Source organism: Arthrobacter pascens, assembly GCF_017052465.1.
Taxonomy (GTDB): domain Bacteria; phylum Actinomycetota; class Actinomycetes; order Actinomycetales; family Micrococcaceae; genus Arthrobacter; species Arthrobacter pascens.
Genome location: NZ_JAFHKT010000145.1, coordinates 57672 through 285398, shown reverse-complemented (window position 1 = coordinate 285398; position 227727 = coordinate 57672). Strand labels below are relative to the sequence as shown.

General features: G+C 65.8%; 214 protein-coding genes, 7 tRNA genes, 1 other RNA gene, 1 pseudogene and 1 riboswitch (1 of these 224 cut by a window edge). Of the genes and pseudogenes, 155 read left to right on the top strand and 68 right to left on the bottom strand.

What is annotated here, in order from left to right; all coding sequences use genetic code 11:
• The coding region (locus tag JYA52_RS23180) for a pyruvate dehydrogenase E1 component-related protein (protein ID WP_504739520.1) at positions 1-167 on the bottom strand (167 nt) is incomplete at its 3' end.
• A 337-nt stretch (positions 168-504) separates the two neighbouring features.
• Between JYA52_RS23180 and JYA52_RS15770 the strand changes: the two genes are divergently transcribed.
• From JYA52_RS15770 to JYA52_RS15735, 8 genes are all read left to right on the top strand, one after another.
• On the top strand, positions 505-924 hold the full coding sequence (locus JYA52_RS15770; protein WP_205654089.1) for a DUF3052 domain-containing protein: 420 nt from the start codon (positions 505-507) through the stop codon (positions 922-924).
• The gene (locus tag JYA52_RS15765; protein ID WP_307869390.1) at positions 921-1424 is read left to right on the top strand and encodes a peroxiredoxin; all 504 of its coding nucleotides are present in this window, start codon (positions 921-923) and stop codon (positions 1422-1424) included. Before JYA52_RS15770 ends, JYA52_RS15765 begins: the two co-directional genes overlap by 4 nt.
• A 4-nt stretch (positions 1425-1428) precedes the next feature.
• Positions 1429-2358 (top strand): NAD-dependent protein deacetylase, encoded by a 930-nt coding sequence (locus tag JYA52_RS15760; RefSeq protein WP_205654088.1) that lies wholly within the window; start codon positions 1429-1431, stop codon positions 2356-2358.
• A gap of 81 nt (positions 2359-2439) precedes the next feature.
• Positions 2440-2515, top strand: a tRNA-Val gene (locus JYA52_RS15755).
• Between the two features lie 123 nt (positions 2516-2638).
• Positions 2639-2929, top strand: a complete 291-nt coding sequence (locus JYA52_RS15750) for a hypothetical protein (protein WP_205654087.1) — start codon at positions 2639-2641, stop codon at positions 2927-2929.
• A gap of 320 nt (positions 2930-3249) precedes the next feature.
• A complete protein-coding gene (locus tag JYA52_RS15745) occupies positions 3250-4047 on the top strand; it encodes an IclR family transcriptional regulator (RefSeq protein ID WP_205654086.1) in 798 nt (265 codons plus the stop codon).
• A gap of 169 nt (positions 4048-4216) precedes the next feature.
• Complete coding sequence (locus JYA52_RS15740; RefSeq protein ID WP_372433878.1) at positions 4217-5566, top strand: MFS transporter; 1350 nt, start codon at positions 4217-4219, stop codon at positions 5564-5566.
• Positions 5567-5691: 125 nt separating this feature from the next.
• Positions 5692-5901 (top strand): hypothetical protein, encoded by a 210-nt coding sequence (locus JYA52_RS15735; RefSeq protein ID WP_205654084.1) that lies wholly within the window; start codon positions 5692-5694, stop codon positions 5899-5901.
• A 164-nt stretch (positions 5902-6065) separates the two neighbouring features.
• On the opposite strand, the gene JYA52_RS15730 is transcribed toward JYA52_RS15735, so the two are convergent.
• Positions 6066-7130, bottom strand: coding sequence for a D-2-hydroxyacid dehydrogenase (locus JYA52_RS15730; protein WP_205654083.1), 1065 nt, complete (start codon positions 7128-7130; stop codon positions 6066-6068).
• A 71-nt stretch (positions 7131-7201) separates the two neighbouring features.
• On the opposite strand from JYA52_RS15730, the gene JYA52_RS15725 reads away from it, so the two are divergent.
• From JYA52_RS15725 to JYA52_RS15715, 3 genes are read left to right on the top strand one after another with little or no spacing between them, the layout of a single operon-like run.
• Positions 7202-8134 (top strand): NAD(P)-dependent oxidoreductase, encoded by a 933-nt coding sequence (locus JYA52_RS15725; RefSeq protein WP_205654082.1) that lies wholly within the window; start codon positions 7202-7204, stop codon positions 8132-8134.
• The gene (locus JYA52_RS15720) at positions 8131-8901 is read left to right on the top strand and encodes an SDR family oxidoreductase (RefSeq protein ID WP_205654081.1); all 771 of its coding nucleotides are present in this window, start codon (positions 8131-8133) and stop codon (positions 8899-8901) included. Before JYA52_RS15725 ends, JYA52_RS15720 begins: the two co-directional genes overlap by 4 nt.
• A complete protein-coding gene (locus JYA52_RS15715; protein WP_205654080.1) occupies positions 8901-9980 on the top strand; it encodes an L-idonate 5-dehydrogenase in 1080 nt (359 codons plus the stop codon). The genes JYA52_RS15720 and JYA52_RS15715 overlap by 1 nt, the downstream gene beginning before the upstream one ends.
• Here the strand turns inward: JYA52_RS15715 and JYA52_RS15710 are convergent.
• Positions 9977-10717, bottom strand: coding sequence for a FadR/GntR family transcriptional regulator (locus JYA52_RS15710; RefSeq protein ID WP_205654079.1), 741 nt, complete (start codon positions 10715-10717; stop codon positions 9977-9979). The genes JYA52_RS15715 and JYA52_RS15710 overlap by 4 nt on opposite strands.
• A 233-nt stretch (positions 10718-10950) precedes the next feature.
• Between JYA52_RS15710 and gnd the strand changes: the two genes are divergently transcribed.
• Both gnd and JYA52_RS15700 read left to right on the top strand, forming a co-directional pair.
• Complete coding sequence (gnd, locus tag JYA52_RS15705; protein ID WP_205654078.1) at positions 10951-12387, top strand: NADP-dependent phosphogluconate dehydrogenase; 1437 nt, start codon at positions 10951-10953, stop codon at positions 12385-12387.
• A gap of 126 nt (positions 12388-12513) precedes the next feature.
• Positions 12514-13347, top strand: a complete 834-nt coding sequence (locus JYA52_RS15700) for an oxidoreductase (RefSeq protein ID WP_205654077.1) — start codon at positions 12514-12516, stop codon at positions 13345-13347.
• 18 nt (positions 13348-13365) lie between these two features.
• Here the strand turns inward: JYA52_RS15700 and epsC are convergent, their stop codons facing one another.
• From epsC to msrA, 3 genes are all read right to left on the bottom strand, one after another.
• A complete protein-coding gene (epsC, locus tag JYA52_RS15695; protein ID WP_205654076.1) occupies positions 13366-13950 on the bottom strand; it encodes a serine O-acetyltransferase EpsC in 585 nt (194 codons plus the stop codon).
• A 41-nt stretch (positions 13951-13991) separates the two neighbouring features.
• Positions 13992-14927, bottom strand: coding sequence for a cysteine synthase A (cysK, locus tag JYA52_RS15690; RefSeq protein WP_205654075.1), 936 nt, complete (start codon positions 14925-14927; stop codon positions 13992-13994).
• Positions 14928-14992: 65 nt separating this feature from the next.
• A complete protein-coding gene (msrA, locus tag JYA52_RS15685) occupies positions 14993-15517 on the bottom strand; it encodes a peptide-methionine (S)-S-oxide reductase MsrA (RefSeq protein ID WP_205654074.1) in 525 nt (174 codons plus the stop codon).
• Positions 15518-15616: 99 nt separating this feature from the next.
• Here msrA and JYA52_RS15680 point away from each other — a divergent pair, with 99 nt between their 5' ends.
• Together JYA52_RS15680 and JYA52_RS15675 are read left to right on the top strand one after the other, a co-directional pair.
• Entirely contained in the window at positions 15617-16534 is a 918-nt protein-coding gene (locus tag JYA52_RS15680) for a Nif3-like dinuclear metal center hexameric protein (protein WP_205654116.1), read from the top strand.
• Positions 16535-16596: 62 nt separating this feature from the next.
• Complete coding sequence (locus JYA52_RS15675) at positions 16597-17334, top strand: zinc ribbon domain-containing protein (protein ID WP_205654073.1); 738 nt, start codon at positions 16597-16599, stop codon at positions 17332-17334.
• Positions 17335-17361: 27 nt separating this feature from the next.
• Here JYA52_RS15675 and JYA52_RS15670 read toward each other — a convergent pair whose 3' ends face one another.
• Positions 17362-18126, bottom strand: a complete 765-nt coding sequence (locus tag JYA52_RS15670) for a YaaA family protein (protein ID WP_205654072.1) — start codon at positions 18124-18126, stop codon at positions 17362-17364.
• 49 nt (positions 18127-18175) lie between these two features.
• Positions 18176-18994 carry an alpha/beta hydrolase gene (locus tag JYA52_RS15665; protein ID WP_205654071.1) on the bottom strand — a complete coding sequence of 273 codons (819 nt, stop codon included), beginning with the start codon at positions 18992-18994 and terminating at the stop codon, positions 18176-18178.
• 85 nt (positions 18995-19079) lie between these two features.
• Between JYA52_RS15665 and rnpB the strand changes: the two genes are divergently transcribed.
• The 4 genes from rnpB to JYA52_RS15645 all read left to right on the top strand — a co-directional run bounded on the left by rnpB (position 19080) and on the right by JYA52_RS15645 (position 22493).
• Positions 19080-19471: RNase P RNA component class A (gene rnpB, locus JYA52_RS15660), an RNA gene on the top strand.
• Positions 19472-19755: 284 nt separating this feature from the next.
• Complete coding sequence (locus tag JYA52_RS15655; RefSeq protein ID WP_205654070.1) at positions 19756-21249, top strand: glyceraldehyde-3-phosphate dehydrogenase; 1494 nt, start codon at positions 19756-19758, stop codon at positions 21247-21249.
• Positions 21250-21353: 104 nt separating this feature from the next.
• On the top strand, positions 21354-21563 hold the full coding sequence (locus JYA52_RS15650; RefSeq protein ID WP_205654069.1) for a hypothetical protein: 210 nt from the start codon (positions 21354-21356) through the stop codon (positions 21561-21563).
• Positions 21564-21686: 123 nt separating this feature from the next.
• The gene (locus JYA52_RS15645; protein ID WP_205654068.1) at positions 21687-22493 is read left to right on the top strand and encodes an HNH endonuclease family protein; all 807 of its coding nucleotides are present in this window, start codon (positions 21687-21689) and stop codon (positions 22491-22493) included.
• Positions 22494-22499: 6 nt separating this feature from the next.
• On the opposite strand, the gene def is transcribed toward JYA52_RS15645, so the two are convergent.
• From def to orn, 3 genes are all read right to left on the bottom strand, one after another.
• Positions 22500-23072 (bottom strand): peptide deformylase, encoded by a 573-nt coding sequence (gene def / locus JYA52_RS15640; RefSeq protein WP_205654067.1) that lies wholly within the window; start codon positions 23070-23072, stop codon positions 22500-22502.
• 122 nt (positions 23073-23194) lie between these two features.
• A tRNA-His gene (locus JYA52_RS15635) sits at positions 23195-23267 on the bottom strand.
• A 137-nt stretch (positions 23268-23404) separates the two neighbouring features.
• Positions 23405-24115 carry an oligoribonuclease gene (orn, locus tag JYA52_RS15630; protein WP_205654066.1) on the bottom strand — a complete coding sequence of 237 codons (711 nt, stop codon included), beginning with the start codon at positions 24113-24115 and terminating at the stop codon, positions 23405-23407.
• A 155-nt stretch (positions 24116-24270) separates the two neighbouring features.
• On the opposite strand from orn, the gene mptB reads away from it, so the two are divergent.
• On the top strand, positions 24271-25827 hold the full coding sequence (gene mptB / locus JYA52_RS15625) for a polyprenol phosphomannose-dependent alpha 1,6 mannosyltransferase MptB (RefSeq protein WP_205654065.1): 1557 nt from the start codon (positions 24271-24273) through the stop codon (positions 25825-25827).
• Here mptB and JYA52_RS15620 read toward each other — a convergent pair.
• On the bottom strand, positions 25820-26506 hold the full coding sequence (locus JYA52_RS15620) for a DNA alkylation repair protein (RefSeq protein WP_205654064.1): 687 nt from the start codon (positions 26504-26506) through the stop codon (positions 25820-25822). The genes mptB and JYA52_RS15620 overlap by 8 nt on opposite strands.
• Positions 26507-26629: 123 nt before the next feature.
• Here JYA52_RS15620 and map point away from each other — a divergent pair, with 123 nt between their 5' ends.
• A complete protein-coding gene (map, locus tag JYA52_RS15615) occupies positions 26630-27397 on the top strand; it encodes a type I methionyl aminopeptidase (RefSeq protein WP_205654115.1) in 768 nt (255 codons plus the stop codon).
• Positions 27398-27427: 30 nt separating this feature from the next.
• Here map and JYA52_RS15610 read toward each other — a convergent pair whose 3' ends face one another.
• Positions 27428-28513: a LacI family DNA-binding transcriptional regulator gene (locus JYA52_RS15610; protein WP_205654063.1), complete on the bottom strand. Its 1086-nt coding sequence runs from the start codon at positions 28511-28513 to the stop codon at positions 27428-27430.
• Positions 28514-28692: 179 nt separating this feature from the next.
• Here JYA52_RS15610 and JYA52_RS15605 point away from each other — a divergent pair, with 179 nt between their 5' ends.
• The 4 genes from JYA52_RS15605 to JYA52_RS15590 all read left to right on the top strand — a co-directional run bounded on the left by JYA52_RS15605 (position 28693) and on the right by JYA52_RS15590 (position 32527).
• Entirely contained in the window at positions 28693-29862 is a 1170-nt protein-coding gene (locus JYA52_RS15605) for a Gfo/Idh/MocA family protein (RefSeq protein WP_205654062.1), read from the top strand.
• Positions 29862-31076, top strand: a complete 1215-nt coding sequence (locus JYA52_RS15600) for a dihydrodipicolinate synthase family protein (protein ID WP_205654061.1) — start codon at positions 29862-29864, stop codon at positions 31074-31076. Before JYA52_RS15605 ends, JYA52_RS15600 begins: the two co-directional genes overlap by 1 nt.
• Before the next feature lie 14 nt (positions 31077-31090).
• Positions 31091-31930 (top strand): TIM barrel protein, encoded by an 840-nt coding sequence (locus JYA52_RS15595; RefSeq protein WP_205654114.1) that lies wholly within the window; start codon positions 31091-31093, stop codon positions 31928-31930.
• Positions 31931-32095: 165 nt separating this feature from the next.
• Positions 32096-32527, top strand: a complete 432-nt coding sequence (locus tag JYA52_RS15590) for an SRPBCC family protein (protein WP_205654060.1) — start codon at positions 32096-32098, stop codon at positions 32525-32527.
• Positions 32528-32584: 57 nt separating this feature from the next.
• Here JYA52_RS15590 and JYA52_RS15585 read toward each other — a convergent pair whose 3' ends face one another.
• Both JYA52_RS15585 and JYA52_RS15580 read right to left on the bottom strand, forming a co-directional pair.
• Complete coding sequence (locus tag JYA52_RS15585; protein ID WP_205654059.1) at positions 32585-33082, bottom strand: LapA family protein; 498 nt, start codon at positions 33080-33082, stop codon at positions 32585-32587.
• Between the two features lie 245 nt (positions 33083-33327).
• Positions 33328-33403, bottom strand: a tRNA-Arg gene (locus JYA52_RS15580).
• 224 nt (positions 33404-33627) lie between these two features.
• On the opposite strand from JYA52_RS15580, the gene JYA52_RS15575 reads away from it, so the two are divergent.
• Genes JYA52_RS15575 through ettA form a run of 3 tightly spaced genes read left to right on the top strand, consistent with a single transcriptional unit; the run spans position 33628 to position 36536 of the window.
• On the top strand, positions 33628-34203 hold the full coding sequence (locus JYA52_RS15575; RefSeq protein ID WP_205654058.1) for a single-stranded DNA-binding protein: 576 nt from the start codon (positions 33628-33630) through the stop codon (positions 34201-34203).
• Between the two features lie 55 nt (positions 34204-34258).
• Positions 34259-34807 carry a DUF6993 domain-containing protein gene (locus JYA52_RS22525; protein ID WP_307869387.1) on the top strand — a complete coding sequence of 183 codons (549 nt, stop codon included), beginning with the start codon at positions 34259-34261 and terminating at the stop codon, positions 34805-34807.
• Between the two features lie 46 nt (positions 34808-34853).
• Positions 34854-36536, top strand: coding sequence for an energy-dependent translational throttle protein EttA (gene ettA, locus JYA52_RS15565; RefSeq protein ID WP_205654057.1), 1683 nt, complete (start codon positions 34854-34856; stop codon positions 36534-36536).
• Positions 36537-36768: 232 nt separating this feature from the next.
• Here the strand turns inward: ettA and JYA52_RS15560 are convergent, their stop codons facing one another.
• Positions 36769-37272: a hypothetical protein gene (locus tag JYA52_RS15560; RefSeq protein ID WP_205654056.1), complete on the bottom strand. Its 504-nt coding sequence runs from the start codon at positions 37270-37272 to the stop codon at positions 36769-36771.
• Between the two features lie 134 nt (positions 37273-37406).
• A complete protein-coding gene (locus JYA52_RS15555; protein WP_205654055.1) occupies positions 37407-38387 on the bottom strand; it encodes an acyl-CoA thioesterase in 981 nt (326 codons plus the stop codon).
• 62 nt (positions 38388-38449) lie between these two features.
• Here JYA52_RS15555 and JYA52_RS15550 point away from each other — a divergent pair, with 62 nt between their 5' ends.
• Positions 38450-39112, top strand: a complete 663-nt coding sequence (locus JYA52_RS15550; RefSeq protein WP_205654054.1) for a DUF8185 domain-containing protein — start codon at positions 38450-38452, stop codon at positions 39110-39112.
• Between the two features lie 29 nt (positions 39113-39141).
• On the opposite strand, the gene JYA52_RS15545 is transcribed toward JYA52_RS15550, so the two are convergent.
• From JYA52_RS15545 to pepN, 4 genes are all read right to left on the bottom strand, one after another.
• Complete coding sequence (locus tag JYA52_RS15545; RefSeq protein ID WP_276208588.1) at positions 39142-39600, bottom strand: globin; 459 nt, start codon at positions 39598-39600, stop codon at positions 39142-39144.
• Between the two features lie 2 nt (positions 39601-39602).
• Positions 39603-40274 carry a mechanosensitive ion channel family protein gene (locus JYA52_RS15540; protein WP_205654053.1) on the bottom strand — a complete coding sequence of 224 codons (672 nt, stop codon included), beginning with the start codon at positions 40272-40274 and terminating at the stop codon, positions 39603-39605.
• Between the two features lie 99 nt (positions 40275-40373).
• Positions 40374-40865, bottom strand: coding sequence for an OsmC family protein (locus tag JYA52_RS15535; RefSeq protein ID WP_205654052.1), 492 nt, complete (start codon positions 40863-40865; stop codon positions 40374-40376).
• Positions 40866-40926: 61 nt separating this feature from the next.
• On the bottom strand, positions 40927-43479 hold the full coding sequence (pepN, locus tag JYA52_RS15530; protein WP_205654051.1) for an aminopeptidase N: 2553 nt from the start codon (positions 43477-43479) through the stop codon (positions 40927-40929).
• A gap of 134 nt (positions 43480-43613) precedes the next feature.
• On the opposite strand from pepN, the gene JYA52_RS15525 reads away from it, so the two are divergent.
• The 3 genes from JYA52_RS15525 to JYA52_RS15515 all read left to right on the top strand — a co-directional run bounded on the left by JYA52_RS15525 (position 43614) and on the right by JYA52_RS15515 (position 46155).
• The gene (locus tag JYA52_RS15525) at positions 43614-44630 is read left to right on the top strand and encodes a hypothetical protein (protein WP_205654050.1); all 1017 of its coding nucleotides are present in this window, start codon (positions 43614-43616) and stop codon (positions 44628-44630) included.
• Between the two features lie 104 nt (positions 44631-44734).
• Positions 44735-45229, top strand: coding sequence for a ribose-5-phosphate isomerase (locus tag JYA52_RS15520; RefSeq protein WP_205654049.1), 495 nt, complete (start codon positions 44735-44737; stop codon positions 45227-45229).
• Entirely contained in the window at positions 45229-46155 is a 927-nt protein-coding gene (locus JYA52_RS15515; protein ID WP_205654048.1) for an Fpg/Nei family DNA glycosylase, read from the top strand. Before JYA52_RS15520 ends, JYA52_RS15515 begins: the two co-directional genes overlap by 1 nt.
• Positions 46156-46225: 70 nt before the next feature.
• Here JYA52_RS15515 and JYA52_RS15510 read toward each other — a convergent pair.
• Positions 46226-46296, bottom strand: a tRNA-Gly gene (locus JYA52_RS15510).
• Between the two features lie 138 nt (positions 46297-46434).
• On the opposite strand from JYA52_RS15510, the gene JYA52_RS15505 reads away from it, so the two are divergent.
• The 6 genes from JYA52_RS15505 to JYA52_RS15480 all read left to right on the top strand — a co-directional run bounded on the left by JYA52_RS15505 (position 46435) and on the right by JYA52_RS15480 (position 51731).
• Positions 46435-46509: transfer RNA gene (locus JYA52_RS15505), tRNA-Pro, on the top strand.
• Positions 46510-46591: 82 nt separating this feature from the next.
• Entirely contained in the window at positions 46592-47974 is a 1383-nt protein-coding gene (tig, locus tag JYA52_RS15500) for a trigger factor (protein ID WP_205654047.1), read from the top strand.
• 251 nt (positions 47975-48225) lie between these two features.
• Complete coding sequence (locus JYA52_RS15495) at positions 48226-48822, top strand: ATP-dependent Clp protease proteolytic subunit (RefSeq protein ID WP_205654111.1); 597 nt, start codon at positions 48226-48228, stop codon at positions 48820-48822.
• 39 nt (positions 48823-48861) lie between these two features.
• A complete protein-coding gene (locus JYA52_RS15490; protein ID WP_205654046.1) occupies positions 48862-49521 on the top strand; it encodes an ATP-dependent Clp protease proteolytic subunit in 660 nt (219 codons plus the stop codon).
• Positions 49522-49704: 183 nt separating this feature from the next.
• Positions 49705-50994, top strand: a complete 1290-nt coding sequence (gene clpX, locus JYA52_RS15485) for an ATP-dependent Clp protease ATP-binding subunit ClpX (RefSeq protein ID WP_205654045.1) — start codon at positions 49705-49707, stop codon at positions 50992-50994.
• A 122-nt stretch (positions 50995-51116) separates the two neighbouring features.
• Positions 51117-51731 (top strand): mycothiol-dependent nitroreductase Rv2466c family protein, encoded by a 615-nt coding sequence (locus JYA52_RS15480; protein WP_205654044.1) that lies wholly within the window; start codon positions 51117-51119, stop codon positions 51729-51731.
• Positions 51732-52109: 378 nt separating this feature from the next.
• On the opposite strand, the gene valS is transcribed toward JYA52_RS15480, so the two are convergent.
• Positions 52110-54731 (bottom strand): valine--tRNA ligase, encoded by a 2622-nt coding sequence (gene valS / locus JYA52_RS15475; protein WP_205654043.1) that lies wholly within the window; start codon positions 54729-54731, stop codon positions 52110-52112.
• Positions 54732-54806: 75 nt separating this feature from the next.
• Between valS and JYA52_RS15470 the strand changes: the two genes are divergently transcribed.
• Positions 54807-55175 (top strand): DUF488 domain-containing protein, encoded by a 369-nt coding sequence (locus JYA52_RS15470; RefSeq protein ID WP_372433871.1) that lies wholly within the window; start codon positions 54807-54809, stop codon positions 55173-55175.
• Between the two features lie 31 nt (positions 55176-55206).
• Positions 55207-55968, top strand: a complete 762-nt coding sequence (locus tag JYA52_RS15465) for an SDR family oxidoreductase (protein ID WP_205654041.1) — start codon at positions 55207-55209, stop codon at positions 55966-55968.
• A gap of 16 nt (positions 55969-55984) precedes the next feature.
• Here JYA52_RS15465 and JYA52_RS15460 read toward each other — a convergent pair whose 3' ends face one another.
• The gene (locus tag JYA52_RS15460) at positions 55985-57103 is read right to left on the bottom strand and encodes an endonuclease/exonuclease/phosphatase family protein (RefSeq protein WP_240460375.1); all 1119 of its coding nucleotides are present in this window, start codon (positions 57101-57103) and stop codon (positions 55985-55987) included.
• A gap of 383 nt (positions 57104-57486) precedes the next feature.
• Here JYA52_RS15460 and ileS point away from each other — a divergent pair, with 383 nt between their 5' ends.
• The 4 genes from ileS to ndk are packed head-to-tail and all read left to right on the top strand — an operon-like array spanning position 57487 to position 63123.
• Positions 57487-60828: an isoleucine--tRNA ligase gene (gene ileS / locus JYA52_RS15455; protein ID WP_205654040.1), complete on the top strand. Its 3342-nt coding sequence runs from the start codon at positions 57487-57489 to the stop codon at positions 60826-60828.
• A gap of 5 nt (positions 60829-60833) precedes the next feature.
• Entirely contained in the window at positions 60834-62195 is a 1362-nt protein-coding gene (locus tag JYA52_RS15450) for a bifunctional folylpolyglutamate synthase/dihydrofolate synthase (protein WP_205654039.1), read from the top strand.
• Between the two features lie 3 nt (positions 62196-62198).
• On the top strand, positions 62199-62663 hold the full coding sequence (locus JYA52_RS15445; RefSeq protein WP_205654038.1) for a DUF4233 domain-containing protein: 465 nt from the start codon (positions 62199-62201) through the stop codon (positions 62661-62663).
• Between the two features lie 40 nt (positions 62664-62703).
• Positions 62704-63123, top strand: a complete 420-nt coding sequence (gene ndk, locus JYA52_RS15440) for a nucleoside-diphosphate kinase (RefSeq protein WP_205654037.1) — start codon at positions 62704-62706, stop codon at positions 63121-63123.
• Positions 63124-63208: 85 nt separating this feature from the next.
• Here ndk and JYA52_RS15435 read toward each other — a convergent pair whose 3' ends face one another.
• Positions 63209-63892, bottom strand: a complete 684-nt coding sequence (locus tag JYA52_RS15435) for a vitamin K epoxide reductase family protein (protein WP_205654036.1) — start codon at positions 63890-63892, stop codon at positions 63209-63211.
• A 464-nt stretch (positions 63893-64356) separates the two neighbouring features.
• On the opposite strand from JYA52_RS15435, the gene JYA52_RS15430 reads away from it, so the two are divergent.
• The 12 genes from JYA52_RS15430 to JYA52_RS15375 all read left to right on the top strand — a co-directional run bounded on the left by JYA52_RS15430 (position 64357) and on the right by JYA52_RS15375 (position 77841).
• Positions 64357-67737 (top strand): Rne/Rng family ribonuclease, encoded by a 3381-nt coding sequence (locus JYA52_RS15430; protein ID WP_205654035.1) that lies wholly within the window; start codon positions 64357-64359, stop codon positions 67735-67737.
• Positions 67738-67920: 183 nt separating this feature from the next.
• A riboswitch (TPP riboswitch) is annotated at positions 67921-68018 on the top strand.
• Positions 68001-69551, top strand: a complete 1551-nt coding sequence (gene thiD / locus JYA52_RS15425) for a bifunctional hydroxymethylpyrimidine kinase/phosphomethylpyrimidine kinase (protein ID WP_372433870.1) — start codon at positions 68001-68003, stop codon at positions 69549-69551. Its footprint overlaps the riboswitch before it by 18 nt.
• A gap of 344 nt (positions 69552-69895) precedes the next feature.
• Positions 69896-70204 (top strand): 50S ribosomal protein L21, encoded by a 309-nt coding sequence (rplU, locus tag JYA52_RS15420; RefSeq protein WP_003803420.1) that lies wholly within the window; start codon positions 69896-69898, stop codon positions 70202-70204.
• 60 nt (positions 70205-70264) lie between these two features.
• Entirely contained in the window at positions 70265-70528 is a 264-nt protein-coding gene (rpmA, locus tag JYA52_RS15415; RefSeq protein ID WP_003803426.1) for a 50S ribosomal protein L27, read from the top strand.
• A gap of 118 nt (positions 70529-70646) precedes the next feature.
• Positions 70647-72236 (top strand): GTPase ObgE, encoded by a 1590-nt coding sequence (gene obgE, locus JYA52_RS15410; RefSeq protein ID WP_205654034.1) that lies wholly within the window; start codon positions 70647-70649, stop codon positions 72234-72236.
• A 64-nt stretch (positions 72237-72300) separates the two neighbouring features.
• The gene (gene proB / locus JYA52_RS15405; protein WP_205654108.1) at positions 72301-73398 is read left to right on the top strand and encodes a glutamate 5-kinase; all 1098 of its coding nucleotides are present in this window, start codon (positions 72301-72303) and stop codon (positions 73396-73398) included.
• 26 nt (positions 73399-73424) lie between these two features.
• Entirely contained in the window at positions 73425-74774 is a 1350-nt protein-coding gene (locus JYA52_RS15400; protein ID WP_205654033.1) for a glutamate-5-semialdehyde dehydrogenase, read from the top strand.
• A gap of 99 nt (positions 74775-74873) precedes the next feature.
• The gene (locus tag JYA52_RS15395) at positions 74874-75098 is read left to right on the top strand and encodes a hypothetical protein (RefSeq protein ID WP_205654032.1); all 225 of its coding nucleotides are present in this window, start codon (positions 74874-74876) and stop codon (positions 75096-75098) included.
• The gene (gene nadD / locus JYA52_RS15390) at positions 75043-75771 is read left to right on the top strand and encodes a nicotinate-nucleotide adenylyltransferase (protein ID WP_372433869.1); all 729 of its coding nucleotides are present in this window, start codon (positions 75043-75045) and stop codon (positions 75769-75771) included. Before JYA52_RS15395 ends, nadD begins: the two co-directional genes overlap by 56 nt.
• A 7-nt stretch (positions 75772-75778) precedes the next feature.
• Positions 75779-77179 carry a hypothetical protein gene (locus JYA52_RS15385; RefSeq protein WP_205654030.1) on the top strand — a complete coding sequence of 467 codons (1401 nt, stop codon included), beginning with the start codon at positions 75779-75781 and terminating at the stop codon, positions 77177-77179.
• 44 nt (positions 77180-77223) lie between these two features.
• Positions 77224-77625 (top strand): ribosome silencing factor, encoded by a 402-nt coding sequence (rsfS, locus tag JYA52_RS15380; RefSeq protein ID WP_205654029.1) that lies wholly within the window; start codon positions 77224-77226, stop codon positions 77623-77625.
• A gap of 140 nt (positions 77626-77765) precedes the next feature.
• Positions 77766-77841 (top strand) — tRNA-Ala (locus JYA52_RS15375).
• 90 nt (positions 77842-77931) lie between these two features.
• Here JYA52_RS15375 and JYA52_RS15370 read toward each other — a convergent pair.
• On the bottom strand, positions 77932-78600 hold the full coding sequence (locus JYA52_RS15370) for an Hpt domain-containing protein (RefSeq protein ID WP_205654028.1): 669 nt from the start codon (positions 78598-78600) through the stop codon (positions 77932-77934).
• On the opposite strand from JYA52_RS15370, the gene JYA52_RS15365 reads away from it, so the two are divergent.
• The 3 genes from JYA52_RS15365 (at position 78568) to JYA52_RS15355 (ending at position 81261) form a co-directional block, all read left to right on the top strand.
• Positions 78568-78640, top strand: a tRNA-Ala gene (locus JYA52_RS15365). The genes JYA52_RS15370 and JYA52_RS15365 overlap by 33 nt on opposite strands.
• A 95-nt stretch (positions 78641-78735) precedes the next feature.
• Complete coding sequence (locus JYA52_RS15360; protein ID WP_372433867.1) at positions 78736-79884, top strand: class I SAM-dependent methyltransferase; 1149 nt, start codon at positions 78736-78738, stop codon at positions 79882-79884.
• Positions 79885-80058: 174 nt separating this feature from the next.
• On the top strand, positions 80059-81261 hold the full coding sequence (locus tag JYA52_RS15355; RefSeq protein ID WP_205654027.1) for an ROK family transcriptional regulator: 1203 nt from the start codon (positions 80059-80061) through the stop codon (positions 81259-81261).
• A gap of 46 nt (positions 81262-81307) precedes the next feature.
• Here the strand turns inward: JYA52_RS15355 and JYA52_RS15350 are convergent, their stop codons facing one another.
• Positions 81308-81511: a hypothetical protein gene (locus JYA52_RS15350; protein ID WP_205654026.1), complete on the bottom strand. Its 204-nt coding sequence runs from the start codon at positions 81509-81511 to the stop codon at positions 81308-81310.
• A 405-nt stretch (positions 81512-81916) separates the two neighbouring features.
• Here JYA52_RS15350 and JYA52_RS15345 point away from each other — a divergent pair, with 405 nt between their 5' ends.
• Positions 81917-82882: a methylenetetrahydrofolate reductase gene (locus tag JYA52_RS15345; protein ID WP_205654025.1), complete on the top strand. Its 966-nt coding sequence runs from the start codon at positions 81917-81919 to the stop codon at positions 82880-82882.
• Positions 82883-82934: 52 nt separating this feature from the next.
• Complete coding sequence (gene metE, locus JYA52_RS15340; RefSeq protein ID WP_205654024.1) at positions 82935-85265, top strand: 5-methyltetrahydropteroyltriglutamate--homocysteine S-methyltransferase; 2331 nt, start codon at positions 82935-82937, stop codon at positions 85263-85265.
• 146 nt (positions 85266-85411) lie between these two features.
• Here the strand turns inward: metE and JYA52_RS15335 are convergent, their stop codons facing one another.
• Both JYA52_RS15335 and JYA52_RS15330 read right to left on the bottom strand, forming a co-directional pair.
• Positions 85412-85918: a DUF2004 domain-containing protein gene (locus JYA52_RS15335; protein ID WP_205654023.1), complete on the bottom strand. Its 507-nt coding sequence runs from the start codon at positions 85916-85918 to the stop codon at positions 85412-85414.
• Positions 85919-85963: 45 nt separating this feature from the next.
• On the bottom strand, positions 85964-86881 hold the full coding sequence (locus tag JYA52_RS15330; protein WP_205654022.1) for a LysR family transcriptional regulator: 918 nt from the start codon (positions 86879-86881) through the stop codon (positions 85964-85966).
• A 114-nt stretch (positions 86882-86995) separates the two neighbouring features.
• On the opposite strand from JYA52_RS15330, the gene JYA52_RS15325 reads away from it, so the two are divergent.
• From JYA52_RS15325 to JYA52_RS15285, 9 genes are all read left to right on the top strand, one after another.
• Complete coding sequence (locus JYA52_RS15325) at positions 86996-88354, top strand: NAD(P)/FAD-dependent oxidoreductase (RefSeq protein WP_205654021.1); 1359 nt, start codon at positions 86996-86998, stop codon at positions 88352-88354.
• A complete protein-coding gene (locus JYA52_RS15320; RefSeq protein ID WP_205654020.1) occupies positions 88351-89076 on the top strand; it encodes a DUF1365 domain-containing protein in 726 nt (241 codons plus the stop codon). The genes JYA52_RS15325 and JYA52_RS15320 overlap by 4 nt, the downstream gene beginning before the upstream one ends.
• Complete coding sequence (locus tag JYA52_RS15315; protein ID WP_205654019.1) at positions 89073-90398, top strand: SAM-dependent methyltransferase; 1326 nt, start codon at positions 89073-89075, stop codon at positions 90396-90398. Before JYA52_RS15320 ends, JYA52_RS15315 begins: the two co-directional genes overlap by 4 nt.
• A gap of 463 nt (positions 90399-90861) precedes the next feature.
• Entirely contained in the window at positions 90862-91107 is a 246-nt protein-coding gene (nrdH, locus tag JYA52_RS15310; RefSeq protein ID WP_056625338.1) for a glutaredoxin-like protein NrdH, read from the top strand.
• Positions 91108-91248: 141 nt separating this feature from the next.
• Positions 91249-91707, top strand: coding sequence for a class Ib ribonucleoside-diphosphate reductase assembly flavoprotein NrdI (nrdI, locus tag JYA52_RS15305; RefSeq protein ID WP_205654106.1), 459 nt, complete (start codon positions 91249-91251; stop codon positions 91705-91707).
• 26 nt (positions 91708-91733) lie between these two features.
• Complete coding sequence (gene nrdE, locus JYA52_RS15300; RefSeq protein ID WP_205654018.1) at positions 91734-93890, top strand: class 1b ribonucleoside-diphosphate reductase subunit alpha; 2157 nt, start codon at positions 91734-91736, stop codon at positions 93888-93890.
• A 37-nt stretch (positions 93891-93927) separates the two neighbouring features.
• The gene (locus JYA52_RS15295; RefSeq protein ID WP_205654017.1) at positions 93928-94716 is read left to right on the top strand and encodes an NUMOD3 domain-containing DNA-binding protein; all 789 of its coding nucleotides are present in this window, start codon (positions 93928-93930) and stop codon (positions 94714-94716) included.
• Complete coding sequence (gene nrdF, locus JYA52_RS15290; protein WP_205654016.1) at positions 94713-95687, top strand: class 1b ribonucleoside-diphosphate reductase subunit beta; 975 nt, start codon at positions 94713-94715, stop codon at positions 95685-95687. The genes JYA52_RS15295 and nrdF overlap by 4 nt, the downstream gene beginning before the upstream one ends.
• A 241-nt stretch (positions 95688-95928) precedes the next feature.
• Positions 95929-96429 (top strand): hypothetical protein, encoded by a 501-nt coding sequence (locus tag JYA52_RS15285; protein ID WP_307869383.1) that lies wholly within the window; start codon positions 95929-95931, stop codon positions 96427-96429.
• A 57-nt stretch (positions 96430-96486) separates the two neighbouring features.
• Here the strand turns inward: JYA52_RS15285 and JYA52_RS15280 are convergent, their stop codons facing one another.
• Positions 96487-97386, bottom strand: coding sequence for a helix-turn-helix domain-containing protein (locus JYA52_RS15280; RefSeq protein ID WP_205654015.1), 900 nt, complete (start codon positions 97384-97386; stop codon positions 96487-96489).
• A 227-nt stretch (positions 97387-97613) separates the two neighbouring features.
• Between JYA52_RS15280 and JYA52_RS15275 the strand changes: the two genes are divergently transcribed.
• Entirely contained in the window at positions 97614-99080 is a 1467-nt protein-coding gene (locus JYA52_RS15275; protein WP_205654104.1) for an MFS transporter, read from the top strand.
• A gap of 5 nt (positions 99081-99085) precedes the next feature.
• Here JYA52_RS15275 and JYA52_RS15270 read toward each other — a convergent pair whose 3' ends face one another.
• Both JYA52_RS15270 and JYA52_RS15265 read right to left on the bottom strand, forming a co-directional pair.
• Complete coding sequence (locus JYA52_RS15270; protein WP_205654014.1) at positions 99086-99475, bottom strand: hypothetical protein; 390 nt, start codon at positions 99473-99475, stop codon at positions 99086-99088.
• Positions 99476-99490: 15 nt separating this feature from the next.
• Positions 99491-100660 (bottom strand): patatin-like phospholipase family protein, encoded by a 1170-nt coding sequence (locus JYA52_RS15265; RefSeq protein WP_205654013.1) that lies wholly within the window; start codon positions 100658-100660, stop codon positions 99491-99493.
• A 345-nt stretch (positions 100661-101005) separates the two neighbouring features.
• Here JYA52_RS15265 and JYA52_RS15260 point away from each other — a divergent pair, with 345 nt between their 5' ends.
• The 3 genes from JYA52_RS15260 to JYA52_RS15250 all read left to right on the top strand — a co-directional run bounded on the left by JYA52_RS15260 (position 101006) and on the right by JYA52_RS15250 (position 107924).
• Positions 101006-105241, top strand: coding sequence for an nSTAND1 domain-containing NTPase (locus JYA52_RS15260; RefSeq protein WP_205654012.1), 4236 nt, complete (start codon positions 101006-101008; stop codon positions 105239-105241).
• Between the two features lie 170 nt (positions 105242-105411).
• Positions 105412-107250: a histidine kinase gene (locus JYA52_RS15255; RefSeq protein WP_205654011.1), complete on the top strand. Its 1839-nt coding sequence runs from the start codon at positions 105412-105414 to the stop codon at positions 107248-107250.
• Positions 107247-107924 carry a response regulator transcription factor gene (locus JYA52_RS15250; RefSeq protein WP_240460372.1) on the top strand — a complete coding sequence of 226 codons (678 nt, stop codon included), beginning with the start codon at positions 107247-107249 and terminating at the stop codon, positions 107922-107924. The genes JYA52_RS15255 and JYA52_RS15250 overlap by 4 nt, the downstream gene beginning before the upstream one ends.
• Before the next feature lie 37 nt (positions 107925-107961).
• Here JYA52_RS15250 and JYA52_RS15245 read toward each other — a convergent pair whose 3' ends face one another.
• Positions 107962-108354, bottom strand: coding sequence for a hypothetical protein (locus JYA52_RS15245; RefSeq protein WP_205654010.1), 393 nt, complete (start codon positions 108352-108354; stop codon positions 107962-107964).
• Between the two features lie 402 nt (positions 108355-108756).
• Between JYA52_RS15245 and JYA52_RS15240 the strand changes: the two genes are divergently transcribed.
• The 3 genes from JYA52_RS15240 (at position 108757) to JYA52_RS15230 (ending at position 114751) form a co-directional block, all read left to right on the top strand.
• Entirely contained in the window at positions 108757-109263 is a 507-nt protein-coding gene (locus JYA52_RS15240) for a hypothetical protein (protein ID WP_205654009.1), read from the top strand.
• A 290-nt stretch (positions 109264-109553) separates the two neighbouring features.
• On the top strand, positions 109554-113750 hold the full coding sequence (locus tag JYA52_RS15235) for an nSTAND1 domain-containing NTPase (RefSeq protein WP_205654008.1): 4197 nt from the start codon (positions 109554-109556) through the stop codon (positions 113748-113750).
• A gap of 461 nt (positions 113751-114211) precedes the next feature.
• Positions 114212-114751: a hypothetical protein gene (locus tag JYA52_RS15230; protein WP_205654007.1), complete on the top strand. Its 540-nt coding sequence runs from the start codon at positions 114212-114214 to the stop codon at positions 114749-114751.
• Positions 114752-114888: 137 nt separating this feature from the next.
• Here JYA52_RS15230 and JYA52_RS15225 read toward each other — a convergent pair whose 3' ends face one another.
• Positions 114889-116943 carry a glycoside hydrolase family 15 protein gene (locus JYA52_RS15225; RefSeq protein WP_307869380.1) on the bottom strand — a complete coding sequence of 685 codons (2055 nt, stop codon included), beginning with the start codon at positions 116941-116943 and terminating at the stop codon, positions 114889-114891.
• Positions 116944-117258: 315 nt separating this feature from the next.
• Here JYA52_RS15225 and JYA52_RS22965 point away from each other — a divergent pair, with 315 nt between their 5' ends.
• Entirely contained in the window at positions 117259-119115 is a 1857-nt protein-coding gene (locus JYA52_RS22965; RefSeq protein WP_205654006.1) for an NlpC/P60 family protein, read from the top strand.
• Between the two features lie 174 nt (positions 119116-119289).
• On the opposite strand, the gene yidC is transcribed toward JYA52_RS22965, so the two are convergent.
• Positions 119290-120258: a membrane protein insertase YidC gene (yidC, locus tag JYA52_RS15215; protein ID WP_205654005.1), complete on the bottom strand. Its 969-nt coding sequence runs from the start codon at positions 120256-120258 to the stop codon at positions 119290-119292.
• Between the two features lie 206 nt (positions 120259-120464).
• Here yidC and JYA52_RS15210 point away from each other — a divergent pair, with 206 nt between their 5' ends.
• Complete coding sequence (locus JYA52_RS15210; RefSeq protein WP_205654004.1) at positions 120465-120929, top strand: DUF6278 family protein; 465 nt, start codon at positions 120465-120467, stop codon at positions 120927-120929.
• Positions 120930-120946: 17 nt separating this feature from the next.
• Here JYA52_RS15210 and JYA52_RS15205 read toward each other — a convergent pair whose 3' ends face one another.
• Positions 120947-121693, bottom strand: coding sequence for a cation diffusion facilitator family transporter (locus JYA52_RS15205; RefSeq protein WP_205654101.1), 747 nt, complete (start codon positions 121691-121693; stop codon positions 120947-120949).
• A 77-nt stretch (positions 121694-121770) separates the two neighbouring features.
• Complete coding sequence (locus tag JYA52_RS15200; RefSeq protein ID WP_205654003.1) at positions 121771-122025, bottom strand: hypothetical protein; 255 nt, start codon at positions 122023-122025, stop codon at positions 121771-121773.
• 25 nt (positions 122026-122050) lie between these two features.
• On the opposite strand from JYA52_RS15200, the gene JYA52_RS15195 reads away from it, so the two are divergent.
• From JYA52_RS15195 to JYA52_RS15180, 4 genes are all read left to right on the top strand, one after another.
• Entirely contained in the window at positions 122051-122488 is a 438-nt protein-coding gene (locus tag JYA52_RS15195; RefSeq protein WP_205654002.1) for a helix-turn-helix transcriptional regulator, read from the top strand.
• Between the two features lie 10 nt (positions 122489-122498).
• Positions 122499-122900 carry a VOC family protein gene (locus tag JYA52_RS15190; protein ID WP_205654001.1) on the top strand — a complete coding sequence of 134 codons (402 nt, stop codon included), beginning with the start codon at positions 122499-122501 and terminating at the stop codon, positions 122898-122900.
• A 104-nt stretch (positions 122901-123004) separates the two neighbouring features.
• Entirely contained in the window at positions 123005-123469 is a 465-nt protein-coding gene (locus tag JYA52_RS15185) for an iron chaperone (RefSeq protein ID WP_205654000.1), read from the top strand.
• 143 nt (positions 123470-123612) lie between these two features.
• Positions 123613-124086, top strand: a complete 474-nt coding sequence (locus JYA52_RS15180; RefSeq protein ID WP_205653999.1) for an SRPBCC family protein — start codon at positions 123613-123615, stop codon at positions 124084-124086.
• A 91-nt stretch (positions 124087-124177) separates the two neighbouring features.
• Here JYA52_RS15180 and JYA52_RS15175 read toward each other — a convergent pair whose 3' ends face one another.
• Positions 124178-124630 carry a DUF5956 family protein gene (locus JYA52_RS15175; protein WP_240460371.1) on the bottom strand — a complete coding sequence of 151 codons (453 nt, stop codon included), beginning with the start codon at positions 124628-124630 and terminating at the stop codon, positions 124178-124180.
• Positions 124631-124732: 102 nt separating this feature from the next.
• On the opposite strand from JYA52_RS15175, the gene JYA52_RS15170 reads away from it, so the two are divergent.
• Positions 124733-125710, top strand: coding sequence for a dienelactone hydrolase family protein (locus JYA52_RS15170; protein ID WP_205653997.1), 978 nt, complete (start codon positions 124733-124735; stop codon positions 125708-125710).
• 41 nt (positions 125711-125751) lie between these two features.
• On the opposite strand, the gene rlmC is transcribed toward JYA52_RS15170, so the two are convergent.
• Positions 125752-126876: a 23S rRNA (uracil(747)-C(5))-methyltransferase RlmC gene (gene rlmC / locus JYA52_RS15165; protein ID WP_205653996.1), complete on the bottom strand. Its 1125-nt coding sequence runs from the start codon at positions 126874-126876 to the stop codon at positions 125752-125754.
• Between the two features lie 81 nt (positions 126877-126957).
• Positions 126958-127848 carry a ribonuclease Z gene (locus tag JYA52_RS15160; RefSeq protein ID WP_205653995.1) on the bottom strand — a complete coding sequence of 297 codons (891 nt, stop codon included), beginning with the start codon at positions 127846-127848 and terminating at the stop codon, positions 126958-126960.
• Between the two features lie 127 nt (positions 127849-127975).
• Between JYA52_RS15160 and JYA52_RS15155 the strand changes: the two genes are divergently transcribed.
• From JYA52_RS15155 to JYA52_RS15150, 3 genes are all read left to right on the top strand, one after another.
• Positions 127976-129193 (top strand): pyridoxal phosphate-dependent aminotransferase, encoded by a 1218-nt coding sequence (locus JYA52_RS15155; RefSeq protein ID WP_205653994.1) that lies wholly within the window; start codon positions 127976-127978, stop codon positions 129191-129193.
• 321 nt (positions 129194-129514) lie between these two features.
• Positions 129515-129646 (top strand): hypothetical protein, encoded by a 132-nt coding sequence (locus tag JYA52_RS22830; protein ID WP_276208587.1) that lies wholly within the window; start codon positions 129515-129517, stop codon positions 129644-129646.
• 4 nt (positions 129647-129650) lie between these two features.
• Positions 129651-130313, top strand: coding sequence for a DNA alkylation repair protein (locus JYA52_RS15150; RefSeq protein WP_205653993.1), 663 nt, complete (start codon positions 129651-129653; stop codon positions 130311-130313).
• Positions 130314-130317: 4 nt separating this feature from the next.
• Here JYA52_RS15150 and JYA52_RS15145 read toward each other — a convergent pair whose 3' ends face one another.
• Entirely contained in the window at positions 130318-131715 is a 1398-nt protein-coding gene (locus tag JYA52_RS15145; protein WP_240460409.1) for an ammonium transporter, read from the bottom strand.
• A gap of 358 nt (positions 131716-132073) precedes the next feature.
• Between JYA52_RS15145 and JYA52_RS15140 the strand changes: the two genes are divergently transcribed.
• The 9 genes from JYA52_RS15140 to JYA52_RS15100 all read left to right on the top strand — a co-directional run bounded on the left by JYA52_RS15140 (position 132074) and on the right by JYA52_RS15100 (position 138376).
• Positions 132074-132367 (top strand): hypothetical protein, encoded by a 294-nt coding sequence (locus JYA52_RS15140; protein ID WP_205654118.1) that lies wholly within the window; start codon positions 132074-132076, stop codon positions 132365-132367.
• A gap of 8 nt (positions 132368-132375) precedes the next feature.
• Positions 132376-132822, top strand: a complete 447-nt coding sequence (locus JYA52_RS15135; RefSeq protein ID WP_205653991.1) for a DUF1810 domain-containing protein — start codon at positions 132376-132378, stop codon at positions 132820-132822.
• A 312-nt stretch (positions 132823-133134) separates the two neighbouring features.
• Positions 133135-133311: a CsbD family protein gene (locus JYA52_RS15130; protein ID WP_205653990.1), complete on the top strand. Its 177-nt coding sequence runs from the start codon at positions 133135-133137 to the stop codon at positions 133309-133311.
• 129 nt (positions 133312-133440) lie between these two features.
• Positions 133441-133962, top strand: coding sequence for an NUDIX domain-containing protein (locus tag JYA52_RS15125; RefSeq protein WP_240460370.1), 522 nt, complete (start codon positions 133441-133443; stop codon positions 133960-133962).
• Entirely contained in the window at positions 133959-134312 is a 354-nt protein-coding gene (locus JYA52_RS15120) for a TraR/DksA family transcriptional regulator (RefSeq protein ID WP_205653988.1), read from the top strand. Before JYA52_RS15125 ends, JYA52_RS15120 begins: the two co-directional genes overlap by 4 nt.
• Positions 134313-134395: 83 nt before the next feature.
• The gene (locus tag JYA52_RS15115) at positions 134396-134584 is read left to right on the top strand and encodes a DUF1918 domain-containing protein (protein WP_104141222.1); all 189 of its coding nucleotides are present in this window, start codon (positions 134396-134398) and stop codon (positions 134582-134584) included.
• 8 nt (positions 134585-134592) lie between these two features.
• Positions 134593-135057, top strand: coding sequence for an LpqB family beta-propeller domain-containing protein (locus JYA52_RS15110; RefSeq protein ID WP_205653987.1), 465 nt, complete (start codon positions 134593-134595; stop codon positions 135055-135057).
• Between the two features lie 4 nt (positions 135058-135061).
• Positions 135062-136783 (top strand): DUF5671 domain-containing protein, encoded by a 1722-nt coding sequence (locus tag JYA52_RS15105; protein ID WP_205653986.1) that lies wholly within the window; start codon positions 135062-135064, stop codon positions 136781-136783.
• 135 nt (positions 136784-136918) lie between these two features.
• A complete protein-coding gene (locus JYA52_RS15100; protein WP_205653985.1) occupies positions 136919-138376 on the top strand; it encodes an FAD-dependent monooxygenase in 1458 nt (485 codons plus the stop codon).
• A gap of 81 nt (positions 138377-138457) precedes the next feature.
• Here JYA52_RS15100 and JYA52_RS15095 read toward each other — a convergent pair whose 3' ends face one another.
• Together JYA52_RS15095 and JYA52_RS15090 are read right to left on the bottom strand one after the other, a co-directional pair.
• Entirely contained in the window at positions 138458-139159 is a 702-nt protein-coding gene (locus tag JYA52_RS15095; protein WP_205653984.1) for an endonuclease/exonuclease/phosphatase family protein, read from the bottom strand.
• Between the two features lie 90 nt (positions 139160-139249).
• Positions 139250-139807 carry a hypothetical protein gene (locus JYA52_RS15090; protein ID WP_240460369.1) on the bottom strand — a complete coding sequence of 186 codons (558 nt, stop codon included), beginning with the start codon at positions 139805-139807 and terminating at the stop codon, positions 139250-139252.
• A 156-nt stretch (positions 139808-139963) separates the two neighbouring features.
• Between JYA52_RS15090 and JYA52_RS15085 the strand changes: the two genes are divergently transcribed.
• Positions 139964-140767 (top strand): thioesterase family protein, encoded by an 804-nt coding sequence (locus JYA52_RS15085; protein ID WP_205653983.1) that lies wholly within the window; start codon positions 139964-139966, stop codon positions 140765-140767.
• 25 nt (positions 140768-140792) lie between these two features.
• Here JYA52_RS15085 and JYA52_RS15080 read toward each other — a convergent pair whose 3' ends face one another.
• A complete protein-coding gene (locus JYA52_RS15080) occupies positions 140793-141179 on the bottom strand; it encodes a DUF2177 family protein (protein ID WP_205653982.1) in 387 nt (128 codons plus the stop codon).
• A 16-nt stretch (positions 141180-141195) separates the two neighbouring features.
• Between JYA52_RS15080 and JYA52_RS15075 the strand changes: the two genes are divergently transcribed.
• The gene (locus JYA52_RS15075; protein ID WP_205653981.1) at positions 141196-141945 is read left to right on the top strand and encodes a lipoate--protein ligase family protein; all 750 of its coding nucleotides are present in this window, start codon (positions 141196-141198) and stop codon (positions 141943-141945) included.
• 28 nt (positions 141946-141973) lie between these two features.
• Here the strand turns inward: JYA52_RS15075 and JYA52_RS15070 are convergent, their stop codons facing one another.
• Entirely contained in the window at positions 141974-142336 is a 363-nt protein-coding gene (locus JYA52_RS15070) for a VOC family protein (RefSeq protein ID WP_205653980.1), read from the bottom strand.
• Positions 142337-142514: 178 nt separating this feature from the next.
• Between JYA52_RS15070 and JYA52_RS15065 the strand changes: the two genes are divergently transcribed.
• Complete coding sequence (locus JYA52_RS15065) at positions 142515-143117, top strand: class I SAM-dependent DNA methyltransferase (RefSeq protein ID WP_205653979.1); 603 nt, start codon at positions 142515-142517, stop codon at positions 143115-143117.
• Positions 143118-143124: 7 nt separating this feature from the next.
• On the opposite strand, the gene JYA52_RS15060 is transcribed toward JYA52_RS15065, so the two are convergent.
• Positions 143125-143409 carry a hypothetical protein gene (locus tag JYA52_RS15060; protein WP_205653978.1) on the bottom strand — a complete coding sequence of 95 codons (285 nt, stop codon included), beginning with the start codon at positions 143407-143409 and terminating at the stop codon, positions 143125-143127.
• Positions 143410-143776: 367 nt separating this feature from the next.
• Positions 143777-144568, bottom strand: coding sequence for an alpha/beta fold hydrolase (locus JYA52_RS15055; protein ID WP_205653977.1), 792 nt, complete (start codon positions 144566-144568; stop codon positions 143777-143779).
• Between the two features lie 306 nt (positions 144569-144874).
• Between JYA52_RS15055 and JYA52_RS15050 the strand changes: the two genes are divergently transcribed.
• Positions 144875-145315: a VOC family protein gene (locus JYA52_RS15050; RefSeq protein WP_205653976.1), complete on the top strand. Its 441-nt coding sequence runs from the start codon at positions 144875-144877 to the stop codon at positions 145313-145315.
• A gap of 156 nt (positions 145316-145471) precedes the next feature.
• A complete protein-coding gene (locus tag JYA52_RS15045) occupies positions 145472-146293 on the top strand; it encodes an MBL fold metallo-hydrolase (RefSeq protein ID WP_205653975.1) in 822 nt (273 codons plus the stop codon).
• Between the two features lie 37 nt (positions 146294-146330).
• Here JYA52_RS15045 and JYA52_RS15040 read toward each other — a convergent pair whose 3' ends face one another.
• On the bottom strand, positions 146331-146951 hold the full coding sequence (locus JYA52_RS15040; protein ID WP_307869378.1) for a LysE/ArgO family amino acid transporter: 621 nt from the start codon (positions 146949-146951) through the stop codon (positions 146331-146333).
• A 72-nt stretch (positions 146952-147023) separates the two neighbouring features.
• Between JYA52_RS15040 and JYA52_RS15035 the strand changes: the two genes are divergently transcribed.
• Positions 147024-147905: a LysR family transcriptional regulator ArgP gene (locus JYA52_RS15035; RefSeq protein WP_205653973.1), complete on the top strand. Its 882-nt coding sequence runs from the start codon at positions 147024-147026 to the stop codon at positions 147903-147905.
• A 25-nt stretch (positions 147906-147930) separates the two neighbouring features.
• Here the strand turns inward: JYA52_RS15035 and JYA52_RS15030 are convergent, their stop codons facing one another.
• Positions 147931-148188 (bottom strand): mycoredoxin, encoded by a 258-nt coding sequence (locus JYA52_RS15030; protein WP_205653972.1) that lies wholly within the window; start codon positions 148186-148188, stop codon positions 147931-147933.
• 104 nt (positions 148189-148292) lie between these two features.
• Here JYA52_RS15030 and JYA52_RS15025 point away from each other — a divergent pair, with 104 nt between their 5' ends.
• Entirely contained in the window at positions 148293-149042 is a 750-nt protein-coding gene (locus JYA52_RS15025; protein WP_205653971.1) for an SOS response-associated peptidase, read from the top strand.
• A 34-nt stretch (positions 149043-149076) separates the two neighbouring features.
• Here the strand turns inward: JYA52_RS15025 and JYA52_RS15020 are convergent, their stop codons facing one another.
• Positions 149077-149496: a VOC family protein gene (locus tag JYA52_RS15020; protein WP_205653970.1), complete on the bottom strand. Its 420-nt coding sequence runs from the start codon at positions 149494-149496 to the stop codon at positions 149077-149079.
• Positions 149497-149510: 14 nt separating this feature from the next.
• Here JYA52_RS15020 and JYA52_RS15015 point away from each other — a divergent pair, with 14 nt between their 5' ends.
• Positions 149511-149837 (top strand): chorismate mutase, encoded by a 327-nt coding sequence (locus JYA52_RS15015; RefSeq protein ID WP_205653969.1) that lies wholly within the window; start codon positions 149511-149513, stop codon positions 149835-149837.
• Between the two features lie 109 nt (positions 149838-149946).
• Here JYA52_RS15015 and JYA52_RS15010 read toward each other — a convergent pair whose 3' ends face one another.
• The gene (locus JYA52_RS15010) at positions 149947-150333 is read right to left on the bottom strand and encodes a hypothetical protein (protein WP_205653968.1); all 387 of its coding nucleotides are present in this window, start codon (positions 150331-150333) and stop codon (positions 149947-149949) included.
• A 143-nt stretch (positions 150334-150476) separates the two neighbouring features.
• Here JYA52_RS15010 and JYA52_RS15005 point away from each other — a divergent pair, with 143 nt between their 5' ends.
• The 6 genes from JYA52_RS15005 to pdxS all read left to right on the top strand — a co-directional run bounded on the left by JYA52_RS15005 (position 150477) and on the right by pdxS (position 158756).
• Entirely contained in the window at positions 150477-150800 is a 324-nt protein-coding gene (locus JYA52_RS15005) for a DUF6504 family protein (protein WP_205653967.1), read from the top strand.
• On the top strand, positions 150797-154327 hold the full coding sequence (locus JYA52_RS15000) for a DNA polymerase III subunit alpha (RefSeq protein ID WP_205653966.1): 3531 nt from the start codon (positions 150797-150799) through the stop codon (positions 154325-154327). The genes JYA52_RS15005 and JYA52_RS15000 overlap by 4 nt, the downstream gene beginning before the upstream one ends.
• Before the next feature lie 170 nt (positions 154328-154497).
• Positions 154498-156462, top strand: coding sequence for a threonine--tRNA ligase (gene thrS / locus JYA52_RS14995; RefSeq protein WP_240460405.1), 1965 nt, complete (start codon positions 154498-154500; stop codon positions 156460-156462).
• An 18-nt stretch (positions 156463-156480) separates the two neighbouring features.
• On the top strand, positions 156481-157068 hold the full coding sequence (locus tag JYA52_RS14990) for an HIT family protein (protein WP_205653964.1): 588 nt from the start codon (positions 156481-156483) through the stop codon (positions 157066-157068).
• On the top strand, positions 157058-157678 hold the full coding sequence (pgsA, locus tag JYA52_RS14985) for a phosphatidylinositol phosphate synthase (RefSeq protein WP_205653963.1): 621 nt from the start codon (positions 157058-157060) through the stop codon (positions 157676-157678). The genes JYA52_RS14990 and pgsA overlap by 11 nt, the downstream gene beginning before the upstream one ends.
• A 151-nt stretch (positions 157679-157829) precedes the next feature.
• Positions 157830-158756 carry a pyridoxal 5'-phosphate synthase lyase subunit PdxS gene (gene pdxS / locus JYA52_RS14980; RefSeq protein ID WP_205653962.1) on the top strand — a complete coding sequence of 309 codons (927 nt, stop codon included), beginning with the start codon at positions 157830-157832 and terminating at the stop codon, positions 158754-158756.
• Between the two features lie 205 nt (positions 158757-158961).
• Here the strand turns inward: pdxS and JYA52_RS14975 are convergent, their stop codons facing one another.
• The gene (locus JYA52_RS14975) at positions 158962-160974 is read right to left on the bottom strand and encodes a M3 family metallopeptidase (RefSeq protein WP_205653961.1); all 2013 of its coding nucleotides are present in this window, start codon (positions 160972-160974) and stop codon (positions 158962-158964) included.
• 83 nt (positions 160975-161057) lie between these two features.
• Between JYA52_RS14975 and JYA52_RS14970 the strand changes: the two genes are divergently transcribed.
• Positions 161058-162413: a CapA family protein gene (locus JYA52_RS14970; protein ID WP_240460368.1), complete on the top strand. Its 1356-nt coding sequence runs from the start codon at positions 161058-161060 to the stop codon at positions 162411-162413.
• Between the two features lie 9 nt (positions 162414-162422).
• Here the strand turns inward: JYA52_RS14970 and JYA52_RS14965 are convergent, their stop codons facing one another.
• Entirely contained in the window at positions 162423-163163 is a 741-nt protein-coding gene (locus JYA52_RS14965; RefSeq protein ID WP_205653960.1) for a type 1 glutamine amidotransferase, read from the bottom strand.
• The gene (locus tag JYA52_RS14960; RefSeq protein WP_205653959.1) at positions 163160-164452 is read right to left on the bottom strand and encodes a Mur ligase family protein; all 1293 of its coding nucleotides are present in this window, start codon (positions 164450-164452) and stop codon (positions 163160-163162) included. Before JYA52_RS14960 ends, JYA52_RS14965 begins: the two co-directional genes overlap by 4 nt.
• 91 nt (positions 164453-164543) lie before the next feature.
• Between JYA52_RS14960 and pdxT the strand changes: the two genes are divergently transcribed.
• From pdxT to JYA52_RS14915, 9 genes are all read left to right on the top strand, one after another.
• Entirely contained in the window at positions 164544-165266 is a 723-nt protein-coding gene (pdxT, locus tag JYA52_RS14955; RefSeq protein WP_205653958.1) for a pyridoxal 5'-phosphate synthase glutaminase subunit PdxT, read from the top strand.
• Between the two features lie 3 nt (positions 165267-165269).
• Positions 165270-166025 carry a YebC/PmpR family DNA-binding transcriptional regulator gene (locus tag JYA52_RS14950; protein ID WP_205653957.1) on the top strand — a complete coding sequence of 252 codons (756 nt, stop codon included), beginning with the start codon at positions 165270-165272 and terminating at the stop codon, positions 166023-166025.
• Between the two features lie 34 nt (positions 166026-166059).
• Positions 166060-166638 carry a crossover junction endodeoxyribonuclease RuvC gene (gene ruvC, locus JYA52_RS14945; protein ID WP_205653956.1) on the top strand — a complete coding sequence of 193 codons (579 nt, stop codon included), beginning with the start codon at positions 166060-166062 and terminating at the stop codon, positions 166636-166638.
• Positions 166639-166719: 81 nt separating this feature from the next.
• Complete coding sequence (gene ruvA, locus JYA52_RS14940; protein WP_205653955.1) at positions 166720-167364, top strand: Holliday junction branch migration protein RuvA; 645 nt, start codon at positions 166720-166722, stop codon at positions 167362-167364.
• Positions 167357-168445, top strand: coding sequence for a Holliday junction branch migration DNA helicase RuvB (gene ruvB, locus JYA52_RS14935; RefSeq protein ID WP_205653954.1), 1089 nt, complete (start codon positions 167357-167359; stop codon positions 168443-168445). The genes ruvA and ruvB overlap by 8 nt, the downstream gene beginning before the upstream one ends.
• 232 nt (positions 168446-168677) lie before the next feature.
• On the top strand, positions 168678-169061 hold the full coding sequence (yajC, locus tag JYA52_RS14930) for a preprotein translocase subunit YajC (protein ID WP_205654099.1): 384 nt from the start codon (positions 168678-168680) through the stop codon (positions 169059-169061).
• 108 nt (positions 169062-169169) lie between these two features.
• Positions 169170-170927, top strand: a complete 1758-nt coding sequence (secD, locus tag JYA52_RS14925) for a protein translocase subunit SecD (RefSeq protein WP_205653953.1) — start codon at positions 169170-169172, stop codon at positions 170925-170927.
• Positions 170927-171943, top strand: coding sequence for a protein translocase subunit SecF (gene secF, locus JYA52_RS14920; RefSeq protein ID WP_205653952.1), 1017 nt, complete (start codon positions 170927-170929; stop codon positions 171941-171943). The genes secD and secF overlap by 1 nt, the downstream gene beginning before the upstream one ends.
• 148 nt (positions 171944-172091) lie before the next feature.
• On the top strand, positions 172092-174485 hold the full coding sequence (locus JYA52_RS14915; protein ID WP_205653951.1) for a RelA/SpoT family protein: 2394 nt from the start codon (positions 172092-172094) through the stop codon (positions 174483-174485).
• Positions 174486-175214: 729 nt separating this feature from the next.
• On the opposite strand, the gene JYA52_RS14905 is transcribed toward JYA52_RS14915, so the two are convergent.
• Both JYA52_RS14905 and JYA52_RS14900 read right to left on the bottom strand, forming a co-directional pair.
• Positions 175215-176849 (bottom strand): DUF349 domain-containing protein, encoded by a 1635-nt coding sequence (locus JYA52_RS14905; protein ID WP_205653950.1) that lies wholly within the window; start codon positions 176847-176849, stop codon positions 175215-175217.
• Between the two features lie 70 nt (positions 176850-176919).
• The gene (locus JYA52_RS14900) at positions 176920-177720 is read right to left on the bottom strand and encodes a peptidylprolyl isomerase (RefSeq protein ID WP_205653949.1); all 801 of its coding nucleotides are present in this window, start codon (positions 177718-177720) and stop codon (positions 176920-176922) included.
• Positions 177721-177975: 255 nt separating this feature from the next.
• Between JYA52_RS14900 and hisS the strand changes: the two genes are divergently transcribed.
• Positions 177976-179340 (top strand): histidine--tRNA ligase, encoded by a 1365-nt coding sequence (hisS, locus tag JYA52_RS14895; protein WP_205653948.1) that lies wholly within the window; start codon positions 177976-177978, stop codon positions 179338-179340.
• Positions 179341-179346: 6 nt separating this feature from the next.
• Here hisS and JYA52_RS14890 read toward each other — a convergent pair whose 3' ends face one another.
• Positions 179347-180612, bottom strand: a complete 1266-nt coding sequence (locus JYA52_RS14890; RefSeq protein WP_205653947.1) for an APC family permease — start codon at positions 180610-180612, stop codon at positions 179347-179349.
• 94 nt (positions 180613-180706) lie between these two features.
• Here JYA52_RS14890 and aspS point away from each other — a divergent pair, with 94 nt between their 5' ends.
• Positions 180707-182494, top strand: coding sequence for an aspartate--tRNA ligase (aspS, locus tag JYA52_RS14885; RefSeq protein WP_205653946.1), 1788 nt, complete (start codon positions 180707-180709; stop codon positions 182492-182494).
• Between the two features lie 106 nt (positions 182495-182600).
• Positions 182601-183389 carry a GNAT family N-acetyltransferase gene (locus JYA52_RS14880; protein ID WP_205653945.1) on the top strand — a complete coding sequence of 263 codons (789 nt, stop codon included), beginning with the start codon at positions 182601-182603 and terminating at the stop codon, positions 183387-183389.
• Positions 183390-183408: 19 nt separating this feature from the next.
• Here the strand turns inward: JYA52_RS14880 and JYA52_RS14875 are convergent, their stop codons facing one another.
• The 6 genes from JYA52_RS14875 to JYA52_RS14850 form a co-directional block, all read right to left on the bottom strand.
• Entirely contained in the window at positions 183409-183561 is a 153-nt protein-coding gene (locus JYA52_RS14875; protein WP_205653944.1) for a hypothetical protein, read from the bottom strand.
• A 12-nt stretch (positions 183562-183573) separates the two neighbouring features.
• Entirely contained in the window at positions 183574-184962 is a 1389-nt protein-coding gene (locus JYA52_RS14870) for an MFS transporter (RefSeq protein WP_205653943.1), read from the bottom strand.
• A 10-nt stretch (positions 184963-184972) separates the two neighbouring features.
• Complete coding sequence (locus JYA52_RS14865; RefSeq protein ID WP_205654098.1) at positions 184973-185302, bottom strand: Dabb family protein; 330 nt, start codon at positions 185300-185302, stop codon at positions 184973-184975.
• A 1-nt stretch (position 185303) separates the two neighbouring features.
• Complete coding sequence (gene chcC1, locus JYA52_RS14860) at positions 185304-186992, bottom strand: 4-oxocyclohexanecarboxylate 2-dehydrogenase (RefSeq protein WP_205653942.1); 1689 nt, start codon at positions 186990-186992, stop codon at positions 185304-185306.
• Positions 186993-187086: 94 nt separating this feature from the next.
• Positions 187087-187848 (bottom strand): SDR family NAD(P)-dependent oxidoreductase, encoded by a 762-nt coding sequence (locus JYA52_RS14855; RefSeq protein WP_205653941.1) that lies wholly within the window; start codon positions 187846-187848, stop codon positions 187087-187089.
• Between the two features lie 132 nt (positions 187849-187980).
• Positions 187981-188766, bottom strand: coding sequence for an IclR family transcriptional regulator (locus JYA52_RS14850; protein WP_205653940.1), 786 nt, complete (start codon positions 188764-188766; stop codon positions 187981-187983).
• A gap of 134 nt (positions 188767-188900) precedes the next feature.
• On the opposite strand from JYA52_RS14850, the gene chcC2 reads away from it, so the two are divergent.
• Together chcC2 and JYA52_RS14840 are read left to right on the top strand one after the other, a co-directional pair.
• Positions 188901-190637 carry a 4-oxocyclohex-2-ene-1-carboxylate 5-dehydrogenase gene (chcC2, locus tag JYA52_RS14845; protein ID WP_205653939.1) on the top strand — a complete coding sequence of 579 codons (1737 nt, stop codon included), beginning with the start codon at positions 188901-188903 and terminating at the stop codon, positions 190635-190637.
• A 21-nt stretch (positions 190638-190658) separates the two neighbouring features.
• The gene (locus JYA52_RS14840) at positions 190659-191426 is read left to right on the top strand and encodes an IclR family transcriptional regulator (RefSeq protein ID WP_205653938.1); all 768 of its coding nucleotides are present in this window, start codon (positions 190659-190661) and stop codon (positions 191424-191426) included.
• Between the two features lie 51 nt (positions 191427-191477).
• On the opposite strand, the gene JYA52_RS14835 is transcribed toward JYA52_RS14840, so the two are convergent.
• The 3 genes from JYA52_RS14835 to JYA52_RS14825 all read right to left on the bottom strand — a co-directional run bounded on the left by JYA52_RS14835 (position 191478) and on the right by JYA52_RS14825 (position 194943).
• Entirely contained in the window at positions 191478-192110 is a 633-nt protein-coding gene (locus JYA52_RS14835; RefSeq protein ID WP_205653937.1) for a DUF305 domain-containing protein, read from the bottom strand.
• Positions 192111-192258: 148 nt separating this feature from the next.
• Positions 192259-192747, bottom strand: a complete 489-nt coding sequence (locus JYA52_RS14830) for a DUF6153 family protein (protein WP_205653936.1) — start codon at positions 192745-192747, stop codon at positions 192259-192261.
• A gap of 93 nt (positions 192748-192840) precedes the next feature.
• Positions 192841-194943 carry a copper-translocating P-type ATPase gene (locus JYA52_RS14825; RefSeq protein WP_205654097.1) on the bottom strand — a complete coding sequence of 701 codons (2103 nt, stop codon included), beginning with the start codon at positions 194941-194943 and terminating at the stop codon, positions 192841-192843.
• A gap of 267 nt (positions 194944-195210) precedes the next feature.
• On the opposite strand from JYA52_RS14825, the gene JYA52_RS14820 reads away from it, so the two are divergent.
• The 3 genes from JYA52_RS14820 to JYA52_RS14810 are packed head-to-tail and all read left to right on the top strand — an operon-like array spanning position 195211 to position 198112.
• The gene (locus JYA52_RS14820) at positions 195211-196482 is read left to right on the top strand and encodes a cytochrome P450 (protein WP_205653935.1); all 1272 of its coding nucleotides are present in this window, start codon (positions 195211-195213) and stop codon (positions 196480-196482) included.
• Entirely contained in the window at positions 196475-197779 is a 1305-nt protein-coding gene (locus JYA52_RS14815) for an NAD(P)/FAD-dependent oxidoreductase (protein ID WP_205653934.1), read from the top strand. Before JYA52_RS14820 ends, JYA52_RS14815 begins: the two co-directional genes overlap by 8 nt.
• Positions 197780-197788: 9 nt before the next feature.
• Entirely contained in the window at positions 197789-198112 is a 324-nt protein-coding gene (locus tag JYA52_RS14810; protein WP_205653933.1) for a 2Fe-2S iron-sulfur cluster-binding protein, read from the top strand.
• A 17-nt stretch (positions 198113-198129) separates the two neighbouring features.
• Here the strand turns inward: JYA52_RS14810 and JYA52_RS14805 are convergent, their stop codons facing one another.
• Positions 198130-198807, bottom strand: a complete 678-nt coding sequence (locus tag JYA52_RS14805) for an acVLRF1 family peptidyl-tRNA hydrolase (protein ID WP_205653932.1) — start codon at positions 198805-198807, stop codon at positions 198130-198132.
• A 77-nt stretch (positions 198808-198884) separates the two neighbouring features.
• Between JYA52_RS14805 and JYA52_RS14800 the strand changes: the two genes are divergently transcribed.
• From JYA52_RS14800 to nusB, 14 genes and pseudogenes are all read left to right on the top strand, one after another.
• Positions 198885-200390, top strand: coding sequence for a replication-associated recombination protein A (locus JYA52_RS14800; RefSeq protein ID WP_205653931.1), 1506 nt, complete (start codon positions 198885-198887; stop codon positions 200388-200390).
• A gap of 170 nt (positions 200391-200560) precedes the next feature.
• Positions 200561-201187, top strand: coding sequence for a 30S ribosomal protein S4 (gene rpsD, locus JYA52_RS14795; RefSeq protein WP_011692125.1), 627 nt, complete (start codon positions 200561-200563; stop codon positions 201185-201187).
• 145 nt (positions 201188-201332) lie between these two features.
• Complete coding sequence (locus JYA52_RS14790; protein WP_205653930.1) at positions 201333-201704, top strand: DUF948 domain-containing protein; 372 nt, start codon at positions 201333-201335, stop codon at positions 201702-201704.
• 18 nt (positions 201705-201722) lie between these two features.
• On the top strand, positions 201723-201953 hold the full coding sequence (locus JYA52_RS14785; protein WP_205653929.1) for a DUF6167 family protein: 231 nt from the start codon (positions 201723-201725) through the stop codon (positions 201951-201953).
• 121 nt (positions 201954-202074) lie between these two features.
• Positions 202075-204753, top strand: a complete 2679-nt coding sequence (gene alaS / locus JYA52_RS14780) for an alanine--tRNA ligase (protein WP_205653928.1) — start codon at positions 202075-202077, stop codon at positions 204751-204753.
• Positions 204734-205360, top strand: coding sequence for a Holliday junction resolvase RuvX (gene ruvX, locus JYA52_RS14775; RefSeq protein ID WP_205653927.1), 627 nt, complete (start codon positions 204734-204736; stop codon positions 205358-205360). Before alaS ends, ruvX begins: the two co-directional genes overlap by 20 nt.
• On the top strand, positions 205357-207189 hold the full coding sequence (mltG, locus tag JYA52_RS14770; protein WP_205653926.1) for an endolytic transglycosylase MltG: 1833 nt from the start codon (positions 205357-205359) through the stop codon (positions 207187-207189). The genes ruvX and mltG overlap by 4 nt, the downstream gene beginning before the upstream one ends.
• The gene (locus JYA52_RS14765; RefSeq protein ID WP_205653925.1) at positions 207186-208046 is read left to right on the top strand and encodes a shikimate dehydrogenase; all 861 of its coding nucleotides are present in this window, start codon (positions 207186-207188) and stop codon (positions 208044-208046) included. The genes mltG and JYA52_RS14765 overlap by 4 nt, the downstream gene beginning before the upstream one ends.
• A gap of 25 nt (positions 208047-208071) precedes the next feature.
• On the top strand, positions 208072-209271 hold the full coding sequence (gene aroC, locus JYA52_RS14760) for a chorismate synthase (RefSeq protein ID WP_205653924.1): 1200 nt from the start codon (positions 208072-208074) through the stop codon (positions 209269-209271).
• Between the two features lie 56 nt (positions 209272-209327).
• Positions 209328-209801, top strand: a pseudogene (locus JYA52_RS14755) (shikimate kinase); the annotation flags it as partial.
• Positions 209802-209965: 164 nt separating this feature from the next.
• Entirely contained in the window at positions 209966-211054 is a 1089-nt protein-coding gene (gene aroB / locus JYA52_RS14750) for a 3-dehydroquinate synthase (protein ID WP_205653923.1), read from the top strand.
• Complete coding sequence (locus JYA52_RS14745) at positions 211054-211572, top strand: tetratricopeptide repeat protein (protein WP_372433863.1); 519 nt, start codon at positions 211054-211056, stop codon at positions 211570-211572. Before aroB ends, JYA52_RS14745 begins: the two co-directional genes overlap by 1 nt.
• 157 nt (positions 211573-211729) lie before the next feature.
• Positions 211730-212293, top strand: coding sequence for an elongation factor P (efp, locus tag JYA52_RS14740; RefSeq protein ID WP_056635236.1), 564 nt, complete (start codon positions 211730-211732; stop codon positions 212291-212293).
• Positions 212293-212703, top strand: coding sequence for a transcription antitermination factor NusB (gene nusB, locus JYA52_RS14735; RefSeq protein ID WP_056635239.1), 411 nt, complete (start codon positions 212293-212295; stop codon positions 212701-212703). The genes efp and nusB overlap by 1 nt, the downstream gene beginning before the upstream one ends.
• A 69-nt stretch (positions 212704-212772) precedes the next feature.
• Here the strand turns inward: nusB and JYA52_RS14730 are convergent, their stop codons facing one another.
• The gene (locus JYA52_RS14730) at positions 212773-214041 is read right to left on the bottom strand and encodes a PrsW family intramembrane metalloprotease (protein WP_205653922.1); all 1269 of its coding nucleotides are present in this window, start codon (positions 214039-214041) and stop codon (positions 212773-212775) included.
• Between the two features lie 150 nt (positions 214042-214191).
• Between JYA52_RS14730 and pyrR the strand changes: the two genes are divergently transcribed.
• The 13 genes from pyrR to JYA52_RS14665 all read left to right on the top strand — a co-directional run.
• Positions 214192-214776: a bifunctional pyr operon transcriptional regulator/uracil phosphoribosyltransferase PyrR gene (pyrR, locus tag JYA52_RS14725; protein WP_205653921.1), complete on the top strand. Its 585-nt coding sequence runs from the start codon at positions 214192-214194 to the stop codon at positions 214774-214776.
• Complete coding sequence (locus tag JYA52_RS14720) at positions 214773-215813, top strand: aspartate carbamoyltransferase catalytic subunit (protein ID WP_205653920.1); 1041 nt, start codon at positions 214773-214775, stop codon at positions 215811-215813. The genes pyrR and JYA52_RS14720 overlap by 4 nt, the downstream gene beginning before the upstream one ends.
• Positions 215813-217183 (top strand): dihydroorotase, encoded by a 1371-nt coding sequence (locus JYA52_RS14715; protein WP_205653919.1) that lies wholly within the window; start codon positions 215813-215815, stop codon positions 217181-217183. Before JYA52_RS14720 ends, JYA52_RS14715 begins: the two co-directional genes overlap by 1 nt.
• Complete coding sequence (locus tag JYA52_RS14710; protein ID WP_205653918.1) at positions 217183-217704, top strand: PH-like domain-containing protein; 522 nt, start codon at positions 217183-217185, stop codon at positions 217702-217704. The genes JYA52_RS14715 and JYA52_RS14710 overlap by 1 nt, the downstream gene beginning before the upstream one ends.
• Complete coding sequence (gene carA, locus JYA52_RS14705) at positions 217685-218959, top strand: glutamine-hydrolyzing carbamoyl-phosphate synthase small subunit (protein WP_205654094.1); 1275 nt, start codon at positions 217685-217687, stop codon at positions 218957-218959. Before JYA52_RS14710 ends, carA begins: the two co-directional genes overlap by 20 nt.
• Positions 218959-222273: a carbamoyl-phosphate synthase large subunit gene (carB, locus tag JYA52_RS14700; RefSeq protein ID WP_205653917.1), complete on the top strand. Its 3315-nt coding sequence runs from the start codon at positions 218959-218961 to the stop codon at positions 222271-222273. The genes carA and carB overlap by 1 nt, the downstream gene beginning before the upstream one ends.
• The gene (gene pyrF / locus JYA52_RS14695; protein WP_205653916.1) at positions 222266-223132 is read left to right on the top strand and encodes an orotidine-5'-phosphate decarboxylase; all 867 of its coding nucleotides are present in this window, start codon (positions 222266-222268) and stop codon (positions 223130-223132) included. The genes carB and pyrF overlap by 8 nt, the downstream gene beginning before the upstream one ends.
• Positions 223133-223229: 97 nt before the next feature.
• Entirely contained in the window at positions 223230-223541 is a 312-nt protein-coding gene (gene mihF, locus JYA52_RS14690; protein WP_240460394.1) for an integration host factor, actinobacterial type, read from the top strand.
• A 43-nt stretch (positions 223542-223584) separates the two neighbouring features.
• A complete protein-coding gene (gmk, locus tag JYA52_RS14685; RefSeq protein WP_205653914.1) occupies positions 223585-224157 on the top strand; it encodes a guanylate kinase in 573 nt (190 codons plus the stop codon).
• Between the two features lie 41 nt (positions 224158-224198).
• Positions 224199-224459 (top strand): DNA-directed RNA polymerase subunit omega, encoded by a 261-nt coding sequence (gene rpoZ / locus JYA52_RS14680; RefSeq protein WP_205653913.1) that lies wholly within the window; start codon positions 224199-224201, stop codon positions 224457-224459.
• A gap of 39 nt (positions 224460-224498) precedes the next feature.
• Entirely contained in the window at positions 224499-225755 is a 1257-nt protein-coding gene (coaBC, locus tag JYA52_RS14675; protein ID WP_205653912.1) for a bifunctional phosphopantothenoylcysteine decarboxylase/phosphopantothenate--cysteine ligase CoaBC, read from the top strand.
• A gap of 76 nt (positions 225756-225831) precedes the next feature.
• On the top strand, positions 225832-227067 hold the full coding sequence (metK, locus tag JYA52_RS14670) for a methionine adenosyltransferase (protein WP_205653911.1): 1236 nt from the start codon (positions 225832-225834) through the stop codon (positions 227065-227067).
• Between the two features lie 64 nt (positions 227068-227131).
• Positions 227132-227727: the beginning of a primosomal protein N' gene (locus JYA52_RS14665; protein ID WP_240460366.1), read on the top strand. The gene runs 1564 nt beyond the window's last position; only the first 596 of its 2160 coding nucleotides appear in the window; its start codon is at positions 227132-227134; its stop codon lies beyond the right edge, outside the window.

Below are 227727 nucleotides of genomic sequence, written 5' to 3'. Positions count from 1 at the left end.
TATTGGGCACGCTCGGTGCCCTGTTCCCTGATCAGCGCATCCAGGGACTCAACCCATTCGGCGGTCTCTTCCGGATCACGATCAGGCAGCTGGTTAGTCAACCCGCTGAGGATATGGGAGGTATCTTCTCCTGCAGCCACGTCCAACCTCTCTTTGCGCGCATTCATCGGCGCACTCAGGTCCGGCAGGGTAGCTGCCTGGCGTGAACGCGACGTGTGCGACATATCGGTTACAACAGCCCGGTCAGGTGCGCCGGGCAGGGTTCTGTCTCGTCTACGACTGCCTGTCCGTCCAGGGCGGTCGCCCCGCGGCATGACTGTCACCAGCCACTCTAGCTGTGACGGCTTGCCGATGCGTAGCCGCGTCTGGCGCCCCCGCCGTATTTGACCGTCATACTGGTTGTGTGACGCACAATAAGCCGCCCCGCGGCCCTGACAGCTTGAAGCGCACGCCCAAAGGGTGTTGGCTTGGAGTAATCGATATCACTATTCATAGGAGGAACGCGTGAGTGAGGCCGACGCCGCCACTTCGGTAAATGTGGCGGAAAAATTGGGTTTCAAGAACGGGGATCTGATTCAGGAGTTCGGTTACGACGACGACGTCGACTTCGACTTACGTGATGACATTGAAGATCTGACGGGGTCAGAGCTCCTGGACGAGGACGATCATGACGTTGTGGACGCAGTCATCTTCTGGTGGCGCGACGGCGACGGCGATCTCGTTGACACTCTTGTCGACTCCCTGACGACGCTGACCGAAGGCGGCGTCGTGTGGGTCCTGACCCCCAAGTCCGGCCGCACGGGCTACGTTTCCCCCTCTGACATCCAGGATGCTGCGCCTACCGCAGGGTTGCACTGCACCACATCGGTGGGAGTGTCCAAGGACTGGAGCGCCACCCGCCTGGTGACCAGGAAGAACAAGTGACCGCAACAAACACCGTGGACACCACGGGCGTTGTTGCCGTGCCCGGTGTAGGGCAGCAGGCTCCCGATTTCACCTTGGCCAATCAGTACGGTGAGCCCGTCCGGCTGGCAGACTTCCGCGGACGAAACGTCGTGCTGGTCTTCTACCCGTTCGCCTTCTCCGGCATCTGTACGGGCGAGCTGTGTGAGATCCGCGACAACCTTTCCGTTTTCGAACATGCCGACGCCGAAGTGCTTGCCGTCTCAGTGGACAGCAAATATGCCCTGCGGGCCTATGCCGGGCAGGAAGGCTACGACTTCAGCCTGCTCGCTGACTTCTGGCCCCACGGGGCCGTGGCCGAGCGGTATGGCGTTTTTGATGCGGAGAGCGGAATGGCAATCCGGGGAACGTTCATCATCGATGCCGAGGGCATAGTCCGGCACGTCGTGGTCAACCCCCGCGGCCAAGCACGGGACCTGGACGAGTACCGCCGCGCGCTGGCGGGACTGGCGCAAGGCTGAACCCATGGACCAGCGGCGTGCCGGCGTTGGCCTGACAGGGTTTGCCAGCCGGCCGCCGGTGCCACGGGCCGAGCCGTCGGCCCCGGAGCTGCACATCCTGCGGGACATCCGGGACGTGCTGTCAGGGCTGCGCCTGGCGCTCCTCACCGGAGCCGGACTGAGTACCGACTCCGGGATACCTGACTACCGCGGGCCGGACTCTCCGCCGCGATCACCCATGACCTATCAGGAGTTCGTGCGCGACGCGGGCAACCGCCAGCGCTACTGGGCCCGAAACCACATCGGCTGGTCCCATCTCCGGCGGGCTGATCCCAACGCCGGCCACGCCGCCGTCGCCCGGCTGGAACGCCGCGGGCTCCTGACGGGACTCATCACCCAGAATGTCGACCGCCTTCATGAGGACGCCGGAAGCGTGAACGTCGTGGACCTGCACGGCCGCTTCGACCAGGTCATCTGTCTGGACTGCCGCCGTACGTACTCCCGCCGGCTGCTCGCCGGTGTCTTGGAGGAGCTGAATCCGGCATTCCTCGAGCGTGCAATGGAATCCGGTGTTGTTGAAATCGCGCCCGACGCCGACGCGACGGTCGAGGATTCGGAGCTGATCCGCAGCTTCGTCGTGGCGAAGTGCCCTGCGTGCGGCGGTGTGCTGAAACCGGACTTTGTGTACTTCGGCGAAAACGTGCCCAAGGACCGCGTGGAACGGGCCTACTCGATGGTGGATGAGGCCGGAGCGCTGCTGGTTGCCGGCTCCTCCCTCAGCGTTATGAGTGGACTGCGCTTCGTCCGCCACGCCGCCAAGCAGGGCAAGCCGGTGGTCATCATCAATCGCGGAGAGACCCGCGGCGACGATCTGGCGACCGTCAAACTGGCTGCCGGCGTGAGTGAAGCGCTTGCGTGGCTCGCCGAGGAATTGCCCGCCGTGCCGCAGCCCTGATCCGGATTGGCAATTCCGGCCTTTCGTCAGGTAAAGTCTATGTTCGTTGGTTCGAGCGCTTCGCAGCGGAACCGGCGGTTTGGGTCTTTAGCTCAGCTGGTAGAGCGCCACGTTTACACCGTGGATGTCATCGGTTCGATCCCGGTAGGACCCACCAAAAGTGAAACCCCGTCTTCCGGCCAGTGCGGCTGGCAAGGCGGGGTTTTCTGTTGGTTGCCGAATCCTCACAACCGTGGTCTTCCGCCCGGAAAATGTCAGGGCCCCTTTGTAACCTCCGGGTATGGAACACGTACTGGTGAGAACTGCGGCGGACGGCCAGCCGGCCGCCGTCATTCGCGGCGGACGCGAATGGACTGTCGGCGCGGACCCTGTCAGGTGGTTCGAACGCGTCAGCTGGTGGGAAGCTGAACGCCGAATGCCGCTGGGCTGGAGCCGGGTGGACGTCGAGGTATGGCGCCTTCAGGCGAGGCTTGGCAGGAATGAAAACTCTGCGCTCACCACCATGGAGATCCTGCGGGACGGCTTGGGTGGCGGCTGGAAGCTGCGGGAGGCAGTTGCGGACGCCGCTTAATGGGAACGGCCGCTTAATTGGAACAGCCTTCCACCGCGACTATTGGGGGATGCCGCGGTGGAAGGCCTAAAACGAATATACCGTGAACATTCGGAAACACGAAACTGTTTCCAATAGGCGGCCAGATGCAGCCGGAACCAGGAAACTGAGCCGGGCTGGCGCCTACCCAACCAGCGCGGCTGCACCCAGCCACCCAGGGAGCTGAGCCATTATGATGGTAGGTGTTCAGCCAAATGAACAGCTGCGGGCGATCGTCTGCTGGGCGTTGACTGACGGTTATGCTGCCTGCGCTCCCAGCGCGTACCGATTGAAGGAGAATCATGGTCGATTCCCGCGCCACACGCCCCACCGATGGATTAGGCAGCACGTCACCGGCTCCCGCTGTCACCCGGGCAGCCGCTGTGATGGAGGCACTGGCCGCGTCTGCTACCGGCCGGCTTACCCTGAGTGACCTCGCCAGGGAACTCGGCATTCCAAAATCCTCAACGTCCAACCTGCTGCTGGCCTTGGAAGAGGCCCGCCTGATCAGCAGGCAGGGCTCCGAATTCACCCTCGGCCGCAAACTCGTTGAACTCGGCGCGGCGTACCTGAGCAGGCTGGATGAGGTCCAGGAGTTCTACCGGTTCTGTGAGCAGGCCCCCACGCTGTCCGGGGAGACCGTCCGGATCGCCATGCTGGACGGCACGAATGTCATCTATTTGGCCCGCTATGAAGGGCATCCTGCCGTCCGGCTGACGTCCAACATCGGGGACAAGATGCCCGTTTCCCTCTGCGCTGTGGGCAAGGCCCTCGTCGCGCGTCTGCACGACCACGACATCGACGCCATGTTCGCCGACGATGCTGAACTCCCGGTGCTCACGCCGAAGTCGATCCGCACCGGCGCCGAACTCAAAGCGCAGATCCGGGAAATCCGCGAGCAGGGTTATGCCTTTGAAGATGAGGAATCAACCACTGGCGTCGTCTGCCTGGCCGTCTCGGTACCCACGCACGGAGCGCACGGACCCAGCCTGGGCCTGTCTGTGACCGCCTTGAAGGCCACGTATTCCGATGAACAGGGAGCGCAGATGGTCAAGGAGCTCAAGGAGTTGGCAAGGTCCCTCGGCAATCCGATGGGGTGAGGGATGCCCTGAGGTGTCACATTGACCGCCTCTTCGCCAGCGCCACATCAGCCTATTGGCGACTCGTTCAACTTGTTGTACTCTGTTCAACATAGTGATCGACGCCATAGGTGTTGCCGCTATCCCACCAAGGCCAACGGGGGCCTGGAGTGTTTCTGAGGGAGTGCTTGTGACAACTCGTACTGATATACCGCTGGCTGATTCGGACGGCGCCGTCGTCGAACCGGAACAGCTGCGAAGGGCAACTCTTGCCAGCTCCGTGGGCTCCGCCCTGGAGTACTACGACTTCTACATTTACGGTCTGGCTTCGGCGCTGATTTTTGGACCGCTGTTTTTCAAGCCGCTGGGCGAAGAGGGCGCACTCATCGCCTCGTTCGCCACGTACGGCGTCGGCTTCGCTGCCCGGCCCTTCGGCGGTGTCGTCTTCGGCTACATCGGGGACCGCTTCGGCCGGAAAATGGTGCTGATCCTGACCATCGGCCTGATGGGAACGGCCAGCTTTGCCATCGGGTTGCTGCCGACGTTCGAGCAGGCGGGCATGCTTGGTGCCGTGCTCCTGGTGGTGCTTCGCATAGTCCAGGGCCTGGGTGCAGGAGCGGAGCAAGCGGGCGCAACAACGCTGATCTCCGAGGTCGCGCCGCGCCGCCGTCGTGGTTTCTTCGCCTCCCTTCCCTTCGTGGGGATCCAGCTCGGCACCCTCCTGGGAGCCGGCACCTTTGCCCTGATCGCGATGGCCGACAAGGCGGTCCTCGAGGGTTGGCTGTGGCGCGTTCCGTTCCTGGCAAGCGTGGTCCTGATCGCGGTCGCTGTGTTCATCCGGCTCAGGCTCAAGGAGACCCCGGTGTTCCAGGAGCTGGAGAAGCACAAGAACGTTGTGAAGAACCCGGTCGGTGAACTCTGGAAACACTCCAAGAAGAACGTCCTGGTGGGCATCGGCCTGCGCATGGGCGAAAACGGCAACTCCTCCATCTACTCCGCACTCCTGGTCGCGTTCCTCGCGGCACCTGCGGGCGTCTTTCCGGGCGACAAATTCATCGGTCCCGTCGGCCTGCTCATCGCCGCGGGCTTTGCCGCCGTCATGGTGATCACCTTCGGCGCGCTGTCCGACCGCTTCGGGCGCGTCCCCGTCTACCGCTACGGCGCTCTGTTCCAGGCACTCATCGCCTTTCCCGCGTTCTACCTGGTCACCCTGGGCAACGTCACGCTCGTGTGGGTGGTCATGGTGGTGGGCATCGCGCTCGGCGTGCAGTCCATGCTGGGCCCGCAGTGCCCGCTCCTGCCCGAACTGTTCGGCTCCCAGTACCGCTTCACCGGCGTTGCCATGAGCCGCGAACTGTCCGCCGTCCTTGCCGGCGGCCTGGTGCCGCTGGTCGGTGCCGCGCTGCTCGCTGCCACCGGCTACTCCTGGCTGGTGCTGGCCATCTACTCCGTGGTGCTGGCGCTGATCTCCTTCGTCACCACCTTCTTCACCCCGGAAACCAACGGGCGCGACCTCCTGCTGATCGAGGACGCAAGCTAGCACCCACAGCTAGCACCCCACCGCAAAGCGCAAACGGACACTTGGGGCCCCTCGTCGGGGCCCCAAGTGTCCGCTCGCGCTTTGCTTTTATGCGCGGTGCGGGGTCCCGGGCTTACCGTGGAGGCATGGAGTACCTGAGGGGTCCGTTGTATCTGGACGTTGCTGCGAAGGGTCTGTGTTTCATCGGTGTCGCGATGATGATCTTCGGGCAGGGCGGATGGTTCATCGGCGGGGTGGTGGCCGTTGTCATCGGAGTGCTTTTTGGTGCGCTGTCCATGGTTGCCGTCCGGCGGATGCGGCGCCGGGGATGGGATGGCGTGAACCGCGTTCGGTAGCCTGTCCCGGGTTGCTGGCGGGGGCCGCAAGTGTCCGTTCGCGCACAAGCGGAACGGCAGAGAGCCGGGCAGCCACTGAGGCTGCCCGGCTCTCCGGTATTCCTGTGCCCAGCCGTCATCCGCCAGGCCGTCTTCCCGCCGGGCGTTGAACCGCGTCCTACATATCAGTAGAAGTGCACGGTGTCCACGAGGTGCGGCAGGTCGCCGCCGTCGAGGAATGTGCGCAGGTTGCTGCAGAAGCGCTCGGCGATGAGGCGGTTCTCTGCGGCGCTGAGCGCTGAAGTGTGCGGCGACACCATGACCCGGGGATGGCTCCAGAGCGGGCTGTCCTGGGGGAGCGGCTCCACGGCGAAAACATCCAGGCAGGCGTAGGAGACCTGCCCGTTCTCCAGAGCCTCCAGCAGCGCCTCCTCGTCCACCACGGTGCCGCGGCCCACGTTCACGAAGACCGTGCCCGGTTTCATGGCGGAGAAGACTGCGCGGTTGAAGAGCTTCTCCGTGTACGGCGTGCCCGGCAGCGTGTTGACCACGGCGTCGGCGGAGGCCAGCAGTCCTGCCAGTCCGTCGTTGCCTGCGACCTGCTCAATGCCGTCGATCGGTTCCACGTTCCGCTTGGTGCCGCTGACCTTCATCCCCAGCGCCCGCGCGATGCGGGCCGTTTCCAGGCCGATCTCCCCGAGCCCGGTGACCACCAGGGTTGAGCCGCTGACGAGGCGCGTCGGCGTCCGCAGCTCCGGCCACACCTTGGCGGCCTGGTCCTGGGCAAGTTCGGCGCTCCGCTTGAAGCCGTTGAGGATTCCAAGCGCGGCGAATTCCGCCAGCGGCAGGGCATGCACGCCAGCGGACGTGGTGACCTGGAACTTGTTCAGCGTTTCGGCGTCGAGGCCCGAGGCTTTGACGGCCCCGCCGGCACCTGCGGCCATGGCATGGATCCACTGCAGGCGGGGGTTTTCGCGGGCGATTCTCGCGAGGCCCGCCGGGCTCTCGTTGGGAAAGCCGTACAGGATCTGCGCCTTGCCCAGCATGTCCCAGTAGCGCTCCTCCTGCTCGGGCGTGCGTTTGAAGTCGGGGTCGCCGGAGTGGTCGGCCGGAAAGCGCTCCGGGGGCAGGAGATCGGGTTCGTGGAGAACGGTCACGGAGGGGTCTACGGCGCGAATGCGCTCCACCAGCTCTGCTTCGAGCGGGACGGCGATTGCGACGGTGGTTTCAGTCGTCATACTGTTCATCATACTGAATGGCGGATAGAATACTGAACAGATTTTGCGAAGATTAACCACGACGAAGTGAGGCAGTTCTGCACATGAATATACAGAAGGCAGGCTTTGTGGGCCTGGGGCTCATGGGCGCGCCGATGGCAGCCAACCTTGTGAGGAAGGGCTGGGCCGTCACCGCCTGGAACCGGTCGGCCGCCGCGCTGGACGCTTTTGAGGAGCTGGGGGGAGCGCGTGCCGGCGATGTGGCATCGCTCCGCGACCAGCCCGTGATCGTCTTCATGCTGCCGGACCTCGGCTTCATCGAAGAGGCAACGGCAGGGCTTCTCGCCAGCTGGGCGGACGCGCCGCCCGCCCCCGGCACCGCGGCAGTGGTCATGAGCAGTGTTTCGCCCGCCGGAGTCCGTGAGTTTGGCCGCCGCGTCCGGGAGGCCAGCGCAGGCAACGCCTTCGTGGTGGATGCCCCTGTGAGCGGCGGCACCAAGGGCGCCGTTGAAGGGACCCTGGCCATCATGGCCGGGGCGGATGATGAGGCGGACTTCGACGCGCTGCGGCCGCTGTTGGCGGCGATGGGCACCACGGTGCGGCTGCTTGGCCCGCTGGGTGCCGGATCGCTGGCGAAGGCCTGCAACCAGCTCATTGTGGGAACCACGACGGCGGCCCTCGCCGAAGCGGCTGAACTCGCCGAGCGCTCGGGACTGGACGTGGCGGCCCTTTACGAGGTCCTCTCCGGCGGGCTGGCGGGCAGCAGGGTGCTGGACATCGTAGGACCGCGGCTCGCGCAGAAGGACTACACGCCTACCGGTCCTGCCAAGTTCATGCACAAGGATCTTTCCTTCGTCGTCGAGTCGGCCGCAGCGGCCGGCGCCGCCGTCCCCATGGCGGCGGCCGGCGTCGAACTCTATGCCGAACTTAAGCGGCAGGGACTGGGAGACCAGGACCTGGCCGTCGTGCGGCAAACCATTTCCAACCTCAGCAACAGGGCCGCGCTTGCCGCGGCTGAAGGGACCATCACAGCATGAGTGCACTCTTTGACCTGACCGGGCGCACCGCCCTGGTCACCGGCTCCAGCCGGGGCATCGGCAACGCCCTGGCCCGCGCCCTCGCGGACGCCGGGGCCACCGTGGTGCTCAACGGAATCACGCCTGACCGGCTGAAGGCCGCAGAGGACGCCATGGCCGCCGACTATCCGGAAGGCCGGATCCGCAGCTGCGCCTTTGATGTCACCAGCGACACGGCAGCCGCGGACGGCATCGCCTGGATTGAGGCCAATGTTGGGCCGCTGGAGATCCTGGTGAACAACGCCGGCATCCAGCACCGTGTGCCGATGCTGGAGCTGGAGGTGAAGGACTGGGAGCGGGTCCTTTCCACCGATCTGACCAGCGCTTTCCTGGTGGGCCGGGAGGCTGCCCGGCGCATGATTCCGCGGGGCCGCGGCAAGATCATCAACATCTGCTCGGTGCAGACCGATCTGGCACGCCCCACCATCGCCCCCTATATCGCGGCCAAGGGCGGGCTGCGGAACCTGACCCGTGCCATGACCGCCGAATGGGCCGGTTCGGGCCTGCAGATCAATGGCATCGCGCCCGGCTACATCCATACCGAGATGACGCAGAACCTGGTGGATGACGAGGAGTTCAACGCCTGGATCCTGGGCCGCACGCCGGCGCACCGGTGGGGCACCGTCCAGGACCTGGCGGGACCGGCCGTATGGCTGGCGTCCAGCGGTTCGGACTTCGTGAACGGCCAGACCATCTTCATCGATGGCGGAATGACGGTGGTGGTCTGATGGTGGCTGTGCGTACAGAACTTCCGGCCGTCTCGCCGGCCGTGGTGGCCCACGCCGCGGGTGACCTGCGGCTCGACGACGTGGCGCTGGCCGCTCCGGCAGCGGACCAGGCCGTGGTGGAAGTGGCCTTCGGAGGCATTTGCGGCTCTGACCTGCATTACTGGCTTCACGGCGCCGCGGGGGAGTCGGTTCTCAAAGAGCCGCTGGTCCTCGGTCACGAGGTGGTGGGCACCGTGGTCCGGGCAGCGGCGGACGGAAGCGGACCTGCACCCGGCACGGCTGTGGCCGTGCATCCGGCCACCCCGGCACCCGGCGCGGCCAGGTATCCGGAGGAGCGGCCCAACCTGTCGCCCGGCTGCACTTACCTGGGCAGTGCTGCACGCTTCCCGCACACCGACGGGGCCTTCAGCCGCTACGTCAACCTCCCAACGCGCATGCTCCGGGCCCTTCCCAGGGACCTTGACCTGAGGACTGCGGCCCTCATCGAGCCCGCCAGCGTCGCCTGGCATGCGGTCGCCCGCGCCGGGGATGTGGCCGGGAAGACTGCCCTGGTGATCGGCTGCGGACCCATAGGCGCCCTGACCGTGGCGGTACTGAAGCGGGCGGGGGCACGCCGGATTGTTGCTGTGGACATGCATGCCAGGCCGCTGGAGATCGCAGCGGCGGTCGGTGCGACCGACGTCCTGGCGGCCGGCGAGACCGAGGCCATCGCTGCCGTGGAGGCGGATGTGGTCATCGAGTCCTCGGGCAGCCACCAGGGGCTGGCGTCCGCCATCAGGGGAGCGGTCCGGGGCGGCACCGTGGTGATGGTGGGGCTGCTGCCGTCGGGCCCGCAGCCCGTCCCGGTTTCACTGGCCATCACCCGGGAGCTCGAGCTCCTCGGCTCATTCCGGTTCAACGACGAGATTGACGACGTGATCGCAGCGCTGGCAGACGGCTCCCTGGAGATCGGGCCCGTGATCACGCACGAATACCGCGTTGAACAGGCCCTCGAAGCCTTCGGCGTGGCGCGGAACTCGGCCGAATCCGGAAAGGTGCTCTTGGACTTCCGGCCGGCAGGACTTCCGGCGGAAGCCTAGGCCGAGTGCCGGCGCCGTTGCAGCGGCACGAAAACCCGCGGCTGCTCAACCCAGACCGGCTCCATCTCGGAAATCGTCCGCCGCATGATCCTGCTGGCCGCGTCGCGGGCATCCTCGGCGTTGCCCGCGAAGATGGCCTCGGCCACGTCCAGGTGCCACTGCAGTGTGAGGTCCCGGGGGCGGTCGGGCATCAGCCCGTGAACCGTGCGGCCGGTCAGGGTTTCGGCGACCTGTCCCACCAGATTCGCGAACATTTCATTGCCGGATCCGCTCAGCAGGAGGGAATGGAACTGGATGTCCAGCTCCAGGAAGCGGGGGACGTCGCCGGCCTTGCCGGCGTCGCGCATTGCCAGAGCCACTTCGAGCAGCTCCTGCCGGAGCTCCGCGGGGGCGTTGGCGGCCGCGAGTTCGGCGGCCACGGGTTCGACGGCGGAGCGCAGCTCTGCGAGGGAGCGCAGCTGGGCACCGCGGCCTTCGCCGGCGAGCCGCCAGCGGATCACGAGAGGGTCGAACGGATTCCAGCGCTCGGGCGGAAGCACCCGGATGCCCACCCGCTTGGTGGTCTCCACGAGTCCGAGGGACTGCAGTACGCGCACCGCTTCACGAACTACCGAGCGGGAGACCTTCAGTTCGTCCTCCAGCTGTTCCGCGAGCATGATGTGGCCCGCGGGAAGGCTGCCGCCGACTATCCGGGTTCCCAGATTCTCGACGGCGCGGTGATGGAGACTGGTCGACATATTGGTAAGCATAGTGGGGCGGGGCGCCTGCTCTTCGCGCCGCCGGCCGGGCTGCCGGACTGCCCCGCGTCATAGACTCTTTGTGACGCGTTCAGCTTCCATTAAGAGAGAGCCACTTTTCCCCGTGGCCCCGAATATATATGCTTTATTCACAGTCACTTCCCTAAAAGCGTGTTCCGCTGGACGTGCGGGACGCTCATGCACACGTTGCACAGAAATGAATTGGAGTATTGATGTCTGCACACATCGGTGTCACCGGCCTTGCGGTCATGGGTGCCAACCTCGCCCGCAACCTCGCCCGGAACGGCTTCACTGTCGCCCTGCACAACCGTTCGGTTGAAAAGACTGACACGCTGCTGGAGAAGTATGGTTCCGAGGGCGACTTCGTCCGCACGGAATCCCTTGAGGAGCTGGTGAATTCCCTCGAGAAGCCGCGCCGCGTGCTGATCATGGTCAAGGCCGGCAAGCCGGTCGACTCCGTGATCGAGCAGCTCGAACCGCTGCTGGAGGCGGGCGACATCATCATCGACGCCGGCAACTCGCACTACGAGGACACCCGCCGCCGCGAAGCCGCGCTGGCCAAGAAGGACCTGCACTTCGTGGGCATCGGTGTCTCCGGCGGTGAGGAAGGCGCCCTGAACGGACCGTCCATCATGCCCGGCGGCTCCAAGGAGTCCTACGACGCGCTCGGACCGCTGCTGGAAAAGATTGCCGCCAACGTTGACGGCCAGCCCTGCTGCGCCTGGATCGGCACCGACGGCGCCGGCCACTTCGTCAAGATGGTCCACAACGGCATCGAATACGCCGACATGCAGGTCATCGGCGAGGCCTTCGACCTGCTGCGCTCCGGCGCCGGCATCGAGCCCGCCGAGCAGTCCAAGATCTTCGCCGAGTGGAACAAGGGCGAGCTCGCCTCGTTCCTCATCGAGATCTCCGCCGAGGTCCTGGGCCACGTGGACGCCCGCACCGGCAAGCCGTTCGTCGACGTCGTGGTGGACGCCGCAGGCCAGAAGGGCACCGGCCGCTGGACGGTCATCTCCGCGCTCGAACTGGGATCCCCGACGTCGGGCATCGCCGAGTCGGTCTTCGCCCGCGCCCTGTCGTCCCAGGCCGAGCAGCGCAAGCTGGCCCAGGAACTCCTCGCCGGCGAGGAAGTCAACGTCGAGGTTCCTGAGACCTTCGTCGAGGACGTCCGCCAGGCGCTGTACGCCTCCAAGCTGGTCTCCTACGCCCAGGGCCTGGACATGCTGACCTCGGCAGCCGGGGAATACGGCTGGGACCTGAAGCTGGACGAGATCGCCTCGCTGTGGCGCGGCGGCTGCATCATCCGTGCAGAACTCCTCAAGGAAATCACCAAGGCCTACGCCGCTGAGGAGAAGCCGGCCAACCTGCTGTTCGCCCCGGCCTTCACCAAGGCCATCGCCGAAGTCCTGCCGGCCTGGCGCCGCGTTGTCTCCACGGCTGTGCAGCTGGGCATCCCCGTCCCGGTGTTCTCCTCCTCGCTGGCGTACTACGACGGCCTGCGCCGCAAGCGCCTGCCGGCCGCCGTGATCCAGGGCCAGCGCGACCTCTTCGGCGCGCACACCTATGGCCGTGTTGACGCCGAGGGCACGTTCCACACCCTGTGGGGCGAGGACAAGTCCGAAATCGAGGCAGTGGACACCCACTAGCCACGGCTGACCGGCACAGCCTGACCGGCACAGCCTGACCGGCACAGCCTGATACAGCAAACGGCCGGCGCTTCCCGATACTGTGGGAGGCGCCGGCCGTTTCCGTATCTGATCCAGGAGTCCCGCGTGTCCCAGCCCGTCGCGTTTGTCACCGGAGCCTCCACCGGCATCGGATTTGAAGCTGCCAGGAAGCTCAGCCAGGAAGGATTTACCGTCTTCGCCGGGGCGCGGCGGGTAGACATGATGAACCCGCTGAAGGCCTCGGGCGTGAACGTGGTGCCGCTGGATGTCACCGACGAGGAGTCCATGAGCAGCGCGGTCGCCGCCGTGCTCGCTTCCCACGGGCGGATAGACGTGCTGGTCAACAACGCCGGCTACGGCACGTTCGGGGCCCTGGAAGAGGTTGAGCTTGCGGAGGGAAGACGGCAGTTCGATGTCAACGTCTTCGGCCTCGCAAGGATGACCCAGCTGGTCCTGCCGGGCATGCGGGAGGCACGGCGCGGCCGGATCATCAACATCTCCTCCATCGGAGGGAAGTTCTATGAGCCCCTGGGAACCTGGTACCACGCCACCAAGTTCGCCGTGGAAGGCCTCAGCGACGCCCTGCGGCTCGAACTACAGCCCCACGGCATCCAGGTGGCGATCATCGAGCCTGCGAGCACCGTGACCGAATGGGGCAGCATCGCCGCGCAAGGGCTGCTGGCCCGCTCGGGCAGCGGACCCTACCGGAAGCAGGCGAAAGAGATGGCCGCAGTACTCGCGTCCACCGGACGGCCCGCCACATCCACGGATCCTGGAATCATCGCCGATGCCGTGGTCCATGCCGCCACCGCTGCGCGGCCAAAGACGCGCTATCCGGTGGGCAGGGGAGCGCCTGCCATCATGATGCTGCGCCGGGTCCTCCCCGACCGCCTGTTCGACATGGCGGTGAAAGCCGTCCTGGCGCGGGTGGCGCGCTGACCCGGTTCCCGGGATTCCTCAGATCCTGTATTCGATGTAGTACTCGGCAGGATCCACAGCGGGGGAGGTTTCCCGCTGCGCGTCGCGGTGGCGCCAGGTGGCCGGAACGCCGGTGACGATTGACTCCGGCGGGGCGTCCTTGACGACGACGGCGTTGGCACCGACGGCGCTGTCCTGGCCGATCGTGATGGGTCCGAGGATCTTTGCCCCGGCTCCGATGGTGACGCGGTCCCCGATCGTGGGGTGCCGCTTCACCTTCGCCAGCGAGCGCCCGCCGAGCGTCACGCCGTGGTAGATCATGACGTCTTCGCCGATCTCGGCTGTTTCCCCGATGACCACGCCTATGCCGTGGTCGATGAAGAACCGCCGGCCGATCGTGGCACCCGGATGGATTTCGATGCCGGTCAGGAACCGGGCCAGCTGCGAAATCAGGCGCGCAGGAAACCGCAGCGACGGGTTGAGCCACAGCCTGTGCGTCAGCCGGTGCGCCCAGATGGCATGCAGCCCGGAATAGGCGAAAAAGTTCTCAAAAGAACCTCGAGCCGCCGGGTCGTGGGACCGGGCGGCGTCGAGGTCTTCCTTAAGTCTTGCGAAGAAGCCCACAAAGTTCTTTCTACAGGAAACGGGGAGCGGCTGGCTAAGGCTTAGCCCCGGATGTCGTCATAGAGAACGGTGGAGATGTAACGCTCGCCGAAGTCGCAGACGACAGCCACGATCAGTTTGCCGGCGTTCTCCGGGCGCTTGGCCAGTTCCAGCGCGCCCCAGACGATGGCGCCGGAGGAAATGCCGCCCAGGATTCCTTCCTTGACGCCGAGTTCCCGGGCCACGGCCACGGAGTCCTCCAGGGTTGCGTCCAGGACCTCGTCGTAGACGTTGGTGTCCAGCAGTTCCGGAATGAAGTTGGCGCCCAGGCCCTGGATCTTGTGCGGGCCGGGGGTGCCGCCGTTGAGGATGGGGGAGTCCTTGGGCTCGACGGCCACGATCTGGACGCCCGGCTTGCGCTCCTTCAGGACCTGGCCGACGCCCGTGATGGTGCCGCCGGTGCCGATGCCGGAGACGAAGATGTCCACCTTGCCGTCGGTGTCCTCCCAGATTTCCTCGGCCGTGGTCTTGCGGTGGATCTCCGGGTTGGCCTCGTTGGCGAACTGCTGGGCCCAGATGGAGTTCTCGGTGTTGGCCACGATTTCCTGGGCCTTCTCGACGGCGCCGCGCATGCCCTCGGAACCCGGGGTCAGGACGATCTCCGCACCAAAGGCGCGCAGCATGACACGGCGCTCCGTGGACATGGTTTCCGGCATGGTAAGGATGACCTTGTAGCCGCGTGCCGCACCCACCATGGCCAGCGCGATGCCGGTGTTGCCGGAGGTTCCCTCGACGATCGTTCCGCCGGGCTTGAGCGCGCCGGACATCTCGGCCGCGTCGATGATGGCGACGCCGATGCGGTCCTTGACGCTGTTGGCCGGGTTGTAGAACTCGAGCTTGACGGCGACGGTGGCGCCCAGGCCTTCGCTCAGCCGGTTGAGCCTGACCAGGGGGGTGCCGCCTACAAGCTGTGTTACATCGTCGTAGATCCGTGCCATGTACTTACGCCTATCTCTCAAGAGGGAATACTTTGGTCAGCCTAACGAGGGCGTAAGCGCCGCCGCTAAGCATTAAGCCATGCAGAGTAATATTTCCGTGCCTTGGCCAGCTTGGGATTGATGATCACCTGGCAGTAGCCCTGCTCGGGGAATTTCGCGTAATAGTCCTGGTGGATCTCCTCGGCCCGGTAGAACTCCGGGAGACGGCTGACCTCGGTCACGATCTGGCGTGACCACAGGGCCTGGTTCCGTTCTATCGCTTCCTCGAAGAGGATCTTTTCCTCCGTCGTCTCATAGAACATGGACGAGCGGTACTGGGTTCCGACATCGTACCCCTGGCGGTTCAGCGTGGTGGGGTCGTGCAGCGCGAAGAACATATCCAGGATGACCTCCGGCGGAATGATCTCCTCGTCGAAGGTGACCGCCACGACCTCCGCGTGGCCCGTCGTGCCGGAGCAGACCGAATAGTAGTCAGGGTGGCGTTCGTGTCCGCCTGTGTAGCCCGAGACCACCGACTCGACGCCCATGGTTTTCTGGTAGACGGCGTCCAGGCACCAGAAGCAGCCTCCGCCAAGCACAAAAGTTCTCATGTCCTCTTCAATGGTTGAGGTGCGCCGATGATTCCCTTGCCACACTACGGGTCCGAGCCCGGGACGGGCCAGCGGCGCCTATAGAGTAAAAATATGAGTATGGAACCTGTGAACAGTGGCGTTGCAGCAGAGCCGGCAGAATCTCCGGACGTGGCAGACGCCGGGGCGGCGCCGGAGGCGCCCACACTCGGACAGCTCATGCTGGCTGTCGAAGAGCTCTGGCCTGAGTCGCTCGCCGAGGAGTGGGACGAGGTGGGCCTTGTCGCCGGGCATCCGTCGGCTGAAATCACCCGGGTCATGTTCGCCGTGGATCCCACACTCGAGGTCATAGACGAGGCCATCGAATGGGGCGCCGAGTTGTTGATCACCCACCACCCGCTGCTGCTCAAGGGCGTCACGTCAGTCGCGGCCAACACCCCCAAAGGCAAGGCAGTCCACCGCCTCATTGAGTCGGGAACGGCGCTCCTGACCGTTCACACGAACGGAGACTCCGCCGTCGGGGGAGTCTCGGACGTCCTGGCCGATGCCCTGGGGCTGCAAGATGTTGCTCCGCTGACTCGCGCAGCCAATGGCCTTCCCGAGGAAGGCATCGGCAGGGTGGGCGATCTTGCCGAGGCCATGACCCTGGGCGACTTCGCGGCGAGGGTGTATGGCATTCTTCCCTCCGTGGCAGGCGGGGTCAGGGTTTCCGGCGACAAGGACGGCCTGGTCCGCCGGATCGCGGTCTGCGGCGGGGCCGGAGATTCCCTGTTTGACGAGGTGCGGGCCAGCGGCGCCGATCTGTATGTCACCGCAGACCTGCGGCACCACGCCGCTTCCGAGGCCCGCGAGGCCGCCGTTAACGACCGCCCGTACCTTATCGACGTGTCCCATTTCGCCAGCGAGTGGCTGTGGCTTCCGGCTGCTGCCGATGCCCTCGGCAACGTCCTCGCGGACCAGGGCCTGGACGTCGACATCCGTGTCAGCTCCACCAACAGCGATCCGTGGGACTTCATTCTGACTCCCGGCGGGGACTAGAGTCTATAAAGCCCCTGCAGGGGTGCCCGGCGCAGGTCGGATGGGAACAAGCGGAGGTAATCGTGGCCAAGGCAGCACCGGCGGAACAGTTGAAGTTGCTCGAACTCCAAGGGCTGGACGCCAAACTCAAGTCCCTGGCCAACCGCCGCCGCAGCCTTGAAACGGATCCCCGCATCGAAGACCTCCAGGCGGCGCTCAGCATTGCCAACGGCGAGCTGGGGGCAGCAAAGATGGCGGTCCATGACGCACAGGCGGAACTAAAGCGCGCCGAAGCCGACGTGGAACAGGTGGCCGGCAGGATTGAACGCGACGAGGCGCGGTTGAACAGCGGCACCGGCCTGTCCAAGGACCTGGTGGCACTGCAGAAGGACATCGCCTCCCTCAACAAGCGCCGGTCCGACCTCGAAGACGTTGAACTCGAAGTCATGGAGCGGCTGGACGCGCTGCGTGAACGGCAGGCAGCCCAGCAGAAGATCGTCGATGGCGTCCAGGGTTCCTTCGGCGTGATCCGGGCGGAACTGGACGGGCAGCTGGCAGAGATTGCCGCGGAGGAAACGGTGGTGCGCGGCCGCAGGGCAGTGTTCGCCGCGGGGCTCGACGCCGGAATGCTGGCCGTCTATGAGAAGACCCTGGCCCGCCGCGGCGTGGGTGCCGCACGGCTCTTCCATGGCACGTCCGAAGGCTCCGGCATGCAGCTGAGCCCCGGCGACCTGGCCGAGATCAAGGCCGCCGCCGAGGACGACATCGTCTTCTGCCCGGACTCCGGCTGCATCCTGGTGCGCTCCGCTGAATGGGTCTGAGCCCCTCGGGCGGGACGGCAGCGTTAGCTAGCCGGGCAGGATGATGTTCAGGGCGTGGGCCTTCCGCGCCGTCCCCGGCACGAGTTCGGCATTCCACTTCTCGCCGGCGGCCTTGTGCAGCTGCGCCGGTGTCTCCGGGGCCTTTCCGCGGCGTGTCAGCAGGTGCCGCGCCAGCTCCCCGCGGGTGTGCTTGGCGAAGTGGCTGACCACCTTGCGGACGCCGTTCACCTCCGTAAAAACATTCACGGCCACGGTGGCCGCCGGAGGGGGAGTCCACGCCGCGGCGTAGGTGCTGGACCGGCAGTCAATGAGCAGCTCGCCGGCCGCGGCGGAGGCGAGGGCGTCCGTGAGCTGCGGCTTCCAGAACGAGGCAAGGCGTCCGACGTCGGGCAGGGCCGTTGACATCGACAGCCGGTAGGCGGGCACGGAGTCCGCGAAGCGGATGGCTCCCCACAGTGCCGAAATGACCAGCACCGCTTCATCTGCGCGGCGCCGCTGTGCGGCCGTCATCGACTTGTAGCCCAGTGCGTCGTACAGAACTCCTGAATACACCTGGTGGGCCGGCGCCGCAGGTTCCGCGTGCAGCCGGGTGTTGCGTTCGACGTCGGACGACAGCGACGCTCCGACGCCGAGCAGGGCCAGGGCGTCCTCGTGCGCGCTCACCGTTCCCAGGGCGTCGAGCACCTTGGCCCGGCTGGGGTTCAGTTCAGGGAAGCTCAGGGACGTCCAGTCCATGGCGTCGCCGCGGACGGCCGGGGTCTTGCCTTCGGACGGGGGAAGCAGGATTAGCACCGTACGATCTTACCGGTGCCCGCCGGCGTCGTCTCGCGGCGGCCGTGCGTCAGCCGAGGTGCTTGCCGAGGAAGGACAGCACGTCCGGCAGGATGGCCCGCCAGTACTGCGCATCGTGTCCACCGGGCCGGAAGCCGCCCTCGACCACGCCGGGGAGGGCGCTGGCGTAGTTCCTGACCGTGGCGAACAAGTCGTCCTCGGTTCCGCAGTCGATCCGCTTGGGCACCGCTGCCAGTCTGGGCCGGAACGAAAACACGTCGTGGGCGGCAAAATCAGCCGGGCCGTCGAAGGCCCCTTCGATGTGCTCGTGGTAGCGCTCCCAGACTGCAGGACTCATGGCCGCCACGGCCCGGATGCCGGGCAGGCGGCCCTGCGAGGCCAGAAGCAGGGCACCGAAGCCTCCCATGGACAGGCCGAAAAGGCCGATCCGGCCAAGATCATAGCCCTGCGAGCCGAGGAAGGGCACGAACTCATGCACCAGCATTGACTGTGTGTCGCTGCCGTCGGCGCGCCGGTGCCACCAGGTGTCGCCGCCGTCCACCGACGCAATGGCGAACGGCGTCCCGCCGATAAGGAGGTGGCGCTTCAGGATTTCGTGCGCCTGGAGCACATCGAAGATCCCTTGGTTGTTGCCGCCGAGGCCATGGAGGAACAGAGCCAACGGGAAGTCTGTCCCGCTCCGCCCCGGGATCACCGGCGTGGCGATCGACCAGTAGGTTGTCGCCGCCGGCCGGAACCTCGACACGAAGGAACCGCCGCCCATGGCCACCGAGGGATAGCTGGCCGTGCACTGAGTGACCGCGTACGCGCCAAGGCCGAGTCCTGCGAGCTGAAGCAGGCGGCGCCGGGTCACTGCGGACGCGTCCATGCTCCGATCATAGGCTCGATGCGTGAGTGTGGCAGGGCCACTTGTGGCAGGGCACAGCCGTACTGACCGTAGAATGGACTGCGGATGGGTTGACCAGGCGGCCGCGCGTCACGCAAGTGGCTCGAGGAACGTCCGGGCTCCGCAGAGCAGGGTGGTGGGTAACGCCCACTCGGGGTAACCCGCAGGCCAGTGCCACAGAAAACAGACCGCCCGCCTCGTGCCGATTTGAAAGCGGCACGATGCAGGTAAGGGTGAAACGGTGGTGTAAGAGACCACCAGCTTCCCGGGTGACCGGGAAGGCTAGGTAAACCCCACCCGGAGCAAGGCCAGACAGGGCACGTTTGAGGGCTGCTCGCCCGAGTGTCCGGGTAGGCCGCTGGAGGGCGCCGGCAACGGCGCTCGTAGATGGATGGCCGCTACTCCCGCCCCGGCAACGGCGCGGGAACACAGAACCCGGCGTATCGGTCAACCCATCCACATATTTTGTCGGCGCTCTTGCCGCAGCCCGGGGCGTGAAGCCCGGTGTGAGTGATTTCACGCGTTCCCCGGTCATGGAGGGCACGTGGCCAGCCCTAGAATAGACCTTGAACGTAGAAGTTCTTCCGCCGGGTCTGCGTTCGCAGCCGGCGGTTTTTCTTTGCAGCGTCAATGGCATCCGGGGCGGACCGAAACCCTGCCGGTGCCAGCGCCCCTGGATAACTTTCGGGTGGCCGACTTCCGGTTACGAGGACGTAGCCGGTTGAACCAAGGAAGGTAGTTCTGTGAGCCAGACGTCAGATTCTTGTCTTGATACGTGGATGGGCCGCGAGGCACTCGCCGAGGCCATGATCCCGGTGATCGGCCGGCTGTACCGGGAAAACAACGTGGTGACCTCGATCCACGGCCGCAGCCTGATCAACAAATCCACCATGAACATCCTCAAGGCACACCGCTTTGCCCGCCGGATGAGCAAGGACGAGCTCCTCCTGGAGGAAACGGCACCCCTGCTGGACACCCTTGCAAAGCTGGAGCTGGGTGCCGCCGCGATCGACATCGCGCGCCTGAACCAGAAGTTCAAGTCCGACGGCGGCGGTGCCACTTTGGAGGAATTCCTCCGCGCCGAGCTGGCTGAGATCGTCGGCAAGCGGGGCGCCGATGACCGCACCAGCACCGACGTCGTCCTTTACGGGTTTGGCCGGATCGGCCGCCTGGTCGCCCGCCTTCTCATCGAAAAAGCCGGCGGCGGGCACGGCCTGCGCCTGCGCGCCATCGTCGTGCGGCGAGGTTCCGCCAACGACCTGTCCAAGCGTGCGAGCCTGCTGCGCCGCGACTCGGTCCACGGATCCTTCGAAGGCACCATCAAGGTGGACGAGGAAGCGAACACCATCACGGCCAACGGCGTCCAGGTCCAGGTCATCTACTCGGACAACCCCGCCACGATCGACTACACGGCCTACGGCATCAAGGACGCCCTCGTGGTGGACAACACGGGCCGCTGGCGCGACGCGGAGGGCCTGTCCCAGCACCTCCTGAGCAAGGGCGTGGGTCGCGTGCTGCTGACCGCTCCGGGCAAGGGTGAGCTGAAGAACATTGTCCACGGCATCAACCACGGCACCATCCTGGATTCGGACAAGATCGTCACCGCGGCATCCTGCACCACCAACGCCATCACGCCGGTCCTGAAGGCGATCAACGACAAGTACGGTGTGATCCACGGCCACGTGGAGACCGTGCACTCCTTCACCAACGACCAGAACCTGATCGACAACTTCCACAAGGGCGACCGCCGCGGACGCTCGGCAGCGCTGAACATGGTCATCACCGAGACCGGGGCAGCCAAGGCCGTGGCCAAGGCACTGCCGGAACTGCAGGGCAAGCTCACCGGCAGCTCCATCCGCGTCCCCACCCCGGACGTCTCCCTTGCGATCCTGAACCTGACCCTGGAAAGCGGTACCACCAAGGACGAGGTCAACGACTACCTGCGCGAAATGTCGCTGCACTCGGTCCTGCGCAAGCAGATCGACTACATCGACTCCCCGGAGGTCGTCTCCACGGACTTCGTCGGCTCCCGCCGCACCGGCATCGTGGACGGCCTGGCCACTGTCTCCACCGACAAGAACCTGGTTCTCTACGTCTGGTACGACAACGAGTTCGGCTACAGCTGCCAGGTGGTCCGGGTCATGGAGGAAATGGCCGGCGTGAACCCGCCGACGTTCCCGGCCAAGGACTCTGTCAAGGACGCAGCCCCGGTGCTGGCCGTAGCCGGATCCCTCTAGCCGCGGCAGTTTCCTGAGCCGCGGCCGACAGCCACGGACACCGGTTCCCCAAGTTCCCGGCTGATTCTCTGGAATCAGCCGGGAAAGGGGACCAAACTGTTCTCATGGAACACGACTCGACTCTCCAGCACGAGACAACACTGGAACACGCCCTTGATGTGGCGCGGGCCAACCAGAAAGAGGCGCAGCGCCTCCTGGACGAAGCCAAGGCCGCGCATACCGCCGGCGAGGTCGGCCAGGAACGGGTTGCCCAGTTGGAACGCCTGCTCGACCTGGCCAACATGGATCTCCGACGGGTCATGCGGGAGCAGTAGGTTCCTAAGGCCGTTCCTCCCCGGGGCACCGCTCCTCAACACTGTGGATAACCGCCTGGAGGTCACGGGCCTGCCCTAGGCTCTTCGTGTGCGCACAAGCTACGCCCCGAAGAGCTCTACGCGATGAGCGTCAGCTGGACCGCCTACAGGCGCGCCCGCCGGCGGTCCCGCCAGGCATGGGCTGTCCTTGCCACTCTCACGGTCTTCGTCGCAGCGGGCGTGGCGTGGTTCTTCACGGCCGGGCAGTTCCTGGCCGCTGAACCTGCCGTGTCCGGCCCCAGCGAGGCTCCGGTCTTCGATGCCACCTGGATGAAGCCTGTGGTGCCGCCCCGGCCGGTGCCCGAAGGCGCCGCGTTGGCGGCACTCGAATCTTTGCCCGTCAAGGGGCGGGCGCCCAAAAACGACTATGACCGGTCCGCCTTCGGCCAGGCCTGGCTCGACGCCGACCGCAACGGGTGCGACACCCGCAACGATATCCTCCGCCGCGACCTCGCCGACGTCGTCTTCTCCAAGGGCTCCAAGTGCAAAGTGGCGTCAGGGATGTTCCTTGACCCCTACGTTGGGGCGCGGCTCACCTTCAGGCGCGGCGCCGACTCCAGCAAGGCCGTCCAGATTGACCATGTGGTGGCACTGGGGGATGCCTGGCAGAAGGGCGCCGCGCAGCTCACCGCGAAGCAGCGTCAGAATCTTGCCAACGATCCGCTCAATCTCATCGCGGCCGACGGTCCGGCGAACCAGGAGAAGAGCGCTTCGGATGCAGCCAGCTGGCTTCCCAAAAACAAGGCGGTCCGCTGCCATTACGTCGCGCGGCAGATCTCGGTGAAGGCCGCCTACGGCCTGTGGGTGACCCAAGCCGAAAGGGACGCCATGGGCCGTGTGTTGGGCTCGTGCCCCGGACAGCAGACCATCATCGCCCGGCTGGCTGAGTGACCGGCGTCAGTGCCCGAACGGGTCCGGATCCACGCCCGGCATCCAGGTCAGTCCGGGAACGCCCCAGCCGCTTTTCTTTGCCTGCTTCATGGCTTTGCGCGCGTAGCGGTCGATGAGGCGGTTGACGTAGAGCTTTCCGTCGAGATGGTCGAATTCGTGCTGGATTACCCGCGCGAACCAGCCCGTGGCTTCGAACTCAACCGGCTGCCCGAAGCCGTCGAAACCCTTGACGCGCGCCCATTCCGCGCGCTTGAGGGGATACTGGCAGCCGGGGAAGGAGAGGCAGCCCTCCACTTCCTCGTCCGGATCAGGCAGGGCACCTGACACCTTGGACAGGGTGAGCACGGGGTTGACCAGCACGCCGCTCGGCGGGGCGCCGTCCTCGTTGTCGTACTTGTAGACGAAAATCCGTTTGCCCACACCGATCTGGGGAGCGGCCAGGCCGGCGCCGTTCGCGAGGTCGTTCGTTTCAAACATGTCGGCAATCAGCTCGCGGAGCTCGTCATCGAAAACCTCGACTTCGGCGGCCCGGCGGTGCAGGACAGGCTCACCCCAGATGGTGATCGGCAGAACGGTCATGTCGGATGGTTCCTTTGGTGCTTCGGGTGCTAGTGCCGGCAACGGCGAAACGAAAAAGGCTGCACCGGATAACCGGTGCAGCCTTTGTGGTTGGACCGCATTCTCATGCCATCCTTCGTGAGGGTGAGCGACGGGGGTTGAACCCGCGACCTCCTGGACCACAACCAGGCGCTCTGCCAACTGAGCTACGCCCACCATGTGCCTCCGCGGCCTTCCGGATTCACCGGCTGGCTTGAAAGGCAACGTCAAATAGTTTACCTGCTGTTCGGGGGTGCTTTTGCCACTTTTGGCGTTTTCGGCAAAATTTCCCTCAAACGTGGCGCAGATTACTCTTACGGCTCCCGCTTCGCCGGTTCCGCCTCGGCCTGTGCGGGCAGGATTCCCCCGGCCAGCCCCTGCCGGCCTGAGTGGTCCTGGATCAGCTGATCGACGGCTGAGGGTTCGGCGGAAATTCGCTTCGAGATCTGCAGGGCGGTGGCGCTGTCCGGACCCGGTGCGGGCACGAAGACCGCCTCCCGGTAGTACCGGAGCTCGTCGATGGAATCCTTGATGTCTCCGAGCGCGCGGTGTCCGCCCAGCTTGGCGGGGGCCTGGAAGTATGCCCGGGCGAACCAGCGCCGGGCCAGTTCTTTGATGGTGCTCACGTCGATGACCCGGTAGTGAAGGTGCTCCACCACGGAGGCCATGTCGCGGGCGAGGAAGACCCGGTCCGTTCCCACGGAGTTGCCGGCGAGCGGGGCCTTGCGCGGCTCCGGAACCCACTTGCGGATGTAGTCCATAACGGCTTCTTCAGCCTCGGCCAGTGTTTTCCCTGCCGGGAGCTCCTTCAGGAGCCCGGACCGCGTGTGCATGTCGCGGACGAAGTCATTCATCTGGGCGAGGGCGGACTCCTCGGGCTTGATGACCACGTCCACGCCCTCCCCGAGGATATTGAGTTCGGAATCGGTCACCAGCGCGGCGACTTCGATCAGGGCGTCGTTGACGGTGTCGAGACCGGTCATTTCGCAGTCGATCCAGACGATGCGTTCGTTAGATATAGGCACCCGATCAGCCTACCGTTTCGTGGTCGCGGAGCCGTCCGATGCTAAGATTTCGGGTACGTGGCGCCGCTGTGACCAGCCGCCGCGATCCTTTTCTGGCCGGTTGCACCCGGCAGGAGATACTGGAGCACGCCCACAAGAGATTGGACAGTCCTGACATGACGTCGCCTGTGCCCGAGACGGAGGAAGAGGCTACCGGCACTTCCACGGACTTGGCCCTGGCGGAGGTGGACAACGCCTGGTCGCCCATCCTGTCCGGTTTCGTCGGTTCGCTTTTCCTGGTGATCGGTTCGCTCGGCGTGGGCTGGCTTGCCCCGGCGTCGGAGCTGCGCCGGATGCCGCTGTTCATCTGGATGCGCACCGAGGCATTCGGTGTGGCCCTTTCCATCGTCCTGATCGCTATCGGCGGCATGTTGCTGGTGCGGGCATGGCTCAGGCTTGGGCAGCGGGTCCGCGTCTGGGGTCCGGCGGCACGAAAGGCCACGCTCGGGGCCGTCGCCGCATGGGGGCTGCCCATGATGTTCACCGTTCCCCTGTTCAGCCGCGACGTCTATGCCTACATCGGGCAGGGCAGGCTCATGGTTGAGGGCTTCAACCCCTACGAGAATGGCATTTCCGCGCTTTCGAATTACTTCCAGCTCGGCGCGGACAAGATGTGGACCGAGGCCCCTGTTCCGTACGGGCAGCTGTTTCTTTGGATCGAGCAGTTCGTTGTCTGGTCCACCAACGTCCACCCCGAGGCAAGCATCATGCTTTTCCGCCTCGCCGCGGTGCTGGGTGTGGTGCTGTGCATCATCTACGTTCCCAAGCTCGCCGAACTGCACGGGGTAAATCCGCACCGGGCGCTGTGGCTCACTGCGGCGAACCCGCTGTTCCTGACAAATTTTATCGCCAGCGTGCACAATGACGCCCTCATGATCGGGCTCGCCCTTGCCGGCCTGTATTACAGCGCCACGCGCCGCGTGATCCTGGGAATAGCGCTCGTCACGCTGTCCATCTCCGTCAAGCCCATCACGGTGGTGTTCCTCCCGTTCATCGGGCTGCTCTGGGCGGGCAAGGACGCCGGCTGGCTGCGGAAGTTTGCGTTCTGGGGCCTGACGGCGGGAATCAGCCTCGCCCTGCTGTACGCCATGAGCCTCGTGAACGGTTTCGGTTTCGGGTGGATCAACGGCCTCTCGGCTCCGGGCAGCGTCTGGATCTGGTACGCCCCGGTGGGGCTGCTCGGCCTCGTGGTGGCGTCCATCGCCAACGCCTTCAGCCTGGACGGGTGGGGCCTGGCCAAATGGGTTTACGACGCCGGCAAGGTGCTCGCCGTCGGCATCGTCGCCTGGCAGATTTTCAAGGGAGACCACGACCGCATCATGCGCCGGCTGACACTGGCCTTTGCCGCCGTCGTCGTGCTCGCCCCCATGATCCAGTCCTGGTATGTGGTCTGGCTGATCCCGTTGTTTGCCGTCACGGGCATCCGGGACGACTGGCAGGTCAAGGCCCTCTACTTCATCGTGTCCTTCTTCATGGTCTATGCCATCTCGGACCAGCTGGAGGTCTTCCCCTATCTGCAGTCCGAGGACCTCGGGCTCGCGCTCGCCCTGGCAAGGAACGCGGCCGCCATCATCGCCCTGCTGTTTGCCCTGTACCTGATCTTCATGGATCCCCGGACAAAGCTCCTGTTCAGCAAGTCGGACCAGCCGGTCACCACCCGGCCCGTTATCTGACGGACAGGTTTTTCAGAGCCTCCCTGCGTGACAGGGGGCTCAGGGACTGGCCGTGGCGTTCCACAAAGCCGACGACCCAGCCGGGGTCCGTCTTGGCGTATTCGCGGAGGGCCCAGCCAATGGCCTTCCTGATGAAAAACTCCGGGTCTGCCATGTTGGGCTCAATCACCCGGGCGAGCAATGCGGTGTCGGTTTGGTCCTTCGCCGCGAGTTGGGCCGTGATGGAAGCCCGCCGGAACCAAAAGTCCGCATCCGCCGACCAGCCCAGCAACACGGGCGTGACCTCCTGCCGGTGCGCCTGCAGCAGGGCGCAGAGACGGTGGGCCACTCCGTCCACGAAGTCCCAGGACGCGCCGCTGCGGATGATCTCCGCATAGACGGGCAACATCGCCAGGTCCCCGGCCACCAGGCGCAGACCCGTGAGGTCGATCGCCGCATAGCGTTCCTCGCGGTAGTCCGCCCCGCGCCACAGCGTGAGTACTGTTGCCCGCAGTTCATCGGCGGACGCAAACGGATAGGCGGCAGCGGCGGCCTTCACGGTGCTCCGCACGTCCGGCACCCGCACTCCCAGGGATGGCATGGCGGACTTCATGTAGGCCTGCGCGCCCGCACCGCGGGCTGGATCGGCACCGGAATGCAGCGCGGAGCGGATAGCGGCCAGGACATTCTCGTTCACCATGCAGCCAACATAGCCGCTCCCGCAAACGGCGGCTTTTCTTGGGGGAGGGGTCCTGGCCGGGAGCATCCCGGTCCCTGCCGCCCCGTGGTCCTGGAACGCGCCGGATCCTAGAGTAAGCAGATGATGAACATGATCAAGAGCCCCGATGAGATAGCCCTCATGCGCGAAGCCGGGCGGGTGGTGGCCAATGCCCTGGCCGCCGTCCGCGAGGCTGCCGCCGTCGGCGTTTCCCTCAAGGAACTCGACGACGTGGCGGCCGCCTCCATTGCCGACGCCGGCGCCACGCCGGCATTTCTCAACTACCGGCCGCGTTGGGCTTCGGTTCCGTTTCCAGGGGTCATCTGTACGAGCGTCAACGACGCCGTCGTCCACGGAATCCCCAACGGCTACCGGCTGCAGGACGGGGATCTGCTCAGCGTGGACTGCGGCGCGTTCCTGGAAGGCTGGTGCGGGGATGCCGCAGTCAGCTTTGTCGTGGGCACCGCCGATCCCGTTGACCAGGAGCTCATCGCCGCAACGGATGCAGCCCTGGCCCGGGGGATCGAGGCCGCACGCATCGGAAACAAGATGGGTGACCTGGCCTATGCCATCGGCGGTGCGGCACAGCGGGCGGGCTACGGGCTGCTGGCCGACCACGGCGGGCACGGCATCGGCCGCACCATGCACGCAGAACCCCCTGTACCCAACAGCGGGCGTCCCGGCAGGGGACTCAAGCTGACGGAAGGGCTCGTGATCGCCATCGAGCCGATGCTCATTCTTGGCGGCGACGGCGACTATTACCATGACGACGACGAGTGGACCCTGCGCTCCGCGAACGGCCGCCGTGCCGCGCACAGCGAGCACACCGTGGCTGTTACCGCCGAGGGCCCGGTGATCCTCACACTGCCGTGACGCTGAAATTCTGAGGCGCCGGCGGCGCGGCTACGCAGGAGCCCCCGCGGCGGCCTGGGTGCTGCGGCGAAGCATCACTTCGCCCGTTACCGAAACTGTCGTGCCGCCGTCGCCGCCCGGACCCCCGCCGACGCCGGCCGGAACGGCCAGCCGGCCCATCTCCTCCAAGGGGAGCCGCACGGTGGACAGGGCGGGGCGGAAGTCGCGCAGTGTTTCGATGTCATCGAACCCGGCTACGGCGGCGTCCCGCGGGATCCGCAGGCCCTCGGAGCGCAGCGCCGCGGCGGCGCCTATTGCCATGACGTCATTGACAGCAAATATGCAGGGCCGGGAAGCACCGGACGGTGTGGCCTGTGCCGCCTTGATCCGCCCGGCGAGTACGGTACCGGCCTCGTACCCGCCAGCGCGGTCGAATCCGGTGCGCAGGACCTCGGCCGGTGCCAGCCCCGCGCTTTCCAAGCCGCGCTGGAAGCCCCGGATGCGGTCATCGGACGTGAGGAGGCCCTCCGGTCCGCCGATCACCACAAAGCTGCCGGAGTGGTTCCCGGCGAGTTCGCGGGCAAGCTCCGCGGACAGATCTTCATTGGGGACAGCAACGACGTGGTATCCCTCCGGGGCTTCAGCCCCCACGACCGGGTGGCCTACGACGCCCACCCTTCCGCCGTTGCGGCAATACCGGTCGAGCTCCGCGGCGAGGCCGGCATTGCCGTCCCGGTCCTGCAGCCTGGTGGAACGGGATCCGGCTATCACGATCGAGTCCGCCCGGCGGGCGGCGAAGGCGGCGGCCGCGGCCTGCTCGTCCTCGGGCGTTCCGCCGGTGGTGGCCAGCAGGAGCATCTTCCGCTGCTCCCGCGCGGCGGCCTGCACGCCGCGGGCGATGGCCGAGAAGTAGGGATCAGCGATGTCGTGGACAATCAGCCCGATGAGGCCCGAGCTCGACTTGGCCAGGCCCTGCGCCTGGGCATTCGGAACATAGCCCAGTGACTCTGCGGCCTTCCGGACCCGCTCCGCGATCTCGGGACCAGGCGTCCTGGCGGACCCGTTGAGGACGCGGGACGCCGTGGCGGGGGAGACCCCGGCCAGTCGGGCCACTTCGGTCAGCGTGCTTGCAGCCACAAAGAACTCCTGTTCAACAGCCTCAGTTTCGGGCAACTTCGGCGATGCCCACATTATTGCAGTTCGAGGCAGTTCGGGGAAAGCGCTTGCCAAGCGCGTGGTCCGTTATGCATGATGAGAGCAGCGGGAATGCGCTTTCCCGACTTATTCACGCTTCGCCGACTACCTGAAGAGGACACATGGGCTTCGAAACAAAGACGATCCGCATAGCCATGAACGGCATTACCGGCCGCATGGGCTACCGCCAGCACCTGCTGCGGTCCATCCTGCCCATCCGCGACGCCGGGGGCCTGACCCTCGAGGACGGCACAAGAGTCCAGGTCGAGCCGATCCTGGTGGGCCGAAATGAGGCCAAGATCCGCGAACTCGCGGAGCTCCACAAGGTGTCCGAGTGGACCACCGACCTGGACGCGGTCATCAACGATCCCACGATCGACGTCGTCTTCGACGCGTCCATGACCAGCCTGCGTGCTGCCACCTTGAAGAAGGCCATGTCCGCCGGCAAGCACATCTTCACCGAGAAGCCGACGGCGGAAACGCTGGAAGAGGCGATCGAGCTGGCCCGCATCGGCAAGGAAGCCGGGGTTACGGCCGGGGTGGTCCACGACAAGCTGTACCTGCCCGGCCTGGTCAAGCTGCGCCGCCTCGTGGACGAGGGTTTCTTCGGCCGCATCCTCTCCATCCGCGGCGAGTTCGGTTACTGGGTCTTCGAAGGCGACGTCCAGGCTGCCCAGCGGCCGTCCTGGAACTACCGCAAGGAAGACGGCGGCGGCATGACCACGGACATGTTCTGCCACTGGAACTACGTCCTGGAAGGCATCATCGGCCAGGTCAAGAGCGTCAACGCCAAGACCGCCACCCACATCCCGGCCCGCTGGGACGAGGCCGGCAGGGAGTACGCGGCCACCGCCGACGACGCGTCTTACGGAATTTTCGAACTCGAGACCCCGGCGGGCGATCCCGTCATTGGCCAGATCAACTCCTCGTGGGCGGTCCGGGTCTACCGCGACGAACTGGTGGAGTTCCAGATTGACGGCACGCACGGCTCCGCCGTCGCCGGCCTCAACAAGTGCGTCGCGCAGCAGCGTGCCCACACCCCCAAGCCGGTCTGGAATCCCGACCTGCCCGTCACCGAGTCCTTCCGCAGCCAGTGGCAGGAAGTTCCGGCCAACGCGGAGCTGGACAACGGCTTCAAACTGCAGTGGGAGGAATTCCTGCGCGACGTCGTGGCCGGCCGGGAGCACCGCTTTGGCCTGCTGTCCGCAGCCCGCGGCGTCCAGCTCGCCGAACTCGGCCTGCAGTCCAACGACGAACGCCGCACCGTCGACATCCCGGAGATCACGCTCTGATGACATCGCTGATCCTCCCCACCTCCGACGGCGGCACGTGCCAGTACCGTCTCAATGCCGCCCCCTCCTGGTCCAAGCCCGGAAGCCCGCTGACGTCGCGGCGGGCGTACGCCGCGGCCCACGTCATCCCGGAAGTCACCGCCGACAGCACGCCAGGCGCCCCGGCGCGCCTGGACTGGGAAGCAACCCTCGCCTACCGCCACGAGCTCTGGTCCTACGGGCTTGGCGTTGCCGACGCCATGGACACGGCGCAGCGCGGCATGGGCCTGGACTGGGATGCCACGCAGCAGCTCATCAAGCGCACCGGGGTCGAGGCTGCCTCCGTTGTCTCCGCCGGCGGGCCTGCCACGGCCGGCAAGAGCGTCCGGGACCTCGTCTCGTGCGGTGCCGGGACGGACCAGCTGGACCCCGCGGCGCTTCCGGCGGCCGCCGCAGGAATCGAGGCCGTCCTGAACGCCTACCGCGAGCAGGTCGCCGTCGTCAGTGAAGCAGGGCCGAAGGTCATCCTGATGGCGTCCCGCGCGCTGGCCAAGGTGGCCACCGGGCCGGATGATTACCTGCACGTCTACTCGACGCTCCTGCGCGAAGTGGACCAGCCCGTCATCCTGCACTGGCTCGGCACCATGTTCGATCCCGCGCTGGCAGGGTACTGGGGCTCGGACGACGTCAGCGAAGCCACTGCAACGTTCCTGTCCCTGATCCGGGAGCACGCCGACAAGGTGGACGGCGTGAAGGTGTCCCTGCTGGACGCCGGCCACGAAGTGGCCCTGCGTGCGGCCCTCCCTGACGGCGTCCGGCTCTACACGGGCGACGACTTCAACTACCCCGAGCTGATCGACGGCGACGGCACCCGCCACTCCGATGCCCTGCTGGGCATCTTCGCCGCCATCTATCCGGCAGCGTCGGCGGCGCTGCAGAGCTACGACGCCGGCGACAGTGCCAGGGGCCGCGCGATCCTGGACTCCACCCGGGAACTGGGCAAGCACATTTTCAGCGCCCCCACGTTCTACTACAAGACCGGCATCGCGTTCCTGTCCTGGCTCAACGGCAAGCAGCCGGGCTTCCAGATGGTGGGCGGACTGCATTCCGGCCGCTCCGTGGTGCACCTTGCCACGACGTTCGAACTGGCGGACAAGGCCGGGCTGCTGAAGGATCCCGCCCTTGCCGCGTTCAGGATGTCGGACTACCTGCGCATCAACGGGGTGGGAGTATGAGCGGCTTTCGTTCAGTGCCCGATTTTTCACGGTTGTCCCTGAACAGCGCCACCACGAAGAAATGGACCCTGGCCGAGGCAGTTGACGGCTGCGCCCGGGCAGGTATCCCGGCCATCGGGCCATGGCGGGACATCGTTGCGGAGGCGGGCCTGGATAAGGCGGCCAAACTGATCAAGGATGCCGGACTCCGCGTGTCCTCGCTGTGCCGGGGCGGTTTCCTCACGGCCCCCGACGCCGCCGGGCAGGCTGCCGCGCTCGCTGACAACAGGGCCGCGGTTTTGGAGGCCGTGGCGCTGGACACCCGGGAACTGTTCCTCGTGGTCGGCGGGCTGGCGCCGGGGGAGAAGGACGTGGTGGCCGCCCGCCGGCGCGTGGCCGACCGGCTCGAGGACCTGGTGCCGTTTGCGGTGGAGCAGGGGATCCGGCTGGTGCTCGAACCCCTGCACCCGATGTACGCCGCGGACCGTGCGCTGATCTCCACGCTTGGGCAGGCACTTGATCTTGCAGCCCCCTACGACGCGGAGGCGGTGGGGGTCGCCGTCGACACGTTCCACGTGTGGTGGGATCCGGAGCTGCGAGCGCAGATTGAACGGGCCGGCCGGGAAAACCGGATCGCCTCCTACCAGGTGTGCGATTTCAACCTTCCCATCGCCGCCGATGCGCTGCTGTCCCGGGGCATGATGGGCGACGGCATCATCGATTTCGCCACGATCGGCACCTGGGTCAGGGACGCCGGCTACACCGGCGACATCGAGGTGGAAATCTTCAACCAGGGCATCTGGGACGCCGACGGCGACGACGTTCTCGCGACCATGAAGGAACGGTACGCGGAACTCGTGCTGCCCTTCGCCTAAAGGGAGGTCATGGCACCGGCAGCGGCACGGGACAGGCCGGTGCCGGTGCCATTCGCCGTCCCCCTCGCCGCGGAATCGTGCTGACCGTCCCCTTACCCGCGCTCGCCGCGCCGCGTAGGGTGATGCTCACGCATGAAATAGACGCTCAGGCCAGGAGGCAGGCTGATGAATCACAGGGGCAAGGACGCCGTCGCGTCCGTTGTTGTGGCGGTGTCGCCGAAAAGGGTCTGGAAGGCACTCACCGACCCCGCCGAAGTCAAAGAGTACCTCCTCGGCACCACCGTCGCCTCGACGTGGCGTGAGGGCGATCCGGTGACGTTCACCGGGGAGTGGAAGGGGAAGGCTTACGAGGACAGGGGCACCGTGCTGGAGAGCAGGCCCAACGTGCTGCTTCGCATCAGCCACTACAGCCCGCTCAGCGGTCTCCCGGACGTCCCCGAGAACTACCACACGGTGGAGTACCGCCTGTCCCCGAGGACTGAAGGAACCGGAGTCACCATCGTTCAGGGCAATAACCGGGACGACGCCGAGGCGGAGGAATCCTTCAAGCTGTGGGACATGGTGCTCGGCAACCTTAAGGAGTATCTGGAGCGCTGAACGGGGAACAGGCCCGGGTACCTGGCAGCCGCGTTCTCCGGACGTCGGCTGTGGCTTTTAGCGGCGGCGTGTGGCCGATACCCGACGCCGGTGCTCAGCCGCCCGGAGCTGGATGATCCGCGCAGCGCCGGCCATGGCCACGAGGACGCCGCCGCCCACTGCGGCGATGAACAGCGCGATGCCGAGGGCCACCGCACCTTCCAGCCCGAAGAACTTCACCTGGACCAGTTCCTGGTTCTGCAGGATGAAGACGATCAGCAGCACAAGGACCACCAGTGCCGACGCAACCGCGGCCCAGATCATGCCGGCCCGGGTGACCTGGCGCTTTGGTTCCCCGTTGCCCGCAGATTTGCCCGCCGATTTGCCCGCAGGCGGGGTGGAGGTTCCGTCATAGCCCGGAAGGGCGTCCGTGCCGGGCCGGAGTTGCCCCACCTCGGCGGCAGGACGCTGCTCTTCCGGCGGCGCTTCCGGCGGCGGAGCTGCGGCAGGTTCCGGCGCCGGAGGGCGTGATGCCTGCTCCTCGAACGGGTCGCGATCAGAACGGTTCTGCGGCATGCCAGTGAATCCTTCCGGTGTCCGCCCCATACAGGGCGGGGTGCGTGGGCGCCGGCGCCACAACACTGTCCCGGCGCCCACTCCGATCATAGGCACGTTTCCCCGCCTATAGTAAGCATGCTTGGCATCCGGTTCTGCCGCGTGTCGGGGAGGGAGCGGCAGCGGGAGCGGCTTGCTGAGAGGAAAGTGGGCTGCAATGAAGAAGAGGCTCTGATCTGCAGTGTGCAGGCCAGAGCCTCTTTGGCTGGTGCCCCAGGAGGGAATCGAACCCCCGACCGGCGGATTAGAAGGCCGCTGCTCTATCCCCTGAGCTACTGGGGCAGGTGGGTACCCGGCAAGTTCCCGGGTGCCTCAAAAAGTCTACATTGCCTTCCGGCCGGACGGCGGCAGGGCCGGGAAACGTTTCGCCCGGACGCTTTCGCCCCGGACGACGCTGGTCTGCCGGGGTTATCCACATACGGCACTTCAGCTCTCCCGGGAGCGCCGCGGGCGGTTGATGCTGGAAATGCCTGCTAGGGCAAGACACATCGAGACAGGACACCAAGATGACCGACAACATTACGGTCCGGGGCTTCGTCGCCTCGGAGATCAGGACATCCACCACCCCGGGCGGCGTGGCAACGGCCTCCTTCCGCCTCGGGTCGACCGACCGCCGGTACGACCGTGCCAGCAGCGCCTGGGTGGATGGCAACACGAACTGGTTCACAGTCCAGGGCTACAGGCAGCTGGCCGGAAACATGGGGTGCAGCATCAAGAAGGGCCAACGGGTCATTATCGTCGGCCGGCTGAAGATGCGCAGCTGGGAAAAGGAAGGCCGGATCTACCACGTCGCGGAGATAGATGCGGAGTCCGTGGGGCACGACCTCATGTGGGGTTCGGCCAACTTCACCCGGACTGCAGCCATCAATCCCCAGTCTGCCGGGGCGGCCGCCGCCGGTGACGGCACCGGCGGGCAAGCTGCTGACTCCGACCCCTCGGACCGGGGCGACCTGGACGGGGACGGGGAGGAAGACGACCGGGACCACGACGCCGCCGAGACCGGCGTGTTCATCGACGACGCTTCAGGAGAAACCCTTCAGCTCGACTCCGAAACGGGCGAGCTCACCGGAGCGGCGGCCTGACCGCCGGAGCCGTGCGGCACCGTACCCCCGCGGCGCCGCATGGCAGAATGGCACCGTGACAAGACCCAAGGCACCCCAACCGACCACGGCTTTACTGCAGTCCCTGACCAGGAGGCCGGCCAGGATCGCGGTCGCCGGGCTGCTGCTCTCGTCCCTGGCTGGGTGCGCGTCCGCCGCCGGCCCCGAGTCTCCTGCAGTCGGCTCTCCTGCAGTCGGCTCTCCTGGATCGGGTTCTGCATCGTCGGGTTCTGCAGGGGCCGCTTCGGCATCGCCAAGGCCCGCGGCTGCCTCGGGTGCAGGCCCCGGAACGGCCACCGCCAAGCTGCAGAAAACCATGACCGACACGCTGGGAGCCGTGGCCGCGGCTGCCCCGAAACCCGGCACTGAGCAGATCAGGCAGGCCCTGGCCGCCGCGGGCGTTCCTGCCGCCACCCTGGAAGTTTCAGCCGGCCTGACGCCCACCGGGCTGGACGTGGATTCCATCGAGGCGGCGTTGGTCCAGGGCAGGGAATGCGTCATAGGCCAGATCCGTGACGGCAAAGTGACTGTGACCGTACTGCCTGTGCTGGCGAGCGGGAAGTGCTTCGTCGGATCTCCCGCCTGACGCTCCGAATGTGAGTTATGCCCGTCAACCCACTAGATTTGGAACCATGGCGGAATTTATCTACACAATGACCAAGGCCCGTAAGGCTGTTGGCGAAAAACTTATCCTCGACGACGTCAGCATGTCGTTCTTCCCGGGCGCCAAGATCGGTGTTGTTGGTCCCAACGGTGCCGGTAAGTCCACCATCCTGAAGATCATGGCAGGGCTGGACACCCCCTCCAACGGCGAGGCGCGGCTGAGCCCGGGATACACCGTGGGCATCCTGCTCCAGGAGCCGCCGCTGAACGAGGAAAAGACCGTCCTGGGCAACGTCCAGGAAGGTGTCGGCGAGATCTACGGCAAGATCCAGCGCTTCAACGAAATCTCCGAGGAGATGGCCAGCCCCGACGCCGACTACGACGCGCTGCTGGAGGAAATGGGCCACCTGCAGGAAGCCATTGACGCCGCCGACGCCTGGGACCTCGATTCCCAGCTCGAGCAGGCCATGGACGCCCTCCGCTGTCCGCCCGCTGATGCCGACGTCACCCTGCTCTCCGGCGGTGAGCGCCGGCGAGTGGCGCTCTGCAAGCTGCTGCTGCAGAAGCCGGACCTGCTGCTCCTGGACGAGCCCACCAACCACCTCGACGCCGAGAGCGTGCTGTGGCTGGAACAGCACCTCTCCAGCTACGCCGGAGCCGTTCTGGCCGTCACCCACGACCGGTACTTCCTGGACCACGTCGCTGAGTGGATCGCCGAAGTGGACCGCGGCCACCTTTACCCGTATGAGGGCAACTACTCCACCTACCTGGAGAAGAAGCGTGCCCGCCTGGAAATCCAGGGCAAGAAGGACGCCAAGCAGGCCAAGCGCCTCACCGAAGAACTGGAATGGGTGCGCTCCAACGCCAAGGGCCGCCAGACCAAGTCCAAGGCCCGTCTTGCACGCTACGAGGAAATGGCGGCCGAGGCTGACCGGACCCGCAAGCTGGACTTCGAGGAAATCCAGATCCCGCCGGGCCCCCGCCTCGGCGGACTGGTCCTGGAGGCGAAGAACCTGCAGAAGGGCTTCGAGGACCGCACCCTGATCGATGGTCTCTCCTTCTCGCTGCCGCGCAACGGCATTGTCGGCGTCATCGGCCCTAACGGCGTCGGCAAGACCACGCTTTTCAAAACCATCGTCGGGCTCGAACCGCTTGACGGCGGCGACCTGAAGATCGGTGACTCCGTCAAGATCTCCTACGCGGACCAGAGCCGCGGCGGCATCGACCCCAACAAGACGCTGTGGGAGGTCGTGTCCGATGGACTGGACTTCATCCAGGTGGGCAATGTTGAGATGCCGTCCCGCGCCTACGTGGCGGCCTTCGGATTCAAGGGCCCGGACCAGCAGAAAAAGGCCGGTGTGCTGTCCGGTGGTGAGCGCAACCGCCTGAACCTCGCGCTGACCCTCAAGCAGGGCGGCAACCTGCTGCTCCTCGACGAGCCCACCAACGACCTCGACGTCGAAACGCTGAGCAGCCTCGAAAACGCCCTGCTCGAATTCCCGGGCTGCGCCGTGGTGGTCTCGCACGACCGCTGGTTCCTGGACCGGGTGGCCACCCACATCCTGGCCTACGAAGGCGACGACGAAAACCCCTCGAAGTGGTACTGGTTCGAGGGCAACTTCGAATCCTACGAGGAAAACAAGGTGCAGCGGCTCGGCCCCGACGCCGCGAAGCCGCACCGCGTCACCCACCGCCGCCTCACCCGCGACTAGCCGCCACTGTAAAAGGCCGGTTGTGAACTGCTCCCCGAAGGTTGGACTGAGAAATCAGTCCTTACCGTCGGGGAGCAGTGGCATGCAGGAGAGTAGTTCGTTATCTGAGGACCCTTGAGGGACGAGGCACAGGCGCTCGCCGCGTAGGAAGTGGCAAAGCAACAAATCTTTTCGAGGCTGTGCCGGGGCTGGCAGCCTTGCGACCGGCTGGAGCAGGCGGTTTTTCCTCGTATCAGGAAGATCCAACCCCGCTCACGTATCTGAAATTGCCGCCGAGTTCCTGAGCCAGTGCCCTCAAATCTTTGCCGCTTGGAGGCTCATCCAGTGCTTCCGACATGTCCACTACCATCCAGTTCCCGCCCTCAACAATGGTCAGCGGCTGCGCCGAATCACTGTGTAGCTGGTGCTCGGCATTTCGGGCCTCTTCGGTCTTGAACCACACAACCTGGACACGGTTTGCGCACACGACGTATTCAGCCGTGAAACCTGCAAGGTCCGGATTGATGATGGGATCCGTCTTAGGCTCGTCATCGCAGCCGATCACGCCGGCAACAGCTCGACGGGCATCATCGACAGAAGCGAATTCCCTGTACTGGAAAGCGGCTGCGGGTTGCGTGGTTGTAGATTTCTGCGGCACAGCAGCAGGCTGCGAGTTGACCGCGCAGCTTGTGAGACCGACAATCACCCCAATTGCTGCGATGGGTGCCATGCCCTTGCGTTTGCCTGTGATCATCATTGATTCCCCATCCCCCCCAGAGGTTAGTTCAGTCATCCTTCCATACGACCGGCGGGGCGTAGCGAGTCCAACTTATGGGGACCGGTTCACAGCGGGAACCGGCCTTTCGCATGCCCGCGGGCAGGAGGACGGGACTAGTCCCGGTCGGCCTTGCGCATCTGGTGCTGCAGGACTTTGGACTGGAAAGCGCCCGCAACCTTGCTCTTCAGGTCCGTCGGCACGCGGACCATGCCTTCCTGGGCCACGGACGCCACGTGCAGGCCGTCGCGGTTGAAGATCTTGCCCGTGGCCAGCCCCCGGGCACCCTGGGCGCTGGGCGATTCCTGGACGTAGAGCAGCCACTCGTCAACCCGCACCGGCCGGTGCCACCACATGGCATGGTCCAGGCTGGCCACGCTCATCCCCGGGGTGATCCAGCTCAGCCCGTGCTTGCGCAGGATCGATTCCAGCAGGGTGTAGTCGCTGGCGTAGGCCAAGGCCGCCCGGTGCGTATTGGCATTGTCCGGCATACGGCTGAAGGTCTTCATCCAGACGGCATTGCTGGCTTCCTTCTTGCCGGTGGCCGCGACATAGAGGGCAGGGTCCACGTGGCGGATGTCGAACGGCCGTTCATAGGCCCAGTGCCGCGCCACGGGATGGTCGTATTTCCCCAGAAGGTCGGCGGTGCTGGGGAGGGACTCCGGATCCGGGATTCCGGCCGGCATCTCCGACTGGTGCTCGATGCCCTCGTCCCCGGCCTGGAAGGAGGCAATCATGGACAGGATCGGCTTTCCCTCCTGATACGCATGGACCCGGCGCGCCGAGAACGAGCGGCCGTCCCGCAGCCGCTGCACCCCGAACGTGATGGGCTTGTCTGCGTCGCCGGGCCGGAGGAAATATCCGTGCATGGAATGCACCGTCCGGTCGTCCTCCACGGTGCGCATTCCCGCGATGAGGGACTGGGCCAGCACCTGGCCGCCAAAGACCCGCTGGTGCGGCTGGCGCTGGGACGGGCCCATGAAAATATCCTCATCCGTGCGGGCACCTTCAAGTTCACCGAGGTCCAGCAGTTCGATCAGTGAAGTGGTGGGGTCATTGGTGGGTACTTCCTGCAATCCGGCGTCCGCTTCAGTCATGGTTTGACTCTAGACGTCGCCCCGGCAGCGCTCAACCGAGCCCAGCCGGTAGTGTTTTAGATGTGTCTGATCTCCTCACCCAGTCCTTCCGCTTCGCGGACCCACGCGATCTTGCCGATCTCCGCACCTACGCCACCCGCGCCAAGGCCGTCGACGACGGCGCCATCCGCCTCCAGGCCGCAGGTCCGGTACTGGCCGCGTACGTCTGCGTGCTCCGGCCCCGGATCCTGGGGGAGTCCACACCCACCATCCTCGGGCTCCGCACCATGGGCCTGGCGGAACCGTCCACCACGGATGTCACCGTGCCGCTGGCGGCCGTCCTCGACCGGCTCGCCCGGGCGGGGGAGAACGACGCCGAGCTGCCGGTCCCGCCGTCGACCGTCACGGAATCCTGGGCCGGCGTCGGAGCGCCGCGGGGAGGCTGGGAGCTGATCGGTGCCATTCCGGACTCCGAGCTGCGGGAGGCTGCGGAGGCGGGCATCGCAGAGGTCGCGGGGATCATGCCGGACAACCCCGGCGCCCTCATCGTCAACAACGCCCGCGCCGCGGTCTGGGGACGCGAACTCGAGGGGCGCTCCGGGCTACCGGCGGGCGCGGCGTTCGCCGCCCTCGCGCTCGGCTTCCTGGCCAGCGACGAACAGCGGCTCTACCGGGCCGGGCGCTGGTTCCGCCTCAGCGGCAGCCGCGGGCACGTCCTGGCCCGGACAGGTGCAGGCCTGCTCTAGCACGGACCCGCCAGCGAACCCTGGCGTGCCTAGGCCCCGGACGGGCTGTTGACCATGGAGAGCGCCGCCCGCTCCATGTAGTCCCACAGGGTGCCCTCGTACAGCGGCGGCAGCTCCAGCGAGTCCACGGCCGCGCGCATGTGGTGCAGCCAGCGGTCCTTCGCCTCCGGCGTCACCTTGAACGGCATGTGGCGCATGCGCAGCCGGGGATGGCCGCGTTCCTCGCCATAGGTGGTGGGACCGCCCCAATACTGTTCGAGGAACATCAGGAACCGCCGCTTGGCCGGTTCCAGGTCCTCTTCCGGATACATTGCCCGCAGCAGAGGGTCTGCAGCCACGCCGTCGTAGAACACGTCGATCAGCTTCACGAAGGTCTCGTGGCCGCCAACAGCGTCATAGAAGTTGTCGGTGTAGCCCGGCTGGCTGAACGGGTCGTTGCGCATCAGCTGCCGGGGCGCGTTGGGTTCCGAAGGAGTCGGGATGGTCATGGTTACTCTCCGGCTTTCTGCTGCGGTCCGTGCTGGGCATCGGCCTCAAGCGGCCCGGCGTCTGGCTCCTCTGCGGGGGCCACATAATTGCCCTGCGAGCGGTTTCCCACGCGAAGGATTTCGCCGTTCCGCAAGTACCAGATGGCCCCGTTGTCGTCCCGGACCCGGGTGATCCTCAGCCCGATCGACTCCACCACGCCAACCACTTCGCTGGTCTCGATGATGTCCCCGATGCCGTACTGGTCCTCGATAGTGATGAAGATGCCGGCCAGGAAGTCGCGGATGAGCTGCTGGGCACCGAAACCGATGGCGATACCGAGGATACCGACGCTGGTCAGCAGCGGCGCGACGTCGACGTCGAGGTTCTTCAGCACGTAGATGCTGGTGATGACGGCGAGGACCACGCCGATCACGCTGTTCAGCAGCGACCCGATGGTCCGGGCACGCTGGACACGGCGTTCATGGTCCAGGGCGCGCAGGGCGGGAGCGACCCACCGGAAGTGGGGCTTCTTGAACAGTGTCGTTCCGCTGGCGACCCGCTTGGTGATCCGGGAGATCACGTAGGTTGCCACCAGCCACAGGAGAATGCCCGCGCCGAGGCTGATCGCTATGCCGGCGACGTTGAACCCTGCGGGCTCAAGCGAGGCCGACGGCGTTGTAAACATGCTGTACATCTGTAGGGATGCTCCTTGTTGCTGTCCGGCGCCAGCCGGAATTTCCTGCCCGCGTATGCGCGGCGGGTTGGTCGCCGTTTCCTTTTAAGCGTAGCGGGGTTATTCCGGTGGCCGGCTCCCGGCCGCTGTGGTAACGGGAACGTGCAACACGGGGAAATTTACGCTGCGGGCGATGAAACACACCGCGTTGGCCTCCCGGTGCATCTCCTCGGCAAGCGCGACGTGTGCCGGGTCAGCCACCGTCACGTGGGGGCGGAGGGTCACCGTTTCGAACTGGCCGCTGCCGTCACGGTTGAGCCGCATCAGTCCGTTGGCGTGGTCCTCATAGGACAGAACGGCCACGCCGTGCCGCACGGCCACGTGCAGGAAGGACAGCATGTGGCACTGCGCCAGGGCCGTGAGCAGCAGCTGCTCCGGGTTGTACCGGGAACGGTCTCCGTGGAAGGTGGGGTCGGCCGAGCCTTTGAGGACCGGCAGCCCGGGAATCTCGACGTCGTGGTCCCGGGAGTAGTCCCGGTACGACGACGTGCCGCTCCCGCGGTTGCCGGTCCAGCGAACAGTCAGCGAATAATGGTGCTCGTCAAGGGCCATGCCGCCAGTTTAGACGCCGGCCGGCGCGCCGCCGGGGGCCCGCCGGCGTCAGCCGCCGTTCCTAGACGTCGGCCGCGCGTGCCCGCAGGGCCCGGGCAACGCCGTCGCGGTTTTCCAGCATCATGCGGCGCAGCGCCGCGCTCTCCTCCGGGAGGGACGCCAGGAACTCGTCCGTGCGGTCCACGGTGGACTGCGTGGTCAGCTGCGCCGGGTAAAGTCCGACGACGATCTGCTGCGCCAGCGCATTGGTCCGCTCCGCGACGATTCCGGGAACCGCCTCGAAGTACTTCTCCGAGTACGGCTCCAGCAGGCGGGTGTCCAGCACGCGCGTGAACCCGGCGACGGCCGACGCCTGAATGGCGTTGGACAGCTCGCCCTTGACCACGATCGACTCCCAGGCTGCGGCCTTCGCCTCGGGCGTGGGGATAGCCGCCTTCGCCAGAGCGGCCGCGTTCTGCCCGCTGGAGGTGTTGTCCCGTGCCAGTTCGGCGTCGATTTGCTCCTGGCCCAGCTGTCCGCCCACCACGAGGGAGGCCACAAGCTCCCAGCGCAGGTCCTGGTCCACCGCCAGCCCGGGCAGTGTGAGGGAGCCGTCCAGCAGCCCGGCCACGTTATCCAGCTGCTGCCCGCTGCGGGCCAGCAGGGCGTAGGACTTGACGAACTGCAGCTGCGCATCCGAGCCGCCCGGCACCCCTGAGGCGAGGTCCCACAGCCGGTCGGTCGCAGCCACGATGGTGGCTTCCCGGCGTTCCTCGGCAACGTAGAACGTCAGCGTGGTGGCCAGCTGCCGCAGCTGGACCAGGATCACCGAGGAGTCGCTTTCGGCGGCGATGTTGGAAAGGATCAGGTCCACGTAGCCACGGGCCGGGGTCTCGCCGTCGCGGGCGGCGTCCCAGGCCGAGCCCCACACGAGCGTGCGGGGCAGGCTCTCCCTGAAGTCCTTCAAATGCGCCGTGGCCGTGGCCAGCGACTTCTCATCCAGCCGGACCTTGGCGTAGGCGAGGTCGTCATCGTTGAGGAGGATGAGGTCCGGCTGACGCAGTCCGGCCAGCGCCGGCACGTCGGTGCGTTCCCCCTCGACGTCGAGCTCCTCGCGGTGGGTGCGCTCCAGCTTTCCCTCTGCGGTGACATCGTAGAACCCCACGGCAAGGCGGTGGGGGCGGAGAGTCGGCTGGTCGGCGACGGCCGACTGCCGGATGGCGAAGCCGGTGATCACGCCGTCCGCATCCACGGCCAGCTCGGGCTGAAGCGTGTTCACCCCGGCGGTCTCCAGCCAGAGGCGCCCCCACCGGTCCAGGTCGCGACCGCTGGCCTTCTCCAGCTCGATCATCAGATCGCCCAGCTCGGTGTTGCCCCACGCGTGCTTGGCGAAGTACTCACGGACGCCGGCCATGAACTGTTCCGGGCCCACCCACGCCACGAGTTGGCGCAGCACGGACGCACCCTTGGCGTAGGTGATGCCGTCGAAGTTGACCTCGACGTCCTGGAGATCGTTGATCTCCGCGAAGATGGGGTGTGTGGTGGGCAGCTGGTCCTGGCGGTAGGCCCAAGACTTTTCGACCGAGGCAAACGTGGTCCAGGCGCTCTGGAACTTCGTGTTCTCCACCGCGGCGAGGTGGGACATGTACTCGGCGAAGGACTCGTTGAGCCAGAGGTCGTTCCACCAGCGCATGGTCACCAGGTCCCCGAACCACATGTGCGCCAGTTCGTGCAGGACCGTGATGGCGCGGCGTTCCACCTGGGCTTCCGGGACCTTGCCCCGGAAGACGTAGCCTTCCAGGATGGTCACGGCGCCGGCGTTTTCCATCGCCCCGGCGTTGAATTCGGGGACGAACAGCTGGTCGTACTTTTCGAAGGGGTAGGGGCAGCCGAACTGAGCCTCGAAGAACTCGAACCCCTGGCGGGTGAGCTCGAAGATGTTGTCGGCGTCCAGGTACTGCATCAGGGACTTCCGGGCGAACACGCCGAGCGGAATGACGCGGCCGTCCGATCCCGTGACGTCGCTGCGAACGGACTGGTAGGGGCCCGCAATCAAGGCTGTGACGTAGGAGGAAAGCCGCGGAGTCGGCGCAAACTCCCATACGGAGCGGGCGCCGCCGTCAGCTCCGGGGGACGTTTCCGCGGGCGCCGGCGTGGGGGAGTTGGAGACGACGTCCCAGTGCGACGGGGCCGTCACGGTGAACTTGAACGTGGCCTTGAGGTCCGGCTGCTCGAAGACGGCAAACATGCGGCGGGAGTCCGGCACCTCGAACTGGGTGTACAGGTACACCTCGCCGTCCACCGGGTCAACGAAGCGGTGCAGTCCCTCGCCCGTGTTCATGTACGGCGTGTCCGCCACCACAGTGAGCTCGTTGTGCGCTGCCAGGTCCGGCAACTGGATGCGGATGCCGTCGGAGACCTCCGCGGGGTCCAATGGCCGCCCGTTGAGTGTCACGCTGTGCACCGACTCGGTCACGGCGTCGATGAAGCTGGAGGAGCCGGGCGCAGCGCTGAACTTTACGGTGGTGGTGGCGCCGAATACTTTCTCGCCCCTGGTCAGGTCCAGGCTTACTTCGTAGGAATCGACGGAGATCAGTTCGGCGCGTTCGCGGGCTTCGGCGCGCGTCAGGTTCATACCTGGCAAGATTGTGCCTCCAGAGAGTGGTGGGTATTACTGTGAAGCCATTCTTTCATTGGCCGGGTCTTTGGCAAGTTGCGCGGATCACGTTTCCGGTCCCTCCGGCGGCGCCGCCGGAGTAGCGTTAAGGCATGGGAAAGTTCCTCGATTCGGTGGACACTAAGGCGCTGCGCTTCGCAATCGGGTTTCCCGTACTGCTCGCTTCGGCGTTCGCCGTCAGCGCCATGCTGTTGCAGCCCGACCTGCCGGACCCCCTGGCGGTTCGCTGGGACGAGGCCGGCGGTGCCAGCTTTGCGCCCTTTGAAGCCTACGTGGGCGGCGGGGCTGCGCTGATCGTCGCCGCCGGCTGGCTGGTGCTGCTGCAGGCCGTGCCCCTTTCCCGGCCCACAGTGATGCGGCGCATCATGATGGGTGCCGGCCTCACATTGAGCCTGTTCGTGACGGCCGTGCTGGCAGCAGGCCTTGTGGGGCAGGCCGGGGTGGCCGACGCCCGGGACTCCCATGTGGACCTGATCGTGCTGGCCACCGGGAGCGGCGCCGCTCTCTCCCTGGGGGTCATCATGGGGTTCGTATTCAAAGCGGACCGGCAGTGGACACCCGAGGACGACCAGGCGCTGCAGCGTGCCCTGGAGCTGGAGCTTGACCCCGAGCTGGCCAGGGATTCGATCAGGATGTGGGTCCACGCCCGCAGCTCCGTCTTCGTCATGATCGGCATTGCCAGCCTGTTTCCGGCTTTGCTCATTTCGATCGCGGTTCCGTGGCTGGGAGCCCTGCTGGTTGCCGCGGCCATCGTCGGTGCGGCCTTTCTCTTTGCCCGTGTCACAGCGGACCGCAGCGGGCTGCGGGTTTTCGTCGCCGGGATACTGCGGGTGGTGGATGTGCCGGCCGAGGCCATCTCCGCTGCCGCTCCGGCGGACGTCCGCGCGGCTGACTATGGCGGCTGGGGCTACCGCAACCACGGTGAAACCGCAGCCGTGCTCGTGAGCAGCGGACCCGCCGTCGTCGTCCGGAAAACCGACGGCCACCGGCTTGCGGTGAGCGGCGGGAACCCCGACGCCGCAGCGCGCCTCGCCGAACTCCTCACCCGCGTTGCCGCGCGTGCCCGGGGCGAAGGCCGTTCGCCGTTGCAGGGAGAGGCTGACGCGTAACTGGCGAGTCATGACCTGGGTGCCACCTAGTACTCTGGGAGCTGTTGATTTTGACCTGAACAGCCCGGCTGCGCCCCGGCGCCCATGACTGAACGGAACCCACCGTGACCACAACTCCTGCATTTCCGCGCGTCCACATCGCCACCGACCACGCCGGGATGGAACTGAGCGCCCACCTGGTCAGCCACCTGGCGGCCAAGGGATACGACGTGGTGGACCACGGGCCCAAGGAATACGACGCACTGGATGACTACCCGTCCTTCTGCATCAACGCAGCACTCGCGGTCGTGGCGGACCAGCAGGCCGGCGTGCACGCCCTGGGTATCGTGCTCGGCGGCTCCGGGAACGGCGAGCAGATTGCCGCGAACAAGGTCAAGGGCGTCCGTGCGGCACTGGCCTGGAACCACTCCACGGCAACCCTGGCCCGGCAGCACAACGACGCCAACGTGGTGGCTGTGGGCGGCCGGCAGCACAGTGTTGACGAGGCCACCGCCCTCATCGAGGCGTTCCTGCAGGAGCCTTTCAGCAACGACGAACGCCACATCCGCCGGATCGGGAAAATTGCAACCTACGAAACCACCGGCGAGGTCGTCGAGTAGTGCCCGAGGGGCATTCCATCCACCGGCTGGCCCGGCAGTTCCGCGACGTCTTTGCCGGCCGGCGGCTGGCCGTCTCCAGTCCCCAGGGCCGCTTCGCCGCCGGCGCGGCCGTGCTGGACGGCCGCACGCTGGTGCGCTCGGCGGCGCACGGCAAGCATCTGTTCCTGCATTTTGAGCACGGGATCGTGCTGCACGTCCATCTGGGCCTGTACGGCGCCTGGGACTTCGGCGGCGACCGCGAGTTCCGTGGCGCGTCAAGCATCGGGGCTCCGCGCAGGGTGGGGGAGCGTGAGGTGCCGGCTGGCGCCGGGGCCGACGGCGCCGGGAACGACGGAGACACCGCAGGCTACGCCGGTCCGCCGGAACCGGTCGGCGCCGTGCGGGTGAGGCTGGCCAGCGATCATGGCTGGGCCGATTTACGCGGTGCCACGACCTGCGCGGCCATCACCGAAGCCGAAGCGGAGGCGGTCCTCCGGCGGCTCGGGCCCGATCCGCTGCATAACGTGAACGGCGGCCGCGACGCCTTCATCAAGCGGCTTACGGCGCGCAGTACCCCGCTCGCGACTCTGCTGATGGACCAAAAGGTGATCGCCGGCATCGGGAATGTCTACCGGGCCGAGGTGCTCTTCCGGCAGCGTATCGACCCGCTGCTTCCGGGCCGGTCGCTCACCGCCTCCGCTGCAGGGCGGGTCTGGGACGACACGGCGGCGGTCATGGCCGACGGTGTCCGCGACGGCCGGATCATCACCACGACGGCCGGCTACTGGAGCGAGCCCAATTCGCTGCCGCCCAGCGAGGAGGCCCACTTTGTCTACCGGCGGCACGGCCAACCGTGCCGGGTGTGCGGCACGGCGGTGGCGCTGGCCGAGCATGCTGCCCGCAAACTGTACTGGTGCCCCACCTGCCAGAGCACGGGCCAGGCCTAGGAAGGCCCGAGAGGCCGGAAACAGATGCCGGAAACAGGAAAGGGCCCCTCGTGAGAGGGGCCCTTCGCGGAGGGGACGACGGGAATCGAACCCGCGTAATCAGTTTGGAAGACTGAGGCTTTACCATTAAGCTACGTCCCCGGAAGAAGGCGGTGTTTTCGTTTTCACTGCGGCTCTTCGGGCTGGCTGTTCAAGCCGGATATAACTAAACCTAATTCATGCCCCCGGTGTCAAATGTGCAAAGCCGGCGGGTATGAACGTAGACTGTCCTGTGCATTACGGGGTGTAGCTCAGCTTGGCTAGAGCACCTGCTTTGGGAGCAGGAAGTCGCAGGTTCAAATCCTGTCACCCCGACTCTGCGGCCCGGGCCGATGGCCTGGGCCGAGAATCGCGTTTGCAAGAACCCCCATCCAACAAAACCAGGAGTACTTAGACCGTGAAGAGCGCTGTCGAGAACCTCACCCCCACGCGGGTCAAGCTCAATGTTGAGGTCCCCTTTGAGGAATTGAAGCCCAGCATCGACGAGGCATACAAGACTGTTGCTTCGCAGATCTCTGTCCCTGGCTTCCGTAAGGGCAAGGTCCCCTCCAAGCTGATCGATCAGCGCGTCGGCCGCGGCTACGTGCTGGAGACGGCCATCAACGAGGGCCTCAACGGCTGGTACCAGGCTGCCGTCCAGGAATCGGGCATCCACCCGCTGAGCCGTCCCGAGGTTGAGATCACCGAGGTTCCGGACCCCTCCGCAACCGACGGCGAGCTCAAGTTCCACGCCGAGGTCGACGTCCGTCCGGAGATCGAACTCCCGGACTACGCCGGAATCAAGGTTGAGGTCGCCGCTGCCGAGTCCTCCGAGGCCGACGTCGACAAGGCCCTCGACGAGCTGCGCGGCCGCTTCGGCACGCTGAAGTCTGTGGACCGCCCGGCGGCCGACGGCGACTTCCTCACCATCGACATCACGGCGACCATCGACGGCGCCGAGGTGGACTCCGCTTCCGGCCTGTCCTACCAGGTTGGTGCCGGGACCATGCTCGAAGGCATGGACGAGGCAGTCACCGGCCTCAGCGCCGACGAAGACGCCATCTTCGATACCACCCTCGTCGGCGGCGACCACGCCGGTGAAGCCGCCCAGGTCAAGGTCGTAGTCAAGTCCGTCAAGGAGCGTGAGCTTCCCGAAGCGAACGATGACTTCGCCCAGCTGGCATCCGAGTTCGACACCCTCGCCGAACTGCGCGAGGACCTCGCCAAGCAGGCCGCCGACTCCAAGATCGTGGAGCAGGGCGTTGAGGCCCGCGACAAGGTCCTGGACAAGCTCGTCGAACTCGTCGAGGTTCCGGTTCCGGACTCTGTCGTCGAAGAGCAGATCGAGCAGCACTTCAAGGCCGAGAACTCCCATGGTGAGGGTGAGCACGACACCGAGGAGCACCGCGCCGAGGTCAAGGCCAACACCGAGCGCGCCTTCCAGAACGAAATCATCCTCGACGCCATTGCTGAGAAGGAAGAAGTGGGCGTCAGCCAGAACGAGCTGATCGACTACATCGTCACCACCGCCAGCCAGTACGGCATGGACCCGAACCAGTTCGCCCAGATCATCGATCAGAGCGGCCAGGTCCCGATGATGGTTTCCGAGGTCCGCCGCCGCAAGGCTCTGGCAGTCGTTCTCGGCCAGGCCGAGGTCACGGACTCCGAGGGCAACAAGGTTGACCTGAGCGATTTCGTTCGCCCCGCAGGCCAGGATGAGGCCCAGGCCGCCGAAGGCGAAGCTTCCGAAGAAGCAGCCGAGGTCGCCCCCAGCGACGATCCCGCAGCCGCGAAGTTCTAACAGCTGCGAAGTTCCAGCATGACAGCAGCCCCCGGATCCGATGATCCGGGGGCTGCTTCGTTTAACTCCGCCGTGCCGCCGGAGGGGCCGCGGCACCCGGCGCCGGCGATCGTGCGCCGTCAGCGAACAGCGCGATTTCGGCGAACAAAACCGCTGCGAAAGCGGTTAGTGTCCAAGTAGTGAAGTTCAGTGATGTCACCGTCACCAGCGAGAGGTAAGTACACATGTCACAGCAAGCAGGGGCGCCCCGCATGGCAACTGTCGATCCGGCAGCCCAGGACAACTACATCTACAACCGACTGCTGAAAGAGCGCATCATCTGGCTTGGCTCCGAGGTCCGCGATGAAAACGCGAATGCCATCTGCTCTCAGCTGCTGCTCCTGTCCGCCGAGGACCCGAGCAAGGACATTTACCTCTACATCAACTCTCCCGGCGGCTCCGTGACGGCCGGCATGGCGATCTACGACACCATGCAGTTCATCCCCAACGACGTCGTCACCGTCGCCACCGGACTTGCCGCTTCCATGGGCCAGTTCCTGCTGTCTTCCGGGACCAAGGGGAAGCGGTACGCCACCCCGAACGCCCGCATCCTGATGCACCAGCCCTCGGGCGGCATCGGCGGCACGGCCTCCGACATCAAGATCCAGGCTGAGCTCATCCTGCACATGAAGAAGGTCATGGCTGAGCTGACAGCCGAGCAGACCGGCCAGACGGTGGACACGATCCTGAAGGACAACGACCGCGACAAGTGGTTCACAGCAACCGAAGCACTCGAATACGGCTTCTTCGATAAGATCTCCGCGCACGCCGGCTCGGTAGCCGGCGGCGGCGGAACGGCCCAGAACTAAACCGGCACGCAGAGCGAACTGAATCCAGGAGTAAAGAACATGAACTACAATTTCGGCTCGACTGCCGGCAACCTGCCGACCAGCCGCTATGTGCTGCCCCAGTTCGAAGAGCGCACGCCGTACGGCTTCAAGCGCCAGGATCCGTACACCAAGCTGTTCGAGGACCGGATCATCTTCCTCGGTGTCCAGGTTGATGACGCTTCAGCCGACGATGTGATGGCACAGCTGCTGGTGCTGGAGTCCACGGACCCGGACCGCGACATCACCCTCTACATCAACTCCCCGGGCGGTTCCTTCACCGCCATGACCGCGATCTACGACACCATGACGTACATCCGCCCGGAAATCCAGACCGTCTGCCTTGGCCAGGCGGCCAGCGCCGCAGCCGTGCTGCTTGCGGCGGGAACGCCCGGAAAGCGTCTGGCCCTGCCGAACGCCCGCGTGCTGATCCACCAGCCCTCGCTGTCCGGCGGCCAGGGCGGCCAGGCCTCCGACCTGGAGATCCAGGCGGCCGAGGTCATGCGGATGCGCTCCTGGCTGGAAGACACCCTGGCCAAGCATTCCGGCCGGACCCCGGAGCAGGTCAACAATGACATCGAGCGGGACAAGATCCTCACCGCCGCCGAGGCCCAGAGCTACGGCCTGATCGACCAGGTGCTGGATTCGCGCAAGATCAAGCCGCAGGCGATTGCCAGATAGCAGCGGCTCACCCGGACGCCGGTGCGGTTCAGATTTTTGGACCGCACCGGCGTCTGGTTTCCACCTCTCGGGCAGAATGTGACCTAGAGTGGATGTAATCACGGCCAGTCTGCGAGAAGATGGCCGGGATGCAAACAACCGGTGCAGGGCTGCACTCGCAGCAAGATACTAAGGGGTTCACATATGGCTCGGATTGGCGAGAGCACGGATCTGCTCAAGTGCTCTTTCTGCGGAAAGAGCCAGAAGCAGGTGCGGAAGCTCATTGCCGGGCCCGGCGTCTATATCTGCGACGAGTGCATTGAACTCTGCAACGAGATCATTGAAGAAGAACTCGCCGAAGTAGCCGATCTGGGCAGTTTTGAACTTCCCAAACCCCGTGAAATCTTTGACTTCCTGCAGGAATATGTCATCGGCCAGGAACCTGCCAAACGGTCCCTCGCCGTCGCGGTCTACAACCACTACAAGCGGATCCAGGCTGGCCACGCCCCCAAGAGCGGAAGCCTCGCGGACGGTGTTCACCATGACGACGTCGAGATCGCCAAGTCCAACATCCTCCTGATCGGCCCCACCGGCTGCGGCAAGACCTACCTGGCACAGACCCTCGCCCGCCGGCTCAATGTCCCCTTCGCGGTCGCCGACGCGACGGCCCTGACCGAAGCCGGCTACGTCGGCGAGGACGTCGAAAACATTCTGCTGAAGCTCATCCAGGCAGCCGACTACGACGTCAAGAAGGCCGAACAGGGCATCATCTACATCGACGAGATCGACAAGATCTCGCGCAAGAGCGAGAACCCCTCCATCACCCGCGACGTCTCGGGTGAGGGCGTGCAGCAGGCGCTGCTGAAGATCCTCGAGGGCACGGTGGCCTCCGTTCCGCCGCAGGGCGGCCGCAAGCACCCGCACCAGGAATTCATCCAGATCGACACCACCAACGTGCTGTTCATCGTGGCCGGCGCGTTTGCCGGTCTCGAGGAAATCATCGGGTCCAGGTCCGGGCGCAAGGGCATCGGGTTCGGCGCGCCGCTGAACGAGGTCAAGAACAACACCGACTCGTACGGCGAGGTGATGCCGGAGGATTTGCTGAAATTCGGCCTCATCCCCGAATTCATCGGACGCCTCCCGGTGATCACCACCGTCTCGAACCTGGACCGGCCGGCGCTGATCCAGATCCTCTCCACCCCCAAGAACGCGCTGGTGAAGCAGTACCAGAAAATGTTCCAGCTGGACGGCGTCGAGCTGGTGTTCGACGACGCCGCCCTGGACTTGATCGCGGACCAGGCGCTCGAGCGCGGTACCGGTGCCCGCGGGCTCCGCGCCATCATGGAGGAAGTCCTCCTGCCCGTGATGTTCGATCTTCCCAGCCGCGACGACATCGCCAGCGTGGTCATCACGGCGGACGTCGTGGCCAAGAAAGCGCAGCCCACCATGATCGCGCACGACGTCGTGGCCAAACGGCGGAATAAATCCGCTTAGTTCCCGGCTGTGCTTAACGGCGTGCCTGTGGTGCGCCGTCCCCGCTGACCTCCACGTGATGCGTTCGCGCGCGCCGATGCGAGATCACTGCTGCCCGCCACGAACAGTGAAGGAATTCACCTATGACTGAGACTCTCTCCAACAAGGCAGACTTCTGGTTCGATCCCCTGTGCCCGTTCGCCTGGATCACCTCGCGCTGGATCGGCGAGGTGGAAGGTGTCCGCGACATCACCACCGACTGGCACGTGATGAGCCTGTCCGTGCTCAACGAAGGCCGTGAGCTGGACCCCAAGTACCGTGAAGCCATGGACAAGGCGTGGGGCCCGGTCCGCGTGATTATCGCCGCCCAGGAAGTGCACGGCGACCAGGTGGTCAAGCCGCTCTACGACGCCATGGGCTCGCAGATCCACGACGGCGGACAGAAGGACTTTTCGATCGTCATCAGCAAGGCCCTCGCTGATTGTGGACTTCCTGCCGAACTGGCGCAGGCCGCGGAGTCCGACGCTGTTGACCCCCAGCTCCGTGCCAGTCACGAACAGGGGATTTCGCTGGTGGGCCAGGACGTCGGGACCCCGGTGGTTGCCTTCAACGGAACCGCCTTCTTTGGCCCCGTGCTCACTCGCATTCCGCGGGGCGAGGAAGCCGGCCGTTTGTGGGATGCCACTGTCACGCTGGCGTCCTACCCGCATTTCTTTGAGATCAAGCGCAGCCGGACGGAAAGCCCCGCGTTCAACTAGCAGTCCAAGCCGTATTCGGCGCCAGGGAGCCCTGGGAGAACTACACGAGAGTAGTTCTCCCAGGGCTCTTGCGCATCCAAAACCAGGGGACCAGAATAGTTCTTACCCACTTCGAAAGAAGAGGGACGCAAGAACCAAAGATTCAGTGACATGCATCTAACGCAGCCTTCGGCAAAGTTAGAAGCAGGCTACCAGTGACAAGGTAGGAAGACCTGAAATTTCTAAGGATCTTGCCAGACTGTCAAAGATGTCACCAGACAGCCGAAAAGTCGAAGCCCCACCAACCGCAAAAAGCTGATGGGGCTTCCCCTTTGCCCAAAAACAGAAGCCCCACCAGCGCTGGACGCTGATGGGGCTTTACTGCTGTCCGGATGCTGATCAGGCCGGCGCGTTCTCCTCGGCCGGAACCAGCACCACGTCGCTGACGGTCAGTTCGCCGTCGCCGGTTTCCAGACCGATGTCCTGGGCGTTCGCCGCAGCCTTCAGGTCATTGAGGCCGGCCCGGAGCTGGGCCACGAGCGGGCCGGTGGCCGTAATCGTCGCCGTGAGCACCTCGGTGCGCTGCTTGACCTTGGCCTCGGACTTGGCCTTGCGGATGCCGCTCAGGGCAATGCCCACGGTGCCCAGCATGGCGGTGTCGCCGTCGGCGATCTCCAACGCAGCCGGCCACGCGGCCCGGTGCACGGACCCCGTGCGCCACCAGCTCCATACTTCCTCCGTGGCGAAGGGCAGGAACGGGGCGAAGAGGCGGAGCAGGGAATCCAGCGCGGTGGCCAGGGCGGCCAGCACGGAGGCCTGCTCGGTTTCGCCAGCGGCACCGTAGGCACGGTCCTTGATGAGCTCCACATAATCGTCCGTGAACTGCCAGAAGAAGCTCTCGGTGATCTGCAGCGCACGGGCGTAGTCGTAGTTCTCGAACGCCTTGGTGGACTGCGCCACCACGTCCGAAAGCTGAGCCAGGAGCGCACGGTCCAGGGGGTTGGTCAGTACTGACAGGTCGGTGGAGACCACGGAGTTCTCTGTGGCTCCGAGGTTCAGCACGAACTTGGACGCGTTCAGGAGCTTGATGGCCAGGCGCCGGCCAATCTTCATCTGCGCGATCTCGTAGGCCGTATCGGCGCCCAGCTTGGCGGAGGCCGCCCAGTACCGTACGGCGTCGGAGCCGTACTCGTTCAGGACATCGGTCGGCACCACAACGTTGCCCTTGGACTTGGACATCTTCTTGCGGTCAGGGTCCAGGATCCAGCCGGAAATGGCGGCGTGCTTCCACGGGGCGCAGTCCTGCAGCGCGTCCGCACGCACTGCGGAGGAGAACAGCCACGTCCGGATGATGTCGTGGCCCTGCGGGCGGAGATCGAACGGATAGACCTTGCCGAACAGCTCCTCGTCCCGGCTCCAGCCGCCCACGATCTGCGGGGTCAGGGAGGACGTGGCCCACGTGTCCAGCACGTCGGCGTCGCCCGTGAAGCCGTTGGGCTGGTCGCGCTGGGCCTCGTCGAAGCCGGGCGCCGCGTCCGCGGCCGGGTCCACCGGCAACTGCTCGTCCGAGGGCAGGATGGGCGCGTCATAGTCAGGGTTGCCCTGGGCATCCAGCGGGTACCAGACCGGGATCGGAACGCCGAAGAACCGCTGGCGGGACACGAGCCAGTCACCGTTCAATCCAGCGATCCAGTTCTCGAACCGGGAGCGCATGAAGGCCGGGTGGAACTCGATCTCGTGGCCGCGGGCAATCAGGCGCCCGCGGCGGTCCTCGTCGCGGCCGCCGTTGCGGATGTACCACTGGCGGGAGGTGACAACCTCGAGAGGCTTGTCGCCCTTTTCAAAAAAGTTCACCGGGTGGGTGATCTTCTTGGGCTCGCCATCCATCAGGCCGGCCTCGGTGAGCAGCTCCACCACGGCCTCCTTCGCGGAGAAGACGGTCTTTCCGGCGATGGCTGCGTACGCCTCGCGGCCGGCGTCGGTGGTGATCCAGTCCGGCGTGTCGGCGAGGATGCGGCCGTCGCGGCCCACGATGGCACGCGTGGGAAGCTGGAGTTCCCGCCACCAGGTGACGTCCGTCAGGTCGCCGAAGGTGCAGACCATGGCAACACCCGAGCCCTTGTCCGCCTTGGCGAGGGGGTGGGCCTTGACTTCCAGTTCGACGTCGAAGAGCGGGGACTTCACGGTCTTGCCGAACAGCGGCTGGTAGCGCTCGTCGTCGGGGTTGGCCACGAGCGCGGCGCAGGCGGCGAGCAGTTCGGGACGCGTGGTCTCGATGAAGATCTTCTCGCCGTCGGCGGTGAAGAACGGGTACCGGTAGTACGCGCCCGGCACTTCGCGGTCCTCGAGCTCGGCCTGGGCGACGGCGGTGCGGAACGTCACGTCCCACAGGGTGGGGGCTTCGGCCATGTAGGCGTCGCCGGCCGCCAGGTTCGCGAGGAAGGCACGCTGGGACACCGCGCGGGAGGTGTCATCGATGGTGCGGTAGGTGAGGTCCCAGTCGACGGACAGGCCGAGCGTCTGGAACAGGTTCTCGAAGACCTTCTCGTCCTCGACGGCGAGCTCCTCGCACAGGTCGATGAAGTTCTGCCGGGAAACGACGTCGAAATCGCGCTGGTTCTTCGCGGGCTGCGCCGGCGGCCGGTAATCCGCGTTGTAGGGGATGGCCGGATCGCAGCGGACGCCATAGTAGTTCTGGACGCGGCGCTCCGTGGGCAGGCCGTTGTCATCCCAGCCCATCGGGTAGAAGACGTTCTTGCCGGTCATGCGCATGAAACGGGCCTGGACGTCCGTCTGCGTGAAGGAGAACATGTGGCCCACGTGCAGGGAACCCGATGCAGTCGGCGGGGGAGTGTCGATCGAGTAGACCTGCTCCCGGGTGGTGTCCGGGTTGAACTTGTAAGTCCCTTCCTCGAGCCAGCGCTGCGTCAGGGCAGCTTCGAGCCCTTCGAGGGCGGGCTTGTCCGGAACGTTGATAGGGGCGGTGGTGGGCGTGTCTGTACCCTGATTTGCTTCAGCCATGGAGCAATTGTTTCATGGCCGCTGCCGGGTTCTTGCAGCGGCGGTGTCCGTGACACCTGCAGTAGCATGCCCGGTATGGAGAACGCGCACGGCCGTTTCGTGATCAAGCGGATCTATGATGAACCCGCGGACGACGACGGCTGCCGGGTTTTGGTGGACAGGCTGTGGCCGCGCAGGGTCAGCAAGGAGCGCGCCGGCCTGGAGCTGTGGCTCAAGGAGATCGCGCCGTCGCCGCCCCTCAGGCAGGAATTCGGCCACATGAAGGAGCGTTTCGATGACTTCCGCGGGCAGTATGAAGCGGAGCTGGAACAGAACCCGGCCGTGGGGCAGTTGCTGGAACTCGCGGCGCGGCAGGGCAAGGTGACCCTGCTGTACGGTGCCAAGGATCCGGAAGTGAACCATGCCCGGGTGCTGCTGGAGTTCCTGCAGTCGCGGCACGGCTAAGACGTTTGCCGAATGCCGTTAGGGTGGTGCCATGACTGAGGCATCGAGCAACAAAGCAGCTGTAGTTACCGGTGCGAGCACCGGCATTGGTGAAGCGACCGTCCGCGCGCTGAGGGCCGAGGGATGGACGGTCTACGCCGTTGCCCGGCGCCAGGAGCGGCTGGACGCCCTGGCGGCAGAGACGGGTGCAGTCGCCATTCCTGCCGACATCGCCGAGGACGCGGACGTCGCCAGGCTCCTGGCCGACGTCACCGCCGGCGGCGGGATCGACACCCTGGTCAACATCGCCGGCGGCGCCCGCGGGGCAGATCCCGTGGGACAGGCGCAGACGGATGACTGGGAGTGGATGTACCGGGTCAACGTCCTTGGCACCATGAAACTTACCCGCGCATTCCTGCCCATGCTGCGGGAGCACGGCGAGGGAACCGTCCTGAACCTGACCTCCACGGCCGGGCTCGTGGCCTACGAGGGCGGCGCCGGCTACAACGCGGCCAAGTTCGCCCAGCACGCCGTGACCAACGCCCTGCGGCTGGAGGAGGCCGAAAACAACGTCCGCGTGATTGAAGTGGCGCCGGGGCTGGTGCGCACCGAGGAATTCGCGCTTATGCGGCTGGGTGATGAACAGGCGGCGCAGAAGGTCTACGAGGGCGTGGAAAAGCCGCTGACAGCAGAGGACGTGGCGGATGTGGTGCGCTACGCCGTCTGCGCCCCGCACCATGTGAACCTGGACCAGATCGTGATCCGGCCCGTCGCGCAGGCCGCCAACCACAAGATCATCCGCAAGCGGGCCTGACGGACCGCCGCTGGACCTAGTTACCTGCCGGGATCGCCAGGGTGGCCAGGATCGCGGCATGGTCGGTTCCCGGGACCCGGTGCACCGCATAGCCGGAGCTCGCGATCTGCGGGCTCGTGACGAGATGGTCGATGGCAATGCCCGGCAGGGGCACGCCTTCCATCGGCCAGGTGGGGGTCAGCCGCCGGCCGGACGCGGTCCCCACGTCCACCAACTTCGGGCCCGGGCCGCCGTCGAGCACCGCCCGGAACTCGGAGTGGTCGTAGGTGGCGTTGAAGTCGCCAATCAGCAGGCGGTTGGCAGGCCGTGCACCCGATCCGTCCAGTGCACCCGAACCATTCTGTGCAGCTGATCCGCCCTGGGCTACGGGACCGTCCGGCGCGGCCAGGCGTCCCAGCGCCGCGAGGTCGCTGCGCCACTGCGCGACGCGGACGTCCACCGGGGGCAGCGCATGCACGTTCGTGACCTCCAGGACGGTGGTGCGGCCGGCCTCATTAACCGTGAGGCGGACCGTCGGCATCTGGAAGGGCGTATCCGGCAGCAGTCCGACGGGCTCCATCGGGTGGGCCGCATAGATTGCGCTGCCGGCGCCGTTGTCAGTGGGGCTGCTGATCCTGTGCGGCAGCCGGCTTCCCAGGCCCTCCGCGGCCAGCCGGTCCTCAAAGTCCTGCGTGTGTTCCTGCACCGCGAGCAGTTCCACGCCGTTTTCCCGGACCAGCCGGACGATCTCCGCGGCATCCGCTTCACCGAACTGTGAATTGATGTTCATGGCCGTGAGCCCGGTGCTGGAACTGGAGGCATCGGCAATGCTGCGGCCGGCGTCCAGCGGAAAGAGCCAGAACAGCTGGGCGGCCAACAGGATCGCGGCCACAGCAGTGACCCACGCGCGGCGGCCGGCCAGCGCCAGGCCCAGTGCCAGGACGGCCGGGACCACCAGCCATGGGGTGAAGGACAGCAGCTGGACCACCGGCGTCGGCCACTGGGCCGGAACGGCGCGAAAGATCGACAGGGAAACCACCGGCACCAGGACCGCGACCGCCAGCACGCGCCACGCGAAGGCGGCGCCGTGTGACGGTGCGGCCGGTTGCGGGCGGGCGGGGCCCTGTCGGGCCGGTCCGGGGGCTGAGGCGGTCATGCCATCGAGTCTAGGCAGGATCGGGTGGCGGCAGGAATCGGCGCAGGAGGACCGTTCTGTCGGCCCTGACCGGTTAGGGAGTCCGCGAGCACAGCCGCTAGACTTGTGGCAACAGCTTTGACCCGGCCATCACCGGCGAGCTTCCGGAAGAACGCCCGGCGCGCCTTCGGCGTGCAGGGCCAGTAGAACCGGACGGGTAAGCCCGTCACAGCAGTAATGAGCGGCCGGAGCCGGAGCAGCCCCCCGGGGCGGTTCCAGTCCCGGTAAGTGAGGTGGTACCGCGGTACCGGTGCGTTGAACGGCGAAAGCCGGCCAGCAGTGCACGGGCCGTCCTCGCATCCTGAATGATCCACTTGTTCACCAGCTCAACCCAGGATGTCGAGATGACCTATTACCCCAAGGCCTCTGCCGCAGCGCCGGGCGCCAACACCTCCGGCGTATCCACCTCCGTGAAGTTTCCGGAGATTGAGGAGCGGATCCTCAAGTACTGGGACGAGGACGGCACCTTCCAGGCGAGCATTGACCAGCGCAGCGCGGACCTGCCCGGCGGCGCCCCAGGCAGCAACGAGTTCGTCTTCTACGACGGCCCTCCCTTCGCCAACGGCCTGCCGCACTACGGACACCTGCTGACCGGCTACGCCAAGGACCTGGTGGGCCGCTACCAGACCCAGCGCGGCAAGCGCGTTGAGCGCCGCTTCGGCTGGGACACCCATGGGCTGCCTGCCGAGCTGGAAGCCATGAAGCAGCTGGGCATGACGGACAAGACCCAGATCGAGGCCATGGGCATCGACAAGTTCAACGACGCCTGCCGGGCATCGGTCATGAAGTACGCCAACGAATGGCGGGCATACGTCACCCGCCAGGCCCGCTGGGTGGACTTCGACAACGACTACAAGACGCTCAACGTCGAGTACATGGAGTCGGTGCTGTGGGCCTTCAAGCAGCTGCACGAGAAGGGCCTGACGTACAACGGCTACCGCGTGCTGCCCTACTGCTGGAAGGACGAGACGCCGCTGTCCAACCACGAGCTGCGCATGGACGACGACGTTTACAAGAACCGCCAGGACCAGACCGTCACGGTGACGTTCCCCATCACGGCGGGGAAGTCGGAACTCTCCCGGCAGCTGGCCGGCGTGCAGGCGCTCGCCTGGACCACCACCCCTTGGACCCTGCCCACCAACCTGGCGCTCGCCGTCGGGCCTGACATCACCTACGCGGTGCTGCCCGCCGGGCCGAACGGCGTCAAGGCCGCCTCTGCGGACGCACCCGTTACGGGCAGCTTCCTGCTCGCCGCAGACCTGCTGGGCACCTACGCGAAGGACCTGGGGTACGGTGATGGTGCCGCTGGCGCTGCTGCCGCGGCCGCCGCCGTCACGTCCACACATACCGGCGCCGAGCTTGCAGGACTCCGCTACGAGCCGCTGTGGCACGACTTCAGCGACACCGAGAAGTTCGGCACCGAGAACGCCTGGCAGTTCCTCGTGGCCGACTATGTCACCACCACCGACGGAACGGGCATCGTCCACCAGGCACCCGCCTACGGTGAGGACGACCAGAAGGTCTGCGAGGAAGCCGGCATCCCAGTCATCCTGTCCGTGGACGAAGGCGCCAAGTTCCTGCACCTGTTCGCCCACGGCGACCTGCACGACATCGTCGGCCTGCAGGTGTTCGAGGCCAACAAGCCCATCACGCAGGTGCTGCGCGCCCAGGGGCGCATGGTCCGCCAGGCCAGCTACGAGCACAGCTACCCGCACTGCTGGCGCTGCCGCAACCCGCTGATCTACCGCGCCGTCTCCTCCTGGTACGTTGAGGTCACCAAGTTCCGGGACCGCATGTCCGAGCTGAACCAGGAGATCAACTGGATCCCCGGGAACGTCAAGGACGGCCAGTTCGGCAAGTGGCTCGCCAACGCCCGCGACTGGTCCATCAGCCGCAACCGCTACTGGGGCAGCCCCATCCCTGTCTGGCAGTCCACGGACCCCGAGTACCCGCGGACCGACGTCTACGGCTCGCTTGCCGAGATCGAGGCCGACTTCGGCCGCCTGCCGCTGAACAACGACGGCCAGATCGACCTGCACCGGCCCTTCATCGACGAACTGACCCGCCCCAACCCGGACGACCCCCGCACTCCGGAAGAGGGCCAGTCCGTCATGCGCCGCGTGGAGGACGTGCTGGACGTCTGGTTCGACTCCGGCTCCATGCCCTACGGCCAGGTCCACTACCCGTTCCAGAACGAAGCGTGGTTCGACACCCACAACCCGGCGGACTTCATCGTGGAGTACATCGGGCAGACCCGCGGCTGGTTCTACATGCTGCACATCCTGTCCACGGCGCTGTTCGACCGGCCGGCCTTCCGCAACGTGATCAGCCACGGCATCGTGCTGGGTTCGGACGGGCAGAAGATGTCCAAGAGCCTGCGCAACTACCCGGACGTTTCCGAGGTCCTGGACCGCGACGGCTCCGACGCCATGCGCTGGTTCCTGATGTCCAGCCCCATCCTGCGCGGCGGCAACCTTGTGGTCACCGAGCAGGGCATCCGCGACGGCGTGCGCCAGGTCATCCTGCCGCTGTGGAACGTGTACAGCTTCTTCACGCTGTACACGAACGCCGCAAACGGCGGACAGGGTTACGATGCGAAGCTGCGCTACGACGGCTACGCGGACACGCTGGACCAGTACCTCATGGCCAACACCGGGGACCTGGTCCGCAACATGACCGCCCAGCTGGACAGCTACGACATCTCCGGCGCCTGCGACGAACTGCGCAGCTACCTGGATATGCTCACCAACTGGTACGTGCGCCGCAGCCGCCAGCGCTTCTTCGACGAGAACGCTGAGGCCTTCGACGCGCTCTACACCGCGCTCGAGACCGTCTCCCGCGTGGCGGCGTCGCTGCTGCCGCTGGTGTCCGAGGAGATCTGGCGCGGCCTGACGGGCGGACGCTCCGTGCACCTGGCCGACTGGCCAGAGGCTGACCTGTTCCCGGCCAACCCTGCGCTCGTGCAGGCGATGGACCGCGTGCAGCAGATCTGTTCTACCGGGTCGTCCCTACGCAAGGCAGCGAACCTGCGCGTGCGCCTGCCGCTGCAGGAACTCACTGTCGTGGCACCCGGCGCGGATGCGCTGGAAGGGTTCGCCGCCGTCGTCGCCGATGAACTCAACCTGCGCTCCGTGCGCCTCCTGGACGCCGCCAGCGCCTCCCCGGAGGAGTTCGGCATCGAACAGAAACTCGTGGTCAACGCCCGCGCCGCGGGCCCGCGGCTGGGCAAGAACGTCCAGCTCGCCATCAAGGGCTCCAAGTCCGGTGACTGGTCAGTTTCTGACGCCGGAGTGGTGACCGCCGGCGGGCTCGAGCTGGAGCCGCAGGAATACACACTCGAGACCGTGGTGGCCGAGTCCGAGGGCGGTTCAGCAACGGCGTCTTCTGCTGCCGCAGTACTGCCCACCGGCGGTTTTGTGGTCCTGAACACCGAGGTGACGCCCGAGCTCGAGGCCGAAGGACTGGCGCGGGACATGGTCCGCTCCATCCAGCAGGCACGCAAGGACGCCGGACTCAACGTGAGCGACCGGATCCGGACCACGATCTCCGCGCCTCTGAACCTTGTCGACGCCCTCAAGGCACACGAAAACCTCGTGGTGACCGAAACGCTCACGGTGGAACTGGGCTTGCACTCCAACGGGGATGACACAGAGCTGCAGATCGCCGTCGAAAAAGTAGAGGCCTGAAACATATGACTGACGAATTTTCCGTGGAGAGCGTCTACGCCGAGCTGCTGGGCCGGGCGCCGGAAAACAAGATGGAACCCCGCCTCGCGCCGCTGTTCCGCGCCATGGATGTGCTGGGGGAGCCGAACAAGGCCTTCCCGATCATCCACATCACCGGCACCAACGGAAAAACCTCCACGGCCCGGATGATCGAGGCCGGCCTGCGCGCCCACGGCCTCAGCACCGGCCGCTACACCAGCCCGCACCTGTCCAAGGTCACGGAACGGATCAGCCTGGACGGGGCCCCGGTGTCCGACGAGACGTTCGTGCGCATCTGGGACGAGATCCGGCCCTACCTGCAGATCGTGGACGACGAACTCACTGCCGAGGGCCAGCCGCGGCTCACGTACTTCGAATGCCTGACCATCCTTGCCTTCGCCGTCTTCGCCGACCAGCCGGTGAACGTGGCGATCATGGAGGTGGGGCTCGGCGGCATCACCGATGCCACCAATGTGGGCGACGGCCAGGTGTCCGTGGTGACCCCCATTTCGCTGGACCACACGGACCTGCTGGGCGACACCACGGAGGACATCGCCCGTGAGAAGGCCGGCATCATCAAGCCCGGCGGCTTCCTCATCAGCGCGGCCCAGCCGGTGGACGCCGCACAGGTGCTGCTGGAGAAAGCCCGCGAAGTCCAGGTGCCTTTTAAGTTCGAAGGCGTGGAATTCGGCGTCGAATCCCGTCAGGTGGCCGTGGGCGGACAGGTAGTGACCGTCCAGGGCATCGCCGGGCGCTACCAGGACCTCATGGTTCCGCTGCACGGATCGCACCAGGCCGAGAACGCGGCCGTCGCCGTGGCCGCCCTGGAAGCATTCCTTGGGGGCGGCGAAAAGGAGCTGTCCGCCGAGGTGCTGCAGGAGGCCTTCGCCACGGTTACCTCGCCGGGCCGCCTCGAGGTGCTCCGCACCGCGCCCACCATCATCGTGGACGCTGCGCACAACCCGGAGGGCATCCGCGTTTCGGCCGAAGCCATCGAGGAAGCCTTCAGCTTCAGCAAGATCGTCGTGGTGGTCGGTGTCCTCAAGGAAAAGGACGCCGAGGAGATTCTCCGCCAGCTCAAGGAGTCCCTCGGCGGCCTTGCCGAGGAATTCTGCTTCACCCAGTCGAACTCGCCGCGGGCGGTCCCCGCCGCGGAACTGGCGGAGCTCGCCGTCGACCTCGGTTTTGGCGAGGAGAACATCCACATCGCCGAGAAACTGGACGACGCCCTCGAGTGGGCCGTGGAACGGGCGGAGGCCAACGAGGACCTGGCCGGCGGCGTGCTGGTGACGGGTTCCATCACGCTGGTGGCGGATGCCCGCATCCTGCTTGGAAAAACGGAGGCCTGACCCGTGGCGAAGCTGACGAAAGCCCAGCGGGAATGGCGGCCGGGCATGCCGAAGAAGCGCCGGTCCACCAAGGTGATGTTCGCGTCCACCGTGCTGCTGCTGGAAGGCTTCGTGGCCTTCTTCGCCACGCTGGCCGTGTTCGGACTGCGCCGCAGCGAGCTGTCCCCGGTGCTGATTCTGTCCGTGGGCATCGGGCTGAGCGTGGTTTTGGTGCTGGCCTGCGCCGTCCTGTCCAAACCGTGGGGCGTCGGCCTCGGCTGGCTGCTGCAGCTGGTGCTCATCCTCGCCGGTTTCGTGGAGCCGATGATGTTCCTCGTGGGCGCGTTGTTTGCCCTGGCCTGGTGGTACGGGATCCGGACCGGCATCCGGCTCGACAGGGAAGCCGCGCAAAGGGCCCGGGAACAGGCGGAATGGGAGGCCGCGCATTCGGACGGAGCCCACGATGAAGGCGCCGGCCAGAACCCGTAGACTTACCCGGAAACCCACAACCAACCGCATTGGAGCAGCTGTGAGCATTGAGCGCACTCTCGTCCTGATCAAGCCCGACGGCGTCACCCGGAACCTGACCGGCGAAATCCTTGGCCGCATCGAGGCGAAGGGCTACACCCTGGCCGAGCTCAAGAAGGTCAACGCCACCCGGGAGCTGCTCGAGCAGCACTACGAAGAGCACGCGGGCAAGCCCTTCTACGAGCCGCTGGTCGATTTCATGCTCAGCGGCCCCGTGGTCGCCGCGATCTTCGAAGGCCACCGCGTCATCGAGGGTTTCCGCTCGCTGGCCGGCACCACCGACCCCACGACCGCGGCTCCGGGCACCATCCGCGGTGACTTTGGCCGCGACTGGGGCGTGAAGGTCCAGCAGAACCTGGTCCACGGCTCGGATTCCGTCGACTCGGCTGAGCGCGAGATCAAGATCTGGTTCCAGCCCTAGCAACGCCAAAGCGCGAACTGGCAGCTAATGCCCTCAAAAGATGATTTTGGGGGCATCAGCTGCCAGTTCGCGCTTTTTCTTTGGCTTAGAAGCCGGAGGTGCCGATGAATACCTGGATGAAGGCGAAGAAGATGGTCGCGATGACGGCCACGTAGAGCAGCGCGGTGATGATCCATCCGGAGTCGCCGAGAACCCTTGCCACGCCGGCCGGTGCCGGGATGGCCCCGCGGACAACGTTGCGGACGGTGACCCAGACGAAAAGGGGAATCATGGCTGCCCACACCACCATGCAGAACGGGCACAGGATGCGGATTTCATAGAGTGCCTGGAACCAGAGCCACACGACGAAAGCGAAGCCGAGGGTCACGCCGGTCTGCAGTCCCAGCCAGTACCACCGGCTGAACCGGGCGCCGGACAGCAGCGCCATTCCGACCGTGATGATCACGGCGAAGGCCACAATGCCGATGAACATGTTGGGAAAGCCGAAAACCGAACTTTGCGGGGTCTGCATCACCTGTCCGCAGGAAATCCACGGGTTCACATCGCACACGGTGGTGTGGTTGGGATCCTTGAGGACCTCCAGCTTTTCCAGCACGAGGATGCCCGAAGCGAGCCATCCCACGATGCCGGTGATGACCAGCAGCCACCCGAACGGGCGGTCGCGGGTCATGGCTGGATGGGCAGCCTCGGCGGCTGCCGAAGGTCGCAGGGTTTCGCCGGCGTACTCGTGCTCGGAATCCGTGCCGGTGGAAGACGAAATGCTGGGCATGGGGCTGGCGTCCTTTATCTGGGGTGCTCCTGCCCAGATTGTATCGCCGTACTCTGGGTAAAAGCTTGGTGCAGTGGGACGCTCCCGGCTCACTTGACTGCCTTTGTCACGCAATGACGGCGATTTTGAACTGCTGTGTGAGAGAATGAACGTGGCTGGATCGCGAACCACATTCGGGTTCCAGTCCGGTGGCTTGTTCCCAAGACCGCCAATGAGAAGCAGCGGAGGCCCGGATAAAGGAAATCCTGCCTCCCGCATTCCATTGGACGGCACCTGGTTGTGGATTGCAGAAACAACGGGTTCCAGTAACATCCCCGCCGGCCTTTCAGGGCTGCCGCACCCCACTGCCGGTGCGAACCTGAGGGTAGCCAATTGACTTCTGTCAACGCCTGCGGGTTTTGACAATATGTGCCCCAACGGGTGCCGGATGTGGCGGCATGTCAGGGGCAGGAGTGTCGCCACATATGGATAATGACCAGTTAGACGCCGTTAATGAAGATCCGGCAGCCATCGGGGAAGCCGAAGCTCCCAAGAAGGCCACCCGCACGCGGCGCAAGGCAGCGCCCAAGGTAAAGGACGCCGAGGCCCAGGCCTCGCTGCCGGAACCGGCCCTGCAGGAGCCCGTCCTCGATGAACCAGCGTTGTCCGCTGAGTCCGTTGTGTCGGAACCGGTGGAGGCCGCGCATTCCGAAGTGACGGCGGTGGAAGCTTCCGTTGCCGAGGCCAAAGCCCCCGTGCGGCGTACGCGTTCCCGCAAGAAGGTTGCCGACGAGCCGCTGCCCGCGTTCGCCGAAGAGGCCGCCGGCGAACCGGCTGCCGCTGAACCGGCCGCCGTCGAAAGCGCCGCCGAGACCGCCGTCGAACCTGAAGCGAAGCCGGTGCGCCGCCGCCGCGTAGCCAAGCCGAAAACGGCAGAGCCGAAAACCGCAGAGCCCGCAGCGGAAGAGCCGGCACAGCCGGCGGCCCCGGAATCCGCAGCCGCGGAAGCCACTGAAACCGCAGCGCCAGTGACCACCGCTGAATCCTCTGCCGTGGAAACACGTGTCGAAGAGACGCCGGTTGAGAAGATCCAGGCGGAGACCGCCGCCGCGGAGGCCGCTGCAGCGGAAAGCGCCGAGGACGCGGCCGAGACCGAGGAGGAACCGTCCGCTCCGGCAGGCTCACTCTTCCTTGAACCGGCATCAGTCACGTCGATCATTTTCCAGGCGCCCGACCTCACCACCGTGATCCGTCCGGCTGCCGCTCCCGCCACGGAGGACACTGAGGCCGAAGGCGAGGACGAGCAGGACGACGACGGCGGACGCCGCCGACGCCGCAGCCGCGGCCGCCGCGGGCGGAACCGCGCCGACCGTGAGATCACCGACCGCGACGACACCGAGGCAGACACCGAGGTCTCTGACGTGTCCGAGGACGCCGACGAGGAAACCGCCGGCCAGGCCGACGACGGCGTGACGTCCCGCCGCCGGCGCCGCCGCCGCCGCGGCGACCAGGACCTCGAGCTCACCGGAGGGGGAGACGACGATCCCCCCAACACCGTGACCCGCGTCCGTGCCCCCCGCGCCGTCAGCGAGGCACCGGTCAACAACCGCGTCACGTCCGTCAAGGGCTCCACGCGGCTCGAAGCGAAGAAGCAGCGCCGCCGCGAATCCCGCGACACCGGCCGCCGCCGCACCGTCATCACCGAGGCCGAATTCCTTGCCCGCCGCGAATCCGTGGACCGGCAGATGATCGTGCGCCAGCGCGACGACAGAATCCAGATCGGTGTCCTCGAGGACGGCGTGCTGGCCGAGCACTTCGTGTCCAAGACGCAGCAGGACTCGCTGATCGGCAACGTCTACCTGGGCAAGGTCCAGAACGTCCTGCCGTCGATGGAAGCGGCCTTCGTTGACATCGGCCGCGGCCGCAACGCCGTGCTCTACGCCGGCGAAGTGAACTGGGAGGCCGTCAACCTCGAAGGCAAGCAGCGCCGGATCGAGAACGCCCTGAAGTCCGGCGATTCCGTTCTGGTCCAGGTCACCAAGGACCCCGTTGGCCACAAGGGTGCACGGCTCACCAGCCAGATCTCCCTGCCCGGACGCTACCTGGTGTACGTGCCCGGCGGCTCCATGACGGGCATCTCCCGCAAGCTGCCCGACGTCGAACGCAACCGTCTGAAGCGGATCCTTAAGGACCGCCTGCCGGAGGATGCAGGCGTCATCGTGCGCACGGCGGCCGAAGGCGCGTCGGAGGAAGAGCTCACCCACGACATCAACCGCCTCCGCGCGCAGTGGGAGGGCATCGACAGCCAGGCGAAGTCCACCAAGGTCCTTGCTCCGGAGCTGCTGTACGGCGAACCGGACCTGACCATCAAGGTGGTCCGCGATGTCTTCAACGAGGACTTCTCCAAGCTGATCGTCTCCGGAGATGAAGCCTGGGACACCATCGAGGCCTACGTCACCTACGTGGCCCCGGACCTCGTGGGCCGGCTCGAGAAGTGGACCAAGGACCAGGACATCTTCTCGGCCTGGCGCATCGACGAGCAGATCCACAAGGCCCTGGACCGCAAGGTCTTCCTGCCGTCCGGCGGTTCGCTCGTCATTGACCGCACCGAAGCCATGACCGTGGTGGACGTCAACACCGGAAAGTTCACCGGCAGCGGCGGCAACCTCGAAGAAACCGTCACCAAGAACAACCTGGAGGCGGCTGAGGAAGTTGTCCGCCAGCTGCGCCTGCGGGACATCGGCGGCATCATCGTGATCGACTTCATCGACATGGTGCTCGAGTCGAACCGGGACCTCGTGCTGCGCCGTATGGTGGAGTGCCTGGGCCGCGACCGGACCAAGCACCAGGTGGCCGAAGTCACCTCGCTGGGCCTCGTCCAGATGACCCGCAAGCGCATGGGCACCGGCCTGCTGGAAGTCTTCGGCGAACAGTGTGAGACATGTGCCGGCCGCGGCGTGGTTACCCACGACGAGCCCGTGGAACACCGGCGGGCCAACGTTGTTGCCGCCGAGCACCACGTTCCGCGGGCAGAGCACCAGCCTCCCGTTCGGACCGAACGCAAGAGCCGCCGGCGCGGCAAGGGCGGCCAGGTTCCGGAGACGGTGCCCGCCGCACCTGCGGCCGTCCACCATGAGCCCACGGAGGCCGAGCGCCACGCCAAGGCAGAGGCGACGCGTGCCGCACTCGCCAACATCGCGGCCGCGGCGCACGCAGCGCACCTCCATGAGGACGCCGCCCACCAGGCCGCCTCAGCCGGCGCGCAGCGTCCTGCCGCTGCCGCACCGGCGCAGTCCGGCCCGGAGAGTCCGGTGGTGCACCGCACCCCGGAGACGGAGAGCGTCTCAGGCCGTCCCGGTGCCGTGCTGACCTTCGGCGGCGAGAAAGTGGTGCTTCCTTTCGTCGAGCACGCCGGCGCGCCGGCATCCGAAACTCCTGCCCTGACGCTGGACAGGCTGGAGGAAGCCTTCGCGCACCTCGGCGCGCCGGCTGCTCCCGCTGAGCAGAAGCCGACGGCGGACCACGCACCTGCTGCTGGCGAGGCGCCTGCTGCCCAGCCGGCCCCGGAGCCTGCTGCCGCACGGGCAGGGACGCGTCCTGTCCCTGCCGTGGACAGCGACGCCGAGCGCTTCGCTGACCACTCGGCAGTGCAGACCCGCACCCGCCGGCCGCGCCGCAACCGCAGTGCCAGCCGGGCGCAGGGCGCAGCCAACGAGACGTCGGTGGAACACCACGAGACGGCGCCGGCGTCAGCAGCCGGGCACTCGCACGAAGCCAAGGCTCCGGATGCAGGCAGGACCAGTGCCCCGAAGCCTGCCAGCGAGCCGATCATTCTCGGCGTCGGCGTGCCTGCGTCCGAGCTCTGAGCTGACGGCTTTCCGTCTGGGCTGACCTGATTCAACGGGCCGGTGCCGCAATCGCGGCACCGGCCCGTTGTGCTTTTAACGCCAGAACCGGCTGTGGGGCGGCCAGGCAACGGCTGCGGGGTATCGTCAGGCCGGTCGCAAACTGCAACGCAGTGCCTAAAGCGGAGCTAGCAACTAGGCTGGGGGACTGACACGGGGTGCCGCGCACGGAGCCGGCTGAGATCCAAACCCGTTGAACCTGACCGGTTAGCACCGGCGAAGGGATGTCTTCTTTGTCTTCACTACCTGCCCTGCACCATGTCCGGCCTGCGCCTGGCGAGGCTGTTCCCGCCACCCGCGGCATTCCCCGTGTCCTGGCCATAGCCGGTTCAGATCCGTCCGGCGGGGCCGGCATCCAGGCCGACCTGAAAAGCATCGCTGCCACCGGAGGCTACGGCATGGCAGCCATCACGGCGCTGACCGCGCAGAACACCCGGGGCGTCAGCGCCGTGCACGTTCCGCCGGCCGAGTTCCTGGCGGCACAGCTGGCCGCCGTCAGCGACGACATCGCCGTGGACGCCGTGAAGATTGGCATGCTGGGCGACGCACAGGTGATCGCCGCGGTTCGGACCTGGCTGGAGAAGGTGCGCCCCGGCGTCGTCGTCCTTGATCCGGTTATGGTGGCGACGAGCGGGGACCGTCTGCTGCAGGAGTCCGCCGAGGCCGCCCTGCGGGAGCTCCTGCCGCTGGCTGACCTGATCACTCCCAACCTCGCCGAGCTTGCGATGCTGCTGGGGGAGCCGGAGGCCGCCACCTGGCCGGACGCGCTGGAGCAGGGCAAACGGCTGGCCGCCGAGACGGGGGCCACCGTCCTCGTCAAGGGCGGGCACCTGTATGGTGCCGACTGCCCGGACGCCCTCGTGAATACGGGCGGCGCCCTTTCTGCGGACGTCGTGGTGGTGGACGGCGAGCGGGTACCCACCCGCAACAGCCACGGAACCGGGTGTTCCCTGTCCTCGGCGATGGCTACCGCCCAGGCCCGGCTCGGGGACTGGGAACTGTCGCTCCGCACCGTGAAGCCCTGGCTGGAGGAGGCCCTCCGCTCCTCCGGGCAGCTCGAGGTGGGACACGGCAACGGGCCCGTCCACCACTTCCACCACCTGGTGTCCACAGGCGCTGCCCCTGAAGGCAGCTTTGCGGACGTGCTCCATGCCGAGGCGGCCGCGGATCTCGACGAGATCTACGGGCTGGGATTCATCCGCGGGCTGGCTGAAGGCACGCTTCCCGAAAACGAGTTCGCCTACTACCTTGCACAGGACGCCATCTACCTCAACGGATATTCGCGCGTCCTGGCACGGGCCAGCGCGCTCGCCCCCACCGAGGCCGAGCAGCTGTTCTGGGCCCGTTCCGCGCAGCAGTGCCTCGAGGTCGAGTCCGAGCTGCACCGCAGCTGGCTCAGCACCCGCAGCGTGCTGCCGGAGCTCGGGCCGGTCACCAAAGCCTATGTGGACCACCTGTTGGCGGCGTCGGCGTCGGGGAGCTACGCCGTGCTGGTGGCGGCGGTACTCCCGTGCTTCTGGCTCTACGCCGAGGTGGGGGAGACCCTGCATGCCGAATTCCTGGACGCCGGCGCCCCTGAAGGACACCCCTACGCGGAGTGGTTGCGGACGTACGCCGACGAGGGCTTCGCGGAGGCCACCAGACAGGCCATCGGCATCGCCGACGCAGCGGGGCGCGCGGCATCCGACGAGGAACGCAGCCGGATGCTGACGGCCTTCAGGCAGTCCTCCCGGTACGAAGTGGAATTCTTCGACGCGCCGCGACTGCACAGCTGACCGGGTCCCGGCGCAGGAGCCGGTAAGATGAACGCGCACGGTGACGGCAGGTCGGTGCAACAGCCCTGTGGTGCTTATCACGGACAACCCGCCGAAACCAGCCTCATTTGCGGCCGAAGGCAAAATTAGCGTATTCTAGATCTTCGGTGCTTACGCCAACACTTGGGTTATGACCCCGGGAACGGTCCTTTTGGAATTCCAAACGGCATTGTTCCGGGGATAGCTCACGGATTCCCCCGCGAATCCACGGCGTTGAGGCACAGCGAGAGCCGGACCAAACACCTTTGGACCCCAGGTTCCGCACGCAAATTTAGTAATAAACGTCGAGAGAAGTGAGTTCCCAAGTGGTGTACGCGATTGTCCGCGCAGGCGGCCGCCAAGAGAAGGTTTCCGTTGGAGACTTCGTTACCCTGAACCGCGTCGCCGGTGGAGCCGGCAGCACCATTGAGCTGCCCGCACTGCTCCTGGTAGACGGTGACAAGGTCACATCCGCAGCTGCGGACCTGGCCAAGGTAACTGTTACGGCTGAGATCCTTCAGGACCTTCGCGGTCCGAAGATCGTCATCCAGAAGTTCAAGAACAAGACCGGTTACAAGAAGCGCCAGGGTCACCGTCAGGAACTGACCAAGGTCAAGATCACCGGTATCAAGTAACCACTGGTTACTGTTCAGGTTTTCAGCAGATTCCCCAGAATTTAAAGGCAGGCATTCCAAATGGCACATAAAAAAGGCGCGAGCTCCACTCGCAACGGTCGTGACTCCAACGCCCAGTACCTCGGCGTCAAGCGCTTCGGCGGCCAGGTAGTTTCCGCAGGCGAGATCATCGTCCGCCAGCGTGGCACCCACTTCCACCCCGGTGCAGGCGTTGGCCGCGGTGGCGACGACACGCTGTTCGCACTGCAGGCAGGCGCCGTTGAATTCGGCACCCGCCGCGGCCGTCGGGTCGTGAACATCGTTGCCGCTGCAGCTGCAGAGTAACAACAGGATCTGAACCGGTGGAGCGGGCCATGATGGCCCGCTCCACTGTTCTTTTAACCGCATTACAATCAATTTGGACGTCCAGTACGGCCGAGTTAAGCAATAGAGGAGATTCACCGTGGCGAGCTTTGTAGACCGGGTAGTACTGCACGTATCCGGCGGTACCGGCGGCCACGGCTGCGTCTCCGTACACCGTGAGAAATTCAAGCCGCTGGGCGGCCCCGACGGCGGCAACGGCGGCAACGGCGGAGACGTCATCCTCCGCGTGGACTCACAGACCACCACGCTGCTGGACTACCACCACGCCCCTCACCGGCACGCCACCAACGGTGGACCCGGCATGGGGGACTGGCGCGGCGGCAAGAACGGCGAAACCCTCATCCTGCCCGTCCCGGACGGCACGGTCGTCAAGACGAAGGGCGGCGACGTCCTTGCGGACCTCGTCGGCGAAGGCACCGAATTCATCGCGGCCGCAGGCGGCCTGGGTGGACTGGGCAACGCTGCGCTGTCATCCCAGAAGCGCCGGGCGCCGGGCTTCGCTTTGCTCGGCATCGAGGGCGAGTCCAGCGACATCGTGCTTGAACTGAAGTCCATCGCAGACATCGCCCTGGTCGGATTCCCGTCCGCCGGCAAGTCGAGCCTGATCGCAGCGATGTCCGCCGCGCGGCCCAAGATCGCCGATTATCCGTTTACGACGCTCATCCCCAACCTCGGCGTCGTGCAGGCAGGCGAGGTGCGGTTCACCATCGCCGACGTCCCCGGGCTCATCGAAGGCGCGAGCGAAGGCAAGGGCCTGGGACACAACTTCCTGCGGCACGTCGAGCGGTGCGCCGCTTTGGTTCACGTTTTGGACTGCGGTACGCTGGAATCTGACAGAGATCCACTCTCCGACCTCGCCATCATCGAAGCTGAACTCGAGAAGTACGCCGTTGATATGAGCTATGCCGGCAACGACGGCGAGGTTGTTCCGCTGAACCACCGGCCCCGGTTGGTGGCTTTGAACAAGGTCGACCTGCCTGACGGCAAGGACATGGCCGAGTTCGTCCGCCCGGAGCTGGAGTCGAGAGGCTACCGCGTGTTTGAGGTTTCGGCCACGAGCCACGAAGGCCTCCGGCAACTCGGATTTGCCATGGCAGAGATCGTCAAGGCCGCCCGTGAATCGGTGGCCGCCACACCGCCGAAGGTACACGCGCCCGTATTGCGCCCCCGTGCAGTCAACGAGGCGGGGTTCAAGATCCGCCGCGAGGAGAAGAACCTGGAGCCGCTGTTCCGCGTTCTGGGTGAGAAGCCCGTGCGCTGGGTCAAGCAGACTGACTTCACCAACGAAGAGGCCATCGGCTACCTCGCCGACCGGCTTGCCAAGCTGGGTGTGGAAACCGAGCTGTTCAAGCAGGGTGCCAAGCCCGGCGACACTGTAGTGATCGGTGACGACGACGGCGTGGTGTTCGACTGGGAGCCGACGATGATGGCAGGCGCCGAACTGCTGGCGTCGCCGCGCGGCACCGATGTCCGCTTTGCAGACATCGGGGACCGGCCCACCCGTGGCCAGAAGCGCGACGAACAGATTGAACGCCGTGAGGCCAAGGCAGCGGCACGTGCCGAGCTGGAAGCCGAGCGCAAGGCGGGCATCTGGACCGAATCAGTCAGTGGGCGCCGTGCCGCACGGCCGCTCAAGGAGAGTGGACTGAACACCCAACATGAGGAGTGAACCCGCACACGTGTCTGATAATTCCGCAATTGTCATCGAGGAACCAAGAACCGACGACCGCAGCATGCTCGCCAGGGCCCGCCGCATTGTCGTCAAGGTCGGATCGTCGTCGCTCACGAGCATCAAGGGCGGAATCTCCGAAGAGGCGTTGATCGAACTCTCCAACGCGCTGGCCGCCAAGAGCAACGAGGGCACCGAAATCATTCTGGTTTCCTCCGGCGCCATCTCCGCTGGGCTGGCACCCCTGGGCCTCGTCAAGCGCCCCCGCGACCTCGCCACCCAACAGGCCGCAGCCAGCGTTGGGCAGGGGCTGCTCATGGCCCGCTACACCCACGCCTTCGCGGCGCACGGCGTGACCGTGAGCCAGGTGCTGCTGACCGCGGATGACCTGATGCGGCGCAGCCACCACCAGAACGCGTTCCGGGCACTGAACCGCCTGCTGAACCTGGGCGTGGTTCCGGTGGTCAACGAGAATGACACCGTCGCCACCCACAAGATCCGCTTCGGCGACAATGACCGGCTCTCGGCCCTCGTGGCCCACCTGGTCCGTGCCGATGCGCTGGTGCTGCTGTCCGACGTCGACTCCCTGTATGACGGCCCGCCCTCCAAGGGAGCCAAACGGATCCCGCAGGTGGACGGCCCCGAGGACCTGGAAGGCGTCACCATCGGCAGCCCCGGCAAGGCCGGCGTCGGCACCGGCGGCATGCAGACCAAGGTCGAGGCCGCCACGATGGCCGCCGATTCGGGTATTCCCGCCCTCGTCACCTCGACGGCCAACGCGTCCGCCGCCCTGGCCGGCGAAGACGTGGGAACCTGGTTCTCCGTCAACAGCGGCCGCAAGTCCGTGCGCATGATGTGGCTCGCCCACCTGGCGCACGTGCAGGGACGCCTGCTCCTCGACGACGGCGCCGTGACCGCCGTCCGGGACAACGGCGCCTCGCTGCTGCCGGCGGGTATTACGTCAGTTGAAGGCCACTTTGAATCGGGCGACGCCGTCGAAATGATTGCGCCGGACGGCACCGTCATTGCCCGCGGCCTGGTCAACTATTCAGCCGACGAACTGCCGCAAATGCTGGGCCGTTCCACCGTGGAACTGGGGGAGTCCCTGGGCCGCGGTTTCGACCGTGAGGTAGTTCACGTTGACGACCTGGTTCTGGTCTAACGGCCGGACTCACCTAGACTTGAATGATGACTGAGGCACTGATGAACCAAGCAGCAGAGACATCCACCGACGCTACGCAGGTCCCTTCCAGGCCGGAAAACAGCCAGCTCTCACCAGCTGAGGTCGAGGCGGCCGTGTACGAGATCGCCGACCGTTCCCGCGAGGCGGCCCGCAGCATGTCCCGCGCCAACCGCGCCCTGAAGGACAAAGGCCTCCGGGCCATCGGCAGCGCCCTCCTGGAGCGCAAGGCTGACATCCTCGCGGCGAACGCCAAGGACGTAGAGGCGGGCCGCGCCAATGGAACGTCGGCCGCCCTGCTCGACCGGCTGACCCTCAACGACGCCCGGATCGAGTCCCTTGCCGGCGCGCTGGAAAACCTCGCCGGCCTTCCCGACCCCGTCGGCAACGTTGTCCGCGGCCAGACCCTGCCGAACGGCCTGCGCCTGCGCCAGGTCAACGTTCCCATGGGCGTGGTTGCCGCCATCTATGAGGCACGCCCCAACGTCACCGTCGATATCGCAGGCCTGGCGCTCAAGAGCGGCAATGCCGTCATCCTGCGCGGCGGAACCGCGGCTGCGGCCACAAACGAGGCCCTCATCCGCGTACTTCGCGAGGCTCTCGCCGCCGTCGGCCTTCCCGCCGATGCGGTCCAGACCGTGGACCAGTACGGCCGTGAGGGGGCCAACGTGCTCTTGCGCGCCCGCGGCCGCGTTGACGTGCTGATTCCCCGCGGCGGACGTGAGCTGATCCAGACCGTGGTCAACAACTCCTCCGTACCGGTGATCGAGACCGGTGAGGGCAACGTCCACATTTTCGTTGACGAGTCAGCCAGCGAGGACATGGCCGTGGAGATCCTCCTGAACGCCAAGACCCAGCGGCCCAGCGTCTGCAACACGGTGGAAACGCTTCTGGTCCACTCCGGTTCCACGGTCCTCCCGGCGGTGGCTGCGGCGCTGAGCAAGGCGGGCGTCAGGCTGCATGCAGATGCGAGGATCCGGGCGGCGCTCCCTGCGGATGTCGAGACCGTGCCGGCCACCGATGAGGACTGGGCCACCGAATACATGGACCTGGACCTGGCCGTGGCCATGGTGGACAGCCTCGATGATGCCGTGAAGCACATCCGCACGTGGACGTCGGGGCACACCGAGGCCATTCTCACCAATGACCTGGCGAACGCCGAGCGCTTCATCGCGGAGATCGACTCTGCCGCAGTGATCGTCAACGCGTCAACGCGCTTCACCGACGGCGGCGAGCTGGGCCTGGGGGCCGAAGTCGGCATCTCCACGCAGAAGCTTCACGCCCGCGGCCCGATGGGCCTCACGGAACTCACGACCACGAAGTGGATCGTGCAGGGTGAAGGCCAGGTCCGCGGCTAGCGTCGCCATTACCGCGGCTAGCAACGCGGTAACATAGTACAGAACTCCGGGACGGCGGGACATGCCGCCGTCGTCATCCTTTCAGCCTTAGGGGAGAAAATGCTGCTCCAGCAGGTCGCCTTGTCCGCCGCCCAACACGAAGAACGGGCCCCGCTGTGGGCGGAACCGTGGGTCTTTGGCGTTGCGATCTTTGCCATCCTTTTGGTCATGATGTTCGTTACGCTGTCCTACACGAACCTGGGCAACCGCCACTCCCCGGTTGACGAGCATGCAGATCCGCACCGCCAGCACCCCAACAAGCACGACCACGGCCAGGGCCACTAACATTTCTGCCGCACTGCACCACGGCGGCCGGCAAGGCCGGCTGAGGCTGGGCGTGATGGGTGGGACGTTTGACCCCATCCATCACGGCCACCTCGTAGCGGCAAGCGAAGTGGCCGCCAAGTTTGGACTGGACGAAGTCGTGTTCGTCCCGACCGGCCAGCCGTGGCAGAAGTCGAGCAAGAAAGTCAGTGAGCCGGAGCACCGCTATCTGATGACCGTGATTGCCACGGCATCGAATCCGCGGTTCACGGTCAGCAGGGTTGATGTGGACCGTCCCGGTCCCACCTACACCATCGACACCCTCCGCGATCTGCGGCGCCAGCGGCCCGACGCTGATCTGTTCTTCATTACCGGCGCGGACGCCCTGGCGCAGATTCTGTCGTGGAAAGACATTGACGAGCTCTGGTCGTTGGCCCACTTTGTCGGAGTCACACGCCCCGGGCACGAACTGGACGGCATGGGCCGCAAGGATGTCAGCCTCCTGACGGTGCCGGCCATGGCGATTTCCTCGACGGACTGCCGGGCACGAGTGGCGGCCCACAATCCTGTCTGGTACCTCGTGCCGGACGGGGTGGTCCAGTACATCGCCAAATACGGACTATATGCCGCACCGCCGGCTGAACAAACCAGCTCTGCGCTTACCGAGACAGACGATCCCGCCAGCACTGAATGAGTTTTAAATGAGTCAGGAACAGCCTCCCATCCGCAGCCGCCGTGAACTACGGAAGGCCCGGGATGAAGCCCAGGGTAAGATCCGGGACGCCAGCACCGCCGGTGCCGGTGAGGTAGCCCCTGCGACAAAACAGCCTGCGACAAAACAGCCTGCGACAAAAAAACCTGCCGCGAGCCAGCCAGCCACGAATCAGGCTGACCCGGCCCGGGCTGCCGCCAAACAGCCCGGCCCCCAGATGCCGGCGGACCGCCGGAAGACGGACACTGCCCGGGGCGCGGAGGCAACGCGTCCGACCTCAGCGACCGGACGTGTCCGCCGTGTGGCGCCGGGCCCCGTTGATTCCGTTCCGGCCGGGTCGGCGGCCGAGCGCTCATCGCAGATCAGGGCCAGAGACCGGGCCGCGCTGCGCACCATCAAGGAACTTGCGGAAAAGGAGGGGCAGCTGTCAGCCGGCGGGCCTCCCACGCGGCGCCAGCTCAGGCTGATGCAGCTGGAACAGGCCGTCACCTCGGCCATTCCGGTGGTCCCGCCCGCCTCCGTCGAAAGCCCGGCGCAGACGCCGGCCGAGCCGCAGGCGCCGGCCCAAACGCCCGCCCCGGCCCAGCCGCAGGCGCCGGCCCAAACGCCCGCCCCGGCCCGGCCACAGGCGGCCCCGAAGTCAGCCTCCCCGGAGCCGCCGACCGGCGCTCCCCAGGAGCTGCCCGAGGGCATGACCGTTGAGCAGGCCCTTGAAGCGCGCGCCCTCCTCGCCGAACAGGCCAAGAACCAGATCGCCAAGATGGAGCACATCGCGGCGACGGATCCCGAAGCCGTGGATCCTGAGATCCTGGCCCAGCAGATCGCCCTGGCTGAACGCGCCGCCGTGCTCAACAAGCGGGCCCTCGCCAAGCAGAAACTGGCTGAACAGAACACCCCGGCGCAGCCCCAGAACGGTCCGTCAACCGCCAGCAACCTGGCCATGGTGACGCCGCTGGAGTTCGTCCAGGTGCCTGGCGTGGACCGCCCCGTCATGAAGCGCCCGGCCACATCGTATGTTCCGGTGGTGACCAATCCCGGACCACGCATACCGGCTCGGGGTTCCCGCCCTTCCAAGTCCCCAGGCGGCAATTCGCCGTCGACTGGACGTGCACGGGTGATTGCCCGTGCTGAAGCCGCCGCCAAGGCGGCCGCCGCGCCGGTCACTCCTCCCCAGGTGAACGCCGGCCGGGATGCGGAACCGGCTGAGGAGTTCGCAGGGCTGCCGCCGGTATCGGCGAAGTCCGCCTATGGCCTTGAGCCCTTGGATGCCGCCACGGCAGGCCTCGGCAGGGCCAACCGGCTCCGCGTTCTCCAGCTGGGCGTGCTGGCCCTCGGAGTCCTCGCCCTCATTGCCGGCGTCATCATGATTATCAGCGGCCTCTCACGCTGACTTCCACAATCAACACCAGGTTTTACACCACTACAAGGAGTCCCGTGACTGCATCTGATTCATCCATCGCCACAGCCCGACACGCAGCGAGGGCTGCGGCGGACAAGATTGCCCAGGACATCGTGGCCCTCGACGTCAGCGAACGGCTTGCCTTGGCCGACGTCTTCCTGATCGCGTCCGCCCCCAGCGAACGCCAGGTCAACGCCATCGTTGACGGGATCGAAGAGGAACTCATCAAGCAGGACCTCCGTCCGGTCCGTCGCGAGGGACGGTCCGCGGGTCGCTGGGTGCTGCTGGATTACTCGGACGTAGTGATCCACGTCCAGCATGAGGAAGACCGCGTCTTCTACGCCCTCGAGCGGCTCTGGAAGGACTGCCCTGTGGTGGATTTGCAGCTGGGTGACGACACCTCGGCCAAGGCTGCCGCAGGCTCGGATTCCGAGTAGCAGGTGCCGGACAGCGCCGAATATGCCCGATTTGGAATTTTCGGAAACGCTGTTCTAAGATATTTGAGTTGCTTCGGAGCGGTCCGGACAGTAGGACGGGCCAGCAGGCGAAAGCCGAAGGCGCCGAAGCGGCGAAGATTGGGGCTGTGGCGCAGCTGGTAGCGCACCTGCATGGCATGCAGGGGGTCAGGGGTTCGAGTCCCCTCAGCTCCACCAACACCGCTGGAACCAAAGCAGATGCTTTGGTTCCAGCGGTTTTTTGTTGCTTCCCCGGCTTGGAGCGTGCGCGCACGGCTGGCGTGCCGGCTACTCCGGACTTTCGGGGCGATGGCTGGGCAGGTAGCCCTGGCGGGTGGCCTCACGCACGAGCAGCCGGATGTTTGCGAACAGCACCGCCTTCACCGCAACCGGGTCCGGCCTGTGTCCGCGCTTCAGCGCATGCTCAAGTTTCTGGCAGTACTCTTCCAGCCGCAGGCCCCCGGCCATGGCCGACGTAACTTTCAGGCTCACCAGCGGCTCCACTGCTGATTTGGGGTCTTCGCTGGCCAGTCCACGCAGGATGGAGGCCGCGCGAATCGGCAGCAGCTGCAGGTATTCCTCGATAAACGCCTGGGCCGCTGTCGGTCCAGCCTCGTCTGCCAAGGACCGCAGCACGCCGCTGTCCAGCGGGGGTAGGTCCTGATCATCAGCCACCGCAGTCCTCCTGGGTCTGTTTGGTGCCGCGACGCTGCTGTGCGGCTCCTTGAATGCTCGCGCATGGACCTCAAGGCCGTGGAAGAGTTCCCGCATGTTCGGATCAAGACTGTATTTTCCGAGGCAGGTGAACCCCGGCCCGAGCGTCATGCCGGCAGCAGCATTTCTCGATTTCTCTTCCGGAGGATTGTGCATTACGCTATTCAGGTTGCTTCCGGGAAACACGAAGACCGGCAGCAGCGATAGTTCGGGGCTGTGGCGCAGCTGGTAGCGCACCTGCATGGCATGCAGGGGGTCAGGGGTTCGAGTCCCCTCAGCTCCACCTAGAACAAGCAAAGGGCCGTCCCGCGGGGCGGTCCTTTGCGTTATGCAAATTATGGGCACAGGCAAGCAGCAACGAACAGGCGGCAGCGGCACGTGACGGAGAACGGTTTTGGGCAGGTCCTGGGCATGCTCCGGAGATACCCGGATGTCGAGGCAGCGAACCTGCAGGCATGGGATGCCACTGACACGCTGCTGCTGGACATGGCCGCTGACCTACTGACGCCGGAGAGCGACGTAGTTGTCATCGGCGACCGCTACGGGGCGATCACGCTCGCCCTGCTCTCGGATGTACCGTCCCGGGTGCCCGCCCGGATCCGTGTGCACCAGGATCTCATTACGGGGGAGCGGGCCCTCCGGAACAACGCGAGAACCCTCGGCGTTGCCGCCGGCTTTGAGCAGTTGCCCCTGGGCGAAGCCCTTTTGGGCGGCGCGGACCTCGTGCTGCTGCAGCTTCCCAAGACCCTTGCCGAGCTCGAGGAAATCAGCGCCGCCGTGGCGCGGTACGCGTCCGCCGGGACGGTGGTGCTGGCCGGTGGCCGCGTGAAGCATATGTCCTTGGGCATGAACGCCGTGCTGGGGCGCTACTTTGAATCCGTCCAGCCGCAGCTGGCGCGGCAGAAATCCCGCGTCCTCGTGGCCTCACGGGCCCGGCCGGCGCAGCCGCAGCCGCCGTATCCCGTGACGGAGCACAACTCCGAACTTGATCTCGACATCTGTGCCCACGGGGCCGTCTTCGCCGGTACCAAGCTGGATATCGGAACGCGCTTCCTGCTGCGGTTCCTCCCGGACATGCCCGAGGCTGCCACGGCCGTGGACCTGGGCTGCGGCACCGGGATCCTGGCGGCCATGTACGCCCGCGCCCATCCGGCGTCGGCAGTCATCGCCACTGACCAGTCAGCGGCCGCCGCGGCCTCCGCAGCAGCCACGGCCAAGGCCAACGGCCTGGACGGTCAGGTTTCGGTGCTGCAGGACGATGCCATGGCTTCCCTCCCGGCCGGCAGCGCCGACCTCATCCTGCTGAACCCGCCCTTCCACCTTGGTGCGAGCGTGCACGCCGGCGCCGGCATCAAAATGTTCGAGGCCGCCGCCCGCGTCCTGGCCCCGGGCGGCGAGCTCTGGACCGTCTTCAACAGCCATTTGCGGTACGTTCCGACGCTCGAAAGACTCGTCGGCCCCACACGCATCAAGGGCCGTAACCCGAAATTCACGGTGGCTGTGAGCGTCAAGCGGCGGGCCGGCTAGGCCCCCGCCGGAGGCTCCGGCCGCCGCACTCCCGTATTCGCGCGTGGGACATACCCGTATACCAGCAGGTAACGTACGATTCAGACATCGATAGTGGCCCACCGACGATGCTTAGGGGATTCATTGACCGAGATCCGCCAGCCCTCACCTAGGCGCGGAACAAACCTGCCCCGCATGGGTGACTTCAACCTGACCGTCATCCTGGACGCGATCCGGCGCTCGTCCGGAGGCCTGAGCCGCGTCGAACTCGCGCAGATCGTTGGCCTGTCCCCGCAGACCATCTCAAACATCTCCCGCCGCCTGCTGGACCAGAACCTCATCGTCGAAGCGGGAAAGGAGGGGAGTGGGCCGGGAAAACCGCGAACCATTCTCCGCCTCAACCCGTCGGGAATGTACGCAGTCGGTGTGCACCTGGACCCCGCCGTCGCAACGTTTGTGCTGCTGGACCTCGTAGGTGCCGTGGTCCAGCACTCGCAAATCAAAACCCCAGCCGACGGCGACCCGGACGCCGTGATAGCCGCCATCGCCGGAGAGATCGAGCAGCTGATCCAGGCATCCGGTGTGGAGCAGGGCAAGATAGCCGGCCTGGGCGTGGCCGCGCCGGGGCCGATCGACCACGACCAGGGAACGGTGGTGGAGCCGCCGCTGCTGAATGGCTGGGACCGTGTTCCGCTCCGTGACGCCCTGGCGGACGCCACGGGCATGTCAGTCCTCATGGACAAGGACGTCACCAGCGCCGCCGTCGCGGAAACCTGGGCAGGCGGCGCCAGCGGCACCGGCAGCTTTGTCTTCATGTACATGGGCACCGGCATTGGCTGCGGCATCGTGCTCAACGACGAGGTGGTGCGCGGCGCGTCCGGCAACGCCGGTGAAATCGGCCATATCATCGTTGACCCCGACGGCCCGCCCTGTGACTGCGGCCTGCGGGGCTGCGTCAAGTCCTCGTGCATCCCGCAGGTCCTCGTGGCGCAAGCCCAGGCAGCCGGGGTCCTGGACGAAGCAGCTCCGCTGTCCGGCGGACCTGCCGTGCAGGACGGGTTTGCCCGGCTGTGCGAAGCGGCCGACGCCGGTAACAGCGCAGCGGCCGCGATCATCGACAAATCCGCGGTGCTGGTGGCGCGCGCCGCGGCCGTGGTGGCCAACACGCTCGACGTCGACCGTGTCGTATTCGGCGGACCGTTCTGGGCTCCGCTGTCCAAGCGCTACCTGGACCGGATCCCTGAACTGATCAGGCAAAACAGCGACGCCGGCAACATCCACGCGATCGAAGTGGTGGGAACCGGAGTGGGCGAAGACGTGGGCGCCGTGGGTGCTGCCTGCCTCGTCCTGGAACACACGCTGGCGCCCCGCGCGCAGCGCCTATTGCTTGAGGGATGAGGCTGCCGGCGTGATGAAGCCCGGCGCCTGTTGCCGGAAGAATCAGTCAGTCGATGTCTTCGATGATCGTTCCGTAGGGAATGGTGTCATCAAGGTGTGCCTGATGGCCGGTTGCGCCGGTGTTGTAGACAACTCGGACGCCGTGCCGCTGGTCAGCTGCTGACTGCATCAGCACCGGCCGCACGGTGTCAACAACGTGCTGGTCCTGTCTGGCAAGATATTCCTGGTAGCTGGCTGGTAGCTGGATCATGGCAAAAGAATAGACCCCTTCCAGCGCCAAAGGGAGGGCTTCCAAGGGGCGGCCGGCGAAGAATATTCTGTGCCGGGCTGTCAAGGGGCCGTAAGAATGCGTCTTAATTCGATTCCCAACTTGAACGGGCCCCGCACGGCTCCTAGAGTTCTATACAAGTTACCGAGGTAACGTGTCAGCGATCCTCCGCTGCGGATGTGCCGCCATGCGGCCGCCAAGGAGGGTGTGGGTGCCCCCATGTGGGCCTGACATTTGCTCACGGACTGCTTCTATTCAGGCGTAACAGTCGCGGCTGCGTCCTGCCGAAGTGGGTTTCGTGTTCCCCAAACTCAATTCATTGACCGCAAACTGCACGGGCCACGCCACGGCAGTCAAGCCTTCAATGGCCCATAGCCAAGGACGCAAATGTCACCACCAAGCCTTATAGACACACATCCAAATCTCTCCGACACCGCACCGGTGGCGCTCTCCTATGAGCTGTTCCCGCCGCGTTCGCCTGCTGCGGCCGAGACCCTGTGGACCACCATCCGGGAACTGGAAGCCACCGATCCCGACTACGTGTCGGTCACCTACGGTGCCAGCGGCTCCAACCGGAACACCGCCGTCGAACTCATCAACCGCCTGGTGCTGGAGACCACCCTCCGCCCGCTGGCCCACCTGACGTGCGTTGGCAACACACCGACGGAGCTCGCGGAAATCATCGGCGAACTGCTCGACGCCGGCGTCCGCGGCATCCTAGCCCTCCGCGGCGACCTGCCCAAGGACAGCGGCGAACCGGTCAGCGGGTCTCTGCGCTACGCCCAGGACCTCATTGAGCTCATCCGCCGGGTGGAGCAGCGGCGCTCGGCCCTGCTGTGCGCCGGAAAGGTTGCCGTTGGTGTGGCGGCCTATCCGACGCGGCACCCGGAATCGCCCAGCGAGGCCCACGACGTCGAGGTGCTGCTCGCTAAGCAGCGGTCAGGTGCCGACTTCGCGATCACCCAGGTGTTCTTCCACACCGACCAGTATGCGGACCTCCTCACCAGGGCGCGCCGCGCCGGCGTGACCATCCCGATCATCCCCGGCGTCATGCCGCTCACCAGCCTGCGGAGGCTCAAGCGCCTCGGCGAGCTGACCGGCGTCGAACCCGCACCCGAGCTCATCGAGCGGCTCGCGGCGGCGGATACCGACGCCGAACGGCTCCATATCGGCGTCAGCGCAACGGTGGACCTGGCCAACGCGGCCCTGGACGCCGGAGCGCCCGGACTCCACATTTACACGTTCAACGAGCACCAGAGCGCGCTGGAGGTGCTGGACAAGCTGTCACTTGCCCGGCCGGCCCGCTCGTCCAGCCGCCTGAACGCGCTCGCCCGCCGCCAGCTCGCCAGCTGACCGCATTCCTCCCCGAGACCTTCACACTTTCCCAACCTTCAAGGAAACTCACATGACTGAACAGAACACCGCGTTCCCGTCCGCCTCAATCCTGGGCTACCCCCGCATCGGCCGCCGCCGCGAACTGAAGAAGGCCATCGAAGCCTACTGGGCCGGCAAGATCGACGCCGCCGCCCTCGATGCGGCTGCCAAGGAAATCCAGCTGGGCACCGCGAAGCGCCTGCAGGGCCTGGGCCTGACCGAAGCTGCCGCCGTTCCGGGCACGTTCTCCTTCTACGACCAGGTGCTCGACGCCGCCGCCCACGTCGGCGCCGTGCCGGCCCGTTTCGGCAACCTCCTCAACGCCGAGGGACAGCTGGACATCGACGGCTACTTCACCCTGGCCCGCGGCAACAAGGAACAGCAGCCGCTGGAAATGACCAAGTGGTTCGACACCAACTACCACTACCTCGTGCCGGAGATCGGCCCGGAGACCAACTTCGCGCTGACCTCCAACCGCATCGTTGAAGAATTCGAATACGCCCTCGCCAACGGCGTGGAAACCCGCCCGTACATCGTGGGCCCGGTCACCTTCCTGCTGCTGAGCAAGGCTTCCGACGACGCCCCCGCCGGCTTCAGCCCGCTGTCCCGCCTCGAGGACGTCCTCCCGGTCTACACCGCCCTGCTCGAGAAGCTGGCCGCCGCCGGCGCCAGCTGGGTCCAGCTCGACGAGCCGGCCCTTGTGGTTGACCAGGACACCTCCGCCGAGGAGATCCAGGCAGCCGTTGCCCGCTCCTACGAGGTGCTCTCGGCTGCTGCCCAGCGCCCGCAGCTGTTCGTCTCCACGCCCTACGGCGCGCTGAACGGCCAGCTCGGCACCCTCGCCGCCACCAACATCGACGCCCTGCACATCGACGTCTTCAAGGGCGCCGTTCCCTCCGCAGCCGCCCTGGCCGCACTGGGCACCAAGACCCTGGTTGCCGGCGTCGTTGACGGCCACAACATCTGGCGCAACGATCTTGCCGCTTCGGCGGACAAGATCGCCGAGCTGAAGAAGTCCGTCGCCAAGCTGGCCGTCAGCACCTCCACCTCCACCCAGCACGTCCCGCACGATGTCGAGGAAGAGGCGCAGCTGTCCGAGCAGCTCCGCAGCTGGCTGGCCTTCGCCGACCAGAAGGCCGTCGAGGTCGTCACCCTGGCCGGCCTGCTGACCGACGCCGCCGCCGTGCAGCCGGCCATCGACGAAGCCACCCGCATCATCGCGTCCCGCGCCGCCGCCGAGGGCGTGCAGCGCGCCGACGTCCGGGCCCGCACCGCGGCCCTGACCTCCGCCGACTTCAACCGCTCCGAGTACTCGGTCCGCGAAGCCGCCCAGGAAGAGGCCCTGCACCTGCCGCCGCTGCCCACCACCACCATCGGCTCCTTCCCGCAGACCTCCGAAATCCGTTCGGCCCGTGCCCGCAACAACAAGGGCGACCTCACCAACGAGCAGTACGAGCAGCTCATGAAGGACGAGATCAAGCGCGTTGTGGAGCTGCAGGAAGAGCTCGGCTACGACGTCCTGGTTCACGGCGAGCCCGAGCGCAACGACATGGTCCAGTACTTCGCCGAGAACCTGGAAGGCTTCGACGTCACGGTCCACGGCTGGGTCCAGTCCTACGGCTCACGCTGCACCCGTCCGTCCATCCTGTGGGGCGACGTCACCCGCAGCGCCCCCATCACGGTGGCCTGGGCCGAGTACGCCCAGTCCCTGACCAGCAAGCCGATGAAGGGCATGCTCACCGGTCCGGTCACCATCCTGGCCTGGTCCTTCGTCCGCGATGACCAGCCGCTGGGCGAGACCGCCAACCAGGTCGGCCTGGCCCTGCGCGACGAAATCGCCGACCTCGAAGCCGCCGGCATCAAGGTTATCCAGGTGGACGAGCCCGCACTGCGCGAGCTGCTTCCCCTGCGCAAGGCTGATCAGCCCGCCTACCTGGAGTGGTCCGTGAACTCGTTCCGCCTGGCCACCGCCGGTGCCGCCGACGCGACCCAGATCCACACGCACCTGTGCTACTCCGAGTTCGGCGTGATCATCGACGCCATCGACGGACTGGACGCGGACGTGACCTCCATCGAGGCCGCCCGCTCCCGCATGGAGGTTGTCCACGACCTCGAGTCCCACGGCTTCGGCCGCGGTGTGGGCCCGGGCGTCTACGACATCCACTCGCCGCGCGTTCCGGGCGAGCAGGAAGTCACCGAGCTGCTCAGCACCGCCGTCAAGCACGTCCCGTCCCGCCAGCTCTGGGTCAACCCGGACTGCGGCCTGAAGACCCGCGGCTACGCCGAGACCGAAGAGTCCCTGCGCAACCTCGTCGCGGCCACCAAGACGGTTCGCGCAGAGCTGCTGGAAGGCGCAAAATAAGAATGTAGCCGCAGATCGAGCTTGAGACGCCGACGGCGGGCGGTCACTTTGGGTGACCGCCCGCCGTCGGCGTTTAATCATCGATTGCTGAGTAACAGCCCTTTTGCGTCCTCATAAGGGCTGTTACTCAGCAATCGACGGGAACTTCAGGACTCCCAGAGGATCTCGTCGTCCACGACGCCGTCCTCATCCGCCGAGGCGACCAGGACCTCGTCGGTGAAGTGGGATCCGAGGGTGAAATCGAGGACGAAGTAGCGCTCGGGCTGGCCGGGGAAAATGCCGACATGACCGAGCTTCAGGGCCTTCAGGAACACCGCGTTGGTGAGCTGGCTCTTGTCCGTGACGCCGAAGACCTTCTGCAGGTGCTCGTCCTTGATGGCGTTGCAGTGGAAGCGGAGGTACTCCTGCGGGCTGGTGCCTTCCTGCTCCAGCTCCTCGGCGATCATCTCGCGGACCTCGTCTACGAGCTCCGGAAGGTAGCGCAAGCGGTAGTCCACCTTGTGCATGGCCGCCTCATCGAAATGGTCATGCGCGCTGATGACCAGGTCCAGCTCAAGGCGTTGGCCAGCCAGCTCATGCTCGGTGGCGATGTTACGGTCCCGGCCGTGGTTGAGCTCGATTACTCCGAAGTGCTGGCTCGCTACCTTGGTCATATCTTCAACATAGACCCGAAAAGCGGCTCATTCCAGCATCGGCGATTATTTATCTGAAGACCCCAGGCTGCCGAGCGTGTCCGCCAGCAGGTCAACAAAGAGCTGTACGCGGGCGGTCTTCTTCTCGTTGATCAGCAGCGCAAAGACGTTCCGGGCCAGCCTGATCTCCGGAACGTCCAGCACCACGACGCCGGCCGGACGGTGCCGCAAGGCCAGCTCGGGCACCAGTGCAGCGCCCAGCCCCGCGGCGGCCATCTCCAAACTGGCGTGAAAGTCGTCGCTGTAGGCCACCACGCGGGGATGCAGGTTGCAGCTGGCAAAAAGCCGCTCGATCACCGTGGCGTCGGACGTGCCGGGATGGTGCATGATCCACGGCATGTCCGACAGGTGGTCCGCGGCCACCTTCGCCTCGGTGCGGAAGCCCCAGCCGCTGGGCAGGACCACGCGGAAATTGTCGTCGCCGATCCACTGCCGGTTGATTGTGTGCGGCCAGGCGAGTCCTGACTGCCCCACCTGGTACACCAGGGCCACGTCCACATCCCCGCCGGAGCGGAGACCCTGGATTGTCTGTGCCGGCTCGGCCACCGAAACCCGCAGGTCAATGCCCAGGCCCTTCCAGGCCGGGTTCTTCAGAATCCGCGGCAGGACATACGTGGCGAGGCTGGGAAAGATGCCGAGCCGCAGCTCCTGGCTCGTGGCGTCCTGGGTCTTCGACGCGGCGGCCATCAGGGCCTCGATGTCCGTCAGCACTTTCGCCGCATGGCGGGCCATCACCACCGCGGCGTCAGTGGGCACCACACTCCGCGCCGACCGCTGGAACAGGTGGACACCCGTGTCACGTTCCAGCGCCGACATCTGCTGGGACACGGCGGAGGCGGTGTAGCCGAGCCGGCTCGCCGCGGCCGCAAACGACCCTAGCCTGGTCACTTCCAGCAGGGTCCTGAGATGTACGGGATTGACCACCAGCCCACAGTACTCCGGCTGCTCACAGGCAGGAAAAACGACTGTACCCATCCGGGCTCCCCGCGGTTCCGAATAGCCCGTGAGTATTCAGTCAATGGAGTAGAGGAGCAAAGAATGTCACCGAGCCCAGCGGGGACAGGAGACGGACAGCGGCGCGTCGCCGTCGTCGGCAGCGGAGTGGCGGGCCTGACCGCTGCCCACATTCTCAGCCGGCGCGACCACGTGACACTGTTCGAGGCCGACGCCAGGCCCGGAGGCCATGCCCACACGCACGACGTCCCGCAGGCGAATGGGTCGCTGGCGGTCGACACCGGATTCATCGTGCACAACGACCGCACGTACCCCAACCTCATCAGGCTGTTCGGCGAACTCGGCGTCGAAACGCAGGACTCGGACATGACCATGAGCATCCGGTGCGACGGCTGCGGGCTGGAATACGCCGGGGCCAAAGGTGCCGCCGGCGTCTTTGCCCGCCCGGCCAGCCTCCTGCGGCCGCGGTACCTGCGGATGCTGGCCGAAATCCTGCGGTTCTGGCGCAGGGCCCGGGCGCTGCTGGCGGCCGGCCCGGAGGCCGGCGGGGAAGAAACCCTGGGGGCATTCCTGGAGCGGGAAAAGTTCAGCGGCTACTTCACGGCACATTTCATGGCTCCGGTGGTCAGCGCCGTATGGTCCTGCGACCCGACAACCGCCCTGTCGTATCCCGCGCGCTACCTCTTTGCCTTCCTGGACCACCACGGCATGCTCGGCATCAAGGGCTCCCCGCAGTGGAAGACGGTGAAAGGAGGATCCCGGAGCTACGTTGACCGCGTGGTCGGCGGCCTGCAGGAGGTCCGTCTCAATAGTCCCGTGCTGGCCGTGCGGCGCACGGCCCTCGGGGTCAAAATCACGACGGCGGCCGGCACCGAAGAGTTCGACGCCGCCGTCATCGCCGCCCACCCGCGCGAGGCGCTGGCCATGATCGCCGATCCCACGCCGGACGAAACCCGAGTGTTGGGCGCCATGCCGTACACCGTTAACCACATCAAATTCCACCGCGATCCCGCCGTGCTGCCGCGGACCGCGTCGGCCCGGGCCTCCTGGAACTACCGGCTGCCATCCTGCGGGGCCCGCCCGGACCACGTGCTGGTCAGCTACGACCTCACGCGTCTCCAGCGCCTCCGCCCCGGGGACGGCGGCAGCTACATCGTCAGCCTCGGCGAATCCGAGCTCATCGACGCCGGAACCGTGCTGCAGGACCTCGTCTACGAGCACCCCCAGTACACGCCGGAGTCCGTCGCAGCCCAGGCCCGGTTGGGAGAGCTCGGTGATTCCCGGCTCGCCTTCGCCGGCGCCTACCACGGCTGGGGTTTCCACGAGGACGGAGCAGCCTCGGGTGTCCGGGCGGCAGCACGGCTGGGCCGGGAGTGGGAAGCGCCCGTTGACAGGCACCGGTCAGTGGAAGCAGCGGAGCAGCCGGCGGAGCTTGTGCCATGACGGCGGCGATCTACCGCACCAGCATCCGCCACGTGCGGCGTGATCCGCTGGCTAACGCCTTCACCTACCGCAGCTACAGCTGGTACGTGGACCTCGACGATCTGCCCCGGCTGCCGTGGTGGCTGCGGCCCCTCGCCGCCTTTCACGCGAAGGACCACCTGGGCGATCCCACAGCCAGCATCCGGGCAAACGTGGACCGCTTCCTCGCCGTCAACGGGCTGGAGCCCGACGGCGGGAAGGTCACCATGCTGGCGAACGCGAGGGTGCTTGGCCAGGTCTTCAACCCCATCAGCCTGTTTTGGTGCCACGGCGCAGACGGCTGCCTGCGCGCGGTCATTGCCGAAGTGCACAACACCTACGGTGAGCGGCACTGCTACCTGCTGCTTACCGATGACGCCGGACGTGCCCGGACCGACAAGGAATTTTATGTGTCCCCCTTCAACGAGGTGGACGGCAGCTACCGGCTGACGTTGCCTGAACCCGACGGCCGGCTGGCCGTCGCGGTGGTGCTCGAGCGGGCCGGGCGGAAGCCCTTCACGGCCACCATGACGGGGGTCCGCAGCTCCGTGACGCCGCGCAGCATCGTCGCCGCGGCGCTCGCCGTTCCGTTGGCGCCGCTCCGCCTTGTCCTGCAGATCCATTGGCAAGGAATCAGACTCTGGGCCCGCGGACTGCCCATCATCAACCGCCCCCACCACCCATCGCAGGAGGCAGTCTCATGACGCTCACAGACCCCACGTACCAGGGAAGCGCATCCGGTCCGCTCCGGGTCCCGCCGGCTCCCGCAGCCATAGACGCCGAGGTGTGGCCCGGCGTCGCCCGTCCGCCCGCCGGAGCGAAGGCTGCACTGGCCGGCAAGGCCGCAGGTGCCCTGTTCCGGGGTGCCGCCCGGCGGCTGCCGCTGCGGGTTGAGTACCCCAATGGGTCCGTGCTGGGAACCGGGGACGCCGGCGCGCCGGTGATGACCATGGTGAGACCGGACGACTTCGACGTCCGCATCGGTGACAACGGCCTGATCGGGCTGGGGGAGTCGTACATGGCGGGGGACTGGGAGGCGTCCGACCTGGCCGGCGTGCTTGAGGTCTTCGCCTCCTCGGTGGACACGCTGATCCCCGTGCCGCTGCAGAAGCTGCGCGGCCTGTACCTGCCCCGGGCGCCGCGGCAGGAGCGGAACACCGAGCAGAACACGCGGGACAACATCTCGCGGCACTACGACCTGTCCAACGAGCTGTTCGCCACCTTCCTGGACGCCACCATGAGCTACTCCTCGGGGCTGTTCCCGCCGGACGCCGGACCGCTGCCGGACGTCGGCTGGGAGGCCCTGGCGGCGGCGCAGCAGGCCAAGATCGACAGGCTGCTGGACAAGGCGGGCGTGGGGGAGGGGACCCGGTTGCTGGAGATCGGCACGGGCTGGGGCGAGCTGGCTTTGCGTGCGGCTGCCCGCGGCGCCACCGTCTACACGGTCACGCTGTCCAGCGAGCAGCAGGCGCTGGCACGGCAGCGCATCGAGGAAGCCGGCTACTCGGGCCAGGTCACGGTGGCCCTGCAGGACTACCGAGCCGTGGAAGGTGAGTACGACGCCGTCGTCTCCGTCGAAATGATCGAGGCGGTGGGTTACGAATACTGGCCCGTCTACTTCCAGACGATCGACAGGGTGCTGGCGCCCGGCGGCAAGGTGGCCATCCAGGCCATCACCATGCCGCATGGGCGGATGCTCGCCACGCGGAATGCCTACACCTGGGTGCACAAGTACATCTTCCCCGGAGGTTTCCTCCCTTCAGTGCGGGCCATCGAAAATGTCACCGAGCAGCACACCACGCTCCGCGTCCGGGAACGGCGGGGCATGGGCGATCACTACGCGGCGACGCTGCGGCTTTGGGAGGAACGGTTCCTTCAGCGGGCCGGCGAGGTGCGGGCGCTCGGATTCGACGAGGTCTTCCAGCGGATGTGGCTGTTCTACCTCTGCTACTCCCGGGCCGGTTTCCAGTCCGGCTACCTCGATGTGCAGCAGATCGTGCTGGACCGCCGGGAGGCGCAGCTCTAGCCGCGTTTCCTTAATCACAAATGGGGTTCCGAGGCATGCTTCGGGACCCCATTTTCGTGTCCAGGGACACGTCGGCCGGGCCGCCGGAGGGGCTGCGACACGCCGTCTTCCGCACGACACGCTGGGGTTTAAATGTGGCTAACTACTCCACAGGGTGTGGATTTCGTCCGTGAAAAAGCCGGAAATCCGGACATTTTGGGGACCCTCGCCTGTGGATTAAAAGTGCATTAAATGACATACTTGTAATACATCATCTAGGGGTTCCACAGAGTCCCCTGCACTACATGTAGTATCGACATACAGATTGAGCGGGAGACCGGCGAAGCCAGTACCGGGCAGTAAGGTTCTGGGCGGACAGCAGTTCCAGGCCGGGTCTCCACCGCATCGGTGAAATTTTAGACGTAGAGACTTCAGAGTCTTCAGGAGTACAGAAGCAGTGACTTCAACAAAGGGGACAGGGACCATGACCGTTACGGTTTACACGAAGCCGGCCTGTGTTCAGTGCAACGCAACCTACCGCGCACTGGACAAGAAAGGCATCACCTACCAGAGCGTCGACATCTCCCAGGACGCTGACGCCCTTGAGCGCCTGAAGTCACTGGGGTACATGCAGGCTCCGGTTGTCGTCACGGACCAGGACCACTGGTCCGGTTTCCGTCCGGACAAGATCGAAGAGCTGGCGCTGAGCGCCGCTGCTTCAGTGGCCTAGGCTTCGTCAGCCCGGGGGCCCGCAACCAAGGCCCGAATGCCGTTTCCGGCAGATGAATCCCAACTAGGTGAGGTGACTCCCATGGCCGCGCCGGCTCTTGCCGATGCGCCGGTTGCAGCACAGGCTGACAACACGACGCCGATGGACCGGGCACCCGAGGACAGGGCGCCGGAGAACCGGACGCACAGTCACCTCATCTATTTTTCTTCGACCTCGGAGAACACCAGGCGCTTTATTGACAAGCTGGGCGCGGATGCCGCGCGGATACCGCTGTATCCGAAGGATCAGCCGCTCACTGCCTCCGAGCCGTACGTGCTGGTGGTGCCGACGTACGGCGGAACAGGCGGCGAGGGCTCCGTGCCCAAGCAGGTCATCCGGTTCCTGAACAACCCGCAGAACCGTCGGCTGCTGAGAGGCGTCATCGGGGCCGGGAACACGAACTTCGGGGACAACTACTGCATGGCGGGGGACATCATCGCCGCAAAGTGCGGGGTTCCCCATCTATACCGTTTCGAACTCATGGGGACGCCGGAAGACGTCGACCGTGTACAAAAAGGATTGGAAGAGTTTTGGACACGACTGTCGCAGACACAGAAGTAACCAGGCCCGAAGGAAGGGACAAGCCCATGGAAACGGCTGTTGAGAAGCAGGAGAAGCCGGCACTGCCTGCCGCGTACAAGGGCCTGGGCTACCACGAGCTGAACGCCATGCTGAACCTGTACGGTCCCAACGGCGAGATCCAGTTCGAGGCCGACCGCGAGGCGGCGCACCAGTACTTCCTGCAGCACGTGAACAACAACACGGTCTTCTTCCATGACCTCGAGGAGAAGCTCGACTACCTGGTGAAGAACCAGTACTACGAGCGCGAGACCCTCGACCAGTACACGATGAACTTCATCCGTGAGCTCTTCAACCGCGCGTACAAGAAGAAGTTCCGCTTCGAGACCTTCCTGGGCGCCTTCAAGTTCTACACGTCCTACACGCTGAAGACGTTTGACGGCAAGCGCTTCCTGGAGCGCTACGAGGACCGCGTCTGCATGGTCGCCCTGCACCTGGCCCGCGGCAACGAGCAGCTGGCGCTGCAGATGGTGGACGAGATCATCGAGGGCCGCTTCCAGCCGGCCACCCCCACGTTCCTGAACGCCGGCAAGAAGCAGCGCGGCGAGCTGGTCTCCTGCTTCCTGCTCCGCATCGAAGACAACATGGAGTCGATCGGCCGTTCCATCAACTCCGCGCTGCAGCTGTCCAAGCGCGGCGGCGGCGTGGCGTTCGCGCTGACCAACATCCGCGAGGTTGGCGCGCCGATCAAGCAGATCGAGAACCAGTCCTCCGGCGTCATCCCCGTGATGAAGCTCCTCGAGGACAGCTTCTCCTACGCCAACCAGCTCGGTGCCCGCCAGGGTGCCGGTGCCGTGTACCTCCACGCCCACCACCCGGACATCTACCGGTTCCTGGACACCAAGCGGGAGAACGCGGACGAGAAGGTCCGCATCAAGACCCTCTCCCTCGGCGTCGTGATCCCGGATATCACCTTCGAGCTGGCCAAGAAGGACGAGGACATGTACCTGTTCTCGCCGTACGACGTCGAACGCGTCTACGGGATGCCGTTCTCCGACGTCTCGGTCACCGAGAAGTACTACGAGATGGTGGACGATTCCCGGATCAAGAAGACCAAGATCAAGGCGCGCGAGTTCTTCCAGACCCTCGCCGAGATCCAGTTCGAATCCGGCTACCCGTACATCATGTTCGAGGACACCGTGAACCGGGCCAACCCGATTGACGGCAAGATCATCATGTCCAACCTGTGCTCCGAGATCCTCCAGGTTTCGCAGCCCACCACGTACCATGACGACCTGTCCTACGACGAGACCGGCAAGGACATTTCCTGCAACCTGGGTTCGCTGAACATCGCGAAGACCATGGACTCGCCGGACTTCGGCCTGACCATCGAGACGGCCATCCGCTCGCTCTCGGCTGTTTCGGATATGTCCAACATCACCTCGGTGCCGTCCATCGCCCGCGGCAACGACCAGTCGCACGCGATTGGCCTCGGCCAGATGAACCTGCACGGCTACCTGGCCCGCGAGCGGGTCCACTACGGGTCCGAAGAGGGCTTGGACTTCACCAACATCTACTTCTACTCGGTGGTGTACCACGCGGTCCGTGCCTCCAACCTGCTGGCCATCGAGACGGGCCAGACGTTCGGCGGCTTCGAGAAGTCCAAATATGCCTCGGGCGAGTTCTTCGACAAGTACACGGAGCAGGAGTGGGTGCCGGAGACCGAGAAGGTCAGGGAGCTGTTCAAGAACGTCCACATCCCCACGCAGGATGACTGGCGCGAGCTGAAGGCTTCCGTCATGGAGCACGGCATCTACAACCAGAACCTGCAGGCTGTTCCGCCGACCGGCTCGATCTCCTACATCAACAATTCCACCTCCTCGATCCACCCGGTGGCGTCCAAGATCGAGATCCGCAAGGAAGGCAAGCTCGGCCGCGTCTACTACCCGGCGCCGTACCTGACGAACGACAACCTGGAGTACTACCAGGACGCGTACGAGATTGGCTACGAGAAGGTCATCGACACCTACGCCGCCGCCACGCAGCACGTGGACCAGGGCCTGTCCCTGACGCTGTTCTTCAAGGACACCGCCACCACGCGCGACATCAACCGGGCCCAGATCTACGCCTGGAAGAAGGGCATCAAGACCATCTACTACATCCGTCTCCGCCAGCTCGCGCTGGAAGGGACCGAGGTGGAGGGCTGCGTCAGCTGTGCCCTATGACAACTGAAATCGGTTGAGTCTTATTAGGAGTTAGAGGATGGAAACGACGACGGCGGGCGGCTTGGTTTACGGCATCCGGCTTCGGCGGGAGGTCGAGTACCGCTATGTCGGTATCACCACCAAGACAGCCAGTCGTCGTTTCCATCAGCATCTCCGCGTCGCCGCCGAAGGCCGCAAGACACCGTTCTACGACTGGCTCCGGAAGCACGACCCTTCGGATGTCATTGCTGACGAGCTGGACTGGATTGAAGGCTTGCCCGAGCTGGGGCAGGCTGAGATGGACTGGATCAGCTACCTGCGGCGCGAAGGTGACCGGCTCCTGAATCTTTCAGATGGTGGACTCGGACCGACCGGGGTGGTGTGGACCGAGGAGATGCGCGAGGCTGCTCGGATCCGCTCCACTGGCCGCAAAATTGCTAGGCAGTCCGGGCCGGGGGCGCCCTTCTACGGCATGAACCACAGCCCGGAGCAGCGAGAAAAATGGTCGCGAGAACGCAAAGGCACGATTTCTGGTCCTGACAATCCCAACTACGGCAAGTTCGGTCCGGAGCATCCCAGTTATGGCCGCGTGCTGAGCGAGGAATCCCGGGCGGCGCCCTCAGAAGCCAGAAAGGGTGCAGGCAATCCAAACTTCGGGAAGAAGGCCAGCGCCGAAACCCGTGCGAAAATGTCAGCTGTGCGAAAAGGCGTCCCAAAGCCGTCCAGCCAGCGCAGTGCACACACCAGACATCACACCAACAAGGGCATTGAGAAAGCCGACTGCAAGTACTGCGTCGAGGACTCAGCCAAACCAAGTCTCTCTTCAGAAAGCGAGTCGGAGTCATGACCGAAAAAGTAAAGCTTCTCAGCCATGTTGAGGCGATCAACTGGAACCGGATCCAGGACGATAAGGACGTTGAGGTCTGGAACCGGCTCGTGAACAATTTCTGGCTGCCGGAAAAGGTGCCGCTGTCTAACGATGTGCAGTCCTGGGCCACGCTTACCCATGATGAGCAGCAGCTCACCATGCGCGTGTTCACCGGCCTGACCCTGCTGGACACCATCCAGGGCACCGTCGGCGCCGTCTCGTTGATCCCGGACGCGCTCACCCCGCATGAAGAAGCCGTTTACACGAACATCGCATTCATGGAGTCCGTGCACGCCAAGAGCTACTCGTCCATCTTCTCCACGCTGGCCTCCACCAAGGAGATCGACGAGGCGTTCCGCTGGTCCACCGAGAACGCGAACCTTCAGAAGAAGGCCCAGATCGTCATGGACTACTACCAGGGCGACGATCCCCTGAAGCGCAAGGTGGCCTCCACGCTGCTGGAGAGCTTCCTGTTCTACTCCGGCTTCTACCTGCCGATGTACTGGTCCTCGCGGGCGAAGCTGACGAACACGGCTGACCTGATCCGCCTGATCATCCGCGACGAGGCTGTGCACGGCTACTACATCGGCTACAAGTTCCAGAAGGGCCTGGAGGGCCTGTCCGAGGAGCGCAAGCAGGAGATCAAGGACTACACGTTCGAGCTGCTCTTTGAGCTGTACGAGAACGAAGTCCAGTACACGCACGACCTGTACGACTCCGTCGGCCTGGCCGAGGACGTCAAGAAGTTCCTGCACTACAACGCCAACAAGGCCCTGATGAACCTGGGCTACGAAGCCATGTTCCCGGCTTCCGTCACCGACGTGAACCCGGCAATCCTGTCGGCCCTGTCCCCGAACGCGGACGAGAACCACGACTTCTTCTCGGGGTCCGGCTCGTCGTATGTGATTGGCAAGGCTGTTAACACCGAGGATGAGGACTGGGACTTCTAGGCCTCCTCCTGTGAGTATGGCCAGGACCCCCATGCGTTCGCATGGGGGTCCTGCTGTGTTGTGAGTCCCGGCTAGCGTCCAGGTGGCTTTCAATCGACCCCTAGGGCATGGAATGCTCTGTCGAAACGAAGAGTGCATCCTTTTCTTGGGCGTCCCGGCGCCTCCTAGTCAGGAGTCTCTCTTGACAGGCCTACGATCACAGGGCTCTTATCGAGTACCTACATGAAATAGGAGAGGGGTGGTGGCTGTGCCTGCCATCCAGACTACCCCGGGGAACCAGGCCCGCCTCCGGACGGGAGCCGCTCTCATGACGCTTGCCGGGCTGGCCTTCGTTGCGTACGCCGGCGTCTTCCTAGGACTCAACTTTACGGGAGCCTTTCTCGAGCTGGGTATCGGCCCTGATCAAGTGGACAAGGGGATGGCGGAGGTCGAGGCGTTCAGCCCACAGCTGCATCACTACATCAGCCATCTGCACATTGCGCTCAGCGGCTTCATCGCTGCGACCGGGCTGGCCATCGCAGGCCTGTCCTGGTACGGGGTGCGCCGAGGAGAACGGTGGGCCTTTGCCACGGCCGTTACGGTCCCGACCGTCGGACTAGCAGTGGCCCTCCCCGCCCATTACCCGTGGGGTCTGGCCACGCTTGGGCACCTCGGCCCGGTCTACCTCGCTGTCCTTATTTTCCTGGCGGGGGTCGGCGTAGCCTACAGCGGAATGCGAAGCCCTTCGATGAAACACGACTGAGATTCCGAACCAGGCTGCTGACCGATCGCGGTCAGCAGCCTCACATGACCGGTTTCCTCATCGCCACATTTCCGAGTGGCTGGGCGCTCTGCGCCCTAGTGCTGCTGTGGGCACATCGGTTTCGGCACGGAGCAGCTGCAGGGCTTCCGCTGCAGGAGTGCCGGGGTCAGCGGTGTACATCAGGATCCGGTGACCTGACTCATCAGGCTGGGTCAGGACTTCGAAATTCAGCTCCAGGTCACCGACTTCAGGGTGGTGCATGTACTTCAGGCCGGACATGCAGTTCTCCACCGGGTGCTTGGCCCACAGCGTCGCGAAGTCGGGGCTCTTCATCGTCAATTCGCCCACGAGGGCCGCCAGCTCAAGGTCATCGGAAGTCATACCGGCCAGGCGCCGAAGCGACGCAACGGCACGCGTGGCCTCCTCCTGCCAACGCGAATAGAGCTCCCGCGTGTGCGGATCCAGGAACAGCATACGGGTCATGTTCGGCCGAGTTGACGGCGTCTCAGGCGAAGCCAGATCCAGATGCCCGGCAACCAGTCGCTGTCCGAGAGGATTCCACGCGAGCACTTCGCTGCGGCGGCCCAGGACGACCGCCGGAGTGGTGAACGTGGATCGGATGAGCCTTAGCGTGCCGGGCCGTGCCTTGTCCGGTTTGGTCAGGGTACGCCGTTTTGTCTTGCCTGGCCGGGCCAGATTGAACAAGTGTGCGCGCTCATCGGTGTTCAGATTCAACGCGCGGGCGATGGAACCGATGACCGATTCGGAGGCGTTTTTGCTCAGTCCCTGCTCGAGCCGGGTGTAGTAGGTGTTGCTGACGCCGGCCAGCATGGCCAGCTCTTCCCTCCTGAGCCCTGGCACTCTGCGGATGCCGTAGTTCAAAAGGCCAACGTCCTCGGGCTGCAGGGATGCCCTCCGGACGCGTAGGAACTCCCCAAGTTCACTGAGATTACTCATGCGCCCCATTCTGCCTCTCGTTGGAGTAACTATCCTGTCACTGGCGGTGGTACCCACAGAGGGGTGTGGTTGATGTTGCTGGCTTCCTTGAAGCTGAGGACGTAAAAGTGCCGCCTTGGCGGCCCGACCAGCAGACAAGGATCACCCAGATGACCGCTCAACCCGACACCACCAAGCCCGACACATTACTGGCACCGCCACAGCCGAAGAGTTCATCGGCTCCGGGCATGACAGGTAAGCAGCGGCTTGCCCTGGTTGTGCTGCTAACCGCGAGCTTCACCTTGGCCGTTGACTTCTCCATCCTCAACGTTGCCCTTCCAACCATCGGCACCGACGTCGGATTCAGCCTCGAGAACCTCCAGTGGGTCGCCACGGCATTCTCTCTCTGCGCGGCGGGCCTGACCCTGCTGTTCGGCAGGGTCGCTGACCTTGTCGGCCGACGCAGGATGTTCCTTTTCGGTATGACGCTGCTCGGCGCTGCTTCCCTGATGGGGGGACTGGCCATCGACCCGGCAGTCCTGCTGATCGCCCGCGTGGGGCAGGGCATCGCCACAGCGATTGTCGTTCCGGCTGCGCTGTCGCTGCTGCTGGGTTCCTTCGCCGAAGGACCTCTCCGGGACAAGGCGCTGGGCCTCAACGGTGCACTGATGGCGGCCGGCTTCACCACGGGCGCCATCCTGGGCGGGCTGCTGACTGATCTGGTGAGCTGGCGCTGGGCGTTCTTCATCAACATCCCTGTTGCAGTGGCTGTCCTGGTCATCGCACCTATCGTGCTCGCCGAAAGCAGGCCCACAACCAAAACGCGGCTCGACATCCCCGGCGCCATCACCGTCACCCTGGGCCTCCTCGCCCTCGTCTTCGGCATGACGCACGCAGCGGAGAACTCCTGGACCGACCCGCTGACGCTGGGATCGCTGGCCGCATCAGCGGTGCTCCTCGTTGCCTTCGCCGCCGTGGAACGCCGGGCCAAATTTCCCCTGGTGCCCCTGACAATCCTGAAGCGGTCAACCGTCGCCTGGGGCAATATCGCAGGCGTAATGGCGTTCGTGACGGAAACCTCGTTGGTGTTCCTTCTCACCCTGTACCTCCAGCAGGTCCTTGGCTACACACCGCTGGGCGCCGGGCTCGCTTTCGCTGTCCTGGGCCTTGGTACCGTCCTGGGCGGCATCCTCGGGCCGAAGATCATCGGTAAGGTCGGCAACAAGCGGGCCATCGTGTACGGCTTCATCGTCCAGGCCATCGCGACAGCGTCCCTGGCCCTGCTGAGCAATGATCCCGCGGCCATCGCACTGCTTCTGGTCGCCACGTTTGTCGGCGGTGTCGCCAACTTGGTTGTCATCGTCGGCTTCATGGTTACGGCCACCTCAGGGCTGCCCGACGGGGAGCAGGGGCTCGCCACCGGGCTGGCCACCATGAGCCAGCAGATAGGCATCACCATGGGAATCCCGATCATGAGCGCCATCTTCACGGCCCAGCTCGTGTCCCTTGGATCAACTGACGCTCCGGCAGTTCTTAGCGGCGTCACCCTGGCGATCTGGGTGAACGCGGGACTCTGCCTGGCGACCGCGCTGGTGGTGGCATTGTTCCTCAAAAAACCGGCCGCTGTGGAAGTCGATGTGGCAACATGCTCGCCTTCACCTGCCGCGGCAGCGCGGTCCTACGCGCAATCACCGGATGGCTCGCCGGGCCAGTGAGCTCGCTATTCGTCCGGTTCGTAGTGAGTTTGGAATCTTTCGGCGGTCATGGCGTAGCCATCGGTGCCATCTTCGTTGTTGAACACCACAAAGTCGCCCTTGTTGTAGTGAGTCCGGCCTTCCTTGGTGGTCACGCTGCCGGCTTCCGAGGCAACTTCAGCCCAGACCGGCGTGGATTTCACATAAGCACCTCGGCGGACCTGTCGATAAGTGGCGGCGAAGACGTCCGCGTCGACGGTGTGGATGTCGCCGTCGTCGTCCACCAGCCAGTCGCCTGCCTTGCACTTCTGTTCACCGCCCCACTTGCGATAGCTGAACCCCTCGGTGTCCAGGCGCAACGGTACGGCGACCACGTAGTAATCCGGCCGGCTCCTGTAGCGGCGGAACTCACTCATCAGCGTCCCTTTCCTTCAGACGCGCGGCAGGTCAAATACGGTGCCAAAATCAGTGTCCCGCACATCCCGTGTCGCGGCCAGACTGCCCAGCCGGTGGAGTGCCTCCATATTTTCCGGTGCATCCATGGCGCTCAGCGAGGAGACCGCCTCAGGTGCGGCAAGAGTTTCGTCCAGGGCGCGGACACTCTCCGGGCGCAGGTCCACGTTATAGCGCAGGTAGCTCATGAGTGGGGCACCGGCGAGGAGATCGCCGGTCAGCGACCCCAATTCCCTGTCGATCATTCTCGCGGTGGGGCTGGCGGACATCCACTGCAGCATCGTCTCCTGAAGTACTGCGCAGTCCTGCAGCACGGATTTCAGTGCCCGCAGGGCGTGGCTTGCGGTGAACTTTGCCTGGCTGACGGCAGGATCCGCAGCGCCAGTGCCGACCGACACCAGCAGCAGCTTCTCCCCACCCGTCTCCCAGCCCACGCGGTAGCCCTCCATAGAGGCGTACATGAGCGCCTGCAGGGCAGGATTGTTGAAGGGACTGACACCACCGTCCACGAAACTACCGGTCACAGGGCTCAGGTTGCGGCCGCCCATTATGGTGATGGTTTCCGGTTCGAAAAATGACGGCGCAGCGGTGGAGGCCCGGACAACCTGCCAGAGTGGATAGTCACCGTTACCCATCCTGCCGTTGGCCCCGGAAACAAAATACCTGCCGCGGGGGTTGTTGCTCACCGGCCATGGACTGCCGCTGTCCAGGCGCTTGATGACCACCAGCAATCCCGTCAACAGCTCGGGGCCGCCCAAAGTGGTGTCCGTACCGAAGACATCCTTCAACTCCGCAACCAGGGCCTGTTCGTTGTACCTGGCGCGCAGAAGAACCTGGCGCATAAGACTTTTTTCAAACACCCGCCACCCAAGGCTGAAATACTTGTCAGTGAGTTCGCCGACGCTCAATCCTTGGGCGAGGGCCGCCGCGATGATGGCCCCGGTAGACGTCCCTGCAATCAGGTCAAAGTAGTGGCAAAGACGGAAGTCATCACCTCCGCCGTGGCGTTCCCGCAGTAGGTCCTCTATCTTTTCCAGAATTCCGAGGCTCAAGACGCCCCGCAGCCCGCCGCCGTCAAGAGCAAGAATGCGCTTGGGCCTGCCATCACAGCGGAAGTGCTCGTCCCGGTTACGTATGCGATAAGGCATCTGGAACGCCTCTTCTCATTGTCGAGCTGCGTAAGACCATGCTAGCTGGACACAGTTTGGTAGTCAGGGCCGCGTGCTTGGCGATCTGGCAAATCCGTCGGCAGGGCCCGGGGCGATGGTCTACTGTGCCCATCCGCCACCCTTGTAGTGCGTGACGCGCGGGGTGGAGTATTGATCTGGGGGGCTGAGTGATTCGCTTCCGCGGGCAGGAGACGTTGTGTACGCAGCACAGGTTGGCCGTCGCCAGCCTCGTCGGCGTGGGCTCCTACAGCGGTGCCGGCGGGATCACTGTGCGGTTCTGATGCGAGGCCGCCCGTCTTTACTGCGATGGATCGCGGTGCAGGCATGTCTCGTGTTTTCCTGAGTCATTCCAGCCGGGACACTTGGCAGGCGGTCGCCCTAAAGCGGTGGCTGGTGGAGCAAGACCCGGGTCTTGCCGAGGAGATTTTCCTGGATCTTGATCCCGTGACGGGTATTGCGCCGGGGGAGCGGTGGAAGGAGGCTCTGCTTCGGGCCAATGAGCGGTGCGAGGTGGTCATTTGCCTGCTCTCCGCCAGCTGGGAGGACTCCCGCGAATGCTTGGCCGAGTACCGGACCGCGGAGAATCTGGGAAAGCTGATCCTGTGTGCCCGGCTTGAGCCTCTGGAAGAGGAAGGTGTCACCGGGGAATGGCAGCGTTGCGACCTCTTCGGCAACGGACCCACAACCGAAATTCCAATCGACGGCAAAGTCAGCCCTGTGGTTTTTCTCACGGAGGGCCTGCGGCGGCTGCACCAAGGGCTGCGCCGTACAGGGATCGGGGCAGAGCACTTCGCCTGGCCGCCGCCGCAGGATGCAGGCCGTTCCCCCTATCGAGGGTGGGAACCGTTCGAGGAAGCGGACGCTGCGGTATTCTTCGGCCGGGACGGACAAATCGTGCGCGGCTTGGATGCGCTGCGTACGATGCGCAGCTCCGGCATCGAGTCGCTGTTCGTAATCCTGGGTCCGTCCGGTGCGGGCAAGTCCTCGTTCCTGCGGGCGGGGCTACTGCCGAGGCTGCGGCGGGAGGACAGACAGTTCCTAGTGCTGGACACCGTGCGGCCGGAGCGAAACCCGCTCACCGGTGACTATGGCCTTGCCTGCGTGGTCCACGCCCAGCGCACCCGTCTGGGACTGGCTACTCCCACTCTCGGGGCCATCAAGGATGCCTGCAGTCGGGTGGACACGGAGCAACTGCGCAAGTGGCTGGCCGAAGCCCGGCAAGCTGCCGCCGAACGGCTGCTGGAGGTACCAGCCGGGACACCGCCGCCGACCCTGGTTTTGCCGCTGGATCAAGCCGAGGAACTCTTCAGTGCGGATGCCGGCCCCCAGGCCCCCCGATTCCTGGAATTGCTTGCCGGCCTGCTGGACCACGAAGACGGGACGGTGCCAGCGTTAATTGTTGCCGCGACGGTCCGCTCGGATTTCTACGAACCACTGCAGACGGCACCTGAGCTGGCCGGGCTTAAGAGCGTCGTCTTCGATGAGCTCAAACCGATGCCGGTCGCCAGGTTTAGGGAGGTCATCCTAGGCCCAGCAGCCCGTGCCACCGGGGCCGGGAGACCGCTGGAAATCGAACCTGTGCTGGTGGATCGCCTGCTGGAAGACAGCGTTCAGGGCGCGGACACCCTGCCGTTGCTCTCACTGACCCTGGCACGCCTGTACCAGGACTATGGCGGCGACGGGGACCTCCGTCTGGCCGAATACCATGCGATGGGTGGTATGCAGCAGGTCGTGCAACACGAGATCGACACTCTGCTGTCCCCGGGCCCAGCACTGCGGCAGAGGCAGCTGGATCTGCTCAAATCTGCCTTCATCCCCTGGCTGGCGACCATCAACCCAGACAATGACCAGCCGGTCCGCCGGATGGCCCGCCTATCCGACCTCCCGGCCGACGCCCGGCCACTCATAGATGCCATGGTGGGCCGGCGTTTGTTGGTCGAGGACGAGCGCGCCGGGGAGACCGTAATCGAAGTTGCTCTGGAGAGCCTGTTGCGTCAATGGCAGGATCTGGCCGGGTGGCTGGCAACCGAGCAGGAGGACCTCAAGGAGGCCGACAACCTGGAACGCGCCGCGGCTGCTTGGGAACGCAGCGGCCGCAACGAGGCATGGCTCTTCGCAGGAGAAAGGCTCAGTGGTGCCGAGACACTCTTCGGAAAACCCGGATTCCGGGAACGGCTGGACCCTGCCCGTGGGTTCCTCCGCGCCTCCCGAAGCCGGGAAGCGGAACGGCTTGCAGCTGAGAAAAGACGTCGGGATGCTGAACTACGGGCTGTCCGCGACAAGCAGGAACTGGCTGAAACGCACGCGGCGGATTTACGGAAGCGCTCCCGCGTACTCAAGATCGTCCTGGCATCAGCGGTCGTTATCGCCCTGATTGCCGTGGCTAGCTTCGTGTGGGCCTCCTTTGCTGAGCGCGAGGCCACTGCCCGCGACCGCGAAGCCACAGCTCTTCGTCTTGTATCGGAAGGGCTGTCCATGCTCGAAGGGACCCGGAACGGTGGCGATGCAAACGGTCTCAAGCGTATCCTCGCCGCGCAAGCGATTGCCTCGACCGCGGGAGGTGAGAGCGCACTGTTAAGCGCTGTCAATATGAAGCGCGACCTGCAAAAGATCATGGAAACGACGACCAAAATCAGCAGTATGGCGTTCAGCCCGGACGGCAAGAGGATCCTCACCGGCGGACCCGACGGTACGCTGCGGCTGTGGAATGCTGAGACCGGCCAGGCTCTCGACGAACCGATAAGTGGACATAAAGATAAGGTCAACGGTGTTGCGTTCAGTCCCGACGGGCGACGAGTCCTTTCCTGCGGTGACGACGGCACCGTTCGGCTGTGGGATGCGGCTACAGGCGGCGCCTTGGGCGCGCCTTTGACCGGACACACCGGAGCAGTGACGAGCGTCGCGTTCGGTCCCGGGGGCCACCGGATCCTTTCCGGCGGCGACGACGGCACATTGCGGCTGTGGGACCCGGAAACGGGCCGGGCACTGGGCAAACCGATGACCGGACACAAGAATGCGGTGACGAGCGTCGCGTTCGGCCCGGACGGACGCCGCATTGTTTCCGGCGGTGCCGACGCCACACTGCGGCTGTGGGACGCTGCGGGGGGCCGGGCCATCGGCGCGCCTTTGATCGGACACAAGAAGGCGGTGACCAGTGTGGCATTCGGCCCCGATGGGCGCCGGATCCTTTCCGGCAGCCGGGACGCCCTGGTGCGGCGATGGGACGCGGCGACGGGCCGGGCCCTCGGCGTGCCGATGAGGGGACACAAGGGTGCGGTGACGGGTGTCGCGTTCAGCCCCGACGGGCGACGGACTGTTTCCGGGGGTGACGACGGCACGATCCGGGTCTGGGACACGGAATCGGGCCGGGCCTTCGGCGAGCCGATGACCGCCCGCAAGAGTGGTGCGGTGACGAGTGTCGCGTTCAGCCCGGATGGACACCGAATCCTTTCCGCCAGCGCAGACGCCATATTGCGGCTGTGGGACCCGGAGACGGGCCGGGCCCTCGGCAAACCGATGACCGGACACAAGGATGCGGTGACGAGTGTGGCGTTCAGCCCGGATGGACACCGGATCCTTTCCGGCGGTGACGACGGCACCGTTCGTCTGTGGGACCCGGAAACAAGCCGGGCCCTCGGCAAACCGATGACCGGACACAAGGATGCGGTGATGAGTGTCGCGTTCAGCCCGGATGGTCACCGGATCGTTTCAGGCAGCGCAGATGCTATGGTGCGGCGGTGGGATGCGGAGACGGGCCGTGCTCTCGGCGAGCCCCTGACCGGACACAAGGATGCGGTGACGAGTGTCACATTCAGCCCCGATGGTCACCGGATCCTTTCCGGCAGCCGAGACGGAACGGTGCGGCGGTGGGACGCGGAGACGGGCCGGGCTGTCGGCGAGCCTTTGACCGGACACAAGGATGCGGTGACGAGTGTGGCGTTCAGTCCCGACGGGCGCCGGATCGCCTCCGGCGGTATCGATGGCACGATAAGACGGTGGGACGCGGAGACGGGTCGGGCCCTCGGCGAGCCCCTGACCGGACACAAGGATGCGGTGACGAGTGTCGCATTCAGTCCCAATGGGCGGCGGATCGCCTCCGGCGGTACCGACGGCACAGTGGAGCGGTGGGACACGGAAACGGGTCAGCCCCAAGGTAAGCCGATGACCGGGCACCTGAATGGGGTATACGGCCTGGCGTTGAGCCGCGACGGGCTCCGAATCAGCACCGGGGGTAACGACGGAACCGTGCGGCTCTGGGACGCGGAGACGGGGCAGCCCCTCGTGGGACCGATGACCGGACACGAGGGCCCGGTCTACAGCGTGGCATTCAGCCCCGACGGCCGCCGAATTGCCTCCGGAAGCGACGACGGCACGGTGCGGCTGTGGCCCGTGCCCCTGACCCCGTCCGACACTTTATGTACGAAACTTTCCCAGAACATCAGCCACAAACAGTGGGGTGAATGGGTGTCTCCAGACATCGAATACATCAAGGTCTGCCCCGGCCTTATCGTTCCTCCGGACATACCCGGCAACCGGCGCAAGAATACTCCCGCAAGCTGACAACTGGGCAGATCCTGACCAGAGGATTAAGGAGCAGGCCGAATGTTCGTATGTATGGCTCAGGTCATTGGACCGTGCTACAACGGAGCCACGGCTCCGCGTATGAGGGATGCGGTGGCTCCGATTGGCGGGCGCATCATGGCCGCGGAGACAGCCGGGGACGGAAGGAAATGACTCCGCGACAACTCACGTCTGTAATCGGGGTGACGACGGGCTTCGTAATCCTGGTCTTGCTCTGCGTCGATTGGTCCCCGACAGCCCTACAGGATCCTGCCCGAACTTTGAGTTTGAATGCCCAGGGCGTACTCCGGTGGGGGGAGAATCCGAACCGGATTCCGTTTACGGTTTTTGAGCTGACACTTTTCGTGGGCGTGGGCTTGGCCTTCGTTCTCGCTGGAGGGGCGGCTTGGCGGAGTCGCCCGTCCCGGAACCCGGGGCTGCTGTTGGTTGTGGCGGGTTGGCTTTGGCTGGCGTCCGGGATTCGCCGTTCCAGCGACCCGGTGGCCTTTACGCTCGGCGTAACTCTTACGCTGATGTATCAGCCTCCTTTGCTGCAGTTGGCGCTCAGTTTTCCGTCAGGAACACTGCGCGGTCGGGCTGAAAGAGCTGCCGTAGCGTTCTTCTACGCTTCCTGGCTGTTGGCCCCCGCAGCTGGCTGGGCCTTCTTCGATCCACGCCTCCATGTTGCGGTGGGGGAGTCCACGTCCCGCAATCTGCTGCTTCTCTGGGACAGCCCGTCTCTCGTAGCCGCCCTCGGGAACGCAATCCGCATATTTCAGATCTCGGTGGGGGTCGCGATCGTAACGGTCTTGATCGCCCGGTGGCGCTCAGGGACAAAGGCTTACCGGTCGGCATTCCTGCCACTCTGGCTCGCCGTAATCGTAAAAACAGCGGCCACCGTATGGGTGTCCCTCGCGGTGATCCAACTGTCTGGATCTCTGTCCTCGGAAGCGCTGCTCTGGCAATATCCGGCAACCGCAATAGTGCCGCTGGCAGTATTGTTCGGTCTGTGGCGCTACCGGTTCGCGCGTGGCAGGCTGGGTGATCTCATGGTGGAGGTCGGCTCAGCCCCGGTCAGCGATCGACTAATCGGCGCCCTTCGGAGATCCGTCCACGACCCCACCCTCACTTTGCTACGTTGGTTCCCCGATCAGGCGTCTTTTGTTGACAGCAGCGGAGTTCCCCAGGCGTTACCGGATGGTTCAACCGGGCGCGCCTCGATGGTCTTGGAACGCCACGGAACACCGGTAGGAGCCCTGGTTTTTGACGAAGCCCTCCAAGACCAGCCGCAGCTGCTAGCCGCGGTGCGCAGCGCAACGTCCCTGGCGTTGGAAAACCAGCAGATGGAACAACAGCTCCGGGAGCAACTCGTTGAGGTCCGTCGCTCCAGGGAGAGAATCGTAACGGCCGGGGACTCCCGGCGTCGTCAGCTTGAACGGGACCTTCACGACGGAGCTCAGCAACGCTTGGTGGCCGTGTCGATGGAGCTGGCGCGGGCCCAGCGGACGACGGATTCGCAGGAGGTACAAATCCTAGTCGGGACGGCCAGGGCCGAGCTTTTGGATGCACTTGACGAGTTGCGCGAATTGGCGAGGGGCGTGTATCCCCCCTCGCTCCGGGAGAGAGGTTTAACGGGCTCCCTCACTGCATTAGCGGAGCGATCATCACTGCCCATGGAGCTGGATCTCAGAACGGGCAACGGGCTACCGGCTCACGTGGCGCTGGCTGCCTACTTCATCTGCGCAGAAGCCGTCACCAACGCGACGAAGTACGCCAAGGCGGCGTGGGTGCGCATCTGCATAGACGGAACCGAAAAGGAGTTGCGAATGGAGATCGTGGACAACGGAATTGGTGGTGCCCGGCCGGGACCCGACGGCGGGTTGCTGGGGATTGCGGACCGGGCAGCAGCACTGGGCGGCTCGTTGGTAATCGATAGTCCCGAGGGCAGAGGTACGACGATACGCGCCGTTCTTCCCTTCTCCGCCGACCCGGAACGCGACCTGCCATGACACTGCGTGTCGCCATCGCTGAAGACTCGGCACTACTGCGCCGGGGATTGTCCGCCCTGCTGAAGTCCGAAGGACTAGAAGTCGTGGGTGAGGCTGCTGACGGCCAGCAGCTGCTGGAAATGGTTGACAAACAAGGGGCCGACGTAGCCGTGGTGGACATCCGGATGCCCCCCAGTTACACCATCGAAGGCATCCAGGCCGCCGAAACCATAAGAAGCAGACACCCCGAGACAGGCGTACTCCTCCTGTCCCAGTACGTGGAAACGGAAAACGCGATGTCCCTATTGAAGAATGGGGCCAAAGGCTTGGGCTACCTGCTCAAAGAGCGGGTGTCCGATGTCGACGAATTCATCGACGCCCTGCATCGCGTTGCTGCGGGCGGCACCGCCATCGATCCGGAGCTTGTTACGCGTTTGGTCGACCGTCCGCACAAAGGTCACGATCGAGGAGATGACCTCACGAGCCGGGAGAAGAACGTACTTGAGCTCATGGCTGAAGGGCGAACCAACCAAGCCATAGGGAAGTCGCTCTTCTTAGGGGAGCGCACCGTGGAGGCCCATATTCGGAGCATTTTCCTTAAGCTCGACTTGAGGCCCGAGCCGGAGGACCATAGGCGTGTGCTCGCCGTCCTCACGTACCTCCGAGGAGTCGGACAGGGTCGGAGTTCCGAGTGAAGGGCCAGCCCGTGGTTCCGGGCCGAAGGGATCAGCGTTAGGCAGCGATCTCCCCGTTTGTCGAACCGCTATCGGCGGCCGCCCCGGCAGCCTCGGCTGCCTCCAGCGGGGCCAGGAGGAGTGCCCGCTGGGTTGCGGACAGGGCCTGCGGGAAGGCTAGCGCCAGGTAAGCCAGATGCAGGGCGGCGACGATGTAATGCGTGCCCGCGATACCGTCCAGTGACCGCCGTACGCTGGCCCTGATGCGTTCGAGATTTACGGAATCCCCATGATTGGCCAGAGCCATCCGGGCGACCATGTGCTGCGGATGCCTCTGGACGCTCCTGTCCATTTCGGCCGCAGCCTGCAGCTGTGTTTTGGTCCAGCGACGATCCAAGAGTTGGGTGGCGTCCTCGGTACCCGCGAAATGGGCAAGATGGATCGTGCTCATCGGTACAGGCGTGGACAACATCGACATACTCCTTCGGACTGCTGAGGGATGGCAACGGACCCTGCCGTTTGATCCGTTAGATCCATGGTGCTTTCGGGCGTCAGCGGAAGCATCCGTGCCAGCACGCTTTTTGGGCCGACACAGACAGGGCCAGTGCCTGGAGCGCCGGATCCGGAGCGCTATCGGTTCCCCTGCTTCTCGGAAAACCGTGCTGGCACGGAAGTGCCCGATTCCAACGCGGACGCACCATTGAACTATCGGATTCAAGGGAGTCCGGAACCGGAACTAGGCCTCTCGAGGTTCTCCAATTCCAATCATTTAGGACCGACACGGCCGCCATTGCTATGTGACACATGGGCCAAGGACGTCCACCCCATCATCATCGCCCAGGAGTGTGAATCAATGTTTTCCAACGCAACATCACCAAAAAAGTCCCCAACGGCACGCCGCAAGGTTGCTCTCATGTCCGCGGTTTCGCTCGCACTGGCGACTGTTCCCGTCGCATTGGCTGCCCCGGCCCACGCAGCCACCACCCAATGCTCCGTCAAAGCAGAGAGGCCGGAATATGCAGGGAAGACCAAGTACGGGGTCACGCTGGTCAACTATAAGATAAAGGTGTACTGCGCGAAGGCCCGGGACGTGCTCATCAAGCAAGAACGTTGGGAAGATGACTACACGTATTGGCCTCCCTTCAACGGCAACGATTTCTTGGGTGCATCGTCGTGGAACAACTACCGTGTCGAGACTGGCAAGACGCTGATCATCAACAACGTGCGAACGCTCGTCAACGGGGAGGCCGGAAACGAGGAAGTCTTCCACAAGGCTGCCATCCGGGAAGGTTCGAGAGACCTTGACATCTGGACGGACTGGTCAAAGTGGAGTGTCAGCCCTAACCTCTCAATTTCATAACTGCCTTACAGCACGGCGGTCCGGTGGCTCGGACCAGGCGTCGGAGGCGGGCTGGCCGGTGGAACCATCCGGCCAGCCCGCCTCCGCGTGGGTTCTGGGGTTTCCAGCCACGTGAACCGGTTATTGCAGTGCGGTGCCCTCAGGTGGACCATGGACAGCATGGGAAGGCTCTGGCTCCCGCTGCCAGTAGAGGTTGCGGCTTTCGAGCCGCGATCGGGGGCGGATGCAGGTCGGTTTCCGGTTACCGAGACAGTTCTTGAAGCTTTGCAGCCCAAGGAATGGGTGATCTCTTGTCACGCATCTTCCTGAGTCATTCGAGCCGGGACACCCCTCAGGCCATCGCATTGAAGCGCTGGCTCATTGAGCAGGACCCGGGCCTGGCGGATGAGATTTTTTTGGACTTGGATCCTGTAACCGGGATCCAGCCCGGTGAGCGGTGGAAGGAAGCCCTACGGCGGTCCAATGTCCGATGTGAGGCGGTAATCTGCCTTCTCTCGCGCCACTGGGAGGCATCAGCCGAATGCCGGACCGAGTTCCGTACGGCGGAGTCCCTGAACAAGCTCATTCTGTGCGCACGGCTGGAGCCTCTTGTAGCGGACGGCACTACCGGGGAATGGCAGCGGTGCGACCTGTTCGGCGCGGGTCCGACCACGCAGATCCCGGTTGATGGCATGAACGGTGTGGTGGCGTTTCAGACGGAGGGTCTGCAACGCGTACACCGTGGTCTGCGCCGGGCGGGAATCGGGGCAGAGCATTTCCCCTGGCCACCGCCGAATGATCCTAACCGTGCACCGTACCGAGGATGGGAACCGCTCGAGGAGACGGACGCGGCGGTGTTCTTCGGCCGCGACGGGCAGATTCTCCGCGGCTTGGATGAGCTGCGGGGGATGCGAAATTCCGGCATCGAATCGCTGTTCATGATTCTGGGTCCTTCCGGGGCAGGGAAGTCATCCTTCTTGCGGGCCGGCCTGCTGCCCCGGCTCAAACGGGACGACCGGCACTTTGTGGTTTTGGAGATCATGCGCCCGGAGCGCAACGCGCTCACCGGGGAGCGGGGTTTCGCCCGCTCGCTTCATGCACTGCGAACCGCTATGGGGTTGGCCCGGCCGGTGCTGGCTGAAATCAAGGATGCCTGCACCGCGGCTGACGCGGACCGGTTGCGGGCGTGGCTGACAGAAGCCAGAGAGGCGGCAGCATCCCGGCTGCCGACCGAGGCCGCGGGAACGGCGCCGCCAACTCTCGTGTTGCCCCTGGACCAGGCGGAGGAACTCTTCAGCGTGGACGCCGGACCACAAGCCAATCAGTTCCTGGAACTCCTGGGCCGGTTATTGCGCAATCATGATGGGCTTGCGCCGGAATTGATTGTGGCTGGCACGATCCGTGCAGACCGGTACGAAGTGCTGCAGACCGCACCGGACTTGGCCGGACTTGGGAGCCGCCTTTTCGACGATGTCAGACCGATGCCGGTCGCCCAATTCAAGGAGGTTATCCTCGGACCTGCCGAACGGGCCACCGCGGCCGGACGGACCTTGAGGGTGCAGCCGGATCTGGTCGACCGGCTCCTGGCCGATTCCGCTGAGGGCGCGGACACACTGCCACTGCTCTCATTGACCCTGGCCCGGGTGTATGCCGACTTCGAAGGGGCCGGGGAGCTGACCTTGGACGGATACGAGGCTGTCGGGGGCATGGCCAGCGTTGTGCAGACGGAAATCGACGCCGTGCTCGCCCGTGACCCGGTGGTGCGTCGGTCGCAGCTTAAGCGGCTGCACTCGGCGTTCATTCCATGGCTGGCGACCATCAACCCGGAAAATGACCAGCCCATGCGCCGCGTCGCGCGACTGACGGATCTTCCGGAACAAGCCCGCTCGCTGATTGAAATGTTGGTCGCCAGGCGCCTGCTGGTCAAAGACGAACGTGACGGCGAGATTGTTGTCGAAGTGGCCTTGGAGAGCCTCCTGCGCCAATGGAAGGAGTTGGCCGGCTGGCTGGCCAGCGAGCGGGAGGACCTTAAGGAGGCCGACAATCTTGAACGCGCTGTAGCGGCATGGGAGAGCAGCGGCCGCGGCGATGCCTGGCTCTTCGAAGGCGAACGGCTGACCGGGGCGTCGTCGCTGGCCGAAAAACCTGGCTTCCGGGACCGCCTAGGCAACGCCCGGAGGTTCTTGGACGCTTCCAGAAAACGGGAGGACGATCGAATTGCCGAAGCCCAACAGCGGCAGCAAGCCGAACTACTGGCCGCCAGAGAGAAGCAGGAAGCAGCCGAAACGCATGCAGCGGTGCTGCGGAAAAGCGCCCGCTTGCTGAAAGCTGTATTGATCGTTGTGGTCCTGGTCGCCATAGTTGCAACTGCCGGTTTCGTTCGGGCCTTCATCGCCGAAGGTGAGGCCACTACCCGTACCCGCGAGGCAACGGCTTTGCAGCTTGCGGCCGAAGGCCAGTCGATGCTCGCTGGTGCCCGTCCCGGCGGCGAAGTGCGCGGGATGCTCCAGATGCTTGCAGCGCAGGCTCTGATGCCAACCGGCGAAGGCGAGCGGGCCGTCGTCAACGCCGTGGTGAAGCAACGATTCGTCGAAAAGATTGCGGACGTCGGAGCCTTTGTCGGGGGAGTGGCGTTCGGGCCGGACGGTGCTCACGTCGTCTCCGGCGACGCCAACGGCACAGTCCGATTATGGGACGCCCGCACGGCTGAGCCCGTGGGGGACCCGATGACCGGACACCGGGGGGCCGTGAAAAGCGTCGTGGTCAGCCCGGATGGACGGCGGATCGCCTCGGCGGGTGCCGACAGGACCGTGCGGTTATGGGACTCAGCCACTGGAGCGCCCGTGGGGGCACCTTTCGCAGGACATAAGGGTGAGGTGAACAGTGTCGCGTTCAGCCCGGACGGCCGGCAGATAGCCTCTGCCAGCGCCGATCGCACGGTGCGACTGACGGACGCGGCCACCGGACTGCCCGTGGGGGAGATGTCCGGGCACCAGGGGGCGGTAAAAAGTGTGGCGTTCAGCCCGGACGGTCGACGGATGGCCTCGGGAGGTTCTGACAGTACCGTGCGGTTATGGGATACCGAGACCCGATCACCCATAGGTGAGCCGCTGACCGGGCACCGGGGAGCGGTGAACAGTGTGGCGTTCAGTCCCGACGGCGAGCGGATCGTCTCCGGGGGCGCGGACCGCACCCTGCGGTTGTGGGACGCAGGCACCGGCGCGCCCGTCGGGCAGCCGATGACCGGACACAGGAATTGGGTATCGGGGGTAGCGTTCAGCCCGGACGGCCGGCGCATCGTCTCGAGCAGCGGAGATTACACTTTGCAGCTGTGGGACGCAGCCACCAGGCTAACCGTTGGGGAGCCGATGACTGGCCACGGGAAAGAAGTAGCCAGTGTGGCGTTCAGCCCCGACGGCCTGCGGATCGCCTCGGGGCTGGGCGATGGCACCCTGCGCTTGTGGGATGCCAGCATTGCTCCACCTATAAAGCACGAAGGCCCGGTGAGCAGTGGGACGTTCAGCCCAGACGGCAGGCGCATTGCCTCCGGAGGCGGCGATGGCACGGTGCGGCTGCGGGACGCCGCCAGGGGTCTACCCATTGGGGCGCCCTTGGCCGGGCACCGCGGTGTAGTGAGCAGTGTGGCGTTTAGCCCCGACGGAAAGCGGATCGCCTCAGCCGGTGCCGATGGCACGGTGCGGTTGTGGGACGCCGCCAAGGCCACAGTCATCGGTGCGCCGATGGCCGCGCACCGGGGTGCCGTGAACGGCGTTGCGTTCAGCCCCGACGGAAAGCGGATCGCTTCGGCCGGTGCCGATGGCACGGTACGGCTGTGGGACTCGACCACGCGCGCGCCAGCCGGGGCGCCAATGACGGGACACCGCGGCGGGGTGAAAAGCGTTGCGTTCAGCCCTGACGGCCTGCGGATCGCCTCCGGGAGCGCAGACCGCATGGTGCGATTGTGGGACGCGGTATCCGGAGCGCCTGTCGGGGATCCCTTGGCAGGACACGAAGGTGACGTGAACAGTGTGGCGTTCAGCCCCGATGGCCGGCGGATCGCCTCCGGGGGCGCAGACCGCATGGTGCGATTGTGGGACGCGGTATCCGGAACGCCTGTCGGGGATCCCTTGGCAGGACACGAAAGTGACGTGAACAGCGTGGCGTTCAGCCCCGATGGCCGGCGAATCGCCTCGGGAAGCGCTGACAGCATGGTGCGGTTGTGGGATGCAGCCACCGGAGACCCCGTCGGTGGACCCATGGCCGGTCACTGGGATGCGGTGAACAGTGTCGCTTTCAGCCCCGACAGTTTGCGGGTCATCTCAGGCAGCCGAGATGGCACCGTACGGTCATGGCCTGCCCCTTCGGAGTGGTCCGCGGCGCTGTGCGCCAAGCTGACGCAGAACCTCAGCCACGAACAATGGCGCGAATGGATCTCTGCCGATGCAGGGTATGTTCAGACCTGTCCTGGTCTTCCGGTTCCGCCCGATGTCACGGCCCGGACCGGTTGAGGCGGGGTTCCGAAGAATCGCCCGCGGCCACGGTTGGCTGGAGCCTGTGTCACCCGTGCCAGGTGCCTGGTGGATGGTGCTTACCGATTAAGACGTGGACAACATAGACGTACTCCTGTGATTGCTGACGGGTGGCAACGGAGCTCGTCGGTTGATCCGTGCCACCTGACTAGGTCCATAGTGCCGTCAGGGGTGCAGGGTCAGGATCCGTGCCAGCACTCATTCTGGTGGAACAAGTGACACAGCGCTGTCTCCGGCGACCGACAGTGGTAGCACGGAAGCGAGGGGCGTTTGCGCAGCCGCAGACTGGAAGTACCGGTTCCGAGAGAAGAAGGATTCCCGGGATTGAAGCCCCGCAAGCAGGGCAAACCTCTAAAACACAAGTCAATGGCTGCTGCACCCAGATGCGGTCGGGCGGCTGTCCAAACAAACCCTTCACACCACTGATTAGGAGCAACGCTGTGTCCATCACAACAGCATCAAAGAAGAACCGAGTCCTGCGGTCGAAGATCGCCCTGGTCTCAGCCATATCATTGAGCCTTGCCGCGGGCTCCGCGGCGCTGGCAGCCCCAGCACAGGCTGCGGATTCCGTAACGCATGCAACCTCAGCGCAGTCCTCACCCCTATTTGCTAGTGCGCACATCACGGCTGACACGCCATACTTCGCGGGGTTTGGGGCCGGCTGGAAGCGTTTGGTGGCATATCCAGGCAAAGTGTATTACCCGTCCAGCGGCTGGGTGCAGGTCAAGCAGGAACGATGGGAACGCGATCACTGGCCGGACCAGAACGACTACCTAGGCACATCGTATTTCAGCAAATACTTCCATAGTGGCGGGACGTTCACCTTCAAAAGCACTTATCCCCTGCAAAGGACGGACTTTGGTTACGGGGACAAGACTGAGGAGGTTTACCACAGGTTGTCATACCGTGTGTACAAGAACGGCTACTGGTCTCCTTGGTCCAAATGGGTATACAGCGACACTGCAAGCATCTATCGGTAATTCCCGGTTACCTAAAAATTAGATCCCGGGACAACTGTCCTGCGATGCTTAGCACCTGGAACGGACCTGCGGGGGCAGGTCCGTTCCGGCCAGAATCGCCGCGCGAATCCAGTGCTTAGCCCGTCGTGCCAGCGGCATCACTGGCGGCACCGGTTGAGAGCGTCGGCCGCCCTTATCAGGGCCAAATGTGAGAACGCCTGCGGATAATTTCCTGCCATGCGGTTGCCGGTTGTGTCGTATTCCTCGCTGAACAGCCCCAGGTCGTTTCCGCAGCCGATGAGCCTGTCCATGAGTCTCCTTGCTTCGGACACGCGGCCCGTCCTGGCGTATTGCTCTGCAAGCCAGAATGAGCAAGCAAGAAAAGGATGTTCCCCAGGTTCAAGACCGTCCAAACAGCTTTCCGTCCGATAACGCATCAGCAGGCCGGACCCGTCGAGAAGATCGCGCTCTAATCGAGACACTGTTCCCAGGATCCGCTCATCGTCGTAGGCCAGAAAGCCCACTTGTGGCAGTACAAGCAGGGACGCGTCCACCTCACTGCTTCCATAGGTCTGGGTAAAGGAATTGATTTCACGGCTGAAACCCTGCTCCAGAATTTCGGCGCGAAGCCCGTCCCTGAGCTCCGCCCATCGCTCCAGCGGACCGTCAAGCCCATGCTCCTGCACAGCCTGCACTCCGCGGTCCATTGCGGCCCACATCATCACGCGGGAATGAGTGAAGTCCCTTTGCTCGCCCCGCATTTCCCAGATGCCGTGGTCTTTCCGTTTGATGTTGTTCTCTACAAATAGGAGCATGTTCCGTTGGAGGGTCCAGGAGAAATGGTCCTCATGCACGCCGCGATTGCGAAGCTTTGCCAAGGCAACCATGACTTCGCCGACAACGTCGCCTTGGTACTGGCGGAAAGCGCCATTGCCGACGCGAACCGGGGCGGAGCCTTCGTAGCCCGGTAAATGGGCCAGGACCCGCTCGGGCAGCTCTCGCTCGCCAGAAACTCCATACATTATTTGAATATCGTGCGGGTCGCCGGCGATAGCCCGAAGCAGCCAGTTCCGCCACTGCAGTGCCTCCTGGTGGAAGCCATGGGTCATCATGGCTTCCAGTGTTAGGGCAGCGTCACGTAGCCAGCAGTATCGGTAATCCCAGTTGCGTTCACCGCCGAAATGTTCTGGAAGTGAGGTGGTCAGGGCAGCCACAATTCCCCCGGTCCTCTCATGCGTCAGCGCACGCAAGACGAGCAGGGAGCGTTCTACTTCCCGGTCATAGTTTCCTTGCCGGAGGTAGTTGCTCGACCAGCTTCTCCAGTACGTGGCAGTTGTTTGCAGCGCCCGGTCGATGTCGATCGCCGGCGGAGGCATATCGTGGGATGAAAATGCGTGCAATTGCAGGTCGAGTGTCTGACCGGCTTCGACGGTGAACTCACCCACGTGCGAATAATCAGGGCCGGCTTCGGGCAATGGATCCGCCCTAAGCATCACAGCTTGCGGTCCGGCGATGGCAAGCAGTGCCTCCCCATCGTCGTCGTGGATCCGATGCACCCACGGCACGACCTTTCCGTAGCTGAACCGCAGCACCAATTCCTGGCGCATCACGACGTGCCCGTGTAACCCCTGCACCCTGCGGATCATTACAGTGCCGCTTCCCCCGATTGGCATGAATTCGGTGACCAGGACTTCACCGGTTGCGGTTCGCCAACGCGTCTCCATGATGAAGGTGGAGGGCAAATACCGGCGTTCCACTTGCATGCGACCGGAGACTTGTTTGTTCTCATGAGCTGGTGCAAGTAGCCAGCGGCCGTGATCCGTGGTCCCAACCAAGGCGCCGAAAACAGAATCAGAGTCAAAACGCGGTAGGCAGAGCCAGTCGATACTGCCCTGTCGTGAGATGAGCGCGCCGGTGCGAAGGTCGGAAATAAAACCGTAATCCTCAATCCGTGCGGTCATGTTCCTAACTGAAGCACAACCAGGGGTGCGCCGGGCAGACTCCCGGACCGGTTTCTTCTGGCCTCGCACTATGAGGACGACGTCGATCCCGAGCCCACCGATCGAGAACAGCAGGCGTCTGGCACCTTCCCTCCCGGCGAAGGATCGTGAATTTTTGAGCGCGGAAGCGAGCAACTCCGCCGCCTTGTCGCTCAAACCTCGATTGCATAGTGATCTCTTCGCGGCACTTTCACTCATGGCGAGGAAGGTCACTGCCCCGAGAATGAACGACGTCGATCCCGGGAACATGGCGGGACGGGTTCTGCTGCTCCTGAAGCCGTTATGTCCCGCTACAGGCGGCCCCGATCAAGATCGGCGCAGGATTCACACAGGGTCCGCCGTTTCGATGGACAGTACGTTGGCGGGCACATAGCTTCGGCAAGAGTGAATGGTCGAATGCATATTGGGGGAAGCATCGTGGGTACTGGCCGTCTGGGTCGCGTTTTAGGTCTTTTCATCACATTGGCCATCATGTTGGGGGTCATCGGGCTTCCCAGCGCGACAGCCGCTGCGACTCTGACCGCCCCTGTGCCTTCGGTTACTGGCACAGCCAAGCTCGGCTCCCGGCTCACAGCTGTCCCAGGCACATGGGGTCCGGCGCCAGTGGCGCTGCGGTACCAGTGGCTGCGTTCGGGCCTGGCCATCCCGGGGGCAACAGGCGCCAGCTACGTCGGATCGCCCGCAGACCGGGGCAAAGTGCTCTCCGTACGCGTTGCCGGCTCGAAGACGGGCTACGTCAGTGTGGCCCGGACGAGCAGGGCCACCGCGGTGGTTGCGGCCGGGACATTAACCGCCCCGGTTCCCACCGTTGCCGGCGCAGCTAAAGTCGGCTCCCGGCTCACGGCTGCCCCTGGCGGGTGGGGTCCTGCACCGGTGACTCTTCGGTTCCAGTGGCTGCGCGCCGGTGTCGCGATTTCGGGGGCAACTGGTGCCAGCTATGTACAAACGGCCACAGACAACGGCAAGGTGCTCTCCGTTCGGGTTACCGGGTCAAAGACCGGATATGGAACGGTCGCCCGCATGAGCAAGGCAACCGGACTCGTCGCCTCGGGGACATTAACCGGCCCTGCACCCACCGTCACCGGCACCGCCAGGGAAGGTTTCCGGCTGACGGCCAATCCCGGCACGTGGGGCCCGGCACCAGTGACCCTGAACTACCAGTGGCTCCGTGCCGGCGCGCCAATCAGCGGCGCGACGGGCCCGGCGTACATGCTCGCTGCGGCCGACGCCGGCAAATCCATCAGCGTCAGGGTCACCGGAAGCAAGACCGGTTATGCCGCCCTCATCAAGACCAGCACAGCGGTTGCCACATCGACAGACACTCTCGGGCCCGGTGCCGTCTTGCGTGCCGGCAGCTCCCTGCTCTCCACCGACGGCAGGTTCCGGCTCATCATGCAGGGCGACGGCAACCTCGTCGCGTACGGTCCCACCGGCGCAGTGTGGTCCACCGGCACCAGCGGGGCAGGCAACTGGGCCGTCATGCAGAGCGACGGCAACCTGGTCGTGTATACGTCAGTCGGCAGGTCCCTGTGGGGGTCCGGAACGGACCAGCTCGGTGATTCCTCGCTAGTCATGCAAAGCGACGGAAACCTGGTGATCTACCATGCCGGATACCCCACCTGGGCGCGGCACGGCGGCGCGCTGTACTTCAAGCTGGCGCCCAACACCACTCTGACAGCAAACCAGTGGCGCCTTTCCGTGGACCGGCGGTTCCGGTTGATCATGCAGGGGGACGGGAACCTTGTCATGTACGGCCCCATCGGACCTCTGTGGGCGACCGCAACAACCGGAACCGGTAACTGGGCCATCATGCAAAGCGACGGCAACCTTGTCGTCTACACAGCCGCCAACAAGCCGATCTGGGACAGCCGCACCGCCGGGCTGCCGGGCGGAGAACTCCACGTCCAAACCGACGGCAACCTGGTCATCTACCAGAACGGCAAGGCCGTTTGGACGCGTTCGGACGGCGCCGGCACCGGAACAGCTCCGCCGCCCTCGGGCGGTGTGGCCACATCCATCTCCGTCGCCCGCAGCAAAATCTCAGGCGGACGCTACGTCTGGGGCGGCACGGGCCCCACCGGCTTTGACTGCTCAGGGCTCGTCCAGTTCTCCTTCGCGGCCGGTGGCATTTCGGTACCGCGGACAGCCACCCAGCAGTACTCAGGCACTTCCAACAACAGGATCCCCCTCGCCCAGGCCCAGCCCGGCGACCTGGTGTTCTTCGGCAGCCTAGGCAACTTCTGGCATGTCGGCATCTACACCGGCAACGGCAAGATGATCAACGCGCTGAACCCCGCCGTCGGCATCATTGAATTGCCGATCAACCAGCTGCTTGATACCAGCGGTCGACCAGTGAGCCCTTACGCCTACGTCGCTAGGTACTGAGGGCTGCGAGTCACCAGGACATCGCTTCCCGCGGCTGAGCCAGGTGAGTTTCATGCCCAAATCGGCGCCCGCCGCCCTAAATTCCTCGATCGTCTGCACCATGTGGCCGAGACCTACGGAAGTGCAGTGCTTTCCCGGGTCTGGCCACGTGCTCGGCATTTTCGACAAGCCTTACTACCTCTTCTTTTTCCTGTTCTTGCGTTGCGGCTGGACGCGCTGGCTATGGGCGTGCGCCACCGCAGCGGCAGCCGCCGCGTCGGCGTCGGCTTTTTTACTTCCCTGGGGGAGGGGTGGGAGGCCTTTGGCTGCGCGGCGCTCGGCGAGGGCCCTGGCGGCGGGGGATCCCGGCGTCGGCATACGGCGGATGACGAAGAACTGCTGACCCATGGTCCAAAGGTTCGTGGTGGTCCAGTAGATGAGGACGCCGATGGGGAAGTTGATGCCGCCCACACCGAAGACGATGGGAAGGAGGTAGAGCATCATTTTCTGCTGGCGCATGAACGGAGACGCCATGGCTTCCTCGGACATGTTTTTGGCCATGATCTGCTTCTGCGTGATGAACTGGGACGCCGTCATCGCCAGGATCATCACGATGGTCAGAATGGTGACCGCTGTCGGGTTGCCTTCCGGGTTGTGAAGCAGCGTGGCCGAGAGCGGGGCGCCGAAGATGGTGGAGTCGTCGAACTGGATCACCTGATCATGGCTCATCGCTCCGATGCCCTTGCCTTGGTCACGGGCGGTGCTGATGCCTGACAGCACTGTGAACAGGGCAAAGAAGAACGGCATCTGGATCAGCAGGGGGAGGCACGCGGAGAACGGGTTGGTGCCGTGCGTCTTGTACAGGGCCATCTGCTCCTGACCCATGGCCTGGCGGGACAGCGGGTCTTTCTTGCCTTTGTACTTGTCCTGCAGCTTCTTCAAATCCGGCTGCAGCAACTGCATGCCGCGCTGTGCCTTGATTTGCTTGACGAACACGGGAATCAGGGCGGCACGGATTACCAACACGAGCCCGATGATGGACAACGTCCAGGTCCAGCCGCTGGCCGGCGGCAGGCCGATGCCGCTCAGGCCCTCATGGAAGCCCACCATGATGATGGACACGAACCAGTTGAACGGAAACATGATCGTTTGAAACAGGTCCATGCAGTACCCCTGTTCGTCGGGCTCGGCCAGGATTGCCGCGCATACTCGTTGCCGCCCTCGGCTGCCGCCGTGGCCATGCCCCCAGAGTACGCCGCTCTGATGGCTGCGCCCCGGCAACGGCCAGGTGGTTCAGGCGGAAGGCCCCAAGCAGAGGATGACCACCAGGCGCTATTCGCCAGCCCATGCCGGGGGCGTAGGGTGGCGAAATGAGTAGCCCTGACGACTCCCCAGAACCGCTGCAACGGCTGCCGTCGGGGATCCCCTGGAGATACGCAGAGTACAAGCCGGTTGATTCGGAGGTCTCAGCGTCCCCGCCAACCAATGTCGGCGGATATGACGAACTCCTCAGATACTTCCGCGACAGAGGTCAAAAGCTGCCGCGAAGTGCAGAGAGCCTTGCCGCGATTGATCACGCCATCGACGGCGCCGGGGACAGGCATTTGCTGGCGAGGCTTGCCCGCCCCATCGGGATGTTCTACGGAGATGTCCTCACGCACACCATTCCCGGAGCCCACTGGGAGGTCGTCCAGGAGGGATATCCTCTGGTTCGGGTCTCCAAGACCGTTGCGGTCGACGTCGTTCGGGTCGCCATGAGGTGTCTTGCAGTCGCGGACCCCACACTCGCACAAAACTACGCGCACGTCCTCGAAATAGTCGGGCACCAGGCATAGAAGGGCTGCCGGCCCGGTCAGGGTTCCTGAAGCTGCTCGCCCTTGAGGGCGGGGGGCTGCGGTTCGGGCGTTTTTGCGCAGCCCTCACAGCAGCCGTCGTCGGCTTCGGTCGCGACGTCGGCAGCTGCGGCGAGCGGGACGGTGCAGCAGGCATCGCCGCGCCAGGCATTGATGCCCTCACGGACGGCGATCGCGGCAATGACCAAGGCGGCACCGGCGTCGGCCCACCACCACCCCATGGTGCCGTTGAGCACCAGACCAACCAGCAGGACCGCCGACAAGTAGGTGCACAGCAGCGTCTGCTTGGAATCCGCCACCGCGGTCTTGGAGCCAAGCTCCCGCCCCGCACGCCGCTGCAACCATGACAGGACCGGCATGACGGCAAGGCTCAGGGCAGCGATCACGATGCCCGGCGTCGAGTGCCGGGCTTCGCCGCCGCCGGTCAGCGACGTCACAGAGTCCACCGTGACAAACGCGGCGAGGGCGAAGAAAGAGATCGCGATGATCCGCAGGGTCAGGTGCTCGCGCCGTTTCGGATCCTTGGCGGAGAACTGCCAGGATAGGGCGACGGCGGACGCGACCTCGATCACCGAATCCAGGCCGAAACCGATTAGCGCGGAGGAGTCCGCCACGTTGCCGGCCCAGAGCGCGACGACGGCCTCGATGACGTTATAGGTGATCGTCATTGCCGCAAGCATCCGGATGCGCCGGCTCAGGACAGCGCGGCGCGCCAGGGACGGGACGGTTGGGGTGTCAGTGCTCATGCCAGGCATGTCTCAATTCTCCGCGCAGCGAGTGAGTTCATCGAGTCGGCAGTGAATCCCGGTGCTTTCCTCATTCATCAGATGAGGCCGTCAGCTTCGTTCTGGAACCTCTCGCCTGCCTTGAAGACGATAACGAGGACGCCGATGGCCGCCCCGACGAATATGGGCAGAGCGATAATTGCGTGGGTGACCGGCGTGAGGACCCGTGCTAGGTAGTAGAGCAGGGACACCCCTGGAGGGGGCCCCCATGCCGAGAACTCAACCAGGCTGAAGTGGGCATCGGGGATGTCGGGTCGGCTGAAAAGCCCAGGAACTTCTAAGGAAGTCCTCATGTGCATCTATAACTACAATGGCGGCATGACACCGCAGGAGTTGGCCAACCTTGCCCACCTACGCCGCGCCCGCGACCTGATCGACCGCGAATACGCCCGGCCTCTCGATGTGCCCACCATGGCCGCCGGTGCCCTGATGTCCCCGGCACACTTCTCCCGCCAGTTCAAGGCGGCCTACGGCGAGACGCCCTACAACTACCTCATGACGCGGCGGGTCGAACGCGCCATGGCGCTGCTGCGGGCCGGTGTCAGCGTGACGGATGCCTGCATGGAGGTCGGCTGTACGTCGCTGGGCTCGTTCAGTTCCAGGTTCACGGAGATCGTCGGGATGCCGCCCAGCGTGTACCGGGCCCGGGAGCACCACGCGGTGAAGGCTATGCCCTCGTGCATTGCCCGGCAGCACACGCGGCCCGCGCGCAAGCCGAGCAGGATTGAAGAAGCGCCCCCGCAACCGCTGCAATAGCGTGTGAGGCATGAACATTTCACTTCAGTACTCACACATCACTGTTAACGACCTCGACGAGTCGCTCGCGTTCTACCGGGACGTACTCGGCCTGGACGTGCGCAACGACGTCGGCTCGGACGGACATCGCTGGGTCACGCTCGGCAGCGCGGCCCAACCCGATCTGGAGCTCGTGCTGTCACTCCCGCACGCGGGCCGCTCCCAGGACGACGGCGACGCGCTCCAGCAGCTGCTCACCAAGGGCGTCCTGCACAACATCGTGTTCCGCACGGACGATCTCGACGCCACGTTCGAGGCGGTGCGGGCCGCCGGCGCGGAGGTCCTCCAGGAACCGATCGTCCAGCCCTGGGGCCCGCGCGACTGCGCCTTCCGTGACCCTTCCGGCAACATGGTCCGCTTCAACCAGGCCTGACCTTCAACCAGTCCTGACACAGAAACGACGCCGGGGATGTCGCCGCGGGTGCCACACGGTGGCCACGGCGACATCCATCGGTTCACACAGAAAAGGAACCTGCAATGAAGGACACGGAACGGTCGGCCGAGAGTGCCAGGACGTATGAGGGATTCACGGATGAGGAACGAGCCGCGATGAAGGAGCGCGGGCAGGAACTCAAGTCGGCCACGCGCCGCGGATCGCGTGGCGCCAAAGCGGACGGGGAAAGCGACGTGCTCGAGAAAATCGCCGAGATGCCGGAACCGGATCGCTCCATCGCCGAGCGGCTTCACGCTCTCATCAAGGCCACAGCGCCGGAACTCTCGCCCAAAACCTGGTACGGGATGCCCGCCTACGCCAAGGACGGCAAGGTCGTCTGTTTCTTCCAGAGCTCGCACAAGTTCAAGACACGGTACTCAACGCTCGGCTTCAACGACTCGGCCAACCTCGACGACGGCACGATGTGGCCTACCGCCTTCGCCCTGAAGACGCTGACCGCCGCCGATGAGGCAACGATCAGCGCGCTCGTGAAGCAGGCCGTCAGCTGAGGACTGGGCACGCCCCAGGAAGGTCTGGACACAGGTAGCCAGCGGATTTACGGTTCAGGGGTGGAGGGTTGCCTTCCACCAGAACGGTGCCCTCCTCCGGTCCGCTATCACGGGCCGTCCCTCGCTGACAGGAGGAAGAGAAGATGCAAAAGGTTGAGGAGACCGTCGACGTCGCCGTTCCGGTCCGTACGGCCTATAACCAGTGGACACAGTTCGAATCCTTTCCGCAGTTCATGTCCGGTGTGGAATCCGTAACCCAGCTGACCGACACCACCAACCACTGGATTACCAAGGTGGGTGGCGTGCAGCGGGAATTCGATACGGAAATAGTCGACCAGGAGCCTGACGACCGCATCGCGTGGCGCAGCACCGACGGCAAGTCCCATGCCGGCATCATCAGGTTCACGCCGCTGGATGCCAATCACACCAAGGTCAAGGTCCATTTCGAATGGGCGCCGGAAACCTTCACCGAGAAAGCAGGTGCAGCCCTGAAGATCGACGAGATGCAGGTCAAAGCCGACATGCGGAAATTCAAGGACTTCATCGAATCGCGCGGTACCGAAACCGGCGCCTGGCGTGGGGAAGTCGAGGACACGGGCCCGACCGGGCAGATCTAGGAGCCATTACCGGACCATCTGAGGAGGATGCCACCACACCGCCCGCGGATCATGCCAGCTGCACCGAAGACTGAAGCGGTCGATCCGCCCTTCAGCCTTGGTACATCCGCGCCAGCGCATCCCTTGCCGGCGACTTCAGTTTCGACGGGTCCATCGCCTCATGCGGCAGGGACGCCGCCGTGGCCGACCAGACGGCAGCCCAAAACGCGTCGTCTCCCGGGCCGGTATTCTGGGGACGACGGATGAACCAGTCATAGCCGCGGGGCCTGGGCGGAAGTCCGGCATCGTCCAGGTAGGCATCGATGTCGTCGTCAATTGACTCCAGCTCGGCGTCGCTGAGCATCGACGGCTCACGGTGCTCGCTACCGTCGGGGTAATGAGTGACTACGACAGTGTGCCGGTCCCTGGGCGCGGCGGGCACGCGCACGACATTGCCTGGTCCTGCGGCCCAGACGACCAGTGCGCCCCAGCCGTTCTCCGTGGCGGGGATCCATCCAGCCGGCGCTTCGGAGAGCTCCTCGCACTCCCACGGGTTGTTGCTCATGCCTGACATTCTCCACCACGCGGCGTCGTCGGGCCCGCACTCCGCCCCCTTGCCGGGTTAATAACTTCAGAGGAGGATACCCTCACACCGAAGGAGGCCCTCATGACGCAGCTGGGTAAATTTGAGAAGTACCTGATCGAGGAATTTTTCGACGATTACCGCGCCGGCGCCATGAGCCGACGCACATTTACGCGTCGCGTGGCCTTCATTACTGGCAGCATGGGCGCAGCCGCGGCCGCGATGCTGCTGGTGGGCTGCACACCAAGTGAAGTTCCGCGCAGCACCGACCCCATGCCCACCCCCGACCCCACCACAACATCCCCGGGCACGGGAACCGCTTCCGCAGGCGCAGTGCCAGGAGCCAAGAGCCCCCTGTCCGTTCCTGAAGGTGCGGCGGGCATGGTGACGGCGACCGTCCAGGTACCTGCAGGCGGAACCAACATCAGCGGTTACCTTGCCCGGCCAGAGGGGAACCGGCCGGGACCTGCAGTGCTCGTCTGCCATGAGAACCGCGGGCTGACTCCGCATATCCAGGACGTGGCGCGCCGCTTCGCCAAGGAAGGGTACGCCGCGCTCGCGTTGGACTTGCTCAGCAGAGAGGGCGGCACCGCCAGTCTCGACCGGGACGCCGTACCCGGTGCACTGACCAAGGCCGGAGCCCAACGCCACGTCTCCGACTTCAAGGCCGGATTCGACTACCTGAACTCACAGGACTACGTCGACGCAGGCCGCATCGCCATGACCGGCTACTGCTTCGGCGGCGGCATCACCTGGCAGGCGGCGACGGAGCTGACCGGCCTCAAGGCAACCTCCGCGTTTTATGGACCCGCGCCGGATCTGGAGAAGGTTCCGACCATCAAGCCGGCGGTCTTGGGCGTCTATGCGGAACTCGACGACCGGATCACCGGCGCCATGCCGGCATTCCGGGACGCCCTGGACGCGACCGATGTGCGCCACGAGATCAAGGTCTATCCCGGCGTCGACCACGCGTTCCACAACGACACCGGAGAGCGTTACAACGAGGCACAGGCGACCGCCGCGTGGAACGACACTCTGGCGTGGTTCAAAAGGTACGTCTGAGGCGCCGTGCTGGAGGGTGAAGGGGCCCGCCGCCGCTCCGCCTAGGACCTCTCAAGCAGCACCATGGCTTCGTAGTGGGAGGTTTGGGGGAACATGTCCAGCAGCCGCACGCGCCGCGCCGTGAACGACGGCATGGCTGCGAGATCGCGGGCCAGCGATTTGGCATTGCAGCTCGAGTACACGACGTGCTGCACCGTTGAGGATTCCAGCCAGCCGCACATGTCGTTGCCGATGCCGCGCCTCGGAGGATTGACGATTACGAGCTCCGGCTCAGGGCGGGTGGCAACGGCGAAGGCTGTCGCATCGCCGGACCGGAAACGAACCCTCTGCAGGCCCGCGTCCCCGCTGCTCAATTCTGCGCTCGCGATGGCTTCCCGGCTGGTCTCGACGCCGACGACGTCCCGGGACGGGTCGGCGCAGTGCAGGGCAAATCCGCCAACGCCGCAGTACAGGTCCCAGACGGAAGCCGGCGCGACTTCACTGACCCATTCGCTTCCTTGGCGGTAGAGGGCAGCCGCCATCTCGGTATTGGTCTGGAAGAAGCTCTGCGGCCTCAGATGGAGGTCGAGGTCATTGACGCGCATCCGCAGGGTTGACTGCGCAGTGAGCACCACCTCCCGATCCCCTTCCAGCACAGCCTTGTGCTCTGGGTGCAGGTTGACGGACACCACCTTGAGCTGCGGCAATGCCTCAAGCAAGGAGGGCAGATGACGGCGGATGCGGCCGATCAGGTTTTCCGACCGCAGGACCAGGCGCAGCATCAGTTCGCCGTCCGGGGATTCGGTGACGATCAGGTGCTTGAGCTCTCCGATGCGCCGCGGCACGTCATAAGGCGTGAGGCGGGCCTGGCTGATGAACGCAGCGAAGGCCGGGAGACAGGCCTGCAGACCCGGCGAGCACACGCCGCATTCGCGCAGGTCCACGCCCCGCCCCTCGGCGTCGAGAATCCCGAGGGTAGGATTCCGCACCGAGCCCCCCACGACCATCTTGGCCTTGTTGCGGAAACCGGCCTCGCGGCTTCCCACCGGTGGAAGCCACTGCAGCGAGCTGTGGGCGGCGAGGAGGGTTCGGCAGTGCAGCTCTTTGGCTGCTAATTGTTCGGCGTATGGCTGGCCCATGTGTGTGCAGGAAAGGCAACGGGCGGCATTAAAGTAGGAACATTGCATGACGTTTCAATTCTACTTTTCCCGACAGACTGCCTTGGCACAGCGCCGCACTGCAGGAGAGGGCATGACCCGTCGCCTAGGTCAGGACGACGACCGCCGCTTGGGGAAGGTGATCCTGTCGAGATCATTCGCTGCGATAACCGTCGCGCCGTCGGCGAGTGCCCTGGCCTGCTCGGCAAGCAGGCCGGTGTCCCCATAACGGGACGAGAAGTGGGTGAGGACCAGCGTGTCAACGCCGCCGGTCCTCGCCAGGCTGCCGGCCTGGCCCGCCGTGAGGTGGGCAAATTGCGCGGCCAAGGCGGCGTCCTCATCGCTGAACGTGGACTCGGCCACGAGCAGGTCTGCGCCGTCGGCCAGCGCTTCGGCGCCCTCGCAAGGAGCGGTGTCCATGACAAAGGCAAAGCGCTGACCGCGCCGCGGTATGCTCACGTCCTCAAGCCGCACGCCGCGGAGTATCCCCTCGCGTTGCAGCTGCCCGATGTCCGGGCCGGTGATGTCCGCCGCCTTCAGCCTCTCGGGAAGAATGCTTCGGCCGGCAGGTTCGGTGAGCCGGTAGCCGTAGGTTTCAACGCGGTGGCGCAGTGGCTGCACCTCCAGGTATGGTGCGACCTGCCCGGCTTCGGCGTGGGGCTGCAGCCGAAGATCTAGGCCGGGGGAGGCGACGGACACCAGCGCACGGACGATGTCCTCGCCGGACGCGGGGTAGTGCAGATGAACAGGGTGGGTGACTCTGTCCAGCACCATGCGTGACAGCACGCCGGGCAGCCCGTAGCAGTGATCGCCGTGGATGTGAGTGAGGCAGATGCGCGTGATTTGGGAGGCCGAGACTCCGGCATGGATCATTTGCCGCTGCGTACCCTCTCCTGGGTCGAAGAGCAGTCCCTCGCCGTCCCAGCGCAACAGGTAGCCATTGTGATTGCGGGTGCGCGTTGGCACCTGGGAGGCTGTGCCCAGTACAACCAGTTCACGCATGGAACAGAGTCTCTCACTGGTTCTCGGGGCAGGGCTACCCGTTCCTCGCTCAGGCCGACCTAAGATCCTCCAGCTCCCGCAACGGGTCAATCAGCGCCACACCCGGCGGTTTATGAAAAGATCAACCATGCGTCCGATGCAGCTTTCCAGCAAACTTCAGAACGTCCGCTATGAACTGCGGGGGCCCCTGCTTCAAACGGCGAAGCAAATGGAAGCCGAGGGACACCGGATTCTCAAAATGAACCTGGGGGACACCGCAGAATTCGGACTGGAAGCGCCCGAATCCGTGGTGGTGGACATGATCCATCATTTGCGGGGAGCCCAGGGATACAGCGACTCCAAGGGAATCTTCTCGGCGCGCACGGCTATTTCCCAGTACTACCAGACCAGGGGCCTCCTGCAGATCGGCGTCGAGGACATCTTCATCGGCAACGGAGTCAGTGAGCTCATTTCCATGAGCCTCCAGGCGTTCATGGAAAACGGAGATGAAGTCCTCATCCCTGCTCCCGACTACCCTCTGTGGACCGCGGCTGTGGCACTCACAGGCGGCAAACCGGTGCACTACCTGTGCGACGAGGCGGAGAACTGGTGGCCGGACATGGCCGACGTCGAGTCAAAGATCACCCAACGCACAAAAGCGATCGTCATCATCAACCCCAACAACCCCACCGGGGCCGTCTACCCCCGGCATGTCCTGGAGCAGTTCGCCGCCCTTGCCCGCAAGCACAACCTCGTGCTGTTCTCCGACGAGATCTACGAGAAAATCCGCTACGAGGACGCCGAGCACATCCACACAGCCTCCGTAGCAGAGGACGTCTGCTGCCTGACCTTCAGCGGACTTTCCAAGGCATACCGCATGCCGGGCTACCGCGCCGGCTGGGTGGCCGTCACCGGTCCGCATGCAGCGACGCTGGCGTACCGCGAAGGGCTCGAGCTGCTCGCTTCCCTCCGCCTGTGCCCCAATGTCCCGGCCCAGCACGCGATCCAAACCTGTCTGGGAGGCTACCAGAGCATTGATGCCCTGATCCGGCCCGGGGGGAGGCTGCGTGAACAGCGCGACCGTGCGCTCAAACTCCTGACAGCTATTCCGGGGGTCACCTGCGTGCCCGCCGCGGGAGCCATGTACCTGTTTCCGCGGCTCGACCCTGAGCTGTACCCGGTGAAGAACGACGAGCAGTTCGTCCTTGATCTGCTGCGGGACCAAAAGATCCTGGTGTCCCACGGGACGGCGTTCAACTGGCCCCAGCCGGATCATTTCCGCTTCGTCATCCTGCCGTCCGTCGAGGACATCGAAGAAGCAGTGCGCAGGATCTCAACATTCCTGGCCGCGTACCGGAACAGCTAACGGGCGCTCCGTGGTCAACCGACCGGATGCCCGTGGTCGCAGGTTGTTTCGCCCGGCCGGACTTCATGCCCCTGGATGCACGTCACCGAGGGCGGCGGCGGAGTATCGTGCGCGAGAAAGAACAAACTGCTGCTGCCGTGGCTGAACTGGCTCTCTTCCCGCTGCAGCCACGAGAAGGCTTTCCGCCGGGGTTGTTTAGGCGTTTCTGAGTTCCCACGGTGTGGATGCAGGAACGGAATCTTGACCATGGCCACCTCGACCTTCCAACCTTGCGTCGCTGCTACCGCGCAGTGACCGAGCGCTCAGTGATAGAACGGTGCAATGAGTATAGGCGCGGGCATCGGGTTGCAGAAGTGCCCGCTCAAAATGCAGGCAAAGGCCGACGGCGGCACCGCCGGCGCGTTCGCCGTCCGTCTTGCGCGGGGAGACACGGAACCGGACGGCGCAGGATAAACGGATGAGTGCGGCTGGCGAGTTCATCGACCGCGCCCTTCAGCGGGAAGGGGCCTGGTACCGGGCCGACGAGATGCGCCGCGAGCATGGCGGGGGTGTCGGCGTTCGGCTTCAGTACTACGGGTCCTCGGTAGGTGCGGTGCGCGGCGCAGTCCGTGATGCACTCCGCCGTCACCCCGACCTGGCGCACGATGACATCACCGCGCTGAGTTCCGAACTGTGGGCTGAGCCGGTTTTCGAGCGCCGCCTCGCAGCCGCGGTTCTCCTGCAGTCCAGGGTGCGGCTTCTCACGAACTCGGACCTGACGCGCATTGAAGGCTTTGTCAGGACAGCCCGGCTGCGCGCCCTGGTCGACCTCCTGGCCGTCGACGTCGTTGGGCCGCTGATGGAGGACCTCGACGCCCAGGGCAGGGGCCGTGCTGAGTCGGTGCTGGACCGATGGGCCCGTGAACCTGACGTGTGGCTGCGCCGGGCCGCCGTCCTGGCGCCGCTGCGTGCCCTGCGGCGTGGCGGCGGTGACTGGGACAGGTTCGCACTCCGGGCGGGGTCCATTCTCACGGACCCTGCAGCTCCGGGACCCGACGGCGCGGCAGCCCGTGAGGCCGTGGCGCAAGTCCTCGACGAAGTGGCGAAAAGCCGGCCCGAGCTGCGTCTGTCCCGCGAGTAGTCCGTTAGGCGCCGACCTTCTCGAGCTCTTCGGCGGCCGGGGCCGCCGCCTGAACGGCTTCCGCCTGAACGGCTTCCGGCTGGACGGGCGCAGACGGAACGGGCGCGGCGTGGGCCGCCGTCGCCTGGACGTGCTGGTGAAGCGGGTGGAAGTGGCTGTGGGCCAGCGACCCGAACTCGTAGGCGGTCTCGGCGTGCTCGGACACATCGACGCCCGCGACCTCGTCCTCGTGGCTGACGCGGAAGCCGATGGTCTTGTGGATCGCGATGCCGATGACCGCCGTCATCAGGCCGGAGAGCCCGAGGGTGATGAGGACCGCGACGGTCTGGGCAATGAGCTGCTGGACGCCGCCGCCGTAGAAGAGGCCGCCGCCCACGCCGTCGACCGGCAGGGCGATGAAACCCAGCGCCAGCGTTCCGACGAGCCCGGCGCCGAGGTGGACTCCGACGACGTCCAGGGAGTCGTCGAAGCCGAACTTGTACTTCAGTTCCACGAACATGGCGCACGAGAATCCGGCCACCAGCCCCAGGCCCACCGCGGCGAGGGGGCTGATGTCCGCGCAGGACGGGGTGATGGCAACCAGGCCGGCGACCGCGCCGGACGCGGCGCCGAGGGAGGTCGGGTGGCCGTGGCGGACCTTCTCGGTGACGAGCCAGCTGAGGAGTGCGGCGGCAGGGGCCACCAGGGTATTGATCCAGATCAGCCCTGCCTGCTCGGCGGTGGTGGCTGCACCGGCGTTGAAGCCGAACCAGCCGAACCAAAGGAGGCCCGCCCCGAGCATGATGAACGGGACGTTGTGCGGGCGGTGGCCGGGGTCCTTGCCGAATCCGTGGCGCTTGCCGACGATGAGAGCCAGGACCAGGGCCGCGACGCCGGAGCTGACTTCGACCACTGTGCCGCCGGCGAAGTCGATGACCTGGCCGAACACCGCCGTGACCGCTCCGCCCTGGCTCATGAGTCCGCCGCCCCAGACCATAAAGGCGAGGGGGCAGTAGACCGCTGTGATCCACAGCGGAACGAAGATAGCCCAGGCCGTGAACTTTGCGCGGTCGGCGATGGCACCGCTGATGAGGGCAACGGTGAGCATGGCGAACGTGGCGCTGTAGCCGGCTTTGATGAGGTCGGTACCCGCAAGGTTGGTGAGCCCGAAGCTGGAGAAGGGATTGCCGAAGAGGCCCATGATGCCGTCGCCGCCACTCATCGAGTAACCCCAGAGGACCCAGACGACTCCGACGATGCCTGCCGAGACGAAGCTCATCATGATCATGTTGAGTGCTGCCTTCGCGCGCGTCATGCCCCCGTAGAACAGGCCCAGGGCAGGGGTCATGAGCAGCACGAGCGCCGTCGACAGCATTATCCAGACGTTTCCAGCAGTGAGTTCCACCAGCGGGTCCCTTCGCATCACCTTAGCCAACCGGGCTCCATTGATGCCCGCCGCTTTCCCCCTGGTCGATACTGGTCGACGTTTGTTTCAGGGCGTGGCTGGTCAAGTTACGTCAACGTTTCGGAAACGTGCCCTACGTAAAGCCCGCGTGACGCGTCTGTTTCGGGCATGTTAACGGGACCCCTCGGGTGTCCTCGTATTGGCATACGCTCGTCGTTTTGGCCCTTGGAAACAAAAGAGTTGAGGGATGGGCGCGGTGAGACCCGGCCAGGAGTTGCCGCATTACGGCTGCGTGAATGGATCATCACCGGAATCAGGGCCTACTGGGTGCCGTCCGGGGATTGACCACCGCTGCTGGGCGCGCCCACGATGGGGTATGACTGATTCCGCAGCCACCGGCGCTGACTATTTCGACGATGAGCCCGAACCGGGCACCGGTGCCGGCCCGGGCGGAACCCCCGGTTCCGGAACGGGCGCGCAGGTCCCGGAAGGTCAGCAGACGGTGGAACACATCGCCGACGAAATCCGTGACGATATCCGGCTCGGCCATGTGGTCGACGATGACGTCAACCATGTCCTGCAGGGGCGCTTGGACGGTGCCGGCATCGCCATGCGCCCGGAGGACGTGGACACCCTGGCCGAGGAGATCGAGCGGGACGCATCAACGTAGGAGCTGCAGTGGAGGACCCCTTTGACCTTGACCGCTTCGTGACGGCCCAAAACAGTGGCGGCACCTATGAACAGGCGCTCGCCGAACTGCAGACCGGCAGTAAACGAAGCCACTGGATGTGGTTCATCTTTCCCCAGATCGCAGGACTTGGGCAGAGCGCCACATCCAGGAAGTATGCGATCCGCTCCCTGGAGGAAGCAGCTGCCTACCTGCAACACCCCGTCCTCGGCCCGCGGCTGATCGAGTGCGCCGACACCGTCGGTGCGCTCAAGGACCAAACGGCAGAAGAAGTATTTGGCCGCATCGATGCCAGGAAGCTGCATTCATCCGTGACCCTGTTCCTCCGCGCGGCGCCGGGGGAGACGGCCTTCAAGCAGGTACTCAGCCGCTTCTTCGACGGAGAGCCTGACGCCGCTACGGACGAGCTGCTGAAGAAGCAGCGCGACAGCGACTGAAGGTGGGATCGGGCGGGTGGTTGCCGGGCCCGGCGCGTCAGGGGGGATAGAGCGCGCCGGGACCCGGCAGTCCCTCATCAACGGGTCGCGGCTCCCTTGTTCTTCAGGACACGGCCAGTCTCCCTGTTGCGTCTTGGGAAAAGCCCGGCCCCCGGACCTGAACTGGTGGTGGCGCCGGACCCCGCAAATAGGGGGTGTTCCCAAGGTTTTGCGGGGATGCCTCTTGTCCTTCACCGGGCTGTCCGGCGGTCCTACACTTGAAGCACGAGCCTGCCCGCAGCCAGCGGGCTACGCGGACGGAAGGACAGTGTCATGGGTCTGGACGACAAGATTGATCACGCAGCCGAGAAGCTGGGTGGCAAGGCCAAGGAAGGCGCCGGCAAGGCCAGGGACGATGAAGGCCTGGAAGCCGAGGGCAAGGCCGATCAGGCCAAGGCTGACCTCAAGCAGGCCGGTGAAAAGGTCAAGGATGCCTTCAAGCACGACTGACCTGGCTTGACCCGAAGCCCCGCCTGCCGCTGCAGGCGGGGCTTCCCGCCGCAATCGGGCACATGCGTCTCGGACATCAGGAGTAGCCGGAGGCTCATCAAGCATCTTCCCATGGGGCAGACTGGGACGATGGAGAAAATCGTGCCTGCCCCGCCCGGAGATCCTCGCCGCCCGCTTGGTCCTCGCGACCCGGGCGACGCCTGGGTGGAGGGCGACCGCGGAAGGTTCTGGGGGCGCTTTGGATCCGCCGGGCTCCTGGCCCATGACCCCGGGAAAGGCATCCTGCTGCAGCACCGCGCCCTCTGGAGCGATCACGGCGGAACCTGGGGGCTGCCCGGCGGTGCGCTCCACCAAGGCGAGGATCCCGTCACCGGCGCGCTGCGCGAAGCCTTTGAGGAAGCCGCTGTCCCGGAGGGAAACGTCAGGGTCCTGTTTACTTCCGTTTTCGACGTCGGCTACTGGTCCTACACCACGGTCGCCGTCCGGGTCGTGGAGCCTTTCGAGCCGGCCATCACCGACCCGGAGAGCATTGAACTGAGATGGATCCCGCTGGGGAACGTGGCACGCCTCAACCTGCACCCGGCCTTCGCGGCGGCCTGGCCCGCGCTCAGCGGCAAACTGCTCGACCACGAACGGGCCGGGGCCTCATGATTGACAGCGGGCGGTTCCGGATCCTCCTGGAGGAGGAACGGGCCAGGAAACTCGCCCTGCTGCCCGCGCTCAGTGCAGACATCGCCTCGGCCAACGCGGCCCGGCAGAACTCAAACGTGGACGATGAACACGATCCCGAAGGCGCCACGATCGCCTTCGAACTGTCCCAGGCATCGGCACTGCTGGACCAGAGCAGGTCCGGACTTGCCCAGGTCGAGGCCGCCTTGGAGCGGATCGCCGCCGGCACGTACGGCTTGTGTGCGATATGCGGGGAACAGATCGCGGAGGGCAGGCTTGAAGCCCGGCCCTGGACGCCGTTTTGCATCCTGCACGCGAGAGGTAAAGCCTGAGGGGCGAGGTTGAAACATCGGGCCCGCAGGCTGTTCCGAAGCCGGGACGGAAACCGTACGCTAGGGGCTGGGAGGTGATTGCCATGCAGGCAAGCCAGGGAGACCGCATCATCATCCACGGCAGGACGGTGGAGTCGTCGGACCGTCACGGTGAGATTCTCGAAGTCCGCGGCCCCGACGGAACACCGCCGTACTTCGTCCGCTTTGACGACGGGCACGAGACAATTATGTATCCCGGCGGCGACTTCACCGTCGAGCGCCGCGCCACGTAGCGCGCGGGATGAGCGCACCCGCGGGGCGGCCCGACCGGATCCTGATTGTTATCCTGTCCGTCGTTGCCTGCCTCGTGCTGGCGGCGCTGGCTGCCGTCTTCTTCCGTGGCCAGCCGGAACCACTTGGCGAGGGCACGCCCGCGGGCGTTGTGCAGCGCTACGCTGCTGCGGTACTTGACGGCGACGAAACCACCGCGGCAGGCTACCTGGCAGACCGGTCCCGGCGGCAGTGCGGCCCGGCAGAGCGCCCTGCCAGGAGCGGATTGCGGGTCACGCTCGTGTCGACGACCGAACGCGCTGACTCCGCCGACGTGCGTGTGGCCATTACGGTCTCGAACGGTGCCGGTCCGTTCGGGAGCCAGGAGTATGAAACTGAGGACGTGTTCGACCTCGTCAAGGTCGGCGGGCGGTGGCTCGTGGAGACCGCACCGTGGCAGCTCACCATTTGTCCGGCCCCAGCCGTGAGGCCGTGAGCCCGTGAGTACCGTCCGGCCGGATACGGCCCCGCCACCGCACGCGGCGCTGACCACGGTCCGCCGCCTCATACTGTTCCTGCTCTTGTTTTCCCTCGTCCTGATCGGGACATCGGGGCTGAGCGGCCTGCTGGGGCGGCTGCTCTCCAGTGGAACCTCCCTCGCGGAGCGCGACGTCGGTGGCCTCGCCCGGTCGCTGGCCTTCGCTCTCGTCGGCGGCACGCTCGCGGCCATCCTCTGGTGGCTCGTGTGGCGCCGGCTGCGCGAGAACGGGGAACGGGCTGCGCTGTCCTGGGGACTCTACGTCTCCGGCGTCTACGTGGTCGCCCTCATTACCTTCACCACTGCACTTCTCGGGCTGGCGTCGTCGGCCATCGGCGGGGACTCACCGCAGTGGTATTCAGGAGCAGCCGCAGGCCTGGTGTGGGCCTTGGTGTGGGCGTGGCACCGGTGGATGTGGCTGCATCCGGCCAAAGGACCGAGCCGTCTGGCCGGCGTGCCCCTTGTGGTGGGCTCGGTGTTCGGGCTGCTGATAGGCGCAGGCGGGGCTGGCACGGCCTTGGGCAACCTCTTCGATGCCGGGCTTCAGGGAATCGCCGGCACGCCGTCCCTCGGTAACCCTTGGTGGGTTCCGGTGCTGCAGTCGCTCGTCTGGGCAGCCGGGGGAGCCGTGCTCTGGTGGTGGCACTGGATCCGTGGCCGCGGACTGCACCTCACAACGGGGCTGGCCAACGTGGCACTTGCCGTCGCCGGCGTCCTTGGGGGCTGTATCCTCGCCCTTTCCGGCGCGGTCGCGGCACTGTTCGTGCTGCTCCGGTTGGGCTTTGACCGGTCCAGTCCGCTCCCGCAGCTGTTGGAACCTCTTGGCCCCGCCGCTGCGGCGGCGGCGGTCGGCTGCGCGGTCTGGCGCTATCACGCCGCGCTCGCCGGGCGCCGCTCAGGGGCCATGCGCCAGGCATCGCGGCTGCTGGCGGCCGGCGCCGCGTTGGTCGCCGCGGCCTCAGGCATCGGCGTGGTGGTCAACGCGGCGCTCGGGCTGGCAGAAACCACGCTGGCGGGAACAGGCACCCGGACGCTGCTGTTGGGCGGCATCAGCGCCCTGGCAGTCGGTGGTCCAGTGTGGTGGCAGGTGTGGGGCCCGCTGCATCGGCGGGGCCGGCAACGGTCCGGGCAGCGGGGGCAGCGCATTTACCTGGTGGTGGTTTTCGGACTCAGTGCCGTGGTGGCCCTCATTGCGCTGCTCGTGGTCGGTTACCAGGCATTTGAACATCTCCTCGATGCCTCCGGCAGGGGCAGCCTGCTGGGGAGGGCGCGCGCCCCGCTGGGCCTGCTGACGGCCACGGGACTTGTCGCGGCCTATCACTACGGTGTCTGGCGGCGGGAACGGACGGTCCCGCCGCCGACGGAGCCCGTCCCGCCGTCTGGGGCTCCGGACCTCAAAGGTGGAATCGGCGAGGTCATTCTCGTGGCCGGCTCCGATCCTGTTCCGCTCCGCCGCGCAATACGGGAGGCCAGCGGCGCCGACGTTACGGTGTGGGAAAGGGCCGACGGCGGTGCTGCCGCCCCGGGAACCGGCACGGCGCCGGATCCGGGGGACCTGGTGCGGGCGCTGAACGGCGTGAGCTGCGAGCGCGTGCTGGTTGTCATCGGCCGGGACGGCCGGATTGACGTTATCCCTTTGGCGGACGGCGCCGCGAGCCTGGGCAGGCCACTCTCCGATCAGTAACTGCTACAGGCCGCCCTCTATTTCCAATTTATCGCGCACATGGGGGCTTGCGGCAAGGCCCCCGTCATGCCTCAAACTGGCTCGGACGGGCCCGGAAGAAATGCACGGAAAAGCCTTGGAGAGGCGGGGGTTGTAATGGTGGATGTGCTCGTTGCCGGAGGCGGTCCGACCGGGATGATGCTGGCCGGTGAGCTGGCGCTGGCGGGGGTGGATGCCGCGATTGTGGAGCGCCGCCCGACGCCGGAGCTGGTGGGCTCGCGTGCGGGCGGGTTCCACTCGCGGACGATCGAAATCCTCGACCAGCGCGGGATTGCCGACCGGTTCCTCTCCGAAGGCCAGCCCGTCCAGGCGGCGTTCTTCGGGAACACGAAGCTGGACGTGAGCGATTTTCCGACACGGCACCCTTACACGCTCGGCCTGTGGCAGAACCATATAGAGCGGATCCTGGCCGGCTGGATCGAGGAACTGGGTGTGCCGGTCCATCGGAGGCTCGAGGTGGCCGGCTTCGCCCAGGACGACAGCGGGGTCGAGGTGCGTCTCGCCGACGGCGGGCCGATGCGCGCGCTGTACCTGGTCGGCGCCGACGGCGGGCGAAGTGCTGTGCGCAAGGCAGCCGGCATCGACTTCCCCGGCTGGGATGCCACGAGGAGCAGCCTGATCGCCGAAGTGGCGGTGACCGAGGAGACGCCGGCGGGCATCCGCATCGACGAGGTGGGCATCCACGGGCTGCACCTGATGGAGGACGGGCGGACCACGCGGGTGGTGGTGACCGAGAAGCAACTTGGGCCGGCGGCCGAGCCCACCCTGGCCGACCTCGGCAAGGCGCTGACCGAGATTTATAACACCGATTTCGGAATCCACACTCCGACATGGATCTCGCGGTTCACCGACGCCACGAGGCAGGCCGCAGCCTACCGCAGCGGCCGCGTGCTGCTGGCCGGGGACGCCGCGCACATCCATTCTCCTTCGGGCGGGCAGGGGATCGGGCTCGGCATCCAGGACGCCGTGAACCTTGGCTGGAAGCTTGCCCAGGTGGTCAAGGGCATTGCGCCGGACAGCCTGCTGGACACCTATCACGCCGAGCGGCACCCGGCCGGGGCCCGCGCGCTGAAGCACACGATGGCGCAGTCAATCATGCAGCGGGCCGACCCGCGCATCGGCGCGTTGGCCGACACGGTGGCGGGCCTGCTGACGATCGATGAGGCCCGGAAGCAGCTGGGCGGACTCATTTCCGGCCTGGACGTCCGCTTCGACATCGGTGAGGGGCACCCGCTGCTCGGGCGCCGCATGCCCGATCTCGACGTCGTCACCGCCAACGGCCCGCAGCGCGTGTTCACTTTCCTGCACGACGCCCGCGCGGTGCTGCTCAACCTTGGCGAGCCGGGCAGCGTCGACCCGGGGCCCTGGGCGGATCGGGTGCAGCTGGTGGACGCCACGTACGACGGCGGGTGGGAGCTTCCCGTGATCGGTTCAGTCAGCGCTCCTGCGGCCGTGTTGGTCCGCCCCGACGGGCATGTGGCGTGGACGGGAGACGGGACTCAGCCGGGGCTGGAGGACGCACTGGCCCGCTGGTTCGGGCCTGCACGGCATTAACGCCCCGCGATGTGGATGGCCAAGGCCGTCACAAAAGCCGACGCACGCAGGTGTGAGGGCAGGCGGCGCCCAAGCTTTGCGTCAGGAGACAGGCTGCTTGAGCGGTGAGCGGTCCTGCCCGTATTCCGCCGTGACCAGGATCGGCAGGTGGTCCGACTTCCCGCGCGGCAGGGTCTCCACGCTTTCGATATCCAGCCCCAGGGACGTGGCGAAGTCGAAGTGCCCCTTAAAGACCTTGTAGCGCGTGTAGGTCCTGCGGTTACTGAGCGACAGGGCGTAGCCGGCGTCCTTCATGTGGGCATGCAGGCTCTTGGTGAAGAACGGGTAATTGAAGTCCCCGACCATCAGAGTCATGAGTCCGCTGCCCATGCTCAGCAGTTCCGCGTGCGCGGCATGGATCTGCTTCCGGCGGAGTGAATTGGAGGCAGTCAGCGGTGCCGCGTGAAACGAGCCGATGACCAGTTCATGGTCCGTCTCGTTGTCCACCACCCGGGTGCCGATGAGGCGCTCGTGCGCGGGCGCCATGACATGGTCGTGCATGGACTTCTTCAACGCAAAGGTCTTGGTCTCCAGGGCTGTGAACCGCTCCGTGCGGTAGTAGATTGCCAGTCCGAGCCTGTTGCCTTTGGTGAAGTCAGCCAGGTGCAGAGGACCGAGGGTTTTCGGCAGGTCCGCGGAATCACATTCCTGGAGGCAGAGGGCATCGATTCCGAAATTGCGGGCCAGGTTGACCAGCTCCCCGCTGGCTTTGTGCTTGCGGAGGTTGTAGCTAATTACTCGCATTAGTGGAACACCGCTTCCGAGGGCTGCTAGAAGGACCTGGCTCCGAGTCTACCCAGAAAATCCCCTGGCGACCGGCAGATTAACGTCCTGCTATCGTCCGCCGGGACCGTGCCCCTGGGTGTATTCGCCCACCGTGACAGTGCCCTGCTGCTCGGCGCCGTCCAGGGATCCCTCGCCCAGTCCCGCGACCACCCGGGCGGTTCCCCCGGTGTAGACGGTGTATTCCTTTCCGTCCTCGATGGCCGCGGAGGAGAGGACCAACGACGCTGCCGACTTGGACGTCACGAACGTGGCCACAAGCGTGCCGTCGGCGTCGGCCAGCTGCACCGTGGTCCCGGCCGGCAGCGTCGAGCCGAAGGTGAGCTGCACGCCGGACTGCGTCGAGCTGGTGCCGGGGGGTGACCGCCATGCCGGCGCTGCCCGCGGCGGCCAGGGTCCCGGCGCTGAGTGCCAGCTCGCCGTTGACATCCAGTGCGCCGTTGCCGTCGTTCGCTGGCCCGTTGACCACCACCGTGCCGCCGGAGACCGTGGCCTTGCCGTGACCTGGTACGAGCCGCCGCCGGCGGAACGAGTCAGGGCGAGGCCTGCCGCGAGGATGGCGCGCCGCGTCGGCGTGGGTTTGCGGGGTGAGGTCTTTTGGAAGGTCATGCCTCATTTCTAGGTTCCGGACTTACGCCGCTTGTGAGCCCTGCATTTGAGGAGGCTGTGAAAGCCCACGAGGGGGCGTGCGCCCGTGGCCTGCGGGACTGCCGCGCTCGCGGTAGGGTGATCGCGGATTCGTTTACTGTGTCGAAAGGGTCAACGTTGACTGCTGCACTGCCGGAACTCGCCGAAGGCGACTTCTATTACCAGGATCTGGGCGGGGGTCACTTCCGCTCCACGATTCACGCGCAGGGGGCCTGGAACGAGCATGAACAGCACATGGCGCCGGCCTCCGGACTGCTCGCCGACCGGCTGGAACGGCACGAGCCACGCGGCGACATGCGGATGGCACGCCTCAGCTACGAAATCCTCGGCCTGATTCCCGGCGGCGGGTTCGAGATCGCCACCACGACACTCCGCCCCGGCAGGACCATCGAACTCCTGCAGGCAGAACTCGTGGCTGCCGGACGCACCATCATCCGGGCGACGGCCTGGCGGATGATCACCAGCGACACGTCGGCCGTGGCCGCCGTCGAAGACGCTGTGATCCCCTCACCCCATGACTGCAAACCCTACGACGGCGCCAGCGTTTGGCCCGGCGGGTACATCCGGTCCCTCGAGATGAGGGTGGCCGACGGGCACCGGCCCGGCTCCGGCAAGGTCTGGCTGCGCACTGACCATCCGCTGACGGACAGGTCGGACAGTACCGACATGGCCCGGCTGATGGGCCTGGTGGACACGGCGAACGGCATTGCCGCCCGGGTTCCGCCGGGCAGGGACAGCTACGCCTTCCCCAACCTGGACCTGCAAATCCACATGTACCGCCGGCCGGAAGGCGAATGGCTGGGGCTCGACAACGCGGTCTCCTTCGGAGCCGACGGCATCGGGCTCACGTCGACCGTGCTGCACGACCTGGCCGGGCCGTTTGGCCGCGCGGAACAGATCCTGACGCTGCGGAGGAGCTGACGCTACGGGAAACCTGCTCCTGCGGTTACTGGTGGAACACCAGCCAGCCGGCCAGCGTGGCGAGGGCGGTCAGCACGGCGCCCCAGGCCAGGTCCACGAGGATCAGCGGGAGGGGCCAGGTTTTGAGCGTCGCCGCGTTGGTCAGGTCATACGTCGCATAGGCGAAGGCACCCAGCGCCGCACCGTAGCCGACGGCGGTCAGCCAGCTGCCGCCGTCGAGCGCCGGACGCAGCGCGAAGAAGACGATCCCGGCGATGTACATCACGTAGAAAACGACGGCGTACCCTAGATTGGGCCGTTCGGCCAGCAGGCCGCCGATGTGGCGGCGGTAGAACGGGTTCATGAGCTTGAGCCACACGGCGTCGATCACGGCGAATGCCGCTGCGACGACCAGGAATTGCAATACGACCATAAGGGAGCTTAGCAACATGCAGCAGGCCGGGGCCGGATCACCGACGCTGACCGTCGTCCGTCAGCACGATTCGCTGGGTGCCGCCCGGGACCTGGACTTCGGAATCGAGTTGCTGGGCCTGGCCAAGACGGGGATGGTCGGCCCCACGCTCAGGCTGTACCGCCCCGCCCCGACGGTTGCTTTCGGCCAGCGGGACACGCACCTTGCCGGCTTCGAAGCCGCAGCGCAGGCGTGCCGGGAGCAGGGCTTTGAGCCCCTGGTCCGCAAGGCCGGAGGGCGGGCCGCCGCCTACCACGAGGGGACGCTGATCGTCGACCACGTGGAGCCCCATGCCGATGCGATCGCGGGAGCCAAGGGCCGGTTCGCGTTCTTTGGCGAGATGCTGGCGGAGGCGCTGCGAAGCGCCGGCGTGAAGGCCGCCGTCGGCGAGATCCCGGGGGAATACTGCCCGGGGGAGTTCAGCGTCCACGGAACTCACCCGGCTGACTCCGCGCACCGGATTAAGCTCGTGGGCACCGCCCAGCGCGTGGTGTCCGGCGGGTGGCTGTTCAGCTCCGTCATCGTGGTGGAAAACTCGGCGCCCATCCGCAGCGTCCTCACGGCCAGTTACGGAGCACTCGGCCTGGACTGGGACCCCGCGACGGCCGGTGCCGTGAATGACCTGGTGCCGCACCTGGATGTCCAGTCCATCGAGGACGCCGTGATCAACACCTACGCCGGCTACGCGCCGCTGGCGTACGCGGAGTTCAGCAGCCTGCGGCCCTAACGGCCGGCAGCTGAAGGCACCGCCGCGGCTATTCTGTCGCTGCCGGGATCTGGCAGATCATCAGGACGTTGCCGTCGGGGTCCCGGAAGTTAAACCACTGATCCTCGTTGACGTCCGTCAGTTCCACGCCACGGTCCTTCATGAACCCGTGCGCGGCCCGGATGTCCGAGGTGTTGAAGTGAAAGGCCGGAACCTTGAAGACTGCGCCGGGGGAGTAGATCTTGCTGTCCAGGACCAGGCCCGTGCCGTTCATGGGCAGCATGGACAGGTGGTCAAAGAGCACGGAGTCTTCGGCGGGCAGGCCCAACATGTCGCAGTACCAGTCCCGGGCCCTCCGCACATCGCTGACAGGGACGAATACGGTGCCAATTTGCGGGGAAACTGGGTTCATGGCCATCCTTCGTAATGTGGGCTGCGACTGTGGCTTGGCGGGCGGTTTTGACTCGAGTTTTGAACTGTAGTGCGGTGCGGGAAATACCGCCAGAGGGGCCCACGCCGCCAGAGGCACGAGCCGTTCTCCGTCAGATCATGCCCCTCGGACGGGACCCGGGCGTATAGGCTCGGAGCTGATGACGGAGGCAACGGTTCGTGATGCGTATGCCGAGCGCGCGCCAGAATACATCTCGCTGTTCGGATCGGTGGACAAGGCGGACGAGCAGGACCAACGGTTCATAGCGCACTGGGCGAAGTCGCTGCTGGGTCCGGTCGTCGACGTCGGCTGCGGCCCGGGTCACTGGACTGCTTTCCTGACCAGCCTGGGCGCCGATGCCGAAGGCGTCGACATTGTGCCCGCGTTTGTCCAGGCGGCCAAGGCTCGATTCCCGGGCACGTTGTTCCGGGTCGCGTCGTTCACGGACCTTGGGATCCACGACGGGCATATCGGCGGGATCCTCGCGTGGTACTCCCTCATCCACCTCCGAACTGAGGATCTTCAGTCCGCACTCGGCGAGTTAGGGCGCTGCATTGCCCCCGGCGGCACTCTTCTGACGGGGTTCTTTGAGGGCACGGACGGCGAAGCCTTCCCCCACGCGGTGACCACCGCCTACCTCCGGTCCACTGACGGCATGGCTGCCAGGCTTGCCCGCGCCGGTTTTGAGGTCCTTGATGAGCATACAAGGACCGATCCTGGCCGGCGTCCTCATGCGGCGATGACCGCCCGACGAAAAGCGTAACGGTTGGCTAGACGGCGGTTTCCAGCATCTCCCGGGCTGCTATCAGTCCCTGATCGATCTGTGCTGCCGGGACAACGGTGAGGGGCTGACCCTGGGCATCCTTCAGGCCGGCGACGATGGCGGTCAGTTCCTCGTTGGTGTAGGCCTTCGGGGTCGGTGTTGGGGTCGGATCCGGGGACGCTGGAGAGGGGCTCGCGGACGCGGTGGTACCGGACGGGGCGGGGCCGCCGCAGCCTGTGAGAGTGAGAACTGCTGCGATGGCGAGGGCGGCTGAAGCGTTGCTTCTGTTCATGGCTGGATCCCGTTCAACTGGCCGGCCTGCCCGCGGGTTTTCGCGGGCTCGTTCCGGAACTGCGCCGTCAGTTGCCGCGAGCTGGCGGGCACAGCACACCGCGTAAGCGGGCGATGTTTTGAATCGGTCAGCGCCGGCCTGCGGGGACCGTATCCTGGTGTAGTGATCCCTCTTTTCACCGCTGGCTGGCGCGATTGCTCAGAGCCTACGACGACAGCTCCGCCAGCGCCAGATCCCTCGGTAACTGACCTCGCTGGCCTCCACTTGCAGCGTCAGAAGATGCTTCCGTCGGGCCTTGGGTAACTTCGGCTGCTTGCCTTTCAGTCGGTCGTTCGCCTTGGCTACCCTTATCCCCTCGCAAGGTCGGTCACTCGCCTTCTGGTCGAGCTCGATCGAGCCAGTCGCCGAACAACGCGGCGAGTAGTTCGGGCCGCTCGTGCATGAGCGCATGGCCGGCGTCCTCGATGACAGCCAGGGTGGCGTGCGGGTAGCGCTCGAGCAATTCGGCCGCGTCGGCATACCCGACGACCGAATCGCGTCGTCCCGCCACGACCAAGGTCGGCGCAGAGAACGCGGTCGACCCGACGTCGACTGTCCACCCGGCGAAGATGCGCCCCAGCGCAGCCTCGTCCACAAGCGCCGCACTCGGCGCAACGCGGTCGCGGTACCGGCGAGCAGTGGCCTGTGTGCGCAGGACAAAGTAGTCATCGAACCCCGCCCGCTGTGCAGGTTCGAGTTCGTCGTACGCGTCGGCGTCCTGGCGAACCACCTCGTGGCCAGGCACGCTTCGCGACCGCTCGGCTACGGGGCACAACAAGGCCAGACCGAGCACGGTGTCTGGTCGCCGTGCGGCCACTCCACGAGCCAGGTAGGCGCCGTAAGAGTGCCCGAGCAGCATCACCGGCCCCGCGCCCAGGTGATCGATGAAATCGCCGAGCAGCGTCACCACATCGTCGTTGCAGGTCAGGCCGTCGGTCGTCGAGAGGCCCATGCCCGGCAGATCCGGATAGATCCGCCGGTATCGCGTGTCGGGAACGATGGCCTCGATCGCCGCCTCTATCTCGCGGTGATCAACGCCGGCGCCGTGTAACGCTACGAGCGGCACGCCGACGCCATGCTCGACGTAATGGACCAGAACTTGGTTGATCCGGCACTCCATACCGACACCCTAATCCATGCCTAGGACGCGAACCGCTCGAGGAATAGCCGGTTGAGGATCCTTTTCGTGCATTCGGAATTGTCCGCTCAAGGTTGCGTAAACGGGACGGCAAAACCGCCATTCCCAACTAACCGTCACAAATGATGTGGCTGCCTCGGCAGGTTTCCGCACCTGTGCCTTTCGTTCAAACCAGGCGGTAGGCTATGGACTGCTAATCGACATTCGGTATGGGCGGCTTCCACAGCCGCCTCCCGCCTATGCAGACGTCGACGCAGGCGTCTCCAACGAGAACTGGAACTGCACCCTATGTCACATGTGCGACGCTTCGACCACGTCGGCATCACCGTTGCCGACCTCGACAGAGCAACGGCGTTCTTCGTCGGGCTGGGTCTCGAGGTCGAGGGCCGTATGTTCATGGAGGGCGAGTTCGTGGACACGGTCATCGGCATCCCCGACTCCCGCAGTGAGATCGTCATGCTGCGGCCCCCTGATGGAGGCGCTGGCTTGGAGCTGTCAAGCTTCATCCGACCCGACCACCAGCCCGGGTCTCCTGCCGCGATGTCCACCGAACTTGGACTGCGCAACGTGGCGTTCGAGGTGGACGACCTTCAAGCAGCCGTCGAACGGCTGGCCGCGGACGGCTATGGCTTGATTGGCGGCGTCGGTGAATACGAGCACGTCTGGCGCATGGCCTACGTGCGCGGGCCGGAAGGAATTATCGTGGCCCTGGCCGAGCGCATCGGTTAGACCCCGCCCTCGGCGAGTCAGACCTCCTGGACGTCGGTTCGGAATGCCCTCACCGGCCAAAGCATCTCACTGTGACCGTGAATCTCACCAAATTTTCCGCCCGCCAGCTAATACGGTCTCGACAAGCGGTTGCAAACCACAAGCGGAAGGCATTTCATGCTGAAAGTAGTCGCTGAGGGCGTTCTAGTTCACGAGAGCGAGTTCATCCAGAGTAATTCCGTTGTCGTGCAGGGCCGGGACGGTGTGTTGCTCATCGACCCCGGTATAACGGGCGACGAATTGGCAGCCCTCGCGAACGACCTTCGCGAGTTGGGCCAGTCCGTGGTGGCAGGCTTCTCGACGCATCCTGATTGGGACCACGTGCTCTGGCACGCGAACTTCGGCGACGCGCCCCGATACGGTACAGCCCGCTGCGCGGCCGCTATCCAAGATCTGCTGTCAAACGCGGACTGGAAGGACCGCATAGCCGTGGGGCTCCCGCCGGAGTACGCCGAGGAGATCCCGATGGATCTGCTCGGTCTCATTACCGGTCTGCCCGCCCAAGCTTCGCAGATTCCCTGGGATGGCCCCAAAGCCCGGATCATCGAGCATCGGGCCCATGCCCCAGGCCATGCGGCGCTGTTGATCGAGGAGCGCCGCGTTCTCGTCGCCGGCGACATGCTTTCTGACATCCTGATGCCGTTCCTCGACCTGGAGGCCGCGAATCCGGTCGAGAACTACCTCGCCGCGCTGCGGCTGCTCGAGAGCGTGGCCGACGACGTTGATGCCGTCATCCCTGGTCACGGCTCGGTGGGCGGAGCTGAGCAGCTACGTGCACGAATCAAACAGGATCGCGCGTACGTGCAGGACCTGCGAGACGGCGGTGTTCCCGACGACCCGCGGGTCGGTCCATCGGCCACGTTGGATTGGCTGCCCGACGTGCATAGATGGCAACTCCAGCGCCTCGCCCAAAGAGAGCAGAACGAGATGCCCGAATAGCGATCGCATGCAAGGCACTGCTAGCTGTCCCGTATGTTCACGGCATGACCAGGAACGCGGCCAGCGCCAGCATCAGGAGGGCGATGGCGCCGTCGAGAACCCGCCAGGCTCCGGGGCGTGCGAACACCGGCGCCAAGTACCGTGCCCCGAAGCCAAGGAGGCTGAACCAGAGAGTGCTTCCCGCTATCGCTCCCCAGGCAAACGGCCAGCGGCCTTGCTCGCCGTGGTCGGCTGCGAGCGATCCGAGGAGCACCACGGTGTCCAGGTACACGTGCGGATTCAGCCAGGTCAGTGCGACGGCGGTTCCCACCGTTGCTGCCAGCGTGCTCCGGGAGGACGTGGCGGCAGCGCTCAGGCCGCTGGGCTTCAGGGCGCGGCGGGCCGCGAAAAAGGCGTAGGCCAGCAGAAAAGCCGCGCCGGCCCAGCGCACGACGACCAGGGCGAGCGGCGCTGCCTGGATGAGCGCACCGACGCCGGCCACGCCCGCAGCAATGAGGAGGGCATCGCTCGCGACGCACACCGCCACAATCGGCGCCAGGTGTTCGCGGCGCAGGCCCTGGCGCAGGACGAAGGCGTTCTGTGCGCCAATAGCAACGATGAGGGAGAGGCCTGCGCCGAAACCGGTGGCCAGGGCGCTGAGGGTTGCAGTAGTTTCCACTTGCCTGACTCTAGGTCCGCTGGAATCATGAGTACAGCTAAACTTTCTTACCTCCATTAAGGACAGCTTAGGATGGATGCCACCACCGAGCAGCTGAGGACCTTGGCCGCCGTAATCGACCACGGGACATTCGACCGCGCCGCCGCGGCGCTGCATGTGACGTCCTCTGCCATCAGCCAGAGGGTCAAGGCGCTGGAGCAGCAGACCGGACGCGTCCTGCTGCTCCGCACCAAGCCCGTCCGGCCAACGAAGTCCGGAGGCGTGGTGGTGCGGCTGGCCCGGCAGGTGGCCTTGCTGGAAAGCGAGGCCATGGACGAACTGGGGCTGGAGGGCGCGGGAGCCCGCCCGCGCATTCCGCTGGTCATCAATGCGGACTCCCTTGCCACCTGGGTGCTGCCTGCCCTGGCGGGTGTGGAGCGCGCAAGTTTTGAAATCAGCATCGAAGACCAGGACCATTCCATCGAGCGCCTCCGCGAGGGGACGGCGATGGGGGCCATCACCTCAAACCCCGAGCCCGTGCAGGGATGCACGGTCCGGCCGCTGGGCGTCATGCGCTACCGCGCCGTGGCCAGCCCGTCCTTTGCCGCGCAGTGGCTGGCCGACGGTTTTACCGACGCGGCGTTGTCGCGGGCGCCGGTGGTGGTGTTCAACCGCAAGGATGCCCTCCAGGACCGCTACATCGAGGGCAGGCTAAAGTCCGCGGCCCAGTACCCGCCCCGCCACTTCGTTCCGTCGTCGTCGGATTTCATGAGGGCGATCGAACTGGGGCTCGGTTGGGGCATGCTTCCGGATCTTCAGTCCACGGCGCTTCTCGACGCCGGCACGCTCGCCGTGCTGGATAGGAGCGGGCATGTGGACGTTCCGCTGTACTGGCAGCAATGGTCCATCGAGTCTGCCACGCTGTCCCGGATCGCCGGTGCCTTGCAGGAGGCAGCGGCTGCCGGGCTGTGCTGATGGGCGTTGGGCGCAGTTCCCCGAGCTAGGCCGCGAGCCGGTTCTTGACCTCGGCGGCTGAGGGGTTGGTCGCCGCGGTGCCGTCCGGGAACAGGACGGTGGGAACCGTGCGGTTGCCGCCGTTGATCTGCTCGACGAGTTCGGCCGTGCCGTCAACCTCTTCGATGTTAATCTCGGTGTAGCCGATTCCCTGGGCATCCAGTTGCTTCTTGAGCCGGTTGCAGTAACCGCACCAGGTGGTGGAGAACATGGTGATGGTGCCGTTTTCGGGGGTGAAGTCCACGGAAAGCTCCTCAGGTCTAGGCTCGTGCCTGTCAGTTTCGTCCAGTCAACGGTAACCCGTGCGCCGGTATTCCCCCGCTTGTGTTGCGGTGGCATGCTGGTGCCATGTGTGGACGCTACGTGATGGCCAGGGCGGTCGGGGACCTGCTGGCCGAATTCGACGCCGAACTCGAGAACGAAATGGAGATCCCGCCGTCGTGGAACCTTGCGCCCACGGACGATGCGCCCATCGTCCTGGAGCGGATGATCGAGGGCGCCACGGTCCGCCAACTGCACATAGCCCGCTGGGGGCTGGTGCCGTCCTGGGCTAAAGACCCTGGCGGCGGGCCGAAGATGATCAATGCCAGGAGCGAAACCGTGCTGGAGAAGCCTGCGTTCCGCAAGGCGGTGCAGGCCAGGCGCTGCGCAGTGCCTGCCGACGGCTACTACGAGTGGAAGCAGGGGGAGGGGCGCCGCAAACAGCCGTACTACGTGCATCCCAAGGAGGGTCCGGGAATGGTCTTCGCCGGCCTCTATGAGTGGTGGAAGGACCCATCCAAAGGGCAGGACGACCCTGCCCGCTGGATGCTCTCCATGTCCATCATGACGGCGGATTCACCGCCGGCGGGTGCCGAAGCCACGGTGTTCGGTGAGCTCACGGCGCTTCACGACCGCGTCCCGCTGCCCATGAGCCGGGACACCATGGCGGCCTGGCTTGACCCGGAGGTTGACGACGCTGCCGGGCTGGTGGACCTCGTCCGCTCCGGGGTCAAGGACGTGGCGGCAGGCTGGCGGGTGGATTCGGTGGGGCCCGCTGTGGGCAACGTCCGGAATAATTCGCCGGAACTCATCGAGCCGGTCGAAGCGCTCTTCTAGCGGGGCGGACGGCAGCCGGCCCACCGGGCAGAACTCACAGGGTGACCTGGCCGCCGTCGTCGACTCTCCATGTGGGGTTGAAGGCGATCTCCCACCGGAAGCCGTCCGGATCGGCGAAGTAGCCCGTGTACCCTCCCCAAGGCTGGGTCTTGGGGCTTGCCACGACGGCGGCCCCGGCTGATTCCGCCTGGGCCATCACCTCATCGACCTCGGCCGCGCTAGCCACATTGTGGCTGAGCGTGATGCACGGTACGGACGTGGGGGCATCCACGGCGGCTTCGGCCTGCATCTGCCCGGCGTCCCACAGTGAGAGTATGAGGCCGTGGTTGGCCTGGATGAAGATCACTTCGGGAAATTCACGGTGGACGGGCCAGCCTAGGCCCTCAACATAGAAACTGCGGGAGGCGGCCACGCTTCGCACTCCCAGTGAAATAAAATCGACTCGGGGCTGCATGGTTCGATACTGTCATGGACATGCCCACAAATCACGGAGACGATAAAAGCGCCCAGGCTGACAGGGAGCAGCTCGCAGCTGTCCGGATCGCCGTGGACGAGGTTGATGACCAGATCGTCACGCTGATTGCGCGCCGTGAACGTCTGATCAGGATCGCGGGGACGCTCAAGGGCGATGACGCCGAGGTCCGGGCTCCGGGGCGCGTGGAACGCGTGATCGAACATGTCCGCGCCGCCGCCGAGAAAAAGGAAATCGACCCGGACATCGTGGAAACCACGTACCGGGCGATGATTTCGAAGTTCATTGAACTCGAGATGAAGATCCACAACGAGGGCACCTGAGCGGCACGCAAAACTAGGCACGCAAACCTAAGCAGGCATCTGCCAGGCATCTGCCAGACACCGGGCAGCGACAGGGCAACGACCGGGTGGTCGGGTCCCGTTGCGGTGCCTAGAGGGATTCTTCGACCGGCACGCCCGACTGGAATTCCCGCCCGTCGGCCTCGCTGAAGGCTGACATGAGGTGGCCCTTCTCCAGTCCGAGCACGGTGCTCATGGGGAAATTGCCCGTTATGGTGCTGCCCGAATGCTCGACACTCGTGATGTCGAAGTTCTCCTCGGTGCCGTCATGGCTGAACGAGTACATTGACACGGCCTCGCCGTTCATGAACTCAATTCCAAGCCTCCGTTGATGTGAGTAGTCCGGAGTTGCTGCCACGAGCCCCACTACGAAGGCGCCCGATCCTGGAATGTTGCCGTCAATATCAAATTTGGCCACCAAAGTGGTGTCTTTGGCGGCGATGCTTACGTGCTTCAGGAGTGCGTCATTGGAACTCATGGCTCCATCCTGCCCCCTGAGCCGCTGTCAGTCCACACCCATCTAGGTTTTGCCGCAGGCCAGGCGTAGACTGTACTTATTCGAATACATATTCGAACAATCCGTTATTTGCAGCAGCTTCACCTTGGTTTCCGGAGGCACCCATGGGCATGTTCAGCGAGTCCGTGGAGGTCGCCTGCGGACTTGAAGGCCAGCCTGTGGAGCTGCAGTGGGGCGGCAGGACATATGCAGTCTGCGCCGAACCGGTCCACTGGTATGAACGCCGCCAGTGGTGGGCCGAGGAACAGCGGGCTCCCTTGGGCAGCGGGCCCGGACTCGTGGATCACGAGATCTGGAGAGTCCAGGTGGTGCCCAAGGAAAACCCCGCGGCCCCTGAACACCTGACGCTTGATCTGGTCCGGCATACCGGCAGCGGACGCTGGAGGCTGCTCCGGATCCACGACGCACTCCGGCACAAGACAGCATGAGCTTCACCCACCTTCACGTTTCCACCGCCTTCAGCGCCCACTACGGTGTTTCCTGGCCCGACGAGCTCGCCCAGTCGGCGGCAGCAACGGGTGCAACCGCGCTTGCCTGCACGGACCGGGACGGCCTCTACGGTACGGTCAAGCATCTTAAGGCCTGCATGGCTGCCGGCCTGGACCCGGTGGTCGGGGTGGACCTCGCCGTTTTCGACGACGAGGGAGACCTCCGCACCCAGCTGTCCGGCCGCGTGGTGGTGCTTGCGCACGGCCACACCAACGGAGCCGGCTACAAGGCGCTCTGCCGGCTGATTTCGGATGCCCATGCCCGCACAACGGGCAAGGCCGGGGGAGTGGTGCCGGTTGCGGTCACCCGGGCGGAGCTGGCATCAAGGGTTCTTGACCCCGACACCCTGAAGCCGGTGCTCAGCGTGCTGATCGGGCCGGATTCCGACGTCGGAAGGGCCATGGGTGGGCGCCGGTACCTCCGGCCCCGCACGCTTTTCAAGAGCTGGCTGGATGCCATGCCGGCTGGAAGCGTCGTCGCGGAGGTGGTCTCCCATCTCAGCGCTCCGGGAGAGCCCCTCAGCACCGCCCATGCCGTCCGCATGCTCAAGCTCGCCCAGGAATACAGTGTCCCGGCGGTCCTCACCAACGCAGTGCGTTATTGTGCCGAGGACGGTGCCGCCACGGCCGATGTTCTCGACTCCGCCCGGACCTTGAAATCCCTGCCCGAACTGTCCGCCGCGCCGCTGCTCCAGCCCAACGGGCAGGGATGGCTGAAGTCGCCTGATCAGATGCTGCAGCTGGGAAAGGAAATTATTCACGCCGCCGGATATGGGGCGGCTGACCTTCAGGTCCTGCTCGCGCAAACGGAGGCGCTCGCCGACCGCTGCAGGATGGATCCCGTCACGGACATGGGCTGGAAGCAGCCCGTGGTGCCGGAAGCCTCTGTGATCGGCATCGAAGGGGATCCCCTGGCAGAGCTGGCCTTGAGATGCGAGGCCGGTGTGGCGCGCCGGTTTCCCGGTATTTCCGGGAAGGCAGAGGCTGACATGCGCACCCGGTTGGATCACGAATTGAAGATCATCTCCAACCTCGGCTTCGCCTCCTATTTTCTGACGGTGGCGGAAGTATCAAGGATGATCCTGGACATGGGGGTGCGGGCTGCCGCCAGGGGCTCGGGGGCATCCAGCCTGGTGAACTACCTGATCGATATCAGCCAGGTGAACCCGCTGCAGCACGACCTTATTTTCGAACGCTTCCTGTCGCGGGACAGGGCCACCCTGCCGGATATCGACATCGACGTCGAAAGCGCCGAGCGGCACAACGTTTACCGGAAGATCTTTGACCGTTTTGGCGCCCAGCGCGTGACGCTCATGAGTATGCAGAACGGCTACCGTGCACGCGGTGCGGTGCGGGACGCCGGGATGGCTTTGGGTATGGACGACGGCGATGTTGGCGAGATCGCCAAGCAGCTGTGGCGGTTCTCCGCCCGCAGGTTCAGGGAAGCACTGGAAGAAAAACCTGAACTGCGTGAATTTGCTGACCGGGTGGAGCAGCGGGACTTTTCAGGCAACCAGCAACTGGACTTGCTCGTGGACCTCACTGAACGCCTGGACAGGCTTCCCCGCCACATCTCCATGCACCCCTGCGGCGTCATCCTCGGCGACGCGACCCTGCTGGACCGGACCCCCGTGCAGCCCAGCGGGTTGGGGCTGCCCATGAGCCAGTTCGACAAGCACGACATGGATCCCATGGGCATGCTCAAACTGGATGTGCTGGGGGTCCGGATGCAAAGCGCCATGGCCTTCGCCGTCCGGGAGATCATCCGGATCCATCCCACCAAGGCTGATGTGGTGGCTGCGGGTGCCCACCCCGTGGGGCCGGACGGCAAGGGGCCCGACTACATCAGGGAGGACGGCCGCATCGATCTTAATGCTGTGCCGCTGGACGATGAGCCCACCTACGAGCTCATCCGGAGCACCCACACCTTGGGATGTTTCCAGATCGAATCGCCGGGCCAGCGCGAGCTCGTGGGCAAGATGGCGCCCAGGGAATTCAATGACCTCATCATCGACATCTCCCTGTTCCGCCCCGGGCCCATGAAATCGGACATGGTGCGGCCGTTCCTGGAGCACCGGCATGGTTTCGCGCCGGAGGTCTATCCCCATCCGGACCTCAAACCGGTGCTGCAGGAAACCCACGGGGTCACCGTGTTCCACGAGCAGATCCTCAAGACATTCGACGTGATGACCGGCTGCGGGCTGGCCCGCGCCGATGAATTCCGCCGCGCCCTGGGCAACGAGGAGCTTGAGCCGAAGGTGGAGGAGTTCTTCCGCCGGAAGGCCAGGGAGAACAACTACACCCCGGAAGTAGTGGACAAGGTCTGGGGAACCCTCAAAGCCTTCGGCAGCTTCGGGTTCTGCAAGGCCCACGGCGCGGCATTTGCCGTGCCCACCTACCAGTCGGCCTGGCTGAAGGCGCATCATCCGGAAGCCTTCCTCGCCGGGCTGTGGGAGCACGATCCGGGCATGTACCCCAAGCGCCTCCTTGTCGCCGAAGCCCGCCGCCTGGGAATCCCCATTCTTCCGCTGGACATCAACCGCAGCGGTGCGGAGTACCGGGTGGAGCGCGTCGTTTCGGGGCCGGACCAGGGAAAACTCGGCATCAGGCTGAGCTTGAAAGGCATCTTCGGGCTCTCCGGGGCGGAGCTGAAGCGGATCGTGGCAGGACAGCCATTCGACTCGCTGGCTGATCTGAGGGCGCGGTCCAGGCTGACGAAACCGAGCATCAAGAGACTGGCCCAGCTGGGCGCCTTCGACTCACTGCACCGGGAATCCGGCGGAGCGGCCAACCGGGCGGACCTTGTCCAGCATCTGCAGAACCTGCAGAACGGCCAACACCGGAAAGGGCCGGACGTCATTGAGGGCCAGCTGGCCCTGCCCCTGGGTGACGTGGAACTGCGGAACGTCAAGGCAGAGCTCCCGCCGCCCACCATGATCGAGAACGTCAGGGCCGAGCTTGACCTGATGGCTGTTGATGTCAGCGAGCACCTGATGTCCAGCCACCGTCCGCTGCTGGACAGGCTGGGCGTCACCACTGCGGACCGGCTCCTCGGACTGCGGAACGGCACCGAAGTCCTGGTGGCCGGGGTCCGCATCGCCACCCAGACTCCGCCCATGCGCGGAGGCAGGCGGGTGGTGTTCATCAGCATCGACGACGGCACCGGTTGTGTGGACTCGGTCTTCTTCCATGAGGCCCAGGAGAAGGCGGGACCTCTGCTGTTCGGCACCCGCCTGCTGCTTATCCGGGGGACCACCCGCCGCACGGGCCCGCGGGGAATCAGCCTTAGCGCCAGTATGGCCTGGGACCTCAGCAGGATAGAGACGCTGCCCTTCCCGGGGAAGGAATCCGGCTCCGGGCGCGGACCGGAGAGCGGGGAGCCCGGTTCCGTTCCCGCCGAGTTCCGGACTCCCGGGCCGCTGAGCGGGATCGGCAGAAACCTGGCCATCACCGGCCTGGGCGGCTAAACGATCCGGCCCTGCCTGCGGGCCGCTTTGGCTGGCCTCAGTCGTAACCGATACGATTGACGAGGCTGGCTGTGGTCCCCGTACGCCACAAGCTACGAAGCCTTAACTTTGAATAGGAGACACCCGTGTCAGATGCCCAGCAGATCACCCTCATCGTCGAAGGCGAAGAGATGAAGGTGACTACCGGGACCACCGGCGCGGAACTCTTCTTTGAGCGCCGCGACGTCGTTGTGGCCCGCGTTGACGGCGAGCTGAAGGACCTTGACCAGCCGCTTCCCGAAGGTGCCGAGATCGAAGGCGTCACCATCGACTCCCCGGACGGTCTCAACGTGCTCCGCCACTCCACCGCCCACGTGATGGCCCAGGCTGTGCAGCAGCTGCGCCCCGACGCCAAGCTGGGCATCGGCCCGTACATCACCGACGGCTTCTACTTCGACTTCGACGTCGCGGAACCCTTCACCCCCGAAGACCTCCGGCAGCTGGAAAAGATGATGCTTAAGATCGTCAACCAGAACCAGAAGTTCGTGCGGCGCGTCGTGTCCGAGGACGAAGCACGCGAGGCGATGAAGAACGAGCCCTACAAGCTGGAATTGCTGGGCAAGAAGAACGACGCCGCTGAAGCCGGGGAAGGCGTCAACGTCGAGGTGGGCGCCGGCGACATCACCATCTACGACAACGTTGACCGCAAGAGCGGCGACAGCGTCTGGTGCGATCTGTGCCGCGGCCCGCACCTGCCCAACACCAAGCTGATCTCCAACGCCTTCGCCCTGACCCGTTCCTCGGCCGCCTACTGGCTGGGCAACCAGAACAACCAGCAGCTGCAGCGCATCTACGGCACCGCCTGGCCCACCAAGGACGCACTGAAGGCCTACCAGGAGCGCATCGCCGAGGCCGAGCGGCGCGACCACCGCAAGCTCGGAGCCGAGCTGGACCTCTTCTCCTTCCCGGATGAGCTGGGCTCGGGCCTGCCGGTGTTCCACCCCAAAGGCGGCATCATCCGCAAGGCCATGGAGGACTACTCGCGCCAGCGGCACGTGGACGCCGGCTACGAGTTCGTCTACACCCCGCACATCACCAAGGGGCACCTCTACGAAGTCTCCGGCCACCTGGACTGGTACAAGGAAGGCATGTTCCCGGCGATGCACATCGACGCGGAACTGAACGACGACGGCACCGTGCGCAAACCCGGCCAGGACTACTACCTCAAGCCGATGAACTGCCCCATGCACAACCTCATCTTCCGTTCCCGCGGCCGCTCCTACCGCGAGCTGCCGCTGCGCCTGTTCGAATTCGGTTCCGTCTACCGGTATGAGAAGTCCGGCGTGGTGCACGGCCTGACCCGGGTCCGCGGCATGACCCAGGATGACGCCCACATCTACTGCACCCGCGAGCAGATGAAGGACGAGCTGACCGGCACGCTGAACTTCGTCCTGGGCCTCCTCAAGGACTACGGCCTGGACGATTTCTACCTGGAGCTGTCCACCAAGAACGAGGACAAGTTCGTGGGCGAGGACAGCGCCTGGGAGGAAGCCACCCGCACCCTGGCCGAGGTCGCCGAGGCGTCCGGGCTGGAACTGATCCCGGATCCCGGGGGAGCCGCGTTCTACGGCCCGAAGATCTCCGTCCAGGCCAAGGACGCGCTGGGCCGCACCTGGCAGATGTCCACCATCCAGCTCGACTTCAACCTTCCGGAACGCTTCGAACTCGAGTTCCAGGCGGCGGACGGCACCCGCCAGCGCCCGGTGATGATTCACCGCGCCCTGTTCGGCTCCGTGGAGCGGTTCATGGGCGTGCTCACCGAGCACTACGCCGGAGCCTTCCCCGCGTGGCTGGCCCCCGTCCAGGTGGTCGGCATCCCCGTGGCGGAAACCTTCAACGACTACATGTTCGACGTCGTCGACCAGCTCAAGGCGGCCGGTATCCGCGCGGAGGTGGACATCTCCTCGGACCGGTTCCCGAAGAAGATCCGCACGGCCAGCAAGGACAAGATCCCGTTCGTGCTGATCGCCGGCGGCGAGGACGCCGAAGCAGGCGCGGTGTCCTTCCGTTTCCGCGATGGCAGCCAGGACAACGGTGTGCCGGTGGCAGAGGCGGTCCAGCGGATCGTGGACGCCGTCCGCAACCGGACCAGCTAGCCACGACGAGAGGCACACGTGCAGGAGAATACAGGCGCAGGCTATCCGGGCGACGCCGAGGTGACGGACGACTTTGGCCTCGCCGGCGTTCCGGACGCTTTCCAGCGCCTGTGGACTCCGCACCGCATGGCGTACATCAAGGGCGGGCAGCACCAGTACAAGAACCAGGACGACTGCCCCTTCTGCGTCGCTCCGGCCCGTACCGATGAGGAATCCCTGATCGTGTACCGCGGCCGCACCAGCTACGTGGTGCTGAACCTGTTTCCCTACAACCCCGGCCACCTGCTCGTGTGCCCGTACCGGCACGTCCCTGACTACACGGACCTGACCGTCGAAGAGACCGCCGAATTCGCCGACCTTACGCAGACCGCCATGCGCGTTCTGCGGAAGGTGGCAAACCCGGGCGGATTCAACCTGGGCATGAACCAGGGCGTGGTGGGCGGGGCCGGGATTGCCGGACACCTGCATCAGCACATCGTTCCGCGGTGGGGCGGGGACGGGAACTTCTTCCCCATCATCGCCCAGACCAAGGCGATCACGCAGACCCTCGATGAGGTGCGCCAGCAGGTTGCCGAGGCATGGCCCGGGGAGACGCATGCTGAATAGGCATGCCCGCGGTTTCTTCACCGCGCTGTTCTCTCCGCTCGCCCGCTGGCTGCTCAAGGTCGGTGTCTCGCCGGACGCCATCACCATCGTCGGCACCGTGGGCGTGGTGATCGGCGCCCTGGTGTTCTACCCGCTGGGGCAGCTCTGGTGGGGAACCATCTTCATCACGGCCTTCATCTTCTCCGACGTCATTGACGGCATCATGGCGCGGATGCAGGACCGCGGCGGCGCCTGGGGCAACTTCCTGGACTCCACCCTGGACCGGGTGGCCGACGGCGCATTGTTCGCAGGCCTCGCCATCTGGTTTTTCACCGGCGGCGCGGACACAGCGATAGCCATTGCCGCCGTCGTCTGCCTTGTCCTGGGCATGGTGGTGTCCTATGTCAGGGCCAAGGCGGAGTCCCTGGGGTTCCAGGCGAATGTGGGGATCGCCGAACGCGCCGAGCGCCTTGTCTCTGTGCTCGTCGTCACCGGCTTCACCGGGCTGGGGCTGCCCAGCATCGTGCTGTTCGTGACCCTGGTGCTGCTTGCGATTGCAAGCCTCATCACGGTGGTACAGCGCGTGCTGACGGTCCGCCGCCAGGCCTCCCAGGACACCCCGCAGTCCTGATTAAGCCCCGCCGCCGCCGTGGGACTAGTATTGGGATTACCTGGTCAATGGATCCGGGAATCCGGTGTGTGCGAAGTACGGCATTTACATGCCGTCTGCACCGGGACGAGAGACCGGATCCAGCAACATCTATCTACCCATAGGGGTTTTTGTGTCTACACCTGATGTAAGCAGCGAAGCCGGCTCGTCCGCCAACAGCGTCACGGGCAGCAACCGCGTCAAGCGCGGCATGGCAGAGATGCTCAAAGGCGGCGTCATCATGGACGTCGTCAACGTCGAACAGGCCCGCATCGCCGAAGATGCCGGTGCCGTTGCCGTGATGGCCCTTGAGCGCGTCCCGGCCGACATCCGCGCCCAGGGCGGCGTGTCCCGCATGTCCGATCCGGACATGATCGACAAGATCATCGACGCCGTCTCGGTGCCGGTCATGGCCAAGGCCCGGATCGGCCACTTCGTCGAGGCGCAGGTCCTGCAGTCCCTCGGCGTGGACTACATCGATGAGTCCGAGGTCCTGACCCCGGCCGACTACACCAACCACATCGACAAGTGGAACTTCACCGTTCCCTTCGTCTGTGGTGCCACGAACCTCGGTGAGGCACTGCGCCGCATCAACGAGGGCGCGGCGATGATCCGCTCCAAGGGCGAGGCCGGCACCGGAGACGTCTCCAACGCCACCACGCACATGCGCCAGATCCGCGCCGAAATCCTCAAGCTCGCCGCCCTGCCCGAGGACGAGCTGTACGTCGCGGCCAAGGAGCTGCAGGCACCGTACGAACTGGTCAAGGAAGTTGCCGCCACCGGCAAGCTCCCGGTGGTGCTGTTCACCGCCGGCGGCATCGCCACCCCGGCCGACGCCGCCATGATGATGCAGCTCGGCGCCGACGGCGTGTTCGTCGGCTCGGGCATCTTCAAGTCCGGCAACCCGGCGCAGCGCGCCGCCGCCGTCGTGAAGGCCACCACCTTCTTCGACGACCCGGACGTGATTGCCAAGGCCTCCCGCGGCCTGGGCGAAGCCATGGTGGGCATCAACGTCGACGAGATCCCGCAGCCGCACCGCCTCGCGGAACGCGGCTGGTAGTTCTCTGCCGTACGGCAGGTCCTGATCCTCTGCTTGCTATTCCCCACGTCCCGCTATAGCCGCTGCGCGGCGAGCGGGAACGCAGGGCCCCTTTTACGCAAGCTGCCGGACCAGTACCTGCCTCCGAGCAACAAACCGCGACGGCGGCGAGTCACCTTTGCTGGGTGACTCGCCGCCGTCGTTCCTTTTGCAAGGGGGTGGTGCGTTACTCGAGGCCGCGGCGCTTCAGGAGGGGCTCCAGTTGGGCGTCGCGTCCCCGGAGGGTGCGGAACGACTCCAGGGGGTCCCGGCTGTTGCCCCGGGAGAGGAGCTCTGCGCGGAAGCGGTCGCCGTTGTTCCGGTTGAGTCCGCCGTGCTCGACGAACCAGTCCACGGTCTCCGCGTCAAGGACCTCACTCCAGATGTAGGAGTAGTAGCCGGCCGCGTAGTAGTCGCCGGCGAAGATGTGCTGGAAGTAGCCGGTGCGGTACCGCGGCGGGATGAGCGTGTGCGCAACCCCCGCGGCGGCCAGGGCCTTGGCCTCGAATTCCAGGGCGTCCTGCGGAACACTCCCCGCGTCGAGCACGTGCCAGGCCAGGTCAAGCAGCGCGGCGCCGAGGTATTCGGTGGTGGCAAACCCCTCGCCCCACAGCCGTGACTCGTTCAGCCGGTCCACAACGTCCTGGGGGAGCGGCTCGCCCGTGGCGTGGTGGCGGGCATAGTTTGCCAGGACCTCCGGCCACATGATCCACATTTCGTTGACCTGCGAGGGGTATTCCACGAAGTCGCGGGGCACGCCGGTGCCCGAGAACCGCGGATAGGTGACTTCGGAGAAAAGCCCGTGCAGGGCGTGCCCGAACTCGTGGAAGAGGGTTCGGACCTCATCCAGGGTCAGCAGGGTTGGCTCTCCCGCGGGCGGTTTGGAGATGTTGAGGTTGTTGATCACCACGGGCCTGGCACCCAGCAGGTCCGACTGGTCAACCAGGGAATCCATCCAGGCTCCGCCGCGTTTTGTTTCCCGCGTGTAGTAGTCGCCCAGGAACAGTCCCAGCCCGGAGCCGTCCGCATTGCGCACTTCCCAGACACGGACGTCGGCGTGGTAGCCGGCGAGGTCCGGCCGCTCGTGGAACGTGATGCCGTACAGCGACGTGGCCGCGAAGAACACCCCGTCCACCAGGACCCGGTCCAGCTCGAAGTAGGGCCGGATGGCCTGCTCGTCCACCGCATAGCGGTCGCGGCGCACCTTCGCCGAGTAATACGCCCAGTCCCAGGCCTCAAGCTGGTGGCCGGCACTCTCGGCCAGGGCAGTGGCCTCGGTGTCGGCATTACGGACAGCCGCCGGGGCGAGCCGGTTGAGCATGGACCGGACCGCCTCGAAGTCCGGGGCGGTCTGCCGGTCCACCACGAGTTCGGCGAAGTTGCTGAAGCCCAACAGGGTGGCTTTCTCGGCGCGCAACCGGACCATGGACTTCACGAGGTCCTGCACGTCAAGGCTCCCGCCGCTGCTGCCCCTGGCGATCGATGCCTCGTAGAGGCGGCGGCGGACGTCGCGGTTCTCCAGCGCCGCCAGGGCGGGCTGGTTGCTGGGCTGGATGAGGGTCAGCAGGAACTTGCCCTCGTGGCCAGCCACACGGGCGGCTTCCGCGGCGCTGGCGATGTCGTCAGCCGGCAGACCCGCCAGGTCCGCGGCATCGTCCAGCAGCAGGGCGGCGCTCTTCATGGCCTCCTTGACGCGCTGTCCGAACTCCGTGCCAAGGCGCGACAACTCCGCATTCAGCCCCTTGAGCTTTTCCTGCCCTTCATCATCCAGCTGGATCCCGGACTGCCGGAATTCCTTCAGGTATTCCTCGACAAGCCGGACGGACTCGGCATCAAGGCCTGCGGTGTCGATGGCGGCGAAGCGCTCGTACAGGCCGCGGTTAAGGTAGACGGCATCCTGATGGGCGGCGAAGCGCGGCGCGAGTTCGGTTTCGAGGTCCTGGATCGCGTCCGAGGCGTCCGCCGACACCACCGTGAAGAATGCCGCGGCGGCGCGCTGCAGCAAGCGGCCGGAGCGTTCCATGGCCAGCGCGGTGTTCTCGAAGGTAGCCGGATCGGGGTTGCCCACAATGTCCTGGATCTCGGCCAGGTGTTCCGCCAAACCGGCATCCACCGCCTCGGCGTAATGGGTGTCCTCGATGGCCGCGAAGGGAGGCAGTCCGAACGGCAATTCGCTCGGGCTCAGCAGGGGATTGGTCATGAAGCAACCCTTTCATGCAGGCGCGGAGTTCACAATGACGCCTGGCGCGTTTTTGGAGAGCGGGCCACCGTAGGATTGCGGACATGGGGAACTCACACACCACCGTGATCAGCCGCACCGCCCGGGCCACTGCGGCGGCGGCACTCATTGCCGCACTGGCATCGTGCGGCGTTATCGCAGGTCAGGGCGACAGCCAGGGCAGATCCGACGGCGGCCCGGGGCAGGGGACTGCCAGCGCCTCGCCTGCTGCGCCGGCCGGTTCGCCGGGAACGTCGGCCAGCGCGCCTGCGGTTCCCCCGGCTGCGGAACAATCAGGCGCGGCGACTCCCACGCAGGCGCCGGCTCCCAACGAGACCACTGCTCCCAGCCAGACGCCGACCCCCGGCGCCGGACCCGAATGCCAGGCGGTCCGCTGCGCCTCCGTAGTGGTCACCGGCGACATGCTGGTCCACACGCAGTTGTGGGAACAGGCGCGCCTGGACGCCTTGGCGGCGGGCTCCAAGGGGCTGGACTTCGGCCCGCTGCTGGAGGGCCAGCGGCGCTACATCGAGCAGAGCGACCTCGCCATTTGCCACCAGGAGACTCCGGTGGCCGCCCCGGCGGGCCCGTTCTCGGCGTACCCCTCGTTCAACGTGCCGCCGCAGATCATCGCCGCCGCCAAGGGCGTGGGCTACCAGGCGTGCACCACGGCGAGCAACCACACGATCGACCAAGGTACCGCCGGCCTGGTCCGGACCCTGGATGCGCTGGACGCTTCGGGGCTGCAGCACACCGGCTCCTACCGGACCGAGGCCGACTCGAACGGCATCCTCATCCTGCCGACGGCAGCCGCCGACATCGCCGTCATCCAGGCCACGTACGGCCTGAACGGCCAGATTCCAGAACAGGACTGGCAGGTGGACATGCTCGACGCCCCGGCGATGATTGCCAAGGCGAAGAAGGCGCGGCAACTCGGCGCGGACATTGTGCTGGGAGTCATGCACGCCGGAGATGAATACGCGAGTGTCCCGAATGCCCAACAGCAGGAAATGGCCCACGCCCTGGTGGACAGCGGTCAGTTCACCATGATCTATGGGCACCACACGCACTCGGTGCTGCCGATCGAGAAGTACAAGGGAACATGGATCGTCTACGGACTGGGCAATGGCGTGACGGAGCTGTCGCCCACGTATGCGGTCAATAACGAAGGGCTGCTGGTGCGCGCCCAGTTCAGCCAGGACGCTGCCGGCAAGTGGACGGCCGCCGACCTTGGCTGGGCGCCGTCCGTCATCGTCAACGCGCCTTACCGCTGGTGTTCTGTTGCTTCTGACGCGCCGCAGGGCGTCTGCGCGAGCCCGGCCGCCGACGCCGAGACCCGGCAGCGGACCAAGGCCGTGGTGGAATCGATGGGTGCCGTGAGGGCGGGCGCCCATGAACTCCTGATCAGCAAGGAGAAGTAGCGGGCCTCTCTAGCGCGGCCGGCGGGCCGCGTGATCCCTGGCCAGAACAGCGAAGTGGTCGTCCGGTTCGCCTGGCGTGAAGGAACCATATTTGCGTTCGACGGCGTTCCGGATCAGGAAGTCTGCGATGGCCGGGTTCTTGGGGAGCAGGGAGCCGTGCAGGTAGCTCGCCACGATGTTGCGGTAGCGGGCGCCCTCATGGCCGTCCTTGCTGTTGTTGCCGGTCCCTTTTTCGACAGTGCCCAAGGGCTTCACGCCCGGGCCGAGGGTCGTCTGGCCGCTATGGTTTTCGTAGCCAAGGACCTCGCCGAACTCGGGAGTGGTCACTTTCACGTTGCCGATCAGGCGTTCGTCCGTTCCGTGGGTTTCCACATCCAGGATCCCGATACCCGGAATGACCGTGCCCGAGCGCGTCTTGAAGAAATGTCCGAACAACTGGTACAGGCCGCAGATCACCAGCATCGGCGCGTCGTCCTCCGCAAGGCCCCTAAGGGTGTCCGCCCGCATCTGCAGGTCGTCCTGGATCACCAGCTGGCCGCTGTCCTGCCCGCCGCCGGCAACGATCAGGTCCACTTCGTCGGGAAAGTCATCGCCCGGGTTGTATTCGAGGAGTTCCGGGGCGTAGCCGTGCCACTTGAGCCGCTGCTGCAGCACCAGCGCGTTGCCCCAGTCGCCGTAGATGTTCATGTCGCGCGGATAGAGCTGCAGGACCCGGATGGTCCCCTTGCTGCCTGACGTCCCGGGGGTCATGAGACCACCTCCACTGTGGTGATTTTGGACAGCTCGCGGCGGATGGCGAGCATGGCTGTGTAGGTGCAGAAGACGCGCTTCGGTTTGTCCTTGGCGCCGGCGATGAAGGTGGCCAGCGCAGGGGCGATCTCCGTGTTGACAGCGCGGACGGCCACATCGTCGTACTGCAGACGCAGCGCCATGTCATAGGCGCGGGAGCCGCTGACCTGGTCCACGCCGTCTTTCCGCAGTGAGTCGAAGTCGACGTCCCACAGCCAGGACATGTCCCGGCCGTCAGCGTAGTTGTCGTTGATCGCGATCATGGTGGCGTACCCGCCCGAAGGGAAAGACTTCAGGCCCAGCCGGAATCCGCTGGGGTTCTTGACCAGCACCAGGTCCAGAGGCAGCCCGTCCACCACCAGGCTCTCGCCGCGGCCGAAAGCAGGGGCCACCTTGGACAGCGCGTTGAGCAGCGCCGTGTGGTCCGCGGTGGCAGCGCCGCTGCCGCAGATGCTGCGGGCCAGCACCAGGGCCGCGGCGGCGTTGAAGATGTTGTAGACGCCGCGGAGTTTCATCGAGGTGGTGACTGTGGCGCCGTCGTACTCGAAGTCGGCGTCGTCTGCACCGACCCGGCGAAGCACGACGTCGGCAGTCTGCCTTTGGGGGACCGTCGCCGGGGCGGGGCTTCCGGGGCCGGCGCGCAGCTCGTCGTCGCTGGGAAACGTGCCCAGCAGGGAATCGTCGAGGCCGAAGTAGCGCACGTCCGGTCCGTGGAGGGTCTCGGCAATTCGTGCGACCCGCGGATCCTCGCGGTTTAAGACCACCGTTCCGGTGGTCTTGTCGGCGATCTGCTGCAGGAGCTGCGCCGTCTTGTCGATTTCCCCGAAGCGGTCCAGCTGGTCGCGCAGCACGTTCAGCAGGAGGCTGTAGCGCGGCGGGACCCGGTTGACGAAGTGCACAGCGTGGGCTTCATCAAGTTCAAGTACCGCAATGTCAGCGTCGAGGCGTCCCCGCCAGTCGACCTCGCCCAGAAGGGCAGCCGCCACGCCGCGGGTGAAGTTGCTTCCCGTGCGGTTGGTGAAGACCTTCAGGCCCTGGCTTTCAAGGAGCTCCACCACCATCTTCGTGGTGGTGGTTTTGCCGTTGGTTCCGCTGACCACCGCGACCCCATGGGGGAGCGTGGACAGTGTCCGCTGCATGAAGCCGGGATCGATTTTCTCGACCACCAGACCTGGAAAAGCGGAGCCTCCGCCCCTGAGCCGGGTTACCCGGCGAACGAGCTTGCCGAGCGGAATGCTGAAGGAAAACATGCTCTGTAATATATCCCAGTTGAGGCATGGAACGTTCGGCCCTTGTCCCGGAGGGGGCGGGGTGCAGCCTCCGGGACACTATGATTATTGGATGACCAATCCCCTTTCCGCCGCGGATCCGCGCGTTCGTGCAGGTATCGGTTCAGGACTGCGCATCGGCGTCCTGGCACTTCAGGGCGACTTTCGCGAGCATCTCCGCGCCGTCGAGGCGTCCGGCGCCACCGGCATCGGGGTCCGCCGCCCGGCGGAACTTGACGGCCTGGACGGGCTCATAATTCCCGGAGGAGAATCCACCGCCATCGACAAGTTGGCCCGGGCCTTCGAGCTCGCGGACCCGCTGCGCAAGCACATCGCCGAAGGCCTCCCGGTCTACGGCTCCTGCGCCGGTATGATCCTCCTCGCGCACGACATCGCGGACCCCGCCACGGATCTCGCCGGCAACCCGCAGCAGACCTTCGGCGGCCTGGACATCACCGTGCGGCGCAATGCCTTCGGGCGCCAGCGGGAGTCGTTCGAGACCGATCTCGACTTCCGGGGCCTGGACTTCAGCGCCACCGAAAACGGCGTGGCGCCGGTGCACGCCGTTTTCATCCGCGGCCCGTGGGTGGAGCGGGTGGGACCGGGGGTCGAGGTCCTGGCCCAGGTGGAGCCGGCGGACCCGGCCCACGCCTCCCACGCAGCCGATCTGCAGGGGACAGCTAGAATTGTTGCAGTGCGTTCCGGCCAACTGCTGGCCACCTCCTTCCACCCGGAAGTGACGGGCGAGAAGCGCGTACATGAACTTTTTATCCGCATGATCAGAGGAGAAGCGTAAAGCATGTCAGGCCACTCCAAATGGGCAACGACCAAGCACAAGAAGGCCATCCTCGATAGCCGCCGGGCCAAGTCGTTCGCCAAGCTGATCAAGAACATCGAAGTTGCTGCCCGGATGGGCGGACCCGACCTGGCCGGCAACCCCAGCCTGGAACTCGCCGTCACCAAGGCGAAGAAGACCTCGGTCCCGGCCGACAACATCGACCGTGCCATCAAGCGCGGCGCCGGCCTCACCGGCGAAGTCGTGGACTACACGGAGATCATGTACGAATGCCGCGGCCCGCAGGGCTCCGCGCTGCTGATCGAATGCCTCACCGACAACAAGAACCGCGCAGCCTCGGAGGTGCGCCTCGCCATTTCCCGCAACGGCGGCACCATCGCCGATCCCGGGTCCGTCAGCTACCTGTTCTCCCGCAAGGGCGTTGTTACGCTGCCCAAGAACGGGCTCAGTGAGGACGACGTCCTCATGGCGGTGCTTGACGCCGGCGCCGAGGAAGTCAAGGACAACGGCGACACCTTCGAAATCCACTCCGACCCGAAGGACCTCCAGGCCATCCGCGACGCCCTCAAAGAGGCCGGGATCGAATACGACACCGACGAGGCCGAGTTCGTGCCGTCCATGGAGGTTCCCCTCGACCTGGATGCCGCCAAGAAGTTCATGAAGCTCGTTGACGCGCTGGAAGACCTTGACGACGTCCAGAACGTCTACAGCAATGCCGACCTCAGCGACGAAGTGCAGGCCGCACTGGAAGCCGAGTGATCCCGCACTCCTGCACTGACTTTGAGGCCCGGCCTTGACCCTCCGCGTATTGGGAGTCGACCCGGGCCTCACCCGTTGCGGCATCGGCGTGGTGGACGTGGAAAAGAACCGCCGCGCCACCATGGTGGCCGTGGGCGTGGTGGGGACCTCTGCCGGGGAGAGCCTGGACCAGCGTCTGCTGGTCATTGCCCTCGCCATCGACGAGTGGCTCGACCGGTATGAGCCGCACGTCCTGGCGGTGGAGCGGGTCTTCTCCCAGCTCAACGTCAGCACCGTGATGGGTGTTGCCCAAGCCTCCGGCGTCGTCATCGCCGCAGCCGCCCGGCGGGGAATCCCGGTGGCGCTCCACACGCCGTCGGAAGTCAAGGCTGCGGTGACGGGCAGCGGAAACTCCAATAAGGACGCCGTCACGAAGCTGGTGACCAAGATCCTGCGGCTGGACGCCCCGCCGCGGCCGGCGGATGCCGCCGATGCCCTCGCCCTCGCCATAACCCACGCGTGGCGGGCCGGCAGCGGAGCCGCGGTTGCCACCACCGGCCCGGGCAGCAGTTCGCTGACTCCGGCCCAGCGCGCATGGGCCGAAGCGGAAGCAAAGGCGCGGCGTGCGCGCTGATTGTCCGCGGCCCTTGCTAGGGTATTCGTAGATATGTTCGGATAGTCGGTCATTTGCCGGCGGTAGTTCAGGAGCCCGGCCTTGATTAGTTTTCTCCGCGGAACCGTAGCGCACGTCGGCCTTTCCACCGCCGTGATCGACCTCAACGGTGCCGGCATGAGCGTGAACGCCACCCCGCAGACCCTCAGCCGGCTCCGCGCCGGCGAGGAAGGCAAACTCTTCACGTCCCTGATCGTCAGGGAGGATTCGCTGACGCTCTTCGGGTTCGCCAGCGACGACGAGCGCGAGGTCTTCGATGTCCTGCTCAGCGTCAGCGGCGTGGGGCCGCGGCTTGCCCTGGCGGTGCTGGCAGTCCATGATCCCGAGGCCATCCGCGTCGCCGCGCACACCGGTGACAGCAAAACCTTCACGAAAGTCCCCGGGATCGGCCCCAAAGTCGCCGGCCGGATCGTGCTGGAGCTCGCCGGCAAGCTGGTTCCCCACGGCACTGCCCCGAGTGCCGCCCCCGCCCCGTCCGGGGAAGCGGTCTGGAAGCCGCAGGTGGTGGCCGCCATGACCAGCCTCGGCTGGTCCGAGAAGGATGCCAGCGGCAGCATCGACAAAGCCCTGGCCGACGCCCCCGACCTTGCGGACCACGGCAATGTCGCCGAGATCCTGCGCACCACGCTGCGGTGGCTTGGCCAGGACGGCGCCCGTGCCGGCAACAGGGTAGGCAGCCGTGGCTGAGCCGTCCCTCGTCGCCGGAGGCGAAGAACCCGAGGAAAGGGCGATCGAGGCAGCCCTGCGGCCCAAGAACCTGCACGATTTCGTGGGCCAGCACCGCGTCCGCAAACAGCTGTCCCTCGTGCTGCAGGCATCCCGGATGCGCGGCCGCAGCGCCGATCACGTGCTCTTTTCCGGCCCGCCGGGCCTCGGCAAAACCACACTGGCCATGATTGTCGCAGCGGAAATGAACGCACCGCTGCGGATCAGCAGCGGTCCGGCCATCCAGCATGCGGGCGACCTCGCCGCCATCCTTTCCTCGCTGTCCGAGGGCGAGGTCCTTTTCCTGGACGAAATCCACCGGATGTCCCGCCCCGCCGAGGAAATGCTCTACATGGCGATGGAGGACTTCCGGGTGGACATCGTGGTGGGCAAGGGCGCCGGAGCCACGGCCATCCCGCTGGAACTGCCCGCATTCACCTTGGTCGGCGCCACCACCCGGGCCGGGCTGCTGCCGGGACCGCTGCGTGACCGGTTCGGCTTCACCGGCCACCTGGAGTTCTACTCGGTGGAGGAACTGGAGCTGGTCCTGCGCCGGTCCGCGGGCCTCCTTGACCTGAAGGTGAACTCCGCGGGGTTCAGCGAAATCGCCGGACGGTCCCGCGGCACTCCGCGAATCGCCAACCGCCTTCTGCGGCGGGTGAGGGACTGGGCCCTGGTGCACGGTATCGAGCAGATCGACGCCCGGTCCGCCTCGGCCGCGCTGGACATGTACGAGGTGGACAAGCGAGGCCTGGACCGGTTGGACCGCTCCGTGCTCGAGGCGCTGATCACCAAGTTCGGCGGAGGGCCGGTCGGCCTCTCCACCCTGGCAATCGCCGTTGGCGAGGAACCCGAAACGGTCGAGACCGTTGCCGAGCCCTTCCTGGTCCGTGAGGGACTCCTTGGCCGGACGCCCCGGGGGCGGATAGCCATGGCGCCGGCATGGACCCACTTGGGTTACGCGGTGCCCGACGGCGTCTTCGGGCAGGACACCCTGGACCTGTTCGCGCCGGACGCGGAAGATGAACAAACCGCTGCCGGCTGGATCTCCAACGCCCAATAACAGCGGCCTTCCAGCTTTTCCCTCTAGACTGGAATGACGCTCGGCACATCCGTGTTCGTTTCCGTGGCCGGCCCTCCGGGGCGCGGCCGACCGGGGCTGGTCTCTTGCCCGGGAATGCGGCGCGAAACGGACGCTGCTGTCAACCAGCTACGCAAGTACAGAATGGAACTTCCCCGTGTTCGGAAATATTACTGCCCAGGCCCAGCCGCAGGCCGGTGGCGGCATCGACATCATGACCATCCTGCTGTTCGTCATGCTCGGCATCTTCATCTTCATGATGTTCCGCCGCAACAAGAAAACGCAGCAGCAGCAGGCCGCCATTCAGTCGCAGTTCGCTCCCGGCGTTGAGGTCATGACGAGCTTCGGCCTCTTCGGCCGCATCGTCTCGATCGATGAGCAGGAGAACAAGGTTGTGCTGGAACTGTCTCCCGGCCACCTGGCCACCGTCCACCGCCAGGCCGTCACCAAGATCGTGGAGCCCGCGGCGGACACCACGCCCGTGCCGGATGACGCCTCGTCCCTGACCGCCGACGCCGACGGCAGCCTGCCGACCACGGCCGAAACCCAGGACGACGCCGCGAAGCGCAGCAACGACGAAGGCAAGAAGGACATCTAGTCCGCTGGCGCATTAGCGCCGCACATCATCTCTTCGGCCGCGGCCCGCCGCCGGGACGGGCGCCCAGCCCGCACCGGCGGCTCCTCCGTAACTATAGAAAGATCGACAATGGCACGAACTGGCCACAAGAAATCAGCCATCAGGGTGTTGGTCTGGCTTGGCGTAATCCTGGCTGTCATGACAGCCGTCCTCGCGGGCGGCACCATGGCCGGACAAGCAAGCTGGACTCCAAAGCTGGCCCTTGACCTTGAGGGCGGCACCCAGATGATCCTGGCGCCCAAGGTAGAGGGCGGCTCGGACATCAACGAAGAGCAGCTCAACCAGGCCGTCGCGATCATCCGCCAGCGCGTCGACGGTTCGGGTGTCGCCGAGGCTGAAATCAGCACCCAGTCCGGCCGCAACGTGGTGGTGAGCCTTCCGGGCACGCCGTCCTCCGAGACCCGGGCACTGATCCAGGCCTCGGCCGACATGAACTTCCGTCCGGTCCTCCTGAACGGGCCCGGAACGCCGGTTCCCGCGGCTGAGCGCACCCCGGAGGCGCAGCTGCCCAAGCCCACCGCCAAGCCAACGAACGGCAGTGATTCGAACTGGATCACCGCGGACATCATGAAGCAGTTCGAGGCACTGGACTGTGCCCATCCCGCACAGGACAAGCAGGAGCGCTCGGATCCAGCCAAGCCGCTGGTCACCTGCGAGCCGGCCACCGAAGAGACCCCCGCGATCAAGTACATCCTGGGCCCGGTTGAGGTCAAGGGCGTCGAGATCCAGGGCTCCACCTTCCAGCTCCAGCAGGGCGCCCAGGGCGCTGTCACCAACGAGTGGGCCGTGAACATCCAGTTCAACGCCGAGGGCACCGCGAAGTTCAAGACGGTCACCGAGCGGCTTAACCAGTTCTACGTCGCGGCCGGCGGAGAGACCGGTACGGATCCCAAGTCGCAGTTCGCCATTGTTCTCGATGACCAGGTCATTTCCGCTCCGCGGTCCCAGGCCGTGATTACCGACGGCCGTCCGCAGATCACCGGCGGCTTCACGGAGCAGTCCGCGAAAGCCCTGTCCGACCAGCTGCGCTTCGGCGCGCTGCCGATCAGCTTCGACATCCAGAGTGAGCAGCAGATCTCCGCGACGCTGGGTGGGGAACAGCTCCGGATGGGGCTGCTCGCCGGCCTGATCGGGCTGCTGCTCGTGGTGGTGTACTCCCTGTTCCAGTACCGTGCCCTGGGATTCGTCACCATCGCCTCGCTGGTCGTGGCCGGTGCCCTGACCTACCTGGCGATTGCCGTCCTCGGCTGGACGGAAAACTACCGCCTGTCCCTGGCCGGCGTCGCCGGTATCATCGTCGCCATCGGCCAGACCGCCGACTCGTTCATCGTCTACTTCGAACGCATCCGTGACGAGCTCCGTGAGGGCCGCGGACTGGTTTCGGCGGTCGAGAACGGCTGGAAGCGGGCCAAGCGCACCGTGCTGGCCTCCAAGGCGGTCAACCTCCTCGCGGCACTCGTGCTGTACTTCGTGGCCGTCGGCAACGTGCGCGGCTTCGCCTTCACCCTCGGCCTGACAGCCATCGCCGACCTGATCGTCGTCTTCATGTTCACGCACCCGACCCTCCAGCTGCTGGCCCGCACCCGGTTCTTCGGTGAAGGCCACCGGTTCTCCGGCCTCGACCCCGAGCGCCTGGGCGCCGTGCCGCTCTACAGGGGCGCCGGCAGGATCCGGACGCCGGAGGAGAAACCCGCCGTCGTGCGCGCCAAGAACACGGGAGCGTCCGCCGAGGCGGAGCGCCGGATGACGATTGCAGAACGACGCCTCGCGGAAAAGCAGCAGCAGCTTGCGGGATCCTCCAAGGGCGCCAACAAGGAGGGCAAGTAATGGCTAGAAGCTTTGCGACATTCGGTAACGAGCTCTACACGGGAAAGCGCTCCTACGACTTTGTCGACAGGAAGAAACTGTGGTTCCTGATCGCTCTTGCCGCGGTTGCCCTCTCCATCCTCATCCCGGTGGCCAAGGGCGGGTTCAACCTGGGCATCGAGTTCCGTGGAGGCTCGGAATTCACCGTTTCCAACGTCAAGAGCACGGACGCGGCCCTCGGTGAAAAGGCCGTGGAGGACGTCGTCCCGGGCAGTGTTCCCCGCGTTGCCAACGTCGCCGGGACCACGATGCGCATCCAGACGGACAAGCTCTCGGATGACGAGACCCTGAAAATCAAGGAAGGCCTGACCACCGCCTACGGCGTCACCGACAACGAGGTGACCTCGACGTTCGTGGGCCCCACCTGGGGTGCCGACGTCACCAAGCAGGCGCTCATCGGCCTGGTGGTCTTCGTGGGGCTGGCGACGGTGCTCATGGCGCTGTACTTCAGGACCTGGAAGATGTCGCTCTCGGCGATCGCGGGCATGGCGGTGACGATGTTCATCACCGCCGGCGTCTATGCCCTCAGCGACTTTGAAGTGACACCGTCGGCGATCATCGGCTTCCTGACGGTGCTCAGCTACTCGCTGTACGACACCGTGGTGGTGTTCGACAAAATCCGCGAAAACACGGCCGAAATCGATCTGTCCACCCGGCGGACGTTCGGTGAGGAAGTCAACCTGGCCGTCAACCAGACCCTGGTCCGTTCCATCAACACCATGATGGTCGCCATTCTCCCGGTGGCCGCGATCCTGTTCATCGGTGCCGGCCTGCTGGGTGCGGGAACCCTGCGGGACCTTTCCCTGGCGCTGTTCGTCGGAATCCTCATCGGCACGGCGGCCACGATTTTCATCGCTGCCCCGATGTACGCGTGGCTGCGACAGAACGAGCCCGAACTGGTCAAGCAGGCAAAGCGCGTGGAACACCGCCGGGCAGATGCCGGCGCCAAGGCTTCCGCCGAACCGGCCAAGGCCTAGCAGCCCCATCTGAAGGCCGGACACCGTCGTCGCGACGGTGTCCGGCCTTTTGCGTCGGAGTCCTGCCCTTCGGCGTCGTTCCGGTTATCGGGCATGCCCGTGCCGGGAATAGACTGGGATAATTAAACGGGTCGTGAGGGGTGCTTCATTGGAAGAACGTTCGACGTCGGCGCCAGAGGCTGCCGGTGATGACAGTCCGGGCCAGGGCCCGCAGACTGGTCTCGTGGCTGCCGGGCGCCCCGGCCCGGGTGTGCCGGTGGACAACTCCGGCGTGCGTCCGACTTTTCCGGGCCGGCGTGAACGTACCCGGTCCCGGCTCGCGAGGCTGACCGGCCGAAGCACCGCAACGTATTCGCCCATCCTGGAGCCCCTGCTCCGGACCGTCCGCGCGAACAATCCCAAAGAGGACTTCGACCTCATCCAGCGCGCCTTCGTGGTCGCCGAGCAGAGCCACCGCGGACAGAAGCGCAAGAGCGGCGATCCGTACATCACGCATCCGGTGGCGGTGGCCACGATCCTCGCCGAACTCGGGCTGAGCGGGACCACGCTGGCCGCTGCGCTGCTGCACGACACCGTCGAGGACACCCCCTACACCCTCGCCGACCTGAAGGCCGACTTCGGCCCGGAAGTGGCCATGCTGGTCGACGGCGTGACCAAACTGGACAAGGTCAGCTTCGGCGAGGCCGCACAGTCCGAAACGGTCCGCAAGATGGTCGTGGCGATGGCCAAGGACATCCGTGTGCTGATGATCAAGCTGGCCGACCGGCTGCACAACGCGCGGACATGGCGTTTCGTTTCCGCCGAGTCATCCGCCCGCAAGGCACGCGAAACGCTGGAGATTTTTGCTCCGCTCGCACACCGCCTGGGCATGAACACCATCAAGTGGGAACTTGAGGACCTTTCCTTCGCCGCCCTGTATCCCAAGGTCTATGAGGAAATAGTCCGCATGGTGGGTGACCGGACGCCGGAGCGCGAAAAGAGCCTGAGCGTCATCCGGAACCAGATCGCCGAAGACCTTCGCGTGGCCAAAATCAAGGCCACCATAACCGGCCGGCCGAAGCATTACTACTCGATCTACCAGAAGATGATCGTTCGGGACAAGGACTTCGACGACATCAACGACCTCATGGGCGTGCGCGTGCTGGTGGACTCGGTCCGCGACTGTTACGCCGCGCTCGGCACCCTGCATTCGCGCTGGAACCCCCTTCCCGGGCGGTTCAAGGACTACATCGCGATGCCCAAGTTCAACATGTACCAGTCACTGCACACCACCGTGATCGGACCGGGCGGCAAGCCCGTGGAGATCCAGATCCGCACGCACGAGATGCACCGGCGCGCCGAGTACGGCGTTGCCGCCCACTGGAAGTACAAGGACCAGCCCAACCGCACGGCCACCGGGCCAGGCAGTCCCCGCGACGGGGACATGGGCTGGCTGCGGTCACTCGTGGACTGGCAGCAGGAAACCTCCGACCCGGGCGAATTCCTCGACTCGCTGCGTTTTGAGATCAACGCCAGGGAAGTCTTCGTGTTTACGCCCAAGGGCGAAGTCATGGCGCTCCCGGCCGGCTCCACGCCTGTGGACTTTGCGTACGCGGTGCACACCGAGGTGGGCCACCGCACCATCGGCGCCCGCGTCAACGGAAAGCTGGTGCCGCTCAACAGCGAGCTCAACCACGGCGACTGGGTGGAGATCTTCACGTCGAAGGCGGAAGGGGCCGGCCCGAGCCAGGACTGGCAGCACTTCGTCAAGAGCGCCCGGGCACGGAACAAGATCCGCCAGTGGTTCAGCAAGGAGCGCCGCGAGGAAGCCATTGACCGCGGCAAGGAGCTGCTGACCCGCGCCATGCGGAAGCAGAACCTGCCGCTGCAGCGCCTCATGACCCACGATGCCCTGGCCGCAGTGGCCGAGGAATTCAAGTACGTCGACATCTCGGGCCTGTACGCCGGAGTGGGGGACGGGCACACGTCGGCGCAGTCCGTCATGGAAAAACTCGTCGACATGCTCGGCGGGAACGAGACGCCGGACGACGACCTCACCGAGGTCAGCATCCCCACGCAGGTCAGCAAGGCGCGTTTCTCCGACTCCGGTGTGGTGGTCCGCGGAGTAGGGGACGTCTGGGTCAAGCTGGCCCGCTGTTGCACCCCCGTGCCGCCAGACCCCATTCTGGGGTTCGTCACGCGGGGTTCAGGCGTGTCCGTGCACCGCACGGACTGCACGAACATCTCGGACCTGAAGGACCAGCCGGACAGGATCGTGGATGTTGACTGGGCGCCGACGCAGTCCAGCGTGTTCCTCGTGGAGATCCAAGTGGAGGCCCTGGACAGGAAGTCGCTGCTCTCGGACGTCACGCGGGTGCTCTCCGAGAACCATGTGAACATCCTCGCCGCGAGTGTGCACACGTCAACCGACCGCGTGGCCGTGTCCAAGTTTGCCTTTGAGATGGGCGATCCCAAGTACCTGAGCCACGTGCTCAGCGCTGTCCGGCGGATCGACGGCGTCTTCGATGTCTACCGGACCACGGGAAACCGCCGGCGAAGCTAGGGCCAGTTTCTCCAGGGCCGCCTTCTTGTGGGGCAGCCTGGGTGTGGCCTCTACGGCCAGCACGAGCAGCCGCACGCGGACATCAAGTTCGGGTCTTCCGAGCAGCTGGCGCAGGGCGGGGACCGCCCGCTCGGCGTCCACGTGCAGGGCGATGTCCAGTGCGGTGCGCAGTGGGCTCGAAACCATCAGGCCCCCCAGGCTGACGACGTCAAAGGGACCGAGCCGTACCTCATGGAGTGTGCAGCCGCGGGTTGCGCGCAGGCTGGAAATGCGGCGCTTGGCATCCACCAGGAGGGCCATCCGGTCCGGCTCACGGGCGCACCCGTAGATCCAGGCCGCCGTCATCCGTCCCGCCACCACCCGCTGCCGGATGGCGGGCGGCACCGCGTATGCAGCAGCGCGCGCCCGCAGCTGCGGCGAAGCCTCCACGCCCGGCACGGTGTAGCCGTGCTGGTGGAGCTGCGTCAGCACGCCGTCGGCCGCCATGGCCTGCAGCTCAGGCGACGAAAACAGCTGTCCAGGCGCGTAGAGGTCCAGAAGCTGGCCGGGTGATCCTGGCGCTGACGGCGGTGACGCTGGTGCAGACGGCGGGGACGGTACTATCGGCGGGGATGGCCTGCCGGGCGTGCGGGACGCTTCCATCCAGCCATCGTGCCCGAAAAGGCCGGAACGCGTACAGGCCCCGCCCCGGTCATGTGGATAACCGGTGCGGGGCCTGCAGGATCCTGACTAGGAGAGCTCGCTGGCGGATCGCTGGATCTGGTCCAGCCACGCCTGGCGGGCGTCAAGTGCCTCGCGGGCAGCCTTGATCTTGCGCTGGTCGCCGGCTTTCTCGGCCTTCGCCAGATCGTCCTTGAGCCCGGCGATGGCCGACTCGAGCTGGCTCAGGGCGCTGTTGGTGCGGGCCTTGGTCTCAGGGTTGGAACGCTGCCAGTTCTCCTCCTCGGCCTGCCGGACGGCGTCCTCAATCCTGCGCAGTCCTGCCTCGATGCGTCCCATGTCGGCGCGCGGCACCTTTCCGGCATCCTCCCAGCGGTCGCGGACGGACTGCAGGGCCTTCTTGGCGGCACCGAGGTCCTTGACCGGAAGGATGGTGTTGGCCTCCTCGAGGAGGGCTTCCTTCACCTTGAGGTTGGCGGCGTACTCCTGGTCGATCTCGTCGTTCGCGGCCTGGCGGTTGGTGAAGAAGACGTCCTGGGCGGCACGGAACCGTGCCCAAAGCGCGTCGTCATCTTTGCGGCTGGCGCGCGGGGAGGCCTTCCACTCGTCCATCAGGCGGCGGTATTCACCTGCGGCGAATCCCCAGTCGGTCGAGGAGGACAGGGCCTCAGCCTCGGCGATCAGCTTTTCCTTGGCGGCCTTTGCCGCCGAGTTGTTGCTGTCCAGCTGGGAGAAGTAGGCGCGGCGGTGCCGGTCAAACACCGTGCGGGCGGCGCGGAACCGCTTCCAGAGTGCGTCCTCGTTGCTGCGGCCGAGGCGGACGCCGCTCTTCTGTGCGGTCTTCCAGCTCTCGAACAGTTCGTTCATCCTGGCGCTGGAGGTCTTCCACTGGATATGCGCCGGATCCGTTCCCGAGATGCCTTCGGCTTCGGCGACGATGGCCTCACGCGCGGCCAGTTCGGCTGCGCGGACGGCGTCGTGCTGTGCCTTCTCTGCCTTTTCAAGCTCGGTGATCTGCGTGGCCAGCGTGTCCAGGCGGCCTTCAGCCGAACGGATGTCGCCCACCATGTTGCGTTCTGCCAGCTGCTCACGCAGGTGCGTGACAGTCTTCTGCATGTCGGTGGTGGGGGCCTTGGACGCAACACGCTGCTCGAGCAGCACGATCTGGGCCACGATGTCGTCGTACTTCCGGGCGAAGTAAGCCAGCGCCTCGTCATCGCTGACGTCCGGGTACTGGCCTACCGGGTGTTCCTCGCCGTCGATGGTGAGGAAGACGTGACCGTCCCCTTCAACACGGCCCCAGCGGGCTGCCTCCGCGAGCGACGTGGCCGACGGTGCGGGTGCCGGCGCCACGGTGGCTGCGGGGCCGGCCTTCGGGCGCGCGGCAAATGCTGCGGGCGACGGTGCCGGACGGGGTGACGGTGCCGGGCGGGGTGAGGGGGCCGGCGCGGCGGGTTCCTCTCCAGCGCCCTGCGCAGGCGTTTCCTCCTGGGGAGCTGCGTCCTCCGCGGGCGCATCCTGCGCCGGCGCTTCCTCCTGCGCCTGTGCGTCCTCCGCCGGCGCTTCCTCCTGGGGAGCTGCGTCCGGCTGCGTTTCTTCTGCCTGGGTACCTTCGGCAGCTGCCGCCTCGGGGCCGGCCGGAGGAGCCGGAGCCTCAATCAGGTCTGCTGCTGCTGTTTCGTCGGATTTCTGACTGTCTGTCACCGCTAAAAGTCTTTCGCTTGGAGGAAAATACTCTCGTAATACACCCGGGGCCGCCTGGGAACCGGGCTTCTTACTTCAGAGAGAACGAGTCTATCGTGACTGGTTCCACAGGTGCGCCGTCGGTGGCATTTTCGCCCTTCTTAAGACCTGCCGCCGCAATCTTTGTGACCACGTCCAGCCCGGAGGTCACGGTGCCCACCACCGTGTACCCGCCCGCGGCGTCGGCCGGAATCACGGTGTCCTTGTACACGATGAAGAACTGTGTCCCGTTGCCGTAGGCGTTGCCGCCGGTCCGGGCCACTGCGATGGTTCCGGCCGCATACTTGTTGTTCGCGGGCGTGTTCTCCAGCGGACCCCATGTGTAGGCGGGGTCGCCCTGGCCGTCTCCGCTCTTGGAGCCGCACTGCAGCACGCCAAAATTCTCGGCGGTGGTGAGCCGGTGGCAGCTCACGCCCTTGTAGTAGCCCTCATCGGCGAGGGACTTGAACACGGCGGCGGCCTGCGGCGCTTTGGTGCCGTCGAGCCGCACTCCCACCGCTCCGCGATTGAGTTTGAGTTCACCGGTGAAGACCTTCCCCGCGGCTGTTTCCGGCTTGGGGATGTTGGCGGCATTGGTGGCCGGGGCGGATGGCGACGCCGACGGGGACTGCAGTCCGGCCTCGGCCGCCGCGAATTCCTCCTCGGTCGGGTTGCCGGAATACACCGCGAGCTGAAGCACGACGGCGAGTATCACCGCCGCCGTTCCCGCGCCGACCGCAAGAAGGTTGTCCCGCCTGCGCCGTTTCTCCTGGTCACGGCGAAGCTCGCGCTTGGCTTCCATCTGCTGGATACGGCGCTTGGCTTCACGCATCTCGCGTGGACTTGCCGCCACAGGTCCTCCTCGTTGATCGGGCTGCCCACCAGGGTCACCCGCTGAAGGCATCCCCGGCTGCAGCTGCACAGCGGCAGCGTCTCCGGTCACGGCGGCCGCATTAGAGATGCTGGCGCCGAAAGCATAAACTGACTGCCGCACATAGTTTATGCATGACAGCCTGGACTCCCGCCCCTGCCGCCGTTTTTGATCAATGGCGTTTCGGAATGCTGGGCAGCGGACTCCGGCCGTCGTTACCTGAGGAGAAACTCCACCATGGCACGCACAGCCTCCCTGTCCGGATTCCCCGAGTGGCTTCCCGAGGAGCGGCTGGTGGAGCAGCATGTCCTGGACACGCTGCGGCGCACCTTTGAACTGCACGGCTTCTCCTCCATCGAGACCCGCGCGGTGGAGACGGTGGGCCAGCTGCTGCGCAAGGGCGAGATCGATAAAGAGGTGTATGGCCTCAGCCGGCTGCAGGACGACGAAGGCGAAGCCGCCACCGACGGAGGCAAAGGGAAGCACGACCCGCATGCGCTGGCCCTCCACTTCGACCTGACGGTTCCGTTTGCCCGGTACGTCGTGGAGAACGCCGGCTACCTCGCGTTCCCGTTCCGCCGTTACCAGATCCAGAAGGTGTGGCGGGGCGAGCGTCCCCAGGAGGGCCGTGCGCGTGAGTTCACCCAGGCGGACATCGACGTGGTGGGGGACGGCGAGCTGCCCTTCCGCTACGACGTCGAGATCGCGCTGGTCATCGCCGAAGCGCTTGGCGCCCTTCCGATTCCGGACTTCCGGCTCCGCATCAACAACAGGAAGCTGGCAGAGGGTTTCTACCGGGGCATCGGGCTGGACGACACTGCCGGCGTGCTGCGCAGCATCGACAAGCTGGAGAAGATCGGTCCCGCCAAGGTGGCCGAGCTGCTCAAAACCGAACTCGGTGCCACCGACGACCAGGCGCAGGCGGCCCTCAAACTTGCCGGCATCCGCACCGAGGACACCTCCTTCGTCGGGCAGGTCCGTTCGCTCGGGGTGAGCAATGAACTCCTCGAGGAGGGCCTGGACGAACTCGAGCAGGTCATCGAGGCCGCCGTGAAGCGTGCACCGGGCAAGGTCATCGCCGATTTGAGCATCGCACGCGGGCTTGACTACTACACGGGCACCGTCGTGGAAACGGTGCTCGTCGGCCACGAGCAGCTCGGATCCATCTGCTCCGGCGGCCGGTATGACGCCCTGGCGACCAAGGGCAACCGGAAGTTCCCCGGCGTCGGGCTCTCCATCGGTGTGACCCGGCTGGTGTCCCGCATCCTCAGCCAGGACCTGGCGAAGGCTTCCCGCTCCGTTCCCACCGCTGTCCTCGTCGCCCTGAACGCAGACGACACGTGGGGGGAGGCCCAGGACGTGGCGACGCAGCTGCGCAGCCGCGGCATCGCCACCGAAGTTGCCGCGAAGGCGGAGAAGTTCGGAAAGCAGATTAAATTCGCTGACCGCCGCGGCATTCCGTTCGTCTGGTTTACCGATGATGAGGGCAAGCACCAGGTGAAGGACATCCGCTCGGGGGTGCAGGTCGACGCCGATCCGGCGACCTGGACGCCGTCGGACGAGGACTTGCACGTCCAGGTCACCGGAACCTCCCCGGAGTAGGCGGTTTTACCCGGTGGTGCTGCGGCGGCGCCGCAGCACCACCGCCCGGGCCGCCACGCCCGCGGCCAGCACAGCCGCCATGGTCAGGACTGACGACGGCGGCAGCGTGAATGCCAGGACCAGGCAGCCCGCAAGCCCCGCGGCATTGAGCCACCTCGGCGCGTGCCACGGACGGTGCGGAAGGCTGTACGCCGCCGCGTTCGCCACCGCGTAATACACCAGCACGCCGAAGCTGGAGAAGCCCACCACCGTCAGCACGTTGCTGGTCAGCAACAGCACAACCACGACGGCGGCAACGGCCAGTTCGGCGACGAACGGCACCGTGTGGCGTCCCCCGATCCGGGCCAGCGGACCCGGCAAATCACCCTCCCTCGCCATGGCCATGGCAGTGCGCCCCACGCCCGTAATGAGTGCCAGCAGTGCGCCCAGGGACGCCGCGGCGGCTCCGGCCTGCACGAATGCGGCCCCGGCGGCCAACTCCGAAGTCCGCACCGCTTCCAGCAGCGGGGCCTCGGATCCTGCCAGCCGGGACAGCGGAAGGTGCTCCAGCAGCAGCAGAGCCAAGGCGAGATAGATGCCGAACGCTGCCGCAAGGGCGCCCAGGATGGCCCGCGGGATGACCCGGGCGGGGTCCTTCACCTCCTCGCCGAGCGTCGCGATGCGTGCGTATCCGGCGAACGCGAAGAACATCAGGCCCGCGGCGGGAAAGACACCCCAGGCGCTGCCTGCGCCGTCGGGAGCTGCCGCGGCGGGTGCGGCGTCCACCGGATGGGGGCCCAGGATGCTGGCGGCAGCCACAAAGGCGAGGGTGGCCAGGACGATGCCCAGGAGGATGCGCGTCAGGAAGGCCGTCCGGGTGATGCCCAGAAGATTGACGCCGGTCAGCACTGCTACGGCCGCGATGGCCAACGGAGTCGCGTATCCCGGGGCGACATACTGCCCGAAGGTCAGCGCCATGGCCGCGCAGGATGCGGTCTTGCCGGTCACGAACCCCCAGCCGGCGATGAAGCCCGGCCATTCTCCGAGCTGCTTGCGGCCGTAGACATACGTTCCGCCGCTTTCCGGGTATTTGGCGGCGAGCTGGGCGGACGCCACGGCGTTGCAATAGGCGACGGTGCCCGCGATGACGATGGACGCGACGAGCAGCGTTCCCGCCAGCCCGGCGGCCGGGGCGAAGACCACAAAGACGCCGGCGCCCAGCATGGATCCGAGGCCGATCGACGTGGCGTCAAACACACCAAGCCTCCGCTGCAGGCGCTGATGCTTCGTCATGGCGGGGCAGGGACCTTTCCAGCGGGTAAACTCGGACGGGATCGTTCCGCAACGATCCTAATGAAATTTCTGTCTTCCTTCTGAAAGGAATGTTGTGCTGCGCACACATGACCTCGGGTCGCTCCGCTCCGAGCATATTGGACAAACCGTAACCCTGGCCGGCTGGGTAGGTCGCCGCCGTGATCACGGTGGTGTCGCATTCGTCGATCTGCGTGACGCTTCGGGAGTGGCCCAGATCGTGGTCCGTGAGGAAGAGGTGTTCCACGGCCTGCGCAACGAATACGTCCTGCAGGTGACCGGAACGGTGTCCAAGCGCCCCGAGGGCAACGAGAACCCGGCACTCGCCACCGGCGAGATCGAGGTCATGGCGGACAAGGTGATCATCCTCAACACCGCGGAGCCGCTGCCCTTCCAGATCGACGAGCACGTGGAAGTGGGCGAGGAAGCACGGCTCAAGCACCGCTACCTGGACCTCCGCCGTCCCGGCCCCAGCCGCAACCTCCGTCTCCGCTCCGAGGCCAACCGCGTAGCACGCGAGCTCCTGCACCGCGAGGGCTACGTGGAAATCGAAACCCCGACCCTGACGCGTTCGACGCCTGAAGGTGCCCGCGACTTCGTTGTCCCCGCACGCCTGGCGCCGGGTTCCTGGTACGCGCTGCCGCAGTCGCCGCAGCTTTTCAAGCAGCTGCTGCAGGTGGGCGGGTTCGAGAAGTACTACCAGATCGCCCGCTGCTACCGTGACGAGGATTTCCGCGCCGACCGCCAGCCGGAGTTCACCCAGCTGGACATCGAAGCCAGCTTCGTGGACCAGGACGACATCATCTCGCTCGGCGAGAACATCGTGAAGGCACTCTGGAAGCTGATCGACGTCGAGATCCCGACGCCGATCCAGCGCATCACGTACGCGGACGCCATGGCCCGCTACGGTTCCGACAAGCCGGACCTCCGCTTCGGCCAGGAACTGACCGAGCTGACCGAATTCTTCAAGGACACCAACTTCGGCGTCTTCAAGGCACCGTACGTCGGCGCCGTCGTCATGCCAGGCGGCGCATCCCAGGCACGCCGCGCCCTCGACGCGTGGCAGGAGTGGGCCAAGCAGCGCGGAGCCAAGGGCCTGGCATACGTGCTGTACAAGGAAGATGGCGAGCTCGCCGGCCCCGTGGCGAAGAACCTCACCGACACCGAACGTGCCGGCCTGGCCGACGCCGTAGGCGCCAAGCCCGGTGACTGCATCTTCTTCGCCGCCGGTGAGAAGACGCCCTCCCGTGCGCTGCTCGGCGCGGCCCGCGTGGAGATCGGCCACCGCACAGGCCTGATCGACCCCAATGACTGGGCCTTCTGCTGGGTGGTGGACGCGCCGATGTTCGAACCGGCCGCCGCCGCTGTGGCATCCGGCGACGTCGCCGTGGGCGGTGGCCAGTGGACGGCCGTCCACCACGCCTTCACGTCCCCCAAGCCGGAGTTCCTGGCCTCCTTCGACAAGGATCCGGAATCGGCGCTGTCCTACGCCTACGACATCGTCTGCAACGGCAACGAAATCGGCGGCGGCTCAATCCGTATCCACGAGCGCGATGTCCAGGAGCGCGTCTTTGAGCTCATGGGACTCGACCGGGCGGATGCGCAGACCAAGTTCGGCTTCCTGCTCGAGGGGTTCAAGTACGGCGCCCCCCCGCACGGCGGCATCGCCTTTGGCTGGGACCGCGTTGTTGCCCTGATGGCAGGGGTGGACTCCATCCGCGACGTCATCGCGTTCCCGAAGTCCGGCGGCGGCCATGACCCGCTCACGGACGCTCCGGCGCCCATCACCGCGCAGCAGCGGAAGGAAGCCGGCGTCGACTTCAAGCCCGAGGCCAAGAAGCCCGAGGCGAAGCAGGGAGAGTAGCTGCAACAGGCTGCGCTTCCACGCATTAGCCAATATGGGGCTCCCCGGAAACGGGGAGCCCCTGCTGTTTGGCTGGACACCCGGCAGCCGCAGAAGGAGGACCTCGATGACGGCCGACCCAATCCCCGCCCTGGAAGTGCTGATGGACGCCGCGTGGCCGGCGCCCGACCGCCACGACACGGGCGAGTGGGTGCTCCGGGCCGCTGAGGGCGTGACGCAGCGGGCGAACTCCGTCTGGCCGCGCGCGTCCGCGGCGGACCCTGCGGCCGCCGCGCGGGAGGCCGTGGCGTGGTACCGGAAGCGCCGGCTGCCGGTGATTTACCAGGTCTTCGACAACGCTTCTGCAGCCCCGCTGAATGCCCTGCTCGACCGTCTGGGCTTCACCAATCAGTCCGAAACGCTCGTCATGGCGATGGGGCCGGCGGCGCCGGAGGGTCCGCTGCAGGTGGGTCCGCTGCCGGCGGATGCCGCCGTCGAACTCGCCGAGCATCCCTCCGCGGAATGGCTGGAGCTGTGGTGGTCGGTCGACGGCCGCGGCGGCGCCGGGGCGCTGGAGACCGCCCGGGCCATCCTCACCGGCTGCCCCTCGCTGTACGCCCTGCTGAGGGACGACGGCGGCAGGCCGGCCGCCGTCGGACGGCTCGCCCTCGCCGGCGGTTACGGCGGTTTGTATTGCATGGCCACCCGACCCGACGCCCGGCGCCGCGGTTATGCGACCCGCGTCCTGCGCTCATTGCTGGGGGCCGGCGCGGCACGGAAGCTGGATGGCTACTGGCTCCTGGTGACCGCAGCCAATCCAGGAGCCAGGGAGCTGTATGCCCGGTCAGGATTCCGGGAGGCCGGCCGCTACTTTTATCGGCAGGAGCGGCCCCGGCGGCACCTGACCGGGTGCTAGAACCCTCGCCGGACGGACGTCATGCCTCTGTGTGCTCGTGCAGCAGTCCGACCCATGGCAGGCAGGTCAGCGTGCCGGGAACGGCACATCCGCAGACCGTCCCGGGATCGTCCGGCGGCTGCACCGGACCGTCGTGCCGGCGTTCCGGCAGGCTCTGGCGGATGTCAGTCATCGTCAATCACCGCTACAGGGCGGCCTGTTGCGGCTGCTCGGCTGTGGCTGACCTGCGGCGACGAGCGGTGCCCTCCAGATACGGACCGCCCAGTTCGTCGATCGGCGTCCTGAACGTCTCGCGGGAGTAGAACGCGGACGCCGCGGCAATGAGCATGCACACGGTGCCGAAGACTGCCACGGGAATCCAGCCGGTGGCGCCCGGGGCCAGCAGCATGCCGGCGATCATCGGCCCGAACCCGGCGAGGACCAGGCCCAGCTGGTTGCCCAGTGCCATGCCGGTGTAGCGGACCGGAGCGGCGAACTGCTCGGCGAAAAATGCCGGCCAGATGCCGTTGAAGCCCGAGTAGAGCACGGTCATGTTCAGGAAAGCCGCCAGGAAGACCAGGACGATGTTGCCGGAGGACAGCGCCAGGAAGTACAGGAAGATCGTGGCTGAGCACCCTATTGCGGCGGTGAGCAGGAGGGGCCGGCGGCCGATCCGGTCCGAAAGCTTTGCCGCCAGCGGCATGGCAAACATGGACAGGCCGATGGCGACGGCGTTGACCGTCAGGATGGACGCCCGGTCGAATCCTGCGGTGGACGTGGCGTATGCCAGTCCGAAAACCGTGAAGATCGTCTGCATCACGGACATGATCGACATGCCGGCAACGCGCAGCACATCCGGTGCCTGGAAATGGAGCACCTCCTTGACGGGCATTGGGGTTACCTTGTTCTGCTCCTGGGCCTCTTCGAAGACCGGCGTCTCGTCCAGGTGCGTCCGGACCCAGTAGGCGATGGCAAGGACCACGATGGAGAGCCAGAACGGGATGCGCCAGCCCCAGCTCATCATCGCCTCCTGCGGCAGCGCGGTGACCGGAATGAACACGAGGGTGGCCAGCACCATGCCGGAGGCGTAGCCGGTCATCACGAAGCTGGTGAAGAACCCGCGCTTGCCGTCGGGGGAGTGCTCGAGCGTCAGCGTGGACGCACCTGCCGATTCCGCGCCTGCGGAGAAGCCCTGGGCCAGCCGGCCGGTGACCAGGAGGATGGGTGCCCAGACACCAAGCTGCTCATAGGTGGGCAGGAAGCCGATGCCAAGGGACGCGAGGCCCATGATGCCCAGGGTCAGCAGCAGGATCTTCTTCCGGCCCAGCCTGTCGCCGAAGTGGCCCATGACCAGCCCGCCGACCGGCCGCGCCACGTAGGCGACGCCAAACGTGGCGAAGGCACCGATCAGGCCGATGGCAGGGTCGGCGGACGGGAAGAACAGGTGCGGGAACACCAGGGCGGCGGCCGTTCCGTAGATGAAGAAGTCGTAATACTCCAGCGTGCTGCCGAGGAAGGACGCCAAAGCGGCCTTGACTGGCGTTTTCCGGGGAGCTTGTTGTGTTGCTGGCTCAGGTGTGGATGCAGACTGCATGGGAGTCTCCTTAAGACTGCGTTGTCTTAGTGGTCGCCGCAGAGGTGTCCCCGAGGTGGAAGTCCACCGAGAGGATCTGCTGGCTGTTGGGGAACGAGTACGCCTTCAGTGGCTCGTGCAGCGGGTGGGTGTTGTACACCGCGATGTCCTCGACCGTTTCGAAGTCGGCCACGATGGCGTAGTCGAAGGAGCGCTCGGTGCCGAGGACGTCCGCGCCGTGGCTGAGGCTGAGCATGCCGGGGATCTTGCCGGCCATGTTGTTGAGGCCTGCTATCCAGGCCTGCTTGTCGGCCGGAGGGAATCCCGGCTTGAACTTGAAGAGCACCGTGTGGCGGATCATCTCAGGCACCCACCAGTTCCGCGGTTTGCCCATCCTGCTCGGCAGCCTCGCCAGCCGACCGGTACTCCGGTGTCTGGCCGGCGAGGGTGCGTCCGGCGAGGTAGCCCATGGTCATGATCGGTCCAAGGGTGGCCCCGGCGCCGGGATAGCCTGCCGCGTAGGCGTTCTCGGTGGTGTTTCCGGCGGCGAACAGGCCAGGGATGGCGCGGTTGTCGACGTCGAGCACGCGGGCCAGCCCGTCGGTAGCCACGCCGCCGTTTGTGCCGAACGCGCCGTTGACCACTTCGAGGGCGTAGAACGGTCCGGTTTGCAGCGGACCCAGGGAGGGGTTCGGCCACGGGCAGTCGTCGTCGCCCCAGTACTTGTCGTACGCACTTTCGCCGCGGCCGAAGTCGGGATCCTCGCCCCTGACCGCGTACTTGTTGAACCGCGCCACGGTCGCGGCGAGGTTCTCCGCCGGAACGTGGATCTTTGCGGCCAGTTCCTCAAGGGTTTCCGCCTCGATCAGGTAGCCGGGGGTCGGCTGGCCGGCGCGGTGCGCCATGATGCCGTAGCGCTCCAGGTACGCGTGATCGACAATCACGTGGGCCGGCGTGTTCAGGGTGCGGTTTGCGGCGGAGTCCCAGGACTGCAGGCTGCGGGCGAGGTCGTTGTAGTTCTGGGATTCGTTGGAGAAGCGGCGGCCATGGCGGTTCACCATGATCGAACCCGGGCCTTGGCGTTCGAAGCGGAGCAGGGTGCCCACAGGCTTCCCGTCGCGGGTGTCTCCGGTGACGGACATCGGCGCCCACCAGGCTTCGCGGGTGCCGCGGGTCTGGCCGCCGATGCGCTGGGACATCCGCAACCCGTCCCCGGTATTCGAGGGCGGCGAACACATGGTGTACAGCCGTGAGGCCAGCATGGAGTCGGCCAGGGCCTTGTCCCATTCGAAGCCGCCGGTGGCCAGCACCACGCCGTCGTTCGCCGTGAAGCGTTCGCCGGACTCAAGCTCGACGCCGGTCACCCGGCCCTCGTCGGTGAGCAGGCGGTGCCCGCGTGCTCCTGTGACCAGGGCGGCACCGTCGCGGACCAGGCTGGCGAGCAGCATGGAGACGAGCGCCTGTCCCTTGGCCACGAGCCCCTCGTCCTGGCGGCCGGCCAGTACGTCCCACGGGAATTTGGTGAAGGCACCCCACTCTTCGTATTCCTGCATGGTGAACGGCGCCCGGCCGTCGCTGCGCACGTGCTCCCTGAGCGGGCCCAGGGCTTCCCTGCTGTTGAACAGCTCGGGCTCCACCGTGCGGCCGCCCTCCACGGCACCGGGCAGGTCCTGCCGGTAGTCGGGGAAGTTGTCGAGGAAAATAAAGCGGACGCCGCACTCCTCTTCGACGAAGCGCAGCATCTGGTCGCCATAGTCCAATGCCGCATCGAGCAGTTCCCCGCGCCCGCGTCCGCGGGCCACGGCGCGCACGTACTGTGCGGCGGCTTCCTTCGAATCAGCAATGCCGGCCTTCCGTGCGTGGTGGTTGTCCGCCACCCAGAGCATGCCGCCGGAGACGGCGGAGGTGCCGCCCAGCAGTTCGCTCTTTTCGAGGACGAGGACCGACTTGCCGGCACGGGCTGCGGTGGCCGCCGCGGTAAGGGCGCCGGCACCGGAGCCGACGACGACGACGTCGTAGTTTTCCGCTGCGGTTCCTTGGACGAATTTCATGGGTATTGCCTTTCAAAAGGAAGGAAGCATGCGCAGAGTTCCGCGCTGTATCTCTGCGAAGGGGCTGCCGCGGCCTGAGCCTGCGGAGGCCGGGTCAGACGGCGGTGTAGCCGCCGTCGATCACGAGCTCGGAGCCCGTGGTGAAGCGCGATTCGTCCGAGGCCAGGTACAGCACGCCGTAGGCGATCTCATCCGGCTGGCCCTGGCGGGGCAGCGGATTGGAGCCGACCAGCTGCTTGTAGTACGCCTCGGGTCCGATGTCGGACTGTTCGGCCGAGCGGCGGCTCATCCGTGTGTTCATGGATCCGGGGTGGATGGAGTTGACCCGGATGCCGTAACTTCCGTAGGCCGCCGCATCCGACTTGCTCAGGAGCCGGACGGCGCCCTTGGTGGCGTGGTAGAGCGGCACGTTCCTGCCGCCGGTGATGCCGTGGATGGAGGAGAAGTTGACGATGCTCCCGGTGCCTTTTTCGATCATGCCGGGGACCACGTGCTTGGTCATCAGCCAGACGCCCTTGACGTTGACATTGAAGATTAAATCGAAGTCCGGGACGGATGCCGTGTGGGACGCGCCGGCCGGGCCGATGATTCCGGCGGCGTTGACCAGGACGTCCGGTGTGCCCAGTTCGTTGCGGACCCGGCGGACGGCGTCGGCGACGCTGTCTTCGCTGGTGACATCGACGTCGTACTCGCTGATGCTGGCATGGGCCGAGGCGGCAGGGATGCCGGCAACGTCCAGGCTGGCAACTCGTGCGCCGTGTTCAGCCAGCAGGGCGGCGGTGGCGCTGCCCAGGTCTCCGCGCCCTCCGGTGACGATGGCGGTCTTTCCGGCCACCCGGTGCTGTGTGGGGTTCATGTGGTGCTCCTCGTGCTCCTGCAGCCTCGTCGCTGCGTCCCAGCCAGACTGGCAGGAGGGCTGTGACTGGAACCACACGATTACCGATGAACGGAAAAACCAACTTTCGGTGACTCTGTTCAGTGACTTCGTTCAGTGACTCTGGCGAAGAGTGCCCTTCAGCTCGCCCCGCCAGCCCAGGGACCGGGAAATGCCGCGGGCCGCCGCCATCAGGACGGGCACCCGGGCGGCCGTGTTTTCCTCGTTGCGCGGCACCACCACGCTGAGCGCGGCGCGGACGGTGTTGTCCGGGCCGAACACGGGCACGGCAATGCCGCTGGATTCCGGCACGATCACGCCCGGCATGGCAGCGAAGCCGCGCTGCCTGATCTCGGCCAGGTGGCGCCGGAGCACAGCGGGATCGGTCAGGGTGGTTTCGGTGAACTTGGTCAGGGGCCGGGCCAGGAAGCTGTCCTGGTAGGCGGCGGGGGAGTGGGCCAGCAGGACCAGGCCCGAGGACGTGGCATGCACGGGCAGCCGGCCGGCGATCTTGGTGATGTCGACGATTGTCTTGTCGGAGCCCAGCCGCTCGATGTACAGGACCTCGTCCGAATCCAGGATGCCCAGGGTGGTGGAGTGCTGCACCACTGCCTGGACATCCTCCATGAACGGCAGGGCAGCCTCCCGCAGCCCCAGCATCTTGGATCCACGGGAGACGAGTTCCCACATGCGGGTGCCGATGTGGATGTCGCCGCCGGGTTCGCGTTCGAGGAGCCGTTCCAGCAGCAGGTCGTTGACCAGTCGGTAGGTCGTGGTCACAGGCAGGCCGGTCCGGCGCCCCAGCTCGGCGACGCTCATGGACGTGTGGCGGTCGTCGAACGCGCTCACGATCCTGACGAAGCGGCCGATGATCGACTCGCCCGATGGGGAATTGGCCACGTTTCCTCCTTCGGATTCCCGCTCAATGGTAATCCTCCTCCCGGGCGCCGGTGCCGCCGGGTCTACTGGGGGTTTGGCAGTCTAGGCCGCTGGCCGCAAGGATGCGGGCAGCCGGCAGAACGGGAGCAGGAACCATGAGTGAAACCGGAAAGAAGATGGTCTGCGATGTCCTCGTCATTGGCTCGGGCGTGGCCGGGATGGCCGCGGCGTTGAAGGCCGCTTCGCGGGGATTGAGCGTGATCGTTGCGGAAAAGGAACAGTACTTCGGCGGAACCACTGCCATATCCGCCGGCTGGGCCTGGGTCCCCGGCAACAAGCAGGGCGTGGCGCAGGGCGATACCAGGGCAGAAGCCGAGACATACCTGAAAAACCTGGCCCCGGAGACGTTCAACGCAGCTGGCGTCCGGGACTTCCTGGAGACCGTGCCCGAGGCGATCTCCTTTTTCGAGAACGAAACCGAGGTGAAGTTCACCTACCCGGAAAAGTCTCCGGACTACCAGATGGACCTTCCCGGGGCGAAGCTGTCCGGCCGTGCCATCCTGCCGCAGGATGTTGACGCGCGCGTACTGGGGGACAAGCGCCTGCTGATGCAGCCGTACATGAGTTCCTACACAGTGTTCGGCTACATGCCGCAGGTGGGGCCGGACATCAACGAGTTCTTCCACGTCAACCAGTCGGTCAGGTCGTTCGTCTATGTGGCCAAGAAGCTGCTGCGCACGTGGGCGGACGCCGCCCGGTACAAGCGTCCCGTCCTGCGCTCCAACGGCAACGCCCTGATGACGCGCATGGTCAAGAGCGCCGATGACCTGGGCGTGCGCCTGTGGAAGTCTTCACCGGCCCTGTCGCTGACGCGCGACGACGCCGGAACCGTCACGGGCGCCGTGATCGGCGGTGAGCATGCGGCAACAGTGACGGCGCGGCTCGGCGTCATCCTCGCCGCGGGCGGTTTCTCCGGCAACAAAGAACTGCGGCAGCAGTACTTCCCGCACGACGCCGACGGCGACGACCACTTCACGCCGACCGTGGGCCACGGCGGGGACGCCGCCACCCTGGCGATCAGCGCCGGCGGGCACATCGACGATTCCGTGTTCAGCGTCGGTTCCTGGGCGCCGGTCACCGTCTTCAAGTACCTCAACGGCCAACAGCGGCTCTTTCCACACCTGCGGGCTATCGGCCTCCCCGGCCTGATCGCCGTCGACCGCCGCGGCAAGCGCTTCGGCAACGAGGCCCTGAGCTACCACGACTTCGGCGGCGCGATGATCGGCCACAACAAGGACAAGGACAAGACGTTCGGGTATGTGGTCGGCGATGCCAAGACGATGCACAAATACGGCATCGGCTATGCCAAGCCCTGGCCCATGCCGCGCGGGTATTTCTACAAGACCGGCTACCTGGTCAAGGGGGACACCCTGGCGGAACTTGCCGGAAAGCTCGGCATCGACCCCGAGGGCCTCGCCGCGACCGTGGCCGAATTCAACCCCGCCGCTGAGCGCGGAGAGGATCCGGCATTCGGTCGCGGCTCCACCCTCTACAACCACTTCCGTGGCGACCTGGAGCACACGCCGAATCCGAACCTCGCCCCCGTGGGCAAGGGCCCGTATTACGCCGCGAAGATCCAGATGGGCGACCTGGGCACTTTCGCCGGGATTGGCGTCAACGAGCACTCGGAAGTGGTCACCGCTGAGGGAACGGCCATCCCCGGCCTCCTTGCCGTCGGCGCGGCCGCGGTGAGTGTTTTCGGCGGCGGCTACCCGGGCTACGGCTCGCACATTGGGCCTGCCCTCGTGTTCGGCTACCGCGCAGGCCGCGACATCGCCGCGCTCGCGGCTGCCCGCGGTGCGGACCGCACGGCCAACGTGTCAGCCGGCTAAGGCGCCCGGCCGGAGGCGTCCATGGCAAACTCGCCATCGGGTGAATCGGTGATCAGCCGCGTCGTGCGGCTCATGAGTGCGTTCGACCGGGACCTGCCGACCATGACGCTCTCCGGCCTGGCCCGCCGCGCAGGCCTGCCCCTGACCACCGCCCACCGGCTCGTGGACGATCTGGTCCTGCACGGCCTGATCGAGCGGCTGCCGGACGGGAACCTGCGCTCCGGGATGCGGATGTGGGAGCTGGCCGCCCGGGGTTCGCGTGCGCTGAACCTTCGTGAGCTCGCGCTGCCCTTCATGGACGATGTCCAGGCGGCCGTCCACCAACACACCACGCTGGCAGTGCTGGACCACGGGACGGTGCTCTACGTGGAGCGTCTGTCCTCGCCTGCATCCAGCCTGGACGCTGCCCACATTGCCCAGCGAATGCCGATTCACGCGGCCTCGTCCGGCCTCGTGCTGCTGGCCTTCTCTCCGGCACGCTTCCAGGACGAGGTGCTGACGCGCCCGCTGGCGGCGGTGACCCCTGAAACCATCACTGACCCGGGCCTCATCCGGAAGCACCTGGCCGACATCAGGCAGCGCGGCTACGTGGCACTGCCGGGCATCGGCGTCACGGAATGGACCGGCATTGCCGTGCCCGTCTTTGGCCCGGACAACGGCATTGCGGCCGCGCTCAACGCCATCGTTCCGCGGCAGGAAGCCGCCGTGCCTTTGATTGTTCCTGCGCTCCTGACAGCCGCCCACGGGATATCGCGGGCATTGAAGGCCGCTGCGGCGACCCGGCGCTAGCCGCCGGCCCGGCCGAAGGGATGGCAGGGCCGGCGCCGGATGGAGCGCCGGTTACAGGCCGGCCAGCAGCTTCTGCATTTCCTGGATTTCGGCCTCCTGGGCGGCCACGATGTCCTTGCTGAGCTGAACGGCGTCGAAGTTCTTCCCTGCGGTGTTTTCCGTCTTGGCCATCATGATCGCGCCTTCGTGGTGGGCGATCATCTGATTCAGGAAGAGCCTGGCCGCTGCGGCGCCTTGGGCAGTGTCGAGCTTCTTCATGTCTTCATCGCCCATCATGCCGCTCATGCTGTGGCTGGTATGGCCCGAGGGCATCTGGGCGGGCTCGCTCCAGCTCTTCAGCCAGCCGGACATCATGTCGATCTCCGGGCCCTGGGCGGCCTTGATCTTCGTGGCCAGGGCCGTCACTTCTGCAGGGACGTTCTGCTTCTTCAGCATCATGTCGCTCATCTGGACGGCCTGGGCGTGGTGCGGAATCATCATCTGCGCGAACGTGACGTCCGCGGCGTTGTGGTCCGCGGCCGCAGCCGGGGCACTGGTGGCGGGCGCACTGGCGGGTGAGCTGGTGTGGTCCATGCCCGGCATGGATGTGCCGGATGTTCCGGTGCCGGACCCGCTGGCGCAGCCGGCAAGGGCCAGGACCGCGGCGAGGGCGGTGGCGGAAAGGGGCAAGAGCTTCTTGTTCATGGAAAATCAGGTCCTTCAAAGTCAGTCGGCGCATGGCGCCGTCGGGGGAGCATGCATCACCAGATGCGGTCTGGTGGCCCCGGAAAGGGGGCTCAGTAAGGGACGTGCGCCTGGAAGCGGTCGCTCCCAGCGCAAAGCGGTCCCCTTTTTACGTCCTGCTGACGGACAGCTCACCCGGCGAAGGACTGCCGGGACGGTAGGAATAGGACCCGGGGACCGCCCCGGGTGCCCTGGCGTTGGAGATGACGCCGAAAACCGCCGGGCCCGGAAGCGGGACGGACAGTGACCCGGTCGTCCCCGACGGTGTGCAGGAGACCGTCATCGTGTGCATGCTTGCGCAGCTATCGGAGCACGAGCACTGGTCTACGACGATGCTGGGAGCAGTGTGCCCGTCTGAAGAATGATGGGCTGGGGAAGGGTCGGTGGCGCCCTGCTCCGCATGACCATCCGCTGCCGCGGAGTGTGTGTGTCCCGCGCCGGCGCCGGCGGCGGCAGTGAGGGCGGCCGGGGAGTGGATGCTGTGGCCGCCGGTGATGACGTGCATGCCCAGGATTCCGGCGAGCACTGCCAGTATGCCGGCGAGCAGGCCCGCACGGTGGAGGAACACCGACGCGACGTTCCGGGGGGATGCGGCCATGACGTTCCTCCTTCCATTCGGGCTGCGTTTTTCTAGGCTACCGGCTCGGAGCCGGCGGCTTCCGGTGTCCCCGGTGGTGTGCCTCCTTCCGGGTCAACGAACCTCGGCGGGGTTCAGTTTCACCCGTCGCAGGAGCTGGGCGTTCAGCGCAACCACGATCGTGGACGCGGACATCAGGACAGCTCCGGCGGCGGGGGAGAGTACGACACCGGCGAAGGCGAGCACTCCGGCGGCCAGCGGGACGGAAATGATGTTGTAGCCGGTGGCCCACACCAGGTTCTGCCACATCTTCCGGTAGCTGGCCCGGGACAGGTCCACCATGGACAGCACCGCGCGGGGGTCGTTGCCGGCCAGGACCACGCCCGCCGATTCCATGGCCACGTCGGTGCCGGCGCCGATGGCGATGCCGACCTCGGCCCTGGCCAGCGCCGGGGAGTCGTTCACGCCGTCCCCGACCATGGCGACCTTCAGTCCGCGGGCCTGAAGCTCGGCGACCTTCTTGTCCTTATCCGCGGGCAGGACTTCGGCGAAGACCTCGTCGATGTTCAGCTCCGCCCCGACGGCTTCGGCGACCTGGCGGGCGTCACCGGTGATCATGGCGACCTTGATGCCGCGGTTCTGCAGCGCGGTGACGGCCTGGTGCGACTCCTCACGGACGGCGTCCTCAAGGCTCACCGCACCCAGGACACGGTTCCCGGCCACGACGTGCAGCACAGCTGCCCCGCGGTCCATCCACTCCCGGGTGGAAGCAGCCAGTGTTTCGGGTTCGGTGATTCTGAGTTCCTTCAGGAGGGCGGGGCCGCCGACCTGGAGGGTGCGTCCGTCCACGGCGGCGCGCACGCCGCGGCCCGTCATGGAGGTGAAGCCTGTGGCCTGCGGGATGTCCAGGCCCTGTTGGCTGGCTGCCTTGACGATCGCGCGTGCCACGGGGTGTTCGCTGTCGGATTCGGCGGCGGCGGCCAGGGCGAGCAGCCTCTCGCGGCTGGAGCCGTCGGAAACGGCGACGTCTTTGAGTTCGGGTTCGCCCTTGGTGAGGGTTCCGGTCTTGTCGAACAGGACGACGTCGATGGTGCGCATGCGCTCCAGCGCCATCCGGTTCTTGATCAGCACTCCGGCGCGGGCTGCCTGCTCGGTGGAGATGGCGATGACCAGCGGGATAGCCAGGCCGAGGGCATGCGGGCACGCGATCACCAAAACCGTGACGGTCCGCGTGACGGCGTCCGGGACGCTTCCCAGCAGCGTCCAGGCGATGAAGGTGATGAGACCGGCAACGGTGGCGAAGTAGAACAGGAAGGCCGCGGCCCGGTCCGCCAGCGCCTGCGCCCGTGAGGAGGACGCCTGCGCTTCGGCGACCAGCCGCTGGATCCCGGCCAGTGCAGTGTCATCCCCGACGGCGCTGACACGGACCCTGACGGTGTTGTCGGTGGCGACCGTTCCGGCAACCACCGGGTCACCGACGGACCGGAGCACGGTCTTGGATTCACCGGTAATCATTGATTCATCGAACTCGGCCTGGCCGCCGATAACGGTGCCGTCTGCCGGCATCCGCGCCCCGGACCGGACCAGGACCATGTCCCCGGCGCGGAGCTCGGAGATGCTCACGGTTTCGGTCCCGGCGTCCGTGATGCGTTCTGCCTCGTCCGGCAGCAGGGCCGCGAGGGCGTCCAGGGCTCCCTGGGCGGAGCCGAGGGCGCGCATTTCGATCCAGTGGCCCAACAGCATGATGGCTACCAGCAGGGCCAGCTCCCACCAGAAATCCAGGTCGAAGCCGCCAATGCCCAGGCTGGTGACCCAGGAGGCAACGAAGGCGACGCTGATGGCCATGCCGATCAGCAGCATCATCCCCGGTTGCCGGGACTTGAGTTCATTCAGGCCGCCCTTCAGGAACGGCATGCCTCCATAGAAGAAGATCACCGTTCCCAGCACGGGCGGGATCCAGGCTGACCCCGGGAACTCGGGCGGCATGTAGCCGAGCAGATGCCCGAACATCGGGCTGAAGTACACCACCGGCACCGACAGGACGAGGGTCAGCCAGAACCGGTCCTTGAACATTGCCGTGCTGTGCCCGGCGTGCTGGCCGTGGGCGTGGACGACGTGGTCATCGTCGGGGCCGTGTCCTTCATGGTGGCCGTGATGGCCGTGATGGCCGGGCGCGGTGGCCGCGGAATGGTTGTGGTGCTGAGTGAGGTTTTCCATGATTCCGCGCATGTCAGGTCCATTCCTTGAGGAGAAGTTATGGGTGCTGGGGTTGAACGGCTGTGACGGCGATGCAACGCACCGGCCTGGACATACCACTTCACTGACAACACGACCAATATACCCCTGGGGGGTATCGATGACAAGGGACTTTCACAACCGATGAACGGAAGTCCTGTGGGGTCGGAGCTGCTGAACTCGGCATTGTGAGTTGAGACGTAGGTCACGTCGAGTAATCCGGAAAGAAGGACGATGATGTCTGCCCCCATGACAGAAACACCCCCGGTATCCGCGGACGAAAGCAGCCGAGAACGCACAGAGTTGCCCGCGTATTCGCATGAACTGAGCTGGCCCGAGGGAATGGCGCCGTTCAAGGTCGTCGATGACGGAACGCAGGGCGATCCCTACGCACACTATGAATGGATGCGGGAAAACGCCCCCGTGCTGCGGGCCCACTCGCCCGTATCTGATGTCTGGTTCATCTCCCGGTACGACGACGTCCGCCGGGCGATGCGTGCCCCGAAGGTCTTCTCCTCCCAGGTTGTGGACCCCGTTCCGCTGACCTTCCTCACGCTGTTCGACGCCCCTCACCACACGCGGCTTCGCCAGGTCGTTGCGCAGGCCTTCATTCCGAAGGCCATCGCCCGCTTTGAGGAGCGGGTCCGCGAGAACGCCGAAAAGTACCTGGCCCCGATGCTCGCTGCCGGCCGCGGCGACGCCGTCGACGATTATGCGATTCCGCTCAGCATGTCCACCATCAGCGCCCTGCTGGACGTGCCGGCGGAGGATTTCGACAAAATGAAATTCTGGTCCGACGAGACCTTCAGCTACTTCGGCCGGCTCGCCCGCAACGCCCAGGGGACCGGCACCGACGAGCAAAGCACTTTCGAGTTCTTCGCGTACCTGAAGGACACCATGGAGCGGCTCTACCGCGAGGAGAGCGACTCCGTCGGCGGGCACATTGCCCGGATGTGGAAGACCGGCCTGCTCAGCGAGAAGGAAGCCAAGGAACTCTGCGCCTTTGTTTTCGTCGCCGGACACGACACCACCACCATCCTGCTGGCCAACGCGTTCCGTGTCTTCAGCGAACAGCCCGGGCTGCTGGACCGGATCCGCGCGAACCCCGACGACGCCACCCCTTTCGTCGAGGAACTGGCCCGCTACCGCGGCACAGTGCAGCGCGCCAGCCGGATCACCACGGAGGACGTGGAGGTCGCCGGCGTGACAATCCCTGCCGGGGCCATAGTCCGCCTGCTTCCGGCCGCAGCGAACCGGGACAGCAGCAAATACCCCGACGGCGAACGCTTCGACATCGACCGCAACACCGACGGCCACCTCGGCTTCGGCCACGGCGTCCACAGTTGCCTGGGTGCGCCCCTCGCACGGCTTGAGGTCCTGGTCACGGTGAAGCTGCTGGCCGAGAAGCTGGAATCCCTGGCCCTGGATCCCAACAGGCCCATCGAATACGTGCGCGGAAACAACCTGACGAATTCGGGGCCGGAGCACCTCCACGTGATCCTGGAGCAGTTCAATGCGTGAGCGGGAAGCAATGGCCGGGACCACCGCTCCCGTGGTGATCGTGGGCGCCGGGCATTCCGGCGTTGCCGTTGCTGCGGGACTCCGTGCCCGGGGCTGGGAAGGAGGCATTCTGCTGCTCGACGCGGAGAACGAGGCGCCCTATGAACGCCCTCCGCTCTCCAAGGACCTCCTGAAAGACGGCGCGCCCGATGGGTCCGCCGTCCTGCGCAAGGAGAAGTTCTACCAGGACAAGCGCATCGACAGGCTGGCGGGCAGCACCGCGGAGTCAATCAACAGGAAGGGCCAGACAGTCCTGCTGTCCGATGGCAGCCGTCACGCCTACCACCGGCTCGTCATCGCCACGGGTTCGCGGGCCAGGCCGCTTACGGTGCCCGGCGCCGGGCTCGCCGGGGTCCAGTCCCTGAGAACGCGGGACGACGCCCTCGAACTCAAGCGGATGCTGGTTCCGGGGGCCCGCATTGCCATCATCGGCGCCGGGTACATCGGGCTGGAAGTGGCCGCCGCGGCGGCCGCGCGGGGCTGCGAGGTCACGGTCCTGGAGTTCCAGGACCGTGTGATGAGCCGCGTCACTTCCGTCCCGGTATCGCGCCATTTCGAACGGCTCCACGAGCGGCACGGTGTGCGGTTCGTGTTTGGCGCCGCCGTCACGGCGATTGAAGGAGGCGGCCGGGCCGAGCGGGTGGTTACTGCCGACGGCGAAGTGTTCCGGGCCGACGTCGTCCTGGCCGGGATCGGCGTGCTGCCAAACCAGGAGCTCGCCGCAGACGCCGGACTCGACTGCCGGGACGGCATCCTGGTGGACGGGGACTGCCGGACGTCCGATAGTGCGATCTACGCCACCGGTGACGTGACGCGGTTCACCAGCCCGGTCGACGGCGCCAGCCAGCGCCTGGAATGCATCCAGAACGCGGTGGCGCAGGCTGACAAAGTTGCCGCCCACATCACCGGCCATGAGGCCGCAGATCCTGAAATCCCCTGGTTCTGGACCGTCCAGCACGGTGTCCGGCTGCAGACCGCCGGGGTGCGCCACCCGGAGGATGAGGTCATCGTGCGCGGCGATCCTCTCACCGGCAGGTTCTCCGTGGTCTATCTCCGTGACGGCCGCCTCTCGGCCGTCGACACCATCGCGGGCCTGGCCGACTTCCGGCCGGCCCGGAAGCTGATCGCCCAAAGCGCCCTGATCGAACCGATTCTGGCGGCGGACCCCGGAATCCCCCTCGCGGACGCGATTCTCAAGGATCTCGATCCCACCGACCCCGATCCCACCGACGCTGCCCCCGCGGCAGCCCGAATCTAAGGAACAGCCATGAGCAACAACAAACTCACCGTCGTCGACCGCGAAGGCTCCACCCACGACCTCGAATGGGAGCCGGACCAGACCCTGATGGAGGCCCTGCGTGACAACGGCCTTCCGGTCCTGGCCTCGTGCGGCGGCACCGCTTCCTGTGCCACCTGTCACGTATTTCTCGAGAAGGAGGTCTTCGACACCCTGGGTGAACGCAGCGAGGATGAACTGGAACTGCTCGCCGAAGCCGAGGGCTACCGGGAATGCGGCTCCAGGCTCTCCTGCCAGTTGGGATTCAGCCGGGACCTCAACGGAGTCACCGTCACCCTGGCTCCGGAAGAATAGCGGAGGCGCGGCCGCGGCTAAACCGGCGGATCGTTCACCGTGACCCGCACGGCGCAGGCGTCCGCCGCGGCCTTTCTCAGGACGGCCGCGCGGGGATCGGGGACATCGAGGTACGCCAGGCGCGGCAGCCGGGCATACGCCTTGAGGACGGGCTGCTCCAGCACCTGGTCCGCCAATGCCCTGTCACCGCCCGGCACCAGATACTCGAAAACCTGTCCGTTAAAGACGAGCCTGGCCTGTTCAGCGACAGCCTCCACCATCGCATCGGCCTGGTTGGAGCGTCGTCGGGCGAACCTCTGCTGGGACTGGCCTCCGGCGGCCGTCCGGGACTGCACATACTTGGAGCCGGTCTTGGACGCACGGACGACACCCTCGCTGGCGACGGCCACTCCATACCCTCCGCGACGCACCAGGAGCAGGCCAAGGCTGCGGGGCTGGGAGGCCAGCGACGCCAGCCGCTCCACGGGACCGGGACCGCGCCCTGGCCTGCCGTCATTCCGCCAAGGCGGCTGCAGCAGTGCGCTGGCGCCGTCGGCCGCAAGCAGCCGCACGCCGTCGTCGTTGTCTTCAATCGCCAAGGCGCCGTGGCTGGCACCGAACCGTTCCACCCAGCCGGCCAGCCGCAGGCCAGCCACAAACGCCGTGCGGGAGGACGGCGGAGCGGAACGCCCGGCCGGTGAACCGCTGTGTGGCATTGCCGAATCCCCTGCTTCCCGTGAGCGGACCTCGCCCGCTGAATCCTGCCTGCTGAATCTATGAGTAGCCTATCTATGTGGATGATCTCTTTGGCTCCGGGCGGGGCGACGACGACGACGAAGACGGCGACGCCGCCCTCAGCGCGGGCAGCCGCCTGCCGCCCGGGAGGCCGGGCGCGTCCCGGAACACCTCGCCGCGCAGCCCGCTGGCCGTCCGCATGCGGCCGCGCACCATAGATGAAGTGGTGGGTCAGCAGCACCTGCTGGGGCTGGGTTCGCCACTGCGCCAGCTGGCCGCCGGCGCCGACGCCGGGGGCCCCGCCGGCCCCAGCTCCCTCATCCTCTGGGGGCCGCCGGGCACCGGGAAGACAACCCTGGCGCACGTGATCGCCAGGGGACCGGGGCGGAAGTTCGTGGAGCTGTCGGCCATCACCGCCGGAATCAAGGACGTGCGCCGGGTCATGGATGAGGCGCTGACCGCCCGAGACCTGTACAAGACCACCACCGTGCTGTTCCTGGACGAGATCCACCGCTTCAACAAGGCCCAGCAGGACGCGCTGCTGCCTGGTGTCGAGAACCGCTGGGTGGTGCTGGTGGCGGCCACCACCGAGAACCCGTCGTTCTCGGTGGTCTCGCCCCTGCTTTCCCGCTCCCTGCTGCTCACGCTCAAACCGCTGACCGACGCCGACATCGAAGGCCTGCTGCAGCGCGCCGTGGGGGATGTCCGCGGCCTCAACGGCAAAGTCCGGCTCACCCCGGAGGCCCTGGACCACCTTGTGCGGCTGTCGGGCGGCGACGCGCGGCGGGCCCTGACAGCGCTCGAGGCGGCGGCCGGTGTGGCGTTTGGTGACGCGGACGACGTCGCCCCTTCCCCGGAAGGCACTTCCGACGACGGCACTTCCGACGCCGGCGACACCTCCGGCGGCGGCACGGCGCCTGAGGAGCCGGTCACCGTGGAGCTGCGACACACCGAACGTGCGCTGGATGCTGCGGCGGTGCGGTACGACCGCGCCGGCGACCAGCATTACGACGTAGCCAGCGCCTTCATCAAATCCATCCGCGGCTCCGACGTGGATGCGTCACTGCATTACCTGGCCAGGATGCTGGAGGCGGGGGAGGACCCGCGCTTCGTGGCGCGCCGCATTGTGATCTCGGCCGCGGAGGACGTGGGCATGGCAGACCCCACCGCCCTGCTGACCGCCGTGGCGGCAGCCCAGGCAGTCCAGCTGATCGGCATGCCGGAAGGCCGGATTGTCCTTGCCGAGGCGGTGGTCCATCTGGCCACCGCGCCGAAGTCCAACGCCGCGTACATGGGCATCAACAAGGCCATCGCCGATGTCCGGGCCGGGCTGGGCAACGGGATCCCGGCGCATCTGCGCGATGCGCACTACCCCGGTTCGAAGCAGCTGGGCCACGGAGTGGGCTACAAGTACGCCCATGACGCCCCGCACTCCGTGGCCAGCCAGCAGTATCCGCCGGATGACCTCGTGGGCCGTGACTACTACGAACCCACCGGCAACGGCGCCGAGCGTGACATCGCGGTGCGGCTGGAGCGGCTGAGGAAGATCATCCGGGGCAAGTGAGCTTCTGGTAGGATTGATCGTTGTCTGGCAAGGCACGGACGCACAATCCACCGAATTTTAGTTCGACGGAGCTGTGCCCTGTGCCCAGTAGCAAAAGGCAGCGGTTGGCCGATGCTCTCCATCGTGGAGGCCAGTAACACTGACACACCGCAGATATTGGAAGGACACAAGTGGCTAACAACACTCGTGCTCGCCGTACCGCACGCCTCTCGCGTGCACTCGGCATCGCTCTCACCCCCAAGGCCGCCAAGTACATGGAGCGCCGCCCGTACGGCCCCGGTGAGCATGGCCGCGCCCGCAAGAAGCAGGACTCCGACTACGCCGTACGTCTGCGCGAAAAGCAGCGCCTGCGCGCCCAGTACGGCATCCGCGAAGCCCAGATGACCCGTGCCTTCGAAGAAGCACGCCGCACCAAGGGCCTGACCGGTGAAAACCTGATCGAACTGCTCGAAATGCGTCTCGACGCCCTCGTGCTCCGTGCCGGCTTTGCCCGCACGATCGCCCAGGCCCGCCAGCTGGTTGTGCACCGCCACATCCTGGTTGACGGCATCCGCGTTGACCGCCCGTCCTTCCGCGTCGGCGAGGGCCAGCTGGTCCACGTTCACAGCCGCAGCGAAACCATGCCTCCGTTCCAGGTCGCAGCAGCCGGCGCACACCGCGACGTCCTGCCCCAGGTTCCGGCCTACCTGGACGTCAAGCTTGACGCCCTGCAGGCACGCCTGGTTCGTCGCCCGAAGCGCTCCGAGGTCCCCGTGACCTGCGAAGAGCAGCTCGTCGTCGAGTTCTACGCACGCTAAATCTTCGGCAGCGTATCCAAAGAAGCCCGTGGCAAGCGCCGCGGGCTTCTTTGTATGTAAGGTACTTGGGGGACATCCGCGGTTGCAGCACGCTGACGCCGAGCACGATGTACCGTTCCACGGAGTTTCAAGGAGATGAACGTCTATGTCTGGTGGCGATATTGCCGGCCTGATCGCGGCCGGGGTATTTGCGCTCCTGGTCCTGTTGCTTGCTGTCCCCATCCTCAAGCTGGGGCGGGTGTTCGATGAGGTGCGGACCTCGATCCGTTCCATCAGCGACGGAGCAACGCCCCTCATGGACGAAGTCACGGCGACTGTCTCCACCACCAACCAGCAGCTGAAGAAGGTGGACGGCATCGCGTCCAACGTGTCGGACGCCTCGGCGAACATCTCGGCGCTGTCCTCCCTTGTCGCCGCCACGGTGGGCTCCCCGCTGATCAAGGTCGCCGCCTTCAGCTACGGCGTTCGCTCCGCCCTCGCCGCCCGCAAGAAGCCCGCCGGCCGTCGCAGCCGCTAAGCCACCCGGAGAACTGAAATGAAGAGACTTGTCTGGATGGGCATCGGCGTTGCCATTGGTGTCATCGCGTTCCGCAAGGTCAGCGAGGTGCAGTCAAACCTGGGCCCCGAAGGCCTGAACCGGGCCGTGGGACGGCTGGCAGACGGCGTCTACGACTTCGCCGACGCCGTCCGCGCGGGGATGCGTGAGCGGGAAACCGATCTGCGCACTGCGCTCGGCGTCGAATCCCAGGACGTTGTCCGCCGCTAGGTGCGGGCGCGTGCCGGAAACGCGCGAGAATTAAACTGGTGGTCCGTTACGCCGGACCTGCATTTGAATCAAACTGTCACGCGCCAGAGCGCGTGAACCAAGAAGGGTATGAAATCAGCTCATGAAGTCGCAGGAGATCACAAAGCGCTGGGTGGACTTTTTTGTCAGCAAAGGCCACACCGCGGTTCCCTCCGCGTCGCTGGTCTCCAGCGACCCCTCCCTGCTGTTCACGGTTGCGGGCATGGTCCCGTTCATCCCTTACCTGACCGCCCGTGAAGAAGCCCCCTACGCCCGTGCCACCAGCGTGCAGAAGTGCATCCGCACCGGTGACATCGAGGAGGTGGGCAAGACGGCCCGCCACGGCACGTTCTTCCAGATGTGCGGCAACTTTTCCTTCGGAGACTATTTCAAGGAAGACGCCATCAAGTTCGCCTGGGAGCTGCTCACCACGAGCGTGGACGCGGGCGGCTACGGGCTTCCGCCGGAACTGCTCTGGGTGACCGTCTACGAAGAAGACGACGAAGCCAAGGACCTGTGGCTGAAGAACACCGGCGTCCCGGCCAGCCGGATCCAGCGCATGGGCAAGGCGGACAACTACTGGCACACCGGCCAGCCCGGCCCGGCCGGCCCCTGCTCGGAGATCTATTACGACCGCGGCCCTGACTATGGCGTCGAGGGCGGCCCGATCGCCGACGAGAACCGCTACGTCGAAATCTGGAACCTGGTGTTCATGCAGTACCAGATCGACAACGTCCGCTCGAAGGACGACTTCGACATCGTCGGTGAACTGCCCAAGAAGAACATCGACACCGGCCTCGGCATGGAACGGCTCGCCATGATCCTGCAGGGCGTCGAGAACATGTACGAGACCGACCAGGTCCGGCCGGTGATCGACAAGGCTGCCGCGCTGTCCGGCAAGGAATACACTTCCGCCGAAACAGTGGACGACCCCCACCACACGGACGACGTCCGCATGCGCGTCGTCGGTGACCACATCCGTTCGGCCCTGATGCTCATCGCCGACGGCGTGACACCCTCCAACGAAGGCCGCGGCTACGTGCTGCGCCGGCTGATCCGCCGCGCCGTGCGGTCGATGCGCCTGCTCGGCGTCGAAAAGGCCTGCCTGCCGGACCTCCTGCCCGCCTCCCGTGACGCCATGAAGGGTGTCTACCCGGTGGTGGAGACGGACTTCGACCGCATCAGCCGCATCGCGTACGCAGAGGAGAAGGCCTTCCTGCGGACCATCGCCTCGGGTACCGCGCGGCTCGAAGACGCCGTGAACGAATCCAAGGCTGCCGGGCGTCCGCTGTCCGGAGCCGACGCCTTCACGCTGCACGACACGTACGGGTTCCCGATCGACCTGACACTGGAAATGGCTGAGGAAGCCGGCCTGAAGGTGGACGAGCCCGAATTCCGCAAGCTCATGCTCGAACAGCGCAAACGCGCCCAGGCGGATGCCAAGGGCAAGAAGGGCGCCCACGCCGACGTCAGCGCCTTCCAGGAACTGCTCTCCGAGGGCGAAACGGTCTTCACCGGCTACACCGAACTCGAGGGCGAATCCCGGGTCCGCGGGATCCTCAGCGCAGGCCGCAAGGTTTCCCAGGCCGCTACCGGCGACGAGATCGAACTGGTCCTCGCCGAGACGCCGTTCTACGCCGAAGCCGGCGGCCAGGCGGCGGACACAGGCCTGATCACGGGCGACGGTTTCGTCGTCGAAGTCCTGGACGTGCAGCGTCCGGTGAGGGGCCTGAGCGTCCACAAGGCCGTGGTCCGTGAGGGTGAAATTGCCTCCGACGCACTGGTCAGGGCCGCAGTTGACCGCGAACGCCGCCACGCCGCCGAGCAGGCGCACACCGGCACGCACATCGTGCACGCCGCACTGCACCAGATTCTGGGCCCGCAGGCCACCCAGCGCGGCTCGTACAACAAGGCAGGCTACCTGCGCTTCGACTTCGCCTGGGGCGAGGGACTGAGCTCCGCCACGCGCTCCGAGATCGAGGAGGTGTCCAACCTGGCCATCCGGAACAACTTCCGCGTGGACACCAAGGTGATGCCCCTCGCCGAAGCCAAGGCCCTCGGCGCCATGGCGCTGTTCGGAGAAAACTACGGCAGCGAAGTGCGCGTCGTGGAGATCGACGGCGCGTGGTCCCGGGAGCTGTGCGGCGGAACGCACGTCTCGAACACCTCGCTCATCGGCAGCCTGTCGCTGCTCGGCGAGCAGTCCGTGGGCTCGGGCAACCGCCGCGTGGAGGCCTTCGTGGGCATGGATGCGTTCCGGCACCTCGCCGCGGAACGCGCCCTCGTCACGGAGCTGACCGAAATGCTGAAAGTGCCCTCCGGCCAGCTTGCCGACCGCATCGCCACCACCCTGACCAAGCTCAAGACGGCGGAAAAGGAGCTGGAGCGGCTCCGCAAGGAACAGCTCGCAGCCGCAGCCGCCCAGCTGGTCGGTACCGCCCAGGATGCCGCCGGCGTTCGCGTTGTGGCCCATGACGCAGGGCAGGTCGGCGGCGCCGACGACCTCCGGGGCCTGGCCCTCGACCTGCGGAACCGACTCGGATCAGAGGCCGCCACGGTGGCCGTCGCCGGCGTCAGCAACGACCGTCCCGTGATCCTTATCGCCACGAACGAGGCCGCCCGCGCTGCGGGCGTCAAGGCCGGCGCGCTGGTACGGCTCGCAGCCGGCATCCTCGGCGGCGGCGGAGGCGGCAAGGATGACGTCGCCCAGGGCGGCGGCACCGACGCCTCCAAGGTCGGCGCGGCACTGTCGGCCGTCGTAGATGCCGTCACCCGGCGCTAGCGGATCCGTGACCTCACCTGCTGCGTCTGACGTCTACCCCCAGGGAATCAAACTGGGGGTGGACGTGGGCACTGTCCGCGTCGGCGTCGCCATCTGCGACAGCGACTCCATCCTGGCCACGCCCTTGAAAACGCTCGACCGCAATCCGAAAAAGAACTCGGACGTCCGGGTCATTGCCGCCCTTGCGGCGGACCGCGGCGCCGTGCAGATTTTCGTCGGCCTCCCGAGGACCATGAAGGGCGAAGAACACTCTTCTGCCCGCATGGCCACGGAGTATGCCCAGCTGCTTGCAGAGGAGCTGCACCGCGCCGGGCTGGACGTTCCCGTGCACCTCGTGGATGAGCGGCTCAGCACGGTAACTGCGCACCGACACCTGCACGAAGCTGGCATGAGCAGCAAAAATCACCGTAAAGTGGTGGATCAGGTTGCTGCTGCGGGGATTCTGCAGCACGCCATCGACATGCAAAAAGCCAGGGGAACGGATGTGGGAAGCCGCGTACGCGCGCTTCCGCAGCCGGGGCTGTCCGGAGACGCCGCAACGAATCATCGTTCGCAGGCTGTCCCGGAAAAAGACACGCAATCTTCAGAAGATGGAAGGCTACAGTGAGCCCGGTCAATAGTGACGACTCCTCCGGCAGGAACTTCAGGGGTGCCGGACGGCCGCTGACGCGCAAGGAAATCCGTGCCCGGGAGAAGTCCCTCACGGCGGACTCCGGGGACCTTGTGCCTGAACAGGCCTACGAGTCCGGGAACGATGCCCCGGAGCTTCCCGAGCGCCGGCCGGCAGTACCGCAGACTCCAGCGGCGGCTCCCGCGTCGGCTCAGCCGCGTGTTGGGCCGACTGTACCGGGGGCGGTTCCGGGAGCGGCTTCGTCGCCGGTCCCGTCGCCTGATGCGGTGGCACCCACGCTCGGCGTCCCGCTGGCTCCGCCCGCTCCGCCGACCATCCAGGAACCGGCGACTCAGCAGCCGGCGACTCAGGAACCTGCCATCCAGGAACCGACGATTCAGCAGCCGGCCTCCGACGCGACCGGTGGCGCGCATGGCGCGCACGCGGGCTCTGACCCCCATGCTGCCGACCACCATGCCGCGCACCGCGCAGCTGCCCACAGCGCCGCCGCCGCGGGCGAGCACGGGGACGCTGCCCGTGAAGCTGCCCACGCAGACTCTGCCCACGCGGACGGCGGTTTCGGGGAGCCCGCGGTGCACGCCGATGAGGCCCACCACCACGCGGCGCCTGCCGACGTAGACTACGAGGCGTACCATCCCGACGCCCATCATGAAACTTACGAGGACCATGAGCCGTACGAGGACGAGGCGATGGGCCATCAGCTGCTCGGCAGCCCCCAGGGCGTGACCACCGCGCCCCGCCCCTCCAAGAAGGTCCGCAGGCGGCGCCGCCTGGTGGCGCTGCTGCTCACCTTGGCCCTTTTCGTCACGGCCACCGTCGTCGGCGCTCAGTTCCTGAAGCCGCTGCTCGGCACTGACAAGCCCAGCGATTACCCGGGACCCGGCACGGGACAAGTCAAAGTGTCGGTTCAGCCTGGCGAAGGACCCGTGTCGGTGGCCGCCAGGCTCGAAGAAGCCAAAGTCGTGGCCAACGCGGACACGTTTGTTTCCGCGCTTGCCGCCTCGGGGGGCACGCTGTCTCCCGGCGAATACGACTTCAAGCAGGAGATGAAGAATTCCGACGCTGTGGCCGTCCTGATGAACGAGGAACAGGCCAAGGTCATGTACTTCGCACTCAGCGCCGGACTGCGGATCAGCGAATCGCTGGAGGCGATCTCCGAGGGCTCCGGCATCCCCGTGGCGCAGCTCAAGTCGTTCAGTGATTCTCCCCAGCAGTTCGGCCTGCCGGCCAAGGCAAAGAACCTTGAGGGCTACCTCGCCCCGGGCGAGCACCGGTTCCCGCTGGGATCCACGCCCAAGGACATCCTCACGCAGCTTGTCAAGATCACCCAGGACGAGCTGAAGGCTCAGGGCGTCACCGACCCGGCCAAGCAGTATGAGGTCGTGACGGTGGCGAGCATCGTCCAGGCCGAGGGTGGCCAGGCTGAGTACAAGGACGTTGCCGGCGCCATCTACAACCGGCTCAAGCCCAACAACACTGAGACGGCCGGGCTGATCCAGTCCGACGCCACGGTCACCTACGGCCTGGGCAGGAAAAGCTTCCACATTACCGAAGAGGAAAAGACGGACAAGTCCAATCCGTACAACACGTACGCGAACCAGGGACTGCCCGTAGGTCCCATCGGTTCGCCGGGCAAGACGGCCATCGATGCTTCGGCCAAACCGAACCAGAATGAATACATGTACTGGGTGACCATCAACCTGGACACCAAGGAGACAAAGTTCTCCAAGACACTGGCGGAGCACCAGCGTTACGTTGATCAGTACAACGCCTGGTGTGAGGCCAACCCCGGCCGTTGCGTATGAGCCGCCGGGCGGCCGTCCTCGGGCATCCGATCGGGCACTCCAAGTCTCCTGCCCTGCACCTGGCCGCGTACGCGCAGTTGGGGGAGGACATCGGTTACAGCGCCATTGACGTGACCGAGGAATCCCTTCCGGCCTTCATGGCCTCCATACGCGGTGAGGAGGGCTGGCGCGGGCTGTCCGTCACCATGCCCCTGAAAAAGGCCATGGTCCGGGAAGTCGATGAAGTCCGCGGCGTGGCCCGCGTGCTCGGCGTCATCAACACCGTCGTATTCGACGGCGAAGGCGGCTCCGGCAGGCGGATCGGCTACAACACGGACGTGGCAGGCATCGTCAACGCCCTCCGCAATGCCGGTGCCGCTGAAGCTCCCGCCGCGGCGGTGCTTGGCGGCGGCGGGACAGCGGCCGCAGCTGTGGCTGCGCTGCAGGAACTGGGGGCGACGTCCGTCGACGTCTATGTCAGGGACACCGGCCGGGCGGCGGAAGCGAGGGCCGCGGCCCGGGGCCTGGCGATGGATATTGCCGTGCGCCCCATGACGGAAGCGGTCACCGGAATGTTGGCCGCCGACGTCGTCATATCCACGCTGCCGCCGCGCGCCGCCGACGGGATGGCTGCCGAATTGGAACAGCTGGGCAGGGCAACGCAGGGGGTCCTGCTGGACGTCGCCTACGACCCCTGGCCCAGCCGCATCGCTGCTGCGTGGCGAAACGGCGGGGGAAAAGTGGTGCCCGGACTCGAGATGCTGCTCTACCAGGCCGTGGAACAGGTCCGCCACTTCACCGGCCGCGAGGACGCCGCCAGCGCCGAAGTCATAGATGTGATGTGTGACGCAGTCGGGGCGCCCCGACGCGTCTTCTGACCGCCCTACGTGGCAGGATGGATTTATGTTGCGTTGGTTGACTGCCGGTGAATCCCATGGCCCGGCCCTCGTCGGAATTATCGAAGGCGTCCCCGCCGGTGTTGAACTCACCAGCGGGCAGATCGCCGATGCCCTGGCACGCCGCCGCCTCGGTTACGGCCGCGGTGCCAGGATGAAGTTTGAACAGGATGTTGTCACAATCCTCGGCGGAGTCCGCCACGGCATCACCCAGGGCGGCCCTGTCGCCATCCAGGTGGGCAACACCGAATGGCCGAAGTGGGAGCAGATCATGTCTGCCGATCCCGTTGACCCCGAATCACTTGCCGACCAGGCCCGCAACGCTCCGCTGACCCGTCCGCGGCCGGGGCACGCAGACTTCACCGGGATGCAGAAGTACGGATTCGACGAAGCGCGGCCCGTACTTGAGCGTGCCAGCGCCCGCGAGACCGCCACCCGTGTTGCCATGGGGACCGTCGCCGCACAGTTCCTGAAGCACCTCGGCATCGAACTCGTGAGCCACACCGTGTCGATCGCCAGCGTCACGGTCCCCGAGGGCAGGCCGCTGCCGGTCCCGGACAACGTCATTGCGCTCGACGCCGACCCGCTGCGCTGTTTTGACCGCGAAACCTCGGATGCCATGGTGGCCGAGGTGGACGCGGCGCACAAGGAAGGCGAAACCCTGGGCGGCGTGGTTGAAGTCCTTGCCTACGGGCTCCCGCCGGGTCTCGGCAGCTACGTCCACTGGGACCGCCGGCTTGATTCACGCCTTGCCGCCGCCCTCATGGGCATCCAGGCCATCAAGGGCGTGGAGGTGGGGGACGGGTTCCTGACCGCTGCCCGCCGCGGATCGGCCGCGCACGACGAAATCGTCAAGGATGCCGACGGCAGGATCATCCGCACCACCAACCGCGCCGGCGGCATTGAAGGCGGCATGAGCATTGGCGACGTCCTGCGTGTGAGGGCCGCCATGAAGCCCATCGCCACGGTGCCGCGCGCCCTGAAGACCATCGATATCAGCACCGGCGAGCCCGCCAAAGCCCATCACCAGCGCTCCGACGTCTGTGCCGTCCCGGCCGCCGGTGTCGTGGCGGAGGCCATGGTTGCCCTTGTCCTCGCGGAAGCCGTCACCGAGAAGTTCGGCGGCGACTCCGTGGCAGAGACGGCCCGCAACATCAGGGGATACATTGAGAACATTCCGGCGTCGCTGGACTCGATCGGACAGTAGTGCCCCTCAGCAATACGCCCCGCACGGGGAACAGGCCAGTCGTGCTCATCGGTCCCATGGCAGTCGGGAAGTCAGCGATCGGGCACCAGCTTGCACAGCAGCTTGGTGCGCCGTTCGTGGACACCGACGCGGTGATCGTGGAGAGCCACGGTTCCATTGCCGACATTTTCGCGGGGCGCGGCGAACACGCATTCCGTGAAATCGAGGCGCGGACCGTGGCGCGCGTCGTCGAAGAAGCGGCCGGCACGTCCACGGTCATCTCACTCGGTGGGGGATCCGTGCTGGATTCCGGAACCCAGCAGCTCCTGGAGCGCTGTATCGTGGTGTACCTCGAATGCGATGCGGATACCGTAGCCGCCCGGATCGCCAGAAATTCCGGACGCCCGCTGCTGGCCGGTGACGGGATACGCCGCTGGAAGGCGCTGTTCGCCACCAGGAAGCCGGTCTACGAGCGCCTGGCAGACATTGTCCTGGACGTCCGGCGCGGATCTGTGCCGGAGCTGGGACGCCGGCTTGAGGCAGTGCTGCGCGCCTACCCCGGAGGGATCGGCACAGCAGCGAACGGCACGGCGGCAGACGCCGCCATCGGGACCAGCACCGCGGCAGACCCCGCCACGGAAAAAACACGCGCGGCAGACACAGCCGCGAATACGGCGGCCAGCAACATCCCGGCCGCGAAACAGGAAGTTGAAAAGTGAGCGAATCAACTGTCATCAAGGTCACCGGCGAATCGGCCGGGGACAACTACGACGTCGTAGTCGGGCGCGGCCTGCTCGGCGCCCTGCCGGAACTGCTCGGTGAACGGGTCCGTCGCGTCCTGGTCATCCATCCGCGCGCCCTCCGCCTCACGGGCGACGCCGTCCGGGACGAGCTGGCCGCAGCAGGCTTCACCTCGCTCACCGCGGAAATCCCCGATGCCGAAGAAGGCAAGCACATCCAGGTTGCCGCATTCTGCTGGCAGGTGCTGGGGCAAAACGACTTCACGCGTTCTGACGCCATTGTCTCGGTCGGCGGCGGGGCCGTCACCGACGTCGCAGGCTTTGTCGCCGCCACATGGCTCCGGGGCGTCAAGGTCATCCACATGCCCACGAGCCTGCTGGGCATGGTGGACGCCTCCGTGGGCGGCAAGACCGGCATCAACACGGCCGAGGGCAAGAACCTTGTGGGTGCCTTCCACCCGCCCGCAGCCGTGCTGGCGGACCTGGACACACTGAACACCCTGCCGAAAAACGAGCTTGTCTCCGGCATGGCCGAGGTCATCAAGTGCGGCTTCATTGCCGATCCCGCCATCCTGGACCTCGTGGAGCAAAACCCCGCTGCCGTAACGGACCCGCAGTCGGACGCCCTCCGCGAACTCATTGAACGCGCCATCACCGTGAAGGCCCGCGTCGTGTCAGAGGACCTCAAGGAATCCGGGCTGCGCGAAATCCTGAACTACGGCCACACCCTGGGCCACGCCATTGAACTCGTGGAGCGCTATTCCTGGCGGCACGGCGCCGCGGTATCGGTGGGCATGATGTTCGCCGCCGAACTGTCCCGCAGCGTGGGCAGGCTCGGTGACGCCGACGCCGACCGCCACCGCAGCATCCTGGAATCCCTGGGACTTCCCGTCACCTACCGCCGCGACCGCTGGCAGGGCCTGCTGGACGGCATGCGCCGCGACAAGAAGTCACGCGGAGACCTCCTCCGCTTTGTGGTGCTCGACGGAATCGGCAAGCCCGGCATCCTCGACGTTCCCGATACGTCCCTGCTCTTTGCCGCCTACCAGGAGATCGCATCCTGATGGGTGACATCACAGGCGAGACCATCGAGTGGCCCGACGGAGGCTTCCCCGGCATCAGGATCAACCCGGAAGAACTGGTTCCGGAGATCACCGGGCCCGATGCGTGTGCCGCCGCACTCGAGGCGTCCACCGATCCGGCAGACCGCGTGTTTGTTCTGCTGGTGGAGGGCCACGCTTCCGACGCCGCCGAACTGCTCGCCGAGGCGCGCTACAAAGATCCCGAGTCATTCCAGCTGCGGGCCTTCGAGGCTGAAGTACTGCGCGTCTCGCACCGGTACGACCCCGCAGTCGAGCTCTTCAAGCAGCTCCTCGCGGAAGTGGCAGGAACGCCCAACGAGGCCCTGGTGCACCAGTACCTCGGCAGGACCCACTTCGCCGCCGGAAACATCGGTGCCGCGGTGGAGTCGTTCACCCGGGCGCTGGACCTGAGGGTTGAACAGTCGGCGGATGCCGCGCTGATCTATTCCTCCACGGTGGCGCTGCAGCGGGCACGGGACGTGCTCGAACTGGCCTCCTGATTGGCGCTGCGGGACCGGGCTGACAGGGCCGGCCCACATTTCCGCTAGAATGGTTCTTGGATTTTTGATAAATACACGCTGGCGGGCCGTTCGGCATGCCGGCTTGGCATACACGGCTGGCGGCTAGAAGCAGTCAGATACAAACCAGAGGAAACCAGTGGCAACCACAAACGACATCAAGAACGGAACCGTCCTGAAGCTTGAGGGCCAGCTCTGGAACATCATCGAGTTCCAGCACGTCAAGCCAGGCAAGGGCGGCGCGTTCGTTCGCACCAAGATGCGCAACGTCATGTCCGGCAAGGTGGTCGACAAGACCTTCAACGCCGGCCTCAAGATCGAGACCGCCACCGTGGACCGCCGCGATTACCAGTACCTGTACCAGGACGGCGCGGACTTCGTTTTCATGGACACCCAGGACTACGACCAGATCACCGTCTCCGGCGCCACGGTGGGCGACGCCACCAACTTCATGCTGGAAAACCAGATGGTCAACATCGCCATCCACGAAGGCACCCCGCTCTACATCGAACTGCCGCCGAGCGTAGTCCTCGAAATCACCTACACCGAGCCCGGCCTGCAGGGCGACCGCTCCTCCGCCGGAACCAAGCCGGCAACCCTCGAGACCGGCTACGAGATCCAGGTGCCGCTGTTCGTCGAGAACAACACCAAGGTCAAGGTCGACACCCGCGACGGCAGCTACCTGGGCAGGGTCAGCGAGTAGTGAGCGCCCGCGGTAAGGCCCGTAACAGGGCACTTGACGTCCTCTTTGAGGCTGAGCAGCGCTCCGTCTCCGCGTTCGACGTGCTGCGCGCACGCCGCGAGAGGACCGACCAGATCGTCAACCCCTACACGCTGGAAATCGTCGAAGGCGTAGTTTCGCTGCAGCCGGCCATCGATGAGTTCCTCGAGACGTACTCGCAGGGCTGGACGCTCGAACGCATGCCGTCCGTGGACCGCATCATCCTGCGCATCGGCACCTGGGAACTGCTGTACAACGATGACGTTCCCGACGGCGTCGCCGTCAGCGAAGCCGTTGCGCTGGCCAAGACCCTCTCAACGGATGAGTCGCCGTCGTTCATCAACGGCCTGCTCGGCCGCCTCCAGCAGCTGAAGCCGTCGCTGCTGGCCTGACGTCCGCAGCTCCATTCAAAAACAGCTGCACGCAAAAAACCCCGGCCACCTGGCCGGGGTTTTTTGCTGCTAGTGCCCGACGGCGGCGCGCAGCGCCACCAGGTGTTGCAGCTGCTGCAATTCGTCCTGCTGGTGCAAGGCGACATCCCGGCCGCTCAGGATCCGCTGGCGGGTAAAGGCCAGCTGTGTGGCCGCCTTCACGAAGGCCTTCATCTGGGGGCCGCGGTTGTAGGCGCCGGCCCAGCGGACCGCCTGCCTCCTGCCACCCGCGGAAGCCAGCATGCCGACCTCGGCCGGCGTGAACCAGCCGGCCGCGGCGTATTCACGCAGCCGCTGGCGGGTGAGCCGCGTCTCGGCGACCCGCAGTGCCACGATGCAGCCCACAGCCAGCAGGAAGATGGGGACCTGGACCAGCACATACTGGGCCAGGAAATCCTGCCCCATGCTGTTCCAGCGGTTGTGCAGGACCATGGCGGGAACCAGACCCACAACAAACCCGGCCACAGAAACACCGGTGTGCCAGCGGCGTGCAGCGAAGCCCATGATCAGGCCGGTTGTTCCGGTGAAGATCGCGTGCGCGAAGGGCGACATGACACCGCGCAGGAAGAAGATCTGGGCGAGGTCGCTGCCGGGCGTGCTGGACTCTGCGATGGCCCGGCCGAAGTAGAGGATGTTCTCCGTGAAGGCGAAGCCCCCGGCTATGGTGAAGGCGAACACCACGCCGTCCACCGGACCGTCGAAATGCTTCCGGGCCAGCAGCAGCAGGAGGAGGAGCCCCAGGGATTTCGCGAATTCCTCCACGACGGGGGCCTGGACGGTGGTCATGAAGTCCCGGAAGGACGCCTCGTCGGACGTGGGTGCGGCAAGCGCGAAGACCGGCTGGATCAGCAGCGTCACGGCAATGGACACGGCCGCGCCCCACGTAAAGGCGAACAGGAGCAGCCGTTTCGGCTCGGGTTCCCAGCGGTCGATCACGTACACGGAGAAGAGCACCGCCGCGAGGGGGATCAGCGAGGCGAAGAATCCGATGGCGAAGCCGGTGATGCCGGTGTTGGCCAGCAGGAACGGCACCACCAGGAACAGGCTCACGAATGCGAGGATTCCACCTCCCACCACCAGGGACAGCACCCCGGAGGAAGGGCGGGCTGCGACGGTCGACGCCGACTCGGGCATGACCTGGACCACCGAGCCGCCGCGGTGTCCGGGGGCCGGCCGGTAGTCCTGCTGGCGGACATGGCCCATCCAGCTGGGGTTGGTCTGCTCATGGAACTCCCACTGGGGGTCTCCGGGGCGGTCGCCGGACGGTCCGGGAGCGGGCTGCTGCGGGTTCATGGACATAGTCACGAGCCTAGCGGGAGAGGGCCGGCGCTGATGTGACCGACGACGCCTTCCCGCGGGCCAATCGGCGAACGTCCGTGTGGTAATTTTGAACAGCAAATGTTCCTTTTTTAATTCCGTCCCGTGAGGCGGGGAAAGGGGAGACGAGCGTTGACTCCTGTCACACAGGCACCGGTTCCGGCCAGGGTTGTACTCAACCAGGCGGACATTGACCGTGCACTCACTCGTATCGCCCATGAGATCCTCGAGGCCAACAAAGGCTCCCAGGACCTGGTGCTGCTGGGAATTCCCCGCCGCGGCTACCCTTTGGCTGTCCGGCTGGCCCAGAAAATCGCCGCCGCAGACCCTGCCGTGGACGCCTCTGCAATCGTCGGCCAGCTCGACGTCACCATGTTCCGGGACGATCTGTCGCACCAGCCCACCAGGCCGCCCCACCACACCCAGCTGCCGCTGACCGGCATCGACAACAAGGTCGTTGTCCTGATCGATGATGTGCTGTACTCCGGCCGCACCATCCGCGCCGCCCTGGACGCCCTCGTGGACCTCGGCCGGCCCCGCATCGTGCGCCTTGCCGTCCTCGTCGACCGGGGGCACCGTGAACTTCCCATCCGGGCGGACCACGTGGGAAAGAACCTTCCGACGTCCTCCTCGGAAAAGGTCCGCGTACGCCTCGAGGAAACCGACGTCATCGACGGCCAGACGGTCAACGAAGTCGTCATCGAGGCAGGCCCATGAAGCACCTGCTCTCCACTGAGAACCTGAGCCTCGCCAACGCCATCCGGATTCTCGACACCGCCGAGGAAATGGCGGCCGTCGGCGACCGCGAGGTCAAGAAACTTCCCGCCCTGCGGGGCCGGACGGTGGTCAACCTCTTCTTCGAGGATTCCACCCGCACCCGTATCTCGTTCGAGGCAGCCGCCAAACGGCTTTCCGCGGACGTCATCAACTTTGCCGCCAAGGGTTCGTCGGTCTCCAAGGGCGAGTCCCTCAAGGACACCGCCCAGACGCTGTCGGCGATGGGCGCCGACGCCGTGGTGATCCGCCACTGGGCCTCCGGCGCCCCGCACCGGCTCGCCGCTACCGACTGGATCGACGCCGCTGTCATCAACGCCGGTGACGGCACGCACGAGCACCCCACGCAGGCCCTGCTGGACGCGTTCACCATGCGCCGGCACTGGTCAAAACTTGCCGGGCTGTCATCCACCGGCGCGGACCTGAAGGGCATGCGTGTGGCCATCGCCGGCGACGTCCTGCACTCACGGGTTGCGCGGTCCAACGTCTGGCTGCTGCGCACCCTCGGTGCCGACGTCACGCTGGTGGCGCCCCCCACGTTGCTGCCCATCGGCGTCGAAAGCTGGCCCTGCCGGGTCAGCTACAACATGGATGAAACGCTCGAAAAGGGTGTTGACGCCGTGATGATGCTCCGCGTCCAGGGCGAGCGGATGAATGCGTCGTTCTTCCCCTCCACCCGCGAGTACTCGCGGCGCTGGGGCTTTGACGACACCAGGCTCCGGGCGCTGGACAGCCTGGGCCTGAAGGACACCATTATCATGCACCCCGGGCCCATGAACCGTGGCCTGGAAATTTCCGCCGCCGCCGCAGATTCGCCCCGTTCCACTGTGCTCGCACAGGTCCGGAACGGCGTATCCGTCCGCATGGCCGCCCTGTACCTGCTGCTCTCCGGGGACACCCGCGAACCAGCCGCCACCCCAGCCGCCACACCCGACGCCGCCTATTCCAACGCCGCCTATTCCACCAAGGAGAGCCACTGATGGCACACGAACAGCAGGACGCAGCCAACACGGGCGCGTATCTTATCCGCGGCGCGGCGATCCTCGGCGGCGCAGCCGAAGACCTCCTGATCCGCGACGGCATCATCGCCGAACGGGGCCGGGACCTTGCAGCGGACGGCGCCACCGTCATTGAGGCTGCCGGCCTGGTGGCACTTCCGGGCATGGTGGACGTCCACACCCACCTCCGCGAGCCCGGCCGCGAAGACGCCGAGACCGTCGAAACCGGTACCCGGGCAGCGGCGCTGGGCGGCTTCACCGCCGTGCACGCCATGGCCAACAGCACCCCGGTGGCTGACACGGCCGGCGTCGTGGAGCAGGTCCACAGCCTGGGCCGCGCCGCAGGCTGGGTTGACGTCCGCCCGGTGGGCGCCGTCACCGTCGGACTTGCGGGGGAGCAGCTGGCCGAGCTCGGCGCCATGGCAGACTCCCGCGCGCAGGTCCGGATGTTCTCCGACGACGGCATCTGCGTCCACGATCCCGTCCTGATGCGCCGCGCCCTCGAATACGTCAAGGCGTTCGACGGCGTGGTGGCCCAGCACGCGCAGGAACCCCGACTCACCGCCGGCGCCCAGATGAACGAAGGCGAAGTCTCCGCCGTCCTCGGGCTGACCGGCTGGCCGGCCGTCGCGGAGGAAAGCATCATCGCCCGCGACGTCCTGCTCGCCCAGCATGTCGGCTCCCGGCTCCACGTCTGCCACGTGTCCACCGCCGGATCAGTCGAGATCATCCGCTGGGCCAAGGGCCGCGGGATCAACGTCACCGCCGAAGTGACGCCGCACCACCTCCTGCTCACCGACGAACTGGTCCGCAGCTACGACCCCGTGTACAAGGTCAACCCGCCGCTGCGTACCAACGCCGACGTGGAAGCGCTGCGCGCTGCCCTCGCCGACGGCACCATCGACGTCGTCGGCACGGACCACGCCCCGCACCCGAGCGAGCACAAGGAATGCGAGTGGGCGCAGGCGGCCATGGGCATGACCGGGCTGGAAACCGCCTTGTCCGTTGTGCAGCATGCCATGATCGAGACCGGCCTCATGACCTGGGCGGATTTCGCCCGGGCCACCTCCACGGCGCCGGCCGGAATAGGCCGCCTGGCCGATCAGGGCCGCCCGCTCGAAGAAGGGGAGCCCGCCAACATCATCCTGGTGGATCCTGCGGCGCGCTGGACCGTTGATCCTTCCGCCATGGCCACCATGGGGCGCAACTCGCCCTTCCGCGGCATGGAACTCCCCGGCAAGGTGGTGGCCACGTTCTTCAAGGGGCACCCCACGGTCCTGGACGGCAAGCTCAACACCCCCTACCGCTACCCCGCGGAAGCCCAGGCTGCCGGCACGGCGGGCGCCAACTGATGGAGAAGGAACTCCTTGCCGGGCTGATCACGGCGGTCCTGATCGCCGTCGCCCTTGGCCTGATCTGGCTGGGTTGGCGCAACCGGCTCCGGCGGCAGTCGGACATCGAGCCACTTCCTCCCGTTCCCGCCGGGCTGGGGGAGCCGCTGCTGACGGCCGAGGGCCAGTACGTGGCGACCACCACGGCCGGTGACTGGCTGGACAGGATCGCCGTGCACGGCCTCGGCATCCGCACGAACGCACAGCTCAGCGTGCATCCCCAGGGCGTGCTCCTGGACCGCTCCGGCGCCGCGCCGCTGTTCATCCCGGCAGCCGGGCTGAGCGGCCTCCGGCAGGACAGCGGCATGGCCGGCAAGTTCGTCGAAAAGGACGGACTGCTGATCCTCACCTGGATGCTCGGAACGCACCAGCTGGACACCGGCTTCCGTACCCGCCGGGCCGCGGACAAGCCGGCCCTCCTCCAAAAACTTCAGGAATTAATCTCCGCAGGCCCCCAGGCCGATACCCATAGTGGAAAGTAATACAGTGACGGACAACAACACAGCAAGCTCCACCCCTGCCGCCCTGGTGCTCGAAGACGGCCGCATCTTCCGCGGGAGCAGCTACGGCGCCCAGGGCACCGCCCTCGGCGAGGCGGTCTTTGCCACCGGCATGACCGGCTACCAGGAGACCATCACGGACCCGTCCTACGCCCGCCAGCTCGTGGTGCAGACGGCGCCGCACATCGGCAACACCGGCGTGAACAGCGAAGACGCCGAGTCCCGCCGAATCTGGGTGGCCGGCTACATCGTCCGCGACGCCGCGCGGCGCCCGTCCAACTGGCGGTCTGAGCGTTCCCTCGACGACGAGCTCGTGGAGCAGGGCATCGTGGGCATCCAGGGCGTGGACACCCGCGCCATCACCCGCCACCTGCGCGAGCACAAGACCATGCGCGCCGGCATCTTCTCCGGCGCGGCGGCAGAGGCCACCGAAAAGGAGCTCCTCGACGCCGTCCTCGCCAGCGCCCCCATGGAAGGCGCCCGGCTGGCCGAGGAAGTCAGCATCGACGAGGCCTACGTGGTCGAGCCCAAGGACCACGGCTGGGAAGGCGACGCCCGGTTCAGCATCGCCGCGATCGACCTCGGCATCAAGGCCATGACGCCGGTCCGGTTCGCCGAAAGGGGCGTCCGTGTCCACGTACTGCCCGCCACCGCCACCATCGAGGACGTCAAGGCGGTCAACCCGGACGGGTTCTTCATGTCCAACGGCCCGGGCGACCCCGCCACGGCCGACAACCAGGTCAAGCTGCTCCGCACCGTGCTGGATGAGAAGCTGCCGTACTTCGGCATCTGCTTCGGCAACCAGATCCTGGGCCGGGCCCTCGGCTTCGGCACATACAAGCTCAAGTACGGCCACCGCGGCATCAACCAGCCCGTCATGGACCGCCGCACCGGCAAGGTGGAAATCACCTCGCAGAACCACGGCTTCGCCGTCGACGCCCCGCTGGACGGCCCCACCACAGCGCCCGAAGAGCGCTACGGCCGGGTCGAAGTGAGCCACATCAGCCTGAACGACGACGTCGTTGAAGGCCTCGCCTGCCTCGACATCCCGGCGTTCTCGGTCCAGTACCACCCCGAAGCAGCGGCCGGCCCACACGACGCCGCGTACCTTTTCGACCGCTTCATCGAGCTGATGGACGACACTAAGCCAAACACCGACGGCCGCACCGCCAACCTGTCCGAGAAGCCCGCAGACGATCAGAACACCACCGATTCCAAGACTGAGGACAAGAAGTAATGCCCAAGAGAACTGACCTTAAGAGCGTCCTGGTCATTGGTTCCGGCCCGATCGTCATCGGCCAGGCCGCCGAATTCGACTACTCCGGCACCCAGGCCCTTCGCGTCCTCAAGGAGGAGGGCCTGCGGGTCATCCTCGTCAACTCCAATCCGGCCACCATCATGACGGACCCCGAGTTCGCGGACGCCACCTACATCGAGCCGATCACCCCCGAGGTGGTCGAGAAGATCATCGCCAAGGAGCGTCCCGATGCCGTGCTGCCCACCCTGGGCGGCCAGACGGCCCTCAACACCGCCATCGCGCTGGACAAGAACGGTGTGCTGGAGAAGTACAACGTGGAACTGATCGGCGCCAACATCGCGGCGATCGAACTCGGCGAGGACCGTGAGAAGTTCAAGGGCGTGGTGGAGCGCTGCGGCGCGGAATCGGCGCGCAGCCACATCATCCACACCATGGACGAAGCACTGAAGGCAGCTGACGACCTCGGCTACCCCATGGTGGTCCGCCCGTCCTTCACCATGGGCGGCCTGGGCTCCGGCCTCGCGTACAACGAGGACGACCTCCGCCGGATCGTGGGCCAGGGCCTGCAGTACAGCCCCACCAGCGAGGTGCTCCTGGAAGAGAGCATCCTCGGCTGGAAGGAATACGAACTCGAAATGATGCGGGACAAGAACGACAACGTCGTTGTTGTCTGCTCCATCGAGAACTTCGATCCCGTGGGCGTGCACACCGGCGACTCCATCACCGTTGCTCCGGCGCTGACGCTCACCGACCGCGAATACCAGCGGCTGCGTGACATCTCCATCGCGGTGATCCGTGAAGTCGGCGTGGACACCGGCGGCTGCAACATCCAGTTCGCCATCGATCCGCAGACCGGCCGCGTCGTGGTCATCGAAATGAACCCCCGCGTCTCCCGCTCCTCCGCCCTGGCCTCCAAGGCCACCGGCTTCGCCATCGCCAAGATCGCCACCAAGCTCTCCCTTGGCTACACCCTGGACGAGATCCCCAACGACATCACGCAGAAGACCCCCGCGTCCTTCGAGCCCACGCTCGACTACGTGGTGGTCAAGGTCCCGCGGTTCGCCTTCGAGAAGTTCCCCGCGGCAGATGACACCCTGACCACCACCATGAAGTCCGTGGGCGAGGCCATGGCCATGGGCCGCAACTTCACCGAGGCCCTCCAGAAGGCCCTGCGGTCCCTGGAGCAGAAGGGCTCGCAGCTGGACTTCAGCTCCGTTCCCGAATGGGAGGTGCCGGAGCTCATCGAAAAGGCCAAGCGCCCGACGACGGAACGCCTGCACCAGGTGCAGCGCGCCCTGCTCGGCGGCGCCAGCGTGGAGGACCTCCACGAGGCCACGAAGATCGATCCCTGGTTCCTGGACCAGCTCCAGCTGCTGAACGAGATCTCCCGCGAGATCCGCCAGTCCGGCGCCCTGACCGTGGAGATGCTCCAGCGGGCGAAGCGGCACGGATTCTCCGACGAGCAGATCGGCGCCCTCACGCACAACTCGGAGGCCGTGGTCCGCGGAGTCCGGCAGGCCCTGGGCATCCGTCCGGTCTACAAGACCGTGGACACCTGCGCCGCCGAGTTCGCCGCCTACACCCCGTACCACTACTCGTCCTACGACGAGGAGGACGAGGTGGCGCTGCACTCCAAGCCGTCCATCCTGATCCTCGGCTCCGGCCCGAACCGCATCGGCCAGGGCATCGAGTTCGACTACTCCTGCGTCCACGCCTCCATGGCACTGCGCAAGGCCGGCTACGAGACCGTGATGGTCAACTGCAACCCGGAAACCGTCTCCACCGACTACGACGTCTCCACGCGCCTGTACTTCGAGCCGCTGACCCTCGAGGACGTCCTCGAAGTCATCGCCGCCGAGGAACGTACCGGCGGCGTCATGGGCGTGTTCGTCCAGCTCGGCGGCCAGACGCCGCTGAAGCTGGCCCAGCAGCTGGCCGACGCCGGTGTGCCGATCCTCGGCACCTCGCCGGAAGCGATCGACCTCGCCGAGCACCGCGGAGCGTTCGCCCGCGTGTTGGACGAAGCCGGGCTCATCTCCCCGAAGAACGGCACCGCGGTGTCCTTCGAGGACGCCAAGAAGATCGCCGACGAAATCGGCTACCCCGTGCTGGTCCGCCCGTCCTACGTCCTGGGCGGCCGCGGCATGGAAATCGTCTACGACGAGCCCAACCTGTCCCGCTACATCGCCAACGCCACGGAAATCACGCCGGACCATCCCGTGCTGATCGACAGGTTCCTGGAAGACGCTGTGGAGATCGACGTCGACGCCCTGTTCGACGGCAAGGACATGTACCTCGGCGGCATCATGGAGCACATCGAGGAAGCGGGCATCCACTCCGGAGACTCGGCCTGCGTCCTGCCTCCCATCACCCTGGGCGGCAACGTGCTGGAGCGCGTCCGCACCGCCACGCGCGCCATCGCCGAGGGCGTGGGCGTCCGCGGCCTCATCAACATCCAGTTCGCCCTGGCATCCGACGTGCTGTACGTGCTGGAAGCCAACCCCCGCGCGTCGCGGACCGTGCCGTTCGTCTCCAAGGCGACCGGCGTCCAGATGGCGAAGGCGGCGGCCCTGATCGGCACCGGCGTCACCATCAACCAGCTCCGCAGCGCCTACAAAATGCTCCCGGTATCCGGCGACGGCTCCACCCTGCCGCTGGACGCACCGGTCTCCGTGAAGGAAGCCGTGCTGCCGTTCAGCCGGTTCCGCACGCCGGAGGGCACAGTGGTGGATTCGCTCCTGGGGCCGGAAATGCGCTCCACCGGCGAAGTCATGGGCATCGACAAGCACTTCGACACGGCCTTCGCCAAGAGCCAGGCCGCAGCGAACAACGCGCTGCCCACCGAGGGCAAGATCTTCGTCTCCGTGGCCAACCGCGACAAGCGTTCCGTGATCATGGGCGTCAAGAGGCTGTCCGACCTCGGCTTCGAGATCGTCTCCACCGGCGGCACCGCCGACGTCCTGCGCCGCAACGGCATCCAGGCCACCCCGGTGCGCAAGGTGGCCGAGGGCAGCAGCGCTGAGGGCGAAGGCACCATCGCCGACCTCGTCATCGCCGGCGAAATCGACATGGTCTTCAACACCCCGTCCGGCGGCGAAGCCCGCAGCGACGGCTACGAGCTCCGTGCGGCGGCCACGTCCATCGGCATTCCGTGCATCACCACGGTGGCCGAGTTCAACGCCGCCGTCCAGGCCATCGAGGCGCTGCGCACCTACGAGTGGTCGGTGACGAGCCTGCAGGAGCACGCCGCGGCGCTGCTGGCCTCGCAGAATGCAGCCCTGCAGAATGGCTGAGCGTGAAGCAGCAAGCCCGTCCGGCCGGGAGTCCTTCGGCTCCCGGCTGCTCCGGGCCATGGCCGAGCGCGGCCCTTTGTGTGTGGGCATCGACCCGCACCCGGGGCTGTTGGCCGCGTGGGGACTGAACGACGACGCCGCGGGCCTGGAACGGTTTTCGCTGACGGTCCTGGAGGCCGTCGGTTCCCTCGCTGCCGCCGTCAAGCCGCAGGTGGCGCTCTACGAGCGCCACGGCTCCAAGGGCATGGCCGCGCTGGAGCGCACGCTGGCCGCCGCGGCTGACACCGGGGTGCTGAGCATTGCCGACGCCAAGCGCGGGGACATCGGCTCCACCATGGCCGCGTACGCCGACGCCTGGCTTCGCGATGGCTCGTCGTTGGTGGCCGACTCGGTGACCTTGAGCCCGTACCTTGGCTTCGAGTCGCTGCGCCCGGCCCTGGACCTGGCGGCCGAGCATGGCCGCGGCGTTTTTGTCCTGGCACTGACGTCAAACCCGGAGGGGGCGTCGGTCCAGCATGTCGGCGGAAGTGATTCTGTTGCGCGCCGGATCGTGGAGGCCGCGGCCGGAGAAAATCAGCGGTACGGAGGGACGCTCGGCTCCGTCGGCCTCGTCGTGGGAGCCACCGTGGGCACAGCACTGGCAGACCTCCATGTGGACCTTGGTGCCGTCCGCGGACCAATCCTGGCCCCCGGGCTTGGCGCCCAGGGCGCCGCGCCTGCCGACCTGCGAAAGACCTTCGGGGCCGCGTACCCGCAGGTGCTGGGAACGTCCAGCCGCGACATCCTCAAAGCCGGCCCCGGCGTCCGGGGCCTGCAGGACGCAGCCACGCGAACGCTGGACGGACTCCGCACCGAATAGTCCATTGATTTCTGCCGCCGCCGAGGAGTAGGTTCAGGACAAGTCCAACGGCCCAGGCCGTGGATCCATAGGCGACCCCCGGGGGATAACCGTGACCTTGCGACCCTTGTCAGCCCAGGAACGTGCTGATGCGCTAAAGAAAGCCGCCGCTGCAAGGGCCGCCAGGGCCGCTGCCAAAGAGAAGCTCAAAACCGGAGACCTGTCCATCGCCGAGGTGCTGGACTCCGGAGGCAGTGAGGACGCCATCGCCCGGATGCGCGTGTCCGAACTGCTAGAGGCCCTGCCGGGAATCGGGAAGGTGCGGGCGGCCGCCATCATGGAGACCGTGGGCATCGCAGCGTCGAGGCGGGTCCGCGGACTGGGCGTGCACCAGCGCCGGGCGCTGGTAGATTTTATGAACGAGAAGTAGATTCATCCGTACAGAGTCATCTGAAGACCGCCCAAAGGAATACGTGAGCAAGAAACCCGGACTGACAGTCCTCGCTGGTCCTACGGCTGTTGGCAAAGGCACCGTGTCCACCTATATCCGGGACAACTACCCGGAGGTCTGGCTGTCGGTATCAGCCACCACCCGTGCCCCTCGGCCCGGTGAGATCGATGGAGTGCACTACTACTTCAAGTCCAAGGAGGAGTTCGAGTCCCTGGTGGCCGCCGGCGAATTCCTGGAATGGGCCGTGGTGCATGGGCAGAACACCTACGGCACCCTGAAGAGCACGGTGAAGCAGGCCATCGCCGAGGGGCGCTCGGTGCTGCTGGAGATCGACCTGCAGGGAGCGCGCCAGGTCAAGCAGGCCCTGCCCGACGCGCAGTTCGTGTTCCTGGCACCCCCGAGCTGGGAAGAATTGGTGCGCCGTCTGGTGGGCCGCGGCACAGAATCGGCCGAGGAACAGCAGCGGCGGCTGGAAACCGGTAAAGTAGAGCTTGCTGCTGAACCGGAGTTCGACCACACCGTCATTAATGACGACGTTCGCCGGGCAGCGGACGAGCTTGTTTCACTCATGGGGCTGACCCCGCACCCGCGCTAACCGCAGAAGCCACATCAGCCCGCTAGAAATTTGGAGAATTCGTGTCCACGAACCTTGAAGGCATCATCAACCCGCCGATCGACTCGCTGCTCAAGGCAGCCGATTCCAAGTACGGCCTGGTGATCTTCGGTGCCAAGCGTGCACGTCAGATCAATGCTTACTACGCCCAGCTCCACGAGGGCCTGTTCGAGTACGTCGGCCCGCTGGTCGACACCAAGCTGAACGAGAAGTCGCTGTCCATCGCCCTGCGCGAGATCAACGAAGGCAAGCTCGTCTCCACGCCCATCGAGGCGTCCGAGTAACATCCGCAGAGTAAAAGACTGCCTGCTGACGGAGATCACGTGCGCATAGTCCTCGGAGTCGGGGGAGGGATTGCCGCCTACAAGGTGGCATCGCTCCTCCGGCTTTTTACTGAAGCCGGCCATAACGTCACCGTCATCCCCACCGACGCTGCCACCCGGTTTGTTGGCGTGGCAACCTGGGAGGCGCTCTCCGGGAATACGGTCAGCAACAGCGTCTTCGACGACGTCCACCTTGTGAACCATGTACGCCTTGGCCATGAGGCAGACCTGATCGTCGTGGCCCCGGCCACTGCGGACCTGCTGGCCCGCGCGGCCACTGGCCAGGCGGACGATCTCCTGACAAATACCCTGCTGATGGCCGGCGGGCCTGTCCTCTTCGCCCCGGCCATGCACACGGAGATGTGGCAGCACGCCGCCACGCAGGCCAACGTCGAAACACTGCGCAGCCGGGGAGTCACCGTGCTCGAGCCTGCCAGCGGCAGGCTGACGGGTTCTGATTCCGGCCCCGGCCGCCTGCCCGAACCCGAGGCGATCTACGAAGCGGCCCTGGCCCTGGTCCACGGTCTCCGTGACGCCGCCCCCGGCTCTCCGGAAGCTCCGCTCTTCCCCCTCGCCGGACGGACCGTGACCATCAGCGCCGGCGGAACCCGTGAGCCGCTGGACCCGGTGCGGTTCCTGGGCAACCGCTCCTCCGGGAAGCAGGGTGTCGCCCTGGCTGAGGCGGCCCGGGATGCCGGGGCCAGTGTGCGCCTGGTGGCCGCCCACATGGAGGTGCCCGCTCCGTCGGGCGTCGACGTGGTGTCGGTCGAGACAGCCCTGCAACTCCGGGACGCCATGCTGTCGGCGGCAGCCGGTTCCGACGTCGTCATCATGGCCGCGGCGGTGGCGGATTTCCGCCCGGCGGACGTGTCCGGCACCAAAATCAAAAAACGGGACGGCCACGCCGACCCCGTCGTCTCGCTCGTCCGGAACCCCGATATCCTCCACGAGCTCGTAACCGTCCGCGACGCCGGCGGAACCAGCCAGCTTGTGGTCGGTTTCGCCGCCGAAACCGGCGACGCCCATGGCGACGTCCTGGAATACGCCGCAGAAAAGCTTAAGCGCAAAGGCTGCGACCTCCTGGTGGTCAACCATGTGGGCTCGGACAAGGTCTTTGGCCAGGACCACAATTCAGTGGTCATCCTTTCCCGCGCCGGCTCCGAACCCCAGTCGGCGTCCGGCACCAAGCATGATGTCGCCGCCGTCGTCATCGACCGGATCGGCGCCGAGCTGAGCAGGGTCTTCCCGCGAACCTGACCGGCGTAAGCAATGTCTCCTTAGCATGGGGACACACGCCGCCGCCCGTCCGTTTGCCAACAAGTAAGGTAGTTGAGTGACTTTACCGCTGCACATTCCTGAATCCCACGGGTCCGTACCCTCCGCGCTCCGGCTCTTCACCTCCGAGTCGGTGACTGAAGGCCACCCGGACAAGATCTGTGACCAGATCAGCGACGCCATTCTGGACGCCCTGCTGGCCGCGGATCCGGAATCGCGCGTCGCCGTGGAAACCATGGCCACCACGGGCCTGGTCCACGTTGCCGGAGAGGTGACCACGGACGCCTACGTCGAGATTCCACAGATCGTCCGCGAGACCATCCTGGGTATTGGCTACGACTCGTCGGCGAACGGTTTCGACGGTGCCCGCTGCGGCGTGTCCGTGTCCATTGGCCAGCAGTCCAACGACATCGCCGGTGGCGTCTTCAACTCCCTGGAAGCCAGGGAAGGCCGCCAGGTAGACGACTACGATCTGCAGGGCGCCGGGGACCAGGGCCTCATGTTCGGCTACGCCAGCGACGAGACCCCCTCCTACATGCCGACCCCGATCTGGATCGCGCACCGCCTCTCTGAGCGTCTGACGGAGGTGCGCAAGAGCGGCGAACTGTCCTACCTGCGTCCCGACGGCAAGACCCAGGCGACGATCGGCTACGACGGCGACCGTCCCGTGTCGGTGGAGACCATCGTGATTTCCAGCCAGCACGCCGAAGGCTTCAGCCTCGACCAGCTCCGCGCTGACCTCGCCGCGCACGTGATCGACCCCGTGCTGGCCCTCGCGAACCTGGACATCTCACGCACCGCCAACATCCTGAACCCCGCCGGTGCCTTCGTCATCGGCGGCCCGGTCGGAGACGCCGGCCTCACGGGCCGCAAGATCATCGTCGACACCTACGGCGGCATGGCCCGGCACGGCGGCGGCGCCTTCTCCGGCAAGGACCCGTCCAAGGTCGACCGCTCGGCGGCCTACGCGATGCGCTGGGTGGCCAAGAACGTGGTCGCGGCCGGACTTGCCAAGCGGGCGGAGATCCAGATCGCCTACGCGATCGGCCAGGCCCGTCCGGTGGGCACCTACGTGGAGACGTTCGGTACTGAAACGGTCGATCCGGCAAAGATCAGCGCCGCGATCGCCGAAATTTTCGACCTCCGCCCCCGCGCCATCATCGACGCCCTGGACCTGAAGCGCCCCATCTACGCGAAGACTGCCGCCCACGGCCACTTCGGCCGCGACGACCCGGACTTCACCTGGGAGCGCCTGGACCGCGTGGACGACCTGAAGGCATACTTCAACGCCTGAGCCGCGAAAATGTCATACCCGGGTGCTTGGCTGGTGGTTGACCCGGGACGGAGGCAGGCATTAAATGGCACTGAATGCAGGGCGGGCAATGACCAACAAGCCGCAGCAGCTTTCCCTGCTCCAGGGCTTCCCCGCCAGTCCCAGGACTGCAGCGGGGCCGCCCCTTGCGGCCAGCCTGCCGGTGGCCCGTGTTCTCATTGAGTCTTCGCTGCCGCACCTGGACCGGCCGTTCGACTACAGCGTTCCCGCGGAGATGGCTGACACAGCCCAGGCCGGGGTCCGCGTCAAGGTCAAGTTCAGCGGGCAGGAACTCAGCGGCTACGTTCTTGAGCGGACGGCCGAGTCCGACGCCGGCCATGAGCTGGTGCCGCTCCACAAGGTGGTATCGCCTGTCGCTGTCCTGCCCCCAGGGCTCAAGGAACTCGCCAACCGTGTTGCGGCCCGCTACGCGGGCACCGTCAGCGACGTCCTGCGGGTCGCCATCCCGCCGCGGGTCGCCAAGGTGGAGAAGGAACTCGCGGCCGACGAACCGGGCGGGCAGCCTTCCCCAGGGCCGGAGACACAGCCACTGCGCTCAGAAGCACCCAACGGCGGCCCGGCCTGGGCGGAATACCGGAACGGCAGCGCCTTCCTGCGCCACCTCAACGGCGGCGGATCGCC

Coding starts and splice junctions, on each gene's coding strand:
- JYA52_RS15760 (WP_205654088.1), top strand. CDS start 1,429: ATGGACCAGCGGCGTGCCGGCGTTGGCCTGACAGGGTTTGCCAGCCGG.
- JYA52_RS15750 (WP_205654087.1), top strand. CDS start 2,639: ATGGAACACGTACTGGTGAGAACTGCGGCGGACGGCCAGCCGGCCGCC.
- JYA52_RS15745 (WP_205654086.1), top strand. CDS start 3,250: ATGGTCGATTCCCGCGCCACACGCCCCACCGATGGATTAGGCAGCACG.
- JYA52_RS15735 (WP_205654084.1), top strand. CDS start 5,692: ATGGAGTACCTGAGGGGTCCGTTGTATCTGGACGTTGCTGCGAAGGGT.
- JYA52_RS15730 (WP_205654083.1), bottom strand. CDS start 7,130: ATGATGAACAGTATGACGACTGAAACCACCGTCGCAATCGCCGTCCCG.
- JYA52_RS15725 (WP_205654082.1), top strand. CDS start 7,202: ATGAATATACAGAAGGCAGGCTTTGTGGGCCTGGGGCTCATGGGCGCG.
- JYA52_RS15720 (WP_205654081.1), top strand. CDS start 8,131: ATGAGTGCACTCTTTGACCTGACCGGGCGCACCGCCCTGGTCACCGGC.
- JYA52_RS15715 (WP_205654080.1), top strand. CDS start 8,901: ATGGTGGCTGTGCGTACAGAACTTCCGGCCGTCTCGCCGGCCGTGGTG.
- JYA52_RS15710 (WP_205654079.1), bottom strand. CDS start 10,717: ATGTCGACCAGTCTCCATCACCGCGCCGTCGAGAATCTGGGAACCCGG.
- gnd (WP_205654078.1), top strand. CDS start 10,951: ATGTCTGCACACATCGGTGTCACCGGCCTTGCGGTCATGGGTGCCAAC.
- cysK (WP_205654075.1), bottom strand. CDS start 14,927: ATGGCACGGATCTACGACGATGTAACACAGCTTGTAGGCGGCACCCCC.
- msrA (WP_205654074.1), bottom strand. CDS start 15,517: ATGAGAACTTTTGTGCTTGGCGGAGGCTGCTTCTGGTGCCTGGACGCC.
- JYA52_RS15680 (WP_205654116.1), top strand. CDS start 15,617: ATGGAACCTGTGAACAGTGGCGTTGCAGCAGAGCCGGCAGAATCTCCG.
- JYA52_RS15665 (WP_205654071.1), bottom strand. CDS start 18,994: ATGGACGCGTCCGCAGTGACCCGGCGCCGCCTGCTTCAGCTCGCAGGA.
- JYA52_RS15650 (WP_205654069.1), top strand. CDS start 21,354: ATGGAACACGACTCGACTCTCCAGCACGAGACAACACTGGAACACGCC.
- JYA52_RS15645 (WP_205654068.1), top strand. CDS start 21,687: ATGAGCGTCAGCTGGACCGCCTACAGGCGCGCCCGCCGGCGGTCCCGC.
- def (WP_205654067.1), bottom strand. CDS start 23,072: ATGACCGTTCTGCCGATCACCATCTGGGGTGAGCCTGTCCTGCACCGC.
- mptB (WP_205654065.1), top strand. CDS start 24,271: ATGACGTCGCCTGTGCCCGAGACGGAGGAAGAGGCTACCGGCACTTCC.
- JYA52_RS15620 (WP_205654064.1), bottom strand. CDS start 26,506: ATGGTGAACGAGAATGTCCTGGCCGCTATCCGCTCCGCGCTGCATTCC.
- map (WP_205654115.1), top strand. CDS start 26,630: ATGAACATGATCAAGAGCCCCGATGAGATAGCCCTCATGCGCGAAGCC.
- JYA52_RS15605 (WP_205654062.1), top strand. CDS start 28,693: ATGGGCTTCGAAACAAAGACGATCCGCATAGCCATGAACGGCATTACC.
- JYA52_RS15600 (WP_205654061.1), top strand. CDS start 29,862: ATGACATCGCTGATCCTCCCCACCTCCGACGGCGGCACGTGCCAGTAC.
- JYA52_RS15590 (WP_205654060.1), top strand. CDS start 32,096: ATGAATCACAGGGGCAAGGACGCCGTCGCGTCCGTTGTTGTGGCGGTG.
- JYA52_RS15585 (WP_205654059.1), bottom strand. CDS start 33,082: ATGCCGCAGAACCGTTCTGATCGCGACCCGTTCGAGGAGCAGGCATCA.
- JYA52_RS15575 (WP_205654058.1), top strand. CDS start 33,628: ATGACCGACAACATTACGGTCCGGGGCTTCGTCGCCTCGGAGATCAGG.
- ettA (WP_205654057.1), top strand. CDS start 34,854: ATGGCGGAATTTATCTACACAATGACCAAGGCCCGTAAGGCTGTTGGC.
- JYA52_RS15560 (WP_205654056.1), bottom strand. CDS start 37,272: ATGATGATCACAGGCAAACGCAAGGGCATGGCACCCATCGCAGCAATT.
- JYA52_RS15555 (WP_205654055.1), bottom strand. CDS start 38,387: ATGACTGAAGCGGACGCCGGATTGCAGGAAGTACCCACCAATGACCCC.
- JYA52_RS15545 (WP_276208588.1), bottom strand. CDS start 39,600: ATGACCATCCCGACTCCTTCGGAACCCAACGCGCCCCGGCAGCTGATG.
- JYA52_RS15540 (WP_205654053.1), bottom strand. CDS start 40,274: ATGTACAGCATGTTTACAACGCCGTCGGCCTCGCTTGAGCCCGCAGGG.
- JYA52_RS15535 (WP_205654052.1), bottom strand. CDS start 40,865: ATGGCCCTTGACGAGCACCATTATTCGCTGACTGTTCGCTGGACCGGC.
- pepN (WP_205654051.1), bottom strand. CDS start 43,479: ATGAACCTGACGCGCGCCGAAGCCCGCGAACGCGCCGAACTGATCTCC.
- JYA52_RS15525 (WP_205654050.1), top strand. CDS start 43,614: ATGGGAAAGTTCCTCGATTCGGTGGACACTAAGGCGCTGCGCTTCGCA.
- JYA52_RS15495 (WP_205654111.1), top strand. CDS start 48,226: ATGGCAACTGTCGATCCGGCAGCCCAGGACAACTACATCTACAACCGA.
- JYA52_RS15490 (WP_205654046.1), top strand. CDS start 48,862: ATGAACTACAATTTCGGCTCGACTGCCGGCAACCTGCCGACCAGCCGC.
- clpX (WP_205654045.1), top strand. CDS start 49,705: ATGGCTCGGATTGGCGAGAGCACGGATCTGCTCAAGTGCTCTTTCTGC.
- JYA52_RS15480 (WP_205654044.1), top strand. CDS start 51,117: ATGACTGAGACTCTCTCCAACAAGGCAGACTTCTGGTTCGATCCCCTG.
- valS (WP_205654043.1), bottom strand. CDS start 54,731: ATGGCTGAAGCAAATCAGGGTACAGACACGCCCACCACCGCCCCTATC.
- JYA52_RS15470 (WP_372433871.1), top strand. CDS start 54,807: ATGGAGAACGCGCACGGCCGTTTCGTGATCAAGCGGATCTATGATGAA.
- JYA52_RS15465 (WP_205654041.1), top strand. CDS start 55,207: ATGACTGAGGCATCGAGCAACAAAGCAGCTGTAGTTACCGGTGCGAGC.
- JYA52_RS15460 (WP_240460375.1), bottom strand. CDS start 57,103: ATGACCGCCTCAGCCCCCGGACCGGCCCGACAGGGCCCCGCCCGCCCG.
- ileS (WP_205654040.1), top strand. CDS start 57,487: ATGACCTATTACCCCAAGGCCTCTGCCGCAGCGCCGGGCGCCAACACC.
- JYA52_RS15450 (WP_205654039.1), top strand. CDS start 60,834: ATGACTGACGAATTTTCCGTGGAGAGCGTCTACGCCGAGCTGCTGGGC.
- JYA52_RS15435 (WP_205654036.1), bottom strand. CDS start 63,892: ATGCCCAGCATTTCGTCTTCCACCGGCACGGATTCCGAGCACGAGTAC.
- JYA52_RS15430 (WP_205654035.1), top strand. CDS start 64,357: ATGGATAATGACCAGTTAGACGCCGTTAATGAAGATCCGGCAGCCATC.
- thiD (WP_372433870.1), top strand. CDS start 68,001: ATGTCTTCTTTGTCTTCACTACCTGCCCTGCACCATGTCCGGCCTGCG.
- rpmA (WP_003803426.1), top strand. CDS start 70,265: ATGGCACATAAAAAAGGCGCGAGCTCCACTCGCAACGGTCGTGACTCC.
- proB (WP_205654108.1), top strand. CDS start 72,301: ATGCTCGCCAGGGCCCGCCGCATTGTCGTCAAGGTCGGATCGTCGTCG.
- JYA52_RS15400 (WP_205654033.1), top strand. CDS start 73,425: ATGACTGAGGCACTGATGAACCAAGCAGCAGAGACATCCACCGACGCT.
- JYA52_RS15395 (WP_205654032.1), top strand. CDS start 74,874: ATGCTGCTCCAGCAGGTCGCCTTGTCCGCCGCCCAACACGAAGAACGG.
- nadD (WP_372433869.1), top strand. CDS start 75,043: ATGCAGATCCGCACCGCCAGCACCCCAACAAGCACGACCACGGCCAGG.
- JYA52_RS15385 (WP_205654030.1), top strand. CDS start 75,779: ATGAGTCAGGAACAGCCTCCCATCCGCAGCCGCCGTGAACTACGGAAG.
- JYA52_RS15370 (WP_205654028.1), bottom strand. CDS start 78,600: ATGCAGGTGCGCTACCAGCTGCGCCACAGCCCCGAACTATCGCTGCTG.
- JYA52_RS15355 (WP_205654027.1), top strand. CDS start 80,059: ATGGGTGACTTCAACCTGACCGTCATCCTGGACGCGATCCGGCGCTCG.
- JYA52_RS15350 (WP_205654026.1), bottom strand. CDS start 81,511: ATGATCCAGCTACCAGCCAGCTACCAGGAATATCTTGCCAGACAGGAC.
- JYA52_RS15345 (WP_205654025.1), top strand. CDS start 81,917: ATGTCACCACCAAGCCTTATAGACACACATCCAAATCTCTCCGACACC.
- metE (WP_205654024.1), top strand. CDS start 82,935: ATGACTGAACAGAACACCGCGTTCCCGTCCGCCTCAATCCTGGGCTAC.
- JYA52_RS15335 (WP_205654023.1), bottom strand. CDS start 85,918: ATGACCAAGGTAGCGAGCCAGCACTTCGGAGTAATCGAGCTCAACCAC.
- JYA52_RS15325 (WP_205654021.1), top strand. CDS start 86,996: ATGTCACCGAGCCCAGCGGGGACAGGAGACGGACAGCGGCGCGTCGCC.
- JYA52_RS15320 (WP_205654020.1), top strand. CDS start 88,351: ATGACGGCGGCGATCTACCGCACCAGCATCCGCCACGTGCGGCGTGAT.
- JYA52_RS15315 (WP_205654019.1), top strand. CDS start 89,073: ATGACGCTCACAGACCCCACGTACCAGGGAAGCGCATCCGGTCCGCTC.
- nrdH (WP_056625338.1), top strand. CDS start 90,862: ATGACCGTTACGGTTTACACGAAGCCGGCCTGTGTTCAGTGCAACGCA.
- nrdI (WP_205654106.1), top strand. CDS start 91,249: ATGGACCGGGCACCCGAGGACAGGGCGCCGGAGAACCGGACGCACAGT.
- nrdE (WP_205654018.1), top strand. CDS start 91,734: ATGGAAACGGCTGTTGAGAAGCAGGAGAAGCCGGCACTGCCTGCCGCG.
- JYA52_RS15295 (WP_205654017.1), top strand. CDS start 93,928: ATGGAAACGACGACGGCGGGCGGCTTGGTTTACGGCATCCGGCTTCGG.
- nrdF (WP_205654016.1), top strand. CDS start 94,713: ATGACCGAAAAAGTAAAGCTTCTCAGCCATGTTGAGGCGATCAACTGG.
- JYA52_RS15280 (WP_205654015.1), bottom strand. CDS start 97,386: ATGAGTAATCTCAGTGAACTTGGGGAGTTCCTACGCGTCCGGAGGGCA.
- JYA52_RS15275 (WP_205654104.1), top strand. CDS start 97,614: ATGACAGGTAAGCAGCGGCTTGCCCTGGTTGTGCTGCTAACCGCGAGC.
- JYA52_RS15270 (WP_205654014.1), bottom strand. CDS start 99,475: ATGAGTGAGTTCCGCCGCTACAGGAGCCGGCCGGATTACTACGTGGTC.
- JYA52_RS15265 (WP_205654013.1), bottom strand. CDS start 100,660: ATGCCTTATCGCATACGTAACCGGGACGAGCACTTCCGCTGTGATGGC.
- JYA52_RS15260 (WP_205654012.1), top strand. CDS start 101,006: ATGTCTCGTGTTTTCCTGAGTCATTCCAGCCGGGACACTTGGCAGGCG.
- JYA52_RS15255 (WP_205654011.1), top strand. CDS start 105,412: ATGACTCCGCGACAACTCACGTCTGTAATCGGGGTGACGACGGGCTTC.
- JYA52_RS15250 (WP_240460372.1), top strand. CDS start 107,247: ATGACACTGCGTGTCGCCATCGCTGAAGACTCGGCACTACTGCGCCGG.
- JYA52_RS15245 (WP_205654010.1), bottom strand. CDS start 108,354: ATGAGCACGATCCATCTTGCCCATTTCGCGGGTACCGAGGACGCCACC.
- JYA52_RS15240 (WP_205654009.1), top strand. CDS start 108,757: ATGTTTTCCAACGCAACATCACCAAAAAAGTCCCCAACGGCACGCCGC.
- yidC (WP_205654005.1), bottom strand. CDS start 120,258: ATGGACCTGTTTCAAACGATCATGTTTCCGTTCAACTGGTTCGTGTCC.
- JYA52_RS15210 (WP_205654004.1), top strand. CDS start 120,465: ATGAGTAGCCCTGACGACTCCCCAGAACCGCTGCAACGGCTGCCGTCG.
- JYA52_RS15205 (WP_205654101.1), bottom strand. CDS start 121,693: ATGAGCACTGACACCCCAACCGTCCCGTCCCTGGCGCGCCGCGCTGTC.
- JYA52_RS15200 (WP_205654003.1), bottom strand. CDS start 122,025: ATGAGGACTTCCTTAGAAGTTCCTGGGCTTTTCAGCCGACCCGACATC.
- JYA52_RS15195 (WP_205654002.1), top strand. CDS start 122,051: ATGACACCGCAGGAGTTGGCCAACCTTGCCCACCTACGCCGCGCCCGC.
- JYA52_RS15190 (WP_205654001.1), top strand. CDS start 122,499: ATGAACATTTCACTTCAGTACTCACACATCACTGTTAACGACCTCGAC.
- JYA52_RS15185 (WP_205654000.1), top strand. CDS start 123,005: ATGAAGGACACGGAACGGTCGGCCGAGAGTGCCAGGACGTATGAGGGA.
- JYA52_RS15180 (WP_205653999.1), top strand. CDS start 123,613: ATGCAAAAGGTTGAGGAGACCGTCGACGTCGCCGTTCCGGTCCGTACG.
- JYA52_RS15175 (WP_240460371.1), bottom strand. CDS start 124,630: ATGAGCAACAACCCGTGGGAGTGCGAGGAGCTCTCCGAAGCGCCGGCT.
- JYA52_RS15170 (WP_205653997.1), top strand. CDS start 124,733: ATGACGCAGCTGGGTAAATTTGAGAAGTACCTGATCGAGGAATTTTTC.
- rlmC (WP_205653996.1), bottom strand. CDS start 126,876: ATGCAATGTTCCTACTTTAATGCCGCCCGTTGCCTTTCCTGCACACAC.
- JYA52_RS15160 (WP_205653995.1), bottom strand. CDS start 127,848: ATGCGTGAACTGGTTGTACTGGGCACAGCCTCCCAGGTGCCAACGCGC.
- JYA52_RS15155 (WP_205653994.1), top strand. CDS start 127,976: ATGCGTCCGATGCAGCTTTCCAGCAAACTTCAGAACGTCCGCTATGAA.
- JYA52_RS22830 (WP_276208587.1), top strand. CDS start 129,515: ATGAGTATAGGCGCGGGCATCGGGTTGCAGAAGTGCCCGCTCAAAATG.
- JYA52_RS15150 (WP_205653993.1), top strand. CDS start 129,651: ATGAGTGCGGCTGGCGAGTTCATCGACCGCGCCCTTCAGCGGGAAGGG.
- JYA52_RS15145 (WP_240460409.1), bottom strand. CDS start 131,715: ATGCGAAGGGACCCGCTGGTGGAACTCACTGCTGGAAACGTCTGGATA.
- JYA52_RS15140 (WP_205654118.1), top strand. CDS start 132,074: ATGACTGATTCCGCAGCCACCGGCGCTGACTATTTCGACGATGAGCCC.
- JYA52_RS15130 (WP_205653990.1), top strand. CDS start 133,135: ATGGGTCTGGACGACAAGATTGATCACGCAGCCGAGAAGCTGGGTGGC.
- JYA52_RS15125 (WP_240460370.1), top strand. CDS start 133,441: ATGGAGAAAATCGTGCCTGCCCCGCCCGGAGATCCTCGCCGCCCGCTT.
- JYA52_RS15120 (WP_205653988.1), top strand. CDS start 133,959: ATGATTGACAGCGGGCGGTTCCGGATCCTCCTGGAGGAGGAACGGGCC.
- JYA52_RS15115 (WP_104141222.1), top strand. CDS start 134,396: ATGCAGGCAAGCCAGGGAGACCGCATCATCATCCACGGCAGGACGGTG.
- JYA52_RS15110 (WP_205653987.1), top strand. CDS start 134,593: ATGAGCGCACCCGCGGGGCGGCCCGACCGGATCCTGATTGTTATCCTG.
- JYA52_RS15100 (WP_205653985.1), top strand. CDS start 136,919: ATGGTGGATGTGCTCGTTGCCGGAGGCGGTCCGACCGGGATGATGCTG.
- JYA52_RS15095 (WP_205653984.1), bottom strand. CDS start 139,159: ATGCGAGTAATTAGCTACAACCTCCGCAAGCACAAAGCCAGCGGGGAG.
- JYA52_RS15090 (WP_240460369.1), bottom strand. CDS start 139,807: ATGACCTTCCAAAAGACCTCACCCCGCAAACCCACGCCGACGCGGCGC.
- JYA52_RS15080 (WP_205653982.1), bottom strand. CDS start 141,179: ATGGTCGTATTGCAATTCCTGGTCGTCGCAGCGGCATTCGCCGTGATC.
- JYA52_RS15075 (WP_205653981.1), top strand. CDS start 141,196: ATGCAGCAGGCCGGGGCCGGATCACCGACGCTGACCGTCGTCCGTCAG.
- JYA52_RS15070 (WP_205653980.1), bottom strand. CDS start 142,336: ATGAACCCAGTTTCCCCGCAAATTGGCACCGTATTCGTCCCTGTCAGC.
- JYA52_RS15065 (WP_205653979.1), top strand. CDS start 142,515: ATGACGGAGGCAACGGTTCGTGATGCGTATGCCGAGCGCGCGCCAGAA.
- JYA52_RS15060 (WP_205653978.1), bottom strand. CDS start 143,409: ATGAACAGAAGCAACGCTTCAGCCGCCCTCGCCATCGCAGCAGTTCTC.
- JYA52_RS15055 (WP_205653977.1), bottom strand. CDS start 144,568: ATGGAGTGCCGGATCAACCAAGTTCTGGTCCATTACGTCGAGCATGGC.
- JYA52_RS15050 (WP_205653976.1), top strand. CDS start 144,875: ATGTCACATGTGCGACGCTTCGACCACGTCGGCATCACCGTTGCCGAC.
- JYA52_RS15045 (WP_205653975.1), top strand. CDS start 145,472: ATGCTGAAAGTAGTCGCTGAGGGCGTTCTAGTTCACGAGAGCGAGTTC.
- JYA52_RS15035 (WP_205653973.1), top strand. CDS start 147,024: ATGGATGCCACCACCGAGCAGCTGAGGACCTTGGCCGCCGTAATCGAC.
- JYA52_RS15025 (WP_205653971.1), top strand. CDS start 148,293: ATGTGTGGACGCTACGTGATGGCCAGGGCGGTCGGGGACCTGCTGGCC.
- JYA52_RS15020 (WP_205653970.1), bottom strand. CDS start 149,496: ATGCAGCCCCGAGTCGATTTTATTTCACTGGGAGTGCGAAGCGTGGCC.
- JYA52_RS15015 (WP_205653969.1), top strand. CDS start 149,511: ATGGACATGCCCACAAATCACGGAGACGATAAAAGCGCCCAGGCTGAC.
- JYA52_RS15010 (WP_205653968.1), bottom strand. CDS start 150,333: ATGAGTTCCAATGACGCACTCCTGAAGCACGTAAGCATCGCCGCCAAA.
- JYA52_RS15005 (WP_205653967.1), top strand. CDS start 150,477: ATGGGCATGTTCAGCGAGTCCGTGGAGGTCGCCTGCGGACTTGAAGGC.
- JYA52_RS15000 (WP_205653966.1), top strand. CDS start 150,797: ATGAGCTTCACCCACCTTCACGTTTCCACCGCCTTCAGCGCCCACTAC.
- thrS (WP_240460405.1), top strand. CDS start 154,498: ATGAAGGTGACTACCGGGACCACCGGCGCGGAACTCTTCTTTGAGCGC.
- pgsA (WP_205653963.1), top strand. CDS start 157,058: ATGCTGAATAGGCATGCCCGCGGTTTCTTCACCGCGCTGTTCTCTCCG.
- JYA52_RS14975 (WP_205653961.1), bottom strand. CDS start 160,974: ATGACCAATCCCCTGCTGAGCCCGAGCGAATTGCCGTTCGGACTGCCT.
- JYA52_RS14970 (WP_240460368.1), top strand. CDS start 161,058: ATGGGGAACTCACACACCACCGTGATCAGCCGCACCGCCCGGGCCACT.
- JYA52_RS14965 (WP_205653960.1), bottom strand. CDS start 163,163: ATGACCCCCGGGACGTCAGGCAGCAAGGGGACCATCCGGGTCCTGCAG.
- JYA52_RS14960 (WP_205653959.1), bottom strand. CDS start 164,452: ATGTTTTCCTTCAGCATTCCGCTCGGCAAGCTCGTTCGCCGGGTAACC.
- pdxT (WP_205653958.1), top strand. CDS start 164,544: ATGACCAATCCCCTTTCCGCCGCGGATCCGCGCGTTCGTGCAGGTATC.
- JYA52_RS14950 (WP_205653957.1), top strand. CDS start 165,270: ATGTCAGGCCACTCCAAATGGGCAACGACCAAGCACAAGAAGGCCATC.
- yajC (WP_205654099.1), top strand. CDS start 168,678: ATGACCATCCTGCTGTTCGTCATGCTCGGCATCTTCATCTTCATGATG.
- secD (WP_205653953.1), top strand. CDS start 169,170: ATGGCACGAACTGGCCACAAGAAATCAGCCATCAGGGTGTTGGTCTGG.
- secF (WP_205653952.1), top strand. CDS start 170,927: ATGGCTAGAAGCTTTGCGACATTCGGTAACGAGCTCTACACGGGAAAG.
- hisS (WP_205653948.1), top strand. CDS start 177,976: ATGGCACGCACAGCCTCCCTGTCCGGATTCCCCGAGTGGCTTCCCGAG.
- JYA52_RS14890 (WP_205653947.1), bottom strand. CDS start 180,612: ATGACGAAGCATCAGCGCCTGCAGCGGAGGCTTGGTGTGTTTGACGCC.
- JYA52_RS14880 (WP_205653945.1), top strand. CDS start 182,601: ATGACGGCCGACCCAATCCCCGCCCTGGAAGTGCTGATGGACGCCGCG.
- JYA52_RS14875 (WP_205653944.1), bottom strand. CDS start 183,561: ATGACTGACATCCGCCAGAGCCTGCCGGAACGCCGGCACGACGGTCCG.
- JYA52_RS14870 (WP_205653943.1), bottom strand. CDS start 184,962: ATGCAGTCTGCATCCACACCTGAGCCAGCAACACAACAAGCTCCCCGG.
- JYA52_RS14865 (WP_205654098.1), bottom strand. CDS start 185,302: ATGATCCGCCACACGGTGCTCTTCAAGTTCAAGCCGGGATTCCCTCCG.
- chcC1 (WP_205653942.1), bottom strand. CDS start 186,992: ATGAAATTCGTCCAAGGAACCGCAGCGGAAAACTACGACGTCGTCGTC.
- JYA52_RS14855 (WP_205653941.1), bottom strand. CDS start 187,848: ATGAACCCCACACAGCACCGGGTGGCCGGAAAGACCGCCATCGTCACC.
- chcC2 (WP_205653939.1), top strand. CDS start 188,901: ATGAGTGAAACCGGAAAGAAGATGGTCTGCGATGTCCTCGTCATTGGC.
- JYA52_RS14840 (WP_205653938.1), top strand. CDS start 190,659: ATGGCAAACTCGCCATCGGGTGAATCGGTGATCAGCCGCGTCGTGCGG.
- JYA52_RS14835 (WP_205653937.1), bottom strand. CDS start 192,110: ATGAACAAGAAGCTCTTGCCCCTTTCCGCCACCGCCCTCGCCGCGGTC.
- JYA52_RS14830 (WP_205653936.1), bottom strand. CDS start 192,747: ATGGCCGCATCCCCCCGGAACGTCGCGTCGGTGTTCCTCCACCGTGCG.
- JYA52_RS14825 (WP_205654097.1), bottom strand. CDS start 194,943: ATGGAAAACCTCACTCAGCACCACAACCATTCCGCGGCCACCGCGCCC.
- JYA52_RS14820 (WP_205653935.1), top strand. CDS start 195,211: ATGACAGAAACACCCCCGGTATCCGCGGACGAAAGCAGCCGAGAACGC.
- JYA52_RS14815 (WP_205653934.1), top strand. CDS start 196,475: ATGCGTGAGCGGGAAGCAATGGCCGGGACCACCGCTCCCGTGGTGATC.
- JYA52_RS14810 (WP_205653933.1), top strand. CDS start 197,789: ATGAGCAACAACAAACTCACCGTCGTCGACCGCGAAGGCTCCACCCAC.
- JYA52_RS14805 (WP_205653932.1), bottom strand. CDS start 198,807: ATGCCACACAGCGGTTCACCGGCCGGGCGTTCCGCTCCGCCGTCCTCC.
- JYA52_RS14790 (WP_205653930.1), top strand. CDS start 201,333: ATGTCTGGTGGCGATATTGCCGGCCTGATCGCGGCCGGGGTATTTGCG.
- JYA52_RS14785 (WP_205653929.1), top strand. CDS start 201,723: ATGAAGAGACTTGTCTGGATGGGCATCGGCGTTGCCATTGGTGTCATC.
- alaS (WP_205653928.1), top strand. CDS start 202,075: ATGAAGTCGCAGGAGATCACAAAGCGCTGGGTGGACTTTTTTGTCAGC.
- ruvX (WP_205653927.1), top strand. CDS start 204,734: ATGCCGTCACCCGGCGCTAGCGGATCCGTGACCTCACCTGCTGCGTCT.
- JYA52_RS14765 (WP_205653925.1), top strand. CDS start 207,186: ATGAGCCGCCGGGCGGCCGTCCTCGGGCATCCGATCGGGCACTCCAAG.
- aroC (WP_205653924.1), top strand. CDS start 208,072: ATGTTGCGTTGGTTGACTGCCGGTGAATCCCATGGCCCGGCCCTCGTC.
- JYA52_RS14745 (WP_372433863.1), top strand. CDS start 211,054: ATGGGTGACATCACAGGCGAGACCATCGAGTGGCCCGACGGAGGCTTC.
- JYA52_RS14730 (WP_205653922.1), bottom strand. CDS start 214,041: ATGTCCATGAACCCGCAGCAGCCCGCTCCCGGACCGTCCGGCGACCGC.
- JYA52_RS14720 (WP_205653920.1), top strand. CDS start 214,773: ATGAAGCACCTGCTCTCCACTGAGAACCTGAGCCTCGCCAACGCCATC.
- JYA52_RS14715 (WP_205653919.1), top strand. CDS start 215,813: ATGGCACACGAACAGCAGGACGCAGCCAACACGGGCGCGTATCTTATC.
- JYA52_RS14710 (WP_205653918.1), top strand. CDS start 217,183: ATGGAGAAGGAACTCCTTGCCGGGCTGATCACGGCGGTCCTGATCGCC.
- carB (WP_205653917.1), top strand. CDS start 218,959: ATGCCCAAGAGAACTGACCTTAAGAGCGTCCTGGTCATTGGTTCCGGC.
- pyrF (WP_205653916.1), top strand. CDS start 222,266: ATGGCTGAGCGTGAAGCAGCAAGCCCGTCCGGCCGGGAGTCCTTCGGC.